Origin of the sequence: Formivibrio citricus (assembly GCF_900115065.1) — a bacterium.
In the GTDB taxonomy this organism is placed as follows: domain Bacteria; phylum Pseudomonadota; class Gammaproteobacteria; order Burkholderiales; family Chitinibacteraceae; genus Formivibrio; species Formivibrio citricus.
Genome location: NZ_FOVE01000001.1, coordinates 1 through 230,686, shown reverse-complemented (window position 1 = coordinate 230,686; position 230,686 = coordinate 1). Strand labels below are relative to the sequence as shown.

Genomic DNA, 230,686 nt, shown 5'->3' with positions numbered 1-230,686 from the left:
GGTTTTCACTTTCTCGGCCTGCACCGGCAAACCTGCGCCCTTGAGCTTCGTCGTCAACTGCTTGATCTTCGCTGCATCGGCAAACGCACCGATCTGCACGTAGTACTTGCCTGGAAGTTGTGCGGGCTTGGCTGTCGGCTCGGTCGGATCGACCTTCCCTTCCAGAATCTTCTTGGGATCGAATGTCGCCGGCGCGTTCTCCGCGGGCTTGGGTTTGGCTGCCGGTGTCGGAGCGGGCACGGCTTTGGCCTGCACGGGTGGCGACTGTCGATTGACGAGTTTGCCCGGCAACACTTCTGCACCATTGACCACCCGAGGAGGTTGCACTGCCTTGGCTACGACAGGAGCACTAGCCGGCGCGGGCTCGGCAGCCACAGCGGGAGCCGTGACAGGCGTCACTGCAGCTGCATCGGGCGGAGGATTCAACAAAGGTGGTGTATTGGCAGGTTCAACGACAGCCACCAAGGACGCGCGTTGCGCTGTCAGTGCCGGCGCGCTGGAAACGATTTCAACGGGATTTCCCGTGGAAAAACGCGGAGGCGGCGCATTGTCCAGCGCCGTCCACAAGACAATCAGGGCAAAGATGACCAACGCCACAGCCCCCACCAAGCGACGGCGGGCGCGTTTGCGCAGATGCAGCAATTCTTCACTGACGTTGGAATGGGACATGTTCAGCATTCCGATGCGGCCATGACTTCGGCAACGGTATAGAAGGAACCAAAGGCGAGGATTCTATCATCTTCCCCGGCTTCCTTGCAGGCGGCATACCATGCCTGCGCAATCGATTCATGGCATTCAACCGCAGCGTGCGGCGCCAGCGAACCAATCGTTTCGGTCAAAACCGCTGCCGACGCCGCACGCGGCAATGCGGGCGCAGCAACGTACCAAGAGTCGACACAGTCAGCCAGCAACCCGATCACACCGGCAATATCCTTGTCCTGCATCATGCCGAACACCGCCAGCGTTCTGGCATGCCCCTTCATCGCCTCAAGGTTGGCGCGCAGCACGCGCGCAGCATGGGGGTTATGCCCCACATCCAGGATCACGGCCGGATGGCCCGGCAAGACCTGAAAGCGCGCCGGCCATCTCACATTCTGCAAACCTTGCCGCACGGCTTCGGCATTCACCGGCAGGCTGTCCTTCACCGCATCGAGCAAAGCCAGCGCTGTTGCGGCATTGCCCAACTGGTAGCTGCCTTGCAGCGCGGGCATGGGCAAACCGCCGAACTCAACACCACCCCGCCCCCACCAGGACCAGACGGGTTCTTCAGCCTGCCGGGAAAAACCGAAATCGCACCCGATCAGACGCAGATCGGCCCCGATCGTCTTCGCATGATCCAACAGGCTGTGCGGCGGCTCCGGATCGGCGCAGACCGCGACTTTTCCGGCGCGATAGATGCCGGCCTTCTCGAAGCCGACCGCTTCGCGCGTATTGCCCAGCCAGGCTTCATGATCGAGCGCTACGCTCACGACCGCTGCCGCATCGGGTTCGAAAACATTGACGGCATCCAGCCGCCCGCCCAAGCCGATCTCCAGCACGGCGACATCCACGCCGGCATCGACGAACTGCCGCATCGCCGCGAGCGTCCCGAATTCGAAATAGGTCAGCGCTGTATCGCCACGAGCTGCTTCCACGGCGCGAAACCCAGCGAGAAGTGCTTCGTCGCTCGCAGGCTGCAGGTCGATCATTACCCGTTCGTTGTAATGCAGCAAATGCGGTGAGGTATAGGTTCCGACGCGATAGCCGGCCGCCTTGAAAATCGCAGACAGCATGGCGCAGACCGAGCCCTTGCCGTTGGTACCGCCGACGGTGATGACAGGGGAAACGGGGAAAAGCCCCATCGCATCCCGCACCTTGCCGACACGAGCAAGGCCCATGTCGATGGTGTTGGGATGCAGGGACTCCAGATGGGCAAGCCACCCGTCGAGGGTGGCTGCATCGAACAAGGGCATCAGTTCAAGGCCGGCTGGCGAGTCAGAAGGGTCATCAGTTGCGCCAGCTTGCGGCGCATTTCGCGACGGTCGACGATCATGTCGATTGCGCCCTTTTCCAGCAGAAATTCGGCGCGCTGGAAGCCTTCCGGCAGCGTTTCACGCACGGTCTGCTCGATCACGCGCGGGCCGGCAAAGCCGATCAACGCCCCCGGCTCAGCCACCACCACGTCGCCGAGGAAGGCAAACGAGGCCGAAACGCCCCCCATGGTCGGATCGGTCAGCACGGAAATGAACGGGAGTTTCTTGTCAGAAAGGCGCGTCAGGATCGCCGAGGTCTTGGCCATCTGCATCAGGGAATTGAGACCTTCCTGCATCCGCGCACCACCCGAGGCCGCCACGCAAACGAAGGGTACGTCATGCTCGATAGCGGCCTTGACGCCACGAACGAAGCGCTCACCCACAACCGAGCCCATCGAACCGCCGATAAACTTGAATTCGAACACGGCCACGACGCACGGTACGTTATGGATGGCGCCCTGCATTACCACCAACGCATCATCCTCGCCGGTGTCTTCCTGCGCGGCGACCAAGCGATCCGGATATTTGCGGCTGTCCTTGAATTTGAGGATGTCGAACGGCTTCACCTCGGCGCCGATTTCAAAGCGGCCTTCCTGGTCTAGCAGGATGTCGAGCCGGCGACGCGCATGAACCGGGCTATGGAACCCGCATTTCGGGCAAACGTCCAGATTGTTTTCCAGATCCGTGCGGTAGAGCGTGGCGCCGCATGCGGAACACTTGCTCCACAAGCCTTCCGGGACGGCCGACTTGGCACCCGGGGTGCGGCTTTTGATCTTGGGGGGAAGCAGTTTTTGCAACCAGCTCATTTATTGACCTCTACTGTATGTTCTCTGGTCGCGGCTCAAGCCCGCGCCGTATCCATGGCGGCGCGCACGCCGGAAAGAAAATCCGTCAGGCGATTGGCCAGGCCGGCCTCGCCCTGCTCGACTTCCTGCACCAGGCGGGAGCCGATGATGATCGCATCGGCGACTGCCGCAATAGCCCGCGCCGACTCGGCATCGCGAATGCCGAACCCTACGCCGATGGGCAGCGAAACATGCTGCCTCAATTCAGCCAAGCGTGAGGCCACGCTGCCGACATCCAGCGTCGCCGCACCGGTCACGCCCTTGAGCGAAACGTAATACACATACCCGCCGGCCAGACGCTCCACGGCTGCCAGGCGGCTTGGCGGCGTGGTCGGGGCAAGCAGGAAAATCGGATCGATGCCGTGCTGTTTCAGGATCGCCACGCGCTCTTCGGCTTCCTCGGGCGGCAGATCCACGGTTAGCACGCCGTCCACGCCAGCTTGTGCCGCTACTGCGGAAAATTCGGGATAGCCCATCGCCTCGACCGGGTTGGCATAGCCCATCAACACGACCGGCGTATCGGCATTGGTCTTGCGGAACTCGGCCACCATGCCGATCACCTGGCGCAGGCTGACCTTGTGCGCCAGCGCACGCTCGGCAGCACGCTGGATCACCGGGCCATCGGCAGCCGGATCGGAAAACGGCACCCCGAGCTCGATGACATCCGCACCGCCCTTTACCAGGGCATGCATGAGTTCGACCGTAATGCCGGGATGCGGATCGCCCGCCGTGATGAAAGGAATCAGCGCCTGCCGGCCGGCAGCCTGCAGACGTTCGAAAGTTTTCTGGATTCTGGACATACGTTGTTGAAGCCCGTTTTAGAGTTCGATTCCGGCAAGCCGGGCAATCGTCGGAATATCCTTGTCGCCACGCCCCGAAAGGTTGACCACGATCACTTGGTCGCGGCTCATGGTCGGCGCCAGTTTCTTGGCATGTGCCAGCGCATGGCTCGATTCCAGCGCCGGGATGATGCCTTCGAAGCGGCACAGGTCATGGAAGGCAGCCAGTGCCTCGTCATCGGTCGCAGCGACGTACTCGGCGCGCTGGATATCCTTGAGGTAGCTGTGCTCCGGGCCGACACCCGGATAATCGAGCCCGGCAGAAATTGAGTGGGTCTCGACGATCTGGCCGTTTTCATCCTGCATCAGGTAGGTACGGTTGCCGTGCAACACGCCGGGTTTGGCATTGGCGGTCAGCGGAGCGGCATGCATGCCGGTTTCCACGCCATGTCCGCCCGCTTCGACGCCGATCAGGCGCACGCCGGGAACATTGATGTACGGATGGAAAATGCCGATCGCATTGGAACCGCCGCCGACACAGGCAACGATCGCATCGGGCTGGCGACCGATCTGCTCTGCGGACTGGCGCTTGCATTCTTCGCCGATCACCGACTGGAAATCGCGCACCAGCATCGGGTACGGATGCGGGCCGGCACAGGTGCCGATGATGTAATAGGTAGAATCGACGTTGGTCACCCAGTCGCGCATGGCTTCGTTCATGGCGTCCTTGAGTGTCTTGGAGCCGGACTCCACCGGCACCACTTTCGCGCCGAGCAGCTTCATGCGGAATACGTTGGGCGCCTGGCGCTTCACGTCCTCCGCGCCCATATAGACCACACACTCCAGTCCGTAGCGCGCCGCCACGGTTGCCGATGCCACACCATGCTGGCCGGCACCGGTTTCGGCAATAACGCGCTTTTTGCCCATACGGCGGGCCAGCAGTGCTTGGCCGATGGTGTTGTTGACCTTGTGCGCACCGGTGTGGTTGAGATCCTCGCGTTTGAGGTAGATCTGCGCCCCACCGAGGATTTCCGACCAGCGCTGGGCATGGTAAAGCGGGCTCGGGCGCCCGACGTAATGCTTCAATTCGTGATGAAATTCTGCGATGAAGGCCGGATCGTGCTTGGCCTTGTCGTACTCGATACGCAATTCTTCCAGCGCGGCCATCAACGTCTCGGCCACATAGATACCGCCGAACTGCCCAAAATGGCCCTGCAGGTCGGGCTGGTTATAGCAATCGCTCATTCGTCTCTCGCTCAGTCTGCTGCCACTCTTGCAGCTTTGATGAACGCAGCAATCTTGTCTGCGTCCTTGATTCCTTTGCCGCTTTCCACTCCACTGGAAACATCTACCGCCCAGGGTTTGATCTGGCGTATCGCTTCGGCTACGTTACCCGCGTGCAAGCCGCCGGATAACACCAGCGGCAACGGCAAATCCTGCGGCAACAACGCCCAATCGAAGGTCTCTCCGGTTCCGCCAGGCACACCCGGCACCCAGGCATCGACCAGGATTCCCCGTGCATCGGCATAGCGGGAGGCATATTCTAGCAAATCCAGACCGGGTTTTACCCGAACTGCTTTCAGATAGGGTTTGCCAAACCGGCGGCATTGCCCCGGGGACTCATCCCCATGAAACTGCAAAATATCCAGCGCAACCCGCGCCAATACTTGCTCGACGAACGCCGGATCGGCATCGACAAACAGCCCGACGGTACTGACAAACGGCGGCAATGCCGCCACGATCCGGCTTGCCGTTTCGATATCTACTGCGCGCGGGCTCGGCGCATGAAAGACCAGCCCGATAGCATCTGCACCTTGGCGGGCAGCAAAACAGGCCATTTCCGGATCGCGCAATCCGCAAATCTTGATTCTTGGGTTCATTTTAATTTCACCACAGAGTCACAGAGGTCGGGAGAAAACCCAAACTCGTAAAACGACACATCGGCAATTCCGCATCAAATCAAACCATGTCTGGGCAAAGGCTCGGAAGGAAGAGCATATTCGGGGGGATAGCTTACACCAGCCAGGTACAATCCGTCTGGCATGAATGTGGGGGGGGCGACGGATCGGTCGCATCTGGCGAGCAATTCGGTGATCCAGGCTGGCGGCTCGTTGCCTTTGGCAATATGCAGCAACGCACCCATGAGATTGCGCACCATGTGATGCAAAAAGGCATCCGCCGAAAAATCGCAGATCAGCAGATTGCCTTCCTGGGCGATGTCCAGACGCCGAAGCGTCTTGACCGGAGTCTTGGCTTGGCACTCTGCGGCACGAAAACTGGAAAAATCGTGCTCACCCAGCAAAAGACCCGCTGCCTCGCGCATGGCAGCAATATCCAACTGCTGGTGAATCCAGCCCACGCGCCCTGCCCAGAGAGCCGGGCGCACCGGATGGTTGATCAGCAGATAGCGATAATGGCGCGCGGTCGCGGAAAAACGCGCATGGAAGGAATCGGGTACTTCTCGCGCCCAGAGCACGGCCACGCCGGTCGACAGAAAGCTGTTCACGCCCCGCACCCAAGCCGTCAGAGGCCGGTTGGCATCGGTATCGAAATGCACTACCTGCGTCGCGCCATGCACGCCGGTGTCGGTCCGCCCAGCCGCATGCGCACGGACCGGGTGCCCCGCCATGCGCGACAGCGCCGCCTCCAGCGCGGACTGTACGGTTGCCACATCCGGCTGCACCTGCCAGCCGCAAAACGCCCGACCGTCATACTCCACCCCGAGCGCAATCCGTTTCATTTCCGTCACGACCACCCCCCGAAACCTCCCAGCCAGACAGTCAGCACTGACAGGCATGACAACAGCCCCAACAACAAGCCCTGCCCCCAACCCAACGGCTGAATCATCATGTGCACGGTGCGCTCGCCATGGTCTTGATCTGGCTTGTTGAGTTCGCGCAGAAGCTGCTGGAAAGGCTGTTGCATTTCAAGGATGTTTTCGACCATTTCAAGCGTCAGGGACAGGCGCATGGCGGCATGGCGGCGAGAAATACCCAACCACTCCAGCGGAGCCGAAAGTATGTAAAGGCCGGAGAAAATAGCGGCGCGAGGCATTCCCGTCAACAAAATCTGCAGGCTTGCAGCTATTGCCAGCAGTCTCGTCATCTGTGCAATTCCCAGCCGGATTCCTTCCCTTGTTGGCGCAAGCCAGCCGGACCACAGGTATTCGCCGGGAGTGGTCCAGCCATAGATGACACCGACAGCCAGCAACAGCCAGCGAATCCGTGGCAACGCACGCAAGAAGCGGGGGCGACAAAACAAGAGCGCGCCTGCCACGATCAACACGGCAAGCGCATAAAGAAACGGGCGCTCCAGCCAAGGCAGCAAAGATGCCAGCCACAGCCAGAGCGCCAGACGATTGGCGGGATGCAAAACGGTTACAGTGCTGCCAGCAGGTTCCGCGCCAGTTCCTGCTGCGTTGGATTACCTTCCTGCTCGGCTTCTTGCAGAATCTCGCGGGCGCCTTCCACATCACCCATATCGATATAGGCACGGGCAAGCTCGATCTTGGTCTGGACCGGATCGTCAGCCACAAAATCCAGCTTGTCCGTTCCGCTGCCTTCGCCAATTTCCAGGGAAATATCGATAGGCTCTTCGACGACGGGGGCCGGGGCCGCAACCGCTTCCGGCGCAGTGAAGCCGAAATCGAGATCGATGGACTCCTCCTGCGGCAATGACGCCTCTACAGCCTCTCCGCCTGGAATATGCGTTTCGGCAACCAGAGGCTCCTCCATGGAGAGTTCTTCGCTAAAGCTGGCTATCGCCGCAGCTTCCATCGCGCCGCCTTCCTCGACAGGCCGCTCGTCACCAAGATCAAGGCTCAGGTCGAGGTCAGGCATCTCAAATTCGGGCATCGTCAATTCCGGCTCTGCAGAAGGAATCTTCTCTTCAGGCAAGGTCTGTTCCGGAGCAGTTTCAGTCGCTGGCTCAGTGAAGGCCGAAGCAAATTCAGGCATCTCCGGAGCACCAAGATCAATCGGCAGGTCCAGTTCCATCAGATCGCTGCCTTTTCCCTCGGCAGTTGCTTGCAGCGTTTCTTCAGGCGCAACTGGCAACTCCAGTCCTTCACCCAAGTCGAGTTCCAGACCGAAGGCTTCTTCCGTGCTTTCCAGCTCAGACAACTCGGCGGTCTGCTCACTTTCTACCGCAAAATCCATGCTTCCCAGCTCATCGACAGCACTATCGGAAAGATCCAGCACTGCTGCAGCTGACGCTTCAGGTTCCAAAGACTGTTCCGGTTCGGGCAGTTCAAATTCGAAATCAAGGCCGACAGGCGCTTCTTCCGGCTCAAGCGACTGCATTTCCCCGATGGATTCGAGCGGCTCCATTTCGGGCTCTCCTGCCGGTGCAGCTTGTACTCCCTCCGAGGACGACAATGCTACTGCAGCAACGGTCGCCGCGGCAGCCACACCGACGGCAGCACCTACGGCCAGACCCGCGCCAGTTCCGCCATTCTTGCCGGTATACAGCGGATTTTCCGGATCAAGACTGCGGCCCAGGTAGCTGGCCTGCTCCCAGTACTGCCCCTGACCGCCCGTTGCCGCAAACACCTCGGCGGCCACCTCCTGGAAGGAAACCTTGTCCTTGCGGGCAGCATAGATATCCAGCAGCTTCATGCGGACTTCCTGCCGTTGCGGATCCTTGATCAATGCATCTTTGAGAATTTCCTCGGCTTGGGCGTCGCGGCCATATGCCATGTAGACATCGGCTTCTGCAATTGGATCGACTTCATCCGTATCGATTGACCCCAAACCTTGGCGGCTGAAATCGGTCAGGAAGGAATTTTCTGCCTGGGTGCTGATCACGCCGCCGCCGGTACGCCCCAGCACCGTATTCGGCTTGAGGTCGCCACTGGTAATGAGGCTGTTTTCGAACACACTGGGGCGGCGCCGGTTGCGCGCCCAAATCAATCCACCAATCCCCAGCACGACAGCTAGCAAACCACCGCCGATCATCAAGGCATTATCGGCCAGCATGTCCATGAAGGTGGGTTCTGGCGGAGGAGGGGGTGCCACGCGCTTGGGCTTTGGAGCCGGCTGGGGTTGAACCGCGCTGGCAACAACGGAAGCGGCAACCGGCTTGCTGGCGACAGCAGAAGCGGCGGCCGGCGCCGAAGCAATCGGCGTGACAACGGCTGGCGCAGAAGCTGGCATGGATGCCTTTGCCTGTTCGGCTTTCTTCTGCAACTCGGCACCCTGCTGGCTCTTCAAGGCGACGGATTTTTCCATCTCCTGGATATTTTTCTGCAACTCGGCAACACGCTGATTGGCTTCATCCAGCGCCTTCTTGCGAGCCGACGCCTCTTCTTCCAGCGCACGAATCTTGGCCTGCTGGCCGTCGGTCTTGCTCGCGCCACGCGAAAGCTTCAGTACATCCTTGGACTTGTCTGTTTGCTGGGCGCCCTTGTCCTCGACCTTTGCCGTAATCCGGCCGCCGCCTTGCGGCGCTTCCGTTTCGGCTGCGGCCCCCTTCGCAGCGGACTCCGCAAGTTGGCGCCGGTAGTTCTGCCAGTTGGCCGAATGGACTTTGATCTCCTTGACCGCCTGGGCCTGATCCTGCTTGCCAAACTCCTCGGAAGAAGGGATTCGGAGGATCTTCCCGCGCTTGAGACGGTTCATGTTGCCATTGAACGCATCAGGATTGGCCTGATAAAGGCCGACCAGAACCTGTTCAAGACTGACGCCTTCCGGCTTTACCTGATTGGCGATTTTGGAAAGCGTATCACCCGATTTCACCACTTGGCTCTCGCCGGCTTCCACAGGCTGCGCAGCCGGTTTGGAAGCCACGCCAGAAGCAGCCACAGCGGCATGCTTGCCTTTACGGACGGTACGTACTGCCTTGGGTGGCCGAATGGCACCAGAAATCTGCGCGGAGGGAGTTGAAACCGGATCCATGCGCGCAGCATTGGGGGCAGCCACCGGCGAGATCGTTGCGCCACCCGGAACACCGCTGTAACCAACCGGATCAATCAGCGCGGTGTACTCACGTTTGACCAGCCCGCCAGCCCAAGAAAGCTCTACCAATAGATTGAATACCGGTTCGTCGATAGCCTGGGAGGAAGATACGCTAACCACATACTGACCGCTTTCGCGCTTGTTCAGGGCGAATCGGAGTCCCAGCGATGGCGCAGGATAAGCCATTTGTACGGAGGCATAAGCTTCGGCCGAAGCAAGCGCAACCTTCAGCGTTTCCGCCTCTTGGGGCTGCACGGCAACCAGTTCGATTTCCCCCTTGAATGGCTGTCCCAGGCCGGAAAGCACATTGAGACGCCCTAACCCTGCTGCCTCGGCGCACCAAGGCAGCATGGTCAACGCGACAGCCAGAACACAGGCTTTGAAACGCGGCTTAGTTGGCACGATTCCCCCTCGGCAATAGCGCTCGAATTTAATTAATCGTTATAAAAAGTAGCCGATCCCGACACAAGGTGCAAGGCAGCCCTTACGCAAGTTGCAACTTGCCATGCAGAATTTATCGCAATTATCCGAATAATAAGACTATTTTTTGCAAGCAGAAAACTCGAAATCACCATTTTTATCAATCGACACGGAAACTGCACGCTTTTGTGGCATTTTTTTCACGCTCCAGTGCTGCAAGGCCCAAGTCCACAGCGTATCCGCATCCGCATACCTGAGCGCTTCTGGCGGCTGTTGCCACAGCAAATGCAAGGCTTGCCAGAGCTGCCACCCCTCTCTCCCCGGCAAAAGCGCCGGCGCCAACGTTTGCTTGCTCAATTTTTCGCCTGCCGGATTGACGATGACAGGGATATGAAAATAATCCGGTTGCGGATACCGCAGCAAATGCTGCAACCACATCTGCCGGGGAGTGGAATCCAGCAGATCGGCGCCTCGCACCACCTGCGTCACGCCTTGTTCGACATCGTCGACGACAACCGCCAACTGGTAAGCCCACAAGCCGTCCGCACGCCGAAGGACAAAATCACCGACTTCTTTCGAGAGATTCTGCCGCGACTCCCCCTGGATTCCATCCCGGTAGGCAACGACTTGATCGTGCACCTTCAAACGCCAGGCATGTGCGAGGCGGTCGGGGTGAACACCATCCCTGCACAAGCCGCTGTACCTGAAGCCGTCCACGCCATGCAAACCCGCCGACTGAATTTCTTTGCGCGTACAGGTGCAGGGATAGGCTTCCCCCATCGCAACCAAACGGTCCAGGGCAGCCCGGTAACGATCATGGCGCCGGCTTTGATACTCGACCGGGCCATCCCATTCAAAACCAAAGCGATCCAGATCGAACAGGATGCGATCCGCAGCTCCCGGCATCTCACGAGGCGGGTCAAGGTCCTCAATCCGTACCAGCCACTTTCCGCCTTGCGTCCTGGCCATCAGGTAGCTGGCGGCTGCCGCCATCAACGAGCCCATGTGCAGATCGCCGGTCGGGCTGGGCGCAAAACGTCCGGTCAGGCCGGCATCATCTGCCTCCACTCCGTCTTTTTGCCCGGTGACTACGCTGCCCATAAATACCGTCCCATACTTTCTTTCGCTCGTCATTCTATTGAACCATCGCTCCCTGCGCCTGACAAATCAGCGCCTTGCCGCTACAATTTGACGTTTTTCCACTTCGGAAACAGCGACCCGATGCGCGTTATCCGCGGCCTTTTTGCCGCCTCCTTGCCCCCCTGTGCCCTGACGATCGGCAATTTCGATGGTCTGCACTGCGGGCACGCCGCTATTCTGGCCGAACTGAAGTCCGTTGCCGCCACCCGTTCGCTTTGCACTGCGGTGCTGACTTTCGAGCCCCACCCGCGCGAATTCTTCGCCAAAGAAAATGCCCCCACCCGGCTGAGCAGCCTGCGCGAAAAACTTGAATACCTGCAGGCAGCCGGCATCGATTACGTCATCGTGCAGCCTTTCAATACTCGCTTTGCCGGACTGAATGCCCACACCTTCCGCGACGAGATTTTGGGACAGCGACTGGCTGCCCGCTACGTGCTGGTCGGCGACGACTTCCGTTTCGGCGCGGGGCGCAGCGGCGATTTCTCGCTACTGGCGCAAAGCCCGGTTTTCGAGACGCAGCATCTACCCACGATTGCCCACGAAGGGTTGCGCGTTTCGTCGACGGCAGTACGTGCAGCGCTGGCCGAAGGCAAGCTCAAGCTTGCCACGCAACTTTTGGGACGCCCCTATTCGATCTCGGGGCGCGTGGTGCAGGGCCAACAGATCGGCCACCGGCTCGGTTTTCCTACCGCCAACATCCAGTTGAAACACAACCGCCCGCCCCTGAGCGGCATTTTCGTCGCCGAGGTGCATGGTCTGGGCCAGCCTCTGCCGGCCGTGGCCAATCTGGGCCGGCGCCCCACGCTGGAGAACCCGGATGCACTTCCCGTGCTGGAAGTGCATATTTTCGATTTCGACCAGAATATCTATCGTCGGCACCTGCGGGTCGATTTCCTGCACAAGCTGCGCGACGAAGCCAAATTCCCTGATCTGGACAGTCTGAAAGCCCAGATCGCCCTTGATTGCAACAACGCCCGCGCGTGGCATGCCGCACGCGCCTGAAACACCAGAAACGAGAGAAGACCATGTCCGAAGCCAGCAAATACCCTGTCAACCTGCTCGACACCCCCTTCCCCATGCGCGGCGATCTCGCCAAGCGCGAGCCGGGTTTCCTGAAAAAATGGCAGGACGAGGATATTTACGGACAATTGCGCGCCAAGGCCAAGGCAGAAGGTCGCCCGGCCTTCCTGCTGCATGACGGCCCGCCCTACGCCAACGGCAAGATCCACATCGGTCACGCGGTCAACAAGATCCTGAAAGACATCATCATCAAGTCGAAATCGCTGTCCGGTTTCGATGCCCCCTACATTCCCGGCTGGGACTGCCACGGCCTGCCGATCGAGCACCAGATCGAAAAACTCGTAAAGGGCGACAAACAGGCCGTTGCCGACAGCCCGACCATCCATGCGCGTATCGTCGAATACCGCAAGGCCAATGGCCTTGACCCCAAGGCCACGCACCTGCCGGCTTCGTTCATCCGCGAGCTGTGCCGCGATTACGCCGCGATCCAGATCGCGCGCCAGAAGGAAGACTTCATCCGTTTGGGTGTACTCGGCGACTGGGACAACCCGTACCTCACCATGGATTTCAAGACCGAAGCGGATATCGTGCGCACGCTGGGCCAGATCCACGCCAACGGCTATCTGGTACGCGGCCAGAAACCGGTGCACTGGTGCGTCGATTGCGGCTCTGCCCTGGCCGAGGCTGAAGTCGAGTATGAAGACAAGACTTCACCCGCGATCGACGTCGGCTTCCGTGTGGTCGACATGGACGTACTTGCCAAGGCTTTTGGCGGTGTCGCACTGGGCGACCAGGCAGCCTACGCCGTCATCTGGACCACCACGCCGTGGACGCTTCCGGCCAACCAGGCCGTGTGTATCCATCCGGACCTGACTTACGACCTGATCGCGACCGAGAAGGGATTGCTGGTTCTGGCACGCGACTTGGCCGAAGCCGCGCTCAAGCGCTACGGCATCGACGCCAACGAAGTCATCGCCCAGACCAAGGGTGCGCATCTCGAACACCTCAAGCTGCAGCACCCGTTCTACAACCGCCAAGTGCCGGTGATCCTCGGCGAGCACGTCACCACCGACGCTGGTACCGGCATGGTTCACACCGCACCGGCACACGGTCTGGACGACTACCACGTTGGCATGCGCTACCACCTGCCCACCGACAACCCGGTCGGCAACGACGGCCGTTTCCTGCCCAATGTCGAGCTGTTCGCCGGCAAGAGCGTCTGGGAAGCCAACCCGCTGGTTCTGGAAACGCTCGAAGCCAACGGCGCGCTGCTCGCCAATGAAAAACTGCTGCACAGCTACCCGCACTGCTGGCGCCACAAGACCCCGATCATCTTCCGCGCCACCAGCCAGTGGTTCGTCGGCATGGATCACCAGAACCACTCCGGCAAGACCCTGCGCGAGCAGGCCAACAAGGCGGTCGAGGATACGCAGTTCTTCCCGGCTTGGGGCCGCGCGCGCCTGGAGGCCATGATCGGCAATCGTCCGGACTGGTGCGTATCGCGCCAGCGCAATTGGGGCGTGCCGATGTGCCTGTTCGTCCACAAGATCAGCGGCGAGCCGCATCCCGATTCGCTCAAGCTGTTCGAACAGGTCGCGCAACGCATCGAGAAGGAAGGCATCGAAGCCTGGTTCAAGCTCGACGCCGCCGAACTCCTGGGCGCCGAAGCCGAACACTATGAAAAGCTGAAAGATACGCTCGACGTCTGGTTCGATTCCGGCTCGACACACTTTGCAGTGGTCAAGGCGCGCGGCCTGAAGTGGCCGGCCGACCTGTATCTTGAGGGCTCCGACCAGCACCGCGGCTGGTTCCAGTCCTCGCTTCTGACCGGTTGCGCCACGCAGGGCCGCGCACCCTACGACCAGTTGCTGACCCATGGCTTCGTCGTCGATGGCAACGGCCACAAGATGTCCAAGTCCAAGGGCAACGTGATCGTTCCGCAGGAAGTCATCGGCGAAATGGGCGCGGACATGCTGCGCCTGTGGACGGCCTCGACCGATTACTCGGGCGAGTTGTGCATCTCCAAGGAAATCCTGAAGCGCACCACCGATGCCTACCGCCGCATCCGCAACACCTTGCGCTTCCTGCTCGCCAACCTGTCGGACTTCGATGCCGGCAAGAACGCCTTGCCGGTCGAAAACCTGCTGACACTCGACCGCTACGCCCTGGCGCAACTGGCAACCTTCCAGCAAAACGTCACCGCGCTCTACGACAAGTACGAGTTCCACAGCGCTGTGCAGGAAATCCACGCCTTCTGCGCGGACGAACTCGGCGCGTTCTACCTCGACATCATCAAGGATCGCCTGTACACGACCCAAGCCGATTCCGCCGCCCGTCGCTCGGCACAGACCGCGCTCTGGCACATCACGCAGACATTGGTACGCCTCCTGGCTCCGATCCTGTCGTTCACCGCGCATGAAGCCTCCGAAGTACTCGGCAACACGGAGAACGTCTTCCTTGGCCGCTGGCATGCTGTTCCCGCCATCGCCGATGCCGAAGCGCTCGCCAAGTCGTTTGCCGCGATCCGCGAAGTGCGCGCCGTCGTGCAGAAGGAAATCGAAGTGCAGCGCGCCGATAGCAAGCTTGGCTCCAGCCTGCAGGCCGAAGTCGCCATCACGGCACCGGCCGAAGTGGCAGCGGAACTTGCCATGGTCGGCGACGATCTCAAGTTCGTGATGATCACCTCGAAGGTCAGCGTGACCGTAGGCAACGAACTCGCCATCGGCGTTTCACCTTCCGCGGCGCAGAAGTGCGACCGCTGCTGGCACTACCGCGACGACGTGGGCAGCCATGCCGAACATCCGGCGCTGTGCGGACGCTGCGTGGAAAACGTAACCGGCAACGGCGAGGTACGCGCCCATGCGTAAGTGGCTGGCGCTGGCGCTGGTCGTGATCGTTCTGGATCAGGCCAGCAAGCAGGCAATCCTCGCCAGCCTGGCCTATGGCGAACGGTTGGCCGTGATTCCCGGCTTCTTCAACCTGACACTGGCCTACAACCCCGGCGCGGCATTTTCCTTTCTAGCCGATGCCGGCGGCTGGCAGCGCCATTTCTTTACCGCGCTAGCACTGGGCGTCTCAGCCGGCATCGTCTACATGCTGAAAAAACACTTGGCCGAGTCGCGTTTCTGCCTGCAGCTCTCGCTCATTCTGGGCGGAGCCATCGGCAACGTGATCGACCGCATTCTCTACGGCCATGTGGTCGATTTCATCCAGATCCACTACCAGAGCTGGTATTACCCGGCGTTCAACATCGCCGATTCGGCCATCTGCATCGGCGTCGGCCTGATGCTGTTCGACGGCTTTTTTGAGCGCAAGAAGGAACCGGCATGACACGCAAAATCCTGCTCGCCACGCCACGCGGCTTCTGTGCCGGCGTGGACCGTGCCATCGCCATCGTCGAAAAGGCGCTGGAGAAATTCGGGGCGCCGATCTACGTGCGCCACGAAGTCGTGCACAACAAGTACGTGATCGAAACGCTCAAGGCCAAAGGCGCGATCTTTGTCGAGGAGCTCGACGACATTCCTGCGGGCGCCACGGTCATTTTCTCGGCCCACGGCGTTTCGCAGGCCGTGCGCCAGGAAGCCGAAGCACGCGGCCTGACCGTGTTCGACGCTACCTGCCCGCTCGTCACCAAGGTGCACATGGAAGTCATGCGCCTGCGCGACCAGGGTTATGAAATCGTGATGATCGGCCACAAGGGCCACCCGGAAGTCGAAGGCACCATGGGCCAAGCGCCCGGAGGAATGCTTCTGGTGGAAAACGTCGCCGACGTGGAAAAATTGGCTGTCGTCAACCCGGACAAACTGGCGTGGGTCACGCAGACCACGTTGTCGGTCGACGATACCCGCATCGTGACCGAAGCCCTAAAAAAACGCTTCCCTGCCATCGTCGGCCCGAAAAAGGACGACATCTGCTACGCTACGCAGAACCGGCAGGACGCCGTGAAGCAGCTCGCCCGTGAAGTCGACGTCGTGATCGTGGTCGGATCGCCGAACAGTTCCAACTCGAACCGCCTGCGCGAGGTCGCCGCAAGCCTTGGGGTGGATGCCTGGATGGTCGACAACGAAACCGGCCTCAAACCAGAATGGTTTACCGGCAAAAAGCGGGTCGGCATCACGGCCGGCGCATCGGCACCCGAAGTGCTCGTCGAGCGCGTCGTTGCCCGCATCAGGGAGTATGGCGTCAGCGACGTCTGCGCCATGGAAGGCATCGAAGAAAACGTGGTTTTCACCCTGCCCAAAGGGCTGAACTGAGCATCCCATGACAAAAACGGCCGCCATTCTGGCCTGGTTTATTCTTGCCATTCCGTCTCTGGCCCAAGCCGACCTGATGGCAATGCTCCGCCCGCTGCCTTTTCCGGGGCCTTACCACGGCCAAGTCGCCGATGCCGAAACAGGGGTTCCGCTTGCCAACGCAACCATAAAAATCAAGTGGACCCGCCATGACACCCCCCTGCCGGATGGCTCAGGACACCGGGCCATCACGGCATCGGCTCGCACCGATCAGCAAGGCGCTTTCAACGTGCCAAAACTTGAGACACGCGGCGGCCTGTTTTCGACCCGTGTCGCCATCTCGATCAGCGCGGCGGGATACATCACCCGGGTGCTGGTCATAGACCCGAACAATGCACCGCTACCGCAGCAAACCGTCGACTGGCCGTTCCGGGACACGAGCGTTCACATTTCCCCGCCGGAACCGCTCGACGTGAAGCTGAAACCCGCTTTGCCCGTCATTCTCAAGGCGCTGCAGTCGAAAGAACCTTTTGTCAGGAAAATCGCCGAAGAAGAACTCCTGCGGCTGAAAAAGAACATCCAGCCTTCCCTTTGAGCGCCCCATGCCACCAACCCGCAACATCTCGCTTTCCGCCCTCACCGCCGGCTTCGTCACCGTTCTGGTCGGCTACACCAGTTCCGCAGCGATCATCTTCGAGGCCGCGCGCGCGGCCGGAGGATCGCAAGCGCAGATCGCCTCGTGGCTGATCGTGCTGGGAGTGGCCATGGGGCTGACCTGCATCGGCTTGTCGCTGCGCTACCGCGTCCCGGTCGTCACGGCCTGGTCCACGCCGGGCGCGGCATTGCTGGCCACCAGCCTGTCCGGTTATTCGATGAACGTGGCAGTGGGCTGTTTCCTGCTCTCGGCCTTGCTGATTCTATTGAGCGGACTGACCGGCTGGTTCGAGCGTGTGATGAACCGCGTGCCGATGTCGCTCTGCGCCGCCCTGCTCGCCGGCGTGTTGGTGCGTTTCGGCATGAACGCATTCACCAGCATGCAGACTGCACTGGCGCTGGTTCTGCCCATGTTCCTGACCTATCTTGCCTGCAAGCGCTACAAACCGCGCTACGCCATGCTGATCGTGCTGCTGCTTGGGCTTGGACTGGCGCACTGGCAAGGTTTGTTGCATCTCGGCAACGCCAGCCTGCAACTGGCAGCTCCGGTGTGGATTGCGCCGGAATTTTCCATGCCCGCGCTGATCGGCGTGGGCCTGCCGCTCTTTATCGTGACCATGGCTTCGCAGAACATCCCCGGCGTCGCCGTCTTGCGCTCTGCCGGTTACACGCCGCCTCTCTCTCCGATCATCGGCTGGACTGGCCTCGTCAATCTGCTGCTCGCACCCTTCGGCTGCTTTGCCGTGAACCTCGCTGCGATCACCGCCGCCATCTGCATGGGCAAGGATGCCCACGAAGATCCTGCCAAGCGTTATCACGCCAGCATCGTTGCCGGCGTGTTCTATCTCTTGCTCGGCATACTGGGCGCGGCCGTAGGCGGGCTGCTGGCCGTATTCCCGCGCGAACTGATCTTCGCCATCGCCGGTTTCGCCTTGCTCGGCACCATAGGCAACGGCCTGACCATGGCGCTGCGCGAGGAAAACCAGCGCGAACCTGCCCTGATCACCTTCGTGGTCACAGCCTCGGGCCTGACCCTGTTCGGTATCGGTCCGGCATTCTGGGGGCTCGTGGCTGGCGTTGCCGCGCTTTTTGCCTTGGGAGGGAACTCCCACAAAACCGCAAAATAAATCGGGCTCCATAGACCGCCAAATGGCGACCGCTTCATGGACTCTTGCTCCAGACAGAAAACCGTGTCCTATTTTCCGTAACAGGCACGCAACCTGTTCAAAATAATGAACATTTTTGGCTCAGCCCCTGTATCTTCCGTTGAATCAATCGACTACTGCAGATCGGGCATTTTCCCCACATCAGTGCCTCCGGTGCGTCGCCTCGTGGCGAAAAAAAGGCTCCTTGCCAACGGCATTTGGAACAGAAAAACAAAACCGTCAGACTACGGTACATAGGGCTCCATGAAGAAAGGGAGAGAAGGCAACGTTTTGCCTTGTGCGACATGTCATAACAACAAAAACTGTCCACGCCAGAAAGATCGACTGTAACGCAAACAAACCCGGCACATGGCCGGGCTTGTTTAAATCAACACATGGGTTTGTGTTACTTCTTTTTGCCATTACCAGCAGTTGCCAATGCTGCAGGCTGCAAGCCTTCCTCGATAATCAGGGGGTATATTTCCTTGGAGGTCAGGAACTTGACCAGTTCCTGAGCTGCGGCAGGTTCCTTGCTACCCTTGGCAACACCAGCCGAGAAAATGGTCACCTTCTGGTACGGGGCCGGGATCGGGCCAACGAGATCTACGGTTCCGTTCTTGCCGGCAAACGGCACGATTTCACTGATCTGCTGGAAGCCGATTTCCAGATCGCCACGCCCCACCCACGTTGCCACGCGGTCACCCACGATGAGCTTGGATTTGCCCATGATGTGGTGATACTCGTTCACGCCAACACGCGGAAATACGTCTTTGGCCAGATGGGTGCCGCTGGCGCTGGCCGAATAGCCGATCGACTTGGCATCCAGCAGTACCTTGTCAAACTTGGCCTTGGTGCTGATGTCCGGCTTGGGCTGGCCCTTGCGCACCGTCATGCCGATCGAGGAATGGACCAGATCGACGCGGCTGCCTTTGACTGCAAAACCATCGGCGATCATTTTGTCCAGTTGGCCGCTGGCCAGCATGATCAGGTCGAAGGTTTCGCCGCGCTTCAGACGGTTGGGGATCGCGGTCGGCGAGGCGCCCATGGACGAGCCGGAATGCAGGTTGACCTTGTGGCCGGACTTCTCTTCAAAAACCGGTTTCAGTTTTTCCATCGTGGCATAGAACGCGCCGGAACTGACGACTTCGATGGTCGCGGCGTTGATTACGCCCGCCACCAGCAACAGACTGGCAAAGAAGAACGAATTGACCTTGGATGTGATTGACTTCATCTTGAAACCCCCATGAAAAATGGTTTTTCTACTGTCTTGGGACTGGGAAGCATGCCATTCATCCGCTGCCCAGCCTGTTGCGAGTGCAGGCTGGGCATGGGAATAAGTCAGAACTTGATGGCTACACCTTGTACTCAGGCATCTTGTGGAAGTTGAGATAGCGGTAAATCTTGGCCGAATCCTTCTCAATCTTCTTCATTTCCGCCAAGTACTCTGCCTTGGTCGGCAGCTTGCCCATCCAGGCGGTAATGGCCGTCAGCTCCGGCGAGGCCAGGAAGACCTTGGTGCCAGTCCCCATGCGGTTGTTGAAGTTCCGGGTGGAGGTAGAAACCACGGTCGTATTCGGACGCGCACGGGCTTGGTTACCGAAGCACAGGGAGCAGCCCGGCGGTTCGATACGGGCACCGGCGGCGCCGAATTCGGCGAAGTAGCCTTCCTTGTTCAGCAGATCCGCATCCATCTTGCTCGGCGGAACGATCCACAGACGGGTCGGGATGCCGGGATGGCCCTTTAGCAGGTGGGCGGCAGCGCGGAAGTGGCCGATGTTGACCTGACAGGAACCGATAAAGGTTTCGTCAACCTTGGTGCCTGCGACTGCAGACAGCGGCTTGATGTCGTCCGGATCGTTCGGGCAGGCCAGGAGCGGTTCGGTGATTTCGGCCAGATCGATTTCGATGATCGCGGCATACTCGGCGTCGGCATCCGGCTCCATGATTTGCGGATTCTTCAGCCAGGCTTCCATTTCCTTGATGCGGCGCTGCAGGGTGTTGCGGTCCTGATAGCCGTTGGCCACCATCCATTTCAGCAGCGCCACGTTGGACTTCATGTACTCGACAATCGGTTCCTTGTTCAGGCGAACCATGCAGGCTTCGGCGGAGCGCTCGGCAGTCGAATCGGAAATTTCAAAGGCTTGTTCAGGAGTGAGGTTCGGCAGCCCTTCGATTTCCAGAATGCGACCGGAGAAGACGTTCTTTTTGCCCTTCTTTTCAATGGTCATATGACCTTGTTTGAAGGCGTAATAAGGAATGGCATTGACCAAATCGCGCAAGGTGACACCGGGTTGCATCTCGCCCTTGAAGCGCACCAGCACCGATTCCGGCATGTCGAGCGGCATGAAGCCGGTGGCCGCGCCAAAAGCGACCAAGCCGGAGCCCGCCGGGAAGTACACGCCCAGCGGATAGCGGGTGTGCGAGTCGCCACCCGAACCCACGGTTTCCGGAATCGCCATGCGGTTCAACCAGGTATGCAGCACGCCGTCGTGAACCCGCAGGGCCACGCCATTGCGGTCGGTGAAGAATTTGGGCAGCGTGGCATGCAGCTTGACATCGCTTGGCTTCGGATAAGCATTGGTATGGCAGAAGGATTCCATCACCAGATCGGCGGAGAACTTCAGGCAGGCCAAGTCCATGATTTCGTCACGAGTCAGCGTGCCGGTGGTGTCCTGTGAGCCGACAGTGGACATCTTCGGCTCGCAGTAAGTTCCGGGACGTACGCCCTTGCCGCGCGGCAGGCCGCAGGCGAGCCCCACAACCTTCTGGGCCAGGGTGAAGCCCTTGCCGGTATCCACCGGAACCTTGGGCTTGCGGAACAGCGTGGAGGGCGCCATGCCCAGTGCCTTGCGGGCATCGTCGGTGAGCTTGCGGCCAATCACCAGCGGAATGCGCCCCCCCGCGCGGACTGCATCCAGCAGCACTTCGGTTTTCAGCTTGAATTGGGCAACGACTTCGCCGTTCCTCAGTACCTTGCCTTCGTACGGGCGCAGTTCAACGACATCGCCCATTTCCAGGCGGGAAACGTCCATTTCGATCGGCAGGGCACCGGAATCCTGCATGGTGTTGTAGAAGATCGGAGCCAGCTTGCCGCCAAACACGAAGCCGCCATAGCGCTTGTTCGGTACGAAGGGAATATCCTTGCCAGTCCACCAGATGACGTTGTTGGTGGCTGATTTACGCGAAGAACCCGGGCCAAGGACATCGCCGGCGAAGACAATCGGGTTGCCTTTGGCGCGGAGCGCATCCAGTTGCTTCATCGGGCCGCGCTTGCCGACTTCGTCCGGGGTGACGCCGGGACGGCCGAATTTCATCATGGACAAGGCATGCAGCGGAATATCGGCACGGGTGTTGGCGTCCGGATCGGGCGAAAGGTCGCCGGTATTGGTTTCGCCTGCCAGCTTGAATACGGTCAGCTTGATGCTTTTCGGAACTTCCGGATTGACCGTGAACCATTCGGCTTCGGCCCAAGAACGCATCACGGCCTTGGCATTGGGGTTGCCCTTGGCCGCCAGCGCCTTGACATCATTGAAGGCACCGAACATCAGGATGGTTTTCTTCAACGCCGCAGCGGCAACCGTGCCGAGGGTTTTGTCGTTGAGCAAGGCCACCAGGGTTTGGACGTTGTAGCCGCCTTGCATGGTGCCGAGCAGTTCGGTTGCCTTCTGGCGGGAAATGACCGGGGATTTGTCCTTGCCCAAGGCAATGGCTGAGAGGAAATCCGCCTTGACCCTGGACGCATCGTATACACCCGGCGGAACGCGGTGGGTGATCAGGTCGAGCAGGAAGGCTTCTTCGCCCTTGGGCGGGTTGCGCAGCAGGAAAGCGACCGCAGCGACCTGTTCCGGGCTAAGCGGCAACGGGGGGATCCCCATGGCGGCGCGTTCGGCCGCATGCTTGCGGTACGCCTCAAGGATGATGGATTTGCTCTTGGCGGCATCCATGGGAATGCTGGCCAATGCACCTGCCTTGGCAGCGCTACCCTTTCCTTTGACTGCAACCTCTTTTGCCTCGGCTTGCGAGGTTACCGCAATGGTGGCTGCAGCTGTAGTTGCGGCGCTGCGGATGATAAAACTGCGACGATTCAGCATTTTCGTCTCCTCAAGAATTGATTTGAACTGCTTTTTACATACCTGCACATGCGCGCCCCAGATGTGCTTTACAGCACAACCAGTCAACCTCGGCGTTTTATTAGTCACTTAATTTTTGACACACCATCAAATCTCTTCATTATCGCCTGCTTAAAATCGCGCAAGAATTTGAGAAACAACACCAACTCAGCCAAGCAAGTAATTTATATCGATCAAACATTTCAGTAGTTTTGCCAACAAACCAATGCTATTGAACAACAGAGGCGCCACGTGTATTCTGCAGGTATTTTTTACGCACATAAAATATTTTTTTATTATCACCAACAATAAGAAAAATTTATTTACATACAGCAGCGCCTCAATATTAAATTTTATTATCAATACAAATAAGAAATATTTATTCAGGATTGCATTTGATTGCTGTACAGCAAAATTACTGTAACCAACAAGGGGCTCTGCGCGGTGAAGGGTACAAGGGATGGATGACAAAGACTGGCGAATCCTCAAAGCGATTGCAGAGGAAAGGAATATCACCAAGGCCGCTGCACGCCTGTTCACTTCGCAGCCTGCGCTGACTTATCGCTTAAGAAGCATGGAAGAAGAGATCGGTGCACAGATCGTGTCCCGCGTACCAAGCGGCGTGGTTTTTACCCCGCAGGGGGAATACCTCCTGGCCTATGCAGCAGAGATGGCGCAGCGGTTCGACAAGGTCAAGGAACAGATCAAAAACATGGAAAACAAGGTGCAGGGAGCGCTGCGCATGGGCTCTTCAGCAGTCTTCGCCCATTATTCCCTGCCCAAAATGTTGAAAGGCTTTCTGGCACAGTATCCGGAAGTCGAGTTTTCACTGAAGACCGGGTTAAGTTATCAAGTATTGCGAATTCTTGAGAGACAGGAAATCTCGCTGGCTATTGTGCGTGGAGAGCATGGCTGGGAGGGCGAAAAATTCTTGCTTACAGAAGAGCCGGTTTGTCTGGTTTCCATGGAAAAGATCGAAGGCGAGGATCTGCAACACAAACCCCACATCCGATACAACACCGACACCACGCTGCAGAAAGAGATGGAAGACTGGTGGCGCCACAATTTCAAGACGCCCCCGAATACAACGATGGAGGTCAATACCATGGACACCGCGCGGCAACTGGTACTTCATGGCTTGGGGTGGACAATACTCCCGGCGATTGGCCTGCCCAAAAACGACACTTTGATTGTCCAGCCCCTGACATGGCGAGATGGAACGCCGATGACCAGAAAAACCTGGCTGCTATGCGCGGATGGAGCGCTTGGATTGCTGACCGTGAAGACATTTATCGACTATCTCAGGGCTTGTTCACAAGCCGTCTGATCACTGATAGATATATCCACATCAGAAACCATAAAAAACGCCGAACTGATTCCCAACTTCCCCGCACAACAAATCGTGATAAAAATAATTTATCAAACATGATAAATATTTTCAACCGCGAAAATCAAATTTAATTATCGACCACAATAAGAATTATGCATTTTATTTTTGCATTATTCACATGACAAAATCCGCAGGCCGTACTTGAAATTATTGCAGCAATAGCTTCCACAAAAATTTATTCGGGCAAAAGGAGTTTCTTGTGAAAAAAATCATTACGTTGGCCGTTGCCTCTGCATTTGCAGCCCCGACCGTACTGGCCGAAGTGACCGTTTACGGTCTCGCAGCCCCTTCCGTTGAGTACTCAAAAATTTCCGACACAACAAGCCAAGATCTGACGCGTGTTCGTCTGGTAGACGATGTTTCCCGCATCGGCTTCAAGGGAACAGACAAGCTGGATAACGGCGTAAAATTGCTCTGGCAAATTGAAAACCGTGTATACATTGGCACGGGCGATACCGACCAAAGCACCGGCTTCAACACCCGAGACACCTTTGTCGCTCTGGAAGGCAATTTTGGTCAAGTCAAGGTCGGTAGCGCCATCAACGATCTGCCTTGGCAATCCAAGGGCGATTACCTGAGCGGTCTGCAACAGTGGAACGAAACCGTCAACGGCGTACACAAGTCCATCGGCCAAAGCGAAGCCCGCCTGAACAATATCGCTCAGTACACCTCGCCGGTATTCTTGGGCGGCGCGCGAGTGAAGGCTCTTTATGACTTCGGTGCCAAGACGACCGCCGGCAACTATCAAGGTCTGCAAGCCAGCGCCATGTACAAAACCCAGATGTTCAAGGTCGGCGCGACCTACAAGCAAAACAACGACACCGATAAAACCGGCGCCACAGCAACCACAACGGTGACTCCGGCCTCCGAGGCATTCCTGAAGAACTACCAGTTTGGCGGCACACTGACCCCGGTTGCCGGCCTGGACATTTCCGCGATGTGGGATCGCAACAAGAAGAAGGCTAGCGCCAGTGCTGCCGAATACAAGCAGGATGCATGGGCAATTGGCGCCAACTACACCACCGGCAAACATGGCTTCGGCATTCACTATGGCAAGGTCAATGAGCAAAAGATCAATGGAGTGACAGATCCGGATACAGGGGCTTATTTTGTTGCAGCCCAGTACAAGTATGCGCTGAGCAAACAAACGTTCGCCCATGCTTCTTTTGGGCATGTCAAAAATGATGCGCGTGCCAAGCTCAACATGGGCACAACCAAAGTCACGGAAAGCACCGGCACCTATGCCGCCATCAATGGCATGAAGGTCACAACGCTTGTTGCTGGTATCGCAACCAGCTTCTGATTTTGCTGGCCATCCTCGATAGGGAACTTTTCAAGGGCGGGGTCTACCCGCCCTTTTTTTGCCAGACATACCCGCACAAAACCGTCGCTCGCAACCAGCGCATTTGCACAAGGTTTATCAACCTTGAGCGGAATACTTCCATGACCTTGGTGTAGAATTCGCCCCATCAAGAAAACCAGAACGTGTCCACCATGCTCGACATCCAACAACTCCGTAACGACATAGACGCCGTGGCAGCCCGCTTGGCTGACCGTGGTTTCACGCTTGACATCGCCACCTTCCAGGCACTTGAAGGCGAGCGCAAGACACTGCAAACCCGCACACAGGAACTCCAGGCCAAGCGCAATTCGACTTCCAAGCTCATTGGCCAGGCCAAAGCGAAGGGCGAAGACGTTTCGGCGATCATGGCTGAAGTGGCCAACCTCGGTGACGAACTCAAGGCCAACGAAACCGCACTGGCCGAACTGCAGGAGAAATTCAACGCCCTGCTGCTGACTATCCCGAACGTACCGCACGCCTCGGTGCCAACGGGCAAGGATGAGACCGGCAACGTGGAAGTGCGCCGCTGGGGCACACCGCGCCAGTTCGATTTCGAGATCAAGGACCACGTCGATGTCGGCACGCCGCTCGGACTGGATGCCGAAACCGGCGCCAAGCTCTCCGGTGCGCGCTTCACCGTGCTGCGCAACCAGATCGCCCGCCTGCACCGCGCACTCGCCCAGTTCATGCTCGATACGCATACCGGCAGCCATGGCTATGTCGAGATGTACACGCCGTACATCGTCAACGCCGACGTACTCTATGGCACCGGCCAGTTGCCCAAGTTCGGCGAGGACATGTTCCGCGTCGAGCGCGGCTCCAGCAACGATCAGACCCAGTACCTGATTTCCACCTCGGAAATATCGCTGACCAACACCGTGCGCGACAGCATCCTCAAGGCCGACGAACTGCCGGTCAAGCTGACCGCGCATTCGCCCTGCTTCCGCTCCGAAGCTGGTTCCTATGGCCGCGACACCCGCGGCTTCATCCGCCAGCACCAGTTCGACAAGGTCGAGATGGTGCAGATCGTGCATCCGGAAAAGAGCTTCGAAGCGCTCGAAGAAATGGTCGTCCACGCCGAAACCATCCTGCAAAAACTCGGCCTGCCCTATCGCGTGGTCGCTCTGTGTACCGGCGACATGGGATTCTCCGCCGCCAAGACCTACGATCTGGAAGTCTGGCTGCCAGCGCAGGACACCTACCGCGAAATCTCCAGCTGCTCCAACTGCGAAGCCTTCCAGGCCCGCCGCATGCAGACCCGCTTCAAGAACGAAGCCGGCAAGAACGAACTCGTCCACACCCTGAACGGCTCCGGCCTCGCCGTGGGTCGTACGCTGGTCGCAGTGCTGGAGAACTACCAGCAGGCCGACGGCTCGGTCACCGTACCCGAGGCGCTGCGCCCGTACATGGGCGGAATCGAAAAGCTGGTTCCGTAAATGACAAAACGGCAGGTTCATCCTGCCGTTTTTTTGGGCCATTGATTTCATGAAGCACATTATCGCCCACACCCTGCGCCGCTCGGCTTGGGCACCGTTGCTGGTGCTCGCTTTCTACGCCATCGCCATCAAGGGCTTCGATGCCTATGTTCGCTGGCCCGATCTCGACATTCCCACGCACTTCGCCGGCGGCATGGCCATCACCTACGTCTATGCCACCCTGTTGCGGGAATCCCAAGCCCGGCTCGGCACGATTCCGGCACTCATCCGCAGCCTGTGCGCGCTGGGTATGACCGCCATCACCGCAATCCTCTGGGAATTCATGGAGTTCGGTACGGACTACTTCTTCGGCATGGTGACAGTGCTGGGCGTCACGGATACGTTGTCCGACCTGTTTTTTGGCCTCGCAGGCGGTAGCGCAACCCTTGCCATGCTGCATTTGCGCGCCCTTGCCCCCGTCCCGGCGTCCGTCGAAACATGAGCCGGCAAACCGCGCCCACCTCATGATCGGACGGAGCCTGCCGGATTCGCTGCTGCAGCGAGCCGGCATTACCCTGTCTTAATGCACAATAAAAAGGCGATTCGGGGGCTCCCGGAATCGCCTAATGGACACGCTGTTGCTGCAGGTTTCAAACAGCTTTTACAAGCTGTTTTCCGGGCAACAATCGTTCAGCAAAGAATCACTTCCGATCCGTTTTTTGTTTTTCAAGATGACACACGCACAGCTCCATGGCCGGCGCATAGATCGGGGCATCTTGCAGGACATCCACAGCAGGCATACCCGCCATTTCGTCCATATCGTTCACCATCTCATTGAAATTGCTCATTTTCATTACTCCTGCACTTTATAGGCAATTTCATGCTACGCAATCCCCTTCATTGGCACAACGTAAATTTGTGCACCGCAACATAATACAAACTGACATCAAAACTTGTAACAGGCGTCAGCATTTAAACATCTAACACCGACACTGCCCGGTAACATTCACACACGCCACGATCCTGTTGTAATTTTAATGTTCTAAACTTTAAATTCATGACTTGGATGGTGCGCTGCACAGTCGCCTCCTGCCTATCCATTGCAAAGAAACAAGGGAAAGAAGTCATGAAATTTCGCAAGCTGCTTGTCGCCAACCGCAGTGAAATCGCGATCCGGGTCATGCGTGCCGCCAGCGAACTCGGCATTCGCACAGTCGCCATTTATGCCAAGGAAGACCGCCTTGGCCTGCATCGTTTCAAAGCAGACGAAGCCTATCTGGTCGGGGAAGGCAAAAAACCGATCCAGGCTTATCTCGACATTGACGACATCATCCGCATTGCCAAGGAAACCGGTGTGGACGCGATCCACCCCGGCTATGGCTTCCTTTCCGAAAACCCCGATTTCGCCGAAGCCTGTACCCAAGCCGGCATTACCTTCATCGGCCCCAAGCCGGAAGTGATGCGCACGCTGGGCAACAAGGTTGCCGCGCGCAAGGCAGCGATTGCTGCCGGGGTACCGGTCGTTCCCGCGACCGAAGCCTTGCCGCAAGACTATGAACAGGCAGCCGCCATGGCTGCCAAGGTCGGCTACCCGCTGATGCTCAAGGCAAGCTGGGGTGGTGGTGGACGCGGCATGCGCGTGGTCGAGAGCGAAGCCGATCTCAAGCCGGCGCTGGAAGTCGCCCGCCGCGAAGCGCTCGCCGCCTTCGGCAACGACGAAGTCTATCTGGAAAAACTGGTACGCCGCGCGCGCCACGTCGAAGTCCAGGTGCTCGGTGACCAGCACGGCAACCTGATCCACCTCTTCGAGCGCGATTGCTCCGTGCAGCGCCGCAACCAGAAAGTGGTCGAGCGCGCACCGGCCCCGTACCTTTCGGAAGAACGCCGCGCCGCGCTGTGCGAAGCCGCGCTCAAGCTCTGCCGTGCCGTGCACTACACGCACGCAGGTACGGTCGAATTCCTCATGGATGCGGAAACCGACGAGTTCTACTTCATCGAAGTCAACCCGCGTATCCAGGTGGAACACACCGTCACCGAACAGGTCACCGGCGTCGATCTGGTCAAAGCGCAGATTCGCGTGGCCCAAGGCTACAAAATCGGCGAGCCGAAATCGGAGATCCCCGCGCAGCAGGACCTGAGCCTGATCGGTCATGCACTGCAATGCCGCGTCACCTCCGAAGACCCGGAAAACAACTTCACGCCCGACTACGGCAAGCTCAGCGCCTACCGCAGCCCGGCCGGCTTCGGTATTCGTCTGGATGGCGGTACGGCCTATGCCGGCGCCATCATCACGCCCTATTTCGATTCCTTGCTGGTCAAGGTCACTTCCAGCGGTCAAACCGCGGAAGAGGCAGCCGTCCGCATGGACCGCGCCCTGCGCGAATTCCGCATCCGCGGCGTCTCGACCAACCTGCTGTTCCTGGAAAACGTCGTCTCGCACCCGCTGTTCCGCAGCGGCCAGTGCACCACGCGTTTCATCGACGAAACACCGGAGCTGTTCCGCTTCACGCCGCGCCGCGACCGAGCTACGCGCCTGCTGCGCTTCATCGGCGATGTCGTCGTCAACGGCAACCCGGAGGTCAAGGGCCGCGCCCTGCCCAAGCTGCCGATGGCCGCGCCCGTACTGCCCAAGGGCGGCCATGCCGGCGAGATTCCGGAAGGCTCGCGCGACATCTTCAAGCGTCTGGGCGCCCAGGGCTTCTCCGAGTGGATGAAAAACCAGGAGCGCATCCTGATCACCGACACCACAATGCGCGATGCGCACCAGTCGCTGTTCGCCACCCGCATGCGCACTGCCGACATGCTGCCGATTGCACCGTACTACGCGCGCCAGTTGCCCGAGCTCTTCTCGCTGGAATGCTGGGGCGGCGCCACTTTCGACGTCGCCATGCGCTTCCTCAAGGAAGACCCGTGGCAACGCCTCGACAAGCTGCGCGCCGCCGCGCCCAACATCCTGTTCCAGATGCTGCTGCGCGCCTCCAACGCCGTCGGCTACACCAACTACCCGGACAACGTGGTGCGCTACTTCGTCCAGCAGGCCGCGGCGCATGGCATGGACGTCTTCCGCGTATTCGATTCGCTGAACTGGGTCGAGAACATGCGCGTGGCCATGGATGCCGTGATTGAAAGCGGCGCGCTGTGCGAGGGCACGATTTGCTACACCAGCGACATCTTCGACGCCAAGCGCCCGAAATATGGCCTCAAGTACTACGTCGACATGGCCAGGGAGCTGGAAAAAGCCGGCGCCCACATCATCGGGATCAAGGACATGGCCGGGCTGTGCCGCCCGCGCGCGATCCGCGAACTGGTCACCGCGCTCAAGCAGGAAACCGGTCTGCCGCTGCACTTCCACACCCACGACACCAGCGGCGGCTCGATCGCCAGCGTGCTCGCGGCCGTGGAAGCCGGCATCGATGCCGTCGACGGCGCGATGGATTCGATGAGCGGCTTTACCTCGCAACCGAGTCTGGGCGCACTGGTCGCGGCACTCGAAGGCACCGAGCGCAGCCCCGGTTTCGATGCCGGCCGTCTGCAACCGGTCTCGCGTTACTGGGAAGGTGTGCGCAGCTACTACGCGCCGTTCGAGCCGGAAATTCGCTCCAGCACTTCCGACGTCTACCGCCACGAAATGCCCGGTGGCCAGTACACCAACCTGCGCGAGCAGGCCCGCGCCATGGGCCTGGAACACCGCTGGCCGGAAATTTCCCAAGCCTATGCCGACGTCAACCTGCTGTTCGGCGACATCGTGAAGGTCACGCCGACCTCCAAGGTGGTCGGCGACATGGCGCTGGTCATGGTCGCCAACGACCTGACTCCGGCCGAGGTGCTCGACCCGGAACGCGACATTGCCTTCCCGGAATCCGTTGTTTCGCTGTTCACGGGAGAAATGGGCTTCCCGGCCGACGGCTTCCCCAAGGCTCTGCAGGACAAGGTGCTCAAGGGCAAGGAACCGCTCAAGGGCCGCGCCGGCGCCTTCATGCCGCCGGCCGATCTGGATGCTGTGCGTGCCAAGGCAGAAAAGACCGTAGGCCACCACATCAGCGACAGCGATCTGGCGTCCTACCTGATGTACCCCAAGGTCTTCACCGACTTCGCGGCACACCAGAGCCACTTCGGCGACGTTTCTGTCCTGCCCACGCCGGTCTTCTTCTACGGTATGGCCGAGAACACCGAAATTTCGGTCGAGCTCGATCCGGGCAAGACGCTGATCGTCGACCTCAACGGCCGCACCGATCACGACGAGGAAGGCACCGCCAAGCTGTTCTTCCAGCTCAACGGCCAGCCGCGCGCACTCAAGGTCGACAAGGCCGGCATGAAGACCACCCGCAAGGCACATCCCAAGGCCGACGATGCCAACCCCAACCATATCGCTGCGCCGATGCCTGGAACCGTAGCCACCCTCTCGGTCAAGGTCGGACAGAAGGTCAAGAAGGGCAACCCGCTGCTCTCGCTGGAGGCCATGAAAATGGAAACGGCAATTACTGCGGATCGGGACGCCACAGTGCTCAAGATTCTGGTCAACCCCGGCGATCAGGTCGATTCCAAGGATCTGCTGCTGGAACTGGGCTGATCCAGTAGTCCAGCCCAGATAAAAACGGCAGGCGGTTTATCCGGCCTGCCGTTTTTTACGACTACTCTTCCGCAAATGGCGGGGTTTACGGACGGAAGAAATCCGCCATGAACGCGAGATAGTCATTGGCGCCAAAGGCATCCTCAGCCGGTGCCCAAGGGGCTTTTTCTTCCGGTTTCAGCGGTTCGTAAGGGCCGGCCTTGCTCTCAAAAAACACCGACCCCGGCTCCAGCGCCACCATGCTGTGAAAAACCCCGGCGGGAATGTTGACGCCTACCGTACCGCTAGCCGGGGCCATGATCCGGCGCATGGTTACAATGCCTTTGTCGTCGAAGGCCAGAACGCCTATGCGCCCGGCCAGTACGAGAATGGTTTCGTCTTTGTCTGAAGAAAGGTGTCGATGCGGAGGGATATAGCTGTCCGGCTCGATGGCGTTGAGCAGGCGGTGACAAACAGCTTTTTCGGAAGCATGAAAATTGTGGTTCTTGCGTTTTCGCGGCAGTGCCCGTGCCTCCCGGGAGAGCGATGCCAGCATCGGGGTATCGATGGTACAGAATTGACTCATGATCGGGCCCTTCGAAGTTTCACGACAGCCCCTCATTCGAGAGGCTTGAAAACAGTGTAACCGCCAGCGGCCGGAACATCAAAAAACACATCGAAAAAACAAACAGACAAAAAAAACCCGAAACGGGCTGCGTTCCGGGTTCATCAACGACATCTACAAAGGAGAAACCATCAAGATGCAATCAATTGCACCCCGATGCATGCACCACTTTAAAGCAGATGCTTATATTGGTCAACCCGATATGCACAATTACCGTGCAAAGTTCTTTGCAAGAAGACTTTTTGTATCGGGGGAGTAGCGACATCCTGCCTGCTGACCATAAACTGTTTCATCGACCGCCCAGTCTACAGAAACTGCCCATGAGCTATTTTAAGCATCACGTGTTTTTTTGCCTGAACCAGCGGGGAGCCGGTGAGTCCTGCTGCAACAACCTCGGCGCAACAGAACTGTTCGAGTACGCCAAGGAACGCATCCGGATACTGAAACTCGGCATCCCGGGCAAAGTGCGTATCAACAAGGCCGGCTGCCTCGGACGTTGCGACAAAGGGCCGCTGCTGGTCATCTATCCGGAAGGCGTGTGGTACAGCTACACCAACCAGAACGACATCGACCAGATCATTGATGAACACATTATCGGCGGCTGGATCGTCGAGCGGTTGAAAATATGATCCCTTCGCGCAAAGCGCCGAGCTTCGAGCTCATTGAAATTGCCGGTCCAGAGGGGCGGCTGGAATGTCTGCGCCTTGCATCGGCACGGGAAATTCCCTGCGGCATCGCGCTGGTCGCACATCCCAATCCAACCGAAGGCGGCACTTTCACCAACAAGATCGTCCATACGCTGGCCAAGACCCTTTCGCGCCTGGGGTACGTTGCCTACTGTCCGAACCTGCGCGGCGTGGGAAACTCGGAGGGCTGTCACGACAAGGGGCACGGCGAGGTTGACGACATGGCAGCTGTCCTTGCCCATGCCAGGGCAGAAAACCCCCAGCTACAGCGGCTGACCCTGGCCGGCTTTTCTTTCGGCACCTACGTTCAGGCCCAATTACGGCAACGTCTGGGTGAGCACGAAGCTGAGGACATGATCCTGATCGGGCCGGCCATTTCCCGTTACGAGTTCCCCACGGTTCCGGCACATACGCTGGTCATCCACGGAGAGGAAGACGAAGTCATCCCGCTTGGAGCCGTCCTGGATTGGGCCCGGCCCCAGCATCTGCCTGTCGTCGTCATGCCGGGAACGGGACATTTTTTTCACGGCAAGCTGACCTTCCTGGCCGACTTGGTAGCCCGATACCGGCAATCTTGTTGATCTTGTAATAACAACCCCCTAAAGTAAAAGGGTCTCCCTGCAGTCATCGCCATGAACAGCATCCGTCGCCGCCTGAATGTATTCTTCGTCGTGGTCATCACCCTGCTCTTGGGGATATCCGGCGCTTATTCCTATTGGCGCACCCAGGCCGAACTCGCGGAAGATCTGACGCAAACGGGGAAATCGCTCAGAAGCCGCCTGGAAACCTCACTTCCCAGTCCGCTATGGAATTTCGACGACTACCAGCTCGACCGGATTCTGGATTCGGAAATGATTTCGCCCAAAATCCAGCAAATCGTGATCGAGAACAACGGCCGAATGGTTGCCGGACGCGTTTCCAGCGGCATCGGTCGAGTAGAACGGCTCACCAAACAACCATCGCGTTATGGCGATGAAATCGAATTTGACGTTTTTTATCAGGACAACCCGCAACGCTCGATCGGCAAGGTTCTGGTGCGGCTCTCAAGCGCACCGATGGAACAACAGTTGCAGAAACAGGTCATTTCCAAGGTTGCCGAAATTGTCATACTGGACATCATTCTGGTTCTGGCGCTTTCTCGCAGTCTGACCCTCCTGCTCGTCCGTCCCTTGAAGCAATTGCATGACATGCTGCAGCGGGCCGCCGACCAGACCGATGCCGGCATTTCCGATGCAGCCTTGCGCCTGCCCGCCAGCCAGTTCATCGAGTTCTCGGATGTCACGAGCGGTTACAACCGGATTGCCCGGCGGCTGCTGGATGACCTGCGCAAACGCAAGGAAACCGAGGATGCGATGCGTGAAGCCAAGGAATCGGCCGAAAAAGCATTGCAGCAACTCAAGGAAACCCAGAACAGTCTTGTACAAGCGGAAAAAATGGCCTCTCTGGGGGGGCTCGTCGCCGGCATCGCCCATGAAATCAACACCCCTGTGGGCGTGATTCTGACCAGCGCTTCGGTCTTGTCCGAGGATTCCAGAAGCTTCCAGAAAAACATCGAAAGCGGCACCATCAAGAAATCGGATTTGTTGCGTTATACCGAAACGGCCGTTCAATCCAGCGCACTGATCCAGACCAACGCCGAGAGAGCCGCGGCGCTGATCCAGAGTTTCAAGCGCGTCGCAGTGGATCAGACATCGGAAGCGCGCCGGGCCTACGATCTCAAGGAGTACATTGAGGAAGTCATCCTCAGCTTGCGTCCGACCTTGCGTCACAGCGCGCTGACCGTTGACGTGGATTGTCCGGAGGACATCAAGATCGATGGCTATCCGGGTGCGCTATCGCAAATCATCACCAACATGGTTACCAACACCATCGCACATGCGTTCGATCCGGGGCAACAAGGCACTCTGTGCATCGAGGCAGAGCAGGATGAGGGGGTGGTACGCATGGTCTTCTCGGACGACGGCAAGGGCATTCAAGCCAGCCATATCGGCCGCATCTTCGACCCCTTCTTCACCACGCGTCGCGGAGCAGGCGGCAGCGGGTTGGGGCTGAACATCGTCTACAACCTGGTCACACAAACCCTGGGGGGAACCATTTCAGTCTCTTCCGCACCGGGAAGCGGGACCCGTTTTTCGATCATTTTCCCGAGTGTGGCGCCAGAGCCCGTCAAACAACCCGCCCCCAGCGACGACTAGTGGCCAGTCACGCAGGTTTGGCCTGGAGCCCCTGCAGCTTGCTACCCAGCCCTGACAATCGCCCACCGTGCGCCGAAACAGCCGCGGCCAGTACATTCCCCTGCGCCCAGAGAGCCGTTTTCTGCCGGGCGCGGGTAAGGGCGGTATAAACCAAATTGCGAGCTTCTCCCTGACCGACTTCTTCGGGCAGAACCAGCAATACCTCGGAGAATTCAGATCCCTGACTCTTGTGCACCGTCAAGGCAAACGCCGTCTCATGACTGGGAATGCGGGATGGATGCAGGCTGCGATAGCTGCCTCCTTCCGACTCGAACCAGACCATCAAGCCATCGGGACCTTCAAGGACAATTCCGATATCGCCATTGAAAAGCTGCAAGTTGTAATCATTGCAGGTCACCATCACCGGGCGGCCGGCGAACCATTCCCCGCTTCGCCCGAACAACGTCTGTTGAACCAGGGAATTGAGCTTCGCCACGCCTCTGGCTCCTTCGCGACGGCAACACAGCAAACGAAAATCGTTGAATGCCGCAAAAACTTCCGCAACCGGCGCTCGGCGCAAAACTGCATTGCGATATGCGGCGTAGCCGGCACAAGCTCGTTCTGACAGCTCCTGTTCGCACCAGCTTTCACGCCATTCCAGGTCCGGATACCCCTTGGCCAGCACTTCCTGCATCGCAGGCACGTCACCAGCATTCACGGATCGCGCAAGCTCACCAATGCCGCTGTCGCAGCCGAAACGGTGGCTGTAGCGCAGACGTACAACCCGGCTTGCGACCGGACCTGTCGACAATGCACACAAGTCAGAAAACACACTCCCGGCATCCACGGAAGGCAACTGATCGGGATCTCCAAGCAGGATCAGCCGGGCATGAGCAGGCAGCGCTGCCAGAAGACGCGCCATCAAGCCAAGGTCGATCATCGAAGCCTCATCGACAACCAGCAGGTCCAGATCGAGTGGATTGGCCGCATCGTTACGCACCCGGCCGGTATCCGGGTTGTACCCCAACAAACGATGCAGGGTAAGCGCCGTTTCCGGGATGGCATCCCGCACGAAAAGGTCATCCAGCTTGTTCTTGTTGAGGCGCACGCTCTCGCTCATGCGCTGCGCCGCTTTGCCGGTCGGTGCGGCCAGGCACACTTTCAGCGCTGCCGGGGCCGATGCCAGCAGAACGGCCAACAGACGCATCACCGTCGTCGTTTTGCCCGTTCCCGGACCTCCGGCAATTACGGTCAGGGCCGACGAAAGCGCCTTGTGCGCGGCCTGCTTCTGCCCGTTTTCTCCTTCCGGAAAATAACCTGCCAGCAGTTTTTCCGCGTTGGCGGGGATGGCCACGTTCCGCTTTGCCAAGGCGAGGAGACGGGACGCAACCGTGCTCTCTTCCTGCCAGTGACGCGCGAAATACAGCCTGGAACCGTCATGCACCAGCGGCGTGAATGCCCCCGGTCCGCCCGCGAAAACTACCGGCAGCTCGTCTGCACACTCCACGCAGCAATGTCCCTCATCCAGTGCACTGGCCAAGCGCTGCAACCAGGGGCCGATCAGTTTTGCCGCCTCGTCGTCCGTGCGTTGCAGTAAAAGATCGAGATCGGCGACATACGAAGAATGGATAGCGACAGATGCCACAGGGGTTCACCCGAAAAAAAGGCCCCTGACCGCAACCGGTCAGGGGATTGATGGAGCCATGCAGAAGCAGATGATCAGTTCAGGCGAACAAGCTTGTCAGACGCAGGCGGTTTTCCTTGATCCAGCCGATCAACTCGCCAGCCGGCATGGGTTTGCCAGCGAAATAGCCCTGGCCAACTTCACAGCCCAACTCCTTGAGGAGACGCCAGTCCGCTTCAGTCTCGACGCCTTCGGCAACGGTTGTCACGTTGAGGCGCTTGCCCATCTGGATCGAACTTTCCAGAATCACGCGGCGGTTGGGATGATCCACGGCGCCATCCACAAAAGCGCGATCGATCTTGAGTTCGGTGAACGGGCAGCGGCTCAATTGCTGCATGGAGGAATAACCGATTCCGTAATCGTCCATCGAAAGCCCGAACCCCTTGAGGCGCATGCGGGCAAGATTGCCGATCGAGGCGGAAAGATTCTTCATCACCATGGTTTCCGTCACTTCCAGAATGACCATGCGCGGCGGAACCTGTGCTTCCTGAACCATCTGTGCCAGCTTGTCCGCAAGCGTCAGGTCCAGCAGCGCCTCCGCCGAGAGGTTGATGGCCGCCGTGATGGAAACCCCGCGCGACAACCAGCTCGACAAATCCGCCAGCAACATTTTCATCATCTGCAATGTGAAGGGGCGCATCAGTTCCGAGTTTTCCAGGACCGGAATGAACTGAGCAGGCGGGATCACCCCTTTTTCCGGATGCTTCCAGCGCGCAAGCGCTTCCACGCCGCGCAGCAGGCCGGAAGCGATATCCACTTTGGGTTGGTAATAGGGAACGAACTCGCCTGCCGCCATGGCACGCTGGATTTCCTCCAGCGTCGCCGCATTGGCATCGGTACTGGCAACCTTGCCTCCCACTCCCTCAAGCTCAGCCTTGAGCAGGGTGTGCTCCAGCCGCTCCCTGGACAAGGGCTTGGGCAAGGCATTCAGTAGTTTGATTGACTTGTCTTCGGATGCCATGTTCTCAACGGCATCCAGAATGCGGGGGTCGCGCGACGACATCACGACCAGGTGTTGCGCCCATTGGTTCTTGGCTACTTCGCGCAATAGTTCGATCCCGTCCATGCCCGGCATGTCAAGGTCGCTAAGGACGAAATCCACGCCTCCGGCAGGAAGCGCTTCCAGAATGCGTACGGCGCCGACACCATCCGCTGCTTGCTGAATGTTTTCGAATCCCAGTTCGCGCAACAACGCAACGGCGAACTCCCGCTGCAAGGCGCTATCGTCCACAACCAGAACGGAGTATTTTTTCCAGTCAGGCATATCGACCTCCTTCAAGCCATGGCTTCATTTCGTGATATCCAGGCACCCACTTCCATTTTTCCAAACCGCCGAGACTACGTCTTGCCACGCAATTTGCACTGCCTGTGGCTCGTCTTTGTGTCACGTACAATTCAAAAATGGAATTCATCGTGCCTTTCTGTTTTTGATCCAGCGAATCAGTTCATCGGCAGGCATGGGTTTGCCAACAAAATACCCCTGCCCGATTTCGCAGCCAAGCTCTTTAAGCAAACGCCAGTCTTCTTCGGTTTCCACTCCTTCTGCAATGGTCGTCACGCCCAGACGCTTGCCCATCTGGATCGAGCTTTCGAGAATCACGCGCCGGTTGGGATGATCGGCCGCACCATCCACGAACGAGCGGTCGATCTTGAGCTCGGTGAACGGGCAGCGGCTCAATTGCTGCATCGAAGAATAACCGATCCCGTAATCATCCATGGACAGTGAAAAACCCTTGAGGCGCATGCGGGCCAGATTGCCGATACATGCGGAAAGGTTTTTCATGACCATGGTTTCCGTTACTTCGAGAATCAAGCGCGGCGGGGGAACCCGCGCTTCCTTCACCATTTTTTCCAGCTTGTCCGCCAGCGCCATGTCAAGCAGCGCTTCTGCAGAAAGGTTGACCGCCACGCCGATGGACATCCCTTTCGCCTGCCAGCCGGCCAGATCCGCCAGCACCATCCTGATCATCTGCAGGGTGAACGGCCACATCAGATCGGAGTTTTCCAGCACGGGAATGAATTTTCCCGGCAGGACAATGCCTCTTTCCGGATGTTTCCAGCGCGCAAGTGCTTCGACGCTGCGCAGCAACCCGCTGGCAATATCCACCTTGGGTTGATAATACGGGACGAACTCTCCTTTTTCCATGGCCTCGCGGATTTCATCCAGCGAAGCGGACCATGCATCGCTCCCTTCTCTCTGACGCCCGTTTTCGCCCAGTTCGGCACGCGACAGCGCCTGCTCCAAACGGTTTCTGGAAAGCGGCTTGGGCAAGGCGCACAACAATTTGATCGACTCGTCTTCGGAGGCCATGCCTTCCACGGCATCCAGGATACCGGCTTCCCGTGCGGACATGACAATCAGGTATTGCGCCCAGCGATGCTTTGCCACTTCCCGCAGCAATTCGACGCCATCCACGCCCGGCATGTCGAGATCGGTCAGCATGAAGTCCACGCCATCGGGCGCAAGTAACTCAAGTGCATGAACCGCGCCCACGCCATCCGCCGCCTGCTGGATTTTTTCAAACCCCATTTCACGCAGCAGACCAACCGCGAACTCCCGCTGCATCGCGCTATCGTCCACAACCAGAATGGAGTACTCCTTCCAGTTGGACATCACATTCTCCCCTGCTTATCGTGGTAGTCAGTCACGCAGAGACTGCCATGTTCGGGATGAAGAGCTGCGCATGAATCCCTACCCAGGCCTCGCGGCAAGATCGCAAACAGGCTCTCAGAACCTGTTCACGCACTGTCGCGAGAAGCCGTCAGCGGTGTGAAGAGCAGCGCATGAGCCCCGATCACGGCTTCGCAGCAAGAGCGTTAACAAGGTTCTCAAGCCGGTTCGGCCATTTTTCCCCTTCTGCTCTTGATCCAGCCCATCACCTCGCTGGCGGGCATGGGTCTCCCCGTGAAATACCCCTGCCCCATTTCGCAACCCAATTCTTTTAGCAAATTCCAGTCGGCTTCGGTTTCCACACCTTCGGCAACAGTGGCAAGCCCCAGTCGCTGTCCCATCTGGATCGCACTTTCGAGAATCACTCGACGGCTGGGGTGATTCACGGCTCCATCCACGAACGAGCGGTCGATCTTCAGTTCGGTAAACGGGCAACGGCTCAGTTGCTGCATGGAAGAATAGCCAACTCCGTAGTCATCCATCGACAAACCAAACCCCTTGAGGCGCATCCGGGCCAAACTGCCGATCGATACCGACAGATTTCTCATCACCATGGTTTCCGTAACTTCCAGAATCACCATGCGCGCGGGAACTCCTGCCGCCTGCGTCATCTGAAACAGCTTGTCCGCCAGCGTCATGTCAAGCAACGCCTCTGCCGGCATGTTGAGCGCCACACTGAGAGAAACGCCTCGCGACAACCAGGCAGACAGGTCGGCCATGACGACTTTCATCATCTGCAGTGTAAATTGCCGCATCAGTACGGACTGTTCAAGCGTAAGGGCCGGGATGAATCTGTCCGGAAAAATCAGCCCCCTTTCCGGGTGTTCCCAACGCGCCAGCGCCTCCACTCCCCGTACCAGACCGGTAGCAATATCCACTTTAGGCTGATAGTAGGGAACAAAATTCCCGGCATCGATGGCCTGTCGAATTTCATCCAGAGTATCTTGATCGACTTCCCTCTCGGCACTCGCCCCCGCGTTGCCCCATTCGGCCTGTCGCAACGCTCTTTCCAGTCGATCACGCGATAGCGGTTTGGGCAGCGCACACAGTAGACTAAGCCCTTCGTCTTCGGCGGCCATGTTCTCAACGGCATCCAGGATGCGCGAATCGCGCGCCGACATGACCACCACATGCTGCGCCCACTGGTTCTTGGCTACTTTCTGCAGGAACTCCACGCCATCCATGCCCGGCATGTCCAGATCGCTGAGGATGAAATCCACACCACCCGGAGGCAGCGCTTCGAGAATACAAATGGCATCCAGCCCATCCGTTGCCTGGCGGACATTTTCAAAACCCATTTCATGCAACAACGCCACGGCAAATTCCCGCTGCAACGCGCTGTCGTCCAACACCAAAGCCGAACAATTTTTCCAATCTGGCATCTACCGACTCCCTCAAGCTTTGGTAATGATGTCCGGAATACGATGCAGGGGTACGATGTGATCTACCCCGCCCAGCTTGATCGCCTCTTTGGGCATGCCGAACACAACGCTACTGTCCTCGTCCTGGGCGTAGGTCTTGGCGCCGCAATCGTGCATTTCCTTGAGCCCCTTTGCGCCGTCGTCTCCCATGCCGGTCATGATGATACCCACTGCATTGGCGCCGGCAAATTTTGCGGCAGAGCGGAACAACACATCCACCGACGGGCGATGCCGGGATACCAGCGGGCCATCGGCCACTTCGACATAGTAATTGTTGGCATTGCGCTTGAGCATCATGTGCTTGCCACCCGGCGCGATCAACGCCCGTCCCGCCATCACCCGATCACCGTTCTGCGCTTCTTTGACCTCGATTGTGCTCAAGCCGTTCAAGCGCGCGGCAAAGGCCGCCGTAAACTTCTCCGGCATGTGCTGAACGATCACCATGCCGGGAACATTCAGCGGCAAATTCGGCAAGATCACCTCCAGCGCCTGAGTGCCTCCCGTGGAGACCCCCATGGCAATAACCCGCTCGGTCGCATGAACCAAAGCACTGCGGCCAGCCGAAGGCGCTTCCAGCATCACGTCAGCAGTCAGTTTGGGGGTGACGCTGCGCTCTGCCATGACGCCCGTAGCGGCAGTTGGCCGACTCACCCGGGCTTTGGCGGCAGTACGCACCGACTGGACCAAATCAAGCGAGGCATCCTGCAGAAAACCCCGCAAGCCGATTGAGGGCTTGGTAATGATGCTGAGCGCCCCGGCCGCCAGCGCTTCGATACTCACCTTGGCGCCGGCTTCCGCCAGCGAGGAACAGATGATCACCGGCGTGGGGCGCTGCGCCATGATCTGCTTGAGGAAAGTAATGCCATCCATGCGCGGCATTTCGATATCCAGGATGATGACATCCGGCCATTCTTTCTTCATGCGTTCCATGGCAAAAATCGGGTCGGGAGCAGCCCCCATCACCTGGATATCGCTTTCCACGGACAGTACTTCCTGGATGACCTGCCGTACCACCGCAGAGTCATCGACGACCAGAACTTTTATCGGCACGATCTCACTCCCCGTTTCCTCTTGAACCCGTATGATCGGGTCCATTGTTATTTCAGCTGTTCCGCCGGTAAATGGACGGCTGAACCAGCGTAAAACCGCTTGTCTTGATCGCCATCGATTCGGCTTGCCCTACTATCAGGTAGCCCCCCGGATTGATCCGGTCCTTCAAACGTTCGATCATCTCATCTCTTCTGTCACTCTCAAGATAGATCATGACGTTGCGCAGGAATACCCCGTCGAAGTGCGCAAGCTCCGGATCAAAGGCATTCATGAGGTTGACCTGGCTGAAACGCACCCGATTGCGCAGAGCCCTCTCAATCAAGAACTGCCCCTCGTACTCCCCGTTTCCTTTCAGACAGTATTTCTTGAGCAGCTCCAACGAAATCTGATCGGCATCATGCATGGCATACAGTCCGTGGCGGGCATGCGCCAACACCCGCTCGCTGATATCGGTGGCGAGCACCTGCCAATCAGCATGCATGCCAAGCGACTCGGCCAGCGTCATGGCAATGGAATAAGGCTCCTGCCCGGTTGAACAGGCTGCACTCCAGATCCGGACGGGGCGCCCCTGTTTTGCCAACGGCGGAATCAGTTCGTCGCGCAGGAAGTCGAAGTGTGAGGGCTCGCGAAAAAACGAGGTCTCGTTGGTTGTCACCAGATCAATGGCCCGCTGCAATTCTGTTTTTTCTTCAGGGCGACGCAACAGAAGCCAATAGTCATGGTAGGAAACCAGCCCCAGATCGCGCAGACGCGAAGCCAGACGGGCGGCCACCAGTTTTTGCTTGGAGTCCGGAAAACGAAAACCCAAATGCAAACCAAGCAGTTCGGTCAGCTCCCTGAACTCGCCCATGCTCAGCTCAGGCATCCATATGCCATGAGCATCGTACTGGGCCATGCCGTTATTCGTGTGCGGGTTCAGATGATTCTGCGACATGGCTTATCTGCGCCATTTCATCGATGGAGAGAACGTAATCCACGCTCAGCAACACGACAAACTGCCCGTTTACCTTGCCCATTCCCTGGATGAATTCCGGTCGAAGCATGGAACCGAACGAGGGGGGAGGCTCAATGTCTTCGGCTGCAATTTCCACCACTTCATTCACTGAATCCACCAGCACCCCGACATACTGGATTTCTCCTTCATGTGCCACCTCCAGAATCACCACGCAGGTCTGAGGGCCGATCGGCGTTTCTTCGCGGCCAAAGCGGACGGAGATATCCACCACCGGCACAACAGCCCCCCGCAAGTTGAGCACTCCGCGCAGGAATGGCGGCATGAGCGGTACGCTGGTCATACCGCCAAATTCGATGATCTCCCGTATGCCGGAGATTCCTATGGCAAAGGTTTCCCGCCCCAGCAGGAATGTCAGGTATTGCTGGGCATCTTGCTGCCCAGCCTCTTGCAAAGCAGGCTCATGATGGCTCTTGTTCATGTCCCCTTCCCCTCAGAATCTGGAAAATTTGCTTTCATCGATCGGCTCGTCCTTGACCCATTGCCGCGCAACAGGCGGCGGTGCGACGACCTTGTGAACGGGCACATCCTCTACGGCTTCAGGCACGATTTTTTCCTGGTTTCCTGCAACTTCGGCACAGGTTCTGAACCAGCTCATGGCTTCCTGCAGTTGCAAGGCCGATTCGCTCATGGACTCGGATGTGGAAGCCAGCTCCTCGGCCGAAGTCGCCGCAGCCTGCGTGGTCAGGGAAATCTGCCCCATCGCCACGCTGACCTGCTCTACGCCGGAAGACTGCTCGCGCGAAGCAGATGCGATTTCCTGAACCAGCTCCGCAGTCTTGCAGATCGAGGGGACCATTTCCTTGAGCAGGGCTCCGGCATGCTCGGAGACTGAAAGGCTGTTGCTGGCCAGCTGGCTGATTTCACGGGCCGCAGCCTGGCTTCGTTCAGCAAGCTTGCGCACCTCGGAGGCCACCACGGCAAAGCCCTTGCCGGCTTCGCCGACGCGAGCCGCTTCAATGGCGGCATTAAGCGCCAGGAGATTGGTCTTGTACGCAATGTCGTTGATCACGCCAACCTTGCCGGCGATTTTCTGCATGGCCTGCACGGTTTCGCTGACCGCCCTGCCGCCTTCTTCGGCGTGATGGGCCGATTGCGCGGCAATACCCTCGGTCATTTTGGCGTTGTCGGAATTCTGCGCAACGGTCGCCGTCATTTCATCCAGTGTGGCACTGGTCTGCTCCACGCTGGACGCCTGCCTCGCAACCGTCTGGTTCAGCGCCTGGGCAGAAGCGCTGATCTGTTCGGCGGCGCTGGCCACGGTTTGCGCCGAATTGCGCACCCCGACAATCACGGTCCGCAATTTCTCGATCATGCGCTGTTGCACGGCGATGACGCTGGACGTATCGCCTTCGCGAACAGGCAAGTTTTCCGAGATGTCGCCCCGAACAAGCGCCTCGGCAGCGGCAACGACGACATCCGGTTCACCGCCCAACTGACGCAGCAAGCTTCGGCTCAACAGAAATGCAATGATCGAAGTAATTGCAGCACCCAGCAGCATCACGACAAAAGTCACAACCAATCCCGTCTGCGTCGTTGAATCGGCGCGCTTCTCCAGCTCTATCGCTATTTTTTCATTATGGGTTACGTGCGCGGACAAGGCTTTTTGCACGTCTGTCGAATTTGAACCTACCGTGGAATTGATGATATCCACGGCAGCCTTATTCTCACCCTTGCGGGAATGGGCCAGTATCCGCTCAGCTACTTGCAAATAAGCAGCTATTTCGCGCCGGTCGTTCTCCAGCATCCGCCTGTTGGCCTCATCGGCGGGCAGGTTTTTCTCGTAATCGTCGAGAGTTTTTTCCCAATTGCCTCGCACCTTCTTCATCTGCAGATCCAGCTCGGCTTTTTGAGCCGGATCCGTATTGAAGACATGACGGAACAGGAAAGCGCGGTATTGCAGGAAATCGCGCTGCACCTCGTTCAACGAATGGATGCCGGGAATGATCTTGGCATTCAAGAAGCTCACCAGACCGGCAAGCTTCTGCAGATGGAAAGCGCCCATCCCGCCGGCCACCAGCAGGGTAAGAATTGCGCCCAGCGTCATGACTTGCAGGCGTCGTGCCACAGTCAGTTTCATGATGTCTCCCTTGCTTCTCGTCCCGGCGCCCCGGCCGGCCAGGACTCATTTGCCGCATGCATGTTCGGTGTGGCTTCGTTCGTGGTGATGTTCGATCTCTTCTTTTTCCTGGCGGCAAGCCACCTGCACCAGTTGCGGCACGTCCAGAATCAGGGCGACCTCGCCGCTGCCAAGGATGGCCGAGCCGGAGATTCCCTGCGCGCCCCGGAAAAGCTTGCCCAGCGGTTTGATCACGACCTGCAACTCGCCCAGCAGATGATCGACCACCAGGCCGGCACGCTTGTTGCCATATTGCACCACCACGATATAACGGTAGGAGGGCAAGGCTGCATCGTGAATGTCGAAAATGTCGCGAACATCAATATAGGGCAACACCTCTCCGCGCAATTCGATGTAACGGCGATATCTGGATTCCTGGGTTACCAGCTCGATGCATTCCAGCACCATGTCGAGCGGAATGACGAACTGCGATGGCCCCACCTGCACCAGGAAGCCATCGATGATCGCCAGCGTCAAAGGAAGCCGCAGGCGCATCGTGGTGCCCTGTCCTTCGCGACTTTCGATTTCGATTTCCCCGCGCAGTGCCTCGATGTTCTTTTTGACGACGTCCATTCCCACGCCGCGACCGGACAGGTTGGTTACGGCTTCAGCGGTGGAAAACCCCGGTTCGAACAGCAGATGGTAAACCTGTGCGTCGGTCAGACCTGCCCCCGACTCGATCAGGCCGCGCTCGACGGCTTTATGGATCACCTTGTCGCGGCGGATTCCACCGCCGTCATCGGACACTTCCAGTACCACACTGCCCGACTCGTGATAAGCCATCAGCTCGATCTTGCCCCTGGTTGGCTTGCCGCTCGATTTGCGCTCCGCTGCCGGCTCGATGCCGTGGTCCAGCGCATTGCGCACGATATGCATCAACGGGTCTGTGAGCTTTTCCACCATCGACTTGTCGAGTTCGGTTTCTTCGCCGGAGATCCTGAGTTCGATATCTTTCCCCAATTCATGGGCGACATCGCGCACCACGCGCGGGAAACGCTGAAATATTTCCCCGACCGGCACCATGCGCATGTTCAGCGCACCATCGCGGATCTGCTCGATCAATGTGGATATGGTCGAAATGGCTTCCTGCATCTGGTTGTCGTTGCGGTTGACGCTCAACACATTGGCGGCTGCCCCTGCGATCACCAGCTCTCCGACCAGATTGATGAGACGGTCGAGCTTCGCTGCTTCCACCTTCAGAAACTTGCCCTCTCCGGGTTTGCGAGCGACAGGTTCGGCATGCCGGGCTTCGGGCTCTGGCTGGTTGTCCGGAGCTGGCGCTGCGGCTGGCACGGCAACGGGGGTAAGCGATTTGATCTCGATTTCGCTGCCTTCACGCGCAAAATCGAACGTACCGTCGATTTCTGCCAAGGATGCGCTGCTGGTCAGGGTGAAATCGAAGCCGATGTAGCAGGTTTCCGGATCGAGTTCATCGAGCGCCGGCAATGACGGAAACAGGGTTTGCATCCCGGAAATGGTGCCCAGCGTACTGAGATAGCGCAGGCAGGCAATCGGGTCGACCCCGCCTCTCAGCACATCGGCGCCGAACTTCACCCGGATATGCCAGCGTTGCGCGTCATCGACATCCGCATGCATCGTGGCGACAGGAATCGATCTGGGCTTGGCAGGGGTTTCTTCATGGACGCCGACGGAAGCTAGCGCATCCTGCAATGCCCTCTCGGCCTCGGGCACTTCGACCAGCGGCGTTTCGCTCACCTCCGCATCGTCCACCAGACGGGAGATTCCATCGCGGCACAACAGCAAAAGCTGGGAAAGCTCCGGGGTCAGCGACAAGGTGCCGCTGCGCAACTGGGCCAGCACGTTTTCGACCGTGTGGCAGAACGAAACGATGGCCTCGAAGCCGAACAGGCCCGCCGAGCCCTTGATCGTGTGGACCGTGCGAAACAATGCCCCGAGGTCTTCTGAATCGAGCGATGCCGATTCGGCCTTGAGCAGCAGCGTCTCGAATTGCTGCAGAAGTTCGCGCGCCTCCTGCAGAAAGGTATCCTTGGCTTTGCTCAGATCCATGTTGCTTCCTCCTCAGGGGAGCTGCAGCCCGAGTTCGTCCTGCAAATTGCAGAACCTGATGATATTGGCGGCAGCAGACCCGACTTTCACCACTCGCGCCAGTTTGCCCTGATCCGCAGCAGTACGCAGGAGCGCCACGACAATCTGGATGGCTGACGTATCCATTTCACTGACATGCTCCAGATCCAGACCGATTTCGGATTGGGCATTCAATTCGGCCAGCAAGGCATCCCGGAGTTGCGCCGCGTGATAGATGTTGACCTCTCCCCTGAGGGCCAACACCCGTTCCGATTCCCGCTCTTCGATTTGAATCTCCATGATGTCCTCACGGCATGATGAGTTTGGCCACGGCCGCCAGCAACTGCTCGGGCTTGAACGGTTTGACCACCCATGCCTTGGCACCGGCGAACTGGCCTTCGCGCTTGCGCGTCTCGTCGGATTCGGTCGTCAGCATCATGATCGGGGTAAACCGGTAGTTGGGCATCTGCTTGATCGCCTTCACCATATCGATCCCGCCCATGACGGGCATGTTCACGTCGGCAATGATCAGGTGAACCGGGCGGCCATCCAGTTTGGCGATGCCATCCTGTCCATCCTCAGCCTCGACCACATCGTAACCGGCACTGGACAGGCATATCTTGACGGTCTGTCGCATGCTGGTGGAGTCGTCGACAATCATGACGGTTTTGCTCATCTCGGGAGCTCCTGTCAAAAAAAGGTGATGTCATTGTCGGACGGTGCGCTGGCCGTCTGGCCGTGATGCACCGTTCTTTGTTCCTGCGTGGAGTAGGATCGCTCCAGTTCCTCCAGCCAATGTTCCAATTCTATTTCGGGCACGGAATCGCCGTTGCGCCAGGCCCGGGTAATTTCATTCAGCTTGCCGAACATCTTGTCGAGGTCCCGTTCGACATGGCCCAGGATCTGGCTAACCCGGTCATGATGCTGCAAGGCTACCAGCATTTCGGCGATTTCAGCCTGAATACCCGCGCTTTCTTCCCGCAAAGCCCGGGCAGATTCCTGTTCCCGCAAAATGGCGGTCTCAAGACGTTCGAGCATGGCATCGACCATGCGCTGGGCTTGCGCCGTGGCCTGCCGCAGATTCTGGTCACCCAACTGCAGATCGCGCAATTCTTCCTGCATGCCCACGAACGTGCTGGCCAGACATCCGTCGAGCTCCCCCCCCTCCTCGGCGGACTGGAGTATGGCACGCCGGAGCCGTTCCACGATGCCGGAGAAGCGGGTCGCAACCATGCCGCCGCCTTGCTCGACCTGCTGTCGCGCCAGCGCGAGGTTTTTTTTCCAGAGCGGCAGAATGTGGCTTATCGCCTCCAGCTGCCTGGCCAAATCTTCGTGACGCTCCATGCGCTCCTCCCGGCCGTTGGCTGCATTTGCCGGTTCACTTTGTCAAGTAGTCAGTCAAACAGATTCTGCTATGTTCGTCACGCCCTGCATCCCCATGCGCTTTGTCGCTCATCCTCGCCATAGCCGGGCTATGGCTGCGGTTCGCTTCGTGCGCATGGGGCGCAGATGCGCGCCTCGGCATCCACGCGAACCTGCGTGACTGACTACTAGGTTTTCTCATTCAGCTTGAACGATGCAACGGATTCCCGCAACCAGCTTGCCTGGGACAACAACTGGTCCGACATCGATGCCAGTTCTTCACTGGAAGCTGCGTTTTGCTGGACCACGGAGGACAGTTGGTTGACCGCCGAGGCAACCTGTTCAGCGCCGCTGGCCTGCTCGCGGCTGGAGTAGGATATTTCCTGCACCAGCTCCGAGGTCTTCCGGATATCCGGCACGATCTGCCGCAACAACCCGCCCGCCTTCTCCGCCACGGTCACCGAATGCACCGACAACCCGGAAATTTCACCCGCAGCCTTCTGGCTGCGCTCGGCGAGCTTGCGCACTTCGCTTGCCACCACAGCAAAGCCCTTGCCTGCCTCGCCGGCCCGAGCGGCCTCAATCGCGGCATTGAGCGCCAGAAGATTGGTCTGGCGGGCGATTTCCTCGATGATGCCGATCTTGTCGGCAATTTCCCGCATGGCCGCAACGGTCTGCCCCACAGCTTGACCGCCTTCTTCGGCATTTTCCGCTGCCTTGCGGCTGATCGCTTCCGTCTGCGCCGAGTTCTTCGCGTTCTGCTGGATGGCGCCGCTCATTTCCTCTGCGGTAGCCGACACTTCTTCCACGTTGGCGGCCTGCTGCATCGAGCCTTGCGAAAGCGATTGCGCCGTATCGGCTATCTGCGCCGAACCGCGCGCCACCTGGTTGGCGGCGGTGACCACATCTGAAATCGTTTGCGACATCTTGTCGATGAAGCGGTTGAAGCTCGTGGCCAGCCGGCCTATTTCGTCGGGGCGTTTTTCATAGGCCGAATCAATCCGCAGCGTAAAGTCGCCCTGCGCGGTTTCGTTGAGCACGCCGATTACGTCGGATACGGGTTGCGAGATGCGTTTGGCCAGGAAATAGCCCACGCCCAGCGCCAGCAGACAGAAGCCCGCCCCCAGCAACAACACCAGTTTCGTCATGTTGCGCGCATTGGACACGATTTCATCGTGATTGATGACGCCGATGATGCGCCACTTCGTCTTGGGCGCCACCATCACTCGCGCCACGTTATTGGCGTCGCCGAGTTTGAAGCGGATTTGTGCTTCGCCCGTTTTCACCGCATCGGTCAGGGCCGGGTTTTTCAGCTCGGTGATGTTTTTCGAAAGCAATTCTTTTTTGGGATGCGCCAGGATCGTGCCGTCGGCTTCGGTCAGGATCATGTAGCCGGTTTTCCCCATGCGGATACTGCCGATCCTGTCGGTCAGTTTCTTGAGCGAAACACAGATGGCCGCCACATGGGTCAGCGCGCCCCCATTGCCTTTGAATGCCCTGCTGTTGCAGACCACGTTCTCGCCACTGGTGTTCCTGAATGACTTGCTGACCGCGAGATCGCCCTTGGCTTCCACCGCCGCCGGGTACCAGGGGCGTTTCCGGGGGTCGAACCCCTTGAGCAAAACGCCTTTGGGGTTGGAATTGACATATTGCCCAAGGTGGTTGCCCCACACTACGCTGTCGTAATCGGGCGTGGCATCGCTGAACAAGCGCAGGATGCCGTAGATTTGCGCCTCCGCGGGGCTGCGCTTCACATCCTTGTTCGGAATATCGGCAACGCTGTTCACATAGCTGCTGACAGAGCTATCAGCACGCGCCATCGCGGGGTAACGCCCCAGCACATCCAGATCGACGACGATCCCCTCGAACATGGCATCGATCATGTTGTTGACATGACCGACCTCCCCGGCGCTACGCTCCCAGAAATCGGTTTCGGCATTTTTGTTGAGCGAATACCCCAGCAACAGGATGATGCAGACAACCAGCGACAACACCTGCAACGACGAGGCCAAGAACATCTTTTTCCTGATGCTGCCCAGCCTGAATGCGCTCCAAGCCATGATGCCTCCCCCGTCTGTTCAAACGCACAGTGTAGGCGCTGTTGATGTTGCTTACAAATCTGCGCCGGGCCGGGAAAGGCCAGTCACAAGGCACACGATGCAAACAACAACCAAGTATTTTTCCAAAAACACAAACACAGTGAATGGCGTTTTCCGCCCCAGCCCTTCGTGTTTGGGGCATTTCGAGCGACATTCTGCGTTGCAAACCGCTTGCACTACCCTCACCAATCAGACGGCGCTTTGCGCCTTGCAATCCATCTCGAACCACCCCAAACGCAGCTTTGCAAGCAACGTCAACAGCGCCTGATAGTCAGTCACGCAGGTTTGCGTGGATGCCGAGGCGCGCCAAACATGGCAGACCACTAGCCTTGCCGCAACTTGAACGGCGCAACCGATTCCTTGAGCCAGGCCGCCTGCGAAGAAAGCTGGTCCGACATTGATGCCAGTTCTTCACTGGATGCCGCATTTTGCTGGATGACCATCGTCACCTGGGTCATCGCGGAAGCAACCTGCTCGGCGCCGCTGGCTTGTTCGCGACTGGATTGGGATATTTTTTCGACCAGATCGGACGTTTTCCGGATATCCGGTACGATCTGCCGCAACAACTCGCCAGCCTTCTCCGCAACGGTCACCGAATGCACCGACAGCCCGGAAATTTCGCCCGCGGCCTTCTGGCTGCGCTCGGCGAGCTTGCGCACTTCGCTTGCCACCACAGCAAAACCCTTGCCCGCCTCGCCGGCCCGCGCTGCTTCGATTGCCGCATTGAGCGCCAGCAGGTTGGTCTGGCGGGCAATTTCCTCGATGATGCCGATCTTGTCGGCGATTTCCCGCATGGCCGCTACGGTCTCGTCAACCGCACTGCCTCCGCCTTCCGCATCTAGCGCCGCCTTGCGGCTGATCGTTTCCGTCTCACAGGCATGGCCTGCGTTTTGCTGGATGGCCCCAGACATTTCCTCGACCGTTGCCGACACCTCCTCCACGCTTGCCGCCTGTTGCATCGATCCCTGCGAAAGCGACTCGGCGGTCTGGGCTATCTGACAGGAACCGCTTGCCACCTGGCTGGCGGCCGAAACGATGCCGGAAAGCATCTCCGACATTTTTCGGGTGAACAGGTTGATACCGGTAGCCAGCATCCCTATTTCGTCGTTTTTTTTCGCGTAGGCGGGGTTGATCTCGCGAGTGAAGTCGCCTTTTGCCATCTCGTTGAGGACATCGACCGCCTCAACGATCGGCTTGGCAATGCGGTTGGAAACGATATAGGTCCAGACCGCAAAAACCACGACCATCGCCGCACCGATGAAAAGCAGAACGATCGCGCGGGTCCAGAACAGTTCTTCGATATCGTCGACAAAAAAACCGATGCCGATCATCCAGCCCCAAGGCTCGAATTTGGCGATTCCGCTAAGTTTCGGGTACAGCCGTTTTTTGTCTTCCTTGTCGGGCCGCGGTGCTTCGGCCCACAAAATGGCCTTGCCACCCGCGCTCTTGTCGAGCGCCTCCTTGTAATGCTCGACCAAGGGGCGGCCATCCTTCATTTTTCCGCCATCGTCGACCTTGCCAACGCGGCTGGCGATGGGATGAACCAGCATGACACTGTCACTCAGGGAACGAACGAAGAAGTAGTCATGCCCCTTGCGCTGGGCGCCGATCGCCTCCTTGGCACGCGCCTGCGCCTCTGCACGGGTCAGCTTGCCGCTGGCTTCCAGGCTTTGATAATGGCGGGTCAATGACTCGGCAAAATCCAGGAATTGCACGACCTGCGCTTTGCGTTCATCCAGAATGTTCTGCCGCAGCGAGTAAAGCCCGGCGAATGCGATCACGAACAAACCCAAAAGCGCTGTCAGCGCCATTCCCCAGATTTTCGTTCTGATTTTCACGGACATTCCCTTTCACTCTGTTTTGCCCCCGCGGCTTGTGGAAATTTTATGTTTTTATTTCTCCGAGGACAATTTGAAATATGCAATCGCATCGTTCAGATAGACCGCCTGTCCGGAAAGCTCGTCCGCCATGGAGGCAAGCTCCTCGCTTGAAGCGGCATTCTGCTGGATGATGGAAGTCAATTGGTTGATCGCGGATACCACCTGCGCGGCACCGCAGGCCTGCTCGCGGCTGGAGAGGGAAATCTCCTGTATAAGTTCGGAAGTTTTCCTGATATTGGGCAGCATTTCGCGCAGCAATTCGCCGGCGCGCTCTGCCACAACCACGGAATGACCGGAGAGGTCCGAGATTTCTGCCGCGGCATGTTGGCTGCGTTCGGCCAGTTTGCGCACCTCCGAGGCCACCACGGCAAAGCCTTTGCCTGCTTCGCCGGCCCGAGCGGCCTCAATCGCGGCATTGAGCGCCAGGAGATTGGTCTGGCGGGCAATTTCTTCGATGATGCCAATCTTGCCGGCAATTTCCTTCATGGCGCCGACCGTTTCGGCAACCGCCTTGCCGCCTTCCTCCGCATCCTGCGCCGCTTTGCCGCTGATACGTTCGGTTTGCGCCGCGCTGTTCGCATTGCGCTGGATTGTTTCGTTCATTTCTTCGATGGTGGCCGACACTTCCTCGACACTGGCCGCCTGCTGCATCGAACCTTGCGACAAGGATTGCGCCGTATCGGCAATCTGACCCGAACCGCGCGAAACCTGGCTTGCCGCGGTCGATATATTGCCGATGATTTCCGATATTTTTCCGATGAACTGATTGAAGCTGAATGCCAGCACGCCGATTTCATCGGAGGCTCGCTCATACTTCGGATCAATTTTGTGACTGAAATCGCCCATGGCCGTTTTATTGAGCATGCCAACGACATCGCTCACCGGATTCGAGATACGCACAGCCATCAGATAGCCAACACAAATCGCAAGAATTGTAAACAAGGCGCCCACTATCGTAACAATAATCATTAGATCCCGCGCACTGGATTGAATTTCGCTTTTCTCCATCACGGCGATCATGCGCCAGCTGCTTCCCGGAACGGTAATGACTTTTGAAACCTTGTCCACGCCATCGAACTTATAACGGACAATCCCTTCGCCCTTGGTAATTGCATCAGTCAATACAGGCAATTTTAGATCAGAAACATTTTTGCCGAGGAATTCCTTTTTTGGATACACCAGCAAGGTGCCATCCTGCTCGGTCAGGGCCAAATAGCCGGTCTTGCCGATCTTCACCCGGTTGATCTTGTCCGTCAGTCTGTTGAGTTTGATGGATATGCCTGTGGCATAGGAAAAATCACCATCCTTGCCCTTGAAAGCCTTGCCCATGTACAGGATGTAATCCTTGGTAGAGGAAATTGTCACCTTGCCGATTGCAGCCCGTCCCTGAGCCTGCATACCGGCAATAAACCAAGGCCGTTTTCTTGGATCGAACCCCTTCAGGATAATGGCAGTTTCTCTTCCGGGCACATAATTACCGTCTTTGCTGCCATAGTTAACTGCATCATAATCAGGATGCGAGCTACGAATCAGGTTCAAAAATTGATAAATTTCATTTTCGAGCGGGCCACGCTTTACATCTTTATTTGGAATATCAGCAACACTATTAACATAATTGTTAATCGTTTTATCCGCCCGCAAAACAGCGGGATGATTTCCAATTAAAGTAAGGTCGTCAGACACTGCTTCAAAAAATGTCAGCATCATCTCATTGAGCTGCGACACTTCTCCTGTTGCGCGGTCAATAAAATCCTTTTCTGATTTCAAGGCAATCGCATAGTTCAACAACAACATCACAAACAGCATCGGAATCACTACCATCAACATGGCACTGACAAACACTTTCTTTTTTATGCTATTCAGTTTGAATATTGGCAGCGCCATGATTTTATCCTCCTTGTTCGACATTTCTGCGCCAAACAATCAATGCTTGCCCAATTTGAACGAGGCAATCGAATCCTTGAGATAGACCGCTTGCCCCGACAATTCGTCAGCCATGGAAGCCAGTTCCTCGCTGGCCGCCGCGTTCTGCTGGATTACCGACGTCAACTGGTTCACGGCAGTGGACACCTGCTCCGCACCCGAACTCTGCTCGCGACAGGACGCTGTAATTTCCTGAACCAGATCCGAAGTCTTGCGGATACCCGGAACAATATGCTGCAACAGGTTACCTGCCTTCTCGGCAACCGACACGGAATGGTTAGAAAGACCCGATATTTCCCCAGCCGCTTTCTGGCTGCGCTCTGCGAGTTTGCGCACTTCCGAGGCCACGACGGCGAAGCCCTTGCCAGCCTCACCGGCCCGTGCGGCCTCGATCGCGGCATTGAGCGCCAAGAGGTTGGTCTGCCGGGCGATCTCTTCAACGACCGATATCTTGCCCGCGATTTCTCGCATGGCTCTGACCGTTTCTGCCACGGCCTGACCACCTTCCTCGGCTTCGCCTGCTGCCTTGATGCTGATTAGCTCGGTTTGCGCCGAATTGTCGGCATTCTGCGAGATAGCTGCAGCAATTTGCTCGACATTGCTCGACACCTCTTCGACATTGGCCGCCTGTACCATGGCCCCTTCCGACAACGATTGCGCCGTTTGCGAAATCTGGCCGGAGCTCGATGCCACCTGACTGGCGGCAAGCGAAATCTGGGAAATGGTTTCGGACATCTTGGCGATGAACTGGTTGAAGCTGCGCGCCAGATCGCCGATTTCATCATTCATCCGCTCATGCCGGCCATCGATCTTGCAAGAGAAATCGCCTTGGGCTGTCTTGTGCAGCACATCGACCACGCTGTTGATCGAACCGGACATGCGGCTCGCCAGCAGATACGCAATCGTGATGGCCAGGCCGGTAAACACCAACCCGAGCACCAGCACGACAGTCATCAAGTAGCGTGCGCTGGCCATGATCTCGCTGTATTCGATCGTGCCGATAATTTTCCAGCCGGCGCGTGAAGCAGCGATGACCCGCCCAAGTTTCTCGACTCCCTCGAAACGATAGCGAACGGTCATCTCGCCCTTTGCAACGGCATCGGTCAATTCGGGGACTTGCAGATCGGATATGTGCCTCCCCAGCAAGTCTTTCTTGGTTGGGTGCGCCAGAATTTTGCCGTCGTTTTCCACCAGGACGAGGTAGCCGGTCTTGCCGATGCGGATCGAGTTGATGATGTCAGTCAGACGCTTGAGCGAAATATCGATCCCGCCCACGAACTGAACCTCGCCAGCCGCATCCGTATAGGCCTTGACCGCTGCCACCACATTCTCATTCGTGGTTACGGAGTAGTAAGCCTTGGAAATAATGGCCTCGCCTTTTTTGTCCAGCGCATCGCTGTACCACGGGCGTCGGCGGGGATCGTAACCTCCGGGAACCTTGTCGGTATCGTTGGTGATGAAACCACCGTACTTGGTACCCAGGTAAAGCTCGATGTAGTCGGGATGGGTTTTTCCGATCAGGTTCAGGTGATCGAGAATTCTCTGCTCAAGCGGCCCGCGCCTGACAGTCTTCAGATCGGTTGCGCCCGGAACGGTCATGTAGCTGTTGATGCTCGTATCCAGCTTTTGCATGGCTGGATGCCTGTTCATCATCTCCAGATTATGTTTTGCGCTATCGAGCAACACCGTGATCACGTTGTCCACCTGGCGTATCTCACCCGTCACGCGCGCGACAAAATCTTCTTCGGATTTTTTGCTCAACGAATAACTCAGGATCAGCATCACGGACAGCATGGGCACCACCACCAGCGCCAGCGATGCAAAAAAAAGTTTTTTCTTGAGACCATTCAGTTTCAAAAGCTTCCAAGTCATACCCTATCCCTCGCGCCACAGCTCATATAAGCATCGCATAAAAGCCTGTACTTACAAGGCGGGTTCTGCTGCAAGCGAATTCATGACGCCGTAACAGGCGGAGCGATACACTGCGCGGACATAAACAAGAAAGGAGAAAACATGAAAGGCATCATCTCGGACATGGATGGCGTGATCTACCGGGGCAAACAACTGATCCCCGGCGCCAGCGAATTCGTGCAACGCCTGCTGGACAGCAAGGCCCCGTTCCTGTTCCTGACCAACAACGCGGAACAAACCCCGCTGGATCTCAAACTCAAACTGGAAGGGTTGGGAATACACGGTCTGAACGAAGGCAACTTCATCACGGCCGCCATGGCGACAGCCATGTTTCTCAAGGCGCAGAACCGCAAGCCCAACCCCACGGCCTATGTGGTCGGCGGCGGCGGACTGATCAACGAACTTTATAACGTGGGTTTTTCGATTTCCGAATCCAATCCGGATTACGTGATCGTCGCCAAATCGACTACCTTCGGCTACGAGCAACTGAAAAAGGCGATCCGCCTGATCGACCACGGCGCGAAGTTCATCGGCACCAATCCGGACATGATCGACCCCGTCGAAGGCGGCTCGGAACCGGCAGCCGGCACCTTCCTGGCGGCGATTTCCGCGGCAACCGGCAAGAAGCCCTACATCGTGGGCAAACCCAATTCACTGATGATGATGCTCGCCACGCGCAAGCTGGGCGTGCAGCCGGACAGCGCTGTCATGATCGGCGACCGCATGGACACGGACATCGTGGGCGGCATGGAAGCGGGCATGACCACGGCGCTGGTGCTCTCCGGCGTCACCACGATGGAAAGCATGGAGAAATTCCAGTATCGCCCGGACCACATTTTCAACAATGTGGGCGAGATTGATCTGGCAACGCTATGAACGAGTGTTAAACCTGAACACCTCACCACAGAGACACAGAGGCACAGAGAAAAGCGGGAAATCAGGTTCTTGCGCGCTGCGTATCTCATTGGCCGGGTGAGGCAAGTTCAAAGCGCCATGGTTTAATGCCGCTCACTTCAGCCAAGTGAACGGCATTTTTCTTGACCAGTGCCGCATGCAGCACGCTCTGCCCTGGTAGGCGCCGAGAAGCACAGCAAGGTGCGGGAATTTGGCGAGCACTGTTTGAGGTCGCAGGCCGAGTTGCGCAGCCGCCGCGCCTTGCGAGCATCGCAGGGAACCCCGCAGGGGCGCCGGAGTGGGCTCGCCTTTGGGGTGAAGGGGTATTTGGCGAGACAAATACCCCTTCCTGCCTGCCGGGCGGAACCGGCTCTAAACCCGGCCCCGCAGGCGCATAAATAGCGGCATTAGCATCACGACTTGTTTTCTCTGTGTTCTCAGAGCCTCTGTGGTTCAACCAAAGTTTCAAGGTCAAAGAAAACAGCGCATGGCCTGATGCGGCAACCCCGCCGCCTCGAACTCGTCGCCCACCGGCTCGAATCCGAACGGGAGGTAGAACGCGGTCTTGTTCGCCATCGCAGTCAGGCGCAATTCCTTCCAGCCGATCCGGCGCGCTTCTTCCAGCGCTGCCGCCACCAGCCGTTTTCCCAAGCCTTGCCCGCGCCAGGCCGGCAACACGCCGATGCGCCCGAGATAGCCTTCACGCAGCAGGCGGGCGCAGGCCACGGCTTCACCTTCTCCGTTCCAGAGCACGAGATGCGTCGCCAGCTGGTCTTTCTCGTCGAACTCCAGCTCGGCGGGAATGCCGTGCTCGCGCACGAACACCGCTTCGCGCAACGGGCGGATGGCGCACCAGCCGCGACGCCAATCCAGAATCGATAACGGAAAGCTTGCGGGACTATCGGCATCGCCAGCCCGGATCAGCACTTCAGTTCCAAGCGCCACACGCTCGAAGAGGTCGATCACATCGCCGTTGCGCATGCGGATGCAGCCATGCGATTTGGGAGCCCCCATCGGTTCTGAATCCGGCGTACCGTGGATATAGATATAACGCGCCATCGTGTCGCAATTACCCAAGCGGTTGAAGCCCGGCTGGCAACCCGAGAGCCAGAGGATGCGCGACAGGATCCAGTCGCGCTCCGGTGCGTACGCCACGAGTTCAGGCGTGCAGATTTCGCCGGTAGGCCGGCGCGCCTTCAGTACGGCACCGGACGGCAATCCGGCGCCGATCTTCGCCCGGATAACGTGCCGGCCACGCGGGGTCTGGAAACTCCCCTTCTGCTCGCCCACGCCCAGCGCCGCGGTGGAAACCGGGTACTCGCGCAACAGGGCGCCATCTTCCGCATGCAGGTTCAGCGTTTGCCTGGAAATATCTACAAGAATACGCATGGCAATAAACAATCGGCTAATCGGATTGGGGAGCCACATTGTCGGTCGCTGCACGATGCGGCACAAGACCGTGCTTGCATATCCCGCCCCGGATGCCATGCTCAAAGTGACTCATGGATAACCAAGATGAACAACATCCACACTGCGGCAATAAAACGCCTCTTTTTCGGCTGGCTGCTTGTTTCCCTGCTCATCGGAGGCGGGGCATGGTGGTATGGGGTCAGGCAGATCAACCAGCAGGTTCTCGCGCTGGCCGAATCCGAAGTCAGGAAAGTCGCGCCGGAAGTACTCAAACGGCTCAACGGCACGCCCATGGACATCATGGCCTTGCAGGTCATGGCCAGCGACTACCACACTCACGGCTTTGTCGGTATCGAGCTCTATAACCGGCATGGCCAGTTGGTGGTGCAAAAAAACGGCGTGGAAGGCAAGCGGATCGAAGCCATGCTTGATGCGCGCGGCCGGCACAAGCTTCCGGAAGACAAGGAAGTTCATGCCGAATTCATGCGGCTGGGCAACACCAGGATCATTCGCGTACTTGTTCCCTTGCAGGAAGACGGCACGATTGCCGGGCATTTCGAGGGCGTCTACATCGTGCCCGAAGAAAAACTTTCCAGTCTGGAGAGGCAAACGCAGCACTTGCTGATCATGGCATTTGTCATAGCCCTGTTCACTACGTTGCTGCTGTATCCCTTTATCATTTCGCTCAACCGCAAGGTTCATGCCGAAGCGCACGCCATCCTGCGCGGCAACATGGAGCTGATGAAAGTGCTGGGCAGCGCCATCGCCAAGCGCGATTCGGATACCAACTCGCACAATTTCCGCGTCACGCTCTACTCTGTCCGGCTTGGCGAAGCCATCCAGATGCATAAACATCTCATCAAGGAACTGATTGCGGGCGCCTTCCTGCATGACGTCGGAAAAATCGGCATTCACGATGCCATCCTCCTCAAACCGGGGCCGCTGACGCCAGAAGAATTCAGCATCATGAAACAGCACGTAAAGCTGGGGCTCGACATCATCAGCCACTCGTCCTGGCTGCGCCATGCCGCAGACGTGGTCGGCAACCATCACGAATGGTTTGACGGTAACGGCTATCCCAAGGGCGTGGCTGGCGAGTCGATCCCTCTGACTGCCCGTGTGTTTGCAATCGCCGATGTCTTCGATGCGCTGACCTCGGTCCGCCCCTACAAGCAGGCGCTGTCGCTGGAACAATCGCTGGACATCATGCGCAAGGACACAGGAACGCACTTCGAGCCCCGTTTGTTCGAGGTTTTCCAGCAGATCGCCCCCGCGCTTTACCAGCGTTTCAGCCGCATCAGCGACGCAGAACTGGAGAAGGATCTTCAGGAAATCGTGCTGCTGTACTGGAACGGCGAAAAATGAAACGTTTTTACTATTTTTTTACATCGCCAACTTCATTCATTACACCGTTTTTGCCAGTCATTCCCTAAGCTGGAGGTGTCGAGTCCTGCGGAGTCCAAGAATGGACACCCCTTCTTCCCTGCCGGTTCCGTTGCGCTACGGGCTTTCCATCGGCGCCTGCCTCTTGGCCATGGCAATCACCCTGCCCTTGCGCGACAAGCTTGATCTCGCCAATGCCGTGATGCTGTTTTTGCTGGCGGTCTTTGTGGTGGCGTTGCGCCTGGGGCGCGGACCGGCCATTCTCGCGGCCTTCCTGAGCGTGGCCCTGTTCGATTTCTTCTATGTTCCGCCCCAGCTCACCTTTGCCGTGAGCGATGTCTACTACCTCATCACCTTTGCCGTCATGCTCGCCGTAAGTCTGCTGACCACAGGTCTCGTCACCAACCTGCAGGAAGAGGCCGAACGCGCCCGCCGCCATGAACACCAGACTCGCGACCTCTACGAACTGGCCCGCAACCTGACCGGGGCTGCGAGTCTGGCGCAGGTCGAAGAAGCGGTTGCCACCTACCTGAAACCCGATTCAGGCAAGGCCCGGCTTTTCCTGCTGAATGAAGGAAAACAACTCGATACCTCAGGTTGCAGCGAACTGGAAAAACAGTTGCTGAACCTGGCTTTCAACAACAAGGACGCCGTGAGCGGAGAACACGATGGTGCAGCCCCCGCTCTTTACCTGCCGCTTGCCGCGCCCATGTGCACACGCGGCGTCATGCTGGTCCAGCCTGCAGGGGCAGCCCGTTCCCGCGAACATCTGCTGACCATGGCCTCGCTGGTCGCCATCGCCATCGAACGCCTGCATTATGTGGATGTCGCGCAACAAACCCAGCTTCAGATGAGTGCAGAGAAGCTGCGCAGCTCGGTGCTTTCCGCGCTTTCGCATGACCTGCGCACCCCGTTGACCTCGCTGGTCGGGCAAGCCGATACACTGGCCGAGTCTTCGCTCATGCCGGAAGTGTTGCGCGACAGCGCCCGCACCCTCCGCGACCAGTCCCGCGCCATGAACAACCTGCTGACCAACCTGCTCGATATGGCCCGCCTGCAAGCGGGCAAGGTCACGCTGCGCCGCGAATGGCAACTGTTCGAGGACGTGATCAGCGCCGGCCTGCAACTGTTGCGCCCCTACCTGGGTAATCGGCCGGTTTCGGTCGAGTTGGCCCCCAATCTCCCCTTGGTGGAATTCGACGCGGTTCTGCTGGAACGGGTGCTGTGCAATCTGGTCGAGAATGCCGCCAAGTATTCACACGAAGACCAGCGCATCGAGATTCGCGCTTTCGTGGAACAACAGGAAGCCTGCATCGCCGTATGCGATCGCGGCACGGGGTTCCCGGAAGGAAAAATCGAGCATCTGTTCGATCTTTTCGAGCGCGGCGAAGCCGAATCCGCCAAGCCCGGCGTGGGCTTGGGGCTGGCAATCTGCAAGGCCATCATGGAAGCGCATGGCGGCCGTATCGATGCGGCTAACCGGCCGGGGGGCGGTGCCTGCGTCATATTGCGCCTGCCGCTGGGCAATCCACCCGCTTTTGAGGACGAGGCAGAACATGACTGAAACCAGTGTCAACATCCTGCTGATCGAGGATGAACCGCAGATTCGCCGCTTCGTGCGCAGTGCACTTGAGGAACAGGGCTGGAAGGTGCTGGAAGCAGAAAGCGGGCAACGGGGATTGATCGATGCCGGCACGCGCCGGCCCGATCTCTTGATCCTGGATCTCGGACTGCCGGACATGGACGGCGTGGAGCTGATCCGCGATTTTCGTGCCTGGTCGAATGCGCCGGTGCTGATTCTTTCCGCGCGCACCGATGAAACCGACAAGATCGAGGCACTGGATGCCGGCGCCGACGATTATCTCGCCAAACCGTTCGGCATCGGCGAACTCGTCGCGCGGGTTCGAGCCCTGATCCGCCGCCATGTGCGCCAGCAGGACCCCTCGCCGCAAACGGCATTCGGCGATATCTGCATCGATTTTTCACGACGGGAAGTCTTGCGTCAGGGCGGCGCAGTTCATCTCACCCCCATCGAATACCGTCTGCTCTGCGCACTGGTCTCCAGTCAGGGCAAGGTACTGACGCACCGCACGCTGATGCGCGAGGTATGGGGACCGAACCATAACGAGAGCAGCCATTACCTGCGCATCTACATGAGCCGCTTACGCCAGAAACTCGAGGTCGACCCAGCGCAGCCGGCCCATTTCCTGACCGTATCCGGCGTCGGATACCGTTTTCAGTTTTAAATATCAAAAAAACAAGGATTTTCCATGAGCCAGCCTCTCCAATCCGGACATACCAGCCGCACGGCAGCGCTCACGCTTGCCGCGTTGGGTGTCGTCTATGGCGATATCGGCACGAGTCCGCTCTATACCATCAAGGAAATCTTCGCCAACCCGCACTCCCCGGTGCCGATGACGCATGACAACATTCTGGGCATGCTCTCGCTGGTGCTCTGGTCGCTGGTCGTGATCGTGGCCTTGAAATATGTGATTTTCATCATGCGCGCCGACAACAAGGGCGAAGGCGGCATCATGGCGTTGATGGCCCTGGTGCTGCACCATGCAGAGAGCAAAAAGCAGACTGCATTCCTGATGCTGCTGGGGCTTTTCGGCGCCGCGCTCTTCTACGGCGACAGTGTGATTACGCCGGCGATTTCAGTGCTCTCGGCCATGGAAGGGCTGGAAGTCGCCACTCCGGCCTTTACCCCCTACATCGTGCCGCTCTCGCTCGTGGTGCTGTTCATATTGTTTGTCGTGCAAAAACACGGCACGGCACGGGTTGGCGCGTTTTTCGGCCCGATCATGATCCTCTGGTTTGCCACGCTGGCCGTGCTCGGTATCATGTCCATCGTTCGGGCGCCGCAAGTGCTGGCTGCCGTCAGCCCGCTGCCCGCGCTGAACTTCTTCATGGCCCATCCCATGCTCGGCTTCCTGTCGCTGGGCGCATCGGTACTGGCCGTCACCGGCGGCGAAGCGTTGTATGCGGACATGGGGCACTTCGGCCGCAAGCCGGTGCAATACGCCTGGTTCGGCTTGGTGTTGCCCGCACTGGTCATCAACTATTTCGGCCAGGGTGCCTTGCTGATTACCGACCCGAAAGCGATTGCCAACCCGTTCTACCTGCTGGCTCCCAGCTGGGCGCTGTATCCGATGGTGATCCTGTCGACCATGGCCACGGTCATCGCCTCGCAAGCCGTCATTTCCGGTGCCTATTCGCTCACCCGCCAAGCCGTGCAACTGGGCTATATCCCGCGTATGGACGTGCAGCACACCTCAAAAGAAGAGGCCGGCCAGATTTACCTGCCGGGCGTGAACTGGGTGCTGCTGATCGCCGTCGCCATCCTGGTCGTCGGCTTCGGCTCGTCGACAAAGCTCGCCGCCGCCTACGGCATTGCCGTCACCGGCACCATGGTCATCACCACGATCCTCACCTTCATCGTGGCACGCTATCGCTGGCACTGGAGCCCGCTCAAGTGCAACCTGATCCTTGGCGGCTTCCTGCTCGTGGATATTGCCTACTTCAGTGCAAACACCTTCAAGATCATGGACGGCGGCTGGTTCCCGCTGGCACTCGGCCTGTTCATTTTCCTGGTCATGACCACCTGGAAACGCGGGCGCGAGCTGGTTCATGGCCGCCTCGCCGCAGAAGGCATGCCGCTGGATCAGTTTGTCGGGTTCATGGCGCCAGCCGTGCCCAAGATTCAGGGTACGGCGATTTTCATGACCTCAAACCTGGAAAGCACACCGCATGCGCTCCTGCACAGCATCAAGCATTACAAGAGCCTGCACGAGCGCGTGGTCCTGCTGACCGTCGAAACGCCCGACAGCCCGTACATCCCGCAAGATGAACGGGTACGGGTTGCCCGGATGAACGAGCAGTTCTACCAGGTCGTGGTTTCCTTCGGCTTCATGGACGAACCGAATGTTCCCGCTGCGCTGGAACTGTGCGCAGCCCAAGGGCTGGAACTGGAAATGATGGATACCTCGTTCTTCCTGGGACGGGAAACGCTGATACCCAAGGTCGGCGCCGGGCTGATGACCCGCTGGCGCGAGAAGCTGTTTGTCACCATGTTCCGCAACGCGGGATCGGCCTCGTCCTACTTCATGCTGCCGCCCAACCGGGTAGTGGAACTGGGAACGCAACTGGTTCTGTAATCAGAATGGAAGCGTGTGCCAACGAGGCGCGCAGCCTCGTTGACACACTCGGTTAATCATGGTCTGCCGTAATGGCGGAACGCTTCGCGGATAACCTCAAGCAACTCCTTGTCATCCCAGGGTTTGGCAAGGAATTTGTATATTTCGCCCCGGTTGATCGCGTCGGTCAGGCTGTCCAGCCCCGTATAGCCAGAAAGCACCATGCGTACCGTCTTGGGATACATGACGCGGGCTTGAGCCAGCAACTCAGTCCCCGTCATGCCGGGCATGCGCTGGTCAGTCAGGATCACGCCCACTTCATGTTCCGCCAGCAAGGCGAGCGCATCTTCGCCACTGGATGCGGCAAGAATATGGTAGTTCTCGCGGCGCAACACGCGCTTGAGCGCCGACAGGTTATGCTCTTCGTCATCGACCAGCAACAGCGTTGACATGGCTTCGTTTTCGACGGGCGTCTGCAACGGGGTAAATGTCGTCATGAAGCGTGTCATCTCGTCGGCGGGCAGCGGCCGGCTAATGAGATAGCCCTGGATCACGTCGCACTGCAGCGAACGCAGATAGCGCGCCTGGCTGGTTTCTTCCACGCCTTCGGCGACGATTTCCAGCCCCAGGCTTTGTCCCAGCGCAATGACCGCCCTGACGATTGAAGCACTGCCACTGCTGGTGGTCATGTCCCACACGAAGGAATTGTCGATTTTCAGTTTGTCCACATCCAGTTGCTGCAGATAACTCAACGAGGAATAACCGGTACCGAAATCATCGATCGAAATTCGTACACCGAGCGCCTTGAGATCGGCCAGCGACTTGAATGACTGCTCGCGGTCCTGCATGACAAAGCTTTCGGTAATTTCGAGCTCCAGCTGCTCGGGCGAAATGCCTGTTTCGGACAGTGCCTCCTTCACCGATTCAACCAGATTCCCGCGGCAGAGCTGTACAGCGGAAACATTCACCGCGGTCTGGCAATATTTCAATCCGGCTTCGTTCCAGCGCTTGATCTGGCGGCAGGCTTCGCGCAACACCCAATTGCCCAGCGGCACCACCAGGCCACTCTCCTCGGCCAAGGGAATGAATTCGCCGGGCGGAACCATGCCCCGTTCCGGGTGTTGCCAGCGCACCAGCGCTTCGACCCCGACGATTTCGCCACTGATCAGATCGACTTGGGGCTGGTAATGAAGACGCAGTTCATCGCGCTCAAGCGCATGGCGCAATTCGGCTTCCAGCGTCAATCGCTGTTTCGCCCGGTTGGACATTTCCGGTGAGAAGAAACGCAAGATACCGCGGCCCTGCGCTTTGGCCTGATGCAACGCGGCATCGGCATTACTTTGCAGGGTTTCCGCACAAACGCCGTCGGCGGGATAAAGCGCGATACCGATGCTGGCGCCGAGATAAACATTCTTGCCCGCCAGGACGAAAGGCGCGGCCAAGGCATCTATCATGCGCTGCGCCAGCAAATCGACCCAAGGCATGCCCTCGCCACGCTCGAGAATAACGTTGAATTCGTCGCCCCCGATGCGGGCAACGGCATCGCGCTCCGGCAGCAGATCCTGCAAGCGCTTGCCGACTTCGACCAAAACCTGATCCCCCAGACTGTGGCCGAAACTCTCGTTGATGCTCGCAAAATTGTCGAGATCGAGAAACAGCAGCGCAAACTGGCTTTTGTTGCGTTCGGCATGCTGGATTGCATGTTCCAGCAATTCGACGAACAGCACCCGGTTGGGTAGGCCGGTGAGCGGATCGCGATGAGCCAGGATGCGGTATTTCTCTTCGCTCACCTGCAACAGCGCGGTACGCTGCGCAACCAGGTCTTCAAGAAAGCGCCGCAACCGTGCCAATTCCAGATGCGTGCGGATGCGCGCTCGCACCTCGTCGATATCGAAGGGCTTGGTGATGTAATCGGCAGCGCCAAGATCGAAGCCCTTCACCTTGCCTTCCGTAGAGTCGATCACAGTCACGAAAAGCACTGGAATCCGGTTACCCACGGGCATCGACTTGATACGCCGGCAAATCTCGTAGCCATCCATGCCGGGCATCACGATGTCGAGCAAAACCAGATCGGGGGGGGGCGCGCCCTGCACGATCTCAAGCGCCTTGATGCCGTTACTGGCAACCATGATGCGGTATTCACCCTTCAGCGCTTCGAGCAATTCGTGGATGTTCTCGGGCACATCGTCCACGACCAGCAAGGAAGGCGGATGCCCCGGATCGGCATGCGCGGCGATATCGAACATCACCGGATGCCTGCGATAGCGCTTCAGTTCGAGCTGGGTGCGGATCCGCATTTTCAGCAGGTCGGGGTTTACCGGCTTGGTGACATAATCGGCCACGCCGAGCGCCAGACCGCGTTCCTCATCCTCCGGATCGGCAAGCGAGGTGACAAAGATCACCGGGATATCCGCCGTGAGCACGTCGATTTTCAATGCGGACAGCACGGAATAGCCATCCATGCCCGGCATCTTGATGTCGAGCAGGACGAGATCCGGCACAGGCTGCGTCCGGGCCAGCTCCAGCGCTTTCTCGCCGCTGGTAGCCGCACTGATCGCATAATCGTCGCGCAGGATGTTCATCAGCACATGCAGGTTTTCATGCACGTCGTCGACGATCAGAATGCGCGGACGGCCGTTGGTTGGTTTGTCTGCAAGCTCGGTCATGATGTCGTGTCCAGTTTATTCAATCGTTCCAGCGCTGCGTCGATGTCGAATACATCGACCAAGGTTTCAATCGCGGCAACTTCCGCTTCCAACGCGCCGCCGGCCACACCGGCGCGCAATGCTGCAAGCAAGGGCTCTGCTTCACCCAGATCATATTTCAGCGCATGCGCCAGTTTTTCCCGCAACTCGTGCAATGCCTCCGGCGTCAACGGAATTGCTGGCGCGGCTGAAACGGCATCCGCGCCGACAGCCAGTCCCGCAATTTCGCTTACCACCTGTTGCAGCAACGCCTCCGCCTCGTCCAGCACAGCGGCATCGGGTTGCGTTCCCTCCTTGAGCAGGGTGTCCAGCGCGGAAATTTTCTCGTAGAGCGCCTGCGCGCCGATATTGCCGGTCACGCCCTTCAGCGCATGGCAATATTCTTCGGCACGCTGGGCGCCCTTCTCTGCGATCTGCCGGCGCAATTCCGTGACGGCATCAGCATAGTGATCGCGAAAACGCCGCAACTGCCTGCGATAGGCATCGGCCTTGCCACCGATGCGGCGGACGCCCTCTCCGGCATCCAGACAGGTCAGAGCCAGCAGGTCGGACGGAATTGCGCCAGCCTGCCCTGCGCCAGAAGCGCCAACGATGGCCGGCTTGCCGCGACGGCCATCCGGCAATTGCACCCACTTCGTCAACACGGACATCAGCCGGTCCGGCGCCACGGGCTTGGTCACATGATCGTTCATTCCCGCGGCCTGGCTCTTTTCGGCGTCCTGCGCCATCGCCAGCGCAGTCATGGCGATGATCGGCAACCGGGCAAAGCGCTCCCCGCCCGGCATTTCGGCCAGGGCGCGGATTCTGCGTGCGGCTTCCAGCCCATCCATCACCGGCATCTGGATATCCATCAATACTGCATCGTAGTTTTGCTGCTGAACCTTCGCCACGGCTTGTGCACCATTGAGCGCCTCGTCGACTTCAACACCTTCACTGCGCAACAATTCAGTGGCAAACTCGCGGTTAATGTCGTTATCCTCGACCAGCAACAGGCGCGTTCCGGCCAACAGCCCGCTGGTCGCCAGGTCGGGAAGCCGTGCGCGATGTTGATCGTCCGCCCCGAAAATGCGCCCGCGTCCCAACACCGAAAGAATCGTATCGAGCAGGGTCGAAGGCGATACCGGCTTGATCAGAAAACCGTCCGCTCCAGCCTGTTCAGACAGACGGATCACATCCTCACGCCCATAGGCCGTGACCATCACCACCTTGGGCCGGCGCACTATCTCCGGTTCAAGCTGGATACGCTGTGTCACTTCGTCGCCCTTCATGCCAGGCATGCGCCAATCCATCAACACCAGATCGTAAGGCGTTGCGGCCGCCTTCAATTCGGCCAGGGCTGCCGCGCCATTGGGCACCGTAGCAACCTCCAAACGGAAGAAACGCAGCATCTCGGCCAGAATCTCGCGCGAGACTTCGTTGTCGTCCACCACCAGCACGCGAATCCCCTTGAGCAGCGGCCCGGCTTGTTCGACAAGCTCGCGCTGGCGAGCCTGCGCCTGCCTGGCAATCTGCAGATGCACCGTGAAACAGATCGTCGATCCCTTGCCCTGCTGCGAATCCGCAACCCAGATGCGCCCGCCCATGAGTTCGACCAGATTCTTGCTGATCGCGAGCCCAAGCCCGGTACCGCCAAAGCGGCGCGTTGTCGATTGGTCTGCCTGGGTGAATTTGTCGAAAAGCTTTTGCCGGACCTCCGGACTCATGCCGATACCGGAATCCCGCACGCTGATCTGGATGGTGATATCGGTTTCCGTCATCTCCAGGGTACGGAAAGCCAGTTCGACCTCGCCATGCTCGGTGAACTTGACCGCGTTGCCGCACAGGTTCAGCAACACCTGCCCCAAGCGCAACGGATCCCCGATCAAGAGTTGAGGAATGGTGGCGTCGTAACGAATCAGGAACTCGATGCCCTTGCGCTCGGCTTGAAAACTGATGGCATCGGTCAGCCGCTCCAGCACACTGTCGAGCCCGAATTCAATGTTTTCGATTTCGAGCTTGCCGGCTTCGATCTTGGAGAAATCGAGAATGTCATTGATGATTCCCAGCAGCGAATGCGCGGCCCCCTGCGCCTTGGAAAGATGGTTGCGCAGTCCGGGAGGCAGATCGTTCTTGAGCACGAGGTAAAGCATGCCGAGGATCGCATTCATCGGTGTGCGGATTTCGTGGCTCATGTTGGCCAGGAATTCCGATTTCATGCGTGTAGCTTCTTCGGCCATCGTCTTCGCTTTGCAAATCTCCTCAATCGCAGCACGTTCGGCCGTGATGTCCTCAAGAACCCCTACCACTCCCCGCCACAAATCAGCCGGATCGATAGCGCTCGCCGACATCCGCACCCAGAATCGGCTGCCATCCTTGCGGCACACATATTCTTCGCTGGAATGAATCTCTCCCCCGGCCATCTGCAGGCGAAGCGCCTGCCCGGCTTGCTCGTATGCGGCTTCGTCGGGGTACCAGATACGAGTGGATTGTCCGATCAGCTCGCCGGGCGCATAGCCGAACATCTCGTCCAGCCGGGCATTGCCACGAACGATGACGCGGTCACGCGTGAGCACGATGCCTACACAAGCCGAATCGAACAACGCCTGCAATTCTGCCGTGCGCTCCGCCACAAGATGCTCGAGATTGGCCCGCTGGTCTTTCAGTTCGTTGGCCGTCTCGACCAGCGCCCTCGTGCGCTGCGCCACCTGCCAGCGCAACAACAGGCTGATTGCCAGCAGCGAAAGAATCGCAGCACCGAACCCGGCCAGCGACCATTGAACCCAGCGCGGCATCAACACTTCCGGTGGCATGGCCATGGAGCGATGCAGGGCATTGAAATAGACGGAATCCGGCGTACGCCGCCAGCGTGTCAGATGTTCATCGATACGCGCCAGCAAATCGGCATTGCGTCCTTCGCCGGTTGCGAAATAGAGATTCGCCGGCAGGAAAACGATGGGGGTTTCCTGCAATTTATATTTGCCGCCATTACGTGCGGCATAGAAGCTGTTGGTCACGACCGCATCGGCCTTGCCCGCAACCACCGCTGCATACCCTTCATCCAGCGACTGCACCAACACCGGCTGGTAGCCGTGCTGGCTGCCCGCCATCAGTTGGGCCAGAAACACCGCATGAACACTATCTTGCAGAACTGCGATGCGTTTTCCCGCAAGATCTGCCAGCGTTTGCACCTTGAGTTCCGGGTGGGTGTAGACCTGCGACCAGCTGCTGGCGACTGAAACATTGTGAAAGTCGTAAAGCTTGCCCCGTTCGTTGGAAAACGCGACATCGGGCATCAGATCGAGTTGGCCTTGTTCCAGTTGCGCCAGACAATTCGCCCACTTGCAGTGGACATAATGCAGACGCCAGCCTTCGATTCGCGCCATTTCCTCCAGCAACTCGACAAACAACCCCGCCGGGCGGCCATTTTCTCCGGTGTAGATCTTGGGGGCGTTTTCATAGACCCCGACCGTAATGACACGCTTTCCTGCCGAATCCCAGAAATGCCCGCTCCATCGCCAGACCGCGCCGCCCAGCGCCAGCAGCGCTATCAAAAACATTAAAGGAGAGAGGCGCAGACGTTTCATGACCGGAGCCATTTTTCAGTGGCATAACAGCTTCAATATAGTCTTCATCGGCTTTGCCCCCAACCCCGCCAGCGTCGAATTTCGTCCAGAACAAAAACTGACAAAATCAAGCTCACCCCACGAAAAACATAAATTCAGTCATGAACAAGCAATTCATTATTTGATAATCACCACAAACAATCTGTATATTTATTTACATTCACACAAAGAGTGCTGACTAATCATGACGGCATACTCTTCAAACGGTGCATTGCCATCAGGCACCGCATATCTCTCAGGGCCTGCAGCCTTCCCCCGCTTTGCTGCGTTCTTTGTTGCCGGACTGGGACTGCTGGTGCTTTTGGGTTGGGTGCTGGACAACCACACTCTCAAGAGCGTGCTGCCTGGTGCCATCGAAATGAAAGCCAACACGGCACTGTCCTTTTTGCTTTCAGGCATTTCCCTGTTTCTGTTGCAACACCCCATCCCGCCTGCCCGGCAATATGCAGGACAAGCTCTCGCCCTGTTTGTCGGGCTCATCGGATTGGCTACGGCAGGTGAACAGTTTCTTGGCTGGCAATTGGGCATTGACGAGCTGCTGTTCAAAGAATTGCCCTCTGCAGTTTATACCCCCTATCCCGGCCGCATGTCGCCCTGGACCATGGGCGCCTTCTCTGCTTTCGGCCTGGCGCTGGCGGCATGGTCATGGCCTTTCCTGCGCCAGACTGTCCGGCTGGCCGCATTGCTGATTACCGGGATTGGGGCGCTGTCGTTGCTGGGTTACCTGTGGAACATCGGCGAGCTGGTAACCGATCAAATTTCCACTCCCATGGCTGTCAACACCGCAATCGGGTTCATTTTTCTGGGAGTTGGCCTGCTGCTGACCAGCCAAACTGCTTCATCCCGCCCTCTGCCCCTCAAATCCGTCGAGGCCAAAATTCTTGTCGGCTTTGTCAGTGCCATGCTGTTGTTGACCCTTGGCAGCGGCATCACCTATCGCACCAGCCTGGAATTTGCAAAAGCATCCCGTCAGGTGGCTCACAGCCAGGAAATTCGTGCTGCGCTGGGCATCCTTTATGCCGGGGTATTTGATGCCGAATCAGCCCAGCGCAACCACATGCTGACCGGCAATCCTGTCCATCGCGAAACCTTTGCCCGGTTAAGGGTGAAAGTAAATCAGCAAGAACAGATGCTGACTCGCTTGATTGACGATCCAGAACAAGCACATTACCTGACAGAACTGCAAAAGCTCTGTACCCAACGGCTGGATTTTCTGGAACGAGTCATTGCCATTTATGAGCAACAGGGCTTCACCGCTGCTCAAAAAATCATTGCGACCGGTCAAGGCATCCAGCTCATGCAAGCCATCCGCGTGCAAATAGACCGCATGGGAGAAAAAGAAAGACTCCTGCTCAATGAACGGGAAAAATCAGTGGAAGTTTCACGCCAGCGCACCCTGATTTCCTTGCTACTGACACTGTCCATCGCCGTGATTCTGCTGACATTGCTGTTTCGGGCAATCCGCCGGGAAATGACTACGCGTGCTGAGGCCGAGCATTTCGATGCGACCCATCGCAACGTGCTCTCCCTGTTCGCCTCCACGATCAACCGAAAAGAAACACTGCGCGGGTTATTGGATCAACTGTCGACACAACTCCCTTACCCGGTGACGGCGTTTTATGCTTATGACGAATGGCACGGCAAACTCACATGCGAAGCGGCATATGGACTGTCTGGCGACATGCCTGCCACTTTCAGGCTGGGTGAAGGCCTGGTGGGTGAGGCGCTGCAAACCGGCCGGCTTTTACAATTGGCCAATCCGGATGGCAGCCTGTTACGCATTGAAACGGGACTGGGCGCCTTGATGCCCACAACCGTTCTGGCATGCCCGGTCATCTACCGCGAGCAGCGGCTCGGCGTACTGGTTCTGGCAGCAAACCGGCATTTGACAGAGCACGATTGCAATTTCATCGGGCGCGTGACCGGGCAACTCGGCATCGCCCTCAACAACATCAAGCAGTACAACGATCTACAACTTCTTTCCGAGCAACTGCGCGACAAAAACGACGAAATCACGCAAAAGAACCTGCAACTCGAAGAAGCCAGCCGCATGAAGAGCGAGTTCCTGGCCAACATGAGCCACGAACTGCGTACCCCGCTGAACGGCATCATCGGGTTTTCCGAAGCCTTGCGCGACGGACTGATGGGCGATCTCAGCCCGAAGCAGAAGGAATACATCAGCGACATCTATGGCAGTGGCGAACACCTGCTTTCGCTCATCAACGACATTCTCGACCTGTCCAAGATCGAGGCTGGCAAGATGACGCTGGACCTGGAAACAGTTGCACTGGAAACGCTGCTCGACAACAGCATGGCCATGTTCAAGGAAAAGGCACTCGTCCATCGCCTGCAGTTGCACATGGAACGCGACCCATCGCTACCGGATGTCACGGCCGATGCCAGAAAGCTGAAACAGATCATCTACAACCTGCTTTCCAACGCCGTCAAGTTCACGCCCGACGGCGGAGAAATCGTACTCAGCGCCCACCGCCAGTCACACGCAGACGGCGACATCCTGGAGCTGGCCGTAACCGACACCGGAATCGGCATCGCACCGGCAGACCAAGGAAAACTGTTCCAGCCCTTCGTCCAGATCGACAGTTCCCTGTCGCGCAAATACCAGGGTACCGGGCTCGGCCTTTCGATGGTCAAACGTCTGGTCGAACTGCACGGAGGGCAGGTCGGGCTGGAAAGCGCCCCTGGCAAAGGTTCACGTTTCTGGATTCATATCCCGTGGATCAAGGGTGCCGCGCTGCCCCACCCCCAAGCCGTTGCCGAGATTCCTCCCGCCCAAACGGCCATTGCCCAAGCCGAATCCGGTACACAGCCTTCTGCCGAAGCGAGCAAAGCCCCGCTGGCGCTCATCATTGAAGACGACGCCAAGGCAACCGAACTCATGACGCGCTATCTCGAAGCCGAAGGATTACAGGTCGCCTGCACTGCGAATGCGGAAACCGCGCTCGCCTGGCTTGCCGACAACACCCCTGCACTCATCACACTTGACCTGATCCTGCCAGGAATGGACGGACTGGAATTGTTATCCAGGATCAAGCAGGATTCCCGTCTCTCGCTGGTGCCCATCGTGATCATCTCCATCGCCGCCGATAGCTCACGCGGTTTGGTCATGGGCGCAAGCTGCGTTCTGCAAAAACCGGTTTCCCGGACCGATCTGGTCAATGCACTCCACTCGCTCAATATCACCCCCAGCCCGCAATACCAATCCGGTCAGACGCCCCGCATTCTGGTCGTGGACGACGACCCCCAAGCCGTCAGCCTGCTCGGGGCCAATCTGGAACACGACGGCTACCGGGTAAACGCGGCCTTTTCCGGCGCTGAATGCATCGCTCAGGTTCGCTCTGCGCCACCGGATGCAATCGTGCTCGACTTGATGATGCCCGAATTGTCCGGCTTCGACGTTGTCGATGAGCTTCGTACCGGCGCAGCCACCTCTCGTATCCCGATTATTATCGTCACTGCCAAACTGCTGACCGTCGAAGACCGGAACAGACTGAAAGGGCGTGTATTTTCGATCATGGAAAAATCCGAATTCCGGCGCGAAACTTTTATCAACGAAGTTCATCGAGCCCTGGCCAGCGCCAAGCCAGAAACCATGCAATGAACTTTTTTTGAGCGCATATCCCCATGGCAAAAATACTGATCATCGAAGACAACATCACCAACATGAAGCTGGCCAGTTTCCTGCTGGAGCGGTATGGGCACACGGTATTGCAAGCCATGGAAGCCGAAACCGGTCAGCAATTGGCCCAGAAGGAAAAGCCGGATTTAATCCTGATGGACATCCAGTTGCCCGACCGGGATGGCCTCACCCTGACACGCATGCTGAAAAGCGACCCCGCCACCACCAGCATCAAGATCATTGCACTGACCGCCTTCGTCATGAAAGGCGACGAGGAAAAAATACGCGCAGCCGGTTGCGATGGTTATATCGCCAAGCCTTTTCACCATCAAGAATTCATGGCAGTCATCGAGGCCGCGCTGACCTGATTCCCCGAGATGCGAACACCTGCACGGAGCACACAAGATGAACAACGAAACTGCCGACATCCCGGACAGCGATTCCGCCGGCACCTGCTCAAGCGAAATCAACGCAGCCCGGCTGGAACAGATCATCAACTGCGGGCCAGTCATGATTTATGCATCCCGCATCGACGAAGCCTATGGCGGCACCTATGTCAGCGCCAATGTCACCGACATACTGGGCCACTCCCCTGCGGATTTCATTCATGACCGGGATTTCTGGAAAAAACACATCCACCCGGACGATCAGGAACAAGTGCTTGCCGGATTACCGGATATTTTCGAACACGACTGGTATTGCCACGATTACCGTTTCCAGCACGCGAACGGCGATTGGCGACTGATGCACGATGAATGCCGACTGATCCGCGACCAGCAAGGCAACCCGCTTGAAATCGTCGGTTATTGGGTGGACATCACCCGCAAAAGGCACTGGAAAAACGCTTGGCCTTTCTGATCACCCACGACGCACTCACAGGGCTGGCTGGCTTGCCGCTACTGACCGCCAAGCTCGAACAAGCATTGGCTCTGGCGCGTCAATCCGGCCATCAGGTAGCTCTGCTGGAACTGAATCTGGATGGGCTCGCCCAGTTCAACCAGAACCTGGGCCGAAACAGGACAGACCTGATCTTGCAGGAAACAGCCGAGCGGCTAACGCACTGCACTCGCGAGACGGATACCGTTGCACGGATTGGCGGCGGAGATTTCATGATCCTGATGCCGGAAGTGGAAGACAAGCTTGATGTCACGACCATTGCCTGCAAACTGCTCGATGCGCTGGCCTGGCCCATGGAAATCGATGGCCAGGAGGCTTTTGTCACCGCAGGAATCGGCATTGCCCTGTTCCCGAAAGACGGGGACAACGAAGACCAACTGTATGCCAGTGCCGCAACGGCATTGGCGCGTGCCAAGAAAAAAGGCCGGGGAAATTTCCTGTTCTGCGAGACGGAAGACAGCAAGGGCTTCGCCCGACGCCAGTATATGGAAGTGGCCCTGCGCCATGCGCTGGAACGCAACGAATTGATCCTGCACTTTCAGCCACGCGTAGACTTGCGAACGCGGTGCATCTGCGCCACCGAAGCCCTGCTGCGCTGGCAGCACGATGGTCGATTGATCCCGCCAGGCGAATTTCTCGAATTGGCAGAAGAAACCGGCCTGATCCAGCCCATCAGTGAGTGGGTATTGTTCGAGGTCTGCCGCCAGCTGCGCGAATGGCAGGATCGCAAGATCCCCGTGGTGAAAGTCGCCGTGAATATCTCGCAACGACTGATGCGTGTACGGAACGAGCACAACTCACTCCCCGCCCTGTGTCGACAGTACCTGGATGCCATGAAGCTCGACCCGACCCTGCTGGAGCTGGAAATATCGGAAACCGTGCTGATGGATGCGCCAGAACAGACCATCGAACTTCTGTCCGAGCTGCGTGAAGCGGGAATCAAGGTCGCAGTGGACGATTTTGGCACCGGCTATTCCTCGCTCGCCTATCTCAAGCACCACCCGATCGACTATCTCAAGATCGACAATTCCTTTACCTCGAACGTCACCACGGATTCCGATGCCGCCGCCATCGCGCGCGCCGTGATCGGTCTGGCGCACGGCCTGCGCTTGACCGTAGTGGCCGAAGGCGTGGAAACCGAAGGCCAGCTTGAATTCCTGAGCCGGCAAGGCTGCGATGAAATGCAGGGGTTCTATTTCTGCCGCCCGCTACCGAAAGAAGAATTCGAGCAATTATTGATCAACGGCACTGAACTGGTTCGCGCGGAACAGCAGCACAAGCAAACCCTGCTGTTGCTGGACGACGAAGAAAACATCCTCAATTCCCTGAGGCGCCTCTTCCACCGGGATGGCTATCACATTCTTACTACTACCGACCCCGACGAAGCCCTGGAATTATTGGCCAAGCACGAGGTTCAGGTCATCATGTCCGATCAGCGCATGCCCAAGATCTGCGGCACGGACTTCTTCTACAAGGTCAAGGAGCTCTACCCGGACACGATCCGCATCGTGCTTTCCGGCTACACGGAGTTGCAGAGCGTGACCGATGCAGTCAATCGCGGCGCAATCTGGCGCTTTCTGACCAAGCCCTGGGATGATGCCGCACTACGCGAGGAAATCCGCAACGCTTTTCTCGAACACCGTTTGCGCCATTCCGGCACGAATCCAACCGATAAAAACCAAGGGCCAGAAACAACCGGCTGACTCGCAACGAGAACCATGTCAAATCTCAATAGCTAAAAACAATCAAGCCCGCCAATAGGCGGGCTTGGGTGTTACGCAACCAATCAGGCTTGCGGTGGAGTCTTGGGGGGCAGGAACAGCGCGGCAATTTGCTGCGGGCGTTTGGCCAGCGGTGCCAACGGCCTTTCAAGCTTGATCTCACCCATCAAGGCTGGCGAGGCCTGCGAGCCCGACTTGGCTGGGCGAACCGGCGGCGGCAGATCGTGCGTACCCGGAGAGAAGCCGGGCACCGGAACCAACTGCAGGTCTTTCTTGATCAGCTTCTTGATACCGTCGAAATACTTGTCGTCTTCCGGCGTCACGAAGGAGATCGCCACACCCGTAGCGCCCGCGCGCCCGGTGCGCCCGATGCGGTGCACGTAGTCTTCCGCATTGTGTGGCAGATCGTAGTTCACCACGTACGGCAGATCGGAGATATCCAGCCCGCGCGCGGCCACGTCGGTTGCCACCAGTACCGGCAGTTTGCCTTCCTTGAAGGCCGCCATCGTTTCCAAGCGGGCAATTTGCGTGCGGTCGCCATGGATGGCTTCCACGTTGAAGCGCTCGCGCTTGAGATCGCGCGCCAGTTGGTCCGCGCCCTGCTTGGTGCGGCAGAACACGATCACCTGTGACATGGCGTGAGTGCGAATCAGGTGCGCCAGCAGCGCCTTTTTCTTGAAGGATTCGACCGGGTGCAGTTCCTGCTTCACCGATTCGTTGGTGGAATTCTGCCGCGCCACCTCGATGGTTTCCGGATTCTTGAGGAAATCGCCAGCCAGTTTCTTGATTTCCGGCGAGAAGGTCGCGGAGAACAACAGCGTCTGCTTGCGCCCGGTCAAGAGCGCCATGATGCGCAGGATGTCGGGCATGAAGCCCATGTCCAGCATGCGGTCGGCTTCATCCAGCACCAGAATTTCGACTTGCCCCAGCGCCACGGTTTTCTGTTGCACGTGATCAAGCAAGCGGCCCGGTGTGGCGACCAGCACTTCGACACCGGCGCGCAGCGCCTTGACCTGATCGTCCATGCCCACGCCGCCGAACACCACGGTGGAGCGCAGCGGCAGATGCTGGCTGTAGGCCGTGACATTGGAAAAAACCTGGTCGGCGAGTTCACGGGTCGGAGTCAGGATCAGGGCGCGCACCGGATGGCGCGCCGGAGACACGCTGGTATTGGCCATCGGAGCCAACCGAGTCAGGATCGGCAGCGTAAAAGCTGCGGTCTTGCCGGTGCCGGTTTGCGCCGCGCCGAGCACGTCGCGCCCGGTCAATACGATGGGAATGGCTTTCGCCTGAATGGGCGTAGGATTCTCGTACCCCTGCCCGGCCACAGCCTTGAGCACTTCCGGGGCCAGCCCCAACTCGGCAAAACTCATCCTGATCCAACTCCTTGTATGAAATAGTCTTCCGCTTCGAATGCGGCATGACGAAAGAGCGGAATTCTACACGCAAGCCACGATAGGCAATACCACAAATTGCCGAACTGCTAAACTAGCCGGATTGTCAGCAACGGGTTTCACCATGTTCGATCAAGCCTCCCAACACCTGCAAACCGTCCGCGACCTGCAACGTTTTGCCGTCAGCCGTTTCACCGAAGCCGGGCTTTTCTTCGGCCACGGCAGCGCCACCGCCAAGGATGAAGCCGCCTACCTGATCCTGCACGCACTGCATCTGCCGATCCACGACCTGGAGCCCTGGCTCGACGCGCGCCTGCTGCCGCAGGAAATCGACGCGGCGCTCGCCCTGATCCGCGAACGCGTACAAAGCCGCAAACCCGCCGCCTACCTGACGCACGAAGCCTGGCTCGGCGATTTCCGTTTCTATGTGGACGAGCGCGTGATCGTGCCGCGTTCGTTCATCGCCGAAATCATGCTCAATGACGGACTCACCCCCTACGTGGAATACCCGGAGCTCGTGCACCGCGCGCTCGACATGTGCACCGGCTCGGGCTGTCTGGCGATCCTCGCCGCGCATTGCTTCCCGGATGCCGAAATCGACGCCATCGACATCTCGCCCGATGCGCTCGCCGTAGCGGAAAAGAATGTCGCCGACTACCAGCTCGAAGAACGCATTCGCCTGCTGAAATCCGACCTGTTTGCCGCAATCGAAGGCGAAAAATACGACCTTATCATCTCCAACCCGCCATACGTCGATGCCCCGTCGGTCGAGGCGCTGCCGCAGGAATACCTGCACGAACCGCCGGAATCGCTCGGTAGTGGCGAAGACGGGCTGGACGCGACGCGCGTGATCCTCGAAAAGGCCACCACCTTCCTCAACCCGCACGGCGTGCTGGTCGTGGAAATCGGCCACAACCGCGACGTACTCGAAGCCTGCTACCCGGAGCTGCCGTTCGTCTGGCTCGATACGGAATCGGGCGACGGTTTCGTATTCCTGCTGACGCGGGAGATGCTGGTCGAAGCCGGTTACTAAGCGCAGCCCCCATTGCAATGCCGTTCACTTCAGCCTGGTGAACGGCATTTTTCTTGTCCAGTGCAGCATGCAGCACGCCCCCCCTGGAAGGCACAGAGAAGCGCAACAAGGCGCGGATACTTGGCGAGACGAAACGCCCCCTCCTGTACTCTTGGCCAAGACGGAGGATATTTGCTTGCATCGAGCTTATACTTTGTGAACGACCTACTGAAAATGACGCCCCAGAGGAGCGGGGATATACATGGTCAAAAATTTTGATGTCACGCTGAAGCGTCGTTACATCCTGGCTCTCAGCCTGATTGCGGCCCTCGCGATCATTAGTCAGCTCATCATTCAGATTACGGTAATGAAGGGGGAGGACGATTCGCGCGTCGTCAACATCGCGGGGCGTCAGCGTATGTTGAGCCAGCGCATCAACAAGTGTGCGCTCGGAATCAATACCGCAGAAAACGAAACCATTCGCCAGCATTACCGAGATGAGTTGCAACTCTCGATCAAACTCTGGGCATCCTCGCACAAGGGGTTGCAGTTTGGCGATGCTGCACTCGGTCTGCCCGGAAATAACAGCTCCAAGATCAAGGCTTTGTTCGCAAGCATTGAGGCGAACCACCAGGCCATCCTGAGCGCCGCAACCCAAATCGCCAAGCAAGTAGACAAGACAGCCTTTCCGGAAGAAATTGCGCAAATTCGCGATAACGAAAAAACGTTTCTAAAAGGCATGGACGAAATCGTTTTTCTGTACGACCAGGAAGCCAAAGATCGCATCAATGTGATCAAGCACGTTGAAATCGGGATACTGCTTTTCACCTTGCTGGTTCTGGCGCTGGAAGCGCGGTTTATTTTCATGCCTGCCGAACGCAAGATTCGTGAAGACATGCTCCTCCTGCGCGACAGTGAAGAAAATTTGCGTCGACTGTTTGAAACCGCCCCCACAGCGATGCTGCAAGTGCGCGGCGATGATCTGGGGCTGATTCAACTGAATGTTCACGCCCGCGACATGCTAGGCCTGCAAGACAAAGAAACTGGCGGGTCACACCTTGATGCTTTCCTTGATGCAGACGCAGATCGCATCAAGGAACTGACTACCTTGCTCAAGAAAAAACCATCTGTTCAGAATTATGAAGTTGGCATCAAGACACAGAATGGCAAGTTCTACATTGTTCTGTTGTCTGCGCACGAGCTGCTGTTCAACAAGCAGAACACGATTGTGGTAGGGCTCACCGACATCACGCATCTAAAAGAGGCCGAGGACATCCTGCGCTACCGCGCCACCACCGACGACATGACCGGATTAGCCAACCGTCGAACCGGCATCGACATTCTTGGCATGGAATTTGAACGTAGCAAACGCAGCCAGCGCCCTTTGACCATCTGTTTTGTCGACATCAACGATCTAAAACGCGTCAACGATACCTATGGACACTCCGAGGGCGACTGGATGATCAAAACCGCCTCCCGTGCCATTCGCGAAATCATCCGCGCCCACGACACTGCAGCCCGCTTGGGTGGCGATGAATTTCTGATTATCTTGCCGGACTGCGACGAAGCCGCTGCTCGCAACGTCATGAACCGGATAGAGAGCTTGATTCATCAGATCAACCGTAACGGCGACAAGCCTTATCTTTTGGGTATTAGTTACGGACTCTGCGAATACAAAACGGTAAAACCATCTAACGTGGACGAATTCATCACGACTGCAGATCATTTGATGTATGAGGACAAGCGTGCCAAGAAAACCGGAAATTCACCGGCACCGGAGTAAGAACCTGTTTACGCTCTGTCGCGAGAGGCCGTCAGCGAGGTGAAGAGCAGCGCAAAAACCGGAGTGTACAAGTAGTACATGAGGATTTTGAGCAGCGCATGAGCCCCGATCACGGCTTCGCAGCAAGAGCGTGAACAGGTTCTAAGGCGCGCAAGAAGAGCCCCACGGTGGCATTTTCAAAACGAGCGGTGTAGCATACAAGAATGATTCTCAAGCGACTTCTCCCCCTTCTGTTGTGCCTGCTGGCGCTCTACCCGGCTTGGGTGAGCGCGTCGGCACCTGTGCAGATGCAGGGGCACGAAGCGCATGAGATGCAATCCGCGTCCTCTCACCATTGCCATGACGTGCAAGACGTTTCCGCAACGGACGCGGGGGAAAAATCGGCAGGGGTGACCAAGAGCTGCGATACCGGCAACTGCCTGATGCATTGCTTGGTACCGCTGGTCAGACCGAGCATTGCCCTGCCTTCCCTGCCCGGTTTCACGTACCACCTCCCCTCTTCCGTCTCCTTCTCCAGCATCGCGCTGGAAACGCCATCGCGACCTCCTTCAAGCCTTTGATTCGCCTGTTCCACCAGCGCCGCTGGTGAACCGATGCGCCTGCGCCATGCGCAAGTGCGCCTCGTCCATCGAATCAATTTTTTGAAGGAACACATCATGAACAAGCTGTTCGCCCTTTCGTTCGCCGCATTGATCGGCGCCACCTCCCATTCCGCCCTCGCAGCCGAAGCACACGATTCGCCGTGCAAGACGCATCAAGCCAAACACGCCCAGGCAGCCAGCATGCCGCATGCAATAAAGCACGACATGAAGCACATGCAGGGCGGTACGCATGACATGCCCTGCAAAGCCTGCTCCGCATCGTGCAAGACTGCCCCATCCAAGGCCGAGCCGGCCAAGGAAGCCGGTACACAGCACGACACGACACACGTTCACTGAGCCTGACACGCTGAAATCGACTAGCTTGGAATAGGCGTGCCTCGGGCACGCCTTCCAGGCATTGCGAGGCAATCATGAAAAATTTCCGCAAAGCACGGGCTGTTGCGCTGTCGCTGCTGCTCGCCGTATCGGCCCAGGCAACCGAACCCGTTCCCTCCGGTTTCGGCAGCAGCCTGCCCGAACTCCTGAACTGGGCCGAGAACAACAGCCCGATGGTCAACGCCATGCGCTTCGAGGCGCAGGCGCGCCAGCAGCAGGTCACCATGGCAGGCGCGCTGGAAGACCCGATGTTCAAGGTCGAATGGATGGACATCGACAAGAACCGGCCCACGCTTGCGCCCAATGAAGTCGGCGCGATGCAATACACGCTGACGCAGCCGTTGCCGCTGTGGGGCAAGCGCGATCTCAAGGCGCAGGCGGCACAAGCGAGCGCGGACGCAGCCGGCAACACCGTCGTCAGCACCCGCGCCCAGTTGCGCGCCGAGATCCGGCAAGCGTATGCCCAGTGGTATCGGGCATTGGCCAGCCTGCGCATCAACCGCGAGCAGGCCGCGCTGTTGCGGCAGATGGAGATGTCGGCCAGCCAGCGCTACGCCGTCGGCAAGGCCATGCAGTCGGAAGCGCTGCGCCTGCAAATGGAGCTCTCGATGCTGGCCAACGAGGCGCTGGGCCTGCAAAACAGCGTGGAACAATCCCGCGCCGCGCTGGCCGCCTGGCTCAACGTGGCCCCGTCCGAACTCAAGGGCGCGCCGCAGCAACTGCCTGCGCCGGTTCCGGGCAAGGATGCCTCGACCTGGCTCGACGAAGCCAGGGCGCGCAATCCGGAGCTCGCCGCCGTGCGCAAGGAAATCGAGGCGGCCCGCGCCAGGCTTGATCTGGCGCGGCTCAACAGCCGCCCCGGTCTCAATGTCGGTGTTTCGGGCAAGCAGATGGGCAACAAGCTGACCAACTACGGCCTGATGCTGGAATTCCAGATTCCGTTGCAGCAAGGCGCCAAGAACGCCGAGCAGAGCGAAGCGCTGGCCATGCTGATGAAAGCGCAAGCCGACGAGCAAAACCGCCTGCGCATGATCGAGCGCGACGTCCAGCAAATGAATGCGATGGCCGGCACGGCACAACGCCAGCTTGAACTCCTCGACAAGACCCTGCTGCCGCAAGCCGAGCTCACGCTGCAATCGGCGCTGGCCGGCTACGCGGCGGGGCGCAGCGAATTTTCCATGCTGCTCGAAGCCCAGCAACAGATCCGCCGCCTGCGCCAGATGCGCCTGATGGCCGAAGTCGACACCTTTACCGCCGCGAGCGGCCTGCAAAAAATGATGGGGGACCAATAACATGAACCAGCCAACTCGGATCGCCTTGTCCGCCGCCGTTGCCGTCGCGCTCAGCGCTGGCGGCTACTGGCTGGGCCAGCAACAGGCCGGCAAACATGGCGCCGCGACAGCCAGCGCTCCTGCCGGCGCCAAGAAAATCCTCTACTACCGTAACCCGATGGGGCTGCCCGATACCTCGCCCGTGCCCAAGAAGGACAGCATGGGCATGGACTACATTCCGGTTTACGAGGGCGAAGAAACCGGCAGCGCGGAGGCCGGCAAAGGCAAAATCGTGTTTTACCGCAACCCGATGGGCCTGCCCGATACCTCGCCCGAGCCCAAGAAAGACAGCATGGGTATGGACTACATCCCGGTCTACGAGAGCGAAGTCGCCGGCCCGAATTTCGTGCGCATCACGCCGGAAAAAATCCAGCGTCTGGGCGTGAAGACCGTGGCAGTCGCAATGCAGGAAACCGGCCGCAACGTACGCACCGTAGGCAAGATCGAGGTCGATGAACGGAGCGTGGTCTCCGTTTCGCCGCGCTTCGAGGGCTGGATCGAGCGCCTTCCCGCCAGTGCCGTGGGCGATGGTGTAGCACGCGGCCAAGTGCTGTTCGAAGCCTACAGCCCCGACATCTACGCCGCCCAGCAGGAATACCGGTTGGCGGTCCAGGGCGCCAGCAGCCTCGCGGGGGCCGGCAGCGATGCACGCCAAGGCATGGCACGGCTGACCGAAAGCAGCCTTGCGCGCCTGAAGCAATGGGAAGTCCCGGCCGACGAGATCGCCCGCCTGCAAAAAGGCGGGGAGCCGCGCCGCACCGTAGCCTACCGAGCGCCGGTGGGCGGGGTGATCCTGGAAAAGATGGCAGGACTCGGCAAGCGTTTCATGCCGGGCGAGGCCCTGTTCAAGATCGCCGATCTCTCGCGCGTCTGGCTGCTGCTCGACATCGCCGAGCAGGATCTGGCCGCAGCGCAGAAAGGCGGCACAGTGAAAGTCACGCTCGACGCCTGGCCGGGCGAAACCTTCTCCGGCAAGGTCGATTTCGTCTACCCGACGCTCAACACCGAAACGCGGACCGCCAAGGTGCGCGTGGTGCTCGCCAACCCCGGCAACAAGCTGAAACCGGGCCTCTACGCTCAGGCCGAACTGGCCGGGCGCAGCAGCGGCAAGGCGCTCGTCGTGCCTGATACCGCCGTGATCGATTCTGGCCAGCGCCAGATTGTGCTGGTGAGCTTGGGTGAAGGCCGCTTCGAAGCGCGCGAAGTGAAGCTCGGCCAGCGCGGCAAGGGGCTGATTGCGGTGCAATCCGGTCTGGGCGAAGGCGAACAGGTGGTCGTCTCGGCCAACTTCCTGATCGACGCCGAGAGCAACCTCAAGGCGGCGGTCGGCGGCTTGGGACATGCCCATGGCGGTAGTACGGCTCAACCCGGTACGCAGGCGCCGGCCGTTCCGGCTGCGCCCCGCGCCGACACGGAAACGAGCGCGTCCAAACCCGCAGCCAATCCGCACGGAGGCCATTGACCATGTTGGAGAAAATCATCGACTGGTCGCTGAAGAACCGCTTTCTGGTGCTTCTGCTGACCGCGGTGCTGGTATTGGCCGGAACTTGGGCAATACACAAGACACCGCTCGACGCCCTGCCCGATCTCTCGGACACGCAGGTCATCGTCTACAGCGAATACAGCGGCCAGGGGCCGCAGGTGGTCGAGGACCAAGTCACCTACCCGCTCGTCACCGCGATGCTCTCGGTGCCGAAGGCCAAGGTCGTGCGCGGCTTCTCGTTCTTCGGTGCTTCGTTTGTCTATGTGATCTTTGAAGATAACGTCGATCTTTACTGGGCACGTTCGCGGGTGCTGGAATACCTGAACACCGCCGCCGGCAAACTGCCCAAGGGGGTCACGCCAAGCCTCGGCCCGGATGCGACCGGCGTGGGCTGGGTTTACCAGTACGCACTGATGTCCCAGAAACAGGATCTGGCCGAGCAGCGCACGGTGCAGGACTGGTTCCTGCGCTATCAGCTCACCAAGGCGCAGGGCGTGGCCGAGGTCGCCGGCATCGGCGGCTTCGTGAAGCAGTACCAAGTCACGGTCGATCCGGTGAAGCTGCGCGCCTACGGCATTCCCCTGATGCAGGTCAACGAGGCGATCCGTCGCAGCAACCAGGATGTCGGCGGGCGCGTGATCGAGCTGGCCGAAACCGAGTACATGGTGCGTGGCAAGGGCTATCTGCGCGGCGCGGACGACCTGCGCCAGATCGTACTGAAAGCCAAAGAGGGCACACCGATCCTGCTGCAAGACGTGGCGCGCGTGGAAATCGGCCCGGACGAGCGGCGCGGCATTGCCGAGCTCAACGGCGAAGGCGAAGTAGTCGGCGGCATCGTGATGTCGCGGGTGGGCGAAAACGCACTTGAGGTCATCCACAATGTAAAAGCGCGGCTGACCGAACTCAAGGCCGCGTTGCCCGAGGGATTATCCATCGTTCCCGTGTATGACCGCTCTGAACTGATTCATCGCGCCATCGAAAACCTCAAAGGTACGCTGCTTGAGGAAAGCCTGATCGTGGCGCTGGTCTGCGGGGTGTTCCTGCTGCATGCGAGGAGCGCGCTGGTCGCGATCCTGACATTGCCGCTGGGCGTGCTGTTTGCCTTTATCTGCATGCGCGCGCTGAACGTCAGCGCCAACATCATGAGCCTGGGCGGTGTGGCCATTGCCGTTGGCGCGATGGTCGATGCGGCCATCGTGATGATCGAAAACGCGCACAAGCATATCGAGCGCGCGCCGCCGGATGCCGACCGGGCCAAGATCATGTTCGAAGCCTGCCGCGAAGTCGGCCCGGCGTTGTTCTTCTCGCTCTTGATCATCACCGTCTCGTTCCTGCCGGTGTTCACGCTGGAATCGCAGGAAGGCCGCATGTTCTCGCCGCTGGCATTCACCAAGACCTTCTCGATGGCGGGTGCGGCGATCCTGTCGGTCACGCTGGTACCGGTGCTGATGCTGCTCTTCGTGCGCGGCAAGATCATGCCTGAGCACAAGAACCCGGTGAACCGCTTCCTGATCTGGGCCTACCGGCCCTTCATTACTGCAGTTCTGCGCTGGGAAAAGGCCACCATTGCCCTGGCTGTTCTGGTGTTGGCTATCAGCTGGTGGCCGTACTCAAAACTCGGCAGCGAGTTCATGCCGGTGCTCAACGAAGGTACGCTGCTCTATATGCCAGCCTCGTTACCGGGGATGTCGGTGACCAAGGCAGCCGAGGTGATGCAGACGCAGGACAAGATCATCAAGAGCTTCCCGGAAGTCGCCTCGGTGTTCGGCAAGGCCGGCCGTGCCAATTCGGCCACCGACCCGGCACCACTGGAAATGTTCGAAACGGTGGTCAATCTCAAGCCAGAGAAGGAATGGCGGCTAGGCATGACCATGGACAAGCTGATCGCCGAGCTGGATAAAGCCGTGCAGATTCCGGGCGTTTCGAACGCCTGGACCATGCCGATCAAGGCGCGGCTCGACATGCTCTCGACCGGCATCCGCACGCCAATCGGCATCAAGGTATTCGGGCGCGATCTGGCCGAGATCGAACGCACCGCGCGCGACATCGAAGCCGTGGTCAAGACCGTTCCCGGCACCACCAGCGCGTTTGCCGAACGCCTCACCGGCGGCTTCTACCTGACCATCGAGCCCGACCGCGCCAAGCTCGCGCGCTATGGCCTGCTGGTTTCCGACGTGCAGGACGTGATTGCTACGGCGCTCGGCGGCGAAATGGTCACCACCACCGTGGAAGGACGCGAGCGCTTCGGCGTATCGGTGCGCTACCCGCGCGAACTGCGCCACGATCCGGACGCCGTCGCCCGCGAAGTGCTGGTCCCGACCATGGGTGGCGCGGCGATGATCCCGCTCGGCCAGCTCGCCGACATCCGCATCGAGAAAGGTACGCCCGGCATCCGCACCGAGAACGGCCTGCTTTCGGCCTACATCTACGTGGACATCCGCGACCGCGACATCGGCAGCTACGTGGACGAAGCCCGCCGGGTCGTGAACAGCCAGGTAAAGTTCACGCCCGGCTATTACGCGGTGTGGAGCGGCCAGTTCGAGTACATGGAACGCGCCAAGGAAAAGCTCAAGATCGTGGTTCCGGCCACGCTCGCGATCATCTTCTTGCTGCTCTACCTCAACTTCCGGCGCATGACCGAAAGCCTGATCGTGATGCTCTCGGTGCCGTTCGCGCTGGTGGGCGGGGTGTGGCTGCTGTGGGCGCTCGGCTACAACCTCTCGGTCGCGGTCGGCGTGGGTTTCATCGCGCTCGCCGGCGTCGCGGCGGAAACCGGCGTGGTGATGCTGATCTACCTCGACCACGCCTGGGAAGCCATCCGCAAGCAACGCGAACGGGAAGGCGCGTCAGCCGGCGCTGCAGACCTGTATGCCGCGATCATCGAAGGCGCGGTCGAGCGCGTGCGCCCGAAGATGATGACGGTCGTCGCAATCATGGCCGGGCTGTTGCCGATCATGTGGAGCAGCGGCACCGGCTCGGAAGTAATGCGCCGCATCGCCGCTCCGATGGTCGGCGGCATGGTGTCCTCGACGATCCTCACCCTCCTGGTGATCCCGGCGATCTATTCCTGGGTCAAGGGGCGGAATTTGAAAGACTGATTTGCAAATTTTTTAACCACAGAGACACGGAGGCACAGAGAAAACACATGTTTTCTCGCCTCCTCTGTGGCTCTGTGACTCTGTGGTGAGTTGTTGTCTATTTTACTCAAGCAAAGGAGCTTCAAAATGAAACACTGGCTGCAAGCAACCCTCCTCTCCGCCGCCCTCGCCGCCCCGGTCTACGCCGCCCAGCCCCAGTCGGCCGAAGGCACGGGTGTCGTCCAGTCCGTGGACGCCAAGGCCGCTTCGGTCACGCTGAAACACGATCCGATCCCCAGCCTGCAATGGCCGGCCATGACCATGCCCTTCAAGCTGGCCAAGCCGGAGCTCGCCAAGGGCTTGGCAACGGGGCAGAAGGTGAAGTTCACGCTGGAAAACAGCAATACCGGTTACAGGATCACGACAATCAGCGTCGTCAAATAACACGGGCTGCGCCCATGGCAAACAGGGCATAAGCCATTCCGGCTTGTGCCCTGTCGTTTTTGATGCCCGTGTCGATTGGAAAAACTCAAGCCTTGAGCATCGCCACACTGCTTTCCAGCTCTCCCGCCAGCTCAAGCAATTTGGCGGCGGAAGCCTCATTGGAGTGACTGGCGCTGGAATTTTCTTCGGCCATCTGTGCGATGGTTTCGACGCTGCGCGCCACCGTCTGCGTAGCCGCCGATTGCTCGCGAGTCGACTCGGCAATCTCGCTCACGGCATGGACGGCTTCGCCGGTTTTTTGTGCAATTTCAGTCAAGGCCACGCCCGCTTCTTCGACGTGCTGAACCCCGCCCTTCATCAAGTCGTTCACGCTGCTGATGCGCTGCGCAGCGGTGGATGTCTGGGACTGGATATCGGTGATCATCCGGGTAATTTCCTGCGTCGAATGCCCGGTGCGCTCTGCCAGCTTGCGTACTTCATCGGCCACCACGGCAAAACCGCGCCCTTGCTCGCCGGCGCGCGCAGCTTCAATCGCTGCGTTCAGCGCCAGCAGATTGGTCTGCTCGGCAATGTCCTTGATCACCTGCACGATGCTCGAAATCTCGTTCGACCTCGCACCCAGTTCAAGAATGGCGGCGGCTGACACCGCCAACTCACTGGCGATGTTTTTCATTTCCCCGATCGTGTTGTTGACCGATTCATGCGCACTATTGGCGGCATTGCGTGCATTGCTGCCCATGTCGCGCGCCTGTTCGGCCGAATCGGCCACATGCGTAATGCTGACCGTCCATTCCTCGACCGAAGCTGCAATGGCCGAAGCCGATTCGCTCTGGTTGCTCGAGCTGACCGCGATGTGATGAGCGGAAGTACTGAGCTCCTGTGCGGATTTGTTGAGGCGGTGCACGATATCGTTGATCTGGCGTACCAGCGATGCCAGCCGGTCGGTCATGGCGTTGATTTCACGCCCCAGAAGATCAACCTCGTTGTGCGTTTCGTCGCGAACACTGTCGACCCGGACGGTCAAATCCCCCGCCCCCAGCCGCTGCACCTTGGCAACGACGACTTCCAGCGGTTGCAGGCGCCGGCGCACCACGAAATAGATCACCAGCACGGTCAGCAACGATGCCAGAACACACCCTGCAATCATGGCATTGCGCACTTGCCGGCCGACCGCAGTGATTTCGCCGACCGGCGCACCGCCACCAATGGTCCACTTCCAGTTGTCGTTTACCAGGATGTAATCGAGCCGATCCTGAACCGGAGAACCGGCATCGGCCCGCTTCATGCGAACCACGCCTTCTTTCTGCCCGATGGCCTGCTTCACGAAAGCGGTCAAGTCGCCGTCGGCCAATTCCTTCATGTTTTTGCCGGCCAGCTTGGGATGGATGGCAAACCGGGCAACCGCTTCGCCAGGCTCCTGGGAAAAGGCGTAGATATAGCCAGTTTCGCCGATCTTTATCTTGGCCAGTTCGTCGGCGAGCTGCTTCAGCTCCTGATCGAGAACAACCCGCACGGAAAGAGCGCCCAGTACCTGATCGTTCTCAATGATGGGGATGGTACGACTGACATTGAATTTGCCGTTGCGGAAGGTAATGCCGCCATAAGGTTGCTTGGCCAGCGTCGCCTTGGTCACGGGATCGGTATCAGCGATGACCGTACCCAGCATGGGCTTGCCACTGGCATCCTTGAGCAGGGTGGCCGTGCGCACCATCTTGCCGTTGACGTTCTGGATCAATGCGGCTTCCACGCCGGTTTCCTTGAAAAACCTTTGAAGAAGCTCGACATTGCCGGTCAGGGTCTGGGAGGGCGTTCCCAACACCGGAACAGAAGCGATTTCCGCCGGCAACTGGACGTTACCCGCCTTGCGGGCCGGCATGCCGCCCAGCATGGAAGCAAACGCTTTGCTTTCCCGATCCGCCCGCGTCAACGCGGACTGGTACATCAAATCGAGCGAACGATTGACCACTTTCAGGGTCTGGGCCAGTTCGCTTTCCGCCGAATGCAACGAAGAACGGGTCAGCGAAACAGCCACGTAGGCAATCAGGGCAACGAACGCCAGCAGCAGCACGCTGGCGGTCAGGACAATCACCTGGGAAGGAATGCTCATGCGCAGGAAACGGTTCATGGCGGTTCACCTGTTGAGGATCACCCTTGCAACATAGGTTATTTCAACAACCTGTCCATCCCGCTCTCCGGCATATTACAGCCGGACGGCAACCCACCAAAATCAACCGAACAGCACCAGCGCCACCACGCTCCTGCCATCCCCAGCCAACGCATTGAAAGTCCGGCAAACCGCGCCGGTGTCCATGATCTCGATGCCGATTCCTGCATCGGTCAGGTCGCGGTACAACGCGGGCAGCGGAAAACGATTGCGGCTGCCGGTGCCAAGCAGCACGACTTCGGGCCGGTAATCCACGACCACTGCGAAATCCTCGCGCAAAAGATCGCCGAAACCAGCGGGGCGCCAGAGATCGACTGCTACGGCAGTCACGATCAGGCTACCGTACCGCTTTTCCCCGTTCACGCCGACCCAGTCCTCGCCGTAGCCGGTGAACTGGTTGAGATGGGTGTTTTTTTCCTGGACCAGTTTCATGTGATCTCTCTGCTCATGCGATTTTGCATATTTTAATCTGTTACCCCATTAAAACTACTCGATTGGTGGTTTGCACCGCGCCAAGATTCGCTAGAATACGGGGTTCCCCTAACAAAAAGCCGCCAAAGGCGCAGGGCGCATCATGGAACACATGATCCACAAATCGCACAAGTTGCATAACGTCTGCTACGACATTCGCGGGCCGGTGCTGGAACGCGCCAAGCAGATGGAAGAAGAAGGCCACCGCATCATCAAGCTCAACACTGGCAATCCGCAGGTGTTCGGTTTCGATGCGCCGGAAGAAATCACCCAGGACATCATCCGCAACATGGCCGTTGCGGCGGCGTACGTGGATTCCAAGGGCATCTTCCCCGCGCGCAAGGCGATCATGCACTACACGCAGGAAAAGAAGATTGCCGATGTCACGGTCGAAGACATCTACATCGGCAACGGCGCTTCCGAACTGATCGTGATGGCAATGCAGGCCCTCTTGAACAACGGCGACGAAGTGCTGGTTCCCGCGCCGGATTATCCGCTCTGGACCGCTGCCGTGAATCTGTCCGGCGGCAAGGCGCGTCATTACCTTTGCGACGAAGCCAACGGCTGGCTGCCGGCGCTCGACGACATCCGCGCCAAGGTCACCGACAAGACCAAGGCGATTGTCGTCATCAACCCGAACAACCCGACCGGTGCGCTCTACCCGGACGACGTGCTCAAGGAAATCATCGAGATCGCGCGTCAGCACAACCTCATCGTCTGTTCGGACGAGATCTACGACAAAGTGCTGTACGACGGCAACACGCACACCTCGATGGCCTCGCTCGCCGACGACGTGCTGTTCCTCACCTTCAACGGGCTCTCGAAGAACTACCGCGCCTGCGGCTACCGCGCCGGCTGGATGATCGTTTCCGGCAACAAACGCAGCGCCCAGGATTACATTGAGGGGCTGAACATTCTCTCGTCGATGCGCCTGTGCTCCAACGTGCCGGCGCAATACGGCATCCAGACCGCGCTGGGCGGCTACCAGTCGATCGACGATCTCGTGAAGCCGGGCGGGCGGCTCGCGCGCCAGCGCGACATCGCCTACGAGGCGCTCATCGCCATGCCGGGCGTAACCTGTGTGAAGCCGAAGGGCGCGCTGTACATGTTCCCGCGCTTCGATCCGAAGATGTATCCGATCAAGGACGACCAGCAGTTCGTACTGGAACTCCTGGAGGAAGAGCGCGTGCTGCTGGTGCAAGGCACCGGCTTCAACTGGATGAATCCGGACCATGTACGCGTCGTGTTCCTGCCCAATTCCGACGACCTGAGCGACGTGATGCACCGCATCGCCCGTTTCCTCGAACGCTATCGAAAACGTTACGCGCAAGCGTAATCCAAGACAGGGAAGTAAAAAAATGATGAAACCGATCAATGTAGGTTTGTGTGGCGTGGGTGTCGTCGGTGGCGGCACTGCGGTGGTCCTGAAACGCAACGCGGAAGAAATCGCCCGCCGCGCCGGCCGGCCGATTGTCATCACCATGGCGGCCAACCGCAACCTCGACCGCGCCTGCGAACTGTGCGGCCCGGACGTGAAGTTGACCGACAACGCGCTCGACGTGGTCAACAATCCGGATATCGACATTGTGGTCGAATTGATCGGTGGCACCACCATCGCCAAGGAAGTCGTGCTCAAGGCCATCGAAAACGGTAAGCACGTCGTCACCGCCAACAAGAAGCTGATCGCCGAATACGGCAACGAAATCTTCGCCAAGGCCCAGGAAAAAGGCGTGATGGTTGCCTTCGAAGCGGCTGTGGCCGGCGGCATCCCGATCATCAAGGCGCTGCGCGAAGGCCTGACCGCCAACAAGATCGAGTGGGTAGCCGGCATCATCAACGGCACCAGCAACTTCATCCTGACCGAAATGCGCGACAAGGGCGCGGCCTTTGCCGACGTACTCAAGGAAGCCCAGCGCCTCGGTTACGCCGAAGCCGACCCGACCTTCGACATCGAAGGCCACGACGCCGCGCACAAGCTCACCATCATGAGCGCCATCGCATTCGGCATCCCGGTGCAGTTCGACAAGGCTTACCTCGAAGGCATCTCCAAGCTCGAAGCCCAGGACATCCGCTACGCGCAGGAGCTCGGCTACCGCATCAAATTGCTCGGCATTACCCGCCGCAAGGAAGCCGGCATCGAACTGCGCGTGCACCCGACGCTGATCCCGGCCAAGCGCCTGATCGCCAACGTCGACGGCGTGATGAACGCCGTGCTGGTCAAGGGCGACGCCGTGGGCGCCACGCTGTACTACGGCGCCGGCGCCGGCGCCGAGCCGACTGCATCTTCCGTGATTGCCGACCTCGTGGACATCACCCGTCTGGCCACTGCCGACCCGGAAAACCGCGTTCCGCACCTCGCCTTCCAGCCAAGCAAGATGGCCAACCTGCCGATCCTGCCGATCGACGAGGTGGAAACCTGCTACTACCTGCGTATGAATGCAACCGACAAGCCGGGCGTACTGGCCGAGATCACCCGCATCTTCGCCGATGCCAACATTTCGATCGATTCGATGCTGCAAAAACCCGCGCCGGATGACCGCGCCGACATCATCATCCTGACCCACCTCGCGGTAGAAAAGAACGTGAACACCGCGCTGACCAAGATCGAAGCGCTCGAAGCGATCAACGGCAAGGTCGTCAAGCTGCGGCTGGAGCATTTGCAGTAATGTAGTGCGGGTTGGCTTTTCCAAAGCCAGCCCGCAAAATTTTGGTCTATTCCGGATAAACACGCACCCGCCATGCAAATTCGCCCCGTCTCCAAACTGAAAGTGCTGAACGTTCAGCTCTCCAAGGACAAATACCCGCCCAAGACCTTCGTCCGCCTGAATTTCGACGGCAAGGACCTACCCGAGATTGCCCTCAAGGGCGAGCACCAGCCTGCGGCGGGCGACAAGACCGTTGCTGCGTTCGAAGAAGGCGACGACGGCCTGCTGCTGGCGTGGCTCGACCCCCAAACCGGGCAATGCTTCCACGTCTGGCACCACACGCTGGCCCAATCCGTCGCCGCGCTACTGGCGGGCATTCTCTGCTTCTACATCTTCCCCGACTGGGACACATACTTGCCGTGGCAACAAGCCGCGTTCAGCCTGCCCCTGGCTGGGGGGGCCGCATGGCTGCTGCTCGCGCCGGGGATCAAGCAGCAACGTCTGGAAAAAGCGCTGAAGAAAAAGAGCGAAGAACTTTATGCGTCGAAAGGCAAAGCCAAATAGCCTCTCGCGCATTGAATCGCGACGGATGGCCTCATGCCAATCCGCCCGACCGTATCCACTTTTGAAACCGGTACTCATGCCATGAAATACATCTCCACCCGCGGCGGGATGCCGCCGAAATCCTTCTGCGAAATCCTGCTCGGCGGCTTGGCCCCCGATGGCGGGCTGACGATTGCCGAATCCTACCCGCAGTTCAGCCAGGCCGATCTCGCACAGATGGCCAAGCTCAACTACCGCGATCTGGCGTTCAAGGTCATTTCACAGTTCGTGGACGACATTCCGGCCGCCGACCTCAAGGCGCTGATCGACAAGACCTATACCGCCGAGGTCTACTGCAACGGCCGCAAGGATTCGAAGCTTGAAGACATCACCCCGGTGCGCGAACTTGAACCGGGCCTCTTCATCCAGGAACTCTCCAACGGCCCGACGCTGGCATTCAAGGACATGGCAATGCAGTTGCTCGGTAACCTGTTCGAGTACGTGCTCGCGCGCGAAGGCCAGGAAATCAACATCGTCGGTGCCACCTCGGGCGACACCGGTTCGGCTGCCGAATACGCGATGCGCGGCAAGAAGGGCGTGAACGTATTCATGCTCTCCCCGCACGGCAAGATGAGCCCGTTCCAGCGCGCACAGATGATGAGCCTGATGGACGCCAACATCTTCAACCTCGCCATCACTTCGATGTTCGACGATTGCCAGGACATCGTGAAGGCGATCAACAACGACGCCGCGTTCAAGGCCAAATACAAGGTCGGCGCGGTCAATTCGATCAACTGGGGCCGCGTGGTGGCGCAAGTCGTCTACTACTTCAAGGGCTACTTCGCCGTCGCGAAGAACGTCGGCGATCCGGTCGATTTCGTCGTGCCGTCCGGCAACTTCGGCAACGTCTGCGCCGGCCACATCGCCCGCCAGATGGGCCTGCCGATCCGCAAGCTCGTGGTCGCCACCAACGAAAACGACGTGCTCGACGAATTCTTCCGTACCGGCAGCTATCGCCCGCGCGGTCTGGATCAAACCTATGAAACCTCCAGCCCGAGCATGGACATCACCAAGGCATCGAACCTGGAGCGCTTCGTGTTCGACCTCGTCGGCCGCGACGCCGGCAAGCTCGCCGATCTGTGGAAACAGGTCGACAAGGGGCCGGGCTTCCAGTTGAGCGCAGAAGACACCGCCCGCATGCGCGAGCAGTTCGGCTTCATCTCCGCCAAGAGCACGCACGCTGACCGTCTGGTCAGCATCCGTGAAGTCTTCGAGAAATACGGCGTGATGATCGACACCCACACCGCCGACGGCTACAAGGGCGCCAAGGACACGCGCGAAACCGGCATCCCGATGGTAATCCTGGAAACCGCGCTGCCGGTGAAATTCGAAGCCACCGTACGCGAAGCCCTCGGCCGCAATCCGGATCGCCCCGCCAGCTTTGTCGGTCTGGAAGACAAACCGCAGCGCTGCGAAGTCCTCCCGGCCGACGCCGAAGCGGTCAAGGCATTCGTCGCCAAGCAGATCGACGCCTGATCGGTAGCTGTAGCAGCTCAAGCAAAAGCGGCTCGTCGTGAGCCGCTTTTGCTTGAGATCCCCAGCCAGATGCCGAATGGGAAGAAATCGACCGTTTGATTGTCGCAGAGAAAGCCGCTGCCGCCACCAGCCAGAAAGCCTCGACCAATACCGATCCGATGAATCGCACCGACGCACCGTCATTCATGATGAATTGCCAAATAAAACAATAAAATGTGTTATCTTGGCAAAAATATCCTAATCCGATCCGAATACCAACCATGCTTCTTTCTCCGGAACAATTCCTGGCCTTCCTGGCCGCAGCCTTGCTGATTACCCTCTCGCCCGGCCCGGACAATCTGATGGTGCTGAGTTTCGGCATTGCACGCGGACGCAAGCAGGGCATGACTTTCGGATTGGGCTGCGCGCTGGGCTGCCTCAGCCATACCCTTCTCGCCACACTCGGGGTCAGCGCCTTGATTGCGGCCTCGCTCTGGGCATTTACCGCGCTCAAAGTCTGTGGCGGCCTGTACCTTGTCTGGCTCGGTATCCAGGCACTCAAAAGCCGTGGCAGCACTTTTGAGGCCGGCCAAGCAGACAACCCGAACATTGAGCCGTTGGGCAAACTTTTTGCCAAGGGTCTGATCGCCAATGCCATCAACCCCAAGGTCGTTCTCTTTTTCCTTGCCTTCCTACCGCAATTCGTTGATGCAAGCCGCGGCAATATCACTTGGCAAACAGCGCAACTCGGGATCGTATTCACGCTGCAGGCAATCCTGGTTTTCTGCCTGTTGGGTTATTTTGCCGGACGTGTCGGACAGTGCTTCATGCGCAGCCCGCGAGCCGGCATGTGGCTTGACCGTTTTGCTGGCGGAGTCTTTGTGTTGCTGGGCATGAGATTGATTATCAGCAAAAGCTAAATTAGGATTAACTTATAACGCCACAAACTGGCACGCAGAGGGAAATAGCCATGAAAACACTTGAATCAGGCTTATTTTTTCTGGAAAAGAGTTTCTTCAATTCAATTATGAAGAAATTGTCTGCCGGACTTTTGGCATTGACGCTCTTGCTCTTCCTTGCCGCAGGAGCTGCTTACTGGACACAGAACAGCATTCTGCAAATCCTGGCCAAGGCGGGTACCGGCAAGGAGGTACTGACCCAAGTCGCTTCGGCCTTGAATCAGGGCGTTTACCTGTTCGCAAGTCTGGGCATCGTTGCCGCCGTCATAACAGTCATCATGATCGTCATGATCCGCATGACCGTCGTAGCCACACTGAACGAACTGTGCGCCCGCTTCCAGATCAACGACCGCGAACACTGCGACCTTTCTGCGGATGTGCCGCTCAAAACCCACGACGAGATCCGTCAGTTTTCAGAAGGCTACAACACCTTCCAGCAAAGCCTGCGGAATTTGATCGGTCGCCTGCGAACGATCGGGGTGAACACAGCCCTTCAGTCGGCCACCGTTCTGCAAAAATTGCAGGATGCTCAGGAAAAAACCAGGCTCCAGGTCACGCTTTTTGAAACGCTGTTTGAATCCAGCAATACGATCACAGCCAACGTCACGCATGTATCCAACGACGTGAAAGAAATCGCCAGGGTCACAGCAACCAATCTTGAAACTGCCCATGCCTCTTACAACCAGTTGCTGGACGTCACGGAACGGATTGCACAGACCAGCGAGAAACTGTCCCGCTTCACGGTAACGGTACAGGAACTCAACCGCGATTCGACCAGCATCAAGGAAATCGTGGCTCTCATCAAGGACATCTCGGAACAGACCAACCTGCTGGCACTGAACGCTGCCATCGAAGCCGCACGCGCCGGCGAATCGGGCCGCGGCTTTGCCGTCGTGGCCGACGAAGTTCGCAAACTGGCCCAGCACACCAGCGAAGCAGCCAACGAAATCACCCGGAATATCACGGGCATCACCGGCAAGGTGACGACAACCCTCAAGGAATCAGAAGAAATCAACCATTCCACGCAACTTGCCCGCGAAGTGGTACAGAAGTCCTCCCATGACTTCAACCTGATGATGGGCGATTTCGAGAAAACGGCTGAGCAACTGGCCCGGATCAACACCTCGATGGAAGCACTCTCGGCAACCAACAGCGAAATCCACACCAACGCCTGTGAAATCCACCATCTGAATCGGGTCGTCATCGAAAAGATGGACGAGTCGGTCACCGCATCCAAACTGCTGAACGGCATCACCGAAAACATGATCGGCCAGGTATCGCTATTCAAGACCGGCCAGGGAAAATTCGAAAACGTCCTGCGCATTGCACAGCGTTTCCATGACGAAGCCGCTACCGTGATCGACGCACTCCGTCAGCAAGGCATCGATGTTTTTGACCGCAACTACAAGCCGATTCCCAACACCAATCCGCAAAAATTCAACACCGCCTACGACGCAGCTTTCGCCCGAGAACTGCAGGCAAAATTCGACCGGGACCGCGAAGATCTTGGAGCCATTTACGCACTGGTCGTCGACGTCAACGGTTACCTGCCGCTGCATCACACCGAATTCTCGCGCCCCGTAACCGGCAATTACGAAACCGACTTGGTCTACAGCCGGAACAAGCGTTTCTTCAACTCCAACGACACGCTGGTCAAGCGCGCCAAGAACACCAGCGAGCAATACCTGCTGCAAACCTACACGCGCGACACCGGGGACATCATCAACGATCTTTCGATTCCCATCTACATCAATGGCAAACACTGGGGTGCCTATATCGTCGGAATCGAACCAAAGAAGCTGCTGGACTAGGATTTGCTTGAACTCGTCACCCCGGCGCAGGCCGGCGTCCAGTGGTTTGCAACGGCGGCGTTGCTGGATACCGGCCTGCGCCGGTATGACGGCAAAAATTCAAATCATCAATCCAGCATGCGCACTGCCGGCATGCCGCTTTGCCGAATGGCTTGACGCACAGCATCGACGGCGGCCATGCGCGGGTAATTGCGCCGCCATGCCAGAATCACCCTGCGGCTGGGAACAGGCTCGGCAAATGGCCGGATCTCCAGCAACTGCTCATCGGCCTTGTTCACCGAAGTGGCCGGCAATACGGTGACACCGATTCCGCCCATGACCATATGGCGAATGGTGGTCAGCGAGGTTCCCTGCAAGGTACGTTGCAAGCTTCCGGGAGGAAGGCTTTCGCGGTTGAGGTCCGGGCAGCTCTGCAGCACCTGGTCGCGGAAACAATTGCCGGGAGACAGCAACAACACGTTCTCGTGCGAAAGCAATTCCGGGTCTATCCGCTCATGATCTGCCCAGGCATGCCCCTTGGGCGTAGCCACGACAAAGTCTTCGTCGTACACCGCTCCGGTTTCAATGCCTGCTTCGCCAAACGGCTCCGCCAGCACCGCCAGGTCAATCTGCCCCTGCTTGAGCATTTCAGCCAGCCGCGCGGTGTAATTCTCTTCCAGCAGCACCTGCATCTGCGGTGCCCGCAATTTGAGCTGCGGAATCAACCAGGGCAAGAGATAAGGGCTGATCGTATAGATCGCCCCCAGTCGCAAGGGGCCGGCCAGCGGATCCTTGCCCTGCTGGGCAATCTGCTTCACGGCCTGTGCCTCTTCCAGCACGCGCTGCGCCTGCGTCACGATCTGCTCGCCAATCGACGTGAGCGTGACCTCTCCCGCAGAGCGCTCGAAAAGCGCAACGCCCAGTTCATCCTCAAGCTTTTTCACTGCAACGGAAAGCGTAGGCTGCGAGACAAAACAACTGGCAGCAGCTTTCCCGAAATGCCTTTCACGTGCCACTGCAACGATATAGCGCAATTCCGTCAGAGTCATTTCCAGAATCTCCGCGCAGAAACTTCCCGCCAGCGCCCGACACCCAGCCATGCCGTCACAACGGCGACTCCCAGACAGGCAAGCAGCACCCACACCGGCATGCTCAATCCCAGCAAGACAAAATCCACCTGGCTGCAATCGCCCACGGGACGAATCAAGGCGCCCAACCACTTCGGCCAGAACGGATCATTCAGATTGATGGGAAAAGGAAGCGTCGCATCGCAACTTGCCGCAGGATCGGGCGGCCCGTACTGCAACATGAGGTGCCGTATGGTCACCCCCGCGCCAATCAATGCACTGGTCAGCATCAGATCGCATGCCACAATGACCCCGACGCGACTTTTCGGGTTCCAGAACGCAGCGAGCAATGCAAACACGCCAACGGCGACGATGGCCATGCGTTCGTAAACGCACATCAGGCAAGGCATGATCCAGTTGTAGAACTGGTGATACAGGGCATACGCAATCGAAGCGACGCAGAACAGGAAAATGGCAAAAAAGCCCAAACGCCAGCGCATGGATGCAAGGCTCCGGTGCAATCAGGAAGATGAGAACCATTCTACATGATCGGCGGCCTGGCGTGTTTGTCTGCACAGGCCCTAACCGGGCCGCCCCAGAACCCCGCAACTTGAGTCCGCATGGCAATCCACCAATGGCGTCACCGTTGCGACCTCACCCAAGGAGATGTTCTCAGTTTTCCTCAGCTATGAGGCGGGTAGATTATCTATGATCCATAAATAAGGTATTCACAAATCATCTGTAGTGTTTTGCGGGAAATATCGACCGATCATGGGGTTATCCCTAGTTGGCGCAGGACATCGGTAGCGCCAAGACAATGAAGAGTGAAACAGGGTTCATTACAAGCAGCCTCCCGTTTACCCAGCCAAACGATCCGGGGCCAGATGCAGGAAACTCAAGCAAGTTGAGCAATTGAAAGAGCACTTTATGACGCCAGGAATGGCGGACGCAACCGTATTGTCAACGGGTGAAAATAAACTACCAATCATTATTAATCGTGTTCCAAGGAGACATCAATGGCATGGACATTTCTCATCATCGCCGGATTGCTTGAAATTGGCTGGCCAATTGGCCTCAAACTGGGATGGACGGACAGTGGCCTGCACGTATTATGGGTGGCCTTTGCCATTCTTTGCATAATCATGAGCGGCGCCTTATTGCTATTCGCCCAAAGAACAATTCCGATGGGCACTGCATATGCCGTTTGGACCGGGATTGGAGCAGCCGGAACCTTTATCGTTGGCATCGTTGCTTTTGGAGATGCTGTTTCCAGCATGCGCCTCATTTCCGCCGGGCTCATTATCGTTGGGGTTATTGGACTGAAATTTTCGTAATTTACAATCGTATAAAACTTGAGCTGCAAGTTTCAACCCCAACAGGGCGATGACGCCAATTAACTCGACATGAGGCGCATAAATAATGCAGCAAGAGAGTCTGACCTGGAGAAATTGATGATCCCGCCCGTTGGTGCCCGTTACAAGTCCATTTTCATTGCCCTGATAATTGCGCTGGGAACGAGCGGCTGTCGCGAAGCCAAGGAAGCTGCGCCCCCGCCACTGCCAGAGGTCGTCGTGCAGCAGATCGTGCCGCGCACGACGCCGCTGACTGTCGACATGGTTTCCGAAATCAAGGCTTACAGCGAGGTCGATCTGCGGCCACGGGTTTCCGGTGTGGTGATCAAGCAGGCATTCCGTCCGGGGCAAAAAGTCAGGGAAGGCGATCTGCTCTTTGTCATTGACCCGCGTGCTTACGATGCGGCTGTCGGCGATGCCCAAGCTAGGCTGGCCGAATCGGAGGCCATGCTGGCAAAGGCCCGCCAGGATGTGGAGCGCTACAAGCCGCTCCTGCCGGATAGGGCGATTCCTCGCCAGACCTACGATCAGGCGGTAGCCTTCGAGCAACAGAATGCCGCCATTGTCAAAGCCCGCCGGGCAGCACTGGAAATGGCGCGTCTTGACCGCTCCCATACTGAAGTACGCTCACCCGTGTCCGGCCAGATCGGCATGCAGAAAGTTGAAGTCGGCGCTCTAGCCAACGCCGGTCAAAGTGTTCTCGCTACCGTATCGACGCTTGATCCGGCAGTGGCTTATTTCAGCATTTCTGAAGCCGCCTATCTGCAGTATCAGAAACAGCTCAATCAGCCCGGTCAGGGGAAGGGAAATCTGATTGATCTCATCCTTGCGGACGGGAGCATCTATCCGGAGAAGGGGCGCCCCGATTTTGTTGACCGAGCCTTCAATCCGGCGACGGGTACATTGATGCTGCGCGTCGTTTTCCCCAATCCGCGCGGCTTGCTGCGGCCCGGCATGAACGCACGGGTGCGCATCGTCTATGAAGTCGCCAACAATGCCATTCTGGTACCCCAAAAAGCCGTGACCGAAATGCTCGACAAACAATTCGTGAGCGTGGTCGTTGAGGGTGACAAGATCGAACAGCGCCCCATCCGGACCGGCCCGCGGATCGGAGACCTCTGGGTAGTCGAGGACGGGCTCAAACTGGGCGAGCGCATTGTCGTCGAGGGAGTACAAAAAGCGCGCCCAGGCAGTGTCGTCAAGCCGGTTACCGCATCGGCAGTGAAAACAGCCGGCAAGTCGCCGTCGGCCTCCTGAGGAAACAGCATGGCCAGATTTTTCATAAATCGTCCGGTATTTGCCATTGTAACGGCGATCGTTCTGACACTGGTTGGCTGCATTGCCGGAATCAATCTTCCGATTGCCCAATACCCGCAGATCACCCTGCCCACCGTTCGGGTCAGCGCCTTTTATCCGGGCGCCAGCGCTGGAGTGGTCGAGGAGGCCGTGGCGCAACCGATCGAGGAACAGGTGAATGGCGTGGAAGGCATGCTCAACATGACTTCCAGCTCGTCCGGCGACGGCGGCTACAACCTCGACATTACCTTTGGCCTGGACAGCAATGCAGACATTGCCGCCGTGCAGGTGCAGAATCGCGTGTCGCAAGCCAACGCCCGCCTGCCTGCCGAGGTCATCAGCAGCGGTCTGACGACTCAAAAACAGACCCCCGACGTGCTGATGTACGTCGCCCTGGTTTCGCCAAAGGGGTCTTACGATGAGCTCTTCCTGACCAACTATGCGACGATCAACATCGTCGACGTGCTCAAACGGATCAAAGGCGTGGGTAATGTCCAGGTCTTCGGCTCGGAGTACGGCATGCGCATATGGCTGAAACCTGACCGCATGGCAGCGTTGGGATTGACGCCGACCGATGTATACAACGCCGTGAATGAACAGAATGCGCAGGCACCGGCAGGCCAGGTCGGTCAATTGCCCGCGCCTAAAACGCAACAGTTCCAGTACAGCGTGCAGCTTCGGGGCCGCCTGACCGAAACTGAGGAATTCGGGAACATCATCGTCCGCGCCAAGCCGGATGGTTCCTTCATCCGTCTCAGGGATGTTGCCCGCACTGAACTCGGCTCCAAATACTACAATTTTCTCTCGCGATTCAACGGCCAGCCCGGAGCGGCTTTCTCGATCAACCTGACGCCGGATGCCAGTGCCATCGAGACGGCCGGCTTGATTAATGCCCGGCTCAAGGAACTGGAAAAAACCTTTCCGGCAGACATGAAGATTGAAACCGTGCTGGACAACACGGTCTTCGTAAAAGCGTCGCTGAAGGAGGTCGTCAGCACCTTTGCCGAGGCGCTGGTTCTGGTTCTGGTCGTGGTCTTTCTTTTCCTGCAAAACTGGCGGGCAACGGCCATTCCGATGCTGGCGGTGCCCGTCTCTCTGGTGGGCACCTTTGCTGCGTTCACCCTGCTCGGCTTCACCATCAACACGCTGACCATGTTCGGCATGGTACTGGCCATCGGGATCGTGGTGGACGATGCCATTGTGGTTGTCGAGGCTGTCGAACACCACATGGAGCACGGGTTGAACCCGCGCGATGCGACGATCAAGGCCATGGAGGAAGTCTCCGGGCCGGTCGTTGCCATTGCCATGATTCTTGCCGCGGTGTTTGTCCCGGTGGCCTTTCTGGGCGGAATCGCCGGGATCATGTACAAGCAGTTTGCGATCACGGTGGCCGTATCGACGATGCTCTCGGCCTTCGTTGCCCTGTCGCTGACACCGGCGCTGTGCTGCCTGATGCTCAAACCCAAAGTCAAGCGCGACGGCCGGCTGGCGCGTTTCTTTACTGCCTTCAATGATCGCTTCGGGCGACTGACCGAAGGCTATGGCCAAGGGGTGCAGATTCTGATCCGGCGCAGCCTGCTTGCCCTGGCGATGCTTGCCATCCTGATTTTTGCGGCCGTCGCCCTGATGAAAAAGGTGCCAGGAGGGTTCGTGCCGCCAGAAGATCAAGGCGGGTTTATCAGCAGCATCCAGTTGCCTCCGGCCGCTTCGCTCAATCGCACCGAAGTGGTTGCCGCCCGCTATGACGAGGCACTCGGCGCCCTTCCCGGCGTTGAAAAGCGCCTGGTGATCAATGGCTTCAATGTCCTGAACGGCGCACCGCAATCCGACAGCGCCCTGGTTGTCGTCAAGCTCAAGCCTTGGGAAGAGCGCCGCAAGCCGACGGAACAACTGGGCAGCATCATCGACAGCGTGTACGCCATGGCCTCAAAGTTTCCGGAAGCCACCATTCTCGCCTTCAACCCGCCGGCAATTCCCGGATTCGATGCCACGGGGGGATTCTCCTTTAAGTTGCAGGATCGCAGTGGCAACACGCCGCAGGAGCTGGCTGCGGTCGCCGAACGTTTCATGGAAGCGGCAAGGAAGCGCCCCGAGATCGGCAATATTTATTCCAAGTTCGACCCCAATACGCCGGCCTACCGGCTGGAAGTCGATCGCGAAAAGGCCAAAAAACTCGGCGTCCCGGTATCGGACATCACCAATGCCTTGCAGACCTTCCTCGGTGGTCTCAACATCAATGACTTCAGCCGTTTCGGGCGTTCCTACAAGGTCACGATGCAGGCCGAGCCGGAATACCGCAGCGACATCGAGGGAATCCAGCTTTTCCACGTGCGCAGCAGCGATGGCACCATGGTTCCGCTGTCGACGCTGGTGACCTCGCAGCCAACAAATATGCCGACCGTTATCCAGCGCTACAACCTGTATCGCACCGCTGAGCTGGGGGGCGATCCCGCCGCAGGCTACAGTTCCGGCGATGCCATTGCCGCCATGGAAGCAGTCGCCCGCGAGGTGCTTCCCCAGGGCTATGGATTCGAGTGGGCCGGCATCAGCCAGCAGGAGAAGGAATCGTCCGGCAAGGCGCCGGTGATTTTCGGCATGGCCATCATCTTCGTATTTCTTTTCCTCGCCGCGCTGTATGAAAGCTGGACGGTGCCTTTCGCCGTGCTGTTCGCTGTGCCACTCGGCATTTTCGGCGCCATGCTTGGCCTCTGGATGGCCGGGTTGACCAACAACATCTATGCCCAGATCGGCCTTGTCCTGCTGATCGGTCTCGCGGCCAAAAACGCCATCCTGATTATCGAGTTTGCCAAGATGCGACGCGATGCCGGCGAATCGGCCACAGATGCGGCCATCTACGCAGCCAAACTCCGGCTAAGACCCATCATCATGACGTCGTTTGCCTTCATCCTTGGCGTCGTCCCGCTCATCCTGGCCTCCGGCGCCGGTGCTGCCTCGCGCGTCTCAATGGGCGTGACCGTGTTCGCCGGCATGATAGCGGCGACGCTGCTCGCCATCTTTATGGTGCCGGTGCTTTTCGTTACGGTGGAGCGCGTCGTTTCGCGCTTCGCCAGAAAACCGGACGCAACTCCGGAGACGCAACCATGATGCGCCCTCTTCTGCTGCCTGCTTCGCTTTCTCTCCTTCTGCTTGCCGGCTGCGCCGTTGGCCCGGATTACCAGCGGCCGGTTGTCGAACTGCCGGATGCTTATCGCGAAACACCGTCGAAAATCGCCGGAGAAACACGGTCGTTTGCCGAGCGGGATTGGCGCTCGGTGTTTACCGATCCGCAATTGCAGCAGCTTATTGAAGAAGCCCTGAAAGCCGGCCCGGACGCCCTGCTGGGTGCTGCGCGGGTGCGCGAGGCCGAAGCACTGGCCGGAGTCGCCCGCGCACCGCTCTTTCCCCAGGCTCAAGCGTCGCTGAGCACTTCGGCAACGGAGCGCGCGCCGGGCGACCGGTTCACCTCAACCTTTCTGGGCGGTGTCGGCATCTCTTGGGAAGTCGATCTCTGGGGGCGTTACCGTCGAGCCAGCGAGGCCGGGCGAGCCGATCTGCTGGCCAGCAAGGAAGCACGGCATGGCCTGAACACCTCGCTGATCGGCAGCGTTGCCGATTACTATTACCAATTGGCTGCCTTGCGCCGAACGCTTGCCGTTACACAGCGCTCGGCCGACAACCAGCGCCATGTGCTGCGTCTGGTTCAGCAACAGATCAGGGCAGGCATCTCGTCGGCGGCGGAGGAGCATCAGCAAAAAAGCGCCCTGGGCGCGACTGAAGCCCGCATACCGGTTTTGCGCCAGCAAATCGCCGAAACTGAAAACGCGCTATCCGTCCTGCTTGGCCGAGCGCCAGGCACCATGACCTTTGCTGCGCCCGCCGACCTGGAAATTCCCGATCTCGTGCCACCCGGTCTGCCTTCTGCGCTACTTGAACGGCGACCTGACATCCGTCAAGCAGAGGCCGGGCTGATTGCGGCCAATGCACGGGTTGGCGAGGCGCGCGCACTGTTCTTCCCCAACTTGTCGTTGACGGCCCTTTTTGGCGGTGTCAGTACCAGCCTGAGCGATGTTCTTAACGGGAAGGCACCGGGCGTGGCCTCGGTAGGCCCGAACCTGTTGCAACCGCTCTTTGCCGGCGGACGCATTTACTTCAACCAGGAAGCTGCACTGGCCCGCCTCGAACAGGCCGTGGTGATCTATCGCAAGACCATTCTCGGCGCGCTGGGCGAGGTGGCCAACGCGCTGACCGCTTTCGATACCACGGCCGAGGTCATGGAAATCCAGGCTCGGCGCGTAGTGTCTTCGCGCGAGGCCATGCGCTTGGCGGAGATGCGTTTCCAGGCCGGAACGACCAGCTTTCTCGAAGTGCTCGACGCCCAGCGCCAGCTACTGTCGGCAGAGACGGACGAAGCACAAAGTCTGCTAGACAGGCGCAAAGCCTTGATCCGCCTTTATCTCGCCTTGGGGGGCGGTTGGCAGGAGGATGCCAAGCGGCCCTGATTTCGCCAGCATTGCGCTGGCAGGCTGGTAAAAAAACGGTCAGTGCATAGACTTTGCCCGAGGTTTTCCATTCGCCATGAACGGTTTGACATGTCTGATGGAAAATCCCGGCAGTCCTCACGCTTCGCCAATTATCAGGGAGAAACAACTTCCTTCCTGACTGGAAAGAACACTGACGGAGCCATTGTGCAGTTTGGCTACCCGCTCCACCAAATAGAGGCCAAGCCCGCTACCGGGACTTCCCTGCGCGCCGCGGCCACGGAAATATTTCTGGAAAAGCTTGGGAATTTCGTCGGCCGGAATTTCCTGCCCCGAATTCAGGATTTCAAACTTGACCGCCCGCTCTTCATGCACCGAAATTCGAAGATGCACGGAGCTATCCTGCGGCGAATGCCTGATTGCGTTCGCCAACAGGTTACGCAAGGCAACGTGCAACAGTGCGGTATCGCAAAGCACGGACTGTGGCCGCTCGACATATGTCACCTCAATACTCCCGGGGTGCCATTCACTCACAGCCTTTTGAACTATCGCCTCAATTTCCTCCTCACGGGGCGAGAAGGCTCGTAAATCACCATTGATGCGATCGAGGGAAAGAAACTCGTCCATGAGCCGTGTCATGCGATAGGAGGCTTCGCGGATGTGACTGCAACGCTCTTGCGTTATTGCAGAAGGAACCGTGCCAAGTATGCGCTGGGCACATGTGTCAATAATGGCCAGCGGCGTTCTGAATTCGTGCGAAACCATCGCAACAAAATCCAACTGCTCCTGACGGGCCTGTTTTTCCACGTCGAGCGATTGGCGCAACTCAATTTCCATCGACTCGCGCCGCGTAATTTCCTGAGTAAGAGACGCCGTGCGTTTTTTGATTTCCACATTGAGATACGCCTCTCGCTCAGCCTTCACGCGCAGGGCTTCTGCTTGAGCTCTTCCGGCTGCAGCCTTCATGGCGTTATAACGATCCATGATAACCATGCTCATGACGAGCATGTGCAAAACGGCGCCAATCTGGAACCCGTTATCCGTCGCAAAATTCGGGGGCAGGAGCGTAAAGTTCCGCATGACCCGTACGAGAATACCTGCACAGAACAAGCCGAAAGCCAGAAGATAGAGCCCGGCCGGGCGGTGCCCTCGATACCACAGATAGGTCGATATTCCGATTATGAACAAAACCTCCGTGGCCGCAATTATTTGCGCGAGCCCAACGCCAGCTGCATACCCCTTTACGGCAACGAGCGATATCGTCACAAAGAAACCCGCGGTTGCCGCGCCGACCAGATAACGATTGAGCCGTGGCATTACCCGAGGCAGCTCCAGAACACCGGCAGACAGCCGGGCGCCAATCCAGATCGAACTACAGATCAAGAAGGCCAATACATGATCGGTTATCCGCCCCGGCAAACCGGTATGCTCCTGAAGAAATCCAAATGAAATCAGCATTTGGAAAAGACTGTTCGCCACGTAAATCGTGTACCAGCCGCTGACTATTTCTCCAGTGCTAATCCAGAAGAACAGGTAAAAAACAATTATCATGGCATACGTGCCAAACAATAACCCGTACGCCAGATATTCATCACGCGCCCTGTTGCTGAATACATCGGGCGCCCAAAGTGACAATTGGGCTGAAATTGAATTCCGTGAGGCGATACGAAGCCAGAACGTATGAGGCCCAGGCTCCTTCAAATTGATCCGAAACGCAGGGTTGCGGTATTGCACGGGCCACCGACTTCTGGGAATGTCCTCCCCGGAAACCCACTCTTTCCATCCTTCAGCCTTGTTTTTACCGTAAAGCCTGACGTCATCCATGACCGCATTATTGACTTCCAGTATCCAATCATGAGGATGTCCTTCATTTCCCGTGATTTCGATACGTACCCATAACGCATCCTTTGTGAAACCGGCATTGAATGTTTTTTGCAGCGGAACCTCTGCGCGTGCCGCTACCACATCATCGATCGTCATGGTTCCACTGGCGTCACGCAAAAGACTTGCATAGGGCGACAGTTCGACATGCTGCATGCCGGAATCCAGCACCAGCGGCAGTTGCGAACATGCCGGAAGCGAACACAGAAAACACAGCAAGAAACTCAGCAAACGAATTGCCATTCCAGACCTTCAAGTGATTCGTTGCCCAGATCGCTCACGCCCTCACTCCTTAGATTTCTTTAGATTCAACACAAACCACAAAGCTATACTTTCATTTATGGCTCGCATTATCTTACTTGAAGACGAAATCACGCTCCAAAAAGAGTTGGCGTCATATCTGACCGAGCTCGGTCACATCGTGGACAGCGTTGGCAGCATCAAGGATTTTCGTGATGTATTTTCACCGGCAGATCACCTGATTGCCCTTGTGGACATCGGATTGCCTGATGGAGACGGAATCGAACTGATCGATTGGTTACGCCAAAGCGGAAAACGGTTGGGGATAGTGGTTATTTCTGCGCGAAGCTCGATTAGCGACAAAGTACGCGGGTTTACCCTCGGCGCAGACCATTACCTCAGCAAGCCATTCGATCTATTGGAACTCTCCGCCACTGTCTGCGCGCTCTCTCGCCGAATCGAAACCGGCGGAGTCAGCTTGCGCTGGCAACTGGATGCCAGACTGTGCCTGATTACCCCCCCAGGCAGGCCACCCGTCCGGCTGACGGCACAAGGCGCCATTGTTCTGAATTCGATAGCCAGAGGCAGGGGCGACCCCGTCAAACGACGGCAGATCGTGGAAGCTTTGGGGGAAGATTTCCTGACTTACGACCAGCGTCGCCTCGACACTCAGATTCATCAGCTACGCAAATCCGTATTTGACGCAGCGAATGTGGAACTTCCCATTCTGACGGCACGTAACCGTGGCTACATTTTTGGTGCCGACATTGACATCGTGCCAAGCTAGTAGTCAGTCACTCAGGTTCGCGTGGATGCCGAGGCGCGCATCTGCGCCCCATGCGCACGAAGTGAACCGCAGCCATAGCAGGGCTATGGCGAGGATGAGCGACAAAGCGCATGGGGATGCAGGGCGTGACGAACATAGCAGAATCTGTGTGACTGACTACTAGGCTCTGTTACTGGCATTGCCCCCCCCGATAAACCAGCGGTCATATCCAGAGATTTCGGCACAGGCAAAAATAGCAACAAAAACAAAGGGCCTGCATTTGCAGGCCCTTGAATTTTGGCGCGCCCAGCAGGAATCGAACCTGCGACCTTCAGCTTCGGAAACTGACACTCTATCCAACTGAGCTATAGGCGCTAAGAGGGGCGAATCATAGCGCGTTTCGCCCTACCCGTCCAACCCCAGCACGCGTTTACCAAGGAATCGCTGAACAAGTCAGCGAGAAGGCGCAGAGCAAGGAGCCCGGAGCGCAGAAACCGCAGTGTATGTGGGGATACATGAGGATTTCGAGCACCGCGCGACGCCACCATGCGCCTTCGCAGCAATTGTTCAGCGATTCCTTATCCGCGCTCCACCCGGCGCACATTGCTGGTGGCCGCATCAAACAAGGCCGCCAATCCGGCAAAAAGTTTTTCCGCCTTGGCGCGGTTGTCGCCGGAATAGTTGCAGACGTAGACATCCAGCGTTACGAAGCCGCTTTCCGGCCAGGTATGCACTGAAAGATGAGATTCGGCGAGCACGACCACGCCGGTCACGCCACCGCCTTCGCCGAACTGGTGGAAGCAGTTGCCCACCACGGTCAGCCCGGCCTCTTCCACCAGTCTCGTGCAGGCTTGCAGCAGGCCATCGCGATCACACAGCGTTGCAACCGGGCAGGCGCAACCGTGCAGGTCGCCCATCAGGTGCAGACCGGGTACGCCGGAGGAAGGAATGTCAGTGCTCATGATTTTTCAGTACTCGACAGGCACGGGATCAAGGCTACGCCACAGGTACCAGGTAGCCACACTGCGCCACGGGCGCCAGAGTTCGCCCTGTTGCTGGACCTGCTTGCGCGGGCGGCGTTCTCCGTCATGATAGTGGTCGGCAATCGCGCGCAACAGGCCGATGTCGTCAAGCGGCAGCACATCGGGGCGCATGAGGTGGAAGATCAGGAACATTTCCGCGGTCCAGCGGCCGATGCCGCGAATCGAGGTCAGCTCCTTGATGATGGCTTCGTCGTCCCACTCGCGCCATTGTGCGGGATCGAGGCGGCCGGACTGATGATGGGCCGCCAGATCGCTCAGGTATTCAACCTTGCGTGCCGACAGTCCGCAGCCGCGCAGCTCGTCCACGCCCGTTGCCAGCACCTTGCCGCTTTCGATACCGCCGAGCGCGGCTTCCAGGCGATTCCAGACCGAATCGGCGGCCTTGACCGAGATTTGCTGGCCGACCACGGAGCGCGCCAGCGTATGAAACGCATCGCCCTTGCTGACAAGGCTCATGCCGGGATAGCGACCGATCAGTTCAGCCATCACCGGATCGGCTCCGGCCAGTTCGGCGCAGGCTTGCTCCCAGTAGGCCGGCTTCACGCGCTCGCCACCTTCATGCGGTCGATAAGGATCGAGCCGACGCGCCGGCTGGACGATTTGCGCGCATCGTCGCCCACGCCGACGATGCCGAGGAACATGTCCTTGAGATTGCCGGCAATGGTGATTTCTTCCACGGCATGCTGGATCACGCCGTTTTCCACCCAGAACCCGGCTGCACCGCGCGAGTAATCGCCTGTGACCTGATTCACGCCGTGGCCGAGCAGTTCGGTGACCAGCAACCCGGTTCCCAGTTGCGCCAACAAATCGCCAAAGGTAGCAGTGGGCGGAACCAGCAGGTTGTGCGCGCCGCCGGCATTGCCGGTGGTTTGCATGCCGAGCTTGCGCGCGCTGTAACTGGAGAGGAAATAACCCTGCAGCACGCCGGCTTCGACCACGGAACGCGCCCGGGTCGTTACTCCTTCGGCATCGAACATGCTGCTGGCCAGCCCGCGCGGCAGGAACGGGTCTTCATGAATCGACACGCACGGCGCGAGTACCGGCTGGCCGAGGCTATCGAGCAGGAAGCTTGCCTTGCGGTACAGGCTGCCGCCGCTCACGGCAGAGATGAAGTTGCCGATCAGGCTGCCGGCCATCGGGGCTTCGAACAGAACCGGGTATTCGCCGGTCTTGATGCGGCGCGCCCCCAGGCGGCGCACGGTGCGCTCGCCAGCGATGCGCCCGACCTCGGCGGCCGATTGCATGTCGCCCCAGTTGCGTGCCGAGTCGTACCAGTAATCGCGCTGCATGCCGGATTCGTCTTCGGCGATCAGTGTGGCCGACAGGCTGTGGCGGCTTTGCGTGGCACTGCCGACGAACCCGAGCGAGTTGGCAAAGGCAAAACGGCTGGAGCCCAGATATACCGATGCGCCTTCGGAATTGTCGATGCGAGCATCGACAGCCCGCCCGGCTTGTTCGCATTCGCGCGCCACGTCGATCATGGCCTCGACGGACAAGTCGCAGGGATGGTAGAGATCGAGATCGCGCTCGCTACCGGTCGCCAGCAGGTTTTTCTCGGGCAGACCGGCACATGGGTCTTCGGCGGTATGCCGAGCAATTGCGAGCGCAGCCTGTACGGTGTCGCGCAAGGCGACAGCGGAAAAATCCGAGGTGCTGGCGTGACCCTTGCGCCCGCCGAGGTAAACGGTAACGCCGATACCCTTGTCGTGGTTGTATTCGATGGTTTCGATTTCGCCCAGACGCACCGAAACGTTCTTGCCCACGCTTTCGGAAATTTCGGTCTCGCAGGCGGTGGCGCCTTGCCTAGCGGCTTCTTCAAGGATCTGCGCGGACAAATCGCGCAATTGCAATTCACTGAAACTGAAATCGGACACGGATTGGCTTCCAAGTTTGATCAGGCATGCGCCATATGGGCATGCGACGGATTTGGTATCATACCGTTTTTCATGCACCCGCCGCAGCCATGCCCGCAGAAGACTTTGAACACCAGGACGACATCATCTACGTCAGCAAGTCGGAGATGAAACGCGACATGCTTGCCCTGCAGGAGTTGGGCGAGGCCCTGATTCCGCTCGACAAGAAATTGCTCGCCACCCTCAATTTGCCGGAAAAGCTCTACGATGCACTGATCGAGGCCAAGCGTCTGACCGCGCACGGCGCCATCAGCCGCCAGAAACAATATATCGGCAAGCTGATCCGCAATGTTGACCCGGCGCCAATCCGTGAACTGCTGGACAAGATTGCCGGCGTTTCCGACCGCCACAGCGCCTGGCTGCACCGCCTGGAGCGCTTGCGCGAACAGTTGATGACCGACCCGAAGGCGCTCGAAAAACTGCTGGAAGAATGCCCGACCATGGACATCCAGCGCATGCGCCAACTGGTACGCAACGCGCAGAAAGAGCGCGAGCAGACCAAGCCGCCCAAGGCTTTCCGCGAAATCTTCCAGTTATTGAAGGAATACATCCCGGAACCGCCGATTCCCGGTCTGACCAAAGTTACCGATACCGACGAACAAACCAGCGAGTAAGCCCATGAGCGCACTTGAAACCATCGAAATCGCCACGGGCGACAACCCGACCGCCAGCGTGATCTGGCTGCATGGTCTGGGTGCGGACGGCAACGACTTCGTGCCGGTCGTGCCGGAATTGCCGCTGGAAGACGAACCGGCGATCCGTTTCATCTTCCCGCATGCGCCGGTCATCCCGATCACCTGCAACAACGGCTACCGCATGCGCGGCTGGTACGACATCGTATTTTTTGAACAGATCAACCGCGAGGCCGATCTCAAGGGCATCGAGCGCTCGATCGAAGCGGTGCGTGCGCTGATCAAGCAGGAAAACGAACGCGGCATTCCCAGCGAGCGCATCGTTCTGGCCGGTTTCTCGCAAGGCGGCGCGATTGCCTACAGTTGCGGGCTGACCCATCCGGAAAAGCTCGCCGGCATCGTGGCGCTTTCCACCTACATGCCCGCACCGGAGTATGTGGTCAGGAACAAGTCCGCCGCCAACCAGGCCACGCCGATCTTTGCCGCGCACGGCACGATGGATACGGTCGTTCCGCCGCTACTGGGCCGGGCCGCGCACGACCAACTCAAGGAAGACGGTTACAACATCAGTTGGCAAACCTACCCGATGCCGCATTCGGTCTGCATGCCGGAAATTCTGGCCATTGGCGGGTTTATCAATCAGTGCCTGGCGGCATGACATTGTTGCCATGCCGCTCAAACCGGCATGGCGCAATTGACCTGATGTAGTACAAGCAACCCGCAATCAGGTGCGGGATTGCTCCACTTTTTCAACCGTCTCCATCAAAGACTGGATCGCACGTTCGCACAAAGGCTGGTTTTCAACAAACCGGCACCGGCCGACAGAGAACTGGTTGCACAGAACGCCTCTCGAAATCAGGGCCGGTAACGGTTTCCCGTCCACCTTCAATATCAGCCGCTCCCCTCCGGCGCTTTGCCACATTATCCGTACAGGCCATGGCTGCCCTTCGATCTCGAGCTCGAGATTGACACCTGTTTGCAGGCGCAGGGAAATGGCTTGCCCCCCCTGCGCGATATGGCGCGAAGGGAAATGCAACGTACCCGGTTCCAGAACAGGGTCCAGATCGAGCAATCCGACCTTGAATTCCTGCAACGCCTCATTCAGGTATTGAAGATCCAGTTTGAGCGCGGTATTGTCCGGTGACGGGGCAATCGCCAGCAACAAGACGGAAAACTCGCCACTGACCTGCGCCAACTCCGGTTCATGCTGAGGCTGTTGCATATTTGGCCGCAATGCTTGCCGGTGTGCCCCCATCATCCAGTTCAGGACTTCTTCCTGGACATCCTCGCCGAGACCGGCTTCCGACAACCCGGCTCGCAAATCCGTCACCAGCGCGGGAATCATGCCGAGCAGTTGCTGCCGGCTTTCCCGCGTCATTTTCGGGTAGGTGCTCCAGACGAGCTTGGGCACCAGATTGCAGAGGCCTTCAGCCTTCTTCTGGTTGTCGCGGGCGGCATGCGCAATGACCCGCGTCCAGGGTCCAGTCAGGAACCCTTGCAGATAGGAGTCAATCTCCATATGCAAAAGGATGCTTGTCATTTTTCTGGTGATGCGCAAGAAACAGGCGCTGCGTCGTTCAGCGCTTTCAACGGCCGATACCGCACGTTCAGCGTTTTCGTCGACAAGGGGCAACTCTTTGACGACAAAGGCTTCCAGGGCATGGAGATGGAACGCAAAAGCCGGCTCTCCATCGCTCTCGTCCCGCAACAATTCCCCTACGACACGGCGAATTTCCGTGAGAAATTTTTCGCTCCAGGGATCGTCCTGCGACAGACCACAGCCCAGGGAACTGACGCGGTTGAACAGAAGGCAAGCGGCATGATCGGCACGGGAAAACAGGGAAGGATCTGCCAATGCGGCCTTCAGCAGAACGAACTGCAAGCGCCCCAGTTGCACCCGCACTTCAAGGGGCAACATTTTGTCGCACAGGATGTATTCGAACAGCATGCCGATGATATCCAGCACCATCTGTTCGGCCACGTTTCCGGCTTGCGCAACCAGGCTATCGCGCTGTTCCAGAATCCGGTTCGGAATCACACCGTCCGCATCAACCGCCAATTCTTGCGTCTTGCCCTGAATCTGTGCCCGTACTGCATCGATCAATGCCCCTCCCTGCATACCGGCCCCCAGTTGAGCGGGGGGCATTCCAATACCCCACCTTCCGGAAGCGGGTGGAGAAGCAAAGAACTGGCGCAGGGTTTCTTCCGCTTGCAGCCCTTTGGGCAGCCAGCCAAACAGGGCATGGCCCGGTTCCGCAGGCGCAAGAGCCAGGGAGCTCGTCTGCCCGGCAACAGGCAATCGGCCTCCCATGCGCAGCATCATCTCTAAAAGCCGCTCCGAAGCAGCCGGGGCGGCTGCGCCGGTCAGCGGACTGGCGGCACCATCAGCCTTTCTCTCCAGCCCTGGAGAATGAAGATGCTTGATGCGCAGTTCGATATTGGCATCGATACCGCTGGATTCCAGCAGGGAATTGACCGGTCGGTAGATAGTCCAGACAACCTCCGTCAACGCATCGACGATCCGCGCGGCCAACACCTGCGTCCTGTCCTCTTCGACACCCAGTGCACCTGTAGCTGTAACAAGGCTGCGTGAAATCAGGTAGGGCCGGAAAGGGTTTTCACGCGGCCTTATTTCTTCCTGCTCGAAAAGTTTGGCAATCCGGGCATTGAGATCGCGGATCTCATCCTCGGCCGCATTGGTTAGGCGGGCAGTGATTTCATCGATGCGCAGGTTCTCTTCGACAGATGAGTGCTCGACCAGCGACAGGGAATCGAGTGTCGAAGGCATCGAAAAAGAGGGGCGAAACGAATCGTAGGCGGTCTGCAGACTACGGGAGAGCAATTTTTCGATGCTGGCCAGCGCCTCCTGAGCCAGGACTTTGCCTGCATCCCGCGCCACACCCTCTTGCCATGCGGGTGACTGCATCTGGATGGACTGGAGCAGTATGCGAACCTGCTCACCGGACAGGACCGCCTCCAGCGCGGACGCATAACCGCGCAAAAAATCAACCTTGCAGGCGTTGAGAAGCACACTCCGATCCATCACATCCCTCTACAAACCTGTTCTGAACATAATTTCTTACAATATACAGGATAGCGTCACACCCGCATTTGCAAAATACAAAACCGGCCGCCCAAGGTGAAATAATTCCGATTTGCAGCAACGCACTCTGGCCGTCCTCCACAGGATTTCAGTCGCGGCACTCGTCCCCGCTACATCCATCGCGCTCAACGCAAAACGGAGACCAGATCGCGCTTGCTTGCCAGCGCCCCCTGCACGTGAATGCGCAGGCGCTCGGACGCTTCGACGATGCGCCCGCTTTCCAGCATGTCCAGAATCAGCAGATGCTCGCGGCATTGCTGGGGCAGGCGGGAGCGGTCCAGCGTGCTGCGGTAATCGAGCAAGCGCCGTACGCGGTTGACCTTCTTGACCGCATCCAGAAAGAAAGCGTTGTTGGAGAACCCGGTCAGGACTTCGTGGAATTCCGAGTTGCGTTCGAACAGTTGGGTACGCGAGAGTGTATCGATCTCGCCGTCGAGCAACGCCTGCTGCTGGGCGCGCAAGGCTTGCAGCGCCACGGGGTTCACCCTGAAACCCGGTTCCAGCAGGGCCAGGGGCTCGATTGCCGCCCGGAAGCGGTAGCCTTCCTCGTAGGCTTGCTGCGATGTCAGAACCGGCAGAAAACGCCAGCCGTGACCGGGCAAACGCTCCATCCAGAGATCGTCAGCAGCCCGTAGCAACACGTTGCGCAAGGTGGCCCGCGGCACCTCGTAGCAGCGCATCAGCTCGTTCTCGCTGACGCGCTCTTCCAGCTTGCCCGCCAGCCGGTCTTCGGCCAATTGGTAATAGAGTGAATCCTCGGCAGATTCTTCCAGTGTTTTGGCAGGAGGCACGATCAGGGACGCATCGCGGGCCAGGAAAAACCCCCGGTTGCGCTCTGCCACCACCACGCCTTCCTGCGCCAGTTGTTTCAACGCAGCCAGAACCGGCGCGCGCGACACCTTGAACTGATCGGCAAGGAACTGGGTACCCAGATGCGAACCCGCAGGCAAGTGCCGGGAGCGAATGTAATCGATGATCTGCAAAGCCAGTTGCGGCGCAAGAATACGGGGCACGATCGGGTCTTTCAACGAAGCGTTAGCGAAAAGTGGCCTGACGATTATAAGACATGCTGCGACACGTTCAGCGTCGCCATCCGATTTCCCGCGCAGTCACCTCCCCCACCAACACCAGCTTGAGGCTCTCGGGCGTTCTGGCCTGATCCGGCGACATCGGAATGCGTCCGCCCATGATCTCGGCATGGATCTGCGGATAACGCGGCTGGCGCTCCGGATCGGCATAGCCGTCCGGATAGCTGGGCAGGCCGCCGGGGCCGTATTTGTCGGTGGCGCCCAGCGTATGCAAGAGCTCGTGAACCATGACGACCTGATTGCTGCCCGTCATCTCGCGGTCGGCAAAGGCATGCACCACCCCGATCTGGCCTTTTTCCAGCCCCAGCGAATGCGGCAATCGCGGGCTGAGGGCCGGATCGTGATACAGCACGAACAGGCGGATATCGGGCCGATAGCCCTGCATGGCATCGTTCTTCCAAGCCCACCAGCGCAGTTGCAGGCTGTAGAGCATGATCGCGAGCCGCCCTTCCGCGGGTTGCTCAGGCGGAAGCTGCTGAATCTGTGGACCGAGTTTAAGATAAACCGGATCGCCGATCGGCAACTGGTAATGCTTGGCTTCGCGCTCGAAAAAGGCCGTGACCGGGGCGAAGGATTCTGTCGTCAAGCCGGCGATGTACTGCTGGGTTTGCGGGCGTCCGTCGGCATTCAGCGGGTATACGGCGACCTGCTGCGGCCTTTTCCAGGAGGTGCTGCGCCATTTGGTCAGCACGGTTCCCGCCCCGACAACAAACAGGATGAACAGCAGGATCACGACCCGGAACAGTTTGAACATGGGATGGCGCTCGGTTATTGGGATGTCTCGATAAAAAACTGCCGGGTTCAAACCCGGCAATCTTTGGAATTGAAACTGTTATCCCCGATTCAGGCAATCCAGGGCCGCCGTATGCAGCGCAGGTGTCGCTGCAGCCACCACGTCGCCGCCGCTGTTGATATCCAGCGCCTTGCCCTGCCAGTCGGTCATCAGGCCGCCAGCCCCGATCACCACCGGGGCGAGCGCGGCGAAATCGTGCAGCTTGATTCCGGATTCCACGGCGATATCCATGCCGCCCGAAGCCAGCAGGCCAAACTGGTAGCCATCCCCGCCCCACACGGCAAAGCGGCATTGCGCCGCCAGCTCATTGAAGGCCGCCAAGCCCTGCGGCTGGAAATATTGCGGCCCGGTCGAGCCGATGCGCGCGCGTGCCAAGTCGGCTATCTGCGAGACTTGCGCCGGCTTGCCGTTGAGCGTTGTCCCCTCGCCCACCACGCCGAGCCAGCAATCGCCAGTCACCGGCTGGTTGATCACGCCCAGCACCGGCACACCATGATGCAACAGACCGATCAGGGTCACGAACAACGGCCGCCCGGTGATGAACGCCTTGGTACCATCGACCGGATCGAGCACCCAGACCCACTCGGCCTCTGCATTCTCCCGCCCAAACTCCTCGCCGATGATACCGTCCTGCGGACGACGCTCATTGATCAGCTTGCGCATGACGATCTCGGCCTCGCGGTCAGCCTGAGTCACCGGGCTGGCATCGGATTTGTCGTCGATTGCCAGACCGCTGCGGTAATAGCCGCGGATCACTTCAGCGCTGGCTGCGGCGAGTTCTTGGGCGAGTTGTTTGAGTTCGGCGGGGATCATGGATTCTCCTGGTAACGGGTATGTGGGAGCGGATGCAATCCGCGATTGGCCAACGGCATTGCCACCGAACATTCGCGGATTGCATCCGCTCCCACAGATTCGCGTAGGTCGGGTTAGGCCAACAGCCGTAACCCGACGCGCCACCACATTTCAGAACCTGCTCACGATCTTGCTGCGAAGCCGTGATCGGGGCTCATGTGCTGCTCAAAATCCTCATGTACTACTTGTACACTCCGGTTTTTGCGCTGCTCTTCACCCCGCTGACGGCCTCTCACGACAGATCGTGAACAGGTTCTCAGGCCTGCGGCGGGTTACGGCGCTGCGGCGCCTAACCCGCCCTACGATTCAACACTTCCAGCAGCGTTGTTCCCAACTCCGCCGGGTTGCGCGTGTAGGCAATCCCCGCCTTCTCGAAGGCCTGAAATTTCTCTTCCGCCGTGCCCTTACCTCCGGAAATGATCGCGCCGGCATGGCCCATGCGCTTGCCCTTGGGGGCGGTCACGCCGGCGATGTAGCCGACGATGGGCTTGGTCACGTATTGCTGGGCGAACTCGGCCGCGGCTTCTTCGGCGGTGCCGCCGATTTCGCCGATCATGATGATGGATTCGGTGTCCGGGTCGTCCTGGAACAGCTTGAGCGCGTCGATGTGGCTCATGCCGGGAATCGGGTCACCGCCGATGCCGATGCAGGTGGATTGCCCCAGGCCCAGCGCGGTGGTCTGCGCCACGGCTTCGTAGGTCAGCGTACCGGAGCGGCTGACGATGCCGACCTTGCCCGGCAGGTGGATATGCCACGGCATGATGCCGATCTTGCATTCGCCCGGCGTGATGATGCCGGGACAGTTCGGGCCGATCATGCGCGCGCCGGATTGATCGACGTATTGCTTGACCTGCAACATGTCGAGCGTCGGCACGCCTTCGGTGATGCACACCACGAGCTTGATGCCGGCATCCACGGCTTCGATGATCGAATCCTTGGCGAACGGCGCGGGGACGAACACGACCGAGGCATCGGCGCCGGTTTCGCGCACGGCTTCCTTCATGGTATTGAACACCGGCAAGCCCAGATGCTCGCTGCCGCCCTTGCCCGGCGTGACACCGCCGACGATCTGCGTGCCGCATTTCAGCGACTGTTCGGCATGGAAAGTGCCGTTCTTGCCGGTGAAGCCCTGCACCAGCACCTTGGTATTCTTGTTGACGAGAACGCTCATTCTAAAAATCCTTTTTCACCACAGAGCCACAGAGAAAATGAGAAAACCATGAGTTGGTTTCTTCCGGTTTTCTCCCGATCTCTGTGTCTCTGTGGTTCAGAGTTTCTTTCGATCAGGCTGCCACAGCCGCGACAATCTTTTCCGCCGCATCGTTGAGCCCTTGCGCCGGGATCAGTTGCAGACCGGATTCGGAGAGAATCTGTATACCGAGGTCGGCATTGTTGCCTTCGAGGCGCACGACCACCGGCACGGTGACGCCCACTTCGCGCACCGCCGCGACAATCGCTTCGGCGATCATGTCGCAACGCACGATGCCGCCGAAGATGTTGATCAGCACGCCCTTGACCGAATCATCGGCCAGGATCAGCTTGAAGGCACCGATGACCTTTTCCTTGTTCGAACCGCCGCCCACGTCGAGGAAGTTGGCCGGGCTGCCGCCCTTGAGTTTGATGATGTCCATGGTCGCCATCGCCAGCCCGGCGCCGTTGACCATGCAGCCGATATTGCCGTCGAGCGCCACGTAGTTGAGGTCAAACTCGGAGGCTTTGACCTCGCGCTCGTTTTCCTGGCTCTTGTCGCGCAGCGCCACGAGATCGGCGTGGCGGTAGAGCGCGTTGGCGTCGATGTTGATCTTGGCATCGACACACATCAGTTGACCGTCCTTGAGTACGGCGAGCGGGTTGACTTCGAACAGCGCAAAGTCGTTCTCGATGAACGCCTTGTAGGCGCCGAGCATGAGCTTTTCAAACTGCTTGATCTGGTCGCCCTTGAGGCCGAGTGCAAACGCCGCATCGCGCGTCTGGAACGGCTGCATGCCGACCAGCGGATCGACCTCGATCTTGATGATTTTCTCGGGGGTATTCTGTGCGACCTCTTCGATCTCTACACCGCCCTCGGTCGAGGCCATGAACACCACGCGCTGGCTGGCGCGATCGACCACCGCGCCGAGATACAGTTCGCGCTCGACCGGATAGATGTTGCCGACCAGCAGCACGCTGTTCACCGGCTGGCCTTGCGCATCGGTCTGGTAGGTCACGAGATTCGTGCCCAGCAGCGCGCGAGCCAGATCGGCGGCTTCCTGCGCCGATTTCACCACCTTCACGCCCCCGGCCTTGCCCCGGCCACCGGCATGCACCTGCGCCTTGAGCACAGCGCTGGGTTTACCCAGCTTGTTGAATGCGGTTGCAGCTTCTTCCGGCGTAGTCGCCAGTTCACCCTGATCCACAGGCAGGCCGTACTTCGCCAGCAGGGCCTTGGCCTGGTACTCGTGCAAATTCATGTATCTTCCTCATTGGTAGGGCAGGTTCGCGAAGCAACCCGCCGGGAACAACCTTAAACCCCAAATTCTCACCACAGAGCCACTGAGATGGGGAGAAATTCACCCCGGAAATGCATTGGCACCGGGCTGGTTCCTTCCCCCTTGCAGGGGGAAGGTCAGGATGGGGGTAGCGTCATGGAATTCCATCTTTTCTACCCCCACCCTAGCCCTCCCCCTGCAAGGGGGAGGGAACAAAAACCCAATCAAATCATCAGGTCTGACGCCGAGTACACTATGCGCAACAACCTGATTTTCTCTGTGTACTCTGTGCTTCTGTGGTTAAACCGTTTTGTACAAAGCTCAAGAATGCAGCCCGCGCTTGTCGCAACCCAGCGCAGCCTCATGCAGCGCCTCAGAGAGCGACGGATGCGCATGAACGATGCGCGCGATGTCCTCACTCGAAGCCTTGAACTCCATCGCCACCACCGCTTCGGCAATCAATTCGCTCGCCATCGGCCCGATGGCATGCACGCCCAGAATCCGGTCGGTTTTGGCACAGGCCAGCATCTTCACGAATCCGGCGGATTCGCCCAGCGCCAGCGCACGACCATTGGCGGCAAAGGGGAATTGCCCCTTTTTGTAGTCCACGCCTTCGGCCTGCAACTGCTGTTCGGTCTTGCCGACCCAGGCAATTTCCGGGCTGGTGTACATCACCCAAGGAATGCAACTGAAATCCACGTGCGGCTTTTGGCCGGCGATGCGTTCGGCCACCGCCACGCCTTCTTCGCTGGCCCGGTGCGCGAGCATCGGCCCCGGTGTCACATCGCCTATCGCCCACACATCGGGCAGGCTGGTGCGGCCCGTTTCATCGACCACAACAAAGCCGCGCTCGTCACGCTGAAGCGCCACGCCATCGGCCAGCAGCCCTTCCACGTTCGGCGCGCGGCCTACGCAAACCAGTAGTTTATCAAAGGTTGCGGTCTGTTCCCCGTCCTTCGCACTTTTCCAGTGCACAATTACCTCTTCCTGCCCGGCCTTGACCGACTGGATTTCGACCCCGGTCTGGATTTTCAGCCCATGATCGCGGGTAAATAGCCGCAGCGCCTCACGCGCCACCGCCTGATCGGCTGCGGGCAGGAAAGCCGGCATGGCTTCGAGCAAGGTCACCTCCGCACCCAGCCGCCGCCAGACCGAACCCAGCTCCAACCCGATCACTCCCGCGCCGATCACGCCGAGCCGCGCAGGGACAGCATCGAGCGCCAGCGCGCCGGCATTGTCCAGCACCCGAACGTTGTCGATCTCCACGCCGGGCAGCATGCGCGGCTTTGAGCCCGTCGCCAGAATCACATGCCGGGCGGCGGCCACTTCGCGGGCTTCGTCGCAATTGACCTCGACCTGCCACACCTCCCCTTCCCGCCCCAGCATCCGGCCATGGCCATGCAGGCTGGTTATCTTGTTCTTCTTGAAGAGAAACGCGATGCCTTGCGTGAGCTTGGTTACGATCTCGTTCTTGCGCGCCTGCATCTGCCCGGCATCGAAACGCAGCCCGTCCACGGCAATACCATGCGCCGCGAACCCGTGCGCCGCACGCGCAAAGTTTTCCGAAGATTCAAGCAGCGCCTTGGAAGGAATGCAGCCGACGTTGAGGCAAGTCCCGCCCAGACTCGGCTGACCGGCTGGATTCTTGAATTCATCCACACAGGCAACCTTGAAGCCCAATTGCGCAGCGCGGATCGCCGCCACATAACCGCCGGGGCCGGCGCCGATGACCAGAACATCGAAATTTTGAGGCATGGTTTTTCCTGTGAACTCGGAAACACTTTCGGAACATTGTTCCCTCCCCATTTCAGGGGGAGGGTTAGGGTGGGGGTGAATTCTGAATAATTCAGCAAAGAATCAAGCCATTCACCCTCACCCCAGCCCTCTCCCTGGAAGGGAGAGGGGGTTGGATTGGCCAAGCGGATCGGAAAAGCTCGGAAAGAGCGCCTTCCGACATATAGTAGCAACAACTAAAAATCAAACATACGTCGAAAGGCGCTTCGCTTTTCCGGCCCACTTCAGCTCGCCGCATTCAAATTAGGTCAATTAAAATCGGAACAAGACCTTTCCGAATACTCACCACTTTTATGAGAAGGCTTGGTAATTTTTGCTGTCGCAATACCTTTACCTCCACCTACGATTATCCCTTGAAATTTCTCGTCATAACATCCACCACCAAAAAGGCCCAATACACGGCCTTCACACATTTTAGCTGTCCAGGATACCAATTTACCCGGGTACAAACGCCCACATTCCTGCGCCAATCTGGCGGCATATTCTCTTTCTTGTTTGGCACTCTGATCGCGCTCCCGTTTCTGTGCGGCTGATATTTTCTGACGCGCTTTCGGCACCAACTTTTCAGGATCATTGTTTTTGTAGCGCTCTACAAATGCCGACAGATCACTGCTGCTTGAAGCATTCTTGAACGCAGTTCGATATGCCTCGCGCTCTTCTTTTGCACGCTTGATTGCAGCAAGGCGCTCTTGCTCCCGTTCGTACTTCTGAGCCGCTGGAATTTTCTTACGTGCCTGTGGCACCAGACCATCCGGGTCGTTATCTTTGTATTTCTCGATAAAGCCATTCAGCTCACTACTACTAGCTGCATTACGGAATTCCGCACGATAAGGCTCGCGCACCATATCTTCACAAGCATTTTTATTTTCACATGCCATGATAAATGCGTTGTTTTTAAATATGCCTCTTTCTTCAAAGTAAGAGAACCCCTCTTCCATTTTCCACTTGCCTTTATTCGATCGTTCCTTTCCAACATAGGCGCCATGCGGCACACGTAACGTACCAAATCCAGTCCGCTTACCATCAATAAACTCACCAGTATAGGTAATTCCGTTTTTCCAAGTAGAAGTACCATTACCTGCGAACCTTCCATCTACAAAATTACCCTCATAACGCATGCCACTTACGGCAGTATAAATACCTTTCCCGGTGCGCTTACCATTTACAAAATCACCTTCGTAGCGATTGCCATCTTTCCATGTAAAAATACCTTTCCCATGAAAAATCTCATCCACAAAATCACCTTCATAGCGATTACCATTTGTAGAAACAAAAATACCTTTACCTGTAAACTTCCCTTTTACGAAATCACCTTCGTAGCGTCCACCATTTTTCCATGTATAGATACCTTTTCCATGGAACTCCCCGTCTACAAAATCACCTTCGTAGTGGCTGCCACTTGCAAAAGTGTAAATGCCTTTACCAGTTTTTTTGTCCTTTATAAAATTCCCTTCATAGCGATCGCCATCTTTCGATGTAAAAACACCTTTTCCATGGAAATACCCATCAACAAAATCACCTTCATAACGGCTACCACTTTCAAAAACATACACACCCTTACCTGTGCGTTTACCCTTTACGAAATCACCTTCATAACGTCCGCCACTTGGGAAATAAAAAACACCTTTTCCATCAAATTTACCATCAACAATTTTCCCCTCATACTTCCCATCTGGAACACCATTCTCAAACCACTGCAAGCTTCCCTCTCCAGATGCAATGCCTTTATCACAATTACCCGGCCATAAAGAAATTGTCGTTCCTTTTTTCAAAGGGTAATCACTCCAAACCTTGCACCCCTTGGCATCGGCAATCCACTCCCCCGCCCAAGCCCCCTGCGCCAGCAGCCCACCAGCCAGCAACAGCCCCAAACTCATTCCGCGCCAAGTTTTCATGCTTTTCTCCAGAACAGAATCAATCACAAATTTTGATTACCAAATATCACTGAAACAATTCACCCTCACCCCGGCCCTCTCCTTGGAAGGGAGAGGGGGTTGGGTCAGACGTCCAGCAACAGCCGCGTCGGGTCTTCGATGGCTTCCTTGATCGCTACCAGGCTCAACACTGCTTCGCGGCCATCGATCAGGCGGTGGTCGTAGGATTGCGCGAGGTACATCATGGGGCGGGCGACGATCTGGCCGTCTTCGACGATGGGGCGGTCCTTGATCGCGTGCATGCCGAGGATGGCGGCTTGCGGGGGGTTGATGATCGGGGTGGACATCAGCGAGCCATAGGGGCCGCCGTTGGAGATGGTGTAGGTGCCGCCAGTCAATTCTTCGACGGTCAGGCGGCCGTCCTGCGCGCGCTTGCCGAAGTCGGCGATCTGGCGCTCGATATCCGCCAGGCTCAACAGATCGGCATTGCGGATGATCGGCACCACCAGCCCGCGCGGGCTGCCGACCGCGACGCCGATGTCGTAGTAGCCGTGGTAGACGATGTCGCTGCCGTCGATCGAGGCGTTGACCACCGGATACTTGCGCAGCGCCTGCACCACGGCCTTGACGAAGAAGGACATGAAGCCGAGGCGCACGCCGTGGTCTTTCTCGAATTTGTCCTTGTACTTGTTGCGCAGGTCCATCACCGGCTGCATGTTCACTTCGTTGAAGGTGGTGAGGATGGCGTTTTCGGCTTGCGACTGGATCAGGCGTTCGGCCACGCGCTGGCGCAAACGGCTCATCGGCACGCGCTGTTCAGGGCGGTCGCCGGCCACGGTTTGCGGCATGGGAGCTGCAACCGGCGCCGCCGGCTTGGCCGCATGCGCGGCGACGTCTTCCTTGAGTACGCGCCCGCCGCGCCCACTGCCGGCCACCTCATTCAGGTTCACGCCGGTTTCGGCGGCCAGTTTCTTTGCTGCCGGCATCGCGATGGTTTCGCTCTTTTGTTCTGCGCTTTGCTTCGGCGATGCGCTGGCCGTAGCGGCCACGTCGATTCTGGCAATCACATCGAGGCTCGTCACCGTATCGCCCTGCTGGTGCACAACCTCGACCAGCACGCCGGATTGTGGCGCGCAGACTTCCAGCACCACCTTGTCGGTTTCGATGTCGATCAGGTTCTCGTCGCGCTCGACCGCCTCGCCGACCTGTTTTTTCCAGTCGAGCAGCGTGGCTTCGCTTACGGATTCAGGCAACTGCGGTACTTTCACTTCTACGATCATGTCTCGCTCCATTTTTTGTTCGTCATTCCGGGCTTGAACCGGAATCCAGCCGCAGGATTCCGGATTCAACGCTTTGCATGAACAACGAAAATTTATTCAATCAGTATCGGTGCTGGATACCGGCCTTCGCCGGTATGACGGCCATTTCCACCCGGACTATTCATTGGGCTCTTTATCCCCTCCCCCTTGCAGGGGGAGGGCTAGGGAGAGGGTAGAAATGGTGAAATTCCACGACTCTACCCCCATCCTGACCTTCCCCCTGCGAGGGGGAAGGAGCAAGCTCGGCTCTAAATGAAGTTATCCGGGCTCAAATCTCACTTATCCAAATCAACACTCATCGCCTCATCCAGAAACGCCTTGAGCTGCGCGTTGTGCTTGGCCATGCTGCCCACGGCGGGTGAGGCCGAATCCGGACGGCCGGCGTAACGCAGCGTTTGCCCCGGCAGCAGGCATTCCTCCAGCCGGTGGCGAATCTGGAACCACGCGCCCTGGTTGTGCGGTTCTTCCTGCACCCACATCACTTCTTGCGCGCCGGCATATTGCGCCAGCTCCGCCTGCAGTTCAGGCGTGGGGAAGGGGTACAGTTGTTCGAGGCGCACGATGGCGATTTCGTCGTTGCCGCGCTCCTTGCGCGCGTTGGCCAAGTCGTAATAGACCTGCCCGGCGCAGAGGATCACCCGCTTCACGCCAGCCGGATCGGGCTTGGCCGGGTCGCCGATCACCAGGCGGAAACCGCCGCTGGCGAAATCCCCGATCGGGCTCATCGAATCCTTGTAGCGCAGCAGGCGCTTGGACATGATGACCACCAGCGGCTTGCGCACCGGGCGCAGGATCTGGCGGCGCAGCACGTGGAACATCTGCGCGGCCTCCGACATCATCACCACCTGGATATTGTGCTCGGCGCAAAGCTGCAGGTAACGCTCGACGCGCGCCGAGGAGTGCTCCGGCCCCTGCCCGTCGTAGCCGTGCGGCAAGAGCATGACGAGCCCGCACAGGCGCCCCCACTTGGCCTCGCCCGCGGCGATGAACTGGTCGATGACGACCTGCGCGCCGTTGGCGAAGTCGCCAAACTGCGCCTCCCAGATCACCAGCTCATCCGGCGCGCTGGTGGCGTAGCCGTATTCGTAGGCCAGCACCGCCTCCTCGTTGAGGATCGAGTCGATGACGATGAAGTGCGCCTGTTTTTCCGAGAGATGCTCCAGCGGCACATAGGCGCCCTGGTCCCATTTCTCGCGGTTCTGGTCGTGCAGCACGGCGTGGCGGTGGCTGAACGTGCCGCGCCCGGCATCCTCGCCGGACAGCCGCACACCGTAGCCTTCCTTGAGCAGCGTGGCATAGGCCAGATGCTCGGCCATGCCCCAGTCCACCGGCAGGTTGCCGCGTACCATTTCGCTGCGGTCGACCAGCAGTTTCTCTACTGCGTTGCGCAGCTTGAAGCCTTCCGGGTTGCGCGTGAACTTGTCGGCAAGGCGGATCAGGTCGGTTTGCGGCACGGCGGTTTCGACCGAATGCCGCCAGTCCGCTCCAATGAAGCGGTCGAAATTCGCCGAGAACTTGCGCCGGTAGCCACTCAGTGCGGTCAGTTCGACATGTTCGCCGCGATCCAGCGCGGCGCGGTAGACATCAATCATCGCCTTCGCGCCGGCCTCAGTCACCACGCCTTCGGCCACCAGCCGCTCGGCGTAACGGCTGCGCACTCCGGGGTGCGCGGCGATTTTCTTGTACATCATCGGCTGGGTCACGAACGGATCGTCGGCCTCGTTGTGCCCGTGACGGCGGAAGCAGACCAGATCGATCACCACGTCCTTGCGGAACTTCATGCGGTATTCCAGCGCGGCCTGCAACACGAGGCACAGCGCTTCCGGATCGTCGCCGTTCACGTGGAAGATCGGCGCTTCGATCATCTTGGCAATGTCGGTGCAATAGATGCTGGAGCGCGCATCGCGCAGGTCGGAAGTCGTGAAGCCGATCTGGTTGTTGACCACCAGATGCAGCGTGCCGCCGGTGCGGTAGCCGCGCGTCTGCGAGAGGTTGAACGTGCCCTGGTTGGTGCCGAGCCCGATGAAGGCGGCATCGCCGTGGATCAGCACCGACATCACGTCGCTGCCGTCGTGGTCGCCGCGGCGCTGCTGGCGGGCGCGGGTAGAGCCTTCCACGACCGGGTTGACGATTTCGAGATGCGAAGGGTTGAAAGCAAGACTCAGGTGCATCGAGCCGTGGCTGGTCGCGATGTCCGACGAGAAGCCCATGTGGTACTTCACGTCGCCGGCGGACAACCGGGTGTCGGTTTTACCCTCGAACTCGCTGAAAAGGTCGCGCGGCTGTTTGCCCAGAAGATTGACCAGCACGTTGAGCCGGCCCCGGTGCGCCATGCCGATCACGATTTCCTGCAAGCCCTGCGCCGCCGAAGCGTGGATCAGCGAATCGAGGCCGGCGATCAGCGAATCGCCGCCTTCGAGCGAGAAGCGCTTCTGGCCGACGTATTTCTTGTGCAGGTACTGTTCCAGCGTTTCGGCGGCAGTAACCTGCTTGAGGATGCGAAGCTTCTTTTCTTTCGGGAAGGCTGGCGTGGAACGGCGGTCTTCGAACCAGTCCTGCACCCAGCGCCGCTGCTCGGAATGCGTGATGTGCATGAATTCCAGGCCGATGTTGCCGCAATAGGTCTGCTTGAGAAAGGCCATGACCTTGGCGAGCGAAGCCTGCTCCATGCTGGTGATATTGGTGCCGAACACCACGGCGGCATCGGCATCGCTCAGACCGTGAAAAGCCGGGGTGAGCTCGGGAATGCGTGTCTGGTCCATGCGCCGCAACGGATCGAGCGTCGCCTGGCGGCAGCCCAGCGCCCGGTAGGCATTGATCATGCGCAACAGACTGATCTGCTTGCGCGTGGATTCCGGCGTTTCGCTGCGCTGGGTGGCCAGGCGCGGCTGCTTGGCGAGTTCCCGGAACGAGGCTTCGACCGGCGCACGCGGAATGTCGCGCCCGATCTGCGAAGTGGCCTGTTGCAGCGAATCGAAATATTCGCGCCAGACGGGGGCCACGGATTTGGGATTGATCAGGTACTGCTCGTAGAGTTCCTCCACGAACGGCGCATTCCCGCCAAACAGGTAGGAATTCGCCTCGAATTCTTTCATCATCGCCGTCGCTGCTCCTTGTCTGCCGCAGAGAGTCCCATTCTACCCATAGGCTCCCAGGTTCTGTTGACGTTGGCACAAAAAACACGCTTTACCTTCATCGCAAGCATTGTTCCCCGGATTGGATTCCGTGATAATAAAAAACCACTCATCAACGCATTGGTAATGTCCATGCCGGCCCGTGACGAGATCAAGAATCGCATCCATGTTTTGCGCACTCGCTGGGAAAGCTACGTTGCCGACGGAACATTCGACCAGTTCATCGAATTCACGGTCGCGATCAACAGCCTCGCCGAACATTTCAACCGCATGCGTTTGCCGGGTCTGGTTCGCATTTGCGAAGGTCTGGAAAAAGCCGCCCTCACCTATCTGGGCACACCGGCCTCGCACCCTCTCGGCCAGCAAGTCATTGCCGCCCTGCAACGCCAGGTCGATACGCTGGCCGGGGCCATCGCCAATTCGCAACCCAAACTGCAAAAACGCCGCGCAGACGATGCCCCTCGGGAAACACCGGACGCCGAATGGGTCAAACCGCGTTCCGTGTGGTTGATCGTGGCACCCGAAATGCAGTCCATGGCCGATGCGCTGACGCGGCAAATGGGCTTTTTCGGTTTCAAGACACTGGCCTTGCCCTGGGGCGGGGCCAAACCGGACGACGACATGCCGCTTGCGGTCATTTTCATCCCGGCCCCCGACACCACCAGCGCAGCAGAACACGCTTACATCGCCAAAGTCCGCACCCGTTGCGCGGCCAGCCAGTTGATCTATCTGGGCGCGCCTTCGGATATCGAAGCCATCGTGGAGCTGATGCGCGCCGGGCTTGATGTCACGCTACCGCAAGAAGAAGGCGCCTCGACGGTACTCAGTTGCGTGCTGGATCTGGTCCAGAACCACGAACCGGACAAATACCGCGTGCTGGTCGTCGAAGATTCCCGCGTCGCCGCGACCCTGATCCAGCGCACGCTGGCCGAGCACAATCTGGACAGCCAGGTCGTCCTCGATCCGCGCAAGCTGCTTGAAGAAGTCGAATCCTACCGCCCGGATCTGATCCTCATGGACATGCACATGCCGCGCTTCAACGGCGTGGAAGCCACCCGCGTGCTGCGCCAGATGGCCGCCTACAAATCGCTGCCCATCGTCTATCTCTCCGGCGAAGCCGATATCGGCATGCAGGTCGAAGCCCTGCGTTTGGGAGGGGACCAGTTCCTGAGCAAACCGTTCAACCCGGTACTGCTGACTGCTGTCGTCAAAACCAAGATCGAGCGCTTCCGCGAAATGCAACGCTCAACGCGCGTCGACGGCCTGACCGGGCTGATGAACCACACCGCAGCCAAATCGTTGCTGAAATCGATGATGGAAAGGTGCGAGCCGACCGATTCGCTGACCGTAGCCATGATCGATATCGACCATTTCAAATCGATCAACGATACCTACGGGCATCCGGTTGGCGACCAGGTAATCCGTAGTCTCGCGTGGCTGCTCAAGGGACGACTGCGTTCGACCGATCTGATCGGCCGCTATGGCGGGGAAGAATTCCTGATCGCCCTGCCCGGGATCGCGCCACAACAAGCCCTGCAGGTCATCGACCGCATCCGCAACGATTTCTCCATCCTGCCCCATGCACACCCGAGCGGCACGCTGTTCGCCTCTTTCAGTGCCGGCGTCGCAGCCTGGCCGAACTTCGATACCGCCGCCAGCCTGACCGAAGCGGCAGATCATGCCCTGCTACAAGCAAAACGTTACGGTCGCAATCGAGTTGAAAGCAGCGAAAACCTGTTCACGATGTATCGTGAAAAAGAACCAGAAGTGCAACAGCACCACTGACACACTCAGCTGCAGGTGATTCATGCGCCCCATTCTGGCTCAAGCATTTACGCGTATCGAGCACCTTGTAGACAGGCTTACCCCGCTTGACGCGGAGCAGAGCGAACACGCCCAGGCGAGGAATCGCCTGCTTGTCTATATCGGCCTGATCACACCCGTTTTTTCCTTTTCCTACCTGCTGATTTCCTGGGCCATCGATTTTACTGTCGGCATCTGGTTGCAATCCGCTTGTTTCATCCTGCTGGTTGCCCTTCTGCGTTTTTTCAGCAAATACGGCGCTTTCCGGCTTTGCGCCAACCTTTATCTGGCCTGCTGTTTCCTGGTTTCCATTGCGGGCTGCGCTTTTTTCACTGGCGGCATCTATTCGATGGTCTTCCCGTGGTTCGCCCTGACACCGATCACCGGCATCCTCCTGCTCGGCTACGGCAGGGATACCCTGCTATGGTGCCTGACCTGCTGCAGCGTAGCCCTGGGATTCGGCTTGGCGAGGATATCCGGCTATGAGTTTCCCGTGTGGTACAACACGGACTACACCCCCTTTTTCAATACCCTTTGCGTCAGCGGTCTGGTCCTGATCATCTTTTTCATCGCAATGGCTTTCGACCACAACCGGGGTCTGAGCCTGAAAAAAATCATGGAGCAAAACGAAGCACTGTCGCAGGCGCGGGAACAGGCCGAAATCGCCAACCGCCACAAGAGCGAGTTTCTGGCCAACATGAGCCACGAAATCCGCACACCGATGAATGCCATCATCGGTTTCACCGGTCTCTGCCTTAAAACCGAAACCACCGCGAAACAGCACGATTATCTGACCAAGATCGACACATCGGCCCAATCCCTGCTGCAGGTTGTCAATGACATTCTGGATTTCTCCAAGATCGAAGCCGGCAAGCTCTTCATGGAGAAGGCAGTATTCGACCTGAAAGAGATCATCGGCAACACCGCCTCGCTTGTCGCCGTGAAAGCCGAAGAAAAAAATCTGGAAATCGTTTCCTCCATTGCTCCCGATGTTCCGCTCAATCTGGTTGGCGATCCGCTCAGGTTAAGCCAGACACTCATCAATCTGGCCGACAATGCCGTCAAATTCACCCACTCCGGGAATATCCTGATCGAAACAACGCTCGAAGGAAAAACCGCACAGTCCTGCACCTTGCGCTTCACGGTCAGCGATACGGGAATCGGCATGGATGAAACCCAGCTATCCCGAATCTTTGCCCCCTTCAGCCAGGCTGACACCTCGATCAGCCGCCGATACGGCGGCACCGGCTTGGGCTTGTCGATCACCCGGCATCTGGTAGAGATGATGGGGGGCGAAATTTCCGTCCGAAGCCAGGCAGGCAAAGGCTCGACCTTCAGCTTTACCGCGCATTTTGGTTTGAGTTCGGGAATGGAGTCGGCCTTGCCGACGGCAAGCGCGCCGGTCGAATCCAGCGCTGCATTGCTTGAAAAAATCCGTGGTGCTCGTGTTTTGCTGACCGAAGACAACCCGCTGAACCAGCAAATCGCCACAGAGCTACTGGAAGCAGCCGGCCTACAAGTGGACATTGCCAACAACGGACAGGAGGCCATCGAAGCCACAAAGCAACAGACCTACGAACTTGTCTTCATGGATATCCAGATGCCCGGAATGGGGGGCTATGAGGCCACAGCCCGCATCCGGCAGGCGCTCCCCGAGCTTCCAATCATCGCGCTCACCGCACATGCGATGAACGGAATTCGTGAGGAATGCCTGGCAGCGGGCATGAGCGACTACCTCAGCAAACCCATCGATCCGCAAAAGCTCCATACCCTGCTGGCAACCTGGATCCAGCCACGATCCCGCGTACTGCCATACCAGCAAGAACGCCGCCGCGCTTACTCCACGGCGACCTTGCCCGATACGCTACCGGGGTTCGACCTGGCATCGGGATTGATGCGGCTAAACGGCAAACGCGGCCTGTACCGGCAATTGATCCTGGAGTTCACCGGTCGCTACGCCCATGCTGCCGGTGAGTTGCGCAAGCTGCAGGCAGAAGGCAAACACGGGGCTACGGAAGAACTCGCCCATGCCATCAAAGGCATCGCCGGCAACCTGGCCGCACATCGTGTATTCGATTTGTGCACAAAGATCGAAGACAAGGCCAGAAGCGGTCTTATACTGGAAAATGAATTGTTGAATGATCTGGACGCGGCCTTGAGGGAAACACTGGAAAGCGCCGAAAGCTTGAGAACGCCTTTGAGCAAACAGGAAACCGCATCGCTCTCCGAACCGGCGCATACGGCCGTTCTGCTCCGGCTCATGCATGATCTGGCTACGCTGATCCGGCGCGACGATCCGCAAGCCGAAGCCCACCTGGAAACATTGGTCGCACGGTATCCTGATATCACCCGATCCGATAATTTCCGGCTACTGCAAAACCATCTGCGTGATTTTGATTTCGATGCCGCCTTGTCCGTTCTGGAGCGGCTGGCCAAAGAGTTCGAATAAGGAAATCGCAATGGATACGGGATCTCAGCGACAAACCATCCTGATCGTTGACGATGAGCCCGCCAACATCCGCATCCTGGTGGAACTGCTCAAGGACAGCTATGACCTGCGAACAGCCACCAATGGCGAAAAAGCCATTGCCATCGCCAGCTCGGACGATCAGCCCGATCTGATCCTGCTGGATATCATGATGCCCGGCATCAACGGTTATGAAACCTGCCGTCGCTTGAAGGCCGACGAGCGAACCAGCCACATTCCCGTCTTTTTCATCACCAGCCGCAACAACGAACAGGATGAACTGGAAGGGCTTCGGATCGGCGCGGTGGACTACATCACCAAACCCTTCAGTCCGGCAATCATCCGCGCACGGGTACGCACCCACGCCAAGCTGGCACGATTTCAGGGGATTCTTGAGCAACAATCCTATACCGATGGGTTGACCGGCTGCGCCAATCGCCGTCGCCTGGAAGAGTATCTGGCAACAGCTTGGGTATCTGCCTGCCGCGAAGGCGCGAGTCTTGCCTGCATCATGATCGATCTCGATCATTTCAAGGCATTCAACGATTTCTACGGCCACCTTGCTGGTGACGACTGCCTGCGACAGGTTGCCCATGCGCTGCAGGGCCAGATGCAACGAAAAACCGACATCGTGGCCCGTTACGGCGGCGAAGAGTTTTGCTGCCTACTGCCCGGCACCGATCTCGAAGGCGCAAGCCTCATGGCACACAAGCTCCATGAAGCCGTGCTCGCGCTGCAGATTCCCCATGAAGAATCCAGCGCCGGGCTGATCGTCAGCATCAGTCTTGGCGTTGCGGCCCGGCAGGCACAAACAGGAATCGAACCGGATTCACTCGTCAAGGCTGCCGATATGGCTCTATATGCAGCCAAAACATCGGGACGGAACCGGATTTGTTTGGACGAAACTGGCCTGCAGTCATGACACGGATTACGTTTCAACCCGGTTTCTGCCGCCATTCTTGGCCCGGTATAGCGCCTGATCGGCGCGATTGAGCAGCGTTTGCCAGTTGGTATCCAGTTCGGTCAGGGATGCGACACCGATGCTGACCGTCACTTGCTTGCAGCAGCTTTGACTGTACACCGCCAGCTCCTCGGTCAATTTGCGCAAGCGATTGGCCACCTCGACAGCGGATTGCGCATCGGCCTCCGGCAGCAGCACACAGAACTCTTCGCCCCCCAGGCGGCCTAGATAATCGTGCCCGCGCAGGGCTTTTGCCCAGGTTTCTGCGCAGGAGGAGAGCACCAAATCGCCCACGCCATGCCCGCAGACATCGTTGATATGCTTGAAACTGTCGATATCGAGCATCAGCACGGACAGCACTTCGTTTTGGCGCTTGGCACGCGCAAATTCACGCTCGGCGTGTTCGAAAAACACCCGCCGGGTCATGACCTGCGTCAGGTCGTCGATCGATGCCATTCTTTCAAGATCATTCCGGGCCTTCAGCAAGGATTTTTGCGTCCGTGAAATCAGCACGGCAAAACCAGATACCGCCAGGGTAATCGCCAGAATGCTGCCGAACACGATACGCCGCGCCTAGTAATAATTTCCCAGCGCCTCATCCAGCCCACGCGTCACAACCACGCTCAAAGGCACCCCATCCAGGCGTTCCAAACTGACGATGCGCTTCACGCCATCCGTTCTGATGCTGTCGCTGATGTAGCTTCCCTTGCCCTTTTTAAAGAGTTCATCAAAACCGGGCATCTCGTTGAAATTGAGGCTCAAATAGTGCGGATCAAACGGTGCACGTGAAAGCAAAGTACCGTCATCCCTCAGCACCAGGATGCTGCCCGGAGAAGGAAAGCGCCAACGGTTGTGCGGCTCGACCAGACGATCCAGCTCTACGACCGCAAAAACCACATGCAAGCCGGCAACCGGCTTTTGCATTCGCCATGAAACGGGAATTCCCCATTTGCCGGTCACCCGGCTCAGCACCGGATCGCCAATGTGCAATTTTCTCGGCCCGGCGCTCAACTGCGCCCGGTAGTAGGCACGATCACTGACATCTGCCAGCGCCTGACGTTGTGGATTGGGGATGTAATACAGCTTGCCATCGGTGGAAACCATGCGGATATCCAACAGCCCGTCCGATATGGTCCGCAGATCGTTGATCATGTCCACAAAAACGGGGTCATTCAAAGGATCGTTGCCTTTGTAGGTTCGCAGCCAATAATCCACCACGTGCAGATCGGCTTCGATGGCCTTGAACAGCGCCAGGGTATGCTGGCTCACCATGCCGTTCATCTGTTCCAGTTCGCGCGTGCTGCTGGAGATCAGGCGATCCTTGTACACAGCAGAAAACGCCAGTGCCAATACCCATAGCGTTGCCAGAGCCAGGCCAACTATCGACCACAGCCCTTTTTGCAATACGCTGGAAACCCAGCGAATCGGCACCGTCCGCACGCTACAAGCCCTCTCGTATTTTCTGCTGTGTGTTGCTGACCGCCTCAGGAAGCATGGACTATGGATTCGGTCCGCTTGCGTTTGAACTCGTCACCCGGCGCAGGCATGACGGCAAAATCCCCATGCGTTCATATTTCTCACGGGAGATTTAATTCGATTGTAGAACACCGCCACATAACAACAGACCCATCTCCGCGATCAGCCCCCGTTGAGCCCGCCCGAACCACACACCGGTTGCCGAACTGTCCGGCTGCATTCCGCGCAGGAAGAGGTAATAACTGCCGCCAAAATGCGTGTCATAGTCGTAACCCCGCACGCGCCGCGCCAGATAGCGGTCAAGCGCCAGCGTGTAGATCAGCGCCTGCAGGTAGTAGTGATGCTGCGCCATCGCGGCTTCAAGCTGCGGCGCGGCGTAATCGGCGAACGACGGGCCGAGCCAGTTCGATTTCCAATCCAGCAGGTAATAGCGCCCCTCGTACTGGAACACCAGATCGACAAAGCCTTTCATGAACCCGGCCATGATGTCGGCATCGAGATGGCGCGCCGCCTCGACAAACGCCGCCGGTTGCCCGAATCGCGCCAGCAGCGCCGGCAGTTCGTTCATGCGGGCGGCATGCAGCGGGAAGGTGAATTCCAGCTCGGCACGGCGCGCGGCGGTGGGCAGGCCGCACAGGCGCAAATCGCCCCCGTCGAGCGGCGCGGCGAGCGTGGTTTCCAGCATCTGCGCAACCACCGGCTGCCAGTGCACGCCGATGCCATGACGCACGAGTTGCCGTTCCACCAGCCCCGCCACGCCCAGCCCGGCCGGGGCGATGGCCCAGTCTTCCATGATCGCGTGCAGGCAGGTTCCGGCCACGTTGGCCGGCACTTCGCCCTGCGGAAAGGTGAACACCGTGCGCGCGGATTCCACCGGCTGCGGGGCTGCGGCGCGCGCATCGTGGTCGGGGCGCTCGGTTTCCCGCTCCCGCCCGCTGGTCAGGCGGCTGAAGCTCGACAGCCGCCAGGCTGAATGCAAGGTGCGGTGGAATTGGGCGCAGGACAGTTGCGGGGGCGAAAAACCGGATGCGGGCTGCTCATCGCCTCCCCCTTCATCAAAGGGGGAACGCCCAATTTCGGCATCCGCTTCCAACATCGTCACCGCCACACTCCCCGGCGCAGCTGCGATCAGCGTCTTCAAATCGGCCAGCAGATCGGCGCTTGTCATGCTTGATAGCCGCTGGCGCAAACCGCCGACAGAGCCGCTGCCGTGCAGCAGCCACGCCAGCGCCGAGGTATGCAAGCCTTCCTCGCCCTTGGCCGACTCGCCGGCGCGGTCGATCAGGCCCCAATGGATCACCAGCCGGCTCTTGGCGCGGGTCAGTGCCACGTACAAGAGACGCAGCTTTTCCGCGAGCGTTTCTTGCCGGTAGCGTTCCATGCGCTCGTCGTGATCGGGCGAGCCGAAGTCGAGCCACACCCGCCCTTCCTCGTCATGGCAACGCGCGGCCTTCTCGCCCTGCTGCAGCAAGCGGCCATTCCACAACCACGGGCAGAACACCACCGGGTATTCCAGCCCTTTCGAGGCATGGATGGTGACGATCTTCACGCGCTCGGCATCGCTGGGCAGGCGCAGCAGCGCGGCATCGCCTTCCGCGCCCGGATCAGCCAGCCGTTTTTCGTACCACGCCATGAGCGCAGCCATGCCGTGCTGGGTGCGGCTGGCGGTCTGCATCAGCTCCGCCAGATGTTGCAGATTGGTCAGGCGCCGCTCGCCGCCCGGCAGGGCCAAGAGGCGCGGTGCCACGGTCAGGCCGTCCGGCCCGGCGGCATCGAGCCAGGCGCGGAACATCACAACGAAACCGCGCGTCTGCCACAGCTCATGCCAGCGCGCGAATGCCTGCAGGATTGATTCCCACCCCGCATCGTCCTGCTCCAGCACCACGAGTTCTGCCGCGCCATAGCCCATGCAAAGCGAGGTGAGCGCGGCGCGGATCGCGGCCTCGTCGCGCGGGTTGGCCATCGCCACCAGCACCCGCAGCCAGTCACCCGCCTCGTCACTGGCAAAAACGCTCTCGCGCGTCTGGCGCACGGCGGGAACGTGAATGGCGGCGAGCGCGGCTTCCATCGCCGCCGCTTCGGTGTGGGTATTGGCCAGCACGGCAATATCACCGGGTTGCAGACGGCGGCGCGCGCCGTCCCCTTCCAGTTCCGCGCCTGCCAGCAATTGCACGATTTCCGCTGCCGTAGCGGCAATCACGGCTTGAGCGGCCTCGGTCTTGCCCCAGGGCTTTTCGCCCTTCTCGGCCACCTGCGCCGGCAACATGCGGAACTGGATCGGCGCGGGGTTCTCAACCGAAACCAGCGCCAGCTTGCCGCGTGCGCCGACCGGCTCGTAGTCGATCTCCTCGATGAACGCGTTCGACTGTCGCGCGAACAGCGCGTTGATGCCGTCGATCAGCGGCGGCACCGAGCGGTAATTGGTATCGAGCACATATTTTTGCTCGGCCTGCCGCCCGGCCTTGAGATAGGTAAAGAGATCCGCGCCGCGGAAGCGGTAGATCGCCTGCTTGGGGTCGCCCACCAGCACCAGCGGCAGCCCGCCATCGGCAAACAGGCTGCGGAACACGTCCCACTGCACCGGATCGGTATCCTGAAATTCGTCGATCAGCGCCACGCGGTAACGCTGCCGCACCGCCGCCTGCAACGCCGCCGCGCCCGGCCCCTGCAAGGCTGCTGCCAGGCGGGTCAGCAGATCGTCGAAGCCATCCACACCCTGCTCGACCTTGCGCTTGGCCAGTTCCGCGTCGATCTCGCGCACCAGCCAGTGGTTAAGCGCAGCGAGCCGGGCTTGCAGCGACTGCTTCAGCGCCTCCAGCGCCGTGGCGGCGGCCTCAACCTCGCAGAACAGCGGGTTCTCCGGCGGAATGCCGCCCTTGGTCACCCCGGCTGCGAGCGCCGTGGCGGTGAGTTTTTCCAGCGCCTTCCCCCCTCCCGCCGGCATCGGATCGGCTACGGCCAGTTCATGCAGTTCTTCAAACCAGCCGGGAATGTTGTCCTTCTTGTAGGTACGGCCGTTGAGCTTGGGGTGATCGAGCAATTCCTGCAACGCCGCCGCGCCGTGTTCGGCCAGCGCGCTTTGCAAACCCAACCGCGCCCGCCGCCAGTCTGCGGCCACCCCGGCCAGATCGGACACTTCACTCTCCGGATAATGCAGGTAAGGCTTGCCCAGATGCGGCTGCACGCGCTTGGCCCACGCCGCCGGGCTTTCTTTCTGGCTCAATAGATACGCCACCCAGAGCGGGTCGGCTGCGTGCATTTCCCGCCGCCAGCAATCGGCCGCCGCCGCATGCAACAGGTCGTCCAGATCGGCGACCAGCTCCGGATCGAAATCGCTGCCCGCCTCGAACGCGGCCTCGGCCAGCACGCGCTGGCAGAAGCCGTGGATGGTGTAGATCGCCGCCTCGTCGAACGCCGCCACGGCACGGGTCAGGCGGGCAATGGCCAGCTCGCGCCCTTCGGCAAAACGCGCCACGAAATCGCGGCAAAAATCATCCTCGCTGCCGCCCTCTTCAAACGCCGCCAGCAACAGCGCGAGCCGCTTGCGCAACCGGTCACGCAACTCGGCGGTCGCCGCGCGGGTATAGGTCACCACCAGCAACTGCTCGACCGGCACCGCCTCTTCCAGAATCAGGCGCACATACAGCCCGGCAATCGTCCAGGTCTTGCCCGTTCCGGCACTGGCTTCGATCAGGCGGATGCCGGTCAGCGGCAGCGTGTAGAGGTTGAGTTTTTCGGTCATGGCCTGCGGTTATTTTTCTGTGGGAGCGGCTGCAAACCGCGAAAATCAACGTAAGGCGGATTCGCAAAGCAATCCGCCGGGCAAGGTTCAATCAATATGGCGATGGCGGAATGTCGCTATCGCGCCGATTCTGCCTCACGGGTTATTTTCACGACACATGCAACAATTTTTATATTGCAATTTTTGTTGCACATTACTTATAACCAATATAAATCACCCTATCGACTTTCTTCAAACTTCTTTACGGCAGGCAAAACACCATTACAGTAAATAGTACAATTTTTCTTTACATAATCAAATGAATATCCAATTTCAGAAGCCCTATTAAAAAGTTTCATGGCGACCTCCCTATTGCCAGCTTTCTCCTCTATGGAGGCTTTAACCAGATAAGCCAAACTAGTGTCGGCTCGTGCAACTCCATAATCCATTTGTTTTAATGCGCGCTCTCCATACTGGATGGCAGCATCTACGTCATGTTTTCTATACAGAAGAAACGATGCATAGTTACCAAGAACCCAAGCACTATTCGGGTTTTTATATACACTCTCCTTATGCACCTCATCCTTCTGTTTAATACTGGATTCTCTTCCTCCAACATAAAAATTATCAGCCATTAATTCAGACGCATAAACCGGATATTTCTTACCCATATCAGAAAGAATATCTAATGATTTTGCATAATCACCAAAAGAATATTCTATTACAAATTTCCAATAATAAAAATCCACACTTGAATTACCAGCACTCTCCAACTCACCAATTATTCTTTTCGCACCATCACGATCATCTCTACTAAGACATATTTTCACCAACAAAAACATTGCTTCATCACGAATTTTTGCATTTGATTTTATGCGATTTAGCACACCCTCCGCATGTTTAGCGGAATCTGCATCATATCTACTTACACCGCCCCTGTTAACAAGATAGCCATTAGCCAAGATCAGCTTGGCATAAGTCAAATCAACATCCCCACGTCCAGGAGTCTCTTTTTTCTGCCGCTCAAGTATTGCGTTGGCATATACAAGCATGTCATGCCTTCCCTCATACGAGGAAATAAGCCTATTTGCAAGAGCAAGTCTATCTTGCGGTCGTTTTATATTTAAAAAAACAACATCAACAACACCACGCTCGATCCCTATATTATTGTTTTTTGAATATTTGCTAATGTATCCTATAGCAGATGAAATTGATTTTGCTGCCCCCCCGGGCGCAACCAGACCTTTTTTTGCATACTCCACCCCTTTATCTGCATGTCCCGTTAGCGCCATCAAGGTTGCATAATTTATGTAAAGCCACGGATCTGAAGTTTTTAAAGACTCGGCCTTACCCAGCATTTCATATGCCTTTGGGAAATTGTATATATTGGTATACACATGACCAGCCAAAACATATGCCTTGGCATATTTTGGATTTTTTTTCTGAACATCAAGAAGAATACGCAAAGCCTCTTCGTTTGCCTTTTTAAAATCCCCTCCTCGCATCGCACCATTCATAATAATCAGCCTTGATTTTTCAATGTATATCGGCAAAAAATTAGGGGCCAATTTGATAAAATCATCTATCGCCTTACTGGCAGTATCCAGCTTATTTCTCTCCCCGGCCCAACCATCCAGCGTATGTTGGGCATGAAAAAACAGCGCCTGCATACTCAGAGGTATTTTTTCAACCCGTGTTTCATATTTATTTTTTGCATTAGCAATGCAAGAAAAAAAACACAAAAACACAATAAAATTTATTACATATCTCATTTTATTAACCATCCAAAAATAACACAACGCCAATTAAAAAACGCCGCGAATTCAAAAAGTAAGTACAACTGTCAACTGGTAAATCAATTCAACGACTTACAGCAAAATTCTTGAGTCGGGGTTTTCCAGCCCAGCCGCTTTCTCGGTCGATGCTCATTACCCACCAACAGAACCAGTCACAAGCCGCCGTGACGTTCCCAGAATGCCGCTGGCGTGATGATCGGGTAGCGATCCGACAAGGCCAGCAGGTCCTTGTCGCCCGTAATGAGGTAATCCGCACCGCTCGAATGACTTGCCGCCAGCAGCGTTCCCAGCACCGGCAGATCGTTATCATCGCGAAGCTCTGGATCGGCAGCAGCGTCAGCTTCGATCACCTCGGTCTGGATAGCGAGAATATCCACCAGATCGTCGATTTCCGAGGCGGAAAGACCATGCCGACTGGCCAAGCGTGGCAACACACGTCGCAGTTCTTCAAGAATAAAGGGGGAAAGCAACACTTCTACCGAACCATGCCGCCATGCGGCCATGATCTTGCCGGGAATGCTGCCGGGGTAGGCAATGCCTGAAAACAACACATTCGTATCCAGTACCACCCGAAGCGTGTTCGACATGATCAGCGACCGGTCTTGGCTCGTTGCTGGGCGCGGTCTTCCGCAATGGCGGCTTCAATTTCGGCCATGCCTTCTTTTTCCGGAAGGCTGGCAAACCCTGCCTCGATTTTCTGGCTGAGCGCATCAAAACGCGCCTGCATGCGTCGAATCCGCTCGAACAGGCGAGCATCCACCAAAGCGGCGACAGGCTTGCCGTCCTTGTTGATCACCACGCTATCGTGCCGGTACTGAACCTGATTCAGCATTTCGCCAAGGTTCTGCCGGAAAGTCACTGCGCTGGTCTGGGTAATCATCTTTAACCTCCATCAATCATAATGATCATTATGGTCGACGCGCCCAAAAAATCAATCACGTTGAATGGTGCTTCGTGCCGATTTAGAGTCTATTCAGTAGGCGAGCGAGCCAAAGCAGGTGGCAGGAGGACGGAGCACAGGAACCGGAATGTACACGGAGTACATGAGGATTCCGAGCACCGCACGACTGCCAGATGCGAAGGTGCAGCCGCCTACTGGAATTAGACTCTTATTCTTGTGCCCCTCTTGGCCACAACTGCTCCGCCCATTCGGCAAACGCCTCTCCGAATGGCTCTTCGTCGCGCCACAGGCACTGGTGCCAGCGGTCTTCGCTTTCGCCCATTTCCCAGCCTTCACGCTTGAATTCGACCGGCTGCCATTCCTTGCGCGCGGCCTTGAGGGCGGCGTCTTCGTCCTTGCCGTCCTGAATGGCAGTGGCCCATGCGGCGCTGGATTTGGGGAAGAACGGCAGTGGCGCGTTCCAGGCGCTTTTCCATGCGGCGATCCAGTCTGCCAGTTTGGCTTGCGCATGGGGTTCCGGGGGCAGCGTCAGGGTTTCTTCCGGACCGACCAGCAGGGTTTGCAAACCAGCCCGTTCCGGCGCTGCGGCATTCAGCGCCAGATGGGCGATCCAGGCAGCGAGCAGATGGCGCGGTTTGATCGCCCCGGCAACCGGCAGCACCCGCCCTTGCGTGGTGAGATGGTCGAGGTGACCGGACAAGGTGATGCCGGCGATTTCGATACGCAGCGGTTGGGGCGGCAATGGATCGCCGGCCAAACGGGATATGGCCTCGCCCAGTCGCTGGCCGATGGCGATTTCATCCTGTGCGGCCAGTTGGCCCGGAATGCCATGCGGCAACTGGCCGGCGGCGCGCGCGTAATCGGCCACTTCGCAGCCCTGTTCGGCGGCGAGCAGGCGCAAGGCTTCGCGGGCGCGGTAGTCGATGAAAAACGGTTCGTCCTCTTCGAGTTCCTCACCCACCCACGGCAGGCGCATGCGCAGCCGCTGGCGCAGAAAAAAGCGCGAGGTATTGGCAAAGCACTGGATCAGCTCGTCGAGCGAAACGGCTTCGGGCAATTCGGTGGGGGGCAGTTCGATATTGAGTGGTGGGGCATCCTGTTCGCCTGTGACCCGTGCAGCTGCCAGCGCATGCTGATCGAAGCTCTGCGGCAAGGCGCTCGGGCGGAAATAGTCGGGGTGGAAGGCTTGCAGGCGATGTGGCTGCAGGATGCGTTCCGGCGCTTCCGGCCCGAAGCTGCGGCCGATCACGTCGAGCAAATCAGCGACCAGCACCGAAGGCGGTTGCACGCTGTTGTCGCGTGCATCGCGTCCGGTGTAGCTCAGGTACAGCCCATCGCGCGCCGAGAGCAGGGTTTCAAGGAACAGGTAGCGGTCGTCGAGCCTGCGCAGACGGTCTCCGGCGCGCGGGTGCTGCGCCATCAGGTCAAACCCCGCAGCGGGTTTGGAGCGCGGAAACGCACCATCGTTGAGTCCCAGCACGGCAATGCGGCGGAACGGCAGGCTGCGCATCGGCGTGAGCGTACAGAACGTCACCCCGCCGGACAGGAAGCCCCCCGCGCCGCCCGGTTGCTCCAGCCGTGCGGCAATTTCTTCGCGCACCCACACTGCTTGCAGTGTGCCGGAAAACCCGGCCATCTGCGCGCATTCGGCCAGATCGCCGAGTGCAGTACGCAAGGTGGCGAGTACGTCCAGCTCATCGCCCTCCCCGGCAAAGCATTCGTCCAGCAGGCCCAGCAAGGTGGCCTGCCATTGCGCCGCTGTCTGCGGGCGGGCCAGCGTGTCGGCATAACGGAACAGGGTTTCGACAAACCCGGCGAAGTAGCCCACCAGTTCATGGTCGCTCCATTGCAAACCGGGCAGCGGCGCAATGCCCTGCCACACCTGCGGCGGCGAATCGAGCAACACCACGCCGAGCAGCAGCCGGTCCAAGCCGAAGCGCCAGGTATGCAATCCTTCGTTCGGCAGACCGAGCGCGGCACGGTGCGCGGCATCGCGCCCCCAACGGATACCCGCCTGCTGAACCCAGCCGGTCAGGCGCGGCAGATCGGCTTCTTCGATACCGAACGCACGGCGCAAGGCCGGGATTTCGAGCAGGCTCATGATCTCTTCGGCGGCAAAACGGCTTTGCGGCAGGGTCAGGAGTTGCAGGAACGCGGCGAACAGCGGTTCGGCATCATGCCCGCCGCGGTCGGCAATCGCGTAGGGAATGAACGGCTCACCCTCGCGCCGCGCAAACACGGCTTCGATGTAGGGCGCATAGGTTTCGATATCCGGGCACAGCACCGCGACCTGATCGGGTTGCAACGTGGCATCGGCGGCAAAGCAGCGCAGCAGTTCGTCGCGCAGGGCTTCGACCTCGCGCTGCGGGCCATGGCAGATCGCCACGCTCAGGGAATCGTCGCCTTCCGGCAGCGGCAAGGCATCGGCCCGTTCGCGGTTGAAGCAGTCAAATACGTCTTGCTGCAGGCATTGCAGCAGCGAGCCATGCTCCGGCGGCACAAACAGGCTGTGCAACTCGCCCTGCCCGGCCAGCCGGTCGAAAAACGCCCGCCCCTGCCGGCCCATGCCCGCCAACAACGGGTTGCCGTTCTGCGCCAGTTGCAGGCGCAGGTCGTGCGGATCGATGGCATCGGCCAGCCGCGCCGGCCCACGCACGTCGCCCCAGAATTCGGCACACGGGTTGAGCGCGAAGAGGCACACGTCCATGCGCTCGGCCAGCTTTTCAAACAGATCGAAATACACCGACGGCAGGCTGGAGATGCCGAACAGCGTAATGTGCTCCGGCAGCGATTGCGCCAAGCGCGGGTGCTGGAGCAGATCGGCGAACCACGCAGCGCGGTGCTGGCCGTCTTCGGCCGACAAATCGCGCCACAGCGCCGCCTGCCAAGCCTCGTCCTCGCCCAAGTTCAGGGCTTGATTGCATTCCCACGCCGCCAGCCAGTCCGGACGGTAGACGAGGTATTGGTCGAAAATGTCGGCAATGCGGCTCGCCAACTGGTAGCGGCGCTTGGCCCCGCCTTTTTCCAGATACCCGGCCAGCCGGGGAAAAGCCGCAGCCTGCCCGTCCAGCCACGCCAGCACGCGCCAGACCAGCACCTGCGGGCTGTAACCGGAGCGCGCCGGCAAATCACCCAGCACATCGCGCATCAGCCCCCAGACGAACGAGGCCGGCAATTCAGTCTGCAAATTGGCGGCAATCCCCTGCCGCCGCGCCAGCTCGAACCCCAGCCAGCGCCCCATACCCTTGGATTGCACGATCAGGCGCTCCGGTGCCAGCACATCGGCCAGCGGCACCTCGGTGACCTGCAGCAGCAGTTCCAGCAAGACTTCAAGACGGTTGGACTGATAGAGATGGAGCATGGCAAGCCGGTAGAAAAGTCATTGCCGCCATGCTACCTGATTTGATAGAGAATTCCTGTGGCGAGCTGCCAATTCGTTGACAACCCTTCTCAGGCAGCACTACGCTCCAGCATCCACAACAAAAAAAGGAAGCGCCAACATGCTCAAGGAATTCAAGGAATTCGCCATGCGCGGCAACGTCATCGACCTCGCGGTCGGTGTGGTCATCGGCGCAGCCTTTGGCAAGATTGTCGATTCGCTGGTCAAGGATATCCTCATGCCGCCGCTGGGCCTGTTGATCGGCAAGGTGGATTTCACCAACCTGTTTTTTGTGCTGAACGACGGAAAAATCCCCGGCCCCTACGCCACCTTGGCCGAGGCCCAGAAAGCCGGCGCGGTTACGCTCAACCCCGGCATGTTCCTCAACCACCTGATCAGCTTCATGATCGTGGCCTTTGCCATCTTTCTCGTGGTCAAGGCCATCAACAAGCTCAAACGCGAAGAGGCTGCGCCCGCCCCTGCGGCCACACCGGAAGACATTGAACTGCTGCGCGAGATCCGGGATTTGCTGAAAAAACCGGGCAACAACTAAAACGATCTTGATCGATCAAAAAGGGCGGAGCACGAGCTCCGCCCTTTTTTCCACACAGTCCTCCATGACGCCTACTCCCCCATTCCCAACCTCACATACGCCCCGTCATCCTTGAAATACACCCGATCCAGCCGGATTCTGGAGCCGATCAGCGGTACAGCTATGAGCCTGTCATAGCCGGGCAGTTTGCGCAGATCGACTTTGACCGTATTGCCCTCCAGCTGGATGTCATCCCGCCCGGCCAGCGCCTTTTCCAGAACGACATGTTCACCATGCACCGTTTCGATCAAGCTGATGACCAGTGCGCCGACCACGCGTTGCAGCAGGCCGGTTTCGAGCGAAGTTCTGGAGCTCAACTGGAAAATCAATTGGCGGCGGGGCCAATCTACTGCGGGTTCGGAGAGGATGACATCCAGCACCGCCGTGGCCTTGAGTACCGCGCCCGGTTTCTTGATCTGGATGGCAACTTGATTGTCGGAACAGATCAGGCTGGCGATTTCCAGCCCGGCCGCCTCGACTTGCGACTGGAACGTACTTTTCAGCACCTCGGTGGAGACCCGGCGGTCTTTTTCCAGAAAGGACGAAGCCGCCGAAGTGGCGAGGTTTTTAAGCGTGTTGAACATGTTCGGCCTCGGGCTCTGCTTCGTCACTGAAAGACTGGCTGACTTTCAAAAACTCTTCATTTTTTTCCATGAACGCTGCGACCACATCCGGATCAAATTGAACGCCTGAATTTTGCAGTATCAACTCCATGACCTGCGGGTGGCTATATCCCTGCTTGTAGACACGCCGGCTGATCAGGGCATCGTATACGTCAGCCAAAGCCATCAACCGCCCAGCCAACGGAATTTCTTCGCCTCGCAAGCCATGAGGGTAACCCGTGCCATCCCAATGCTCATGGTGAGAGACGATCATTTGCTTGGCCAAAGTAAGGAAGTCATTGTTTTCCGGGTGGCAGGCGCCACCGATAACCTTGGTCAGCGCCTCGGCGCCGATAAGGGTATGGGCCTTCATGATTGCATACTCATCGTCAGTCAATTTTCCCGGCTTATGCAGGATGCTGTCCGGGATACCCACCTTGCCAATGTCATGCAAGGGAGCTGATTTGGCGAGGAGATCGATAGTGCTTTCATCAAGATCAACGTATTTCGGGGTGTGGGCAAGTTGCTTGGCCAGAATTTCCACATAGTGTTGGGTGCGCAGGATATGACCACCGGTTTCTTTGTCACGAGCCTCAGCCAAGGCTGACATGCTGTGGATGATCGTGTCCTGCGCCTCGACCAGCGCCTTGGTGCGTTGCCGAACTTTGCGCGCTTCAATGCTGTACTTGAACAAGCTCAAAACGAGAGCAGTCACCACGGTGGTCAGCATCGGCAGCAGCGGTGACAGGTATAAGCCCTGGCTCACCAGCAGTTGCCGCCCTGCCCAGAAGCATCCTGCCGTACCGGCAAGCACGGCAAGTAGTGACAAGGTAGCGCCCGCTCGGCTCAACAACAAGGTAGAGAGTGCTCCCAGAAACAAAACGGCAAACAGCTCCGCACCTCTGGCCCAGCCTGGGCGGCTGATAAACGTGCCGGCAGCAATGTTGTCAATGATCGTGGCATGGATTTCCAGCCCGTTGAGGACATGGCCCGACGGGGTTGAATGGGCATCTCCCAAGCCCTTGGCCCATGCGCCCAGCAAGACGATCTTGCCTTTCAGGCTGCCAGATGCGTACCTGCCATCCAGTACATCCCGAGCCGAAACATAGGGAAATGCCGGCTGTGTCTGGCGAAAATCGACCAGCAGGTTGCCGGATTCATCAAGGGGGATTCGCTTGTTGTTCCACCACAACGAAGTTTCCGAATCTTCCTTGTTAATTTTCAACGAGCGATCCGGCGAGGAAAGCAGCAAGGCAGAGAGCGCCAGTGAAGGATGAACATTGCCGTTGTAAGGCTGAAGCAACGGCACTCGCCGCAACGTACCGTCAATATCGTGGAGGGCGTTGGTGAACCCTTCGGCGCTGGCTGAAGCCGTCAGTTGCGGCAGGCTGCGGATTGCCCCGCCCGGCTTTGGCCACTTGTCGGTGCTGCCTGGCGCACGAGTCAAAACCATGCCTTCAGGCGTCTTGGGGGGCGGTTGCTCGCGGGCCGAAACGTTTGCCCCGGAAAAATTCAGATAATAACCAAGGACGGTTTTCCCTTCACCGAGAACCTCTGCCAGTCGCTGCGAGTTGCTATCCTGCCCGGCAGCCAAGGCCGGAAGGGTTGGATCGACATTATCCCGCCGCCGTTCAAACCGAATCACCTCGGGAGACGTGCGATCCAGCTCTGGCATCAGAAAATCGAGGGCAATCACTTCGGCCCCCTGTTGCTGCAAACGTCCGATCAACAAAGCAAGACGATAACGGGGCCAAGGCCACTGGCCATAAGCAGCAAGACTTTCTTCATCGATTCCCACCAGCACCGGAAGACCGGAACGGGGCGGCGTCCGGCGGCCATTTTGCATCCAGTCATAAAGTCGCAGATCGGCCTGCTGAATTGGCGGCACAGAAAAAAACAGCAGCGACGCGATGCCAAGGGTCAGACACAAGCCGGTCAGGATCAGCCATACCTTGCCTTCCCACAAGCGGCGCAGGTGGCGCGGATCGTAACTGACGGGAAGGTTTGCGGACATGGCCAATGGGAAGCTACTGGATGATGACCTCCACTCGACGGTTGCGCGGCTCTGCAATACCGTCAGGCGTGGGGACAGCGGGGTTGCCCTTGCCATGGGACGTAACCGAAATCAGGCTGGGTTTGATGCCTTGCTGCTGCAACAGATCGTTGACCAGTTCTGCCCGCTCAAGGGCCAGCCTGTCATTGAGTTGATCCGATCCTGCGGCATCGGTATGGCCGCTGATGGCAACCCTGATGGCTTTGCGCTGCTCACTGGCACGGGCAATGGTTGCAATGATTTTCCGGGATTCTGCTGTCAGCTCGGTTTTGCCGGTTTCAAAGTAGAGAACGAACTTTTCCGCAGGCATCGGCTCCACCGCAAGCGCCTTGCTAAAGGTAGCGGCAATATAAGCAGGGTCGGCCGTTGTAACGGCGGCGGGGGCGGCGGCGCGACTCTTGACTCGCGTCATGTCGTTGGCTTGAGTCAGAACCTGTTTGCCCCCGTCGGTGGTGACCTCGGCCCTTCCGATCTTGCCATCTTTATCCGGGACCAAAATAACCGAACGTGTGGGCGTACAACCGGCGATGACAAGCAATATCGAAACCATGACCAACAGGCCATTCACCTTGATATTCATTGATTTTCTCCCGGGTTCATGATTGCTAATCCTTGATCTCAACCAGTAATTTCGTACCCCTGACCGCAATGGTCGCTTCCGGAATAGCCAACTGCACTGAATCCGGAGCCAGCTTGCCGATCATTCCGGAGAGGAAGGAAAAGGTTCCCTTCACCATCCGCATGACGAGGCTGAACTTTCCGCCTTTGGGGTCGAAGTTATATTGGCTCAACAAGAGCTCGCTGCCAGAACCCAATGAAATAGTTGTATCGTCGATCAAGACGATACCAACGGCACCAAGCTTGTCGGTACGGATCAGATCCCCTTGCTTGACCCCTGCCCCGACCACTGCAGGCAAGGCAACGCCCCCGCGTATGATCGAAGCATTTCCTTGCAGGGTCCGGACATGTCCGATCATTTCGGGTTGCTCGGCAATGGCCGGAGCGGATAGCAGCATCAAAAAAAACAATCCCCGCATCAGAGTCTTCATGTCTTTCCTCTTGCTGTAACAAAGTCAACAGATGATTTAAGGATAGACATGAAGCATGGCAAATCCAACAAGGGAAAAATGGAGGCCGCGCCGATTTCATTGAAGTTTTTGCCAGTTTTATCCATCGTCCCCGCCCGGATTGATACAATCTCGCCATTGCAACGCGAGAACCCGCATGAAACCCGTCAACGCCCCGCAAATTGCCGCCATTGCCAACGAATTTGGCACCCCCTGCTGGCTCTACGATGCCGCCGTGATCCGCGAGCGCATCAGCCAACTCAAGCAGTTCGACGTGATCCGCTTCGCGCAGAAATCGTGCTCCAACACCCACATCCTGCGCCTGATGCGCGAGCAAGGCGTGGCCGTGGATTCGGTGTCGCTGGGCGAGCTGGAACGCGCACTGGCGGCGGGGTATTCGGTCGATGACGCACACGGCGGCATCGTGCTGACGACCGATCTGCTCGACCGCGCCACGCTGGCGCGTGCAGTGGAACTGAAAGTACCGGTCAACGCCGGTTCGCCGCAGATGCTGGAACAACTCGGCCAAGCCAGTCCCGGCCACCGCGTGTGGCTGCGCATCAACCCCGGCTTCGGCCACGGTCACAGCCAGAAAACCAACACCGGCGGCGAACACAGCAAGCACGGCATCTGGCACGAGCATCTGGATGAAGCGCTGGCGCTGATCGACCGTTATCAGTTGAAGCTGGTCGGCCTGCACATGCACATCGGCTCGGGCGTGGATTACAGCCACCTGCAGGAAGTCTGCGCCGCGATGGTCGCGCTGGTGAAGCGCGCCGGGCGCGACATCGAGGCCATTTCGGCGGGCGGCGGGTTGTCGATTCCGTACCGCATCGGTGGCGAGCGCATCGATACCGCACACTACTTCGGCCTGTGGGATGCTGCGCGCAAGGAAATCGAAGCGCACCTGGGCCACAAGGTCACGCTGGAAATCGAACCCGGCCGCTTCCTCGTGGCCGAATCGGGCAAGCTGGTTTCCGAAGTACGCGCCAAGAAAGATGCCGGCGCCAACCATTTCGTGCTGGTCGATGCCGGTTTCAACGACCTGATGCGCCCGGCCATGTACGGCAGCCATCACGAGGTTTCGCTGGTGCGCGACGGCCAAGCAGTTGAAGGCGCTACCCGCCCGACCGTGATCGCCGGCCCGCTGTGCGAATCGGGCGACGTATTCACCCAGCTTGAAGGCGGCACCGTGGCGCCGCGCGAACTACCCACTGCCGAGATCGGCGATCTGGCGGTATTCCACGATACCGGCGCGTATGGCGCAGCGATGTCGTCCAACTACAACAGCCGCCCGCTGATTCCGGAAGTGCTGGTCGATGGCGATACCTTCAAACTGATCCGCCGTCGCCAGACGATTGAAGAATTGCTGGCACTGGAAAACATCGGCTGATTCAATCACTCCACACCAACGCCGGCCTTGTGCCGGCGTTGGTTTTTCAAGGCTTTACTCGTCCCCATCCATATCCGCCTGATCCCGCGCCAGCACCGCCGGGCAGCGCCCGCGCACGGCGCGCCAGGCGTAGATGCCCAAGGCCAGCGTCGCCACGCCGCCCAACACCAGCAGGCTGATGTCGTCGCCCCCCAGTACTTCCCAAGCTTGGTAGGTCTTGCCGGGGCGCAACCACGAGCGGCGCACTTCCAGCAGGCGGGTGCCGGTCTGGAACCATTGCACCAGCAGCCCGCCCAGCACCACATAGCCAAAGATATGGATCAGCCACAACGTCGCCAGCGCAAAGCAGAGCGTAAAAATCGGCATGAACAGCGTGGTACGGAATTCCTTGGACATCAGGAACAGCGGCAGGCAGGCCAGCACCACGCCCGCGGTCCGCAACAGGTAGCCCGGCAACGGGGGGCGCGCCGGCAAACGCCGGGCACTGCCAGTGCGGGAGGTTTGCTCCTGCACAATCTGCGCCACAGCGGCGTAGTTCTCTGGTGTGCAGTACACCCAGAGCAGCGTGCGCCAGCCGTTTTTCAGGCGCAGGATGCGCCGGCGCGGGTCCGCTTCCACGATAAAACGCCCCGACCACGCTACCCGGGTAGATTCAGCCGCCGTACTCAACAACCCGGCTCCCAGCAGGCGCGGCTCCATCAGAATCGTCCCCAGTAGTACCGCCAGCCGGTTACTGCGCTTTACGGTGCGGTCGATGATTTCGCAGAGAATGCCGTCCGCATCCAGCGTGAAGCGCATGCGGTTGTGCCCCCGGAACACCAGCAGCATCACCAGCAGCCCCAGAACATAGAGACCGCCGACCACCGCCAGCAGCATCGACACGATTCCACCCAGCGCCCGCCAATGCCCGCCCGATCCCATGATCACGACAAACAACCCGACCATGATCAGCGCCGTAGCCAGCATCGCTTTCAGCCAGGTCATCTGCATCTCGCGGGAGAACAGCGGAACTTCATATTCCCAGACCAGCGGCTGGATGGATTCGGTTTTCATGCGCCCTCCTTTTGAGGACAAAGACGGTATCTCTGCGGGATTTTTCAGTAATGGCGGCGTAAAATCCAGAAGAATTCATTACAGGAGAGCGCTATGGCACTCGCACACGTCTACCTCGCCGAAGGCTTTGAAGAAATCGAAATGGTCAGCATTGCCGACATCCTGCGCCGCGCCGGCGTGGAGGTGAAGCTGGTTTCGCTGACGGAAAACCTGACCGTCCATGGCGCGCACGCCATCGCCATGCAGGCCGATCTGCCCTTCTCTGCCGCAACCGCATTGGCCGATGCAATCATCCTGCCCGGCGGCGGGCAAGGCACGCAGAACATGATCGCCAGCCCGGCACTGGCACAACGACTGCAAGCCCATCTTGCCGGCGGCAAGCGGGTCGCCGCGATTTGCGCTGCGCCGATGGCGCTGGCCAAGGCCGGCATCCTCAAGGGGCGCCAAGCCTGTTGCTACCCCGGCTGCGAAGGCCCGCTCGTGGAGAACGGCGCGACCGTCAGCAGCTACAACGTCGTCACCGACGGCCCCGTGACCACGTCGCGCGGCCCGGCAACCGCCGGCATGTTCGCGCTGGAACTGGTGCGTTTGCTGGCCGGCGAAGCCAAGGCGCATGAACTGGCCCGCGGCATGCTGTACGCATAAGGTCACTCATGCTCACGCAAATCATCGCCATCTCGTTAGGCGCCACCCTCGGCGCGCTGCTGCGCTGGGGGCTCGGACTGTGGCTCAACCCGGTTTTTCCGACCATACCAATCGGTACGCTGGTGGCCAACCTGGCTGGCGGGTATCTGATCGGGGTGTCCGTGGCAGTCTTTACCCATTTCGGCTCGCTGCCGGCCGAAGCGCGGCTCTTCATGATCACCGGCTTTCTCGGGGCGCTGACCACGTTTTCCACCTTTTCCAATGAAGTAGTCACATTGCTGCTGCGCGGCCAGTTGGGCTGGGCCATCACGACCGCAGGCGTGCATCTGGCCGGCTCGTTGACGATGACGTGGTTGGGGCTGCAGTCGCTGCGCCTGTTCATCCGCGCCTAGGCTATCTTTTAAAGAGGGGCATCGCACACCAACCAGCACGCACCCATTCTCCGTGTCTCTGTGGTTCAAATGCTTTGACAAAGGAACTCACCATGCAAGGCCACTACCTCAAGTTCATCATGCAGGAAAAGGAACACCATCAGGGTCTGCCGCTGTATGAATGGCTGCTCAGGGAAGCCCGAAAACTGGGATTGCCAGGCGGGTCGGCCTTTCGCGCCATCGCCGGCTTCGGCCATTCCGGCGTGCTGCACGATGCCGCGTTCATCGAACTCGCGGGAGAGGAACCGGTCGAGGTGGTGTTTGCCCTGTCGGATGCCGACAAGACACGGCTGCTGGATTACCTGCGGCATACGAAGCTCCAACTCTTCTATGTTTCCATCCCGGCGGAGTTTGACCGGCTGGGCGGCGAGTAAACGCTCATGCTCGCCAAGCTGCGCTCCCTGCCTTCCACCGTCTGGTTGCTCGGGTTCGTCAGTCTGGCCAACGACAGCGCCAGCGAGCTGATCTATCCCCTGGTTCCGCTGTATCTCGCTTCCGTACTGATGGCGGGACCACGCACACTGGGGCTGATCGAGGGCGTCGCCGAAGCACTCGGCAGTCTGCTGAAGCTCTTCGCCGGCGTCATTGCCGACCGCATGCGCAGCGCCAAGCCGTGGGTGGTGGCAGGCTACAGCCTGGCCGCGCTCGGGCGACCGCTGATCGCATTCGCCGCAAGCTGGTACTGGATAGGCTTCCTGCGTTTTGCCGACCGCGTGGGCAAAGGCCTGCGAAGTTCGCCACGCGATGCGCTGCTCGCGCGCTCAATCTCCGCCGACCAGCGCGGGCTGGCTTTCGGCCTACACCGCAGCCTGGACAACGCGGGCGCGGTCATCGGCCCGCTGGCCGCTGCGCTCCTGTTATGGCTGGGCGTGCCGCTGAAGAACGTCTTTCTCTGGACGCTGATTCCCGGCATTCTGGTTGTCTTGCTAACCCTGCGCATCCACGAACCGGAAACGCCCCCTCCTCCGGCCGACAAACCCAAGCCTTCGTGGACCTTTTCCGGCCTGCCACCGGTTTTCAAGCGCTACCTGATCGTGCTGGCGCTGTTCACGCTGGGCAATTCGTCCAACATGTTCCTGCTGTTGCGCGCCCGCTCGCTGGGCGTGGCGGAATACCAGATTCCGCTGCTATGGGGGCTGGTTTCGCTGGTCGCCATGCTGTTTGCCACCCCGCTTTCAGCGCTGTCGGACAAGCTTGGCCGCATCCGTCTGATCACGGACGGATGGTTGATCTACGCGCTGTTCTATTTCCTGCTGGGATTCAACGGCATCGACGGCTTCTGGATCTGGCCGCTGTTCGCCACTTACGGGTTGTTCATGGCCTCGACCGAGGGTGCGGAAAAAGCTTTCGTCGCCGATCTCGCGCCCAGGGAGCAACTGGGCACGGCCTACGGCTGGTTCAACCTGATTTCCGGCGTTCTGCTTTTACCGGCTTCTCTCGTATTTGGCGTCTTGTGGGATGCTTTCTCCCCGCAGGCGGCATTCGTGTTTTCCGCCAGCTGCGCCGGGCTGGCGATGGTACTGCTGCATGCCTGGGTGAAGCCCGCTGCCCGTGCATCTTCACATGCACACGCACGATAGGCTTACTCATTTTCTTTCGGTATAATGCCGCTTTGCCGTCTTAGGAAACGACCCATGCGAGTCATCCAGAAAGCCCTAACCTTCGACGACGTGCTGCTGCTTCCCGCACACTCCAACATCCTGCCGCGCGACGTTGATCTCTCCACCCAGCTTACCCGCAACATCCGTCTGAACCTGCCGGTGCTTTCATCGGCCATGGACACAGTGACCGAAGCGCGCCTGGCAATTGCCATTGCCCAGGAAGGCGGCATCGGTATCGTGCACAAGAACATGTCGGCCAAGGCCCAGGCGCTTGAGATCTCCAAGGTCAAGCGCTATGAATCCGGCATCGTCAAGGATCCGGTCATCATCGCCCCGCACCTTTCCGTGCGCGACGTGCTGGCGCTGACCCGCCAATACAACATTTCCGGCCTGCCGGTGGTGGACAACGGCGAGCTCGTCGGCATCGTCACCAACCGCGACCTGCGCTTTGAATCGCGCCTGGATGCCAAGGTCGCCGAGATCATGACACCCAAGGATCGCCTCATCACCGTCAAGGAAGGCGAATCCATCGAAGAAGCCCGCCGTCTGATGCACGAACACCGCCTGGAGCGCGTGCTGGTGGTCGACGATGCGTTCCATCTCAAGGGTCTGATCACCGTCAAAGACATCATCAAGACCTCCGAGCACCCGAACGCCGCCAAGGATGAGCAGGGCCGCCTGCGCGTCGGCGCGGCCGTTGGCGTGGGCGCGGGCACTGAAGAGCGCGTCGCGCTGCTCGCCGAAGCCGGTGTCGACGTGATCGTGGTCGATACCGCGCACGGCCACAGCCAGGGCGTGCTCGACCGCGTGAAGTGGGTCAAGCAGAATTTCCCGCAAATCCAGGTCATCGGCGGCAACATCGCCACCGCAGCCGCTGCACTCGCACTCGCCGAAGCAGGCGCCGACGCCGTCAAGGTCGGTATCGGCCCCGGCTCGATCTGTACCACCCGTATCGTGGCCGGCGTCGGCGTTCCGCAGATTACCGCGGTTGCCAACGTTGCCGAAGCGCTCAAGGACACCGGCGTTCCGCTGATCGCCGACGGCGGCATCCGCTTCTCCGGCGACATCGCCAAAGCGCTGGCTGCTGGCGCGAACTGCGTGATGCTCGGCGGCCTGTTCGCCGGCACCGAAGAAGCACCGGGCGAAGTCGAGCTGTTCCAGGGCCGCAGCTACAAGAGCTACCGCGGCATGGGCTCGCTGGGCGCGATGCAGCAGGGTTCGTCTGACCGCTATTTCCAGGACAACGTCAACAACGCCGACAAGCTGGTTCCGGAAGGCATTGAAGGCCGCGTCGCCTACAAGGGCCCGCTGACCGCCATCGTGCACCAGCTCATGGGCGGCCTGCGCTCCTCGATGGGCTACCTCGGCTGCAAGAGCATTGCCGAAATGCACGAGAAGGCCGAGTTCGTGCAGATCACCGCTGCAGGCATCCGCGAATCGCACGTTCACGACGTGCAGATTACCAAGGAAGCGCCGAACTACCAGGTCGACAACTGACCGCAGGCGGCTGCGCAAGGTGCGCACGGCGCACCCTACGCCCGCTCGCTCACCTGCCGATCGAAACAAAGCCGCCCTCGGGCGGCTTTGTTCATTTCCACGACCCGCCGGTTACAGCAATTCCACGCCCAAGCCGCGAACCGCCAAGGCAAAAACTCCGAAACACACCAGCGTAATCAGGACACAGGCAAGCAACGTCGGCCAGAACCCAAGGCGCGGCAACAAGAAAGGAAACGCGAGGAACATCGGCAGTGTCGGCACAACGTACCAGAACGTGTACCACGCATGGCTGGCAATTTTTTCCTGCGGTTGCTGCTCGACATGCAGCCAGACCAACGCCAGGATCGTCACCAAAGGAAGCGCAGCAACGAGGCCGCCAAGCTTGTCACTACGCTTGGCCACCTCGGACACCAGCACCACGACCGCAGCAGTCATCAAATACTTCGTTACGATCCAGACCATAAAACTCGCTCCCGCAAACGGATCAAGGTGCCAGAACGGCCACTTCGTCCCGGTTGTCCGCCAGGATGTTGAGCGTCACGCGCCGGTTGCGCGCCCTGCCCTCGACCTTGTCGTTGCTTTCCACCGGGCGCTGGTCGGCATAGCCGATCACCACCAGACGCTGCGGCGCAATGCCGGTTTCGGCAAATACGCGCACCACGCTTGCAGCGCGGGCACTGGAAAGCTCCCAATTCGACGGAAACTGTGCGGTGTTGATGGGCACGTTGTCGGTATGCCCTTCGATCTGGATCAGGTTATCGGTTTTCGTCACCATGTCGGCCACCGCACGCAGCATCGCGATTGAATCGCCCTGCAGATCCGCCTTGGCCGGATTGAACAACACGGAATCGTTGATCTCGATGGCGATTCCGCGCCGCGATTGCGTCACCCGCACCTTGCCCTGATCGATGAACGGCCCGAGAGATTGCTTGATGTTGCCTGCCATGCCCTGCATCTTGCGCGCCTGTTCATCGGCTTTCGGATCGCGTTTCTGCGGATCGGCGGAAGGTGTCGGCAATTTGATCTCTTTCGGCGCAGCCCCCATCAGAAGCTGCCTGCTCTGCTGCTGGTTCGGGGACGTGGGCGGCACGTTCTGGAAAGCATTGACCAGCGAATCGGACAACACCTTGTATTTACCCTCGTTAACCGAGGATATCGCATACATCACCACGAAAAAGGCAAACAGCAGCGTGATGAAATCGGCATAGGACACCAGCCAGCGTTCGTGGTTTTCATGCTCGACATGCCTGGGCTTGCGTGCCATGGGCGCTCTCCCTATCTGAGCTGTATATCCAGTTTGGCAGAAATCCTGTCGGCTGCCGCAGCGCCGATCTGGCGTGCCACGCGGTCTGTCCAGGACGGTTTGCTCGTGAAATCGACGATTTCCTCGACCTTGACCACTTCGCGCGCGACGCCATCCACCGAACCCAGATCATCAACCAGCCCCATTTTTTTGGCGGTTGCGCCGCTCCACACCAAGCCTGAGAATAATTCCGGGCTGTTGACCAGCCGATCGCCGCGCCCGGCCTTGACCACGTCGATAAACTGCTGATGAACCTCATTGAGCATGACTTGCGCCTTCTGACGCTGTTCCGGCTTCAGAGGCGAGAACGGATCAAGAAAACCCTTGTTGGAACCAGCAGTCACCAGACGACGCTCGATGCCGAATTTCTCCATGGTGCCGGTAAAGCCGAAACCGTCCATCAGAACGCCGATCGATCCGACGATGCTCGCTTTGTCGGCATAGATGCGGTCCGCAGCGGCGGCCACGTAATAGCATCCGGATGCGCAGATGTCGCCGATCACGGCGTACAGCGGCACATCGGGATACTTGTGACGCAGCCGGCGAATCTCGTCGTTGATGATGCCGGCCTGAACCGGACTGCCGCCGGGGCTGTTGGCGCGCAGGATCACCGCTTTCGTGTTCTTGTCCTCGAATGCCGCGCGCAGGCTTTCAAGAATCCGCCCGCCATCGACATCCCCGCCCGCAGCAATCGTGCCTTCCAGGTTTACCAGTGCGGTATGCGGCCCACCCTTGGCGTCCGTGCCTTTGTCGCTCAACCCCAGCATGACCAGCAAGGAAAACAGCCAAAGAAAGGTCAGCGATTTGAAGAAAATCCCCCAGCGGCGCGCGCTGCGCTGCTCCTTGAGGTTGGCGGTCAGGACTTCCGCCAGCACCTGGCGTTGCGCTTCGTCGTTCATTATTTTTCTCCTTCCAGCAGCCAACGGGCCAGCGACGGGAAATCGTCGAAATGCGCAACTGGTTTCAGGTGCAGCATGTCCTCAAGCGGGTGCGCACCGTAGGAAAGCGCTGCGCCCCAAGTCCCGGCATTGATCGCCAGTTGCAGATCGTGGGTGGTATCGCCGATCATCAGCGTCCTCGAAGGCTCGGCACCGGTAAAGTCGATGATGTATTCCAGCATGGCCGGATGCGGCTTGGAGAACGCCTCGTCGGCGCAGCGCGTCACGTCAAACAAGGGACCGATTCCGGTCAGATCCAGCATGCGGTTCAGCCCCCCGCGCGCCTTGCCGGTTGCTACCGCCATCATGTAACCGGCATCGCGCAGACGCGGCAGATATTCCAGCACGCCGTCGAACAGCTCCAGCTTCCGTTCCCCCGTCACGAAATGGTGCCTGTAGGCTTCGACCAGCCGGACCAGCTCGGCGTCATCTGAATGTGGCGCCAGGTAATGGATCGCCTCTTTCAACGCATAGCCGATCACGAAACGGCAATCGCGCGCGGGCGGAACGGGCTTGCCCAGATCGCGGAATGCGGCCTGGATGGCATGGACGATCGTCGAGGTCGAGTCCATCAACGTTCCATCCCAATCGAAAACAAGGAGATCGTAGTGGCGACCGGTCGGACATTGGGCTTGCGGATTCATTCAGGCTGTTTCTTTCAAAGAGTATTCACAAAGGATTGCAATTCGACGGGCAGCGGCGCCTCAAGTTCCAGCCGCTCACCGGTCAGCGGATGAACCAGCACCAGACGCCACGCATGCAGGAACATCCGGCGCAGGCCGCGCCTGGCAAACACCTTGTTGGCCGAGGGATCGCCGTACTTGTCGTCGCCCGCGATCGGAAAACCGGAGTGTGCCAGATGCACACGGATCTGGTGAGTACGTCCGGTTTTGAGTTCGCATTCCACCAGCGAGCAGTCGGCCCATACTTCACGCCGATTGATGACGGTATGCGAAGTCAGGCCCTCGTCGGATACCCGCACCCGGCGCTCCCCCTCGTCCGTCAGGTATTTGAACAACTTGAAGCGCACATGGCTGCGCGGATTGGGCCACACTCCCGCAGTAAGCGCCAGGTAGCGCTTGTCGATCTGGTGGTTGTCGCGCAGCATTTCGTGCAGTTTCGTCAGCGCGGAGCGCTTCTTGGCCACCAGCAGGATACCGGATGTTTCGCGGTCCAGCCGGTGTACCAGCTCCAGGAATTTGGCTTGCGGGCGCTGGGCGCGCAACAACTCGATCACACCATAGCTCAAACCCGAACCGCCATGCACGGCCAAGCCAGCCGGCTTGTTGAGCGCGATCAGCGCCTCGTCTTCATAAATCACGGGAACTTCGATATGCGGCGCGGCTGCGGTCACCGTCGAAACGTCCGGTTTTTCCGCAACGCGCACTGGAGGGACGCGCACCACATCGCCATCAGCCAACCGGTAAGTCACATCCGCCCGCCCTTTGTTTACGCGCACTTCGCCGGCACGAACAATGCGGTAGACATGGCTTTTCGGCACCCCCTTCAAGAGACGCAGCAGAAAATTGTCCAACCGCTGCCCGGCCTCGTCCGGGCCGATCGAATGAAATGTTACGGATACTTTGCCTGTGCCAGTCATGTTGACATATACTCTCAATTCGCTGCGCATATGTTAAACCGCAGCGGATGCCCGCGGCGAACGGTTTTTTGAGTCCGCGAGGTCGGTAGGCGCAATGCGCCCTCCCAATTTTATCCCGATCTTTGTCATCCCTCTGCCCATTTGGCAGGCGATTTCCATCCCGCCGCAGGTCCTGACCTGCACCGTTCCACGGCCAACCCGCTGGAAGAATTTGCGCGGGACTCGCCATGGCCTCCGGCAGAGCCGACCCGATCCGGGTAGCGGTTAATTTCGCTCACCGCAACCAGAGCAGTGATATTTGAATTGATTCACCAGAATCGCGCACTGAACAAAATTTTTGGAACTTGTTCACGGTCTGTCGCAAAAGACAGTCAGCGGCGTGAAGCGCAGCACAAAACCGGAATGTACGGGGAGTACATGAGGATTTTGAACGGCGCATGAGCCCCGATCACAGTCTCGCAGCAAGATCACGAACAGGTTCTTGGGCAACGTACCCGGTACGGAACCCGTTAAAGCAAGCACACCCCGAGAATTGCCAAGGAGAAAACCGCCCGGCCCCTTTGACTCCGCCCGACCCATGACCTATCCGCTTCGACTTCGTCGACCCGGCTGAGTCCTGCCTCGGTTCCGGCCCTCCGGCCTGGCGGCTTGTGCCGCTTTCCTGCCGTATCAGTGCGCGCAGGAGACCTTATGAAACGCATGCTATTCAATGCAACGCAAGCCGAAGAGCTGCGCGTTGCCATAGTGGACGGGCAAAAGCTGATCGACCTCGACATCGAATCGGTCGGCAAGGAACAACGCAAGTCCAACATCTACAAGGGTATCATCACCCGCATCGAGCCCTCGCTCGAAGCCTGTTTCGTCGATTACGGCTGTGATCGGCACGGCTTTCTTCCCTTCAAGGAAATCGCCCGCGCCTACCTCGGTGACGGCGAAGGCGGTCGCGGCCGCATGCTGGAAAACCTGCGAGAAGGCCAGGAACTCATCGTTCAGGTCGAAAAGGACGAACGCGGCAACAAGGGCGCGGCGCTGACCACCTACATCAGCCTTGCCGGCCGTTACCTGGTGCTCATGCCGAACAACCCGCGCGGCGGTGGCGTATCGCGTCGCATCGAAGGCGAAGAGCGCAATGAACTGCGCGCCGCACTCGACCAGCTCACCACACCGGCCGGCATGAGCCTCATCGCCCGCACCGCAGCCATCGGCCGCACAGCCGAAGAACTGCAGTGGGATCTGAACTACCTGCTGCAACTGTGGACCGCCATCGACGGCGCTGCGCATGCACAGCATGGCGCATTTCTGATCTACCAGGAATCCAGCCTCGTCATCCGCGCGATCCGCGACTACTTCCAGCCCGACATCGGCGAGATCCTGATCGACAGCGCTGGCATCTACGAACAAGCCCAGCAGTTCATGAGTCACGTCATGCCCGGCAACGTCGGCCGCGTAAAGCTCTATCAGGATGACGTACCGCTGTTCTCGCGTTTCCAGATCGAACACCAGATTGAAACCGCCTACGCCCGTGAAGTCTCGCTGCCTTCCGGCGGCGCGATCGTGATCGACCGCACCGAAGCGCTCTGGTCCATCGACGTGAACTCGGCGCGCGCCACCCGCGGCGGCGACATCGAGGAAACCGCGTTGCGCACCAACCTCGAAGCTGCCGACGAAATCGCACGCCAGATGCGCCTGCGCGACATGGGCGGCCTGATCGTCATCGACTTCATCGACATGGAAAACCCGAAGAACCAGCGGGATGTCGAAAACCGTGTGCGCGATGCCCTGCATCACGACCGCGCCCGCGTGCAGACCGGCAAGATCAGCCGCTTCGGCCTGATGGAACTCTCCCGTCAGCGTCTGCAGCCAAGCCTGGAAGAAACCAGCCACATCGCCTGCCCGCGCTGCCATGGCACCGGCTTCATTCGCGGCATCGAATCCTCGGCCCTGCATATCCTGCGCATCATTCAGGAAGAGGCCATGAAGGACAACACCGGTGCCGTACATGCCCAGGTTCCGGTCGACGTCGCCACTTTCCTGCTGAACGAAAAGCGTGCCGAACTGTTTGCCGTTGAAGCACGTCTCAAGGTCAACGTGGTGCTGATCCCGAACATGCACCTCGAAACGCCGAACTACAGCGTGCTGCGCCTGCGCCACGACGAACTCAACCAGGTCGAGGATATCCTCCCTTCCTACCGCATGGTTGAACAGCCGGAGACTGAAGGGTACCAACCCAACAAGGCCAAGGAAGACCAAGCCAAGCGCCAGGAAGCCGTCGTCAAGGGCGTCACGCCGGAACAACCCGCACCGGTTTCCAAACGCGAGACCAAAGAGGCAAAGGCTGATGAATCACCCTCGCTCTGGCAACGCATCACGAGCTGGTTCAAATCCGAACCGGTGGTAGAAGAGAAGAAACCGGAACAGAAAGCGCCTCGTCGCCGCACCGAACGCACCGAACGCACCGAACGCACCGAACGCGGGGAACGCAGCGAGCGCCGCGAACGCGGGGAACGCGGGGAACGCAACCGTAACGAGCGCTCCGAACGTAACGAGCGCTCCGAGGAACAACAGCCGCGCCGCAGCGCCAAGCCACGCATTGAGGAAGACCAGGCCAAGCAGACACGCAGCGAACGTCAACAGCAGGAACGCGCCGAGCGCCCCAGCCGCGCCGAACGCGCAGCTGCCCGCGCCGAAGCCGAAAAGCAGGCTCGCCCGGCAGAGGAAACCAAGCCCGTCGAGGCCCTGGAACCGGTTGCCTCCGCCCCGGTCAGCGTAGCTGCCGAGTCCGGAGAAACCGCCGAACCGCGCCGCCGCCGCCGCCGCCGCAACGGTGACAAACGCGACCGCAATGAAGCACGTGCAGAAACGTCCGGACAGGAAACCACGGAAGTCGCCGCACCGGTCGAAGCCGCACCGGTTGTCGAAGCGCTGGTTGCCACAGCTGCCGCCGTAACAGTCGTTGCCGCAACAGAAGCCGTAACCGCACCTGCAGTTGCAGAAACAGCGGCACCGGTCGCCGAAACCGTACCGGCAGTGAAAGAGACCGTACAACCGGCTCCTGTCCAAGCCGAAGCCGTTGTGCAGGAAACCGTAGCTGAAGCGCCCGCGCCTGCTGCCATCGAACCGACTCCTGTCGAAATCGTCCCGCCCGCACCGGTCGCTGTCGCCCCAGCCATCGAAATCGGCACACCAGAAGATGCAGGCTTGGAAATGGTTGCCACCAAAGTCGCGGCAGAAACAGTCACCGCCGAGGTTCCTGCCGTTGCTGTTCCGCAACGCCGTCGTCGCAGCGATGCACGCAAGCAGAGCGCTGCGGTAACCGAGGTAGAACCGCTGCAACTGGTGGAAACCAGCAATACACCGGCCCCTGCAGCCATTGTCACCGCGCAGGAAACAGAAACCCATGCTCCCGCACGCCGACGCAACAAACCTGCCAGCCCAGCCACCGCCGAAGCGCCGCAACTGGAACAGGTTGAAACCCGGAACAACTGATCCGGTTCAATCGATAAAGCCGCCGGCCTGCCCGGCGGCTTTTTTTCGGCCTTGGTCGGCTTGAATCTTGAGTCGATGACACCTAGCATTACTGCACACAAGAAAACCGCTTACGCCATTCGCACTCGGGCAAAGGGACGAAAAATGAAACTGGAAGACGTATTCGAACAAACCCACCGTTTGCCCACCGTTCCCAAGGTCGTCCATGAGCTGATCGACAGTTTTGGAAAACCGGGCATCGACTTGGGCGATATCGCATCCAAGATTGCACTCGACCAGGTCATTGCGGCCAAGACACTGCGACTCGCGAACTCGGCGCATTTCGCCACCACACACCGCATCGGCTCACTCCACGAGGCAGCCATGGTGCTCGGTTTCACCACCCTGCGCACGCTTGTTGTCGCCTCCGGAATCACGGGCGCATTCGTCGCCACACAAAATTTCGACCGCAGGCAGTTCTGGCGCAACAGCCTGGAGGTTGCAGCTTACTGCCGCTGGCTAGCGAGCCTGTGCAAGCAAGATACCGAAGCCGCTTTCACTTGCGGATTGATCCACAACATCGGCGAACTGCTGCTGCATGTCGTCGCTCCCGACATTGCAATCAGGATCGACAAATGGACAGCCGAAGGCGGAGACCGGCAAGCGCTGGAGGATGCCAATATCGGTTTTGATTACATCGAGATAGGTGCAGAGCTTGCAAGGCGCTGGAGTTTCCCCGAATCGTTCCGATTGGCAATCCTGCATCAGGCCGCCCCCCTGACACACCCGGAATGCGGATCGCTGGGGCTGATCTTGAATCTGGCCATCAGCCTGTCGAAACTGACCAGACAGGCCCATGCGCCGGAAGAAATCATGGCCGCGCTGCCTCAAGACATACTTGCCGCATTAAACATCGACCCCGCCGAATTTGCCGCCCGGCTTGCCGATGGCATTGAAGAAACTCGCACCATCGAAGAATTGGTCAACTAAAAAACACAGTTGCACACAAGTGTCAAGACACAGCCCAAATTGGGTTGACCACGCGCAGTTTTGTCAGCGACAACGACAAAAACTAGGGTTTTCCCTCACACGCCATCCGGATACATCGTCGCCCTCATCGGTTATCATTAGCGCGCGCCGGGCTGTGGCGCAATCAAACGTCCGGATTTCTATTACTCAGGAGAACCCAATGATTCGCCGCAAGTTCCTCGCCGCCACCGGCAGCCTGATCGCTGGTTTGCTGCTTGCCACCTCCGCACAAGCCGCCAAGGTTTACCAGGTTGGTACCGATGCTGCCTATGCCCCGTTCGAATCGCAGAACGAGAAAAAAGAAATCGTTGGCTTCGACGTAGAAATCCTCAAGGCCGTTGCCGCCAAAGCCGGTTTCGAAGTGAAATTCATCAACACCCCCTGGGAAGGCATTTTCGCAACGCTGAACACCGGCGAACGCGACATCGTGATCTCTGCGGTGACCATCACCAAGGAACGTACCCAGTCGATGGATTTCTCCAAGCCGTATTTTGAAGCCAAGCAACTGATCGCCGTTTCACAAAAGAGCAAGGTCACCAAATTCGAAGACCTGAAGAACGTCAAGGTCGGCGTACAAACCGGCACCACCGGCGACGAAGCCGTCCAAAAGCTGCAAGGCAAAACCAGCTCCAACATCAAGCGCTTTGAAAGCACTCCGCTGGCCATCAAGGAACTGCAAAACGGTGGCGTACGCGCCGTGGTGGCAGACAACGGCGTAGTGGTCAATTTCATTGCCAACAACAAGAACAGCAAACTGAAGCTCATCGACGACCCGAGCTTCGAAAAAGAGTTCTACGGCATCGCAGTAAAGAAGGGCAACAAGGAGCTGCTCGCAAAAATCAACAAGGGCCTCGATGCCATCAAGAAAGACGGCACCTACGACAAGATCTACAAGAAATATTTCGGCAAGTAAGCCGGTCGACGTCCCGATACAAAGAAGCGCGGCCCCGAGGGGCCCGCTTCTTTTTCACTTGTAAAGTTTAAGAAGACCATGGATTTCATTACTTTCTGGGAACACGCACAACAAGCCGTTCCCCTCCTGGAAGATTTCCAGTTGCAGAACATCTGGGAATACCGGGAGCTCTTCATTGACGGCCTGAAGATGACGCTTGGAATCACGGTGGTAGCCGTGATCCTGGGAACCCTCATTGGCCTGTTCTGCGGCATGGCGCGGCTTGCCGAGGTCCAGCATGGCCCGTGGAAATACCCCATCCGTTTTCTGGTGCGCTGGCCTTCGAGCGCCTATGTCACGTTCTTCCGTGGTACGCCGCTGTTCGTGCAGATCCTGCTGATCCACTTCTCCGTGATCCCCATCTTCATCCACCCCGACGAAGGCTGGCTGATCACGGGAGACCTGGCCGCCACGCTACGCCAGGATTACGGCGCCCTCACATCCGGCCTCGTGGCACTAACCCTGAATTCCGGCGCCTACATCACCGAAATCTTCCGCGCCGGCATTCAGTCGATCCACAAGGGGCAGTTCGAAGCTTCACGCTCGCTGGGCATGGATTACTGGCAAACCATGCGCTTCGTGATCGTACCCCAGGCTTTCCGCCGCATGCTGCCGCCCTTGGGCAACGAAGCCATCATGCTGCTCAAGGACAGCTCGCTGGTTTCCGCAATCGGCCTGGCAGAACTCGCCTTTGCCGCGCGCACGGTTGCAGGCACCTATTCGCGCTACGGCGAACCCTATCTGGTCATCTCCCTCATCTACCTGGTCATGACCCTGGGGCTGGCAGCCATCGTAGACCGCATGGAAAGCCGCTACAAGGCTGCAGGCGGCATTCACTGATCCGTCCCGACGGAGATACACAAAGGCGGCGCAATGCCGCCTTTTGTGCATCTAGTAGTCAGTCAAGCAGGTTCGCGTGGATGCAGAGGCGCGCATCGGCGCCCCATGCGCACGAAGTGAACCGCAACCATAACAGGGCTATGGCGAGGATGAGCGACAAAGCGCATGGGGATGCAGGGCGTGACGAACATAGCAGAATCTGTGTGACTGGCTACTAGACATGCCTGCACGCAAGTCAGCATTCGCACGGTTTTTTCTTCCTGCCCCTTCCTCAACATCCCAATGCTCAATAGACATCATCGACTTGCGCCACCATCCCGACCGGCACTCCAAACGACTTCATCGTCTACGGCATAGAGCTGACAGGGCGCGCCATTGCTTTTTTTCAGACAAAAATCGATAGACCTGCTGGCTGCATTCGTGCCACTGGCCCACCCCCACCCGCCGGATGAACTGATCGAGAAAGCACGCGGGCTTACCCTCTTCAGAAACGCCGCATATCCCTTTCGACCGACCTCCTCAAGGTAAGGGACTGCCGCCGAATCTTCCAGCCTTGCAAAACCACTGGGGGGCGGAATGTTGATGCCATGCCGGATGACACTATCCGGGATGGGATTGACTATTTTCGCCGGCAAGCCGATTTGCCTCAAAAAAGCCTCGACATCGGGCAGCCAGATTTTGACGCCTTCGGCACTCCCGGACATGCCGTGTGCATCCTGCCCAAAAACACCAAAAGCAACCAGCCGCGCCCTTCCACCAGCCTTGGTATAGGCATCCATGAATCTTTGGGCCAACTCCGGGCCTGTGTAGCTGTCATTGGCGCCGTAAAACCAGAGCGAAGGCGGGTTGCTTGTGCGTCCATAGCGACTCATGGCGCTAATCATGCCCGGTTCCCAATTGCAGTTCGACCCGCGAAGCACGCCAGCAAAATTGACCAATCCCTTTACACCAGGATATCCACGAGCGCCCAGCGCCAGAGTCGTCAAACCGCCATGTGATTGCCCCATCACCAGAATGCTGTTCTTGTCCGCCCAGGATTGCTTGACCACCCAGTCAAGCACACCGATCACGTCATCGGCATTGTCGAGGCCGCTCTCATACTGGAGACCGCACCCCATACCCGTCGGCTGACTCCCCTCCGACTCGGAAAAACCCCGCCGATTGGGAACCACAACGACATAGCCGCGCCTCAGGAACTCGAGCACGATATGGAGAGGGCGCGAACGGGCCTGGAAGACATTGTTTCCACTGGCTTTGCCGTGATTCATGACAACTATCGGAAATGGCCCGGAACCGGGAGGAATGAAGAGGGTCGTCTCAAGCAATACAGTCGTATCGATCAAGCCTTTCGCGACAACAGGAATTTTTGTCACCTGCTCACCCAGCATCGGGTTCCGGGCAATGGTTTTTGCTGGCAAACAAACAGACGCACCAAGAAACAACAAGCCAAGCAGGATTTTTTTCATGGTTACTGACGGCAAAATGAAGCAACTCTCAGCGTAGCAAAGCCCGGCGGTCGTGCAATCATTTATTTCGGCTCCAAACAGAACCCTTGCGAGACAGAGACACACAGATAGCGCGGATGACACGCCAAGGCGAAGGCGAAAATCACTGGCAATTTTGAAATGAAAAAAGGACAAGCTTTACGCTTGTCCTTTTCAAGAAATCTGGCGGAGCGGACGGGACTCGAACCCGCGACCCCCGGCGTGACAGGCCGGTATTCTAACCAACTGAACTACCGCTCCAGATCAGAGCTGCGCATTCTACCAGAAAAATTTTTTATTACAACCGTATTTTCTGGTGGGTAGTAGTGGATTCGAACCACCGACCTCCTGCGTGTGAAGCAGGCGCTCTAACCAACTGAGCTAACCACCCTTATCGCACAACCTTGCTGCCTTTATCGAAAGCAGCAAAGTCGATTATTGTACTGCATCTTTCAGGGTTTTGCCAGCCCGGAATTTGGGCTGTTTTGCTGCGGCGATCTCGATGGTTTCGCCGGTGCGCGGATTGCGGCCAGAGCGAGCTTCGCGATCGGCCACGTAGAAGGAACCGAAACCAACCAGTGTTACTTCGTCACCAGCCTTGAGAGCGTTGGTAACGGCTTCAACCGTAGCATCCAGTGCCTTGCCTGCTTGTGCCTTGGTCAGGCCGGCAGATTCTGCAATCGCGTCGATCAGTTCTGTTTTATTCACTTGCGTCCCCTTTCAGATTTATTGGTTGGGTAGATGCGTAAAACGAAATACCCGAGCTTTATAACAAGCCACAAAATCGCGTGTCAACTAGTGTTTCACCCGAGGCTGGCTTGAATCCACTTCGCCTTGACCCAGTACGGTTTTTGGCGCTTCTTCCGCTGCCGGCAACGGCTCAGGCTGATGCTCAAGCGCATACCCCAGCACTTGGTCAAACCATTTGACCGAATGAATGGCCAAGCCGCGTTTGACATTGTCAGGAATCTCCGACAAGTCCTTGACGTTGCCTTCGGGAATCAATACATGCTTGATTCCTCCCCGGTGTGCTGCCAGCAGTTTTTCCTTCAGGCCGCCGATAGGCAGCACTTCGCCACGCAGGGTGATTTCCCCCGTCATGGCCACATCGCACCGTACCGGGATGCCGGTCAGGACCGACACCATGGCCGTTGCAATCGCAATACCGGCAGACGGGCCATCCTTGGGAGTGGCGCCTTCCGGCATATGGATATGGATATCGTTCTTCTGATGAAACTCGGGGTCGATTCCCAGCAGCGTGGCGCGGCTGCGAACCACCGAAAGCGCGGTCTGGATCGATTCCTGCATCACGTCGCCGAGCTTGCCGGTCTGGATCATCTTGCCCTTGCCGGGCAGCTTGGCGGCTTCGATGGTCAGGAGCTCGCCGCCGACTTCGGTCCAGGCAAGGCCGGTCACCTGGCCGACCTGGTTCTGCGATTCCGCTTTGCCATATTCGAAGCGGCGTACTCCCAGATACTTGTCGAGATTCTTTGGCGTCACCGAAATCTTCTTGCCTGACGGCTTTGTCAGCAAGCCCTTGATCACCTTGCGGCAGATGCGGGCGATTTCGCGATCCAGGCTACGCACCCCGGCTTCACGTGTGTAGTAACGCACAATGTCGCGCACCGCACCTTCGGTGATGGCAAGCTCGCCCTCCTTCACGCCGTTGGCCCTGATCTGCTTCGGAACCAGGTATTTGAGCGCGATGTTGACCTTTTCGTCTTCCGTGTAGCCTGAAAGACGGATCACTTCCATACGGTCGAGCAACGCCGGCGGGATGTTCAGCGTATTGGCCGTAGCCACGAACATCACGTCGGAGAGGTCGTAATCGACTTCGAGGTAATGGTCGCTGAAGGCGTGGTTCTGCTCCGGATCGAGCACTTCAAGCAGTGCCGACGACGGATCGCCGCGAAAATCCGCACCAAGCTTGTCCACTTCGTCGAGCAGGAACAGGGGGTTCTTCACGCCGACCTTGGTCATCGACTGCAGGATCTTGCCCGGCATCGAACCGATGTAGGTGCGACGGTGACCACGGATTTCAGCCTCGTCGCGCATGCCACCCAATGCCATACGCACAAACTTGCGTCCCGTCGCGCGGGCGATGCTTTCGCCCAACGAGGTCTTGCCGACACCGGGCGGCCCAACTAGACAGAGGATCGGCGCCTTGAGTTTGTCGACGCGACTTTGCACCGCGAGGTATTCAACGATGCGCTCCTTGACCTTTTCCAGGCCGTAGTGATCCGTATCCAGCGTTTCTTCTGCCGCCACAATATCCTTGCTGATCTTGGAATGCTTCTTCCAAGGCAGGGAAAGGATCGTGTCGATGTAGTTGCGCACCACGGTCGCTTCGGCCGACATCGGCGACATCATGCGCAGCTTTTTGAGTTCGCCTTCAGCCTTCTCGCGCGCTTCCTTGCTCATGCCGGCGGTCTTGATGCGCTTTTCCAGATCGTCCAGATCGGCGTTTTCGTCGATCTCACCAAGCTCCTTCTGGATCGCCTTCACCTGCTCATTGAGGTAATACTCGCGCTGGCTCTTTTCCATCTGGCGCTTGACGCGGCCACGGATGCGCTTTTCGACCTGCAGGATGTCGAGCTCGGTTTCCAGTTGCTTGAGGAGATGCTCCAGACGCTTCTTGACGTCGATCATCTCAAGGATGGACTGCTTCTGTTCCAGCTTGAGCGGCAGGTGCGCGGCGATCGTATCCGCAAGGCGACTGGCCGATTCGATGCCGGACAGCGAGGCGAGGATTTCTGGCGGAATCTTCTTGTTCAGTTTCACGTACTGATCGAACTGCGTCACCAACGCGCGGCGCATGGCCTCGATTTCGTGGTTGAGACCATCGTCCTGCGCGAGCGGCGTTGCCCCTGCACGGAAGAAGCCTTCGTCATCGGTCAGCGATTCGACATGGGCACGCTGCACGCCTTCGACCAGTACCTTGACCGTACCGTCGGGCAGCTTGAGCAATTGCAATACGGTCGCGATGGTGCCTACCGGATAGATGTCGGTCAGCTCCGGCTCATCCTTGGCGGCATTTTTCTGTGCAGCCAGAAGGATATAGCGGCCATCGTCAACAGCGGCTTCCAGCGCGCGAATGGATTTGGGCCGCCCGACAAACAGCGGGATGACCATGTGCGGGAACACGACCACATCCCGCAACGGCAACATGGGGAAAGAGCCGAGTTCTAATGGCAATGCTTGGGTATCGGACATGATGGCTCTATGCAGAATTTAAATTGGATTCAGACAATAAATAATGGGCGCCTGCCCGGCAAATTCAACCCGGACAACCAAAACAAGCCGTCCGCCCGCGGCGAACGGTTTGTCTCACCCTTTTTTATGCAGCCTCGGACTGGTTCTCGTCTGCATGAACCAGAACCGGCGGTTTCTGTTCGTTGATAACGGCCTCGTTGAATACCACACGGGCCACGCCTTCCATGGCTGGCAGCTCGTACATGGTATCGAGCAGCGCGGCTTCCAGGATCGAACGCAGGCCGCGCGCGCCGGTCTTGCGTTCCATCGCCTTGCGGGCAATGGCGGCCAATGCGGGCGATTCAACTTCGAGCTCCACGCCTTCCATCTCGAACAGCTTCTGGTATTGCTTGACCAGCGCGTTCTTCGGCTCGGTCAGGATGGTGATCAGCGCGGCTTCGTCGAGTTCTTCCAGCGTCGCGGTCACGGGCAGACGGCCGACAAACTCCGGGATCAAGCCGAAGCGGATCAGATCGTCCGGTTCGACTTCGTGCAGGCGACTGACGGCGTTGCTCTGGTCTTCCTTGTTGACGACCTCGGCACCGAAGCCGATTCCACCCTTGACCGAACGGTTGCGGATGATTTTACCCAGCCCCTCGAATGCGCCGCCGCAAATGAAGAGGATGTTGGTGGTATCGACCTGCGGCATGTCCTGGTTCGGATGCTTGCGCCCGCCGTGCGGCGGCACGGAAGCAACCGTGCCTTCGATGAGCTTGAGCAGCGCCTGCTGCACGCCTTCACCCGAAACGTCGCGGGTGATCGAGGGGTTTTCCGACTTGCGGGCGATCTTGTCGATTTCGTCGATGTAGACGATGCCGCGTTGCGCCTTTTCCACGTCGTAATCGCTCTGCGCCAGCAATTTGGCGATGATGTGCTCGACATCCTCGCCCACGTAACCGGCTTCGGTCAGCGTGGTGGCATCGGCGATCACGAACGGCACGTCAAGCAACTTGGCCAGCGTTTGCGCCAGCAAAGTCTTGCCGGAGCCGGTCGGCCCGATCAGCAGGATGTTCGACTTAGACAGTTCGACCTCACCACTGGTGGTGCCGGTCGCCAGGCGCTTGTAGTGGTTGTAGACCGCGACGGAGAGAATTTTCTTGGCGCGTTCCTGGCCGATGACGTATTGGTCCAGCACGGCGCGAATCTCGGTCGGCAGCGGCAACGGCTTGCCTTCCGGCGTTTGCGGGCCGATGGCGGCGGTCTGGCTGCTTTCTTCGCGGATGATGTCATTGCACAGGGCAATGCACTCGTTGCAGATAAAGACTTGCGGACCGGCGATCAGTTTGACGACTTCATGCTGGCTTTTGCCGCAGAAGGAACAGTAAAGAAGCTTGTCGCTCGATTTGGGCATGAGGCACTCCCTGCCGGCGATTGGAAAGAAAAGCCGCCAGGACATGGCGGCTGCAAGAACTCAGCCTGGGCGAGTATTACTGGCCTGCGCGGGACGTTACGACTTCGTCAACGAGACCGTAGGCCTTGGCTTCGTCGGAACTCATGAAGTTGTCGCGGTCGGTATCGCGCTCCAGCGTTTCCAGGTTCTGGCCAGTATGTTTGGCCAGCAATTCATTCAGCGTACGTTTGGTGCGCAGCAGTTCCTTGGCATGAATCTCGATATCCGATGCCTGACCGGCGAGCCCGCCCACCAGCGGCTGGTGGATCATGATACGCGAATGCGGCAGGGCGAAACGCTTGCCCTTTTCACCGCCAGCCAACAGGAACGCGCCCATGCTCGCCGCCATGCCGACGCAAAGCGTGGACACGGCCGGCTTGATGAACTGCATGGTGTCGTAGATCGCCAAGCCTGCCGAAACGGAACCGCCCGGAGAATTGATGTACAGGTGGATGTCCTTGTCGGGGTTTTCCGACTCCAGGAACAGGAGCTGGGCCACGACCAGGTTTGCGCTCTGGTCGTTGACCGGCCCCACCAGGAAGACGACCCGCTCCTTGAGAAGGCGCGAATAGATATCGTAGGAGCGTTCGCCGCGCCCACTCTGCTCGACCACCATCGGGATGTAGCCAAGGTTTTGCGGATCGAATTCCATTCTGGACATATTCAAGCTCCGGTTGTTAGCGGGTCAGGATCAGCCCTGTTGGCCCATCAGTTCGTCAAAGTCGATGGCCTTTTCAACCACCTTGACCTTGCCCAGCACGAAATCAACCACGCCATCTTCAAGCGCCATCGATTCAACGTTTGCCAGGCGCTTCTTGTCGGCGTAGTACCAGGCCACAACTTCAACCGGGTTTTCGTAGTTCTGCGCCATTTCTTCGATGATGGCCTTGACCTGTTCCGGTTGAGCCTTCAGATCGTTGGCTTCAACAAGCTCGGCCAGCGCGAGGCCCAGATGAACGCGGCGCTTGGCTTGCGCTTCGAAGATTTGCGGAGCGAACGGCATCATCTTCGGATCAATGCCTCGGGCCTTAAGATCGGATTGGGCGCCTTCGACCAGACGGCCGATTTCGAGGCCGACGAGCGCCTTCGGCAGTTCGATCGGGGCCACTTGCAGCAGGGCGTTGAGCACGTTTTCCTTGGTGCGGGACTTCAGGCGCTGGCGCACTTCGCGCTCCAGGTTGGCCTTGACCTCTTCGCGCATCTTGGCCACGTCACCGCCTTCGATACCGAGGCTCTTGGCGAATTCGGCATCGACTTCCGGCAACAGGGCGCCGGCTACGTTCTTGACGGTGATTTCGAACTGGGCAGTCTTGCCGGCCACGTCCTTGCCGTGATAATCGGCCGGGAAGTTGACGGTCACGGTACGGGTTTCGCCTTCCTTCATGCCGCGAATGCCTTCCTCGAACTCAGGCAGCATCTGGCCCTTGCCCAGCATGAAGGCGTAGTTTTCCGAGGAACCACCGGCAAAGGCCACACCATCGATCGTGCCCTTGAAATCGATGATCACGCGGTCTTCATCGGCCGCAGCGCGCTCGACGCGCTCGAAGCGGGTACGCTGGCTGCGCAGGATGTCGATGGTCTTGTCGACTTCGGCATCACCCACGGTAAAAATCGCCTTCTCGACTTCAACACCGGCAAAATCGCCAATCTTCACTTCCGGGTAGACTTCAAACGTAGCAGTGAACTGGAAATCGGCATCGGCGTTTTCGCTTTCCTTCGGCTCGAAGCGCGGGTAGCCGGCCACGGCGATCTTCTGCTCTTCGACGGCTTCACCGAATGCACGCTCAACGGTTTCGCCGAGCACTTCTTCCTGAATACGGAAGCCGTAATTTTGCGCAACAATGTTCAGCGGAGCCTTGCCGGGACGAAAACCGTCGATCTTCGCGGTTTTGGCAACGCGCTTGAGGCGGGAATCGACCTGCTTGGAGATTTCTTCACGCGGAACAGAGATGACGAGACGACGCTCGAGGTTTTCCAGAACTTCCAGTTGTGCTTGCATTTAACCGTACCCTTCGATTTTAAAAATGGATGCCGTTCGAACCGTCACCCGGAATGTTTGCTGCAGGTCATGCCCCTGCGAATCGTCGTGGTGCGAGAGGGGGGACTCGAACCCCCACACCTTGCGGCGCTGGAACCTAAATCCAGTGCGTCTACCAATTTCGCCACTCTCGCAATCGCGCGCAGAAAGCCCTGACAATCAGGCCAAGCTGCCGATTATAAGGGAAAGCGGCCATGCTTAACAGAGCGCCCGTGCTCTTGCAAAGGATGACTGCATTGCGGTCCATTCTTGACCGACATGATGGTTTGGGCGCTTTCCGGTATTTCAACATGGTAGTCAGTCACACAAGTTTGCATCGATACGGTCATGCGCAAGGCAAAACGCGGCCATGGCGAACAAACCGGACAAAGCTCCCAACCTGCCCGCCGTATGGAAGCCCCCCAAAAAAACAACACCGCGCCACTACTGCCATCGGCAAATCGCGTCCTATCGTTTCAATCCCTCCATATCTCGGCTATCTGGTTGGGCGATTCATTGGCAAGTTGAAAGGTGACGTTGTGATTACTATTCCAGAAATAGAAAGCTTGATGTCCGATCTGTTGTGCGTGGACACCCCGCCAACAACAACCACAGGCTTTTCGGATTGGGCGAGAAGCCATGCGGACACGCTGGGATTGCAATACACCAATGAGTTGGCACGGCGCTGGACAGGGTTTCGAGCTACTCAAGCAACTGATAGTTGCAAGCGTAGCCTGGGCTACTCGTCGCGGGTTTTGCAAACCGTCAGCCCGAGTAGGTGTGATTAGCAAAGCGTAATCGCACGCACGGCGTTGATCGGATTGAAAAGGCAATGCCCGGTCATGTGCCGGGCGCTGTTTTTATGCTGCCATCGGTTTGGCCTTCGGCGCCAAGGTTGGCGGGTTACGCCTGCGTCTAACCCGCCCTACCATTGGATTTTTTTCGTAGAGGCGGGCCTGCTCGTGACTTACTGCACCGCCGCCAGCCTGATCCCGGTCGGCTTCTTTGCATCCTGAACCGAATCCGGCCTTCGGCGTTCGATGAAGAGGCTTGATCCGGGCTGGCTCTTGGCCATTTTCTTGGCCATGGCGGCCGCCGTGGCAATCTCGTGATGACTGGCGTAATGTTCCGGCTCGATCTCGACCGCGCCAAGCGACAGGCTCACAAGCGGACACCATTCCGGTTGCCCCTGGCGATTGGTGGCGCTGTAGCCGCCGGCCCGCAGATGCTCGGGGCTGAAGTATTCCCGTATCCGGCGATTGAAAAACGCCAGCAACTCGGCACAGCGTTCGCGCCAGTTTTCAGACTGGAACAAGACCAGAAAATCATCGCCGCCGATGTGCCCGATAAAATCCAGACTGGGGTCGATTGCCCCCTGCAGCAACTCGCCCAGCATCTTGATCAGCTCATCGCCACGGTCGTAGCCGTAGATGTCGTTGAACGGCTTGAAGTGGCCAAGATCGGCATACACCGCGACAAAGCACTGCCCACGGGCAAGCAGGCTCTGGATTTCTTCCTGGATCGGCACATTGCCCGGCAGCAGGGTCAGCGGGTTGGCGTGGCGCGCGGCGCGCATCTGCAATTCGGTGATCGCGCGCATCAGGTCCTGGCCGCTACCCATACCCAGGAAAGCGCCTCCTTCGGTGATGATGAAGCCGTCGGCGAGATAGCGCCGGTCGCTCGAAGTTACGAGGCTGGAGAGCTCCTGCAGGCTGATGCCGTGTTCGACGATCAGCGGGGACTGGTCCATCAATTGCGCACATGGGCGATGGCCGTACAACTCACGACAGAACGGGCGGGCGAAACGTTCCAGCACGATATGGCGCTTGAGCAGGCCGACCGGAATATTTTGCGAATCCACGACCGGGATGGCATGCAGATCGGGCTCCGCACTGAAGCGCTCGTAAATGTGGTTGTTGGTCTCGGTTTCTGCGGCCGGCTCGACCCGCGTCAGCAGGCTGATGGCCGTCTGCCGGTCGATGCCGCGCCCCGGTACCTGCATCGATTCGCACAGCGCGGCCGGCAGTTTGCGCAGGGGGTTGGCCTGCGGCCGGCTGATGAGGTAGCCCTGAACCAGGTCGATACCGATGCGGCGAATCGCTTCGAGATCCTCGCGGTTTTCCACGCCTTCGGCGATCACACGCGCGCCGGTGCTGACCGCAATATGCTGGATCGAGCGCACGAATTGCCGCTTCTGCGGGTCGCCGGCCATATCCTGGATGAAATACTTGTCGATCTTGACGAAATCCGGTTGCAGCTCGGACCACAATCTCAGGCCGGAAAACCCCTCGCCCAGGTCGTCGAGCGCGATCTGAAAACCCATGTCGCGGTAATGCAGCAGGGCATCGAACAGCAGATCGAAATTCTCGGCCGGCTGGGTTTCGGTCAGCTCGATCACGATGCGCTGGGGCGACAGGCCCGCTTCGCGCAGGATCTCCAGCGTCGCACCGGGGCGGAACGAAGGCAGGGTCAGGCAAATCGGCGACACGTTCAAAAACAGCCGCCCCGACAACCCGGCTTTCACGAAGGCATGGATGATGGCGCGCCGGCAGGCGAAATCCAGCTCCGGCAGCAACCCGCAACGGCTCGCGGCGCTGAAAAGGTTGATTGGCGAGTGCAGGTAGCTCGTGGAAGGGCCGCGGATCAGGCCTTCGTAGCCGAGGATTTCGCCGGCACCCAAGCCGGCGATGGGTTGAAACAAGGCGGAAAGCTGACCGGATTCAAGCAACTCGACCAGATCGTTGCGCTGGACATCAAGGGAAATGGGCGCCATGGGAATACCCCGTAAAACATAATCAGTGCGCCAGCTTAAATAGCGTATGTAACAAATTGATGACCATGTCAACTGTGTGACTTATTGCCGCCAAGCCGACGAGAAACACTCATGCTTTGCATACAGCGCCCTGGATACCGGCTTTCGCCGGTATGACGGCCAGGAATTGCTACAACATTTATATACGCCCGCTTGACCTTCTATCACCGTTTATATGCCCGCCCGCCTAAAGTTGCAGCATGACCGTCATCCACCTGGAGGCAATTCATGGATCTGGTTTATCTGCTCGCCGTGGCCGCTTGTGCCGCCGCCATTTACCTGTTGATTGCGGCTTGCAGCCGCGTGGGAGGTTCCCAATGATTCTGGTCTATCTGCTGGCGGGGATCGCCGCCCTCTTCCTGGCCGGCTATCTGCTGTACGCCCTCATTTTCCCGGAGCGCTTCTGATGACAACCGATGCCATTTTCCAACTCGGCCTTTATCTGGCCGTATTGCTTGCGCTGGCTTGGCCGCTGGGTGCCTATCTGTCCCGTGTCCTGCAAGGCGAGGCTTGGGGGCCAGTCCGCCTGCTGGCCCCAGCCGAACGCCTGATCTACCGAATCTGCGGGATTCGTGCCGACGAGGAAATGAACTGGAAAAACTACGCGATTGCGCTGATCCTGTTCAACACCCTCGGCGCCGTAGCCGTCTATGGCCTGCAGCGCCTGCAAGGCGGGCTGCCGCTGAACCCGCAAAATCTCGGCGCAGTCTCGCCCGATTCGGCGTTCAACACTGCGCTGTCCTTTGCCACCAACACCAACTGGCAAGGCTACGGCGGCGAATCGACGATGAGCTACCTCACGCAGATGCTAGCGCTGACGGTGCAGAACTTCCTCTCCGCCGCGACCGGCATTGCCGTGGCCATCGCGCTGATCCGCGGCTTTGCCCGCCACAGCTTCGGCACCATCGGCAACTTCTGGGCCGACCTCACCCGCTGCACGCTGTATGTACTGCTGCCGCTTTCCTTCGTGCTGGCGCTGGTTCAAGTGCAACAGGGCTCGATCCAGAACCTGAAGCCTTATCAGGATGCACAGACGCTGCAGGTCACCACCTACCAGCAACCCAAGAACGATGCCCAGGGCAACCCGCTCAAGGATGAAAAAGGCAATCCGGTCACGGAAGAAGCCAAAACCGCGACCCAGAGCATCGCCATGGGGCCGGTCGCCTCGCAGGAAGCCATCAAGATGATCGGTACCAACGGCGGCGGCTTCTTCAACGCCAACTCGGCGCATCCGTACGAGAACCCCACCCCGCTGACCAACTTCCTGCAGATGCTGGCGATTTTCCTGATCCCGACCGCGCTGTGCTTTACCTTCGGGCGCATCGTGGGCGATCAGCGCCAGGGCTGGGCCGTGCTGGCGGCAATGACGGCGATTTTCGTCGTCATGGTCTGCGTCGCACTTTACGCCGAGCAGCAGGGCAACCCGCAACTGACCCAACTCGGCGCCGACCAGATCGCCAGTGCCGTGCAGGCCGGCGGCAACATGGAAGGCAAGGAAACCCGCTTCGGCATCACCGCTTCGGCGCTGTTCGCCGCGATTACCACGGCGGCTTCGTGCGGCGCGGTCAACGCCATGCACGATTCCTTCACGCCGCTGGGCGGGCTGGTTCCGCTGGCGCTGATCCAGATGGGCGAAGTGGTCTTCGGCGGCGTCGGTTCCGGGCTGTACGGCATGCTGATCTTCGCGATCATGGCGGTCTTCATTTCCGGACTGATGATCGGCCGCACGCCGGAATACCTCGGCAAGAAGATTGAAATCTTCGAGATGAAGATGACTGCGCTCGCCATTCTGGTCACCCCCATCCTGGTGCTCGTCGGCACAGCCATCGCCGTCATGGCGACCGCAGGCAAGGCTGGCGTGGCCAACCCTGCCGCGCACGGCTTCAGCGAGATCCTGTATGCGTTCTCGTCCGCCGCCAACAACAACGGCAGCGCGTTTGCCGGGCTTTCCGCCAACACGCCGTTCTACAACGTGCTGCTGGGTATTGCCGTCTGGTTCGGCCGCTTTGCCGTGATCGTGCCGGTTCTGGCGATTGCCGGCTCGCTCGCCGCCAAGAAGCGTCTGGCCGTGACCACCGGCACCCTGCCCACCCATGGTCCGTTGTTCGTGATTCTGCTGATCGGCACCGTGCTGCTGGTCGGCGCGCTCAACTTCATTCCCGCGCTGGCGCTGGGCCCGATCATCGAGCACCTGCAAATGCTGGCCAATTAAGGGAGAGATAAACAATGTCGAACAAATCCGCAATCCAGTCGCTGCTCGACCCGGCCCTGCTCTGGCCGGCTGTCGTCGATTCGCTGCGCAAGCTCGCACCACAAACGCAGTGGAAAAACCCGGTGATGTTCGTGGCCTATATCGGCAGCATTCTGACCACCGTTCTCTTCGTCCAGGCATTGCAAGGTCAGGGCGAAGCGCCGGCTGCTTTCATCTGCGCCATCGCTGCCTGGCTGTGGTTCACGGTGATCTTCGCCAACTTTGCCGAGGCGCTGGCAGAAGGCCGCAGCAAGGCCCAGGCCGCCAGCCTGCGCAGCACCAAGAAAAACGTGCTCGCCAAAAAGCTCGACGGCACGCGCCACGGCGACAAATGGTTCCCGACCGAGAGCCAGAACCTCAAGAAGGGCGACCACGTTCTCATCGAGGCCGGCGATGTCGTGCCGGGCGACGGCGAGGTCGTGGAAGGCGTGGCTTCGGTCGACGAATCGGCCATTACCGGCGAATCCGCACCGGTGATCCGCGAAGCAGGCGGCGATTTCTCCGCGGTCACGGGCGGCACCCGCGTGCTGTCGGACTGGGTCGTGGTGCGCATCAGCGTCAACCCCGGCGAGGCTTTCCTCGACCGCATGATCGCCATGGTGGAAAACGCCAAGCGACAGAAAACCCCCAACGAAATCGCGCTGACGATCCTCTTGGTAGCGCTGACGCTGGTTTTCCTCGTCGTGACCGTCACGCTGCTGCCGTTCTCGCTCTACAGCGTGGAAGCCGCCAAGGCCGGTTCGCCGATCACCATCACCACGCTGATCGCGCTGCTGGTCTGCCTGATCCCGACCACCATCGGCGGGCTGCTTTCCTCCATCGGCGTCGCCGGCATGAGCCGCATGATGCAGGCCAACGTGATCGCCACGTCGGGCCGCGCCGTGGAAGCAGCCGGCGACGTGGACGTATTGCTGCTCGACAAGACCGGCACCATCACGCTCGGCAACCGCCAGGCCGCCGCGTTCATCCCCGCGCCGGGCGTCATCGAACAGCAACTCGCCGATGCAGCCCAACTGGCCTCGCTCGCCGACGAAACACCGGAAGGCCGCAGCATCGTGGTGCTCGCCAAGCAGAAGTTCAACATCCGCCACCGCGAGCTGCACAGCCACGAAGCCACCTTCGTTCCATTCTCGGCGCAGACCCGCATGAGCGGCATCGACTACGACGGCCGCCAGATCCGCAAGGGCGCCATCGACGCGATCAAGAAGTATGTCGCCAGCTTGGGTGGCGTATTCCCCGAGGCCGTCGCCAAAGCCGCCGACGACGTGGCGCGGCGCGGTTCGACCCCGCTGCTGGTGACCGAAGGCGCACGGGTACTGGGGGTGATCGAGCTCAAGGACATCGTCAAGGGCGGCATCAAGGAACGCTTTGCCGAGCTGCGGCAGATGGGCATCAAGACCGTGATGATCACCGGCGACAACCCGCTGACGGCCGCCGCGATTGCCGCCGAGGCCGGCGTGGACGATTTCCTTGCCGAAGCCACACCGGAAGCCAAGCTCAAGCTGATCCGCGAACACCAGAACCAGGGCAAGCTCGTGGCCATGACCGGCGACGGCACCAACGATGCCCCGGCGCTGGCGCAGGCTGACGTCGCCGTCGCCATGAACACCGGCACCCAGGCCGCCAAGGAAGCCGGCAACATGGTCGATCTGGATTCCAACCCCACCAAGCTGATCGAAATCGTCGAGATCGGCAAGCAGATGCTGATGACGCGCGGCAGCCTGACCACGTTCTCGATCGCCAACGACGTGGCCAAGTATTTCGCCATCATCCCGGCCGCGTTCGCCAGCACCTATCCGCAGCTCAACACGCTCAACGTGATGGGGCTCAACAGCCCGTCCTCGGCAATCCTCTCGGCCGTGATCTTCAACGCGATCATCATCGTGTTCCTGATCCCGCTCGCGCTCAAGGGCGTGGCCTACCGGGCACAGGCCGCCGCGCAACTGTTGCGGAACAACCTGCTGATCTACGGTCTGGGCGGGCTGGTGGTGCCGTTCGTGGGGATCAAGGCCATTGATGTGTTGTTGGGCGTGCTGGGCCTGGCTTGAAAAAACTTCATCACCACAGAGACACGGAGACACAGAGAAAAACCTACCCACAGACAAGTTCTGATTTACGGGTTTTCTCCCTCCCTCTGTGACTCTGTGGTGAAACTTGAATCAGTTCGGAGAATTGCAATGAAAAACCATCTTCGCCCCGCGCTCATGCTGTTCGGCATCCTGACGCTGCTAACCGGGCTGCTTTATCCACTGGCCGTAACCGGCATCGCCCAGGCAGTCTTTCCCGAACAGGCCAACGGCAGCCTGATCGTGCGCGACGGCAAAGTCGTCGGCTCGGCACTGATCGGGCAGAACTTCACGGAAAACCAATACTTCTGGGGCCGCCCTTCCGCCACCGGGCCGATGCCCAACAACGCGGCCAATTCCGGCGGTTCCAACCTCGGGCCGACCAACCCCGCGCTGCCCGATGCCGTCAAGGAACGCATTGCCGCACTCAAGGCCGCGCATCCCGCGCAGAGCGGGCCGGTTCCGGTCGATCTGGTCACAGCCTCCGCGAGCGGCCTCGACCCGCAGATCAGCCCGGCTGCTGCGCGTTATCAGGTCGAGCGCGTGGCCCAAGCCCGCCAGCTCCCCGTGGAAAAAGTGCTTAAACTGGTAGAGGCGCACACCGAAGGCCGGCAGTGGGGTGTATTCGGCGAGGCGCGCGTGAACGTGCTGCAACTCAACCTTGCTCTCGATAAGTTGATGTCATGACCGACCACCGCCCGGATCCCGATGCCCTGCTCGAAGAGCTCAAACGCGAGGAAGAGGCCGCCCAGCGCGGCCGGCTGAAAATCTTCTTCGGCGCCTGCGCCGGCGTGGGCAAGACCTACGCCATGCTCGCCGCAGCGCATGCCCGTATCCGGGAGGGCTGCGAGGTCGTGGTCGGGGTCGTGGAAACCCATGGCCGCAGCGAAACCGCCGCCCAGCTCATCGGGCTGGAAGTATTGCCGCTCAAGCAGATCGAATACAAATCGCGCAAGCTGCCGGAATTCGATCTCGATGGCGCTTTGACACGCCAGCCGGCACTGATCCTCATGGACGAACTGGCACATTCCAACGTCGAGGGCTCGCGTCACCCCAAGCGCTGGCAGGACGTGGAAGAACTGCTGGCCGCGGGGATCGACGTCTATACCACGCTCAACGTGCAGCACTTGGAAAGTCTGAACGACATCGTGGGCCAGATCACCGGCATCGTGGTGCGCGAGACCCTGCCCGACAACGTGTTCGATGCCGCCGACGACGTCACGCTCGTCGACCTGCCGCCCGACGAGCTGCTTGCGCGGTTACGCGCGGGCAAGGTCTACATGCCCCACCAGGCTGAGCGCGCCGCCAAGAATTTCTTCCGCAAAGGCAACCTCCTGGCGCTGCGCGAACTGGCGTTGCGCCGCACTGCCGACCGGGTAGATGCACAGATGCGCGCCTACCGCGCCGACCAGGCGATCCAGCCGGTCTGGCAGGCACGCGAACGCCTGCTGGTCTGCGTCGGTCCCGGCGCCAGCGCGGAAAAACTCGTGCGCAGCGCCAGCCGGCTTGCCGCCAGCCTGCATGCAGACTGGATCGCGGTCTACGTCGAAACGCCAGCCCTGCAGCGGCTGCCGGGCGAAAAGCGCGACCGCATCCTGAAGATTCTCAAGCTCGCGCAGGAACTGGGCGCGGAAACCAGCGTGCTGTCGGGCGCGCAACTGCCGGCCACGCTGCTCGCCTATGCCCGCAGCCGCAATGTCTCCAAGATCGTCGTCGGCAAATCGCTGCGCAGCGGGCTGTCGCGTTTCTGGAAACCAGCGCTGTCCGAAAAGCTCGCGCAGCAGGCCGAGGATGTCGATGTCTTCGTGGTTGCCCACGATTTTTTCGAGCGGGAAGAAGACGTTTCAAGGAAAAAGCAATTGCCGGACGAAGAAACCGCCCGGCGCCAGCGCATCGGCTTTCTGGCGGCGCTGGGCGGGTGCGCGCTCACGACGCTGATCACGGCAGGCCTGCTGAATTATTTCGACCTCGCCAACGTGGTCATGCTCTACCTGCTGACCGTGGTCCTGCTCGCCATCCGCTACGGGCGCGAAGCCGGTATCTTTTCCTCGATCATGTCCGTGCTCGCTTTCGATTTCTTCTTCGTGCCGCCGCGCTTCACCTTCGCGGTCGCCGACACCCAGTACCTGTTCACTTTCGCCGTCATGCTGGTCGTGGCGCTGATCATCAGCCAGCTCGCCGCGCGCCTGCGCTTCGAAGCGACTGTCGCCACCCATCGCGAGCAGCGTACCCGCGCGCTCTACGACTTGGGGCAGGAACTGGCTTCCGCGCTGACCGTGCAGCAGATCGTCGAGATCGGCATGCGTCATCTGGATGCGCTGCTCCAGTCGCAGGTCATGCTGCTGATTCCCGACAGCAGCGAACAACTGCGCCCGGCCTCGGAAATGCCGCCGCAGATCGATCTTGGCATCGCCCAGTGGGTATTCGACCACCAGCAAGCGGCCGGACACGGCACCAACACCCTGCCCGCCAGCCCGGCGCTGTACATCCCGATCAAGGCGCCGATGCGCACGCGCGGCGTACTGGCGATCCTGCCGAGTGACAAGCATTCAAGCCTGCTACCCGAACAGCAGCGCCTGCTCGAAACCTGCGCCGTGCAGATCGCGCTGGCGCTGGAACGCGTGCATTACGTCGAGGTCGCGCAGGATGCCGTGGTCGCCATGGAGTCGGAGCGCCTGCGCAACAGTGTGCTTTCCACCGTATCGCATGACCTGCGCACGCCGCTGACCTCGCTGGTCGGCCTGACCACGCTGCTGGAAAAGGACACGCTCACACAACATGAACGTACCGAGATCGCTGGCATCATCCGCCACGAAACCTTGCGCATGAGCAATATGGTCACCAACCTGCTCGACATGGCCAAGTTGCAGTCCGGGGTCAAGCTCAACAAGGAATGGCAGTTGCTGGAAGAAGTGATCGGCAGCGCCGCCAACGCCACCGAACGCAACCTGGCCGGGCATGAGGTGCGCGTAAATGTGCCGCCCGAACTGCCCATGGTGGAAATCGACGCCGCGCTGATCGAGCGGGTGCTCGTCAACCTGCTGGAAAATGCCGGGAAATACACCCCGGCCGGCAGCACGATCACCATTTCGGCACGCATCGAATCCGGGATGCTGGCCGTCAGCGTCGCAGACAACGGCCCCGGTCTGCCTGCGGGCATGGACAGCCGCATCTTTGACAAGTTTACGCGCGGGGTCAAGGAGTCCACCACACCGGGAATCGGGCTGGGGCTGGCCATCTGCCGTTCCATCGTCGAGGCGCACGGCGGCAGGATCTCGGCCAGAAACCACGAACCGCACGGCGCGGTCTTCACCTTCACGCTGCCGCTCGGAAGCCCGCCTGCCGCGAAACTGGAATCATGAACCCCAAGCGCAGGGGGCGCCGTGCGCACCGTTCATTCAGGCGCCGTTTCCGCGTGCGCACGGCGCACCCTACCCTACCGTAGTTCAACCAAGGTTTTCAGAATGAACGAAGCCCCCATCACCCTCGTCGTCATCGAAGACGAAAAGCCGATCCGCCACTTCCTCGCCAAATCGCTGGAAGACGCCGGCATGCAGGTCTTTGAGGCGGAAAACGGCAAGCGCGGGCTGATCGAAACCGCCACCCGCCGCCCCGATCTCGTGATCCTTGACCTCGGACTACCGGACATGGACGGCATCGAAGTCATCCGCCGGATACGCGAATGGAGCAACCTGCCGATTCTCGTGCTCTCGGCGCGCAGCCAGGAAACGGAAAAAGTGAATGCGCTCGACAACGGCGCGGACGATTACCTGACCAAGCCTTTCGGCGTCGCCGAATGCCTGGCGCGCATCCGCGTACTGCTGCGCCGTCAGTCCGGCAGCGCCGCCAGCCAGCAGGTTTTCCAGTTCGGCGCCATCAAGGTCGATCTGGTCAACCGCCTCGTCGAAAAAGCCGGCGAAGCCGTCCACCTCACGCCCATCGAATACCGTCTGCTCTCCACGCTGATCCGCCATGCCGGCAAAGTCATGACCCACCGCGAACTGCTGCGCGAAGTCTGGGGCCCCTCGCACTCGGAAAGCAGCCAGTACGTGCGGATGTACATGGGACACTTGCGTCACAAACTCGAAGACACCCCGGCGCTGCCCAAATACATCCTGACCGAGACAGGCGTGGGATATCGGTTGAAGACGGGGGAATAGCCGCTTTCCGCATCCTGTTTCTGCGAAGGAGGGAAAAGCCGGCCCAAGGGTACCGGCAGTTAGTCGCCGGCGTAACTACGTGCACGCGACTGCTGGCGAACACACCATGGCAACACCGCCAAGAAACAGAAAAAACATGGCGAACATGTTGCCGTCGCTACGACCCCCGTAGAGAAAAAACAGCAAGGAGAAAGTCCGGCATTTTATCAGCGCAAATGGGGCAGCTCGCTCAGCAGTTTCTGATATTCCGGTGACTGGCGCAGCAAGCGCGCGCCCACTTCCCGCAGTTTGTCCACGGCCTCTGGCGGCAGGTTGAAACTGGTCTCAAGCGCATTGAAATATTCGCGCTCGGCGCGGTCCTCAAGGTTATCGAAGGCGATCTCGATCAACGTTACCTGCACGTCATCACCGGTCGAATCGCCTTGTTCACGCTGTTTTTCCGTCAGCGCCTTCGCCGCCTCTTCCATGCTGCTGCGGGCATAAGCCAGCGTTTCGACGCTGAAACGGTCAACGGTATTGGCAATGGAGAAGGTAATGGCACGCAGCGTGGGCACTTCGGCCTTATGATCCAATTCCGGGAAAACCGGTCGTACCTGGGCATTCACGACAATTTGCACAATGCGACGCAAACGGGGCCGGCCATAGCGGTCGGACAACTCAGTGGCACTATCCAGCGTAAGCTTGTCCAGCATGAAGCGCAGCCCCAGATTGTCCGCCAGCCCGCCATCGAGCAGATGGATATACTTGCGCTGTTTTTCATCCCGATAGGCCTGTATGTCCGCCAACAGGGCGCGACGGCGAATGGCAACGTCGCGCTTGGCCATGTCGGCCGGCGGTTTTTTTTCGATCCCGGTCTTGCATTGGCTGGCGTAATTCCGGAGCGTGATCGGGCTGAACACGACCGGCACGGCGCTGGAAGCGGCAACAGCCCTGGATACCTTGTAGCTGCCCAAGTCGGAACACAACAGGTCAAACAGGTCTTGCGTGAATTCAAAGCGGCTCGTTCGGGCGATGTCCGTCGCGTTGATGACGACAAACGGCCGCCCCTGTACTCGCACCGCGTGTTCCATGTCGGCAAAGGTTTTCCCTTCGAACAGGGCCTGATCAAGAAACTCCGCCGTCACATCCGAGCGCCCGAAATAGGGCGACGTCATGCGAACAAGATTGGTCGGCGACATGACAGCATCGGCGATCTCGCCCTGTATGTCGCGCTTGAGGAATTTCGCCTCGAAATCCTCGAACAGCCGGTCTCCGAACAGCCCGTAGTACGCGGCCGGGTAGCTGCCTCCGGAAACCGCCGAAATGTGCTCGACCAGATCCAGTGCACGCACGCTTTTGCCGTTCACGGTAGTTTTGGTTTTCGCCAATTCCTCCATGACGCCATAGGCCAGCGCCGCTGCGCGCGTCCCTCCACCGGAAAAGCTCAGGCCGACAAGCACGCTTTCAGGGCTGGGGGACGGCTTTGCAATGCCCGAATGGTAGCCACGGTCAGCGGGAATGGTACCTGTCGGCTGATTGTGAGGCGCCAGGGTCGAAGCGCAGCCGGAAAGAAGCACCATTACGACAGACAGCGCCGCCACACGGCTCGTCGCGCTACGGTCTCGCAAAAGCGGGGGGATGGCTTTCAGCATGGTTTTTCCTGGGCATCGGGGCTATTGATTCAACCAGATTTTGTTGAACTTCGACACCCCGGCGCAGGACGGAGTCCAGCCGGGCCGCTTCTCGCCTCCATCACCGATGAATGAGCACGGGCACCCTGGCGCGTCTCAGCAACTTTTCGGTATCGCTGCCGAGCAGCATCTCCCCGATGCCGTGCCGCCCGTGCAAGGCCATGAAAATCAGGTCGCAGCCGGTCTTGTCGGCCGCTTCGATGACCGCGTCATAGGCCGAGTCGCAGACCATCACGAGCGTGGTACACACGACATCGCCTTCCCGTGCAATGGCTTTCGCTTCGTCCAGGATTTCATGGGCCTGGCTATCGGCCAGTTCGTGGAAGCGGGTAGGCGCGCTCTCGTCGATGATGGCGCCCTCCCCCAGATAAACAGCCGGGAATTCGTGCTCGGCATGCAGGAAGGTGATGCGTGCGCCAGCTTCCTTCGCGAACGAGACGGCGCGCCGGACTGCGGCCAGTGAGGATTCCGAGCCATCGGTCGGAACGAGAAGATGTTTGAACATGGTGAGTCCTGTTTTAAAAACCTGTTTGCGGCAAAGCGCAAGACGCTCAATGCCCGCTGGCCGAGGCATCGACCACCCGCTGCGGTTTGGGCGCGAGCCAGATGGCCATCGCCGCCACGATAAAAGCGACACCAACCCACGCCATGATCTGGTTGGTGGCCAGCATGACGCTCTGGCCGGTAATCAACCGGTCGATCGATTGCAATACGGCATCGGCGGTCATGCCCGAGTTTTCCAGCAGCGTACGCACGCTCTGATCGCTATCGCTTAACCCGACAAGCTCCGCATGGTGGTACGTGATCTGGTCATCCCACAGTGTTGTAATCAGCGAAGTTGCGCAGGCCCCCGAAAGCGTGCGCAGGAAATTCATCAACCCTGCGGCGGAAGCCATTTCATGCTCGTCCACGCTGGCCATGGCCAGGCCGGTCAGCGGGATGAAAAAGAACGGCAGGCCGAGCCCCATCAACATCAAGGGGACCGATACGCTCCAGTAATCCATGTCGGTCGTGGCAATGGTGCGAAAGAGCGTGACGAGTCCGAGCCAGATCACGCCGCCGAACACCAGCTTGCGCGGATCGACCCGATGCGACAGCGTGGCGGCAATCGGCGCAACGAACACGGCAAAGACGCCGGTCCATGCCGTCGCCATGCCCGCGGAGGTGGCGGTATAGCCCATGAAACTCTGCAACCATTGCGGCGTGAGGACGTTGGCGCCGAAAAAGGCCGCGAACGCAAGGCTGATGGTCAGCACACTGGCCGAAAAGCCGCGATGGCGGAATACGCGCAGATCCACCACCGGGTGCGCCTCGTGCAGCTCCCAGATCAGGAAGGCGATAAAGCCGACCACAGCCACGATGGCCAGTGCGACGATTTCGGGCGACGAAAACCAGTCCAGGTTCTTGCCTTCGTCAAGCAGCAGTTGCAACGCCCCCACCCAGATAATCAGCAGCACCAGGCCGATCCGGTCGATCGGGCTTTTCTGCAGCGGCTGTTCGTAGCGCTTGAGCATCTTCCAGGCAATGAATGCACAGGCAAAGGCAATCGGCAGGTTGATGTAGAAAATCCACGGCCAACTGTATTCGTCGCACAAGTAGCCGCCAAGGATCGGCCCCAGTACCGGAGCAACCAGCGTGGTCATCGACCAGAGCCCGATGGCAGCTGCGGCCTTTTCTTTCGGGAAGATGCGCAGCAGCAGTGTTTGCGACAACGGCATCAACGGGCCACCGGCAAAGCCCTGGCAGATACGGGCGAAGACCAGCATGCCGAGCGAATTGGCAAACCCGCACAGCGCCGAGAATGCACCGAAGAGCGCCATGGCGACGACGAACACGCGCACGGCGCCGAAACGCGCCGCGAGCCAACCGGTCAGCGGAACGGTGATCGCCTCGGCCACGGCGTAGGAGGTGATTACCCAGGTGCCCTGGCTGGTCGTCGCGCCCAGCCCCCCGGCGATATTGGGCACCGAGACGTTGGCAATAGTCATGTCCAGCACGGCGATGAAGTTGGCCGCTGCGAGGATGATCGCTGCCGCCCAGAGCATGCCGCCCGTCAGCGGCGCATCGCCCTGTCCCGGATTGGTCGTTTGGCTCATGTGCGCCTCACTCAGTTTTTGCTGCGCGTATCAATCTTCGCCGTCATCGACAGACCGACCTTGAGCGGTTTGGCCTGAAGCTCGGCAGGATCAAGCTTGATGCGGATCGGCAGGCGCTGGACGACCTTGATCCAGTTGCCGGTGGCGTTCTGCGCAGGAATGGCGGAAAACGCGGCCCCGGAGCCGGCAGAGAAGCCTTCCACGGTGCCGTGGTAGGTTACCGAACCACCGTAGATGTCGGCCTTGAGTGTTACAGGCTGGCCCGGTCGGACATTCTCAAGCTGCACTTCCTTGAAGTTGGCGTCGACGTGCATCTCCTGCACCGGAACGACGGTCAGCAAGGGCGTGCCGGCCTGCACGCGCTGGCCGAGCTGAACCTGACGCTTGGCCACGATGCCATCAACCGGCGCACGGATGACGGTGCGCTCCAGATCGACCGCGGCCTGGTCGCGGCGCGCACGCGCCAGGGCGACTTCCGGGTTCGTTTCTTCCGTGGTATTGGCAATGAGCACGGCGTTGGCTTCCTTGCTGCCCGCCGCGGCATTGCGGTTGGCGCGGGCCTGGGCAGCAGCGGCACGGGCAGCGGCGAGGTTGGCTTGGGCGGCAGCAAAAGCGTTTTGCGCGCGGGTCAATTCATCGCCGGAAACCGAGCCGGATTTGGCCAGGGCCTCGCGGCGCTGCAGGTCGATTTTTGCCCGCTCGAAATCGGCTTCGGCCGCGGATTGCTGGGCTTGCGCGCGCTGTTCGTCGGCCTGGCGCGCGGCGATCTGTGCGGCAAGACCGCTGTCGGTCGCGACATAGCCCTTGACCCGGCGAATGGCGCGGCCGAGATCGGCTTCGGCCTGGGCGAGCGCGAGCTTGGCATCCGTCGGATCGATCACGACGAGTACGTCGCCCTTCTTCACCGTTTGCGTATCCGTCACCCGCACCTCGCTGATCGTTCCGCCGACCGAAGGCGTGACCTGGGCAATTTCGACGGCGGCGTAAGCGTTGTCGGTTGAAACGAAGTGCGAACCGTACAGGAACCAATAGGCGGCGGAAGCGAGTGCGGTCACACCCACTACGCCTGCCAGACCGATCAGCATTTTCTTCCGGCGCAGTTCGTTGCCGGTATTGTCGGGAATCGTGGTGATATTTTCAGACATGACAGGAATCCTTTTTCTAACTTAATTATTGGCTTCACGCGCTTCGCGATATCCGCCGCCCAGGGCGCGGATCAATGCGACATCGAGCGAGAAAGAGCGCGACTGGAGATCGGTCAGGCTGCGCAGGCTGTTCAGCAGAACATCCTCGGCCGAGAGCACTTCGAGGTAACTGGACAGTCCGCCTTCATAGCGGTTGCGCGCCACCCGGTGCGCCTCGGTCGCGGCAGCAACGGCTTCCTCGCCTTTGGCAAGCCGCCCGGCCAGCGCCTTCTGGCTCAGTGCGGTATCGGCCACGTCTTGCAGCGCCTGGGTCACGGTGCCGTTGTAGTTGGCCACTGCTTCGTCGTAGGCCGCGGCCGTGCCGCGCAATTCGCCCCGCAGCCGCCCGCCGGTGAAGATCGGCAGCGAAATCGCCGGGCCGATGCTGCCGGCAAACGATCCGCTCTTGGTCAGCATATCCAGCCCCAGCGATTGCCAGCCGATGAAGCCGGCAAGGTTGACGTTGGGGTAAAACTCGGCCTTTTTCTGGTCGATGCGCTTCAACTGGGCTTCTGCCCGCAACCGGGCAGCCACCACGTCGGGACGGCGGCCCAGCAGGTTGACCGCCAGCTCTTTGGGCAAACCGATCTGGCGCTGGAGATTCATGGTCGGCCGCTCGATGGTCAATCCGCGATCCGGGCCAGCCCCCAACAGAGCCGCCAAACGATTCCGTTGCAAACCAATCTGCTCGTCGACCAGCAGCAATTCGCCTTCAGCACCGGCCCGGCGGGCCTCGGCCTCGCGCAGGCTGCCTCTGGTTTCGAGGCCATTGGCGAAGCGTTCGGCGAACAGGGCCGCAGTCTTGCTGCGCACTTCCACGGAGCGCGCTGCGGTATCCCGTGCCGCGAACAAACGAGCCAGCTCGGTGTAGTTCGTTGCCACCGCAGCCGTCAACGCCAAGCGCGCCTGCGCCATCTCGGCACGGCTTGCCTCAAGCTCGGAAGTCGCGGCAGCCAGCGCGGCCCGGTTCTTGCCCCAGAAATCGATTTCCCAACTGAAGTCGAGCGTTGCCCGGCCGTAGTCGGTCCAGCCGTCGGGCAGCATGGCACGCGGCGTAAGGTGGTTGTAGCTCTGCTTCTGTTCGGTTGCCGAGCCGTTGGCGCTCAACTGCGGCAACAACGCGGCCCCCGTGATCTGGCCGACCGCTTCGGCACGGCGCAGGCGCGCACTGGCGGCAGCCAGGTTCGGCGAGCCTTGCAGCGCCTCATCGATCAAGGAATCGAGCTGCTTGTCGCCGTACACCTGCCACCAGCGCTCGACCGGCCATTGCACGGACGCCGCATTGAAAGACTTTTCCGCCTTGTAGCTGTTGATGTCCTTCATTAGAGGCAACTGCCCAAGCGAGGGGTATTGGGCACAACCGGTCAGCGCAAGAACAAGCGCAACGACCTGCAGTCGGCCCGGCAGGGCGATGTCGGTTCGTAAATTCATGATCGTACAGCCTCCATAACTGAACTGTTCGGTACAGTTTATTTTTGACTTTTTAGCATGTCAAGTTAAACTGTACCAATCGGTTTAGTTTTAGGAGGTCGACATGAGATCGAAGAGCGAAACAAAACGCCAGGCCATCATGGACGTGGCGGCACAGGTCTTTCGCGAGGTGGGGTTCGAGCGGGCGTCGATGACGGAGATTTGCCAGCGGGTGGGCGGCTCCAAGGCAACGATCTACAACTACTTCCCCTCAAAGGAGAAGCTGTTTTTCGAAATCATGTTCCAGTCGAGCGAGGCTGAATTCCACGCCATTCATCGGGTGCTCGACCCCACGACGGAAGATATTTCCGAGGCCCTGCGCAATTTCGGCCGGGGCTTTCTGACGCTGATCTATTCACCCGAAATCCAGGCGGCGCGTCGGCTCATGAGCTCCAGCTTTGGCTCCGAACTGGGGAAACTCTGTTATGAGCGGGGACCGCAGCACAGTCTGAGGGAGACTTCGGAGTTTCTGCTAGCGGCAATGAAAAAGGGGAAACTGCGTCAAAGCGACCCAGCCGCCGCAACCCTGCATTTGCGGGGTTTGCTCGAAGCCGAACTCCTCGACAGTTTTTTATTCCAGATTCCTTGCGATACCAGCCCGGAAAAAATCGGTGAGATCGTGGATCGTGCCGTTGCCGTATTTATGGCAGCCTACGGCCCGCAGTAGACAAACGCCCGACAGACCACTCCGCAATCCGGAGTAATCTGCAGGGAATCCCGACACAGGATTTCGCAGAATCCGGACTGATTTTTGCGGGATTTTGATTTACTCGGCAGAGGTGTTTTTCTTGCCGGCCGCCGGGTTGTCAGCTTGCTGGCTAACGGTGGTTATACGGGCAAGCCATTTGCACAGGGCGTTCAGGGCATCTTGGGCGAACAGGTCAGTGTGCGGATTGCCAAGCGCAGTGAGTTGGACTGCTTCAAGGTTATGCCCCAGCGCTGGATCGTCGAGCGCAGTTTCGCCTGGCAGGATAAGAACTGGCGATTGTGGAAAAACTGCACACGCAAGTTGAACACCAGCTTGCAGTTCATCCACTTGGCTTTTCTGGCTTCCTGTTCAAGAGATCGGGACAGGTTCTAAGAACCTGTTCACGATCTGTCGCGAGAAGCCGTCAGCGGGGTGAAGCGCAGCGCAGGAACCGGAGTTTATGCGGATAAATGAGGATTCCGAGCAGCACATGAACCCCGATCACGGCTTCGCAGCAAGAGCGTGAACAGGTTTTTAGGCCGTTCCACCCACTGTCAACCCACCATCAATCCGCAACGTCGGCTGGCCGACGCCGACCGGCACGCTCTGGCCTTCCTTGCCGCAGGTGCCGACACCGGGGTCGAGCGCCAGATCGTTGCCGATCATGCCGACCTGCTTGAGCACGTCCGGGCCGTTGCCGATCAGCGTGGCGCCCTTGACCGGATATTGCAGCTTGCCGCCCTCCACCCACCACGCTTCGGCGGCCGAGAACACGAATTTTCCGCTGGTGATGTCAACCTGCCCGCCGCCGAAGTTCACGGCATAGAGGCCCCGGTCGATCGAGGCGATGATTTCTTCAGGCGACTTGTCACCCGCTAGCATCAGGGTATTGGTCATGCGCGGCAGCGGCAGGTGGGCGTAGCTTTCGCGGCGGCCGTTTCCGGTCGGGGCCATGCCCATGAGGCGGGCGTTGAGGCTGTCCTGCAGGTAGCCCTTGAGGATGCCGTTTTCGATCAGCACGGTGCGCTGGCCGGGTTCGCCTTCGTCGTCGATGTTGATTGAGCCGCGCCGGTCCGGCAGCGTGCCGTCATCGACCACGTTCACGCCGGGCGCGCCGATGCGCTCGCCGATCATGCCGGAAAACGCCGATGCGCCCTTGCGGTTGAAGTCGCCTTCCAAGCCGTGGCCGATGGCTTCGTGCAACAGAATGCCGGGCCAACCGTTGCCGAGCACGACGGTCATCTCGCCGGCCGGTGCAGGGCGTGCATTGAGGTTGAGCACGGCCTGATCGACGGCCTTTTTGGCGTAATCGTGCAGTACCGATTCATTGAAGAAGGCATAGTCGAAGCGCCCGCCGCCGCCGGCACTGCCCTGCTCGCGCTTGCCGTTTTCCTCGACAATCACCTGGATCGACAGACGCGCCAGCGGGCGAATGTCGGCCGCGCGGCGGCCATCGTGCCGCGCCACATAGATGACTTCGTATTCGCTCGCGAGGCTTGCCATGACCTGCGTCACACGCGAATCAAGCCCGCGGGCGATTTTTTCGATTTTCTCCAGCAATGCCACCTTGGCCGACTCGCCGAGACTCGCCAGCGGATCGCAAGGGCGATAGAGATCATGGCCCTGAATCTGGCGCAACAGCGGCGCCACGCCCTGCCCGCCCTGACGGCCAATCGCCCGCGTTGCGGTAGCGGCCTGCAGCAGCGCATCCATGCTGATCTCGTCGGAATAGGCAAAGGCGGTCTTCTCCCCGCTGATCGCGCGCACGCCGACGCCCTGGTCGATGTTGAAGCTGCCGGATTTGACGATGCCTTCGTCGAGGCTCCATGCCTCGCTGCGCGAATACTGGAAGTAGAGATCGGCATAGTCGAGGTTGTGGTTGAACATGCCGGCGAATACCTGGTCCAGACGTGCATCGTCCAGCCCGAACGGGGCCAGCAGCAGCGCGCTGGCTTCTTGAATGTGGTGGCTCATTATTTGAAGACTCTGTGTTTGAGGGCGGGCAGGGTTTCCCTGACCCGGTTCAGTTGGCTGGCCTTGAGTTCTGCGAGCACGACGCCCTCCCCGGTCGGCAAGCAATCGAGCACCTGCCCCCAAGGATCGACAACCATGCTATGGCCGTGGGTTTCGCGTCCGTTTTCATGCACCCCACCCTGGCCGCTCGCCAGCACGAAGCACTGGTTTTCGATGGCACGGGCGCGCAGCAGCACGTCCCAGTGCGCGCGGCCCGTGGTCGCGGTGAATGCCGCAGGCAGCAGCAGGATATCCACTGCGTCCAACTGGCGGAAAAGTTCCGGAAAGCGCAGGTCGTAACAAACACCGACGGCCACGCGGCCGAACGGGGTATCGAAGGTCACGGGCGTATCGCCGGCTTCGATATGGTCGGCTTCGCAATAGCGCTCGGTGCCGCTATCGAAACCGAAGAGGTGAATCTTGTCGTAACGCGCCACATGATGGCCCTGCGGGTCGTAGACAAGCAAGCTGTTGCGCACCTTGCCTGGCTGCGCGGATGTGAGCGGAATCGTTCCGCCCGCAAGCCAGATGCGGTTTTCGGCAGCCAGCCGGGCCAGAAAATCCTGGATTGTCCCGCTGCCAAAATTTTCTGCTGCGGCAAGCCGGTCGGCATCGCTTGCGCCTATCAGCGGGAAGTATTCGGGTAACAACACCAGTTCAGCACCGCGTTCGGCGGCTTCGCGTACCAGCCGCTCGGCCGTGGCCAGATTGCGGCGCACGTCCGGCGAGGAAACCATCTGCACCGCCGCAACGGTAACGGATCGAAAAGTGCTGCAGCTCATCGTTTCACCTTGGTGACCTTGGGATTGGCCCATTCGCCCGTAATGTCGTATTCATAGGAAATCAGTTGCCCGAGCGGGTCTTTCAACACCTGCTGCACCACGAAGGCGGCTGCCCCGGCAATCGGGTTGACCACGCCCACCGCCAGCGCCGCAGCGTTGCCCACCAGCGGCGTCACGCGCACCCGCAGGTTCTGCGTGCCAGCTGCGAGGTCGGTTTCGCCCTTGAAGCGCACCTTGGCACTCGGTCCGTCGATGGCCAGATTGTCGGTACGCGCAATGCCACGGTTGATCACGGCATCGCCACTGATCGTGTCGAAGGCCATGCCTTCGGAGAACACGTCGCTAAAATCCAGCTTCACCCGGCGCGTCAGCGATTGCAGGCTGATCACCGAAAGCAGGCGTCCTGCTCCCGGCTCAATCTTGGCAAACTGACCGGCTTTCACGTCCAGGTGCAGCTTGCCCTGTATCGTCTTGTAGTCGGGCGAGAAAGGCGAACCGTACCAGCTGCCCTCGGCTGTGATCTCGGTCGGCGCACGCTTGAGCGCATCCGGATAGCCCAGCCGCGCCAGCAGCTTGCCGGTGTTTTCACTCGACAGGTTCATGCGCGCCATGGTGCGTTCGTTCGTCCCGCTGCCCAGCCACTGCCCAGTCATGGTAAAACGCCCGTCCGGATTGGCAAGGCTTACCTTGTTGAGTTGCCAGCCGTCGCCCAGCGGCGCAGCCTCAACGATCAACTGCCCGAGGTTCGATTCCTTGTAGCGGAAATTCTCCACGACGAGATCGAGATGGGGTTTCGTGCTGGTCTTGGCTGCCGGCTTTCCTTGCTCCAGCGGCGTCACCACCACGGCATCCGCATCGTCCTGATCCGCAAAAGGCAGGGCCAGGCGCTCCATCCTTGCAGTCACGCGTGCCTGGCTACCGCCGCGCCAGTTAATCTGCCCGGATGCCTCCTTGCTGGCAAGCTGCACGGCCCAGCCCTGCGCCGACGGAGCCGCCTTGATGCGGACTTCGTTCAACTGCTTGCCCTTGACACCCAGCCGGTCAAAGCGCAAGTCGACACCGCTGATGGCTGCCGTGTCCGTACCGCCCTCGCCTTCGAGCAGATCGCTCCAGGCATCGAGATTGGTTTCCGGCAACCTACCCGTCAACAGGATGCCCTTGCCCGGCATGAGCCCCGCCGGTTGCGCCGTACCGATATTGATCACACCGGCATAGGGTTTGTCTCCCAGGCTCGCCAGCGTGCCCTGCAACTGGCTGCCGTAGGAAAACTCCAGCGCCTGGCGTTGCGAATCGCCGTTCAGTTTCACGCGCAACGGGCGCGTTTCATTGGCCGGCTTGCCGAGCGGTGCAGGAAAATCGAAGCGCGCGCCGGCCAGCGAGCTTTGCAGCACCAGCTCGTAGCGGTCGCGGCGCACGCCCAGATCGCCCTGGTAGCTCAGCGCACCGGCATGGCGCTTCGCCTGAGGCAGCTTGAACTGCCTTGCCAGATCCTGCAGGCGCGCATCGCCGTTGATCGACAGCTTGAGCTGGCCGTTGCTGTCGTTCGCACCCGCAAGCTTCACACTACCGCCCAGCGCCCGTCCGCCGGCATCGCTGATTTTCAGCCCGGATTCGCTGAAATCGACATGCGCGCCGGCTTGCGTCAACGGCGGAATCCCGCGCCCCAGATCGAGCTTGTTGTTGGCGAAGCGGAACTGCCCCTTGACCTTGGCATCGTCGGGCTTGCTGATCGGAATATCGAGATTCAAGTCGAGCTGGCCATTGCCCTCGGCCTTGGCGCCTTCGAGAAAATCGTGGGTGGCCTGACGCACCGGGCTGTCGTGCACGAAACGCAGGAAAGCGGAGGTCGCGCCTTCGGCCTTGCCTTCGACGAGTACGTGCTGGTTATTGGTGAGATCGGGAATCCGGGTCACGACATCCTTGAGATGCGCGCCGCTGGTGTTGGCGCGTTGCGCGCGGATCGTCATGCTCTGGCCTTCGAAGCGCATGTCGCCGTCGATACCGGTCAGCGCCGGCCAGCCCTTGCCGTAATCGAGCGTGACGTTGCGCGCATCGGCCGTGATCAGGAATTTGCCCGACTTGCCGTCAGCGAACGGAAATTGCGCGAGATCGCCCTGCAACGTGGCCTTGCCGTTGAAAGCATTGCCGGCGCGCAGGGCGTTCTTGAGCCAGGCCAGCGTCTTGTCGTCGACTGCGCGCGGCAGGTAGGCGTAGACACGCGATGCCACGGCGCGCTCGATGCTGCCGTTCAGGTCGATGGTACCCAGCTTCTCCCCGGCATACTGCCATTTGGCCGTAACCGACACGGCGGCATCGGCATTCGAAAGCGCGAGCCGTTGGACATCGACTTCCCAACCTTTTTCCTTGCTGTGTTTCCAGCTCACGCCGGCCTGAAAATCGCTGAACGACAGCGGCTCGATGAACTGCTTCGGCCAGGAAAACTCCAGCGCCTTGCTCGACGCCGAAGCGGAACCGCCCTTCTGGTCGAACTTGCCGGACAGATCGAGCCTGCCAAGCTTGGGCAGCACTTCCGGAACGACGATATCGAGATTGGCGAGCTTGAATTCGCCGCGCCAGCGCTCCGGCTGCATCCAGTCGCCCTTCCAGGCATAGCGCAGCGTGCCGACATCGCCGGCGAGCTTGTTGCCGGCGAGCTTGCGCGCCCATGCGTCCGGCAGCCAGGCGGCATAGCCCGACAAGCCCTGCAGGGTGAAATTGCGCAGCAGAAATTCGCGTTCGTCGTCTTGCAGCTTGTATTCGAAACGGCCATTACTGGCCAGCGGACCGGCTGCGCCGTCGATTCGCCGTGCATCGACGGTCAACTGTTCGCGCTTCTTGTCCATCTGCCAGTGCACGCCGGCATCGAAGAACGGCAGATCGAACCGCAGCTTGCCGCGCACGAAACGGAATTTCTCCACGCCCAGATCGGCATCGAGCTTTTCCAGCACGGCGGAATCAAAAACGAATTTCAGCGAAAGGCGGCCGGTGCCGGATTCCATGCGCGGCCACTTCGCGGAATCGCGGGGCACGAGCGCATTGATGCGCGCATCCAGACGCGCCAGATCGACGCGCGAGAGGTTGAAGCGCACCTGCCCGGACCACTCCTTGAGCCGGTTGATGTCGCTACCGGAGAGCATACCCTCGCCGCTGACACGATCGCCGATTTCGGCTGGCGGCGTAAAACCGAAGCTGATCTTGCGCCGACTGAGAAAATTGCCGGCCTGCAGATCAAGATCCCTGAGTTCGAGCGGGGAGCCGGGCGTACGTTCGTCGATCACCACGAGCCTGCCCTTTTGCAGCGACAGCCCGCCCTGATCCAGCAACCAGTTGATGAAACCGGAATCGCCTTCCTTCTGCTCCAGCACCACGCCCGCAACGCGCCAGCGCCCGTCCTGCAGACGGGTCAGCGTCAGATCGGGCTGAACCAGTTCAATGCGGCTGAAATGCAAACGCCCCATCGGCAGCGCCCACCACGACAGCGCGCCCTCCAGCCGCGCCAGACGCAGGGCCGGCACGCCAGCGGGATCGAGCACGCTGATCTCGCCCAGCGATAATTCCGGCCTGAAACCTTCCCAGCCCCCGCGAATCGTCCCCACCTGCACCGGCATTCCGGCCGCGCGCGTCAATTCGGCGATCAAGGCCGGGCGGTAGTTTTCCAGCCGCGGGATCAGCCAGAACTGCCAGGCTGCCGCAATGCCGGCCAATAGCAAGGCGATGCCCAGCGCAATCCGCAGCAGCAGGCGGCTGTGCCATTTCAGCAAGCGCCAGACATGCTGCCGAACCAGCGGCATCCATCCGGCAATACGTTGCAGAAAAACAGGCTTCATCGACAGTTCGCGGCACCAAGACCGCATCAGGCTAGGCTAAACTCATATTGTACCCGCAAACAGACATCTTCCATGACAGAACTCACGCCCGATACCGCCCGACTGCTTGCCCCCGCGCTCGCTCACAGCCGTTACCTTGAGCGCCTCTTCACCCGCCACCCGGAATTGGCCGAAGAAACCGCCACGCAGATCGAAACGCCCTTCCTCAAGGACGAAATGCTCGCACGCCTGCCCACCGCAGCTTGCAGCGACGAAGAATTCAAGGTTCACCTGCGCCGCCTGCGCCAGGCCGTGATGGCGCGCCTCATCGCGCGCGAGCTGACCGGTCGCTGCACATTCGACGAAGCCGGCCGCACGGTCAGTGAATTGGCCGATGTAGCCACCGCCACGGCCCTCAAGCAGATCATCCAGTCCGAAACCCGCTACGGTCAGCCCATCGGCGAAGACAGCCAAACCGTACAGGAGTTGATCGTGGTCGGCATGGGCAAGCTCGGCGGTTACGAATTGAACGTTTCATCGGACATCGACCTCATCTTCGTCTATCCGGAAACCGGCGAAACCAGCGGCCCGCAGAAGATCGAGAACCACGACTACTTCACCCGCATCGGCCGCCGGCTGATCCAGATGATTGACGACCCGACCGAAGAAGGCTTCGTGTTCCGCGTTGACATGCGCCTGCGCCCGTTCGGCGATTCCGGCCCGCTGGTCTGCAGTTTCGCCGCGCTGGAAAACTACCTCCTGACCCAAGGCCGCGAATGGGAACGCTACGCCTGGATCAAAGGCCGGGCCATGACCGGCGACGAAAAGGGCCTGATGGAACTCATCACGCCTTTCGTCTACCGCAAATACCTCGACTACGGCGCGTTCCAGTCGATGCGCGAGCTGCATGCGCAGATCCGCCGCGAAGTCATCCGCCGCGACCGCGCCGACAACATCAAACTCGGACCGGGCGGCATCCGCGAAGTCGAATTCATCTGCCAGGTTTTCCAGCTCATCCGCGGCGGGCGCGTGCGCGCACTGCGCCAGCGCAACACCCGCACCATCCTCGCCGAGCTCGTCGACCAGGGCTCGCTGCCGCACCAGGCCGCCGCCGAACTCGACGCCGCCTACGTGTTCCTGCGCAACCTGGAACACCGCATCATGTATCTGGACGATGCCCAGACGCAGATGCTGCCCACCAATGAAGACGACCGCGCGCGCATCGCCGTCAGCATGGACTTTGCCGACTGGCCGCAGTTCCTCGCCGCGCTCGATGCGCACCGCGCCATCGTCACCCGTCATTTCGAACAGATTTTCGACACCTCGCGCGAAGCTCCCGCTCCCAGCCCCGCCGGCGCCTGGCTCGACGGCGACGACGACGAAGGTTTGCAGCAGCTCGCCGCGCAGGGGCTGGCCGACCCTAGGGAAGCCCGCCGCCGCATCCAGGCGCTGAAGAACAGCACGCGCTACCTGCAGATGTCCGAACGCTGCCGCCAGCGGCTCGATTCGCTGCTGCCGCACCTCCTGCACACCGCCGCCGCGCTGCCCGCCCCGGACGCCACGTTCGCGCGCCTGCTCGACCTGATCGAAGCCATCGGCCGGCGCGAATCCTACCTCGCGCTGCTCGCAGAACACCCGAAAACGCTGGAAAGACTCGGCGAAATCTACAGCGCCAGCAGTTGGGTTTCCGGTTATCTCACGCGCCACCCGATCCTGCTCGACGAGCTGCTCGACCCGCGCCTGCTGGAACAACTCCCGGACTGGCCCGCGCTCGCCGCCCGCCTGCGCCGCGAGCTCGCCGAACACGCCGGCGACACCGAGGCGCGCATGGATGTGCTGCGCATATTCCAGCACAGCCAGATTTTCCGCCTTGCCGTGCAGGACATCGCAGGGCTCTGGACCGTGGAAAAGCTCTCCGACCAGATCTCGCTGCTCGCCGACCTGATCCTGCAGGTCGTCATCGAACAACTCTGGCCGGAAATCCCCGGTCGCCACCGCGAAACCCCGCTCTACGCCGCCATCGGCTACGGCAAGCTCGGCGGCAAGGAGCTCGGTTACGCCTCCGACCTCGATCTGGTGTTCCTCTACGAAGACGATCACCCCGATGCCGGCGAAATCTATGCCCGCCTCACGCGGCGCATCTCCACCTGGCTGACCACGCACACCTCGACCGGCATGCTCTACGACATCGACCTGCGGCTGCGCCCCAACGGCGCCTCGGGCCTGTTGGTCTCCAGCCTGGAAGCCTTTGAGCAGTACCAGCGCAAATCGGCCTGGGCCTGGGAACACCAGGCCCTGACGCGCGCGCGTTTTTGCGCCGGCAACGAAGAGATCGGCCGCAAATTCGAAGCCATCCGCCAGAGCATCCTGCGCCAGCCACGCGACACTGCAAAACTGCGCGCAGAAGTCGTCTCCATGCGCCAGCGCATGCTCGAAACCCACCCGGCCAAGGAAACCGACGTCAAACATTGCCACGGCGGGCTGGTCGATATCGAATTCATCGTGCAATACCTGATCCTCGCCCACTCCGGCGAATACCCGGAGCTCACCGCCAACACCGGCACCATTGCGCTACTCGCCACCGCCGCCCAGCGCGGCCTGATCCCCGCCGACCTCGCGGAAAAATCGCGCAACGCCTACCGCGAACTGCGCCACCTGCAACATATCAGCCGCCTCAACGATGGCACCCTGGATGCAGAACGCCTTGCGCCACTGGCGGGGGAGCTGGAGGCGGCGCGGGGATTGTGGGGGGTATTGTTTGGAGAGTTGGTGTGAGGTTTTGGGTGGGATGGGGTGGATTGGCTAAGGTCAAGCTGACAATCTGTGCAAAACGTAGCCGACCCCTTGTTTTGCTCGCAACTTGAAAATCCACACCACAAACAGGACAATCAAATCATCACCATAAAATAATTTTTTCAACTTCCTTGAACAGGAATAGAAATTTATGAGAAAGTATATTTACAGGGTGTTTGCCGCAGCTATTTTAATGCATTCCACACATGCGAGTTCAGCAGCAAATGAAGATTTATTTGGAAAGCACCTAACTTGCGCCGGATATTATTTGACACTCTCATTGCTTTCGCCAGATTTCGTCCACGACTATTCAGAAAAAGAAGCCGGAAAAGTTTACTTCAAACACCGTCTAATTATTGAAAACATAGGCTCAGAAAAAAATATTCCAAACTTAGTACATGAAAAATTTTTTGAGCTTCAAAGCAGTATTCCAAGACCCATAACCAAGGAAGGCGTATCAGAATTTCGTGCAAAATTCGATACAAAATGCAAAACACTTTAATTTACCAAATATTTAAGCAAGCGCAGGTGCGATTAGCGAAGCGTAATCGCACGCATGACGTTGATCGGGCGAATACGCTGCGCTATTCGCCCCTACCATCCCCGCGAACTGCGCCGGATGCACAAACCCCGCAACGTCTCTTCGCCTCAAGCATCCAACATCGCCTGCGGCGACCCGGATTACGCCGTTTTACGGCTAATCCAGGCTACGCAATTCCGCTCTGCCACCATGGCAGACGACTTTCATCCCCTTGAGCCCGCCGAGCATCGCAGATTGGCGCAGGGGTTTCGGCGAGGACTGTTTGAGGCCGCAGGCCAAGTTCCGCAGCCGCCGTGGCAATCAAGAAGCGCAGGGAACCCGGAGGGCGGGCGATGGGGTCGCCTTGGGGATGAAAGGGGAATTGGCGAGACAATTCCCCTTTCCCGCAAGCGGGGCGGAAACCCGCATTCAAAAACACCGCGCCGCAGGCGCATAAATCCCTCTTCGCGGATTGCATCCGCTCCCACAGCCCCTGCAATAACAGCGAGGTTACCCCCCTTGTCCACCACGTATGGCGCACGCGCATGACGTTGATCGGGCGAATCACAACCGTGCCTGATTTGTGCAACCAAGCCATTCACAATAAAATTGCATTTTGCTACCTATACCGCTTGCAGTTTCACTGCAAAATCCCTCCAAGGGCAGCTCCATCATGAGCAGAATTTTCGCAAGACCCTGTTTGATCGCGCTTTTTGCTGCAGCACTGGTTTGTTCCGGTTGTCAGAAAAGCAAAGTAGAGGCTCCGGCCGAGAAGCGGGAAATTTCGCTGCGGCATTACTTCTCCTTTTCCGGCCCGTTCGCCGGCACGATGCATGCCATCTCCACGGACTTCAACCGTGCCAACGCCGGTTTGAACCTCAGAATCAGCCCGGAGGACCATGAGTCCTTCAAAACCAACATCCGCAGGGATATCCGGCAGGGAACCCCTGCGGACATTTACAGCTACTGGGCCGGCGCACGAGTGCAATCCCTCGTCGACAAGCTGGCGCCGATCGACGATGCCCTGCCGCCGGCCGAGATGAACCGGCTGTTCGGCGCCTCAATGGTGCGGTCGGCCTGCACCTACAACGGTCGCATCTATCTGCTGCCGGTGACTCAGCACTATGTCGGCTTTTTCTACAACAAAAAAATCTTCGCCGACCACCATCTGGCACCGCCAAAAACATGGAATGAATTTCTCGTTCTGGGGGAAAAACTCAAAGCTGCCGGCATTACACCTGTCGCGCTGGGTTCACGAGCCAAATGGCCGGCGCAATTCTGGTTTGACTATCTACTGCTGCGCACTGCCCCAGTGGAATACCGTGAAAAACTCATGGCCGGGAAAGCGTCGTGGACCGACCCGCAGGTCATGCATGCATTTGAACGCTGGCACGGCCTTGTCAAAACCGGCATGTTCAATCAAGACGCAGGGAAACTCGAATTCGACAGTGGCGCAGGGCTGATGGTGCGCAACGGCCAGGCGGCCATGACACTGATGGGCACCTGGATAACCGGCTACTTCAGCTCGATCAAGGTAGGCTGGGAGGAAGACAAGGATTACGGGTTCTTTCCCTTCCCGACTATCGATCCGGAAATTCCCCCTGTCGCGCTCGGGCCGATCGACGGGTTGATAATCCCCAAAGACGCTGTGAACATCGAGTCGGCAAAGAAAGTATTGCAGCATTTTTCCGGCAACAATGCGCAAATGGCCATCAGCCAGGGCATGGGGGCATTATCGCCCAGCCTGCATGTTTCAAAGGCGAGTTACAGCCCCATGAAAAAGGCCATTCTGGCTGACATTGCCCAAACAAACGCCTGGGCTTTCAATTACGATCTGGCAACCCGGCCCGAGCAGGCAGAAATCGGATTGCAGCTCTTCAGCGATTTCATGGAAAACCCGGATCAATACAAGAAACTGCTTCAAGAAGCTGAAAAGCGCATGCGGGAACTACCGCCACGACAATAAATAACGGTTTGTTTTTCCTCTGTGTTCTCTGTACCTCTGTGGTTCAACAGAGGTTTTCAGGTTCAACAACCCACGCACCCAAAGGCCAAACATGCTGAAAAACCTGCTCCCCGCCCTCATCGTGTTTGCTGCCGTAACGGCCAGCAGTTCAGCCGCGCTTCCTCCCAAGTACCTTGGGATCAAGGATTTCAAGCTGTGTCTGGCCACTCAGGAGATCAACACCTATCGCGCGTGGTGCATGCCAGCCGGGAAGCCGGAAAGCTGCCCGGCCGCGAGTTGGGAACAACTGAAAGCGCTAACCGGAACCGACAAACTTCCTGACTGCCCGGCCGGTTCAACCGCGCCAGCCGAGAAGCCAGCAACCCAGTAAGCGGCGGAGATTTGGTCACTCCACCGCTGACCTGCAACGGACATTCTCAAGTCGTACCCTCGGCAACATCCGCCAGCGACAGCAAACCAAGCCCGTCCTTGCCCATCCCGATGGCCACAGCGCGATGCTCTCCGGAAACCTGGTAATGCTGGCCGCCCAGAAAAACTTCCACGCCTTCAAACAGGGCCTGTTCCGCCACCACCCGGGACTGTTGGGATAGTTCGATTTTCTGTTCCAGCGCCGTCTGCTCTTCGCGTATCCCGGTAATTTCCGCGGTCAGCGCGGATGCGGCCTTGCGCGCTTTCTCAACCATTTCCGGGCGTACTTTGGCCGGGTTTTTCCGGGCAAAATCGAGCACCTTGCTGAGTTCAAACAACTGGGTTTCCCTTTCCTCGCGGTGTTTCACGATCTCGTGCAAATGCTTGTGCATGACCGGGTTGACGCCAATTTCAAAACGCGTGACCACGCGTTTTGGCGAGCCGATGACCTTGGCAACAATCGAGAACGTGGCTTGCGCCCGGCCCCCGATGATATGCCCGCTCTTCTTGTTGCCTACATGGATGCAATTGACCGCTGAAAGCTCGCACTGGATCGCCGAGTCGTCGATAAAGATGCTGTCGCCCGCTTCGATTCTTGCTTGCGAGGCATAGCTCGCGTTGAACGTCCCGCCGCAGCGCAGGTAATGGCCGTCATTGTGCCCCAGCCCGCCCATGACGCCGCCCTTGATGACGATGTTGCCCCCGGCTTCCAGCGTGGCCGGTTCGACCACCCCGCCAACCTCGATATCGCCGCTGGCATGAACCGTCATGCCGGCATGGACATCCCCTTTTATCACCACGCTTCCGTCGTAACGGATGTTGCCGCTGGCTGCGTTCACGGATTCAATGGTGAACACGGGTTCAACCACCATGCCATCGTGAACCTGGATGGGCTGTCCGCTCGTCGTCGCAACCAGCAGATCGGGGTTGTCCGGCGATATGGCGGCACCGGCCAGATTCGCCGCAAACCGGACATCCTTGCCAACCTTGGGGGCAACCGGCTCTCCCTGAAGCGTGACTCCGGGGACGCCCTCGGTTGCCGGATGGCGCAACATCAACGAATCGCCGGCATGAACCACCAAAATATCGCCGAGATCGCGGTAATCGGTATGGTCGAACTCGTCCACCTTCGGCACCCGGCTGCGCGCGGTCGGCAACAGGCATTCCAGCCAGGCATCGGAACCGTCCACCGGCGGAATGCCGCGCGCAATCGTCACGCCGTGGGCCTCGCCGGCAGCAACGGCTTCGTTGATGGCATCAGGCAAGATCCCCTCCGTCACCCCCTTGGCCGACAACGCTTCCAGAACCATGTCCTGACTGATAGCCACGCCCCCCTGGGCCGGTACGATGTCGAGGCGAGCCTCCAATCCGTCTGGTGTGAGCGCAATACTCATGCTGGCATCGACCGCCTCTGCCAAGCGCAACGCGACGACCCGCGTCCCCTGTTGGTACTTGGCCAATAACTCGGCTGCCGCCGCCGGCAACCAGCGCAACGCGCCCCAGCCCAGCTCGTCAAGCTTTGCCTTTAGCCAGGGTTCATCGATCGGCGCCGCTTGCGAATTGGGCTCAAGGCTGGCGATCAAACCCTTTGTCTCCGGATCGAACCTGAAAGCGAGCCCCATTCCCTGTTGCAGTTCAGTCATCGCGCTCTCCTGCTGGCCATTTGTTTCAATATGGCACCGTATTGACGTCATGGCGCTGTCAGATATAGGGAAAACGCGAAATTCGCTCCAGACTGGTGGCTGCGTGGGTGAACGCCCCTCCGCAAGAAGGGGTTAGGAAGATGATCGATAAATCGATAAACTAGGCTAAATCAGACTCCCTGATACAGGCGCCACAATGAATGCCTTCCAGAAACGAACCGCGATTAGAATTGCCGCCGTCAGCGTCATTCTGGCTTCTTTGGCCAGCCCGGTTTCATGGTTTGTTGCCCGCGAAAATGCCGAAGAAAGCATCGTCTCCCTGGCAATCGAAGAATCCGGCCGCCTGCTTCACCATTACGATGCCATCAACCTGGCCGGCCCGGATGCCGCCGCACATGCAGCCATTGCCGCCAAAACCATTGCCGGCGGCATGTTTGACATCGCCGAAATCTATGACGGCAATGGTCGCAAGCTTGCCGAATCAATGACCAAAGAGGGCGAGGCCGCTGAATCGGCTTTACCCAAACATGGCGTTCCCGGCTATACCTCTGCCTCTTATGAAAGCCTGAAAATTTCAGGGGAGCGCTGGGCCTTGCGGGTTTTTGTTCCTCTGCGCAAATCGGAAACCGATACCAATGGGCCGATCACGGGCTATTTCGAAGGCGTGCGGGTTGTTCCGCCCTGGCAGCACCAGCAAATCTTTTCCACGTCCTTGACCGCCGCATTGATGGTCTGCCTGGCATCTTTGCTTTGCGGCGCGGCCCTCTATCCTGTGGTGGTGCATCTCTCTGCCGATAACGAACGCAAGGCACGCGAGGTGCTCGATTCGCATATTTCCATGATGGAGGCGCTTGGCCGTGCCATTGCCAAGCGCGATTCCGATACAGGCGCCCACAATTACCGGGTCGCCTGGATCGCCGCACGCATCGCCGAGTGCATGGGCCTGTCCGGAAACAATATGCAGGCCCTGATCGCCGGCAGTTTTCTGCACGATGTTGGCAAAATCGGGATTCCCGATGCGATCTTGCTCAAACCCGGGAAGCTGGATGAAGCGGAATGGTCCGTGATGCGTACCCATGTTGAGCAGGGCGATGAAATTGTGACCGGCATGGGCTGGCTGGATGGCGCCCACGCGGTTGTTGCTGCCCATCATGAAAAGTGGAATGGCTCCGGCTACCCTTGTGGTCTGGCCGGAGAGGATATCCCCCTTTCGGCACGCATTTTTGCCGTTGCCGATGTATTCGACGCCCTCTGTTCAAAACGCCCCTACAAGGAACCTTTGGGGTTTGATGAAACCATGGCGATTCTTGAGAGGGATACTGGCAGCCATTTCGATCCGGCGGTCATGGCGGTGTTCCGCCCGATGGCACTGGATATCTACAAACGCCTGGAAAACAGCACTGAAAGCGATGCACGCCGACTACTGGAAGAACGTGTGCGGCAGCACTTTGAAATGTCTTGATTGGCCCCTGAACTGTCAGTCAAGCAGATCTACTATGTTCGGCAAACACCACATCCACGCAAACCTGTGTGACTGACTACCAGGGGCGTTCCACTTTGCAGAAAGTGAACCGCCCCTGACCACGTTTACCGCTTGAAAGGCCACTCCGTATGCTTGGGGGAGGTATGCACGGGCTGCGGGCTCGGGGTTGTCCCGTGGTTTGTTGTTGTGTGCGGAGTCACGGTCGGTGCATGGACCGGCGTTGCCGCAGACGGGCGGGATGACGGGGCAGCCGACGCGGTACAGCCATACGAAACACCTGCGCACAGGCTGGCAGCCGGGCCGGAAATGCCATGCGGGGCAAGCTCGTTCATCAGGTTCCTGATGGCGTTCAGATCAATGCGCTGCCCGCGGTAATTGAAGGACGGCGCATCCAGCGAGATATCGGGCAGATTCATCCCGAAATCGGCCGAGAATCTTGCGATGTCTGCGGTGATATTGCCGAAAAATCCGTCGATCCGCGCAAGCTCGGGGATACGCAGGCTCTGGTTGAGATGCAGCTTGTTCTTGATGGCATTCAATTCGCTTTCGGCCTGGTGCTTCAACGAATCGACCAGCTTGCCCACGCCGAACAGCTTGGCGGCTTTCCAGAGCGATTTGCTCAGGGTTCGCTCTATTTCGTCTTCGATGGCCTTGCTGCCATTCAGGATGGTGCGCATGCTCACCTTGATTTCATAGTGCGAGATTCTGGCCGGGTTTTTCCAGGTGGGGTCGGGATAGGGGAAAGACACATGGAAATGATGCCCCATCAGACCGTCGAGCTCTTTCAGCGCATCCAGCATCGCATGGGTCTTTTTGAGGAGCGCTTCAACTTTGTTTCTGATCGAATCGAGCGCCTCGAAATCCGCTTCAAGCTTTTTCAGGGAAACGAGATCGGGAACATCCGTCAGAGCCAGCCTGACGATCTCGTCGAGCTGTACCACGCCGCGGTCCAGCGTATCGGCCTTGTTGTCGGCCGTCCTTTGCATGCACTGCATTCTGCTCTGCTCGGCATAGTTGACGCAGGTTTGCGCAACGCCGGTATAGGTCGGCATCGGATGCACCACGGCCACCCTGAAACGCTCGGCGTTGGTATCCACTTTCTGGATCCGGTTGTCGGCAGTATCCAGGCGCGCCCGGAACGGCTCCACACGCTGTTCAACCTCCTCGGCTTTGGCTCGGGCCGCCGAAACTTCCTTGAGTGCAGCATCGACTTCCTGCTTGGCTTTTTTGGCATCTTCCCTGGTTTGCGGGATGGCTTGCGCCGTATCGAGCATGCCATCAAGCAATTTCAATTCGGCTTCCAGCTTTTTCAGATCGCTGGCCAGATTGCCTGGAACGGCAAGCAATGTTTTGGTCAGCCAGAGTGTCTTGTGGATGTCCTGCAGCCTTGTGTGAAGCGCCATCATGTCGCTGTCGAGCCGGGACGCATCGGCATCCAGTCGCGCCAGGCTCGGCGACTTGGCTGCGCCTGCGGCGCTGCTCTGGAGCGGAATGCCCATGAACAAACTGGCCGCGATCAGCAGCCCAGCCAAGAAAGATGGGGGGGTGTTTTGTTTCATGGTGCGCTTTCTCCCTGTGCTTGAATCAACCTTTCAAGTGTAGATCGTCCAATCGTACAAAGCGAACGCCCCTACCCCCAACCCCGCGCCGATGCTATATTCCGCGCCACCTATGCGAATCCAAGACATCCGCCAGCGCCTGCGCGCCGGCCACGCCCTGCCCTGCCACGAAGAGCGCATCCTGCGCGCCTGGCTGCAATCGCTCCCGCTCGACAGCGGCCCGCGCCGGCGCAGCGCGGAAAATTTCTTCCCCAAGGAAATTCGCGCAATCCTGCCCGGCTTGGCGGCCGATCTGGCGGGTCTGGTTCGCGTGCGCTCGGAGCACCCCGGCGAGGATGGTTCGGCGCGTCTGTTGGTGGAACTGGCCGATGGTCAGTGCGTGGAAAGTGTGCTGCTGCCACGGGATGGCGTGTGCGTTTCAAGCCAGGTGGGCTGTGCCGTGGGTTGCGCGTTCTGCATGACCGGCCGCGACGGGCTGCTGCGCCAACTGGGCAGCGCGGAAATCGTGGCGCAGGTGGTTCTGGCACGCGCCCTGCGCCCGGTGAAGAAAGTCGTTTTCATGGGTATGGGCGAGCCGGCGCACAACCTCGACAACGTGCTGGAAGCCATTGACCTGCTCGGTTCGGAAAACGTGATCGGCCACAAGAATCTGGTGCTCTCCACCGTCGGCGACCGGCGCGTGTTCGAGCGCCTGCCGCTGGGGCGGGTCAAGCCGGCGCTTGCCTTGTCGCTGCACACCACGCGCGCCGAGCTGCGCGAACAACTCCTGCCGCGCGCGCCGCGCATCGCACCGGAAGAGTTGGTCGAACTGGCCGAACAATACGCACGCGCCACGGCCTACCCGGTGCAGTATCAGTGGACCTTGCTGGATGGCGTGAACGACAGTGACGAGGAAGCGGAAAACATCATCCGCCTTTTGTCCGGGAAATACGCGATCATGAATTTCATTCCGTTCAACCGCGTGGAAGGCTCCGGTTTCAACCGCCCTTCGCCGGAGCGGGTGGCAAGACTGGCGGGGTTGTTGCACCAGCACGGCATTCTGGTGCGGCTGCGCGATTCGGCGGGGCAGGACATCGACGGCGGCTGCGGGCAATTGCGCGCGCGGGCGCTGGGAAGTAGTACACCGCAGGACGGGACATTGCTCCAACAGTTCAAGCCTGCGAGCAAAATCCTAAGCCAAAAGCCTACATGAGGCCAACGGCTTAGCGTTAGGAGAACAGCTCTTCCGGATGCACCACGGCCGTCCCCAACTTGCCGACGACAATCCCCGCAGCGCGGTTGGACCATTCCATGGCTTCGGGCAATTCCAGCCCGGCGGCGAGCATCAGCCCGAGCGTGGCGATCACGGTATCGCCGGCACCGGAAACATCGTAGACCTCGCGCGCCACGGTGGGCTTGTGCACCACGCCTTCGGCGCGGAACAGCGTCATTCCTTCCTCGCTGCGAGTAACCATCAGCGCATCGAGCGCGAGCGATTCGCGCAGCGCTTGCGCCTTGGCGGCGAGTTCGTCCTCGTCGCGCCAGCGCCCGGCCACTTCGCGGAATTCGCTGCGGTTGGGTGTCATCAGCGTGGCGCCGCGGTAGCGCTCGTATTCGTCACCCTTGGGATCGACCAGCACCGGCTTGCCGGCAGCGCGCGCGGCATCGATCATCAACCGCACATGCTGAAGACCGCCCTTGCCATAATCTGAAAGGATCACCACATCGGTCTGCTCGAGCGATGCGCGGAATTCGTCGAGCTTGGCGGCCAGCACTTCATGACTGGGTTCATTTTCGAAATCGATGCGCAGCAGTTGTTGCTGGCGCGCCAGCACGCGCAGCTTGACGGTCGTGGCAATCCCGGCATCGCGGTGTAGCGAAGTCTGCACGCTATCTGCCTGCAGCAGCTTTTCCAGCGCATGACCGGCTTCGTCGTCGCCCACCACGGCCAGCAATTTCGCCTGGCCACCAAGCGCGGCGATATTACGCGCGACGTTGGCCGCACCACCGGCGCGTTCCTCGCTGCGGCGGATGCGCGCGACCGGCACCGGCGCTTCCGGAGAAATGCGCTCGACTTCACCGAACCAGTAGCGGTCGAGCATGACGTCGCCGACCACCAGCACGCGGGAGGAGGCAAGGCGTTGGCGCAGGACGGCTGCCGACATGATCAGCATCCGATGGAGGCGTTGATCGCCTTCAAGGTCGCCACAGGATCGGTGCTCTGCGTAATCGGACGGCCGATCACGAGGTAATCCGAACCGGCAGCCATCGCGGCTTCCGGCGTCATGACGCGGTTCTGATCGTCAAGGCTCGCCGTGGCCGGGCGGATGCCGGGGGTCACGAGCTTGAAATCCCGTCCGCAAGCGGCCTTGAGCAGGCTGGCTTCCTGCGCCGAGCACACCACGCCGTCGAGGCCGCTGTCTTTGGTCAGGCGAGCCAGGCGCTCGACCTGTACGGCAGGCTCCGGCAAACCGAGCTCAGCAAGATCATCAGCGCCCATGCTGGTCAGCACGGTTACGGCGATAAGGAGCGGACGTTGCGGCAGCGCTTCCAGCGCTTCGCGCGTGGTTTCCATCATGCGGCGACCGCCACTCGCGTGTACGTTCACCATCCACACGCCCAGTTGCGCGGCGGCCTTGCAGGCTTGCGCGACCGTGTTGGGAATGTCGTGGAACTTGAGATCGAGAAAGACATCGAAGCCTTGCCCGGCCAGTTTCTCTACCAGTTGCGGGCCGGCGCTGACGAACAGCTCCTTGCCCACCTTGAGACGGCACAAATCGGGGGTCACGCGGGAAGCGAATTCAAGCGCCGGCGCGGCGGCGGCATAGTCGAGCGCAACGATGACGCGCGGATCGGGTTTCATTGGAATCTCCTTGAAATCAGGGCAGACCACTAACGGCTTTGCTTGCCGCGCACCGGCGGATAGGTTTCCCAGTCGTTGCAGGCCGGGCAATGCCAGAAATACTGGCGGGTCTTGAAGCCGCACTCGCTGCAGTAATACATGGAATGCTCGCGGGTATTTTCGTTCAGCAAACGGATGATGATTTCCAGCTCGGGCTTCTGCTCGTCGGGCGCAACCAAAAGATGCGCTTCAAGCACTTTCCTCAAGCCCGGCATGGTCGGGTGCTCGCGCAAGCGCTCGCGCACAAACTCGTAGGCCGCTTTCACACCCTGACGCGCGGTCAGACGCTCGTAGACCACGTCAACGACATCAAGCTCGGGATGCTGGCGCAGCAGGCGCTTGAGCAAGGCATCGCCCTCCTCACCCTTGCCCAGCTTGTCATAGCCGGCCATCATCTGCCGCGCAACCAATGCCAGGTAATGCACGTCCTGTTTTTCCATCGACAGCCAGCATTCGATTGCGGCTTCGACATCGCCCGCTTCCAGCGCCATCTCGCCTTGCATCAGCTTGGCGCGCGCGCACTGGCGATGCTCGCCCAAGGCGCGTTCGAGGTACTGGCGCGCTTCGTCAACCTTGCCGCGCGTGATCGCCTGCGCGGCCAGTTCGCAGTTGAACTGGGAAATTTCATGCTGGTAGGTGTGGCTTTCATCGCGCAACTGCTGCGCAACCTCAATCGCTTTGTTCCACTCGTGCTCCTGCTGGTAGATCGCCAACAATTCCACGCGAGCCTGCCGGGCATAGGGGGTATCGGCGAGATCATGCAGCAGCGCTTCGGCCCGATCAAAAAGACCGGCCTTCATGAAGTCAATTGCAAGTTCAAGTTGTGCAGACTGTTTCTGGTTGGCATCCAGATCGCGGCGCGCGAGCAGCTTCTGGTGCATCCGGATCGCGCGCTCCAGTTCGCCGCGCCGACGGAACAACATGCCCAGCGTGAACTGCAGTTCGACCGTTTCTACGTGATGCTTGGCGATCTCGACGTAGACATCCACCGCGCGGTTGGTTTCGCCGTGCAGCAAATGGTTGACACCCTTGAAGTAGGCCGCCGGCAGGGAACGTGCCTCGGAAAGAACGTGCTTGATGTCGATGCGGGCGGCAAGCCAGCCCAAGCCGAAAAATGCCGGCAGGGCCAGCAGCCACCAGTACTGGATTTCTGTCATGGGGAATTACTCAAATAGCGTCGCGCGGGGTTTCCGGATTGACCGGACGGGGTGCCGGTGTGCGGTTACGAATCTCGCGCCGCAGCTTGACCAGTTCACGCCGCAGGCGTGCCATGCGTGCAATGCAGGCCAAGAGCCCGAATGCAGCGCCCAGCACGAAGAAGATCAGCAACAGCACATGCAACGGCAGGTTCCAGGCATAACCGAGAAAGAAGTGCAGCTTGACCGGATCAGCGTTATGCATGGCAAAGCCGAACAGCACGGCAAACAGGGCAAACTTGAGCAACCAGAACAGGGGTCGAAGATAGCGCATGGCAGCACCGGCAATGATTTGCCGCTCATTGTAGCGGAAAAGCGCCAAGCCGGCTTTAGCAGTCCGTCACACAGACCTGCCAGTTCGGCATCACGCAAACCTGCGCGACTGGCTGCCAGACGAAAAAACGGGCGATGTCTTGCGACATCGCCCGCTGGATCGGGAAGCAGCTTGATTGGCTTCAGGCGGTTTCGCCATCGACCATTTCACGCAGTTCCTTGCCCGCCTTGAAGTGGGGCACATACTTCTCCGGAACCAAAACCTTGGCGCCGGATTTAGGGTTGCGCCCCTGGCGCGGCGGACGGTAGTTCAGGTCGAAGCTGCCAAAACCACGGATCTCGATGCGCTGCCCTTGAGAAAGACTCCGGGCCATCCCGTCGAGAATGGTTTTAACAGCCAACTCTGCATCTTTCCCCACGAGCTGCGGATAGCGCTCGGTGAGTTTTGCAATGAGTTCCGACTTGGTCATGCTCGCACCCGTGGCGAATTATTCGCCACCGGCGAGCTTGGCCTTGAGCAGCGCACCCAGATTGGTGGTGCCGGCATTGCTTTCAGCAGCCAGCTTGCTCATTGCGTCCTTCTCTTCGCCCAGATCCTTGGCCTTGATCGACAGGTTGATCGAGCGGTTCTTGCGATCAACGTTGATGATCATGGCTTCGACTTCGTCGCCTTCCTTCAGCACGGAGCGGATGTCTTCCACGCGGTCGCGGGAGACTTCGGTCGAACGCAGGTAGCCTTCAACTTCATCGGACAGGGTAACAACAGCGCCCTTGGCATCCAGGGACTTGACGGTACCCTTGACGATAGAACCCTTGTCGCTGCCAGCCACGAAGTTGTTGAACGGATCGCCTTCCAGTTGCTTGATACCGAGGCTGATGCGTTCCTTCTCGACGTCGATGGACAGAACCACGGCATCCACTTCGTCGCCCTTCTTGAAGTTGCGAACGGCTTCTTCGCCAGTCACGTTCCAGGACAGGTCGGAGAGGTGAACCAGACCGTCGATGCCACCCGGCAGACCCACGAACACGCCGAAGTCGGTGATCGACTTGATCGCGCCGCGCAGCTTGTCGCCCTTCTTGTGGTTTTGAGCGAACTCATCCCACGGATTGGCAGCACACTGCTTCATGCCCAGGCTGATACGACGCTTTTCTTCGTCGATATCGAGGATCATGACTTCGACTTCGTCGCCGAGCTGGACAACCTTGGACGGATGAACGTTCTTGTTGGTCCAGTCCATTTCGGAAACGTGAACCAGACCTTCGATGCCTTGTTCAATTTCAACGAATGCACCGTAGTCGGTCAGGTTGGTCACCTTGCCGAACAGACGGGTACCTTGCGGGTAACGACGGGAGAGGCCAACCCACGGATCTTCGCCGAGCTGCTTGAGACCCAGGGAAACGCGGTTCTTCTCTTGATCGAACTTGAGCACCTTGGCTTCGACTTCGTCGCCCACGGCCAGAACTTCGGACGGGTGCTTGACGCGGCGCCATGCCAGATCGGTGATGTGCAGCAGGCCGTCGATACCGCCGAGGTCAACGAACGCACCGTAATCGGTGATGTTCTTGACGATACCCTTGATGACAGCGCCTTCCTTCAGCACGTCCATCAGCTTCTGACGCTCTTCGCCCAGGCTTTCTTCCAGCACGGCGCGACGGGAAACCACAACGTTGTTGCGCTTGCGGTCGAGCTTGATAACCTTGAAGTCGACTTGCTTGCCTTCGAAAGGCGTGGTGTCCTTGATCGGGCGGATGTCGACAAGGGAGCCCGGCAGGAAGGCACGCAGGCCGTTCACCATGACGGTCAGGCCACCCTTGACCTTGCCAGAGATCACGCCATTCAGGATGGCACCCTTTTCCAGCGCATCTTCGAGCTCGATCCAGGCGGCGAGGCGCTTGGCCTTTTCGCGGGAGAGCTTGGTTTCGCCGTAGCCGTTTTCCAGGCTGTCGATAGCGACGGTGACGAAGTCGCCAACCTTGACGTCGAGCTGGCCGGCGTCGTTCTTGAATTCTTCAACCGGAATCAGGGATTCGGATTTAAGGCCAGCGTTCACGATCACGAAGTTGGCATCGACACCGACGACTTCAGCGGTAATCACTTCACCGGCGCGCATTTCCTGGCGGGTGAGGCTTTCTTCGAACAGGCTGGCAAAGCTCTCCATGGAGCTCATGGTTTCGTTAGTCATTTGATGGAAAATCCATACATATCCCCAAGCGGGCACAAGGGGGTTAGTTGATAATCTGCCGACACTGCTTTGCACTGCGCCGGCACCATTGAAACATCCACCGGAAAATAAGCCGGCGAACGACAATCTCGGGATTCTAATAAGTTCCCTTTTTTTCTTCAAGCAGTTAGCCATAATTTTGACGAGTGGCAAACAATTCACATCCAACACATCCGACGCTGCGCCTATAATGCAACTTGGTTGCATTTGAGAATTAACCTCAAGAACATGAACCCAAGCTCCAGTCTGGCCGCCCGCCTCTTTTCCTTCTCTGCCTGGCAACGCGTATTGCTGATGCTGCCGCTGCTCGCTGCCATCTGGTTGCTGACCCTATGGGCGCTGGCATGACTTTGAATCGCTCACACCGAAGACACAAAAATGAGCATCCGGGAAACGGAATTCAGGATAGGCGGTGCACACAGACATGCCTCCTCCCCTTTTCAGGGGGAGGGCGGGGTGGGGATCGATTCTTGCGCTCAACGTCATTCACCCTCACCCCAACCCTCTCCCTTCGTGGGAGAGGGAGCTGGTGCAACGGGATTATGACGAGCAGAACAGAAAAGCGAAGCACCACTTTCGAACGCGGCCAATCGGGGTTTTCCGGATGATCCAACTTTCCAACCTCACAGTCTGCTACCAACAGCGCCCGGCGATCCACCACATCAGCGGCCGGTTCGAGCGCGGCAGCCATACCGCCATCGTCGGCCCCAACGGCGCGGGGAAAAGCACGCTGCTCAAGGCTATTGCCGGCCTGCTGCCGGCCACCGGCAAGATCGTCGCCAACGAAGCAATCGGCTATCTTCCGCAACTCGCCGAGATCGACCGCCATTTTCCGCTGACCGTCGCCGAGCTGGCGCTGTCCGGCCACTGGCTGCGCGCCGGCAACGCGGGGCAACTCGATGCCACCGCCAGCGCACGCGCCCTGGCTGCGCTGGAGCGCATGGGGCTGGCCGATTTCGCCGCCCGCTCAGTCGCCACCCTGTCCGGCGGCCAGATGCAGCGCGTGCGCTTTGCCCGCCTGATTGTTCAGGACACGCCGATCATGCTGCTCGACGAACCCTTCAACAGCGTGGACAGCCGCACCGCCGGCATCCTGATCGAAGTACTGGCCGAATGGCATGCCGCCGGCAAGACGCTCGTGACAGTCGTTCACGATCTGGGCGTAGCGCGTGCACACTTTCCGCAAGCGTTGCTGCTGGCGCGTGAAGTCGTCGCTTGGGGGCCGAGCGATGAAGCCCTGCAAGCAGACAACCTGGAACGCGCGCAAAAACTCATCGAACACTGGCACAACGAAGCCGAATGGTGCGCCGTACCATGACCCTTTACGAATTCCTGATTTCACCCTTTTCCGATTTCGCCTTCATGCGCCGCGCGCTTGCCGCCTGTATTGCACTGTCGGCCGGCTGCGCACCCATCGGCGTGCTGCTGATCATGCGCCGCATGAGCCTGATGGGCGATGCGCTCTCCCATGCCGTCCTGCCCGGCGCCGCCGTCGGCTTCATCTTCGGCGGCTTTGCCCTGCCCTGGCTCGCCGGCGGCGGCATCGCAGCGGGGCTGCTGGTCGCGCTGCTGGCAGGGCTCGCAAGCCGTTTCACCGATCTCAGCGAGGATGCCAACTTCGCAGGGTTCTATCTGGTCGCACTGGCATTGGGTGTTTTGCTGGTTTCGCAATGGGGCAACAGCGTCGATCTCATCCACCTCCTGTTCGGTTCGGTGCTGGCCGTGGACGACCTCTCGATGCTGATGGTCTCCGGTATCGCCAGCCTCACGCTGCTCTGGCTCGCCTTCAACTACCGCGGGCTGGTACTCGAATGCGCCGACCCGTTTTACCTGCAAAGCTGCGGCAAGCGCGGTTCGCGCTACCACCTGGGATTCGTCGCGCTGACCGTGCTCAACCTCGTCGCCGGCTTCCAGGCCATGGGCACGCTGATGGCCGTCGGCCTGATGATGCTGCCCGCAGCCACCAGCCGCCTCTGGGCCGGCACGCTGCCCGGGATGATCCTCGCAGCCTGGGGCTGCGGACTGCTGTCGGCACTGAGCGGGCTGATGCTTTCCTACCATCTCGGCCTGCCCTCCGGCCCCGCCATCGTGCTCTTCGCTGGCCTGTGCTACCTGCTTTCCCTCTTGTTCGCGCCACACGGCTGGCATGGCCGCTGGCGCGCGCGTCGTCACCGCAAAAATTGATTTATCAAGGAATCCCGACATGATGAAGAAGACACTCTTGTGCTTTTCTGTTTTTGCCGCACTGGCAAGCGCACTCGTGCAAGCCAAGCCGCTGCCGGTTGCTGCCAGTTTCAGCATCCTCGGCGACATCGTGCAGAACGTCGGCGGGGAGCGCATCGAGCTCACCACGCTGGTCGGCCCCGATCAGGATGCTCACGTCTACCAGCCCACGCCGGCTGACATCCAGAGGCTCACCCGGACCAGACTGCTGTTCGTCAACGGACTGGGCTTCGAGGGTTGGCAAAAACGCCTGCAACAGGCCAGCAAATACCGCGGCCAGATCGTCACTGTCTCGCAGGGCATTGCGGCGCGCGAAGCCAATCACGGGCATGGGCATCGCCACGGTCACGACCCGCACGTCTGGCAAGACCCGGTTCGCGTCAAGCAGATGGTGCAGAACATCCGCGACGCACTCAGCGCTGCCGACCCGGAAGGCCGCGCCTACTACCAGACCCGCGCCGCAAACTACAACCGCGAACTCGACCAGTTGCTCGAATGGGCCAACCAGCAGGTTGCCACCATCCCCCAGAGCAAACGCGTGGTACTGACCTCGCACGATGCTTTCGGCTATCTAGGCCAGCGCCTCGGCATCAAACTGCTGGCACCGCAGGGTGTTTCCACCGAAGCCGAAGCCAGCGCCCGCGATGTTGCCAGACTGATCCAGCAAATGAAGAAAACCGGCATCCGCGCCGTGTTCATGGAAAACATCAGCAACCCGAAACTCGTCGAACAGATCGCCCGCGACACCGGCACCCGCGCCGGCGGGCGGCTGTATTCGGACGCACTGTCGCGCGACGGAGCAGCCAACACCTATCTCAAGATGTATCGACATAACGTGGGGATGTTGGTGACAGGGATGCAGGGCAACCAGTAAGAACCTATTTCATTAGGCAGCGGCGCTCGAAATCCTCATGTACTCCCATGTACATTCCGGTTCCTGCGCACCGTCCTCCTGCCACCTGCTTTGGCTCGCTTGCCTACTGAAACAGGCTCTAAATCGCCCCGCAAGGCGTGATCGGAGCGAAGCGACTTCCACCCGCTCCGTCGTTTGAACCGAACAATGACCATTTCCATGAAACGCAAAAAAACACCGGCCTCTTCCGCCCCCCCTAAAGGTTTGGCCATTGATTCCTTCTGCGCCTGGGATGGTGACACGCTGGTTCTCAACATTCTCGGCACGCCCAATGCCAAACAGGATGCCATCGGCAACCCCAAGGGCCATCAACTCTGCATCAGCGTGACCGAAGCACCGGTACGGGGCCGGGCAACCGATCACATGGTTCGATTTCTGGCTGAGGAATTTGGCGTGACAAGTGCAGAGATCAAGGTGGTATTTGGTCGATACAACGTCAACAAGCAAATGCGAATCAAGTCGCCCAAAAAACTGCCTGCGGTCGTGGAACGGCAGCTATCTCAAACCCATGGCGTGTAGCCAGCCGGTTTGCGCCCCATCGTTGACAACAGCATTGCCTGAGTAAAACCTCGTTAACCGGGGTAAACCACGTTGACCGGCTGGATCGGCCTCCCGAAACTGGGAAGACCTGTTTAACCCAACGAGGTTGCCATGTTTACCCGCCACACCTTACTTCGGATCAGCTTGCTGGCTGCTTCCTGCCTTGCCTCCGCGGCCATGGCTGCGCCCAATGCTTCTGCCCCGGCATCCGGCAGCAACAGCAGTCTGGAAGCCGCGCTTTCGGCTTGCGCCAGCAGTGCCAAGAAAGACAGCAGCGGCCGCCCGGACCGCTCCGCCATGGATACCTGCATGCAAGGCAAGGGATTCACACGACCGTCCGGCCCACCGCCCAACGGGGCTCCGCCGGCACGTTAAGACCGTGCAGGTGTGATTGGCGAAGCGTAATCGCATGCATGCTTTGGTCGGGCGAATACGCTTCGCTATTCGCCCTCACCATCATCGCCTGCGGCGACCCGGATTACGCCGTTGCACGGCCAATCCAGGCTACGAGCTCAATCGCCGGCAAAGGTAGCAGGCCTTCCCTCCCCTTGCCGGCGCCGAGGAAGCGGAGCGAGACCCAGGCTCGCGACCGACCGAGGGCAGCCCGGAGGGCCGCAGGGCGGGGTCGCCTTCTTTTGGTTTCTTTTCTTGGCGAGACAAGAAAAGAAACTCGGCCGCCGGGGCGAACTCCCGGCATTCAATCAGACGCGCCGGCAGGCGCTTAACTTAACCTTGGTGCGCGCAATCCGCACACACCCCCTTCACCGTCATTTCGATCTCGCGCAACACGAACCCTTCCGGCAACGGGCCGGGCAGGATCGGAGCGCCTTCGGGCAGGCAGAAGATGCGCCCGCACTGCTCGCACTGGAAATGCGCATGGCAATGCGGCGCGCTGGAGACGGAAAAGCGGGTGATGCGGTCAGCGGCGTTGATGCGGTGGGCGATGCCGGTATCGGCCAGCCAGTCGAGTACGCGGTAGAGCGTGACGCGGTCCAGCTCCAGCGATTGCTGCACTTCCTGATGCGAAAGCGGGCGCCCGGCATCGAGCAGCGCGCGCAGCACCTGCAGGCGCGCCGCCGTGGGGCGGGCCTGCCGTGCTTCGATCAGGGCACGGGCGCGGTCGTCGGAGGTCATCCGGCCCGCTCGCGCCACCAGGCCAGTACCTGCGCCACGGCCTGTTCAATGTTGAGGTTCGAGGTTTCCAGCAGCAGCGCATCGGGCAACTGCATCAGCGGGGCCACGGCGCGCGCGCGATCGCGCTCGTCGCGCGCTTCGAGATCGGCGGTGATCGCAGCCAAGTCGGCGGCTTCGCCGCGCCCAAGCAGTTGCTTGTAGCGGCGTTCGGCGCGCACAGCGGCGGTTGCGGTCAGGAAGATCTTGAGCGGGGCCGACGGGAACACCACCGCGCCCATGTCGCGCCCGTCAGCAACCAGCCCCGGTGCACGCGCAAAATCGCGCTGCCGTTGCAGCAGGGCATCGCGCACGGCGGGCAATGCCGCGACCTTCGAAGCGCCGTAGCCCATTTCTTCGGTACGAATGGATTGGCTGACGTCCTCGCCGGCCAGCAGGATGGTTTCGCCTTCAAATACCACATCCAGCGCTGCGGCCAGCCGTGTGACTGACGATTCGTCGCTCCAGTCCACGCCCTGTTTTTGCGCCGCCAGCGCGGTCAGACGGTAGAGCGCACCGGAATCGAGGTAATGGAAACCAAGCTGCTGAGCCACACGTTGTGCGACCGTACCCTTGCCGGAAGCGGACGGCCCATCGATGGCGATCACGGGAATAGTGTTGTTTGCATTCATTAAGATAAGTCTCACCACAGCATCACGGAGAAGGGGAGAAAACCCGAATACAACAGCCTGAAATTCACTCGATAAACAAGTTCAGCATATTGAAGCATGGGTTTCTCAGTGTTCTCTGTGCCTCTGTGGTTCAAATGTTTTTCGGATTTATTTCATGTTCCACGCATTGCGCGCCACACTTGCTCGCTCGAAGAAGGCGCGCATTCCCGGCCCGTCTGCGGATTCGACCAGTGCGATCAGCTCGTCGATGCGCGCGGCGCTTTGCTTGAGTTCGGTCAGGATTGCGCAGCGGTTGGCGAGCGCGATGTCGCGCCACATGTCCGGATTCGACCCGGCGATGCGCGTGAAGTCGCGAAAACCCGTCGCGGCGAAATCCAGGCAACGCGCGGCATCGGGGTTGTCGAGCACGGCGTTCATGTAGGCGTAGGCCAGCAATTGCGGGGTGTGGCTGATCGCGGCGAAGATGCCGTCGTGCTCGGCTGCCGTCATGGTGCAAACCTCGGCGCCGCAGGCTTGCCACAGCGCCCGCACCCGTTCGACGGCTACGTGACTGGATTCCGGCAACGGAGTCAGCACCAGCCGGCGGCCTTGGTACAGATCATCGCTGGCCGCTGCCGCGCCGGATTGCGCAGAACCGGCAATCGGATGAGCCGGAACGCACTGCGCGAGATGCCCGGCCAGATGCGTGCGATAGAGTTCGCAGACATCCTGCTTGGTCGAGCCCGCATCGGTCACGATGCAATCTGCGGTCAGATGCGGCGCAATGGCCTGCATCAGCTTGCCCATCTGCCCGACCGGCGCGCCCAGGAAGACCAGATCGGCGCCCTGCACCGCCGCGGCCGCATTCAGGCTCGCCACGTCGATGACCGAGCGCGCCAACGCACGCTGCAGGTTGCCCTCGCAACAATCCACGCCCACGATCTGCGCAACCAGGCCGGCACGGCGCAGCGCGAGCGCAAAGGAACCGGCGATCAGGCCGGTTCCCAGCAGGACCAGCTTGCGCAACGGGGCAACAGAGGCGCTCAAAGCGTGCGCCCCACGGCCTTGGCGATCACGGACAAGGTGTCCATGAGCTGCTTGAGTTCCTGCGGCTTGAGCGCTTGGTCGGCATCGCACCAGGCTTCGCAGGGATTCGGATGCATTTCGATCATCAGACCATCTGCGCCTGCCGCCACGGCGGCTTGGGCCAGCGCCGGCACCATCCACGCCTTGCCGCCGGCATGCGACGGGTCGACGATCACCGGCAGGTGGGTTTCGCGTTTGAGCACCGGAATCGCGGTGATGTCGAGCACGTTGCGGTACGCGGTTTCATAGGTGCGGATGCCGCGCTCGCAGAAGATGATGTCGTGATTCCCGCCCGCGGCGATATATTCGGCGGACATCAGCCATTCGCTGATCGTGGCGGATAGACCGCGCTTGAGGATCACCGGCTTGTTGACGCGCCCGACTTCCTTCAGGAGGTCGAAATTCTGCATGTTGCGCGCGCCGATCTGGATCACGTCGACATCGTGCTCCATGAAAGTATCGAGCATGCGCACATCCATGAGCTCGGTGACGATGGGCAGGTTGTGCTTGCGGGCCGCCTTCTGGAAGATTTCCAACCCTTCCACGCCCAGCCCCTGGAAGGCATACGGGCTGGTACGCGGCTTGAACGCGCCGCCGCGCATCATGCGGCAGCCGGCCGCCACGACGCCTTCGGCGGCCAGGTCCATCTGCTCCTGGGTTTCGACCGAACACGGGCCGGCAATCACCTGGATTTGCTCGCCACCCAGAGGAATGCCGCGGATATTGACAATCGTGCCTTGCGGATGGGTATCGCGCGAAACGATGCGGTATTGCTTGACGATGTGGGTGGCGCGCTCAACGCCCTGCATCATCTCGAAGTATTCAGGGTCGAGCCTGGATTCGTCGCCAATCGCACCGATGATGGTCAGCTCCGCGCCGCGCGAAACGTGCTCCTTATGGCCCGCCGCGCGGATCTTGTCGACGACGGCCTGAATCTCGGCTTCGGTCGCGCCGTGCTTCATTACAATGATCATGGTTTTTCCGTGCTTGTGTCGTTGAGTTGAATGTCAGACAAAGATTTTACGCTGAAAGCGCTTCGGCGGTGTCTTTCAGCCAGCGCCAACAAATCACCAGCGCCAGCAGCGAAACCAGTGACGCCATGGTGAACATCCAGTTGCCGCCCAGATCGTTCCAGAACCAGCCGGTCAGGAGCGTTCCCAGGCTGCCGCCGATGCCGAAGGTGAAAACGATGTACAGCGCCTGCCCCTGCGTGCGATGCGCCGCGCCAAAGAAGCGGTGAACATAGGCAATCGATACCGCATGATGCACGGCAAACGTGAAGGCATGCAGTAATTGCGCCGCGACCAGCACCGTCATCCAGTCTGCGCCCCAGCCGATCATCAGGTAACGCACCACCGCGACCGACATGGCAAAGAGGTAAAGCGAACGCAAGCGGAAGCGCCCGGTCAGGTGCGTCATGCACCAGAACAAGCCGATCTCGGCGACCACCCCGAGCGACCACAGCCAGCCCATCGCGCGCTTGGCGACATGATGTTCGTCGAGATGGATCGAGTAGAACCCCATCAACAGCCCGTGCGCCGCGCCGATCAGGAGACAACCGCCCAGCAGCGCCATCACTTCGCGGCGATACAGAATCTCGCGCAAACCGGCGCTGCCTTCTTGCTTGCGGCTTGCTCCCGCATCCGGCACGAACCAGGCCAGAATGGCGACTCCGGCCATGATGCCCACCACGAGCGCGGGCAAGGCTTGCACGCCCCAGTGATCGACGAAATAGCCCCCCGCCAGCGTGGCGAGAATGAAACCGACCGACCCCCAGATCCGCAGCCGCGCATACCCGCCGCTATCGCCCTTGAGAATGCTCATGGTCGTGGCTTCGACCTGCGGCAGGGCTGCGCTCCAGAAGAAACTGGCGATCAGGATGGCGGCAAACATCCAATCCGCATCCTGGGTAAACAGCAGCGTGGAGAAACCGGCGAGGCTGCCCAGGCCGGCCAGGCGCAGGATGGCGCTGCGGCGGCCAGTGCGGTCCGCCAGCCAGCCCCAGAGCGCAGGGGCATAGATACGGTTGATCTGCGGCAGGGAAGTCATCAGCCCGATCATTGCCATCGACACACCCAGCGCCCGCAGATACGGGCCCCAGTACGGCGAAAAAACGCCCACGAACCCGTAATAGAACAGGTAGTAAGCGGCGATGGCCCTCAGGCCGGGATGGGATGGGAACACGGTCGTTATCCGCAAGCAAGGTAGGGGGCGCCATGCGCACCATCCCGGTCAAACGTCATGCCCGCGTGCGCAACACATGCGCACCCTGCAACTGGATACCGGCCTGCGCCGGTATGACGACAAAAATGCACAGGAACCGGAATGTACATGGCGTACATGAGGATTCCGAGCACCGCGTGACTGCAAAATGCGCAGGCGCAGCCGCCTGTCATTCCATTTGGAAATTGTCAGTGACGCGAAGACAAGCCGCAGACAGTGCAGACAGCACGGCAAGGCGAAATCGACAAAGTCACTGACAGGCGAGCGAGCCAAAGCAGTTTGCGGGAACCCGGAGCACAGGAACCGGAATGTACATGGAGTACATGAGGATTCCGAGCACCGCGTGACTGCAAAATGCGCAGGCGCAGCCGCCTGTCACTCGCGGAATTGGTGAGCGGCGACCCGCAGGTAATAGAACATCGAAACGATCGTCAGAATACCGGCCACATACAGCGCCACCGTTCCCAACCACTGCGTCTGCTTGCCCGCCATGAACAACAGCGGCCCCTGCCAGAGGAGCAGGAAAATCGCGACCATCTGGGCGGCGGTTTTCAATTTGCCGATATAGGCCACGGCCACGCTCTTGGCCTTGCCCAGTTGCGCCATCCACTCGCGCAATGCAGAAATCGTGATCTCGCGCCCCATGATGATGACTGCCAGCCAGGCCGGCGCACGGTTCAGTTCCACCAGCAGGATCAGCGCCGCCGCGACCAGCAGCTTGTCCGCGACCGGGTCGAGGAACGCGCCGAAGCTCGAAGTCTGGTTCCAGCGCCGCGCAAGGTAGCCATCGAGCCAGTCGGTGATGCCGCCCAAGGCAAAGATCAGCGCGCCGATCTCGTTCTGGTGCTGCAGGGACAAAGTTGTTTCCGGCAGGTAAAACAGCACGGTAAAGACCGGGATCAACGCCACGCGGAACCAGGTCAGGACAATAGGTATGTTCAAGGGCACTTCAGCCTCTCAGTGCGGCATAAATGGTTTCGGCAAGTGTGCGGCTGATCCCGTCCACCTGCATCAGGTCGTCCACGCTGGCCGCCTTCACGCCCTGCAAGCCGCCGAAGCGCGTGAGGAGCTTTTGCCGGCGTTTCGGCCCCACACCTTCGATGTCTTCCAGGCTGGAGGCAACCCGTGCCTTGGCACGGCGTGCACGGTGCCCGGTGATGGCGAAACGGTGGGCTTCGTCGCGGATCTGCTGGATCAAATGCAGGCCGGGATGATCGCGCGGCAATTGTAGCGTATTTCCCGTTATAGCCACGATCAATTGCTCCAGCCCGGCTTTGCGCGTTTCGCCCTTGGCTACGCCGACCAGCGCGGGATCGCCAAGGCCGATCTCCGCCATCACCGCTTCGGCCTGCGCCAATTGCCCCTTGCCGCCATCTATGAGCACCAGATCGGGCGCGACGCCCTCCCCGGCTGCGATCTTGCCATAGCGGCGTTCGAGTACCTGCTTCATGGCGGCGTAATCGTCGCCCGCCGTGATGCCTTCGATGTTGTAGCGCCGATATTCCTTGGGTTGCATGTCGCCACGGTCGAACACCACGCACGAGGCCACGGTCGCCTCGCCCATCGTGTGCGAGATGTCAAAGCATTCGATGCGCTGGGTGGTATCGGGCAGGTTCAGCGCTTCGATCAGTGCGGCAAGTCGACCCTCCTGCGTCGCACTGTGCAACGCGCGCTGCGCCAGCGCCAGTTCGGCATTCTTCGCGGCCATTTCCAGCCACACCCGCCGCGGGCCGTTCGGGTTACTGTTAAGCAACACCTTGCGCCCGGCCTGCGCGCTCAAGGTTTCCATGAGCATCGCGACATTGTCCGGTTCGGGCGAACACAGGATCAGCGGCGGTACGCTGCGCTCCAGATAATGCTGACCGATGAACGCCTCCAGCGCCTGCGCGGGCTCGTAGCCGTCGCAGTGACTCGGGAACAGGTTCTTGTCGCCGACATGCCGTCCGCCGCGCACCATCGCCAGGTTCACGCACAAGCCGGCGGGGCTTTCGACGCAGGCGATGATGTCGACATCCTGCTCGCTGGTGTTCGACGAAACGAACTGTTTTTCCTGTACCCGCGCCAATGCCTGGATGCGGTCGCGCACCGCGGCAGCCTCCTCGAACTTCCATTCAGCCGACAGCGCCTGCATGCGCGCTTCGAGCTCTTCCAGCAACTCATTGGTCTTGCCGTTGAAGAACTGCACGGCGTTCGTGACATCGCGGCGGTAATCCTCGTCGCTGATCTCGTGCGTGCAAGGCGCGGAACAACGCTTGATCTGGAACAACAGGCACGGCCGCGAGCGATTGGCGAACACCGTGTCCTCGCAAGTGCGCAGGCGGAACACCTTCTGCAGCAACTGGATGCTTTCCTTCACCGCAAAACCGTTGGGGAACGGCCCGAAATACTGGTTCTTGCGGTCCAGCGCGCCCCGATAGTAAGCCAGGCGCGGATAGTCATGCCCAGTAATCACCAGATAGGGATAGGACTTGTCGTCGCGGAACAGGATGTTGTAGCGGGGAGCGAGCGCCTTGATCAGGTTGTTTTCCAGCAGCAGCGCCTCGGCTTCCGAGCGCACCACCGTGGTTTCGATCTTTACCACCTGGTTCAGCATCAGGCGGATGCGCGGGCTGTGGTCAGTCTTCTGGAAATACGAGCCGACACGCTTTCTGAGATCGATGGCCTTGCCGACGTACAGCACGTTGCCCGCCGCGTCCAGATAGCGGTACACGCCCGGCAGATGCGGCAGGGCCTTGACGGTTTCGTGCAGGCTGGCCTGCAGCGCAGCACGGTCTTGATCGGTTGTCATGGGTGTTTTCAGGATGTCTTTCGGAAACAGTTTCAGAATCTTAGAACCCGTTCACGATCTGTCGCGAGAGGCCGTCAGCGGGGTAAAGAGCAGCGCAAAAACCGGAATGTACAAGTAGTACATGAGGATTTTGAGCAGCGCATGAGCCCCGATCACGGCTTCGCAGCAAGATCGCAAACAGGTTCTTGTCGAATAACGCTTGGCCTCTCATGCAGGTTATCATGCATCCCTCACGTTTCGATTCCTGTCGCCATGTCTTTATTTAGCATTGTCCTGCCGACGCATAACCGCGCCGAACTCCTCCAGCGCGCGGTCAACAGTGTTTTGGGTCAGAAGTTTCGCGATTTCGAACTTGTCATCGTGGACGATGGCTCCAGCGATGGAACGAGGGAATGGCTGGCCTCGCTCGCAGAAGACCGGATCAGGATTCTGCGCCACGAAACACCGCGTGGCGCCTCTGCGGCGCGCAACACCGGCATTCGCGCGGCAACCGGCGAATGGATCGCTTTTCTTGATGACGATGACGAATACTGGCCGGAATTTCTGGAACGTCACCATGCGCTGATCCAGCAACACCCGGAAGCCGGCTGGCACTGGAGCGGCATCCGCCGCCATTTCTGGCACAGCGATGGACAGGTGGAATGCAGGGATCAAGTCTGGCTCGAAGCCGACACGAACAAACGCTATCTGACGCAACTGGCAGCCTCATACGGGCTGCTGATACGCAAAACGCTCCTGGAACAGGTGGGGGGATTCGATGAATCGATGCCCGTCGCCGAGGATCTCGACCTGCTTTTCAGGCTGGAAACAGCCGGCCATATCGGCATGCCAGTTCCCGAAGTGCTCCTCAACATCCACCTCCACGCCGGGGCCAGTTTGAGCCGGGGACGAAACTACCAGCGCTTCGTGGACAGTTATCGCATCCTGGTGAAGAAAAACCAGAGCTTCCTGGAACGATATCCGCAGCTCTGGCAACACTATCACGACAGCCTTGTCGGCCACCTGTACCGAATTGGAGACCACCAGGCCGCACGCCGGTTGGTCTGGCAGATATTCCGGCGCGCCCCCTGGAAATTGGCCGGAATTGGAAAGTTATTCCGTTTCGAGATCAAACGTCTGAAGACTTCCGGCCAGAAGAGGGCCGCATAAAAAAACCCCGGCTGAAAAACCGGGGTTTTTGCCGGGGAGGCACAATCAGAACATGTGCTGACCGCCGTTGATGGAAATATTGGCCCCGCTGATAAATGCAGCCTCTTCCGAAGCGAGATAGGCGCACAAGCCCGCAATCTCTTCCGGGCGACCCAGTCGCGCCAGCGGAATTTGCGGCAGGATCTTGGTTTCCAGCACTTCCTCGGGAATGGCCATGACCATATTGGTGCCGATATAGCCCGGCGAAATGGTATTCACCGTCACCCCTTTCTTGGCCACTTCCAATGCCAGCGCTTTGGTGAAGCCGTGCATCCCTGCCTTGGCGGCGGAATAGTTGGTCTGGCCAAAAGCGCCCTTGGTACCGTTCACCGACGACACGTTGATCACACGTCCCCAGCCGCGATCCACCATGCCATCCAGCACTTGCTTGGTCATGTTGAATACGGAATCCAGGTTGGTATGAATGACCGCATCCCAATCGGCTTTGGTCATTTTCTTGAACGTCATGTCGCGGGTAATGCCGGCATTGTTGATCAGCACATCCACATGGCCATTTTCGGCCACGACTTGCTCCACACAGGCCTTGCAGGAATCAAAGTCAGCGACATCGCACGGGTATGCCTTGAAGCCGTACCCCATGTCATTCATGCGACGCAGCCACTCATGGGCGCTCTTGTTGCCAGGGCTGTGGGTCGTAATGACCTTATCGCCCAACTCGGCGAGCTTGATGCAGATTGCCTCACCCAGTCCGCCCATGCCACCTGTAATCAGAGCCACTCGTTGCATTTATTGTCTCCCATATTAAAAACGAATCAACAACAGCAAACATAAAATATTGCAGCGCAGCAAATAGTTATATTCATAAAACATTTATAAAAAATGCGCTCGCCATTTCAACGTAGCACACGGATGCGGGGCTTGCCATTGCATGAATTGATTTTTTACAAAATATTGCGTGACGGGATCACTGGCATGTCAGGAGACAAAAAAACAATTGCTGCAATGCAATATAAAAACATTGAGCAATACACAATACGAAGGCATTGACAACAAAAAAGCGGGCGGTCCGAAGACCACCCGCTGCTTTGTTGCGAGAACGTGTTGCTTAGTAACCAAAGATCGCCAGCATCACACCTGCAGCCACCACCGAGCCAATCTGGCCGGCCACGTTGGCGCCCAGCGCATGCATCAGCAGGAAGTTGTGCGGATCGGCTTCCAGACCCAGCTTGTTGGATACGCGCGCGGCCATCGGGAAGGCCGATACACCGGCAGAGCCAATCAGCGGGTTGATCAGGTTCTTCGGCGAGAAGATGTTCATCACCTTGGCGAAGATCACGCCGCCAGCGGTGCCCAGCGCGAAGGCCAGGGCGCCCAGCAGCAGGATGCCCAGCGTTTCCAGGTTCAGGAACTTGTCGCCCATCATCTGCATGCCCACGCCCAAACCCAGGAAGATGGTGGCGAGGTTCATCAGTTCGTTCTGCATGGTCTTGGTCAGACGCTCCAGGCAGCCCGATTCCTTGACGAAGTTGCCGAAGGCGAAGCAGCCCATCAGCGGCAGGGCCGACGGCAGGATGAAGACGACGAGGCCGGTCACGAAC

The 230,686-nt window shown here is 59.2% G+C and carries 178 protein-coding genes, 4 tRNA genes and 1 pseudogene (1 of these 183 cut by a window edge); 78 read left to right on the top strand and 105 right to left on the bottom strand.

Annotated features, from left to right (window positions below):
• From BMZ36_RS00925 to gluQRS, 10 genes are all read right to left on the bottom strand, one after another.
• A protein-coding gene (locus tag BMZ36_RS00925) for an SPOR domain-containing protein (protein ID WP_177187721.1) crosses the window boundary here: on the bottom strand, positions 1 to 669 show its 5' portion. Its footprint begins 114 nt before the window's first position; the window shows 669 of its 783 coding nt (coding positions 1-669); it begins with the start codon at positions 667 to 669; the stop codon falls past the left edge of the window.
• A gap of 2 nt (positions 670 to 671) precedes the next feature.
• On the bottom strand, positions 672 to 1,952 hold the full coding sequence (gene folC, locus BMZ36_RS00920) for a bifunctional tetrahydrofolate synthase/dihydrofolate synthase (protein ID WP_091189804.1): 1,281 nt from the start codon (positions 1,950 to 1,952) through the stop codon (positions 672 to 674).
• Positions 1,952 to 2,818 carry an acetyl-CoA carboxylase, carboxyltransferase subunit beta gene (gene accD / locus BMZ36_RS00915; protein WP_091189802.1) on the bottom strand — a complete coding sequence of 289 codons (867 nt, stop codon included), beginning with the start codon at positions 2,816 to 2,818 and terminating at the stop codon, positions 1,952 to 1,954. The genes folC and accD overlap by 1 nt, the downstream gene beginning before the upstream one ends.
• 35 nt (positions 2,819 to 2,853) lie before the next feature.
• The gene (gene trpA / locus BMZ36_RS00910; RefSeq protein WP_091189800.1) at positions 2,854 to 3,657 is read right to left on the bottom strand and encodes a tryptophan synthase subunit alpha; all 804 of its coding nucleotides are present in this window, start codon (positions 3,655 to 3,657) and stop codon (positions 2,854 to 2,856) included.
• Between the two features lie 18 nt (positions 3,658 to 3,675).
• The gene (gene trpB / locus BMZ36_RS00905) at positions 3,676 to 4,881 is read right to left on the bottom strand and encodes a tryptophan synthase subunit beta (protein ID WP_091189798.1); all 1,206 of its coding nucleotides are present in this window, start codon (positions 4,879 to 4,881) and stop codon (positions 3,676 to 3,678) included.
• A gap of 11 nt (positions 4,882 to 4,892) precedes the next feature.
• Positions 4,893 to 5,516 carry a phosphoribosylanthranilate isomerase gene (locus BMZ36_RS00900; RefSeq protein WP_091189793.1) on the bottom strand — a complete coding sequence of 208 codons (624 nt, stop codon included), beginning with the start codon at positions 5,514 to 5,516 and terminating at the stop codon, positions 4,893 to 4,895.
• A 74-nt stretch (positions 5,517 to 5,590) separates the two neighbouring features.
• On the bottom strand, positions 5,591 to 6,376 hold the full coding sequence (gene truA, locus BMZ36_RS00895; protein ID WP_091189790.1) for a tRNA pseudouridine(38-40) synthase TruA: 786 nt from the start codon (positions 6,374 to 6,376) through the stop codon (positions 5,591 to 5,593).
• A 5-nt stretch (positions 6,377 to 6,381) separates the two neighbouring features.
• The gene (locus BMZ36_RS00890; RefSeq protein WP_091189787.1) at positions 6,382 to 7,008 is read right to left on the bottom strand and encodes a CbiQ family ECF transporter T component; all 627 of its coding nucleotides are present in this window, start codon (positions 7,006 to 7,008) and stop codon (positions 6,382 to 6,384) included.
• A gap of 5 nt (positions 7,009 to 7,013) precedes the next feature.
• Entirely contained in the window at positions 7,014 to 9,992 is a 2,979-nt protein-coding gene (locus BMZ36_RS00885) for a motility hub landmark protein FimV (protein ID WP_143085936.1), read from the bottom strand.
• Positions 9,993 to 10,130: 138 nt separating this feature from the next.
• The gene (gene gluQRS / locus BMZ36_RS00880; protein WP_091189781.1) at positions 10,131 to 11,111 is read right to left on the bottom strand and encodes a tRNA glutamyl-Q(34) synthetase GluQRS; all 981 of its coding nucleotides are present in this window, start codon (positions 11,109 to 11,111) and stop codon (positions 10,131 to 10,133) included.
• A gap of 120 nt (positions 11,112 to 11,231) precedes the next feature.
• Between gluQRS and BMZ36_RS00875 the strand changes: the two genes are divergently transcribed.
• Genes BMZ36_RS00875 through BMZ36_RS00850 form a run of 6 tightly spaced genes read left to right on the top strand, consistent with a single transcriptional unit; the run spans position 11,232 to position 18,183 of the window.
• Positions 11,232 to 12,152 carry a bifunctional riboflavin kinase/FAD synthetase gene (locus tag BMZ36_RS00875; protein WP_091189778.1) on the top strand — a complete coding sequence of 307 codons (921 nt, stop codon included), beginning with the start codon at positions 11,232 to 11,234 and terminating at the stop codon, positions 12,150 to 12,152.
• Positions 12,153 to 12,175: 23 nt separating this feature from the next.
• A complete protein-coding gene (ileS, locus tag BMZ36_RS00870; RefSeq protein WP_091189993.1) occupies positions 12,176 to 15,037 on the top strand; it encodes an isoleucine--tRNA ligase in 2,862 nt (953 codons plus the stop codon).
• Entirely contained in the window at positions 15,030 to 15,500 is a 471-nt protein-coding gene (gene lspA, locus BMZ36_RS00865; RefSeq protein WP_091189775.1) for a signal peptidase II, read from the top strand. Before ileS ends, lspA begins: the two co-directional genes overlap by 8 nt.
• Positions 15,497 to 16,423: a 4-hydroxy-3-methylbut-2-enyl diphosphate reductase gene (ispH, locus tag BMZ36_RS00860; RefSeq protein ID WP_091189772.1), complete on the top strand. Its 927-nt coding sequence runs from the start codon at positions 15,497 to 15,499 to the stop codon at positions 16,421 to 16,423. The genes lspA and ispH overlap by 4 nt, the downstream gene beginning before the upstream one ends.
• Positions 16,424 to 16,430: 7 nt before the next feature.
• Positions 16,431 to 16,997 carry a carboxypeptidase-like regulatory domain-containing protein gene (locus tag BMZ36_RS00855; protein ID WP_091189769.1) on the top strand — a complete coding sequence of 189 codons (567 nt, stop codon included), beginning with the start codon at positions 16,431 to 16,433 and terminating at the stop codon, positions 16,995 to 16,997.
• A 7-nt stretch (positions 16,998 to 17,004) separates the two neighbouring features.
• The gene (locus BMZ36_RS00850) at positions 17,005 to 18,183 is read left to right on the top strand and encodes a benzoate/H(+) symporter BenE family transporter (protein WP_091189766.1); all 1,179 of its coding nucleotides are present in this window, start codon (positions 17,005 to 17,007) and stop codon (positions 18,181 to 18,183) included.
• 424 nt (positions 18,184 to 18,607) lie between these two features.
• On the opposite strand, the gene BMZ36_RS00845 is transcribed toward BMZ36_RS00850, so the two are convergent.
• Together BMZ36_RS00845 and acnB are read right to left on the bottom strand one after the other, a co-directional pair.
• Positions 18,608 to 19,432 (bottom strand): substrate-binding domain-containing protein, encoded by an 825-nt coding sequence (locus tag BMZ36_RS00845; RefSeq protein WP_091189764.1) that lies wholly within the window; start codon positions 19,430 to 19,432, stop codon positions 18,608 to 18,610.
• A gap of 121 nt (positions 19,433 to 19,553) precedes the next feature.
• A complete protein-coding gene (gene acnB / locus BMZ36_RS00840; protein ID WP_091189990.1) occupies positions 19,554 to 22,118 on the bottom strand; it encodes a bifunctional aconitate hydratase 2/2-methylisocitrate dehydratase in 2,565 nt (854 codons plus the stop codon).
• Between the two features lie 652 nt (positions 22,119 to 22,770).
• On the opposite strand from acnB, the gene BMZ36_RS00830 reads away from it, so the two are divergent.
• The 4 genes from BMZ36_RS00830 to BMZ36_RS00815 all read left to right on the top strand — a co-directional run bounded on the left by BMZ36_RS00830 (position 22,771) and on the right by BMZ36_RS00815 (position 26,959).
• Positions 22,771 to 23,637, top strand: a complete 867-nt coding sequence (locus tag BMZ36_RS00830) for a LysR family transcriptional regulator (protein WP_091189759.1) — start codon at positions 22,771 to 22,773, stop codon at positions 23,635 to 23,637.
• Between the two features lie 262 nt (positions 23,638 to 23,899).
• Positions 23,900 to 25,003, top strand: coding sequence for a porin (locus tag BMZ36_RS00825; protein ID WP_091189755.1), 1,104 nt, complete (start codon positions 23,900 to 23,902; stop codon positions 25,001 to 25,003).
• 191 nt (positions 25,004 to 25,194) lie between these two features.
• On the top strand, positions 25,195 to 26,478 hold the full coding sequence (gene serS, locus BMZ36_RS00820; protein ID WP_091189752.1) for a serine--tRNA ligase: 1,284 nt from the start codon (positions 25,195 to 25,197) through the stop codon (positions 26,476 to 26,478).
• A gap of 49 nt (positions 26,479 to 26,527) precedes the next feature.
• A complete protein-coding gene (locus BMZ36_RS00815; RefSeq protein ID WP_091189749.1) occupies positions 26,528 to 26,959 on the top strand; it encodes a DUF2238 domain-containing protein in 432 nt (143 codons plus the stop codon).
• A gap of 199 nt (positions 26,960 to 27,158) precedes the next feature.
• Here the strand turns inward: BMZ36_RS00815 and BMZ36_RS14465 are convergent, their stop codons facing one another.
• Positions 27,159 to 27,305 carry a hypothetical protein gene (locus BMZ36_RS14465; RefSeq protein WP_177187720.1) on the bottom strand — a complete coding sequence of 49 codons (147 nt, stop codon included), beginning with the start codon at positions 27,303 to 27,305 and terminating at the stop codon, positions 27,159 to 27,161.
• A gap of 278 nt (positions 27,306 to 27,583) precedes the next feature.
• Here BMZ36_RS14465 and BMZ36_RS00810 point away from each other — a divergent pair, with 278 nt between their 5' ends.
• Positions 27,584 to 31,027 carry a pyruvate carboxylase gene (locus tag BMZ36_RS00810; RefSeq protein WP_091189746.1) on the top strand — a complete coding sequence of 1,148 codons (3,444 nt, stop codon included), beginning with the start codon at positions 27,584 to 27,586 and terminating at the stop codon, positions 31,025 to 31,027.
• 85 nt (positions 31,028 to 31,112) lie between these two features.
• On the opposite strand, the gene BMZ36_RS00805 is transcribed toward BMZ36_RS00810, so the two are convergent.
• The gene (locus tag BMZ36_RS00805; RefSeq protein ID WP_177187719.1) at positions 31,113 to 31,592 is read right to left on the bottom strand and encodes a WbuC family cupin fold metalloprotein; all 480 of its coding nucleotides are present in this window, start codon (positions 31,590 to 31,592) and stop codon (positions 31,113 to 31,115) included.
• Positions 31,593 to 31,951: 359 nt separating this feature from the next.
• Between BMZ36_RS00805 and BMZ36_RS00800 the strand changes: the two genes are divergently transcribed.
• The 3 genes from BMZ36_RS00800 to BMZ36_RS00790 are packed head-to-tail and all read left to right on the top strand — an operon-like array spanning position 31,952 to position 34,512.
• Positions 31,952 to 32,260, top strand: a complete 309-nt coding sequence (locus BMZ36_RS00800; protein WP_091189743.1) for a (2Fe-2S) ferredoxin domain-containing protein — start codon at positions 31,952 to 31,954, stop codon at positions 32,258 to 32,260.
• The gene (locus BMZ36_RS00795; protein ID WP_091189740.1) at positions 32,257 to 32,898 is read left to right on the top strand and encodes an alpha/beta hydrolase; all 642 of its coding nucleotides are present in this window, start codon (positions 32,257 to 32,259) and stop codon (positions 32,896 to 32,898) included. Before BMZ36_RS00800 ends, BMZ36_RS00795 begins: the two co-directional genes overlap by 4 nt.
• A gap of 51 nt (positions 32,899 to 32,949) precedes the next feature.
• On the top strand, positions 32,950 to 34,512 hold the full coding sequence (locus BMZ36_RS00790) for a sensor histidine kinase (RefSeq protein WP_091189737.1): 1,563 nt from the start codon (positions 32,950 to 32,952) through the stop codon (positions 34,510 to 34,512).
• 7 nt (positions 34,513 to 34,519) lie between these two features.
• On the opposite strand, the gene recD is transcribed toward BMZ36_RS00790, so the two are convergent.
• The 16 genes from recD to BMZ36_RS00710 all read right to left on the bottom strand — a co-directional run bounded on the left by recD (position 34,520) and on the right by BMZ36_RS00710 (position 55,630).
• Positions 34,520 to 36,136 (bottom strand): exodeoxyribonuclease V subunit alpha, encoded by a 1,617-nt coding sequence (gene recD, locus BMZ36_RS00785; protein WP_091189735.1) that lies wholly within the window; start codon positions 36,134 to 36,136, stop codon positions 34,520 to 34,522.
• Positions 36,137 to 36,215: 79 nt separating this feature from the next.
• Positions 36,216 to 37,439: an EAL domain-containing response regulator gene (locus tag BMZ36_RS00780; protein ID WP_091189732.1), complete on the bottom strand. Its 1,224-nt coding sequence runs from the start codon at positions 37,437 to 37,439 to the stop codon at positions 36,216 to 36,218.
• 144 nt (positions 37,440 to 37,583) lie between these two features.
• Complete coding sequence (locus BMZ36_RS00775; protein ID WP_091189729.1) at positions 37,584 to 38,789, bottom strand: EAL domain-containing response regulator; 1,206 nt, start codon at positions 38,787 to 38,789, stop codon at positions 37,584 to 37,586.
• 215 nt (positions 38,790 to 39,004) lie between these two features.
• A complete protein-coding gene (locus BMZ36_RS00770; protein WP_091189724.1) occupies positions 39,005 to 40,228 on the bottom strand; it encodes an EAL domain-containing response regulator in 1,224 nt (407 codons plus the stop codon).
• Between the two features lie 12 nt (positions 40,229 to 40,240).
• A complete protein-coding gene (locus tag BMZ36_RS00765) occupies positions 40,241 to 41,317 on the bottom strand; it encodes a protein-glutamate methylesterase/protein-glutamine glutaminase (RefSeq protein WP_281242171.1) in 1,077 nt (358 codons plus the stop codon).
• A gap of 52 nt (positions 41,318 to 41,369) precedes the next feature.
• On the bottom strand, positions 41,370 to 42,251 hold the full coding sequence (locus BMZ36_RS00760; protein WP_218142588.1) for a CheR family methyltransferase: 882 nt from the start codon (positions 42,249 to 42,251) through the stop codon (positions 41,370 to 41,372).
• On the bottom strand, positions 42,217 to 42,750 hold the full coding sequence (locus tag BMZ36_RS00755; RefSeq protein WP_091189720.1) for a chemotaxis protein CheW: 534 nt from the start codon (positions 42,748 to 42,750) through the stop codon (positions 42,217 to 42,219). The genes BMZ36_RS00760 and BMZ36_RS00755 overlap by 35 nt, the downstream gene beginning before the upstream one ends.
• 12 nt (positions 42,751 to 42,762) lie before the next feature.
• Positions 42,763 to 44,409: a HAMP domain-containing methyl-accepting chemotaxis protein gene (locus tag BMZ36_RS00750; protein ID WP_091189716.1), complete on the bottom strand. Its 1,647-nt coding sequence runs from the start codon at positions 44,407 to 44,409 to the stop codon at positions 42,763 to 42,765.
• 45 nt (positions 44,410 to 44,454) lie between these two features.
• Positions 44,455 to 46,476, bottom strand: coding sequence for a chemotaxis protein CheA (locus BMZ36_RS00745; RefSeq protein WP_091189714.1), 2,022 nt, complete (start codon positions 46,474 to 46,476; stop codon positions 44,455 to 44,457).
• A 12-nt stretch (positions 46,477 to 46,488) separates the two neighbouring features.
• The gene (locus BMZ36_RS00740; RefSeq protein WP_091189712.1) at positions 46,489 to 46,794 is read right to left on the bottom strand and encodes an STAS domain-containing protein; all 306 of its coding nucleotides are present in this window, start codon (positions 46,792 to 46,794) and stop codon (positions 46,489 to 46,491) included.
• A gap of 7 nt (positions 46,795 to 46,801) precedes the next feature.
• Positions 46,802 to 47,170, bottom strand: a complete 369-nt coding sequence (locus tag BMZ36_RS00735; protein WP_091189709.1) for a response regulator — start codon at positions 47,168 to 47,170, stop codon at positions 46,802 to 46,804.
• 14 nt (positions 47,171 to 47,184) lie between these two features.
• Positions 47,185 to 47,838 carry a hypothetical protein gene (locus tag BMZ36_RS00730; protein ID WP_091189706.1) on the bottom strand — a complete coding sequence of 218 codons (654 nt, stop codon included), beginning with the start codon at positions 47,836 to 47,838 and terminating at the stop codon, positions 47,185 to 47,187.
• A 206-nt stretch (positions 47,839 to 48,044) separates the two neighbouring features.
• Positions 48,045 to 49,916 (bottom strand): methyl-accepting chemotaxis protein, encoded by a 1,872-nt coding sequence (locus BMZ36_RS00725; RefSeq protein ID WP_091189704.1) that lies wholly within the window; start codon positions 49,914 to 49,916, stop codon positions 48,045 to 48,047.
• A gap of 362 nt (positions 49,917 to 50,278) precedes the next feature.
• Entirely contained in the window at positions 50,279 to 51,793 is a 1,515-nt protein-coding gene (locus tag BMZ36_RS00720) for a methyl-accepting chemotaxis protein (protein ID WP_177187718.1), read from the bottom strand.
• A 54-nt stretch (positions 51,794 to 51,847) separates the two neighbouring features.
• Complete coding sequence (locus BMZ36_RS00715; RefSeq protein WP_177187717.1) at positions 51,848 to 53,719, bottom strand: methyl-accepting chemotaxis protein; 1,872 nt, start codon at positions 53,717 to 53,719, stop codon at positions 51,848 to 51,850.
• A gap of 39 nt (positions 53,720 to 53,758) precedes the next feature.
• A complete protein-coding gene (locus tag BMZ36_RS00710) occupies positions 53,759 to 55,630 on the bottom strand; it encodes a methyl-accepting chemotaxis protein (RefSeq protein WP_091189696.1) in 1,872 nt (623 codons plus the stop codon).
• Between the two features lie 141 nt (positions 55,631 to 55,771).
• On the opposite strand from BMZ36_RS00710, the gene BMZ36_RS00705 reads away from it, so the two are divergent.
• Positions 55,772 to 56,545 carry an HAD-IIA family hydrolase gene (locus tag BMZ36_RS00705; protein ID WP_091189693.1) on the top strand — a complete coding sequence of 258 codons (774 nt, stop codon included), beginning with the start codon at positions 55,772 to 55,774 and terminating at the stop codon, positions 56,543 to 56,545.
• 489 nt (positions 56,546 to 57,034) lie between these two features.
• Here the strand turns inward: BMZ36_RS00705 and BMZ36_RS14460 are convergent, their stop codons facing one another.
• Positions 57,035 to 57,952 (bottom strand): GNAT family N-acetyltransferase, encoded by a 918-nt coding sequence (locus BMZ36_RS14460; RefSeq protein WP_177187716.1) that lies wholly within the window; start codon positions 57,950 to 57,952, stop codon positions 57,035 to 57,037.
• Between the two features lie 126 nt (positions 57,953 to 58,078).
• On the opposite strand from BMZ36_RS14460, the gene BMZ36_RS00690 reads away from it, so the two are divergent.
• The 4 genes from BMZ36_RS00690 to BMZ36_RS00675 all read left to right on the top strand — a co-directional run bounded on the left by BMZ36_RS00690 (position 58,079) and on the right by BMZ36_RS00675 (position 63,513).
• The gene (locus BMZ36_RS00690) at positions 58,079 to 59,338 is read left to right on the top strand and encodes an HD-GYP domain-containing protein (protein WP_177187715.1); all 1,260 of its coding nucleotides are present in this window, start codon (positions 58,079 to 58,081) and stop codon (positions 59,336 to 59,338) included.
• A gap of 100 nt (positions 59,339 to 59,438) precedes the next feature.
• Complete coding sequence (locus tag BMZ36_RS00685) at positions 59,439 to 60,920, top strand: DUF4118 domain-containing protein (protein ID WP_091189685.1); 1,482 nt, start codon at positions 59,439 to 59,441, stop codon at positions 60,918 to 60,920.
• On the top strand, positions 60,913 to 61,602 hold the full coding sequence (gene kdpE / locus BMZ36_RS00680) for a two-component system response regulator KdpE (RefSeq protein WP_091189682.1): 690 nt from the start codon (positions 60,913 to 60,915) through the stop codon (positions 61,600 to 61,602). The genes BMZ36_RS00685 and kdpE overlap by 8 nt, the downstream gene beginning before the upstream one ends.
• Positions 61,603 to 61,626: 24 nt before the next feature.
• Positions 61,627 to 63,513: a potassium transporter Kup gene (locus BMZ36_RS00675; protein WP_091189679.1), complete on the top strand. Its 1,887-nt coding sequence runs from the start codon at positions 61,627 to 61,629 to the stop codon at positions 63,511 to 63,513.
• Positions 63,514 to 63,569: 56 nt separating this feature from the next.
• Here BMZ36_RS00675 and BMZ36_RS00670 read toward each other — a convergent pair whose 3' ends face one another.
• Together BMZ36_RS00670 and BMZ36_RS00665 are read right to left on the bottom strand one after the other, a co-directional pair.
• On the bottom strand, positions 63,570 to 66,158 hold the full coding sequence (locus tag BMZ36_RS00670; RefSeq protein WP_091189676.1) for an EAL domain-containing protein: 2,589 nt from the start codon (positions 66,156 to 66,158) through the stop codon (positions 63,570 to 63,572).
• On the bottom strand, positions 66,155 to 69,760 hold the full coding sequence (locus tag BMZ36_RS00665; RefSeq protein ID WP_177187714.1) for a response regulator: 3,606 nt from the start codon (positions 69,758 to 69,760) through the stop codon (positions 66,155 to 66,157). The genes BMZ36_RS00670 and BMZ36_RS00665 overlap by 4 nt, the downstream gene beginning before the upstream one ends.
• Before the next feature lie 223 nt (positions 69,761 to 69,983).
• On the opposite strand from BMZ36_RS00665, the gene BMZ36_RS00660 reads away from it, so the two are divergent.
• Genes BMZ36_RS00660 through BMZ36_RS00645 form a run of 4 tightly spaced genes read left to right on the top strand, consistent with a single transcriptional unit; the run spans position 69,984 to position 76,036 of the window.
• A complete protein-coding gene (locus tag BMZ36_RS00660; RefSeq protein ID WP_091189670.1) occupies positions 69,984 to 73,418 on the top strand; it encodes a response regulator in 3,435 nt (1,144 codons plus the stop codon).
• 23 nt (positions 73,419 to 73,441) lie between these two features.
• The gene (locus BMZ36_RS00655) at positions 73,442 to 73,804 is read left to right on the top strand and encodes a response regulator (protein WP_091189668.1); all 363 of its coding nucleotides are present in this window, start codon (positions 73,442 to 73,444) and stop codon (positions 73,802 to 73,804) included.
• 37 nt (positions 73,805 to 73,841) lie between these two features.
• Positions 73,842 to 74,294: a PAS domain-containing protein gene (locus BMZ36_RS00650; protein ID WP_091189666.1), complete on the top strand. Its 453-nt coding sequence runs from the start codon at positions 73,842 to 73,844 to the stop codon at positions 74,292 to 74,294.
• Positions 74,282 to 76,036, top strand: coding sequence for an EAL domain-containing protein (locus tag BMZ36_RS00645; RefSeq protein ID WP_177187713.1), 1,755 nt, complete (start codon positions 74,282 to 74,284; stop codon positions 76,034 to 76,036). The genes BMZ36_RS00650 and BMZ36_RS00645 overlap by 13 nt, the downstream gene beginning before the upstream one ends.
• Positions 76,037 to 76,119: 83 nt before the next feature.
• Here BMZ36_RS00645 and BMZ36_RS00640 read toward each other — a convergent pair whose 3' ends face one another.
• Positions 76,120 to 77,427, bottom strand: a complete 1,308-nt coding sequence (locus BMZ36_RS00640) for a DEAD/DEAH box helicase (RefSeq protein WP_091189662.1) — start codon at positions 77,425 to 77,427, stop codon at positions 76,120 to 76,122.
• A 145-nt stretch (positions 77,428 to 77,572) separates the two neighbouring features.
• Between BMZ36_RS00640 and prmB the strand changes: the two genes are divergently transcribed.
• From prmB to BMZ36_RS00600, 8 genes are all read left to right on the top strand, one after another.
• Positions 77,573 to 78,481: a 50S ribosomal protein L3 N(5)-glutamine methyltransferase gene (prmB, locus tag BMZ36_RS00635; protein WP_091189660.1), complete on the top strand. Its 909-nt coding sequence runs from the start codon at positions 77,573 to 77,575 to the stop codon at positions 78,479 to 78,481.
• A gap of 241 nt (positions 78,482 to 78,722) precedes the next feature.
• Positions 78,723 to 80,243: a diguanylate cyclase domain-containing protein gene (locus BMZ36_RS00630; protein ID WP_091189658.1), complete on the top strand. Its 1,521-nt coding sequence runs from the start codon at positions 78,723 to 78,725 to the stop codon at positions 80,241 to 80,243.
• A gap of 203 nt (positions 80,244 to 80,446) precedes the next feature.
• Positions 80,447 to 80,803: a hypothetical protein gene (locus BMZ36_RS14240; protein ID WP_143085933.1), complete on the top strand. Its 357-nt coding sequence runs from the start codon at positions 80,447 to 80,449 to the stop codon at positions 80,801 to 80,803.
• A gap of 96 nt (positions 80,804 to 80,899) precedes the next feature.
• The gene (locus BMZ36_RS00620; protein WP_143085932.1) at positions 80,900 to 81,181 is read left to right on the top strand and encodes a hypothetical protein; all 282 of its coding nucleotides are present in this window, start codon (positions 80,900 to 80,902) and stop codon (positions 81,179 to 81,181) included.
• A 74-nt stretch (positions 81,182 to 81,255) separates the two neighbouring features.
• Positions 81,256 to 82,512, top strand: coding sequence for a TolC family protein (locus tag BMZ36_RS00615; protein WP_091189651.1), 1,257 nt, complete (start codon positions 81,256 to 81,258; stop codon positions 82,510 to 82,512).
• A gap of 1 nt (position 82,513) precedes the next feature.
• Positions 82,514 to 84,013 (top strand): efflux RND transporter periplasmic adaptor subunit, encoded by a 1,500-nt coding sequence (locus BMZ36_RS00610; protein WP_091189648.1) that lies wholly within the window; start codon positions 82,514 to 82,516, stop codon positions 84,011 to 84,013.
• A gap of 2 nt (positions 84,014 to 84,015) precedes the next feature.
• A complete protein-coding gene (locus BMZ36_RS00605) occupies positions 84,016 to 87,132 on the top strand; it encodes an efflux RND transporter permease subunit (protein ID WP_091189645.1) in 3,117 nt (1,038 codons plus the stop codon).
• 126 nt (positions 87,133 to 87,258) lie between these two features.
• Positions 87,259 to 87,555 (top strand): copper-binding protein, encoded by a 297-nt coding sequence (locus tag BMZ36_RS00600; protein ID WP_091189641.1) that lies wholly within the window; start codon positions 87,259 to 87,261, stop codon positions 87,553 to 87,555.
• Positions 87,556 to 87,640: 85 nt separating this feature from the next.
• Here the strand turns inward: BMZ36_RS00600 and BMZ36_RS00595 are convergent, their stop codons facing one another.
• Complete coding sequence (locus tag BMZ36_RS00595; protein WP_091189638.1) at positions 87,641 to 89,680, bottom strand: methyl-accepting chemotaxis protein; 2,040 nt, start codon at positions 89,678 to 89,680, stop codon at positions 87,641 to 87,643.
• Between the two features lie 102 nt (positions 89,681 to 89,782).
• The gene (locus tag BMZ36_RS00590; protein ID WP_091189635.1) at positions 89,783 to 90,151 is read right to left on the bottom strand and encodes an Mth938-like domain-containing protein; all 369 of its coding nucleotides are present in this window, start codon (positions 90,149 to 90,151) and stop codon (positions 89,783 to 89,785) included.
• A gap of 142 nt (positions 90,152 to 90,293) precedes the next feature.
• Between BMZ36_RS00590 and BMZ36_RS00585 the strand changes: the two genes are divergently transcribed.
• The 6 genes from BMZ36_RS00585 (at position 90,294) to BMZ36_RS00560 (ending at position 97,663) form a co-directional block, all read left to right on the top strand.
• Positions 90,294 to 91,526 carry a pyridoxal phosphate-dependent aminotransferase gene (locus tag BMZ36_RS00585; protein ID WP_091189632.1) on the top strand — a complete coding sequence of 411 codons (1,233 nt, stop codon included), beginning with the start codon at positions 90,294 to 90,296 and terminating at the stop codon, positions 91,524 to 91,526.
• A 25-nt stretch (positions 91,527 to 91,551) separates the two neighbouring features.
• Positions 91,552 to 92,856 (top strand): homoserine dehydrogenase, encoded by a 1,305-nt coding sequence (locus BMZ36_RS00580; protein ID WP_091189981.1) that lies wholly within the window; start codon positions 91,552 to 91,554, stop codon positions 92,854 to 92,856.
• A gap of 72 nt (positions 92,857 to 92,928) precedes the next feature.
• A complete protein-coding gene (locus BMZ36_RS00575) occupies positions 92,929 to 93,399 on the top strand; it encodes a hypothetical protein (protein WP_091189629.1) in 471 nt (156 codons plus the stop codon).
• An 81-nt stretch (positions 93,400 to 93,480) separates the two neighbouring features.
• Entirely contained in the window at positions 93,481 to 94,914 is a 1,434-nt protein-coding gene (gene thrC, locus BMZ36_RS00570; protein WP_091189978.1) for a threonine synthase, read from the top strand.
• Between the two features lie 260 nt (positions 94,915 to 95,174).
• Entirely contained in the window at positions 95,175 to 95,813 is a 639-nt protein-coding gene (locus tag BMZ36_RS00565) for a LysE family translocator (RefSeq protein ID WP_091189626.1), read from the top strand.
• A gap of 50 nt (positions 95,814 to 95,863) precedes the next feature.
• Complete coding sequence (locus BMZ36_RS00560) at positions 95,864 to 97,663, top strand: methyl-accepting chemotaxis protein (protein WP_091189624.1); 1,800 nt, start codon at positions 95,864 to 95,866, stop codon at positions 97,661 to 97,663.
• Between the two features lie 107 nt (positions 97,664 to 97,770).
• Here BMZ36_RS00560 and BMZ36_RS00555 read toward each other — a convergent pair whose 3' ends face one another.
• Both BMZ36_RS00555 and BMZ36_RS00550 read right to left on the bottom strand, forming a co-directional pair.
• Entirely contained in the window at positions 97,771 to 98,691 is a 921-nt protein-coding gene (locus BMZ36_RS00555; protein WP_091189622.1) for a LysR substrate-binding domain-containing protein, read from the bottom strand.
• Positions 98,688 to 99,209, bottom strand: coding sequence for a disulfide bond formation protein B (locus BMZ36_RS00550; RefSeq protein WP_091189618.1), 522 nt, complete (start codon positions 99,207 to 99,209; stop codon positions 98,688 to 98,690). The genes BMZ36_RS00555 and BMZ36_RS00550 overlap by 4 nt, the downstream gene beginning before the upstream one ends.
• A 516-nt stretch (positions 99,210 to 99,725) precedes the next feature.
• On the opposite strand from BMZ36_RS00550, the gene BMZ36_RS00545 reads away from it, so the two are divergent.
• From BMZ36_RS00545 to BMZ36_RS00530, 4 genes are all read left to right on the top strand, one after another.
• Entirely contained in the window at positions 99,726 to 100,043 is a 318-nt protein-coding gene (locus BMZ36_RS00545; protein ID WP_091189615.1) for a DMT family transporter, read from the top strand.
• Between the two features lie 117 nt (positions 100,044 to 100,160).
• A complete protein-coding gene (locus BMZ36_RS00540) occupies positions 100,161 to 101,318 on the top strand; it encodes an efflux RND transporter periplasmic adaptor subunit (RefSeq protein ID WP_177187712.1) in 1,158 nt (385 codons plus the stop codon).
• A 9-nt stretch (positions 101,319 to 101,327) separates the two neighbouring features.
• Positions 101,328 to 104,462 carry an efflux RND transporter permease subunit gene (locus tag BMZ36_RS00535; RefSeq protein ID WP_091189607.1) on the top strand — a complete coding sequence of 1,045 codons (3,135 nt, stop codon included), beginning with the start codon at positions 101,328 to 101,330 and terminating at the stop codon, positions 104,460 to 104,462.
• Positions 104,459 to 105,856, top strand: coding sequence for an efflux transporter outer membrane subunit (locus BMZ36_RS00530; protein ID WP_091189604.1), 1,398 nt, complete (start codon positions 104,459 to 104,461; stop codon positions 105,854 to 105,856). Before BMZ36_RS00535 ends, BMZ36_RS00530 begins: the two co-directional genes overlap by 4 nt.
• Positions 105,857 to 105,973: 117 nt before the next feature.
• Here the strand turns inward: BMZ36_RS00530 and BMZ36_RS00525 are convergent, their stop codons facing one another.
• On the bottom strand, positions 105,974 to 107,959 hold the full coding sequence (locus BMZ36_RS00525) for a sensor histidine kinase (RefSeq protein ID WP_091189601.1): 1,986 nt from the start codon (positions 107,957 to 107,959) through the stop codon (positions 105,974 to 105,976).
• A gap of 97 nt (positions 107,960 to 108,056) precedes the next feature.
• Here BMZ36_RS00525 and BMZ36_RS14235 point away from each other — a divergent pair, with 97 nt between their 5' ends.
• Positions 108,057 to 108,743, top strand: coding sequence for a response regulator transcription factor (locus tag BMZ36_RS14235; RefSeq protein ID WP_177187711.1), 687 nt, complete (start codon positions 108,057 to 108,059; stop codon positions 108,741 to 108,743).
• 277 nt (positions 108,744 to 109,020) lie between these two features.
• Here BMZ36_RS14235 and BMZ36_RS00510 read toward each other — a convergent pair.
• The 4 genes from BMZ36_RS00510 to pmbA form a co-directional block, all read right to left on the bottom strand.
• Positions 109,021 to 109,097 (bottom strand) — tRNA-Arg (locus BMZ36_RS00510).
• 203 nt (positions 109,098 to 109,300) lie between these two features.
• Positions 109,301 to 109,684: an adenosylmethionine decarboxylase gene (gene speD / locus BMZ36_RS00505; protein WP_091189594.1), complete on the bottom strand. Its 384-nt coding sequence runs from the start codon at positions 109,682 to 109,684 to the stop codon at positions 109,301 to 109,303.
• Positions 109,685 to 109,690: 6 nt separating this feature from the next.
• A complete protein-coding gene (locus BMZ36_RS00500) occupies positions 109,691 to 110,308 on the bottom strand; it encodes a DNA-3-methyladenine glycosylase family protein (RefSeq protein WP_245747734.1) in 618 nt (205 codons plus the stop codon).
• Positions 110,305 to 111,639, bottom strand: coding sequence for a metalloprotease PmbA (gene pmbA / locus BMZ36_RS00495; RefSeq protein WP_091189972.1), 1,335 nt, complete (start codon positions 111,637 to 111,639; stop codon positions 110,305 to 110,307). Before pmbA ends, BMZ36_RS00500 begins: the two co-directional genes overlap by 4 nt.
• Before the next feature lie 89 nt (positions 111,640 to 111,728).
• Here pmbA and yjgA point away from each other — a divergent pair, with 89 nt between their 5' ends.
• Both yjgA and BMZ36_RS00485 read left to right on the top strand, forming a co-directional pair.
• On the top strand, positions 111,729 to 112,292 hold the full coding sequence (gene yjgA / locus BMZ36_RS00490; RefSeq protein ID WP_091189592.1) for a ribosome biogenesis factor YjgA: 564 nt from the start codon (positions 111,729 to 111,731) through the stop codon (positions 112,290 to 112,292).
• Between the two features lie 4 nt (positions 112,293 to 112,296).
• A complete protein-coding gene (locus BMZ36_RS00485) occupies positions 112,297 to 112,968 on the top strand; it encodes an alpha/beta hydrolase (RefSeq protein WP_091189589.1) in 672 nt (223 codons plus the stop codon).
• Between the two features lie 66 nt (positions 112,969 to 113,034).
• On the opposite strand, the gene BMZ36_RS00480 is transcribed toward BMZ36_RS00485, so the two are convergent.
• The 10 genes from BMZ36_RS00480 to BMZ36_RS00435 all read right to left on the bottom strand — a co-directional run bounded on the left by BMZ36_RS00480 (position 113,035) and on the right by BMZ36_RS00435 (position 128,699).
• Complete coding sequence (locus BMZ36_RS00480) at positions 113,035 to 115,341, bottom strand: DUF1631 family protein (protein ID WP_177187710.1); 2,307 nt, start codon at positions 115,339 to 115,341, stop codon at positions 113,035 to 113,037.
• Between the two features lie 197 nt (positions 115,342 to 115,538).
• Positions 115,539 to 116,426: a GntR family transcriptional regulator gene (locus BMZ36_RS00475; protein WP_218142587.1), complete on the bottom strand. Its 888-nt coding sequence runs from the start codon at positions 116,424 to 116,426 to the stop codon at positions 115,539 to 115,541.
• A 67-nt stretch (positions 116,427 to 116,493) separates the two neighbouring features.
• Positions 116,494 to 117,255 (bottom strand): hypothetical protein, encoded by a 762-nt coding sequence (locus tag BMZ36_RS00470; RefSeq protein ID WP_091189583.1) that lies wholly within the window; start codon positions 117,253 to 117,255, stop codon positions 116,494 to 116,496.
• Positions 117,256 to 117,333: 78 nt separating this feature from the next.
• Positions 117,334 to 118,107: a histidinol-phosphatase gene (gene hisN, locus BMZ36_RS00465; protein ID WP_091189581.1), complete on the bottom strand. Its 774-nt coding sequence runs from the start codon at positions 118,105 to 118,107 to the stop codon at positions 117,334 to 117,336.
• A gap of 328 nt (positions 118,108 to 118,435) precedes the next feature.
• On the bottom strand, positions 118,436 to 119,317 hold the full coding sequence (gene sucD, locus BMZ36_RS00460; RefSeq protein ID WP_091189577.1) for a succinate--CoA ligase subunit alpha: 882 nt from the start codon (positions 119,315 to 119,317) through the stop codon (positions 118,436 to 118,438).
• Between the two features lie 112 nt (positions 119,318 to 119,429).
• Entirely contained in the window at positions 119,430 to 120,596 is a 1,167-nt protein-coding gene (gene sucC / locus BMZ36_RS00455) for an ADP-forming succinate--CoA ligase subunit beta (protein WP_091189574.1), read from the bottom strand.
• 339 nt (positions 120,597 to 120,935) lie between these two features.
• The gene (gene lpdA / locus BMZ36_RS00450) at positions 120,936 to 122,369 is read right to left on the bottom strand and encodes a dihydrolipoyl dehydrogenase (protein WP_091189571.1); all 1,434 of its coding nucleotides are present in this window, start codon (positions 122,367 to 122,369) and stop codon (positions 120,936 to 120,938) included.
• 287 nt (positions 122,370 to 122,656) lie between these two features.
• On the bottom strand, positions 122,657 to 124,303 hold the full coding sequence (locus BMZ36_RS00445; RefSeq protein ID WP_091189568.1) for a hypothetical protein: 1,647 nt from the start codon (positions 124,301 to 124,303) through the stop codon (positions 122,657 to 122,659).
• A gap of 104 nt (positions 124,304 to 124,407) precedes the next feature.
• Positions 124,408 to 125,562 carry a 2-oxoglutarate dehydrogenase complex dihydrolipoyllysine-residue succinyltransferase gene (odhB, locus tag BMZ36_RS00440; RefSeq protein WP_091189968.1) on the bottom strand — a complete coding sequence of 385 codons (1,155 nt, stop codon included), beginning with the start codon at positions 125,560 to 125,562 and terminating at the stop codon, positions 124,408 to 124,410.
• Positions 125,563 to 125,876: 314 nt separating this feature from the next.
• Positions 125,877 to 128,699 carry a 2-oxoglutarate dehydrogenase E1 component gene (locus BMZ36_RS00435; RefSeq protein ID WP_091189564.1) on the bottom strand — a complete coding sequence of 941 codons (2,823 nt, stop codon included), beginning with the start codon at positions 128,697 to 128,699 and terminating at the stop codon, positions 125,877 to 125,879.
• Between the two features lie 162 nt (positions 128,700 to 128,861).
• Here BMZ36_RS00435 and BMZ36_RS00430 point away from each other — a divergent pair, with 162 nt between their 5' ends.
• Genes BMZ36_RS00430 through BMZ36_RS00420 form a run of 3 tightly spaced genes read left to right on the top strand, consistent with a single transcriptional unit; the run spans position 128,862 to position 133,927 of the window.
• Entirely contained in the window at positions 128,862 to 130,520 is a 1,659-nt protein-coding gene (locus tag BMZ36_RS00430) for a GGDEF domain-containing response regulator (protein ID WP_177187709.1), read from the top strand.
• 22 nt (positions 130,521 to 130,542) lie between these two features.
• On the top strand, positions 130,543 to 132,987 hold the full coding sequence (locus BMZ36_RS00425) for a hybrid sensor histidine kinase/response regulator (protein ID WP_091189561.1): 2,445 nt from the start codon (positions 130,543 to 130,545) through the stop codon (positions 132,985 to 132,987).
• Positions 132,988 to 132,997: 10 nt separating this feature from the next.
• Positions 132,998 to 133,927 carry a diguanylate cyclase gene (locus tag BMZ36_RS00420; protein WP_091189558.1) on the top strand — a complete coding sequence of 310 codons (930 nt, stop codon included), beginning with the start codon at positions 132,998 to 133,000 and terminating at the stop codon, positions 133,925 to 133,927.
• Positions 133,928 to 133,933: 6 nt separating this feature from the next.
• Here BMZ36_RS00420 and BMZ36_RS00415 read toward each other — a convergent pair whose 3' ends face one another.
• The 7 genes from BMZ36_RS00415 to recC form a co-directional block, all read right to left on the bottom strand.
• Complete coding sequence (locus tag BMZ36_RS00415; protein ID WP_091189555.1) at positions 133,934 to 134,527, bottom strand: GGDEF domain-containing protein; 594 nt, start codon at positions 134,525 to 134,527, stop codon at positions 133,934 to 133,936.
• Positions 134,528 to 134,539: 12 nt separating this feature from the next.
• Entirely contained in the window at positions 134,540 to 135,397 is an 858-nt protein-coding gene (locus tag BMZ36_RS00410; protein ID WP_143085930.1) for a PDC sensor domain-containing protein, read from the bottom strand.
• A gap of 157 nt (positions 135,398 to 135,554) precedes the next feature.
• Complete coding sequence (gene recB, locus BMZ36_RS00405; RefSeq protein ID WP_091189549.1) at positions 135,555 to 139,184, bottom strand: exodeoxyribonuclease V subunit beta; 3,630 nt, start codon at positions 139,182 to 139,184, stop codon at positions 135,555 to 135,557.
• A 218-nt stretch (positions 139,185 to 139,402) separates the two neighbouring features.
• Entirely contained in the window at positions 139,403 to 140,935 is a 1,533-nt protein-coding gene (locus tag BMZ36_RS00400; protein WP_143085929.1) for a tetratricopeptide repeat protein, read from the bottom strand.
• A gap of 176 nt (positions 140,936 to 141,111) precedes the next feature.
• A complete protein-coding gene (locus tag BMZ36_RS00395; protein ID WP_091189544.1) occupies positions 141,112 to 141,546 on the bottom strand; it encodes a putative toxin-antitoxin system toxin component, PIN family in 435 nt (144 codons plus the stop codon).
• 2 nt (positions 141,547 to 141,548) lie between these two features.
• On the bottom strand, positions 141,549 to 141,839 hold the full coding sequence (locus BMZ36_RS00390) for a type II toxin-antitoxin system Phd/YefM family antitoxin (protein ID WP_091189542.1): 291 nt from the start codon (positions 141,837 to 141,839) through the stop codon (positions 141,549 to 141,551).
• 229 nt (positions 141,840 to 142,068) lie between these two features.
• Positions 142,069 to 145,221: an exodeoxyribonuclease V subunit gamma gene (gene recC, locus BMZ36_RS00385; RefSeq protein ID WP_091189540.1), complete on the bottom strand. Its 3,153-nt coding sequence runs from the start codon at positions 145,219 to 145,221 to the stop codon at positions 142,069 to 142,071.
• Between the two features lie 139 nt (positions 145,222 to 145,360).
• Between recC and mscL the strand changes: the two genes are divergently transcribed.
• A complete protein-coding gene (gene mscL, locus BMZ36_RS00380; protein WP_091189537.1) occupies positions 145,361 to 145,792 on the top strand; it encodes a large conductance mechanosensitive channel protein MscL in 432 nt (143 codons plus the stop codon).
• 71 nt (positions 145,793 to 145,863) lie between these two features.
• On the opposite strand, the gene BMZ36_RS00375 is transcribed toward mscL, so the two are convergent.
• From BMZ36_RS00375 to BMZ36_RS00360, 4 genes are read right to left on the bottom strand one after another with little or no spacing between them, the layout of a single operon-like run.
• A complete protein-coding gene (locus BMZ36_RS00375; RefSeq protein ID WP_091189534.1) occupies positions 145,864 to 146,415 on the bottom strand; it encodes a hypothetical protein in 552 nt (183 codons plus the stop codon).
• The gene (locus BMZ36_RS00370; RefSeq protein WP_091189532.1) at positions 146,399 to 148,447 is read right to left on the bottom strand and encodes a CHASE2 domain-containing protein; all 2,049 of its coding nucleotides are present in this window, start codon (positions 148,445 to 148,447) and stop codon (positions 146,399 to 146,401) included. Before BMZ36_RS00370 ends, BMZ36_RS00375 begins: the two co-directional genes overlap by 17 nt.
• 13 nt (positions 148,448 to 148,460) lie before the next feature.
• Complete coding sequence (locus BMZ36_RS00365; protein ID WP_091189529.1) at positions 148,461 to 149,066, bottom strand: OmpA family protein; 606 nt, start codon at positions 149,064 to 149,066, stop codon at positions 148,461 to 148,463.
• A 25-nt stretch (positions 149,067 to 149,091) separates the two neighbouring features.
• Entirely contained in the window at positions 149,092 to 149,535 is a 444-nt protein-coding gene (locus BMZ36_RS00360) for a FecR family protein (protein ID WP_091189526.1), read from the bottom strand.
• Positions 149,536 to 149,710: 175 nt separating this feature from the next.
• On the opposite strand from BMZ36_RS00360, the gene lysA reads away from it, so the two are divergent.
• Positions 149,711 to 150,946, top strand: a complete 1,236-nt coding sequence (gene lysA, locus BMZ36_RS00355; RefSeq protein ID WP_091189523.1) for a diaminopimelate decarboxylase — start codon at positions 149,711 to 149,713, stop codon at positions 150,944 to 150,946.
• Between the two features lie 54 nt (positions 150,947 to 151,000).
• On the opposite strand, the gene BMZ36_RS00350 is transcribed toward lysA, so the two are convergent.
• Entirely contained in the window at positions 151,001 to 151,999 is a 999-nt protein-coding gene (locus BMZ36_RS00350) for a hypothetical protein (RefSeq protein WP_091189519.1), read from the bottom strand.
• A 93-nt stretch (positions 152,000 to 152,092) separates the two neighbouring features.
• On the opposite strand from BMZ36_RS00350, the gene BMZ36_RS00345 reads away from it, so the two are divergent.
• The 5 genes from BMZ36_RS00345 (at position 152,093) to guaB (ending at position 156,173) form a co-directional block, all read left to right on the top strand.
• Entirely contained in the window at positions 152,093 to 152,644 is a 552-nt protein-coding gene (locus tag BMZ36_RS00345; RefSeq protein ID WP_091189515.1) for a DJ-1 family glyoxalase III, read from the top strand.
• Positions 152,645 to 152,652: 8 nt separating this feature from the next.
• On the top strand, positions 152,653 to 153,036 hold the full coding sequence (crcB, locus tag BMZ36_RS00340) for a fluoride efflux transporter CrcB (RefSeq protein ID WP_091189512.1): 384 nt from the start codon (positions 152,653 to 152,655) through the stop codon (positions 153,034 to 153,036).
• Between the two features lie 92 nt (positions 153,037 to 153,128).
• Complete coding sequence (locus tag BMZ36_RS00335) at positions 153,129 to 153,449, top strand: DUF190 domain-containing protein (RefSeq protein WP_091189509.1); 321 nt, start codon at positions 153,129 to 153,131, stop codon at positions 153,447 to 153,449.
• Positions 153,450 to 153,455: 6 nt separating this feature from the next.
• A complete protein-coding gene (locus BMZ36_RS00330; protein WP_091189506.1) occupies positions 153,456 to 154,655 on the top strand; it encodes an MFS transporter in 1,200 nt (399 codons plus the stop codon).
• A gap of 54 nt (positions 154,656 to 154,709) precedes the next feature.
• Positions 154,710 to 156,173 carry an IMP dehydrogenase gene (guaB, locus tag BMZ36_RS00325; protein WP_091189503.1) on the top strand — a complete coding sequence of 488 codons (1,464 nt, stop codon included), beginning with the start codon at positions 154,710 to 154,712 and terminating at the stop codon, positions 156,171 to 156,173.
• Positions 156,174 to 156,284: 111 nt separating this feature from the next.
• Here guaB and BMZ36_RS00320 read toward each other — a convergent pair whose 3' ends face one another.
• From BMZ36_RS00320 to BMZ36_RS00300, 5 genes are read right to left on the bottom strand one after another with little or no spacing between them, the layout of a single operon-like run.
• Entirely contained in the window at positions 156,285 to 156,635 is a 351-nt protein-coding gene (locus BMZ36_RS00320; RefSeq protein ID WP_091189501.1) for a DUF3147 family protein, read from the bottom strand.
• Between the two features lie 22 nt (positions 156,636 to 156,657).
• On the bottom strand, positions 156,658 to 157,437 hold the full coding sequence (gene motD, locus BMZ36_RS00315) for a flagellar motor protein MotD (protein ID WP_091189498.1): 780 nt from the start codon (positions 157,435 to 157,437) through the stop codon (positions 156,658 to 156,660).
• Positions 157,438 to 157,448: 11 nt separating this feature from the next.
• Positions 157,449 to 158,375: a S49 family peptidase gene (locus tag BMZ36_RS00310; protein WP_091189496.1), complete on the bottom strand. Its 927-nt coding sequence runs from the start codon at positions 158,373 to 158,375 to the stop codon at positions 157,449 to 157,451.
• Positions 158,375 to 159,058, bottom strand: coding sequence for an HAD-IA family hydrolase (locus BMZ36_RS00305; RefSeq protein ID WP_091189493.1), 684 nt, complete (start codon positions 159,056 to 159,058; stop codon positions 158,375 to 158,377). Before BMZ36_RS00305 ends, BMZ36_RS00310 begins: the two co-directional genes overlap by 1 nt.
• A gap of 14 nt (positions 159,059 to 159,072) precedes the next feature.
• Positions 159,073 to 160,014, bottom strand: a complete 942-nt coding sequence (locus tag BMZ36_RS00300) for an RluA family pseudouridine synthase (protein ID WP_091189961.1) — start codon at positions 160,012 to 160,014, stop codon at positions 159,073 to 159,075.
• 690 nt (positions 160,015 to 160,704) lie between these two features.
• On the opposite strand from BMZ36_RS00300, the gene BMZ36_RS00295 reads away from it, so the two are divergent.
• The 4 genes from BMZ36_RS00295 (at position 160,705) to BMZ36_RS00280 (ending at position 166,300) form a co-directional block, all read left to right on the top strand.
• The gene (locus BMZ36_RS00295; protein ID WP_091189491.1) at positions 160,705 to 163,500 is read left to right on the top strand and encodes an Rne/Rng family ribonuclease; all 2,796 of its coding nucleotides are present in this window, start codon (positions 160,705 to 160,707) and stop codon (positions 163,498 to 163,500) included.
• A 144-nt stretch (positions 163,501 to 163,644) separates the two neighbouring features.
• The gene (locus tag BMZ36_RS00290; RefSeq protein ID WP_177187708.1) at positions 163,645 to 164,469 is read left to right on the top strand and encodes an HDOD domain-containing protein; all 825 of its coding nucleotides are present in this window, start codon (positions 163,645 to 163,647) and stop codon (positions 164,467 to 164,469) included.
• A 199-nt stretch (positions 164,470 to 164,668) separates the two neighbouring features.
• Positions 164,669 to 165,421 carry a basic amino acid ABC transporter substrate-binding protein gene (locus tag BMZ36_RS00285; protein ID WP_091189486.1) on the top strand — a complete coding sequence of 251 codons (753 nt, stop codon included), beginning with the start codon at positions 164,669 to 164,671 and terminating at the stop codon, positions 165,419 to 165,421.
• Positions 165,422 to 165,499: 78 nt separating this feature from the next.
• Positions 165,500 to 166,300, top strand: a complete 801-nt coding sequence (locus tag BMZ36_RS00280; RefSeq protein WP_091189484.1) for an amino acid ABC transporter permease — start codon at positions 165,500 to 165,502, stop codon at positions 166,298 to 166,300.
• A gap of 296 nt (positions 166,301 to 166,596) precedes the next feature.
• On the opposite strand, the gene BMZ36_RS00275 is transcribed toward BMZ36_RS00280, so the two are convergent.
• The 10 genes from BMZ36_RS00275 to BMZ36_RS00230 all read right to left on the bottom strand — a co-directional run bounded on the left by BMZ36_RS00275 (position 166,597) and on the right by BMZ36_RS00230 (position 177,216).
• Positions 166,597 to 167,766: a dienelactone hydrolase family protein gene (locus BMZ36_RS00275; protein ID WP_091189482.1), complete on the bottom strand. Its 1,170-nt coding sequence runs from the start codon at positions 167,764 to 167,766 to the stop codon at positions 166,597 to 166,599.
• Between the two features lie 202 nt (positions 167,767 to 167,968).
• Positions 167,969 to 168,045: transfer RNA gene (locus BMZ36_RS00270), tRNA-Asp, on the bottom strand.
• Between the two features lie 53 nt (positions 168,046 to 168,098).
• Positions 168,099 to 168,175 (bottom strand) — tRNA-Val (locus BMZ36_RS00265).
• Between the two features lie 44 nt (positions 168,176 to 168,219).
• On the bottom strand, positions 168,220 to 168,492 hold the full coding sequence (gene hbs / locus BMZ36_RS00260; protein WP_091189479.1) for a non-specific DNA-binding protein Hbs: 273 nt from the start codon (positions 168,490 to 168,492) through the stop codon (positions 168,220 to 168,222).
• 87 nt (positions 168,493 to 168,579) lie between these two features.
• Positions 168,580 to 170,997 (bottom strand): endopeptidase La, encoded by a 2,418-nt coding sequence (gene lon, locus BMZ36_RS00255; RefSeq protein WP_091189477.1) that lies wholly within the window; start codon positions 170,995 to 170,997, stop codon positions 168,580 to 168,582.
• A 124-nt stretch (positions 170,998 to 171,121) separates the two neighbouring features.
• Entirely contained in the window at positions 171,122 to 172,387 is a 1,266-nt protein-coding gene (gene clpX / locus BMZ36_RS00250) for an ATP-dependent Clp protease ATP-binding subunit ClpX (RefSeq protein ID WP_091189476.1), read from the bottom strand.
• Between the two features lie 76 nt (positions 172,388 to 172,463).
• A complete protein-coding gene (clpP, locus tag BMZ36_RS00245; protein ID WP_091189471.1) occupies positions 172,464 to 173,087 on the bottom strand; it encodes an ATP-dependent Clp endopeptidase proteolytic subunit ClpP in 624 nt (207 codons plus the stop codon).
• 30 nt (positions 173,088 to 173,117) lie between these two features.
• Positions 173,118 to 174,425, bottom strand: coding sequence for a trigger factor (tig, locus tag BMZ36_RS00240; protein WP_091189469.1), 1,308 nt, complete (start codon positions 174,423 to 174,425; stop codon positions 173,118 to 173,120).
• Positions 174,426 to 174,513: 88 nt separating this feature from the next.
• Positions 174,514 to 174,598 (bottom strand) — tRNA-Leu (locus BMZ36_RS00235).
• Positions 174,599 to 175,410: 812 nt separating this feature from the next.
• A complete protein-coding gene (locus BMZ36_RS00230) occupies positions 175,411 to 177,216 on the bottom strand; it encodes a phosphodiesterase (RefSeq protein WP_091189467.1) in 1,806 nt (601 codons plus the stop codon).
• A gap of 356 nt (positions 177,217 to 177,572) precedes the next feature.
• On the opposite strand from BMZ36_RS00230, the gene kdpF reads away from it, so the two are divergent.
• From kdpF to BMZ36_RS00200, 6 genes are all read left to right on the top strand, one after another.
• Positions 177,573 to 177,662, top strand: a complete 90-nt coding sequence (gene kdpF, locus BMZ36_RS14230) for a K(+)-transporting ATPase subunit F (protein WP_143085928.1) — start codon at positions 177,573 to 177,575, stop codon at positions 177,660 to 177,662.
• Positions 177,662 to 179,467: a potassium-transporting ATPase subunit KdpA gene (kdpA, locus tag BMZ36_RS00220; protein ID WP_091189458.1), complete on the top strand. Its 1,806-nt coding sequence runs from the start codon at positions 177,662 to 177,664 to the stop codon at positions 179,465 to 179,467. Before kdpF ends, kdpA begins: the two co-directional genes overlap by 1 nt.
• 14 nt (positions 179,468 to 179,481) lie before the next feature.
• Complete coding sequence (gene kdpB, locus BMZ36_RS00215) at positions 179,482 to 181,554, top strand: potassium-transporting ATPase subunit KdpB (RefSeq protein WP_091189455.1); 2,073 nt, start codon at positions 179,482 to 179,484, stop codon at positions 181,552 to 181,554.
• A 129-nt stretch (positions 181,555 to 181,683) separates the two neighbouring features.
• The gene (gene kdpC, locus BMZ36_RS00210) at positions 181,684 to 182,259 is read left to right on the top strand and encodes a potassium-transporting ATPase subunit KdpC (RefSeq protein ID WP_091189452.1); all 576 of its coding nucleotides are present in this window, start codon (positions 181,684 to 181,686) and stop codon (positions 182,257 to 182,259) included.
• Positions 182,256 to 184,934 carry a two-component system sensor histidine kinase KdpD gene (gene kdpD, locus BMZ36_RS00205; protein ID WP_091189450.1) on the top strand — a complete coding sequence of 893 codons (2,679 nt, stop codon included), beginning with the start codon at positions 182,256 to 182,258 and terminating at the stop codon, positions 184,932 to 184,934. Before kdpC ends, kdpD begins: the two co-directional genes overlap by 4 nt.
• Positions 184,935 to 185,036: 102 nt before the next feature.
• Positions 185,037 to 185,732, top strand: a complete 696-nt coding sequence (locus BMZ36_RS00200) for a response regulator (protein WP_091189448.1) — start codon at positions 185,037 to 185,039, stop codon at positions 185,730 to 185,732.
• A 206-nt stretch (positions 185,733 to 185,938) separates the two neighbouring features.
• On the opposite strand, the gene BMZ36_RS00195 is transcribed toward BMZ36_RS00200, so the two are convergent.
• From BMZ36_RS00195 to BMZ36_RS00175, 5 genes are all read right to left on the bottom strand, one after another.
• Positions 185,939 to 187,363 (bottom strand): patatin-like phospholipase family protein, encoded by a 1,425-nt coding sequence (locus tag BMZ36_RS00195; RefSeq protein WP_091189446.1) that lies wholly within the window; start codon positions 187,361 to 187,363, stop codon positions 185,939 to 185,941.
• Between the two features lie 100 nt (positions 187,364 to 187,463).
• Positions 187,464 to 187,907, bottom strand: a complete 444-nt coding sequence (locus BMZ36_RS00190) for a universal stress protein (protein ID WP_091189444.1) — start codon at positions 187,905 to 187,907, stop codon at positions 187,464 to 187,466.
• A 46-nt stretch (positions 187,908 to 187,953) separates the two neighbouring features.
• Complete coding sequence (locus BMZ36_RS00185; RefSeq protein ID WP_218142585.1) at positions 187,954 to 189,498, bottom strand: DHA2 family efflux MFS transporter permease subunit; 1,545 nt, start codon at positions 189,496 to 189,498, stop codon at positions 187,954 to 187,956.
• An 11-nt stretch (positions 189,499 to 189,509) separates the two neighbouring features.
• Positions 189,510 to 190,643, bottom strand: a complete 1,134-nt coding sequence (locus tag BMZ36_RS00180) for an HlyD family secretion protein (protein WP_091189440.1) — start codon at positions 190,641 to 190,643, stop codon at positions 189,510 to 189,512.
• 21 nt (positions 190,644 to 190,664) lie between these two features.
• The gene (locus tag BMZ36_RS00175; protein WP_091189437.1) at positions 190,665 to 192,113 is read right to left on the bottom strand and encodes an efflux transporter outer membrane subunit; all 1,449 of its coding nucleotides are present in this window, start codon (positions 192,111 to 192,113) and stop codon (positions 190,665 to 190,667) included.
• Positions 192,114 to 192,216: 103 nt separating this feature from the next.
• Between BMZ36_RS00175 and BMZ36_RS00170 the strand changes: the two genes are divergently transcribed.
• On the top strand, positions 192,217 to 192,819 hold the full coding sequence (locus tag BMZ36_RS00170; RefSeq protein ID WP_091189433.1) for a TetR/AcrR family transcriptional regulator: 603 nt from the start codon (positions 192,217 to 192,219) through the stop codon (positions 192,817 to 192,819).
• Positions 192,820 to 192,951: 132 nt separating this feature from the next.
• Positions 192,952 to 193,233 (top strand): annotated as a pseudogene (locus tag BMZ36_RS00165) (transposase); the annotation flags it as partial.
• A gap of 141 nt (positions 193,234 to 193,374) precedes the next feature.
• Here BMZ36_RS00165 and tldD read toward each other — a convergent pair.
• From tldD to BMZ36_RS00150, 3 genes are read right to left on the bottom strand one after another with little or no spacing between them, the layout of a single operon-like run.
• Positions 193,375 to 194,814, bottom strand: a complete 1,440-nt coding sequence (gene tldD / locus BMZ36_RS00160) for a metalloprotease TldD (RefSeq protein WP_091189432.1) — start codon at positions 194,812 to 194,814, stop codon at positions 193,375 to 193,377.
• Positions 194,814 to 195,668 carry a carbon-nitrogen hydrolase family protein gene (locus tag BMZ36_RS00155; protein ID WP_218142584.1) on the bottom strand — a complete coding sequence of 285 codons (855 nt, stop codon included), beginning with the start codon at positions 195,666 to 195,668 and terminating at the stop codon, positions 194,814 to 194,816. Before BMZ36_RS00155 ends, tldD begins: the two co-directional genes overlap by 1 nt.
• Positions 195,632 to 199,462 carry a YhdP family protein gene (locus tag BMZ36_RS00150; RefSeq protein WP_177187707.1) on the bottom strand — a complete coding sequence of 1,277 codons (3,831 nt, stop codon included), beginning with the start codon at positions 199,460 to 199,462 and terminating at the stop codon, positions 195,632 to 195,634. Before BMZ36_RS00150 ends, BMZ36_RS00155 begins: the two co-directional genes overlap by 37 nt.
• A 72-nt stretch (positions 199,463 to 199,534) precedes the next feature.
• Here BMZ36_RS00150 and glnE point away from each other — a divergent pair, with 72 nt between their 5' ends.
• The 4 genes from glnE (at position 199,535) to BMZ36_RS00130 (ending at position 205,090) form a co-directional block, all read left to right on the top strand.
• Positions 199,535 to 202,216, top strand: a complete 2,682-nt coding sequence (glnE, locus tag BMZ36_RS00145) for a bifunctional [glutamate--ammonia ligase]-adenylyl-L-tyrosine phosphorylase/[glutamate--ammonia-ligase] adenylyltransferase (protein WP_091189427.1) — start codon at positions 199,535 to 199,537, stop codon at positions 202,214 to 202,216.
• A gap of 169 nt (positions 202,217 to 202,385) precedes the next feature.
• Positions 202,386 to 202,736 carry a hypothetical protein gene (locus tag BMZ36_RS14225; protein WP_143085927.1) on the top strand — a complete coding sequence of 117 codons (351 nt, stop codon included), beginning with the start codon at positions 202,386 to 202,388 and terminating at the stop codon, positions 202,734 to 202,736.
• A 691-nt stretch (positions 202,737 to 203,427) separates the two neighbouring features.
• Positions 203,428 to 204,720 carry an ABC transporter substrate-binding protein gene (locus BMZ36_RS00135; protein ID WP_091189421.1) on the top strand — a complete coding sequence of 431 codons (1,293 nt, stop codon included), beginning with the start codon at positions 203,428 to 203,430 and terminating at the stop codon, positions 204,718 to 204,720.
• A 91-nt stretch (positions 204,721 to 204,811) separates the two neighbouring features.
• Entirely contained in the window at positions 204,812 to 205,090 is a 279-nt protein-coding gene (locus BMZ36_RS00130) for a hypothetical protein (protein ID WP_091189419.1), read from the top strand.
• Positions 205,091 to 205,136: 46 nt separating this feature from the next.
• On the opposite strand, the gene BMZ36_RS00125 is transcribed toward BMZ36_RS00130, so the two are convergent.
• On the bottom strand, positions 205,137 to 206,771 hold the full coding sequence (locus BMZ36_RS00125) for a flagellar assembly protein A (protein WP_091189416.1): 1,635 nt from the start codon (positions 206,769 to 206,771) through the stop codon (positions 205,137 to 205,139).
• Between the two features lie 196 nt (positions 206,772 to 206,967).
• On the opposite strand from BMZ36_RS00125, the gene BMZ36_RS00120 reads away from it, so the two are divergent.
• Positions 206,968 to 208,233 (top strand): HD-GYP domain-containing protein, encoded by a 1,266-nt coding sequence (locus BMZ36_RS00120; RefSeq protein WP_091189413.1) that lies wholly within the window; start codon positions 206,968 to 206,970, stop codon positions 208,231 to 208,233.
• A gap of 125 nt (positions 208,234 to 208,358) precedes the next feature.
• Here BMZ36_RS00120 and BMZ36_RS00115 read toward each other — a convergent pair whose 3' ends face one another.
• Complete coding sequence (locus BMZ36_RS00115) at positions 208,359 to 209,813, bottom strand: coiled-coil domain-containing protein (protein WP_091189410.1); 1,455 nt, start codon at positions 209,811 to 209,813, stop codon at positions 208,359 to 208,361.
• Between the two features lie 112 nt (positions 209,814 to 209,925).
• Between BMZ36_RS00115 and BMZ36_RS00110 the strand changes: the two genes are divergently transcribed.
• Complete coding sequence (locus BMZ36_RS00110) at positions 209,926 to 211,005, top strand: RNA methyltransferase (protein ID WP_091189408.1); 1,080 nt, start codon at positions 209,926 to 209,928, stop codon at positions 211,003 to 211,005.
• 16 nt (positions 211,006 to 211,021) lie between these two features.
• Here BMZ36_RS00110 and rfaE1 read toward each other — a convergent pair whose 3' ends face one another.
• From rfaE1 to rpsA, 6 genes are all read right to left on the bottom strand, one after another.
• A complete protein-coding gene (rfaE1, locus tag BMZ36_RS00105) occupies positions 211,022 to 211,957 on the bottom strand; it encodes a D-glycero-beta-D-manno-heptose-7-phosphate kinase (RefSeq protein WP_091189952.1) in 936 nt (311 codons plus the stop codon).
• A 2-nt stretch (positions 211,958 to 211,959) separates the two neighbouring features.
• Positions 211,960 to 212,655, bottom strand: a complete 696-nt coding sequence (gene pyrF / locus BMZ36_RS00100) for an orotidine-5'-phosphate decarboxylase (RefSeq protein WP_091189403.1) — start codon at positions 212,653 to 212,655, stop codon at positions 211,960 to 211,962.
• A 29-nt stretch (positions 212,656 to 212,684) separates the two neighbouring features.
• A complete protein-coding gene (gene lapB / locus BMZ36_RS00095; RefSeq protein WP_091189401.1) occupies positions 212,685 to 213,851 on the bottom strand; it encodes a lipopolysaccharide assembly protein LapB in 1,167 nt (388 codons plus the stop codon).
• Between the two features lie 10 nt (positions 213,852 to 213,861).
• Positions 213,862 to 214,164, bottom strand: a complete 303-nt coding sequence (locus BMZ36_RS00090; RefSeq protein ID WP_091189949.1) for a LapA family protein — start codon at positions 214,162 to 214,164, stop codon at positions 213,862 to 213,864.
• 181 nt (positions 214,165 to 214,345) lie between these two features.
• Entirely contained in the window at positions 214,346 to 214,633 is a 288-nt protein-coding gene (locus BMZ36_RS00085) for an integration host factor subunit beta (protein WP_091189399.1), read from the bottom strand.
• A gap of 18 nt (positions 214,634 to 214,651) precedes the next feature.
• Positions 214,652 to 216,346, bottom strand: coding sequence for a 30S ribosomal protein S1 (rpsA, locus tag BMZ36_RS00080; protein WP_091189397.1), 1,695 nt, complete (start codon positions 216,344 to 216,346; stop codon positions 214,652 to 214,654).
• A gap of 643 nt (positions 216,347 to 216,989) precedes the next feature.
• Between rpsA and BMZ36_RS00075 the strand changes: the two genes are divergently transcribed.
• The 5 genes from BMZ36_RS00075 (at position 216,990) to BMZ36_RS14220 (ending at position 220,436) form a co-directional block, all read left to right on the top strand.
• Positions 216,990 to 217,703 (top strand): metal ABC transporter ATP-binding protein, encoded by a 714-nt coding sequence (locus BMZ36_RS00075; RefSeq protein ID WP_091189395.1) that lies wholly within the window; start codon positions 216,990 to 216,992, stop codon positions 217,701 to 217,703.
• The gene (locus BMZ36_RS00070; RefSeq protein WP_091189392.1) at positions 217,700 to 218,569 is read left to right on the top strand and encodes a metal ABC transporter permease; all 870 of its coding nucleotides are present in this window, start codon (positions 217,700 to 217,702) and stop codon (positions 218,567 to 218,569) included. Before BMZ36_RS00075 ends, BMZ36_RS00070 begins: the two co-directional genes overlap by 4 nt.
• 19 nt (positions 218,570 to 218,588) lie before the next feature.
• Positions 218,589 to 219,482: a metal ABC transporter substrate-binding protein gene (locus BMZ36_RS00065; RefSeq protein ID WP_245747733.1), complete on the top strand. Its 894-nt coding sequence runs from the start codon at positions 218,589 to 218,591 to the stop codon at positions 219,480 to 219,482.
• 198 nt (positions 219,483 to 219,680) lie between these two features.
• Positions 219,681 to 220,040, top strand: a complete 360-nt coding sequence (locus tag BMZ36_RS00060; RefSeq protein ID WP_091189946.1) for a DUF167 domain-containing protein — start codon at positions 219,681 to 219,683, stop codon at positions 220,038 to 220,040.
• Positions 220,041 to 220,172: 132 nt separating this feature from the next.
• On the top strand, positions 220,173 to 220,436 hold the full coding sequence (locus BMZ36_RS14220; protein ID WP_143085926.1) for a hypothetical protein: 264 nt from the start codon (positions 220,173 to 220,175) through the stop codon (positions 220,434 to 220,436).
• Positions 220,437 to 220,787: 351 nt separating this feature from the next.
• Here BMZ36_RS14220 and BMZ36_RS00050 read toward each other — a convergent pair whose 3' ends face one another.
• The 7 genes from BMZ36_RS00050 to uvrC form a co-directional block, all read right to left on the bottom strand.
• A complete protein-coding gene (locus BMZ36_RS00050) occupies positions 220,788 to 221,195 on the bottom strand; it encodes a Fur family transcriptional regulator (protein WP_091189386.1) in 408 nt (135 codons plus the stop codon).
• Complete coding sequence (gene cmk, locus BMZ36_RS00045) at positions 221,192 to 221,863, bottom strand: (d)CMP kinase (protein ID WP_091189383.1); 672 nt, start codon at positions 221,861 to 221,863, stop codon at positions 221,192 to 221,194. Before cmk ends, BMZ36_RS00050 begins: the two co-directional genes overlap by 4 nt.
• 147 nt (positions 221,864 to 222,010) lie before the next feature.
• Positions 222,011 to 222,889: a prephenate dehydrogenase gene (locus tag BMZ36_RS00040; protein WP_091189380.1), complete on the bottom strand. Its 879-nt coding sequence runs from the start codon at positions 222,887 to 222,889 to the stop codon at positions 222,011 to 222,013.
• Positions 222,886 to 223,902 (bottom strand): 3-deoxy-7-phosphoheptulonate synthase, encoded by a 1,017-nt coding sequence (gene aroF / locus BMZ36_RS00035; RefSeq protein ID WP_091189377.1) that lies wholly within the window; start codon positions 223,900 to 223,902, stop codon positions 222,886 to 222,888. The genes BMZ36_RS00040 and aroF overlap by 4 nt, the downstream gene beginning before the upstream one ends.
• Positions 223,903 to 223,948: 46 nt before the next feature.
• Positions 223,949 to 225,112 carry an MFS transporter gene (locus tag BMZ36_RS00030; RefSeq protein WP_177187706.1) on the bottom strand — a complete coding sequence of 388 codons (1,164 nt, stop codon included), beginning with the start codon at positions 225,110 to 225,112 and terminating at the stop codon, positions 223,949 to 223,951.
• A gap of 414 nt (positions 225,113 to 225,526) precedes the next feature.
• On the bottom strand, positions 225,527 to 226,099 hold the full coding sequence (gene pgsA, locus BMZ36_RS00025) for a CDP-diacylglycerol--glycerol-3-phosphate 3-phosphatidyltransferase (RefSeq protein ID WP_091189369.1): 573 nt from the start codon (positions 226,097 to 226,099) through the stop codon (positions 225,527 to 225,529).
• Between the two features lies 1 nt (position 226,100).
• Positions 226,101 to 227,939, bottom strand: coding sequence for an excinuclease ABC subunit UvrC (gene uvrC / locus BMZ36_RS00020; RefSeq protein WP_091189366.1), 1,839 nt, complete (start codon positions 227,937 to 227,939; stop codon positions 226,101 to 226,103).
• Positions 227,940 to 228,191: 252 nt separating this feature from the next.
• Here uvrC and BMZ36_RS00015 point away from each other — a divergent pair, with 252 nt between their 5' ends.
• Positions 228,192 to 229,088, top strand: coding sequence for a glycosyltransferase family 2 protein (locus BMZ36_RS00015; RefSeq protein ID WP_177187705.1), 897 nt, complete (start codon positions 228,192 to 228,194; stop codon positions 229,086 to 229,088).
• Positions 229,089 to 229,133: 45 nt separating this feature from the next.
• Here the strand turns inward: BMZ36_RS00015 and phbB are convergent, their stop codons facing one another.
• Together phbB and BMZ36_RS00005 are read right to left on the bottom strand one after the other, a co-directional pair.
• A complete protein-coding gene (gene phbB, locus BMZ36_RS00010) occupies positions 229,134 to 229,874 on the bottom strand; it encodes an acetoacetyl-CoA reductase (protein ID WP_091189360.1) in 741 nt (246 codons plus the stop codon).
• A 319-nt stretch (positions 229,875 to 230,193) separates the two neighbouring features.
• Positions 230,194 to 230,686, bottom strand: a 493-nt coding sequence (locus BMZ36_RS00005) for a sodium ion-translocating decarboxylase subunit beta (RefSeq protein ID WP_143085925.1), incomplete at its 5' end; no start/stop codon positions are given.

What these genes read in the sequence shown, in the direction of transcription:
- folC (WP_091189804.1), bottom strand. Translation starts at nt 1,952, where the DNA reads ATGCCCTTGTTCGATGCAGCCACCCTCGACGGGTGGCTTGCCCATCTG.
- accD (WP_091189802.1), bottom strand. Translation starts at nt 2,818, where the DNA reads ATGAGCTGGTTGCAAAAACTGCTTCCCCCCAAGATCAAAAGCCGCACC.
- trpA (WP_091189800.1), bottom strand. Translation starts at nt 3,657, where the DNA reads ATGTCCAGAATCCAGAAAACTTTCGAACGTCTGCAGGCTGCCGGCCGG.
- trpB (WP_091189798.1), bottom strand. Translation starts at nt 4,881, where the DNA reads ATGAGCGATTGCTATAACCAGCCCGACCTGCAGGGCCATTTTGGGCAG.
- BMZ36_RS00900 (WP_091189793.1), bottom strand. Translation starts at nt 5,516, where the DNA reads ATGAACCCAAGAATCAAGATTTGCGGATTGCGCGATCCGGAAATGGCC.
- truA (WP_091189790.1), bottom strand. Translation starts at nt 6,376, where the DNA reads ATGAAACGGATTGCGCTCGGGGTGGAGTATGACGGTCGGGCGTTTTGC.
- gluQRS (WP_091189781.1), bottom strand. Translation starts at nt 11,111, where the DNA reads ATGGGCAGCGTAGTCACCGGGCAAAAAGACGGAGTGGAGGCAGATGAT.
- BMZ36_RS00875 (WP_091189778.1), top strand. Translation starts at nt 11,232, where the DNA reads ATGCGCGTTATCCGCGGCCTTTTTGCCGCCTCCTTGCCCCCCTGTGCC.
- ileS (WP_091189993.1), top strand. Translation starts at nt 12,176, where the DNA reads ATGTCCGAAGCCAGCAAATACCCTGTCAACCTGCTCGACACCCCCTTC.
- lspA (WP_091189775.1), top strand. Translation starts at nt 15,030, where the DNA reads ATGCGTAAGTGGCTGGCGCTGGCGCTGGTCGTGATCGTTCTGGATCAG.
- ispH (WP_091189772.1), top strand. Translation starts at nt 15,497, where the DNA reads ATGACACGCAAAATCCTGCTCGCCACGCCACGCGGCTTCTGTGCCGGC.
- BMZ36_RS00855 (WP_091189769.1), top strand. Translation starts at nt 16,431, where the DNA reads ATGACAAAAACGGCCGCCATTCTGGCCTGGTTTATTCTTGCCATTCCG.
- BMZ36_RS00850 (WP_091189766.1), top strand. Translation starts at nt 17,005, where the DNA reads ATGCCACCAACCCGCAACATCTCGCTTTCCGCCCTCACCGCCGGCTTC.
- BMZ36_RS00845 (WP_091189764.1), bottom strand. Translation starts at nt 19,432, where the DNA reads ATGAAGTCAATCACATCCAAGGTCAATTCGTTCTTCTTTGCCAGTCTG.
- BMZ36_RS00830 (WP_091189759.1), top strand. Translation starts at nt 22,771, where the DNA reads ATGGATGACAAAGACTGGCGAATCCTCAAAGCGATTGCAGAGGAAAGG.
- serS (WP_091189752.1), top strand. Translation starts at nt 25,195, where the DNA reads ATGCTCGACATCCAACAACTCCGTAACGACATAGACGCCGTGGCAGCC.
- BMZ36_RS00815 (WP_091189749.1), top strand. Translation starts at nt 26,528, where the DNA reads ATGAAGCACATTATCGCCCACACCCTGCGCCGCTCGGCTTGGGCACCG.
- BMZ36_RS14465 (WP_177187720.1), bottom strand. Translation starts at nt 27,305, where the DNA reads ATGAGCAATTTCAATGAGATGGTGAACGATATGGACGAAATGGCGGGT.
- BMZ36_RS00810 (WP_091189746.1), top strand. Translation starts at nt 27,584, where the DNA reads ATGAAATTTCGCAAGCTGCTTGTCGCCAACCGCAGTGAAATCGCGATC.
- BMZ36_RS00805 (WP_177187719.1), bottom strand. Translation starts at nt 31,592, where the DNA reads ATGAGTCAATTCTGTACCATCGATACCCCGATGCTGGCATCGCTCTCC.
- BMZ36_RS00800 (WP_091189743.1), top strand. Translation starts at nt 31,952, where the DNA reads ATGAGCTATTTTAAGCATCACGTGTTTTTTTGCCTGAACCAGCGGGGA.
- BMZ36_RS00795 (WP_091189740.1), top strand. Translation starts at nt 32,257, where the DNA reads ATGATCCCTTCGCGCAAAGCGCCGAGCTTCGAGCTCATTGAAATTGCC.
- BMZ36_RS00790 (WP_091189737.1), top strand. Translation starts at nt 32,950, where the DNA reads ATGAACAGCATCCGTCGCCGCCTGAATGTATTCTTCGTCGTGGTCATC.
- BMZ36_RS00780 (WP_091189732.1), bottom strand. Translation starts at nt 37,439, where the DNA reads ATGCCTGACTGGAAAAAATACTCCGTTCTGGTTGTGGACGATAGCGCC.
- BMZ36_RS00775 (WP_091189729.1), bottom strand. Translation starts at nt 38,789, where the DNA reads ATGTCCAACTGGAAGGAGTACTCCATTCTGGTTGTGGACGATAGCGCG.
- BMZ36_RS00770 (WP_091189724.1), bottom strand. Translation starts at nt 40,228, where the DNA reads ATGCCAGATTGGAAAAATTGTTCGGCTTTGGTGTTGGACGACAGCGCG.
- BMZ36_RS00760 (WP_218142588.1), bottom strand. Translation starts at nt 42,251, where the DNA reads ATGTCGCAGAATCATCTGAACCCGCACACGAATAACGGCATGGCCCAG.
- BMZ36_RS00755 (WP_091189720.1), bottom strand. Translation starts at nt 42,750, where the DNA reads ATGAACAAGAGCCATCATGAGCCTGCTTTGCAAGAGGCTGGGCAGCAA.
- BMZ36_RS00750 (WP_091189716.1), bottom strand. Translation starts at nt 44,409, where the DNA reads ATGAAACTGACTGTGGCACGACGCCTGCAAGTCATGACGCTGGGCGCA.
- BMZ36_RS00745 (WP_091189714.1), bottom strand. Translation starts at nt 46,476, where the DNA reads ATGGATCTGAGCAAAGCCAAGGATACCTTTCTGCAGGAGGCGCGCGAA.
- BMZ36_RS00740 (WP_091189712.1), bottom strand. Translation starts at nt 46,794, where the DNA reads ATGGAGATTCAAATCGAAGAGCGGGAATCGGAACGGGTGTTGGCCCTC.
- BMZ36_RS00735 (WP_091189709.1), bottom strand. Translation starts at nt 47,170, where the DNA reads ATGAGCAAAACCGTCATGATTGTCGACGACTCCACCAGCATGCGACAG.
- BMZ36_RS00730 (WP_091189706.1), bottom strand. Translation starts at nt 47,838, where the DNA reads ATGGAGCGTCACGAAGATTTGGCCAGGCAGCTGGAGGCGATAAGCCAC.
- BMZ36_RS00725 (WP_091189704.1), bottom strand. Translation starts at nt 49,916, where the DNA reads ATGGCTTGGAGCGCATTCAGGCTGGGCAGCATCAGGAAAAAGATGTTC.
- BMZ36_RS00715 (WP_177187717.1), bottom strand. Translation starts at nt 53,719, where the DNA reads ATGGCGCTGCCAATATTCAAACTGAATAGCATAAAAAAGAAAGTGTTT.
- BMZ36_RS00710 (WP_091189696.1), bottom strand. Translation starts at nt 55,630, where the DNA reads ATGACTTGGAAGCTTTTGAAACTGAATGGTCTCAAGAAAAAACTTTTT.
- BMZ36_RS00705 (WP_091189693.1), top strand. Translation starts at nt 55,772, where the DNA reads ATGAAAGGCATCATCTCGGACATGGATGGCGTGATCTACCGGGGCAAA.
- BMZ36_RS14460 (WP_177187716.1), bottom strand. Translation starts at nt 57,952, where the DNA reads ATGCGTATTCTTGTAGATATTTCCAGGCAAACGCTGAACCTGCATGCG.
- BMZ36_RS00690 (WP_177187715.1), top strand. Translation starts at nt 58,079, where the DNA reads ATGAACAACATCCACACTGCGGCAATAAAACGCCTCTTTTTCGGCTGG.
- BMZ36_RS00685 (WP_091189685.1), top strand. Translation starts at nt 59,439, where the DNA reads ATGGACACCCCTTCTTCCCTGCCGGTTCCGTTGCGCTACGGGCTTTCC.
- kdpE (WP_091189682.1), top strand. Translation starts at nt 60,913, where the DNA reads ATGACTGAAACCAGTGTCAACATCCTGCTGATCGAGGATGAACCGCAG.
- BMZ36_RS00675 (WP_091189679.1), top strand. Translation starts at nt 61,627, where the DNA reads ATGAGCCAGCCTCTCCAATCCGGACATACCAGCCGCACGGCAGCGCTC.
- BMZ36_RS00670 (WP_091189676.1), bottom strand. Translation starts at nt 66,158, where the DNA reads ATGACCGAGCTTGCAGACAAACCAACCAACGGCCGTCCGCGCATTCTG.
- BMZ36_RS00665 (WP_177187714.1), bottom strand. Translation starts at nt 69,760, where the DNA reads ATGAAACGTCTGCGCCTCTCTCCTTTAATGTTTTTGATAGCGCTGCTG.
- BMZ36_RS00660 (WP_091189670.1), top strand. Translation starts at nt 69,984, where the DNA reads ATGACGGCATACTCTTCAAACGGTGCATTGCCATCAGGCACCGCATAT.
- BMZ36_RS00655 (WP_091189668.1), top strand. Translation starts at nt 73,442, where the DNA reads ATGGCAAAAATACTGATCATCGAAGACAACATCACCAACATGAAGCTG.
- BMZ36_RS00650 (WP_091189666.1), top strand. Translation starts at nt 73,842, where the DNA reads ATGAACAACGAAACTGCCGACATCCCGGACAGCGATTCCGCCGGCACC.
- BMZ36_RS00640 (WP_091189662.1), bottom strand. Translation starts at nt 77,427, where the DNA reads ATGAGTTTTGCCGAGTTGGGGCTGGCCCCGGAAGTGCTCAAGGCTGTG.
- prmB (WP_091189660.1), top strand. Translation starts at nt 77,573, where the DNA reads ATGTTCGATCAAGCCTCCCAACACCTGCAAACCGTCCGCGACCTGCAA.
- BMZ36_RS00630 (WP_091189658.1), top strand. Translation starts at nt 78,723, where the DNA reads ATGGTCAAAAATTTTGATGTCACGCTGAAGCGTCGTTACATCCTGGCT.
- BMZ36_RS14240 (WP_143085933.1), top strand. Translation starts at nt 80,447, where the DNA reads ATGATTCTCAAGCGACTTCTCCCCCTTCTGTTGTGCCTGCTGGCGCTC.
- BMZ36_RS00620 (WP_143085932.1), top strand. Translation starts at nt 80,900, where the DNA reads ATGAACAAGCTGTTCGCCCTTTCGTTCGCCGCATTGATCGGCGCCACC.
- BMZ36_RS00615 (WP_091189651.1), top strand. Translation starts at nt 81,256, where the DNA reads ATGAAAAATTTCCGCAAAGCACGGGCTGTTGCGCTGTCGCTGCTGCTC.
- BMZ36_RS00610 (WP_091189648.1), top strand. Translation starts at nt 82,514, where the DNA reads ATGAACCAGCCAACTCGGATCGCCTTGTCCGCCGCCGTTGCCGTCGCG.
- BMZ36_RS00605 (WP_091189645.1), top strand. Translation starts at nt 84,016, where the DNA reads ATGTTGGAGAAAATCATCGACTGGTCGCTGAAGAACCGCTTTCTGGTG.
- BMZ36_RS00600 (WP_091189641.1), top strand. Translation starts at nt 87,259, where the DNA reads ATGAAACACTGGCTGCAAGCAACCCTCCTCTCCGCCGCCCTCGCCGCC.
- BMZ36_RS00595 (WP_091189638.1), bottom strand. Translation starts at nt 89,680, where the DNA reads ATGAACCGTTTCCTGCGCATGAGCATTCCTTCCCAGGTGATTGTCCTG.
- BMZ36_RS00590 (WP_091189635.1), bottom strand. Translation starts at nt 90,151, where the DNA reads ATGAAACTGGTCCAGGAAAAAAACACCCATCTCAACCAGTTCACCGGC.
- BMZ36_RS00585 (WP_091189632.1), top strand. Translation starts at nt 90,294, where the DNA reads ATGGAACACATGATCCACAAATCGCACAAGTTGCATAACGTCTGCTAC.
- BMZ36_RS00580 (WP_091189981.1), top strand. Translation starts at nt 91,552, where the DNA reads ATGAAACCGATCAATGTAGGTTTGTGTGGCGTGGGTGTCGTCGGTGGC.
- BMZ36_RS00575 (WP_091189629.1), top strand. Translation starts at nt 92,929, where the DNA reads ATGCAAATTCGCCCCGTCTCCAAACTGAAAGTGCTGAACGTTCAGCTC.
- thrC (WP_091189978.1), top strand. Translation starts at nt 93,481, where the DNA reads ATGAAATACATCTCCACCCGCGGCGGGATGCCGCCGAAATCCTTCTGC.
- BMZ36_RS00565 (WP_091189626.1), top strand. Translation starts at nt 95,175, where the DNA reads ATGCTTCTTTCTCCGGAACAATTCCTGGCCTTCCTGGCCGCAGCCTTG.
- BMZ36_RS00560 (WP_091189624.1), top strand. Translation starts at nt 95,864, where the DNA reads ATGAAAACACTTGAATCAGGCTTATTTTTTCTGGAAAAGAGTTTCTTC.
- BMZ36_RS00555 (WP_091189622.1), bottom strand. Translation starts at nt 98,691, where the DNA reads ATGACTCTGACGGAATTGCGCTATATCGTTGCAGTGGCACGTGAAAGG.
- BMZ36_RS00550 (WP_091189618.1), bottom strand. Translation starts at nt 99,209, where the DNA reads ATGCGCTGGCGTTTGGGCTTTTTTGCCATTTTCCTGTTCTGCGTCGCT.
- BMZ36_RS00545 (WP_091189615.1), top strand. Translation starts at nt 99,726, where the DNA reads ATGGCATGGACATTTCTCATCATCGCCGGATTGCTTGAAATTGGCTGG.
- BMZ36_RS00540 (WP_177187712.1), top strand. Translation starts at nt 100,161, where the DNA reads ATGATCCCGCCCGTTGGTGCCCGTTACAAGTCCATTTTCATTGCCCTG.
- BMZ36_RS00535 (WP_091189607.1), top strand. Translation starts at nt 101,328, where the DNA reads ATGGCCAGATTTTTCATAAATCGTCCGGTATTTGCCATTGTAACGGCG.
- BMZ36_RS00530 (WP_091189604.1), top strand. Translation starts at nt 104,459, where the DNA reads ATGATGCGCCCTCTTCTGCTGCCTGCTTCGCTTTCTCTCCTTCTGCTT.
- BMZ36_RS00525 (WP_091189601.1), bottom strand. Translation starts at nt 107,959, where the DNA reads ATGGCAATTCGTTTGCTGAGTTTCTTGCTGTGTTTTCTGTGTTCGCTT.
- BMZ36_RS14235 (WP_177187711.1), top strand. Translation starts at nt 108,057, where the DNA reads ATGGCTCGCATTATCTTACTTGAAGACGAAATCACGCTCCAAAAAGAG.
- speD (WP_091189594.1), bottom strand. Translation starts at nt 109,684, where the DNA reads ATGAGCACTGACATTCCTTCCTCCGGCGTACCCGGTCTGCACCTGATG.
- yjgA (WP_091189592.1), top strand. Translation starts at nt 111,729, where the DNA reads ATGCCCGCAGAAGACTTTGAACACCAGGACGACATCATCTACGTCAGC.
- BMZ36_RS00485 (WP_091189589.1), top strand. Translation starts at nt 112,297, where the DNA reads ATGAGCGCACTTGAAACCATCGAAATCGCCACGGGCGACAACCCGACC.
- BMZ36_RS00470 (WP_091189583.1), bottom strand. Translation starts at nt 117,255, where the DNA reads ATGTTCAAACTGTTCCGGGTCGTGATCCTGCTGTTCATCCTGTTTGTT.
- hisN (WP_091189581.1), bottom strand. Translation starts at nt 118,107, where the DNA reads ATGATCCCCGCCGAACTCAAACAACTCGCCCAAGAACTCGCCGCAGCC.
- sucD (WP_091189577.1), bottom strand. Translation starts at nt 119,317, where the DNA reads ATGAGCGTTCTCGTCAACAAGAATACCAAGGTGCTGGTGCAGGGCTTC.
- sucC (WP_091189574.1), bottom strand. Translation starts at nt 120,596, where the DNA reads ATGAATTTGCACGAGTACCAGGCCAAGGCCCTGCTGGCGAAGTACGGC.
- lpdA (WP_091189571.1), bottom strand. Translation starts at nt 122,369, where the DNA reads ATGCCTCAAAATTTCGATGTTCTGGTCATCGGCGCCGGCCCCGGCGGT.
- BMZ36_RS00445 (WP_091189568.1), bottom strand. Translation starts at nt 124,303, where the DNA reads ATGAAAACTTGGCGCGGAATGAGTTTGGGGCTGTTGCTGGCTGGTGGG.
- odhB (WP_091189968.1), bottom strand. Translation starts at nt 125,562, where the DNA reads ATGATCGTAGAAGTGAAAGTACCGCAGTTGCCTGAATCCGTAAGCGAA.
- BMZ36_RS00435 (WP_091189564.1), bottom strand. Translation starts at nt 128,699, where the DNA reads ATGATGAAAGAATTCGAGGCGAATTCCTACCTGTTTGGCGGGAATGCG.
- BMZ36_RS00430 (WP_177187709.1), top strand. Translation starts at nt 128,862, where the DNA reads ATGTCCATGCCGGCCCGTGACGAGATCAAGAATCGCATCCATGTTTTG.
- BMZ36_RS00425 (WP_091189561.1), top strand. Translation starts at nt 130,543, where the DNA reads ATGCGCCCCATTCTGGCTCAAGCATTTACGCGTATCGAGCACCTTGTA.
- BMZ36_RS00420 (WP_091189558.1), top strand. Translation starts at nt 132,998, where the DNA reads ATGGATACGGGATCTCAGCGACAAACCATCCTGATCGTTGACGATGAG.
- recB (WP_091189549.1), bottom strand. Translation starts at nt 139,184, where the DNA reads ATGACCGAAAAACTCAACCTCTACACGCTGCCGCTGACCGGCATCCGC.
- BMZ36_RS00400 (WP_143085929.1), bottom strand. Translation starts at nt 140,935, where the DNA reads ATGAGATATGTAATAAATTTTATTGTGTTTTTGTGTTTTTTTTCTTGC.
- BMZ36_RS00395 (WP_091189544.1), bottom strand. Translation starts at nt 141,546, where the DNA reads ATGTCGAACACGCTTCGGGTGGTACTGGATACGAATGTGTTGTTTTCA.
- BMZ36_RS00390 (WP_091189542.1), bottom strand. Translation starts at nt 141,839, where the DNA reads ATGATTACCCAGACCAGCGCAGTGACTTTCCGGCAGAACCTTGGCGAA.
- recC (WP_091189540.1), bottom strand. Translation starts at nt 145,221, where the DNA reads ATGCTCCATCTCTATCAGTCCAACCGTCTTGAAGTCTTGCTGGAACTG.
- mscL (WP_091189537.1), top strand. Translation starts at nt 145,361, where the DNA reads ATGCTCAAGGAATTCAAGGAATTCGCCATGCGCGGCAACGTCATCGAC.
- BMZ36_RS00375 (WP_091189534.1), bottom strand. Translation starts at nt 146,415, where the DNA reads ATGTTCAACACGCTTAAAAACCTCGCCACTTCGGCGGCTTCGTCCTTT.
- BMZ36_RS00370 (WP_091189532.1), bottom strand. Translation starts at nt 148,447, where the DNA reads ATGTCCGCAAACCTTCCCGTCAGTTACGATCCGCGCCACCTGCGCCGC.
- BMZ36_RS00365 (WP_091189529.1), bottom strand. Translation starts at nt 149,066, where the DNA reads ATGAATATCAAGGTGAATGGCCTGTTGGTCATGGTTTCGATATTGCTT.
- BMZ36_RS00360 (WP_091189526.1), bottom strand. Translation starts at nt 149,535, where the DNA reads ATGAAGACTCTGATGCGGGGATTGTTTTTTTTGATGCTGCTATCCGCT.
- lysA (WP_091189523.1), top strand. Translation starts at nt 149,711, where the DNA reads ATGAAACCCGTCAACGCCCCGCAAATTGCCGCCATTGCCAACGAATTT.
- BMZ36_RS00350 (WP_091189519.1), bottom strand. Translation starts at nt 151,999, where the DNA reads ATGAAAACCGAATCCATCCAGCCGCTGGTCTGGGAATATGAAGTTCCG.
- BMZ36_RS00345 (WP_091189515.1), top strand. Translation starts at nt 152,093, where the DNA reads ATGGCACTCGCACACGTCTACCTCGCCGAAGGCTTTGAAGAAATCGAA.
- crcB (WP_091189512.1), top strand. Translation starts at nt 152,653, where the DNA reads ATGCTCACGCAAATCATCGCCATCTCGTTAGGCGCCACCCTCGGCGCG.
- BMZ36_RS00335 (WP_091189509.1), top strand. Translation starts at nt 153,129, where the DNA reads ATGCAAGGCCACTACCTCAAGTTCATCATGCAGGAAAAGGAACACCAT.
- BMZ36_RS00330 (WP_091189506.1), top strand. Translation starts at nt 153,456, where the DNA reads ATGCTCGCCAAGCTGCGCTCCCTGCCTTCCACCGTCTGGTTGCTCGGG.
- guaB (WP_091189503.1), top strand. Translation starts at nt 154,710, where the DNA reads ATGCGAGTCATCCAGAAAGCCCTAACCTTCGACGACGTGCTGCTGCTT.
- BMZ36_RS00320 (WP_091189501.1), bottom strand. Translation starts at nt 156,635, where the DNA reads ATGGTCTGGATCGTAACGAAGTATTTGATGACTGCTGCGGTCGTGGTG.
- motD (WP_091189498.1), bottom strand. Translation starts at nt 157,437, where the DNA reads ATGGCACGCAAGCCCAGGCATGTCGAGCATGAAAACCACGAACGCTGG.
- BMZ36_RS00310 (WP_091189496.1), bottom strand. Translation starts at nt 158,375, where the DNA reads ATGAACGACGAAGCGCAACGCCAGGTGCTGGCGGAAGTCCTGACCGCC.
- BMZ36_RS00305 (WP_091189493.1), bottom strand. Translation starts at nt 159,058, where the DNA reads ATGAATCCGCAAGCCCAATGTCCGACCGGTCGCCACTACGATCTCCTT.
- BMZ36_RS00300 (WP_091189961.1), bottom strand. Translation starts at nt 160,014, where the DNA reads ATGACTGGCACAGGCAAAGTATCCGTAACATTTCATTCGATCGGCCCG.
- BMZ36_RS00295 (WP_091189491.1), top strand. Translation starts at nt 160,705, where the DNA reads ATGAAACGCATGCTATTCAATGCAACGCAAGCCGAAGAGCTGCGCGTT.
- BMZ36_RS00290 (WP_177187708.1), top strand. Translation starts at nt 163,645, where the DNA reads ATGAAACTGGAAGACGTATTCGAACAAACCCACCGTTTGCCCACCGTT.
- BMZ36_RS00285 (WP_091189486.1), top strand. Translation starts at nt 164,669, where the DNA reads ATGATTCGCCGCAAGTTCCTCGCCGCCACCGGCAGCCTGATCGCTGGT.
- BMZ36_RS00280 (WP_091189484.1), top strand. Translation starts at nt 165,500, where the DNA reads ATGGATTTCATTACTTTCTGGGAACACGCACAACAAGCCGTTCCCCTC.
- BMZ36_RS00275 (WP_091189482.1), bottom strand. Translation starts at nt 167,766, where the DNA reads ATGAAAAAAATCCTGCTTGGCTTGTTGTTTCTTGGTGCGTCTGTTTGT.
- lon (WP_091189477.1), bottom strand. Translation starts at nt 170,997, where the DNA reads ATGTCCGATACCCAAGCATTGCCATTAGAACTCGGCTCTTTCCCCATG.
- clpX (WP_091189476.1), bottom strand. Translation starts at nt 172,387, where the DNA reads ATGCCCAAATCGAGCGACAAGCTTCTTTACTGTTCCTTCTGCGGCAAA.
- clpP (WP_091189471.1), bottom strand. Translation starts at nt 173,087, where the DNA reads ATGTCCAGAATGGAATTCGATCCGCAAAACCTTGGCTACATCCCGATG.
- tig (WP_091189469.1), bottom strand. Translation starts at nt 174,425, where the DNA reads ATGCAAGCACAACTGGAAGTTCTGGAAAACCTCGAGCGTCGTCTCGTC.
- BMZ36_RS00230 (WP_091189467.1), bottom strand. Translation starts at nt 177,216, where the DNA reads ATGGCGCCCATTTCCCTTGATGTCCAGCGCAACGATCTGGTCGAGTTG.
- kdpF (WP_143085928.1), top strand. Translation starts at nt 177,573, where the DNA reads ATGATTCTGGTCTATCTGCTGGCGGGGATCGCCGCCCTCTTCCTGGCC.
- kdpA (WP_091189458.1), top strand. Translation starts at nt 177,662, where the DNA reads ATGACAACCGATGCCATTTTCCAACTCGGCCTTTATCTGGCCGTATTG.
- kdpB (WP_091189455.1), top strand. Translation starts at nt 179,482, where the DNA reads ATGTCGAACAAATCCGCAATCCAGTCGCTGCTCGACCCGGCCCTGCTC.
- kdpC (WP_091189452.1), top strand. Translation starts at nt 181,684, where the DNA reads ATGAAAAACCATCTTCGCCCCGCGCTCATGCTGTTCGGCATCCTGACG.
- kdpD (WP_091189450.1), top strand. Translation starts at nt 182,256, where the DNA reads ATGACCGACCACCGCCCGGATCCCGATGCCCTGCTCGAAGAGCTCAAA.
- BMZ36_RS00200 (WP_091189448.1), top strand. Translation starts at nt 185,037, where the DNA reads ATGAACGAAGCCCCCATCACCCTCGTCGTCATCGAAGACGAAAAGCCG.
- BMZ36_RS00195 (WP_091189446.1), bottom strand. Translation starts at nt 187,363, where the DNA reads ATGCTGAAAGCCATCCCCCCGCTTTTGCGAGACCGTAGCGCGACGAGC.
- BMZ36_RS00190 (WP_091189444.1), bottom strand. Translation starts at nt 187,907, where the DNA reads ATGTTCAAACATCTTCTCGTTCCGACCGATGGCTCGGAATCCTCACTG.
- BMZ36_RS00185 (WP_218142585.1), bottom strand. Translation starts at nt 189,498, where the DNA reads ATGAGCCAAACGACCAATCCGGGACAGGGCGATGCGCCGCTGACGGGC.
- BMZ36_RS00180 (WP_091189440.1), bottom strand. Translation starts at nt 190,643, where the DNA reads ATGTCTGAAAATATCACCACGATTCCCGACAATACCGGCAACGAACTG.
- BMZ36_RS00175 (WP_091189437.1), bottom strand. Translation starts at nt 192,113, where the DNA reads ATGAATTTACGAACCGACATCGCCCTGCCGGGCCGACTGCAGGTCGTT.
- BMZ36_RS00170 (WP_091189433.1), top strand. Translation starts at nt 192,217, where the DNA reads ATGAGATCGAAGAGCGAAACAAAACGCCAGGCCATCATGGACGTGGCG.
- tldD (WP_091189432.1), bottom strand. Translation starts at nt 194,814, where the DNA reads ATGAGCCACCACATTCAAGAAGCCAGCGCGCTGCTGCTGGCCCCGTTC.
- BMZ36_RS00155 (WP_218142584.1), bottom strand. Translation starts at nt 195,668, where the DNA reads ATGGGCCAATCCCAAGGTCACCAAGGTGAAACGATGAGCTGCAGCACT.
- BMZ36_RS00150 (WP_177187707.1), bottom strand. Translation starts at nt 199,462, where the DNA reads ATGAAGCCTGTTTTTCTGCAACGTATTGCCGGATGGATGCCGCTGGTT.
- glnE (WP_091189427.1), top strand. Translation starts at nt 199,535, where the DNA reads ATGACAGAACTCACGCCCGATACCGCCCGACTGCTTGCCCCCGCGCTC.
- BMZ36_RS14225 (WP_143085927.1), top strand. Translation starts at nt 202,386, where the DNA reads ATGAGAAAGTATATTTACAGGGTGTTTGCCGCAGCTATTTTAATGCAT.
- BMZ36_RS00135 (WP_091189421.1), top strand. Translation starts at nt 203,428, where the DNA reads ATGAGCAGAATTTTCGCAAGACCCTGTTTGATCGCGCTTTTTGCTGCA.
- BMZ36_RS00130 (WP_091189419.1), top strand. Translation starts at nt 204,812, where the DNA reads ATGCTGAAAAACCTGCTCCCCGCCCTCATCGTGTTTGCTGCCGTAACG.
- BMZ36_RS00125 (WP_091189416.1), bottom strand. Translation starts at nt 206,771, where the DNA reads ATGACTGAACTGCAACAGGGAATGGGGCTCGCTTTCAGGTTCGATCCG.
- BMZ36_RS00120 (WP_091189413.1), top strand. Translation starts at nt 206,968, where the DNA reads ATGAATGCCTTCCAGAAACGAACCGCGATTAGAATTGCCGCCGTCAGC.
- BMZ36_RS00115 (WP_091189410.1), bottom strand. Translation starts at nt 209,813, where the DNA reads ATGAAACAAAACACCCCCCCATCTTTCTTGGCTGGGCTGCTGATCGCG.
- BMZ36_RS00110 (WP_091189408.1), top strand. Translation starts at nt 209,926, where the DNA reads ATGCGAATCCAAGACATCCGCCAGCGCCTGCGCGCCGGCCACGCCCTG.
- rfaE1 (WP_091189952.1), bottom strand. Translation starts at nt 211,957, where the DNA reads ATGTCGGCAGCCGTCCTGCGCCAACGCCTTGCCTCCTCCCGCGTGCTG.
- pyrF (WP_091189403.1), bottom strand. Translation starts at nt 212,655, where the DNA reads ATGAAACCCGATCCGCGCGTCATCGTTGCGCTCGACTATGCCGCCGCC.
- lapB (WP_091189401.1), bottom strand. Translation starts at nt 213,851, where the DNA reads ATGACAGAAATCCAGTACTGGTGGCTGCTGGCCCTGCCGGCATTTTTC.
- BMZ36_RS00090 (WP_091189949.1), bottom strand. Translation starts at nt 214,164, where the DNA reads ATGCGCTATCTTCGACCCCTGTTCTGGTTGCTCAAGTTTGCCCTGTTT.
- BMZ36_RS00085 (WP_091189399.1), bottom strand. Translation starts at nt 214,633, where the DNA reads ATGACCAAGTCGGAACTCATTGCAAAACTCACCGAGCGCTATCCGCAG.
- rpsA (WP_091189397.1), bottom strand. Translation starts at nt 216,346, where the DNA reads ATGACTAACGAAACCATGAGCTCCATGGAGAGCTTTGCCAGCCTGTTC.
- BMZ36_RS00075 (WP_091189395.1), top strand. Translation starts at nt 216,990, where the DNA reads ATGATCCAACTTTCCAACCTCACAGTCTGCTACCAACAGCGCCCGGCG.
- BMZ36_RS00070 (WP_091189392.1), top strand. Translation starts at nt 217,700, where the DNA reads ATGACCCTTTACGAATTCCTGATTTCACCCTTTTCCGATTTCGCCTTC.
- BMZ36_RS00065 (WP_245747733.1), top strand. Translation starts at nt 218,589, where the DNA reads ATGATGAAGAAGACACTCTTGTGCTTTTCTGTTTTTGCCGCACTGGCA.
- BMZ36_RS00060 (WP_091189946.1), top strand. Translation starts at nt 219,681, where the DNA reads ATGAAACGCAAAAAAACACCGGCCTCTTCCGCCCCCCCTAAAGGTTTG.
- BMZ36_RS14220 (WP_143085926.1), top strand. Translation starts at nt 220,173, where the DNA reads ATGTTTACCCGCCACACCTTACTTCGGATCAGCTTGCTGGCTGCTTCC.
- BMZ36_RS00050 (WP_091189386.1), bottom strand. Translation starts at nt 221,195, where the DNA reads ATGACCTCCGACGACCGCGCCCGTGCCCTGATCGAAGCACGGCAGGCC.
- cmk (WP_091189383.1), bottom strand. Translation starts at nt 221,863, where the DNA reads ATGAATGCAAACAACACTATTCCCGTGATCGCCATCGATGGGCCGTCC.
- aroF (WP_091189377.1), bottom strand. Translation starts at nt 223,902, where the DNA reads ATGATCATTGTAATGAAGCACGGCGCGACCGAAGCCGAGATTCAGGCC.
- uvrC (WP_091189366.1), bottom strand. Translation starts at nt 227,939, where the DNA reads ATGACAACCGATCAAGACCGTGCTGCGCTGCAGGCCAGCCTGCACGAA.
- BMZ36_RS00015 (WP_177187705.1), top strand. Translation starts at nt 228,192, where the DNA reads ATGTCTTTATTTAGCATTGTCCTGCCGACGCATAACCGCGCCGAACTC.
- phbB (WP_091189360.1), bottom strand. Translation starts at nt 229,874, where the DNA reads ATGCAACGAGTGGCTCTGATTACAGGTGGCATGGGCGGACTGGGTGAG.